The sequence below is a fragment of the Nitratireductor sp. B36 genome, from assembly GCF_020833685.1.
GTDB lineage: Bacteria > Pseudomonadota > Alphaproteobacteria > Rhizobiales > Rhizobiaceae > Nitratireductor.
In genome coordinates, this window is sequence record NZ_JACKZY010000002.1 from 684,759 (window position 1) to 914,569 (window position 229,811).

Here is a 229,811-nt window from a genome sequence, read left to right on the forward strand (position 1 = left end):
GCTTCCTGAAGCTGCCCGCGGAAATTGCCGTCATCACCAATATCGATCCGGAGCATCTCGATCATTATGGTGATTTCGACAAATTGCGCGCTGCGTTTCGCCAGTTTGTCGAGAATGTACCGTTTTATGGCTTTGCTTCCATGTGTATCGACCACGCCGAAGTTCAGGCGCTTGTTGGGCGGATCGAGGATCGCCGGGTGGTCACTTATGGCGAAAACCCGCAGTCGGATGTGCGCTTTTCCAACCACCGGATGGATGGGCCTGTTTCCGTGTTTGACGTGACCTTCCGCGATCGCAAGACGGGTGGCACGGAAACGCTCGAGGGACTGCGCCTGCCCATGCCCGGAAAACACAATGTTTCGAACGCGACGGCGGCGATTGCCGTGGCGCATGAACTGGGCATCGACCATGAGGCGATCCGGACAGGCCTTGCGGGCTTTGGCGGCGTTAAACGCCGTTTCACGCTCACAGGAAACTGGAACGGCGTGAGCGTTTTCGACGATTATGGGCATCACCCGGTGGAGATCCGTGCGGTTCTGAAAGCCGCTCGGGAAGCATGCAAGGGGCGTATTCTCGCCATTGCTCAGCCGCACCGTTATTCGCGCCTGCACGATCTCTACGATGATTTTGCGGCTTGCTTCAACGAGGCCGACAAAGTGTTGATTGCCCCGGTCTATGCTGCCGGTGAAGACCCGATCGAAGGCGTGTCGTCCGAGGCGCTGGTGGCACGGATTCGTGCGGCCGGACATCGGGACGTTGCCCATATCGAGGGACCGGAGGCGGTGGAACCTATAGTACGGAGCTGGGCGGAAGAGGGCGATTTCATTGTCTATCTGGGGGCCGGCAACATCACGCAATGGGCCTATGCGCTTCCTGACGAACTGGGGGCGAATGGATGAGCGGGGCCGCTCTGCTCGACCGTCTCGGGGATCGTCTGTCGGGGCTGCGGGGGCGTCTGACACCCGACGCCGGCATGGACAAGATCACCTGGTTTCGCGCTGGCGGGTCTGCTGACGCGCTGTTTCAGCCCGCTGATGAAGAGGATCTGGCTGCCTTCCTGAAGGCGGTGCCGGAGGACATTCCGGTGACCATGGTGGGGATCGGTTCGAACCTGCTTGTGCGCGAAGGCGGCATTCGTGGTTTTGTGGTGCGCCTGTCGGCCAAGGGATTCGGCCAGGCGGAGATCGTTTCCGATACGCAAATCCGAGCCGGAGCGGCCATCCCCGACAAGCGGCTCGCAGCAGCGGCGCTTGAGGCGGGCATCGGTGGTTTTCACTTCTATCACGGCATACCCGGCGGACTGGGTGGGGCGCTGCGCATGAATGCGGGCGCCAATGGCGTCGAGACCAGGGAGCGGGTCGTGGAAGTGCGCGCGCTCGACCGGAAGGGCGACCTGCACGTCTTCTCGAACGCCGATATGGGATACGACTACCGCCATTCCTCGGTGCCAAAAGATCTGATCTTCACCTCCGCCCTGATGGAGGGCTACCCCGAAGACCGGGAGACGATCCAGAAAGAGATGGATGCGGTGCAGCACCATCGCGAGACCGTGCAGCCGGTGCGCGAGAAGACGGGTGGTTCGACATTCAAGAACCCTCCCGGCACATCGGCCTGGAAGGAAGTCGACAAGGCCGGATGCCGCGGGCTTACCATCGGCGGTGCGCAGATGTCGCCCATGCACTGCAATTTCATGATCAACACGGGTACGGCGAGCGGGTACGATCTCGAGTATCTCGGTGAAACGGTCCGGGCGCGCGTGCTTGAGCATTCAGGGATTCGCCTGGAGTGGGAGATCAAACGCATCGGCGAATTCAGGCCGGGGCGCGAGATCGATCCGCTGTTGGGGCAAATGCTCTGAGGATGAAACCAAGCCTGCGCATGAGGCGGGTTCTGTTCCGATCGTGAGGCGCCTTCATTTGTGTCGTGTCAAGTTGCGCGGCAGGGGTGTTCGCGTTCACAAAGTGTAAAATTTTCAGAAAATTGAATCTTCGGGAATCTCAAGCCCTTGCCATGGAATCAAACCTCTGATTCTTTGGCTCATAAGTAATCACTGATTTGAGTCGCGGCGTTCGGGTCGGGGGCTTTCCTAATCGAGGAGGTCTCACTCGGCCAATGCAGCTTATCGCCCAAAATTCTGGGCGGCCGGACAAGGGGGTAGCCGGACCATGAAGAGAAAGAACGTTGCCGTGCTTATGGGAGGTTTTTCCTCTGAACGGCCCGTCAGTCTTTCTTCCGGCTCTGCCTGTGCCGATGCTCTCGAGGTTGAGGGATATGCCGTCACGCGCGTCGATGTCGGGCGCGATGTGGCGCGTGTCCTGTCCGAGCTCAACCCGGATGTCGCCTTCAATGCATTGCACGGTCCATTCGGTGAGGATGGGGCGATCCAGGGGATTCTCGAATATCTCGACATCCCCTACACGCATTCGGGCGTGCTCGCATCCGCGCTGGCCATGGACAAACAGCTCGCCAAGACGGTGGCGAAGGCTGAGGGTATTCCCGTTGCCGATGCGCTGGTGGTGAACCGTTTCGAGATCGGCAATGAGCACCCCATGGCGCCGCCCTATGTGGTGAAACCCGTCAATGAGGGGTCGAGCTTCGGTGTGGTCATTGTCACCGAAGGGCAGAGCAACCCGCCGCAGATCATCGGGTCCACCGAGTGGCAATACGGCGAGCGCGTGATGGTGGAGCGCTACATTGCGGGGCGTGAATTCACCTGCGCGGTGATGGGGGATCGGGTGCTTGGCATCGCGGAGATCATTCCGGTTGGGCACGCCTTTTACGATTATGATTCAAAATACGTTCCCGGGGGCTCAAAACACGAATGCCCGGCAAAACTTTCACCAAATATTTACCAAAAAATAGAAACACTGGCCCTTAAGGCACACAAGGCTATTGGCTGCCGGGGCGTGTCCCGGTCCGACTTCCGTTTCGACGATCGCAAATCCGATGATGGGGAGCTTGTCTGGTTGGAGGTGAACACGCAGCCCGGCATGACGCCAACCTCTCTGGTGCCCGAGATCGCCGCTGCGGCGGGAATTGGGTTTGGTGAATTGTTGAGTTGGATTGTGGAGGACGCCTCGTGTTCTCGCTGACGTCATCTCAAGCCGGGACTGGCCGGAGCGGCGGACGCTTTCGCGCAGGCGACATCGTATTGCCGCGCTGGCTGCGCCGTCCGGCGCGTTTCATGCACAGGGTCAATGCGGGTGAAGTCGAAGCGCCGCGTTATGGCGCTACGATCGCGACTGCGGTGCTGCTTGGAGCCACGGCGGTTTACGGCGTCGTTGCGGGCGGACATCTGCCACAGGTGCTGCAGAGCGTGACCGCGCGGACGGGACTTGCAATCGCGCAGGTCAACGTGATCGGCAATCAGGAAACCTCAGAAATCGATGTTTTGCAGGAGGTCGGTCTGAACGGCTGGACGGCTCTGGTGGGCTTCAATGCCGAGGATGCCAGGCAACGTCTTTCCGGTCTGCCCTGGGTCGAAGGTGTTGCCGTGCGCAAGGTCTACCCGGCCACGCTCGAAGTGGACATCACCGAGAAGAAGGCCTTTGCGATCTGGCAGCACGGCAACGAGCTGTCGCTGATCGAAAAAGACGGCTCCGTGATCGCGCCGTTCGATGGTGGTCGGTATACGACGCTGCCGATGGTGATCGGTGTCGGCGCGCGCGAGGCCGGGCCTGAGTTCATTGCCAAAGTGGCCAGGCATCCCTCCATCGCGAACGAGGTGCGGGCCTATATCCGCGTGGGGGACAGGCGCTGGGATTTGCGGCTTAAGAATGGCGTTACCGTGAAGCTGCCCGAGAAGAACGAGGCGCTGACGCTGGCGACGCTCGCCGCCCTTGATCGCAAGAATGGTCTTCTGTCGCGCGAAATCACTTCGGTGGACATGCGGCTGCCCGATCGTATGGCGATCGGTCTTTCGGAAGAAGCTGCCAAGGCGCACCAGGACGCGATGCGTGAGCGCTACAAGACGCGAATTGCAGACGGGGCGCAGATATGAGCTGGTTATCAGATCCCAAAAAGGGTGCTGCCCGTCGCTCCGGCATCATTACCGTGCTTGATGTCGGGTCGAGCAAGGTCTGCTGCATCATCGCCAGGCTGATGCCGGCGGAAGAGGGGCGGGCACTGCGCCATCGCACGCATCGTGTGAAGGTCATCGGCATTGGCCATCAGCAATCGCAGGGCATGAAGTCGGGCGTGATCGTCGATCTCGACCGGGCCGAGGAAGCGATCCGGCTGGCTGTGGATGCGGCCGAGCGCATGGCGGGGCTGACCGTGGATTCGCTGATCGTCAACGTATCGGCGGGGCGGCTGCGCAGCGAGACGATCTCGGCGTCGATCAATCTTGGCGGTCACGAAGTCGCCCAGTCCGACATCAACCGCGTTCTCGCGGCTGGTGCGCGGCAGGGGCTGGAGACCGAGCGCGAGGTGGTGCATTCGCTGGCGACGGGGTTCAGCCTCGATGCCGAGCGCGGCATTCGCGATCCGCGCGGGATGGTCGGTGCGGAACTCGGCGTCGACATGCACATCCTGACAGCCGATGCGGCGCCGCTGCGCAATCTGGAGCTTTGCATCAACCGCTCGCATCTTTCGGTCGAGCGCATGGTGGCAACGCCCTATGCGAGCGGCCTGGCGGCACTGGTGGACGACGAGGCGCAGATGGGCGCGGCCTGCATCGACATGGGCGGCGGTACGACGACGATCTCCGTTTTCGCGGAGGGCAAGTTCGTGTGGGCCGATGCGCTGCCGGTCGGCGGCAACCATGTGACGATGGATCTGGTGCGTGGGCTGTCGGCGCGGCTCGAGGATGCGGAGCGGCTGAAGGTGATGCACGGCTCGGCGCTGATCTCTTCGAGCGACGACAGGGATATCGTTTCCATCCACCCGATGGGCGCGGATCCGAGTGAACAACCGATACAGGTGCCGCGCGCGGTGATGACAAGGATCATCCGCGCGCGCATCGAAGAAACGCTGGAGATGGTGCGCGACAAGCTCAACCGCTCCGGCTATGGCGGCCTTGTGGGGCGCCGCGTTGTGCTTACGGGCGGGGCAAGCCAGCTTGTTGGTCTTCCCGAGGCAACCCGGCGGCTGTTTGGGCGCAATGTCAGGCTCGGGCGTCCGCTCGGCGTGGCGGGGCTGCCCGAAGCGGCCAAGGGAGCGGCTTTTTCCGCATCCGTGGGGCTGTTGATTTATCCGCAGGTGGCGGAATTCGAGAACCGTGGCCGCGGCGGCAAGAGCGGCATATTCACTCGCGCGACCGGCACTGGCGGCCGGTTCCAGCGCGTCAGCCAATGGCTGAAAAGCAACTTCTAGCGGGGGCGCGCCCCAAATGACGACCGCGGCGGCGAGGCGGCGGCAAAGGCGGAAAGGACGAGGACAATGACTATCAATCTGCAGAAGCCGGATATTACCGAGCTGAAGCCACGCATCACCGTGTTCGGTGTCGGGGGCGGGGGCGGCAATGCCGTCAACAACATGATCAATGCTGGCCTGCGGGGCGTCGAGTTTGTCGTCGCCAATACCGACGCACAGGCGCTGACCCAGTCCAAGGCAGAGCGCCTGATCCAGCTTGGTGCTGCCGTGACCGAAGGACTGGGTGCCGGTTCGCAGCCGGAAGTTGGAAAGGCCGCCGCCGAAGAATGCATCGACGAGCTGGTCGATCACCTGTCCTCGACCCATATGTGCTTCGTGACCGCCGGCATGGGCGGTGGTACGGGCACCGGTGCTGCGCCCGTCGTGGCACGCGCTGCCCGCGAAAAGGGTATTCTGACCGTTGGCGTCGTCACCAAGCCGTTCCACTTCGAAGGCCAGCGCCGCATGAAGACGGCGGAAGCCGGCATCGAGGAACTGCAAAAGTGCGTCGACACGCTCATTGTCATTCCGAACCAGAACCTCTTCCGCATCGCCAATGACAAAACCACCTTCGCCGACGCTTTTGCGATGGCGGACCAGGTGCTCTATTCGGGCGTTGCCTGCATCACAGACCTGATGGTCAAGGAAGGCCTGATCAACCTCGACTTCGCCGACGTCCGTTCGGTGATGCGCGAGATGGGCAAAGCCATGATGGGCACGGGCGAGGCTTCCGGCGAGGGCCGTGCAATGGCCGCTGCCGAAGCTGCCATCGCCAACCCGCTTCTGGACGAGAGCTCCATGAAGGGCGCGCGCGGCCTTCTGATCTCGATCACCGGCGGACGCGACCTGACCCTGTTCGAGGTGGACGAGGCAGCAACCCGCATCCGCGAGGAAGTGGATCCGGACGCGAACATCATTCTTGGCGCGACTTTCGACGAAGATCTCGAAGGCGTTATCCGCGTCTCCGTCGTGGCAACCGGCATCGACAAGTCCGCTGCCGAAATTTCCGCCCCCGCCACGGCAACGCGTACCATGCAGCCACCTCGGACCATTGAGGCGCAGCGTCCGGCAGCGGCTGCTGTTGAGGCGAAGCCGCAGCCTGCCTCTGACCCGGTGGCGGAAGCCATTCGTCAGGCTGAGCGTACGAATTCGGAGCCTGCTTCGGCGCCAGCTGCAACACCCGCTGCTGCACCTGCTGCCACCCAGGCTGCACGTCCGGCCATGAGCAATGGCGGCTTCCAGCCGCAGAGCTCGCTCTTCCGTACTGCTCAGCCCGTACAGCCGGCTCCGCGCGCCGCTGCACCTGCACCCAAGCCGGTCCAGCCAGCCCCTGTGGCTGAACACACCGAGCCACAGCCGCAGATGCGGGTTCAGGAGGAGCAGGTTTCCGCTCCCCGGATGCCGCGCGTTGAAGATTTCCCCCCGGTGGTGAAGGCCGAGATGGAAGCAAAGACGCAGGAGCATGAAGACCGTGGGCCGATGGGGCTTATCAAACGTCTCACTCACGGGCTGTCCCGTCGTGACGGCGACCAAGGCTATGCCGAGCAGCCCCGCGAGCCGAAACTGCGCCAAGCTGCTCCTCAGCCGCGTCGCGCCCCGGAGAGTGAAGGCCAGCTCTATGCACCGCGCCAGGGGCGTCTGGATGAGCACGGCCGGCTCACGACCCAGACTCGGAGTGCCCAGGAAGAGGATCACCTGGAGATTCCCGCGTTTCTTCGCCGGCAAGCCAACTAGGCGAGAAACTCTGTTACAAACGTTGATCGGGGGGATGCGACGCATCCCCCTTTTTGTTAAAATTCAGTAAATAATTCAAAAAGTTATAAGACACTCGTGTTTTTCTTATGCCGTAACATGAAGTAAGAAAGCGTGATTTGGAGTCTGTATTGCGCGACATTATCTTTCGTTGCGAATAACGGTGGGGTGTGGGACGCATTTTGGGGGTGTCGTCCTGAAACGTTGGACAAGCTGGCGCTGAGAGGCGCGGCCTCGAAGAGCTCACGGGGACCATTTTGCTCGAATATCAGACGACACTCAAAGCACGCTGCTCTCTGTCGGGCATCGGTGTTCATAGCGGCAAGCCGGTCTCCATTCACTTTTCCCCTGCTGAGCCAGATACTGGTATCGTTTTTCAACGCATCGATGAGGCTGGCACTGGCCGTGTGATTCGCGCGCTTGCTTCCGAGGTTTGCCAAACCGACCTATGCACCGCCCTTGGTGACGCGCGCGGCGAATCCGTCGCCACGGTTGAGCATCTTATGGCCGCTCTTCTGGCTGTCGGAATTGACAATGTGGTCATCGAGATCGATGGCAGCGAAGTGCCTGTTCTCGACGGCAGTGCGATCGGCTTTGTGGATGCCTTTGAACAGGCCGGTATCGCCACACTTTCCGTCAAGCGCCGGTATATCCGCGTCGTGAAGCCCGTTCGCATCGACAATGGCGGTTCCTGGGCCGAGTTTCGCCCCTATGACGGCACGCGCTTTGAGGTCGAAATCGACTTCGAGACCCCGGCGATCGGTCGTCAGTCGCTCAGTCTTGACCTGAACGCTGAGAATTTCCGCCAGGAGGTCGCGCGCGCGCGCACCTTCGGTTTCATCAAGGATGTCGAGCGCCTTTGGGCTGCAGGCTATGCCCTGGGTTCCTCGCTTGAGAACTCGGTCGTGATCGGTGAGGACCACAAGGTCATCAACATGGAAGGCCTGCGTTATCCCAATGAGTTCGTGCGCCACAAGATGCTCGACGCGGTTGGCGATCTCGCTCTGGCCGGTGCTCGGTTTATCGGCTGTTTTCGTTCCTATCGTGGCGGGCACCGGCTCAATGCGGCGGCGCTGCGGCACCTTCTGACCGATCGCTCTGCTTATGAGATCGTTGAGACCACGCGGCGTGAGCAGGGGCGTCGGGCCGAGATGGTGGCTGTGAGTGCGCCGGTTTATGCGCCCTGGACGCTCTGAACTGCGTTTTTCTGCTGCATTTGCGAACGGGCTTTCCTGCTGAAACGCCACAAAATTGTACGATTGGCAGGCAATAGCGTTGCCGCGTGGCGGTCATATGCTCTATGACTGCGTTCCGAAATTGATTTTCCGTTTGCGAGAGGCGAAATGCGTTCAACTTTTGTTGCCGGCATGACCAGGACAGGCAAGGTGGCCGTTACCGCGGCTTCGGTGCTTGGCGTTTCGCTTCTTCTTGCTGCGTGCAATGCCGAGAAAGACCTGGATCTATCGACCTATGTCGAGCAGACGGATCCGGCGGATGTGCTTTACAATCAGGCCCTGGCGAACATGAATGCCGGTCGTCTGAAGGAGGCAAGCGCCAAGTTCGAGTCCATCGATCGGCAGCATCCCTATTCCGAATATGCCCGCAAGGCGATGGTGATGAACACATTCGCCAATTACCGGCAGGGCAAATATGACGAGGCAATCAACGGCGGCAAGCGCTACGTTGCCCTTTACCCGACCACGGAAGATGCGGCCTATGCGCAGTATCTTGTGGGGCTCAGCTATTTCCGCCAGATTCGGGACGTGACCCAGGATCAGCGGGAAGCACGCCGTACGCTTGAAGCGATGGAAGAAGTCGTGCAGCGCTGGCCGGATTCGGAATATGTCGAGGACGCGCAGGCCAAGATCCGCTTTGCACGCGATCAGCTCGCCGGCAAGGAAATGCAGATCGGGCGCTATTACCTCGAACGGCGTGAATATGTTGCTGCCGTGCGGCGTTTCCGTGGTGTGGTGGAAACCTATCCGAACACACGCCATGTCGAAGAGGCGCTGGCGCGCCTGACGGAGTCCTATTACGCCATGGGACTTGTTTCGGAAGCGCAGACGGCCGCCGCTGTCCTTGGGCATAACTTCCCGGATAGCGACTGGTACAAGGACTCCTACGCCCTTCTGCAGTCTGGCGGACTGGAACCGCGTGAGAACACCGGTTCGTGGATCTCCAAGGCTGGGGCGGCGATTCTGGGCGGCTGACCCGAACCATGCTGTCTCACCTGTCGATCCGCGATATCGTCCTGATTGAACGCCTCGACATGGATTTCTCCGGAGGGCTCTCGGTGCTCACCGGTGAAACCGGTGCGGGCAAATCCATTCTTCTTGATTCTCTTTCGCTCGCGCTTGGCGGGCGCGGTGATGCATCTCTGGTGCGCCATGGCGCCGATCAGGGGCAGGTGATCGCCGTTTTCGACCTGCCGGCCTCACACCCGGTGCGCGCCCTGCTGGCTGAGAACGCGATCGACGATGAGGGCGATATCATTCTGCGTCGCGTGCAGAGCGCGGACGGGCGCACGCGTGTCTTCATCAACGATCAGCCTTCCAGCGTGGCGCTGATGCGCCAGGTGGGACGTCAGCTGGTGGAAATCCACGGCCAGCACGACGAGCGCGCGCTGGTGGATGCGGGAATCCACCGGGACCTTCTCGATGCATTTGGCGGCCATGGCGAGGCTGTTGCGCGCGTGCGGCTTGCATGGCGCGATCTGCGCAAATGCGAACAGGAGCTGGCGCGGCACAGGGCGCGTGTGGAAGCGGCTGCGCGAGAGGCCGATTTTCTGAGGGCTTCGGTGGAGGAGCTTTCCAAGCTCGATCCGCGCCCGGATGAAGAGGCGATGCTCGCCGAAGAGCGCGCGGGCATGATGCGGGCCGAGAAAATCGCCAGCGATATTTCCGACGCACAGGAGGTTCTCTCCGGCAACGCGTCGCCGGTCTCGCAACTTTCCAGCCTGTTGCGGCGCTTGCAGCGTAAGGCGGAGGATGCGCCGGGTCTGCTCGACGGGATCATCGAGCCGCTTGATTCGGCGCTTCTTTCGCTCGACGCAGCGCAATCGGCCGTGGACGAGGCGATGCGGGCGACGGAATTCGATCCAAAACGCCTTGAGGACACCGAAGAGCGGCTCTTTGCCCTGCGTGCCGCAGCCCGCAAGCACAATGTTCAGGTGGATGATCTGGCCGAACTATGTGCGCGCATGGTGGGCGATCTGGATGAACTGGATGCCGGCGAGGAACGGCTGGCAGTGCTGGAGCAGGACGCGAAGGTGGCAGTCGCGACCTATGACGCGGCGGCGGCGGAGCTTTCGCAAATGCGCCGCGAGACGGCGGCCGCACTCAGCAAGGCGGTGATGGCCGAACTGCCGGCACTGAAGCTGGAGCGGGCAGAGTTCATCGTCGAGATCGCGACGGAGGCCGATGACCGTGGCGAAGACGGCATCGACCATGTGGAGTTCTGGGTGCGCACCAACCCCGGGACACGCGCGGGGCCGATGATGAAGGTTGCCTCCGGCGGCGAGCTTTCGCGCTTTCTGCTCGCGCTCAAGGTGGTGCTGGCCGATCGGGGCTCGGCACCGACACTTGTGTTCGACGAAATCGATACGGGCGTAGGCGGCGCGGTGGCCGATGCCATCGGCCAGCGGCTTGCGCGGCTTTCCGAGCGCATTCAGGTGCTCTCGGTGACCCATGCGCCACAGGTGGCCGCGCGTGCGGGCACACATTATCTGATCGCCAAGAGCGGCGGCACCGACCGGGTTGCAACCGGGGTTTCGGTGATGGACACGGATGCGCGCCAGGAAGAGATCGCAAGGATGCTGGCCGGCGCCACCGTGACGGACGAGGCGCGCGCTGCCGCCCAGCGCCTGCTGCAGGGAAGCCGGGTCGCCTCCTGACGGTTTCTGTTCACGGCACCATGGCCGGCCTTGTCAGTAGGGATGAGCTGCGTAAAAAGACGGCTGCCAAAACCGCGCGCGGATCGATTAGACTGCGCTTTTGAATACATCCGGATAGATCGTCATGCCCAAAGCCAAGCAAGCCGTTGATACGCTGACGGAGGCCCAAGCCAGGGACGAGTTGCAAAAGCTCGCCCGAGAGATCGAGGAGCATGACAGGCGCTATCATGGTGAGGATGCACCGACGATCTCGGACGCCGAATATGACGCGCTGCGGCGGCGCAATCTGGCCATCGAACAGCGCTTTCCCGATCTCGTGCGGGAGGATTCACCCTCGCGCCGGGTGGGGGCGCCTGTTTCGGAGAAGTTCGAGAAAGTGCGGCACAAGGTGCCGATGCTTTCGCTCGACAACGCGTTTTCCGATGAGGATGTGGTCGATTTCGTGGCCCGCATTCGCCGCTATCTGAAGCTTGATGCAGACGCGCCGGTGGCGATGACGGCCGAGCCCAAGATCGACGGTCTTTCGCTTTCGCTTCGCTATGAGAACGGACGCCTCGTTTCGGCTGCCACCCGCGGCGACGGGCAGGAGGGGGAGAACGTTACCGCCAATGCGCGGAATGTGAGCGACATTCCCAATGTGCTCGACGGCAACCCGCCCGAGGTGATCGAAGTGCGCGGCGAGGTCTACATGACCCATGCCGATTTCTTCGCGCTCAACAAGAGGCAGGAGGAGGCCGGCAAGCAGACCTATGTAAACCCGCGCAACACGGCGGCGGGCTCGCTGCGCCAGCTCGACTCCTCCGTGACGGCGGCGCGGCCGCTCAAATTCTTCGCCTATGCGTGGGGCGAGGTCTCTGACATGCCGTCCGACACGCAGACGGGCATGGTGGCGGCGCTTCAAAGCTACGGCTTTCGCGTCAACGATCTGATGAAACGCTGCGAGAGCGCCGAGGCGCTTCTGGCGCAATACCGTTTGATCGAGGAAAAGCGGGCAACGCTGCCCTACGACATCGACGGCGTGGTCTACAAGGTGGACGATCTGGCGCTGCAGCAGCGGCTGGGCTTCGTGTCGCGCAGCCCGCGCTGGGCGATTGCCCACAAGTTTCCGGCCGAGAAGGCAACAACCATTCTGAACGGCATCGACATCCAGGTGGGACGCACGGGCGCGCTGACGCCTGTCGCGAGGCTCGAACCCGTGACCGTGGGCGGCGTGGTGGTGACCAATGCTACGCTGCACAATGCCGAGGAGATTGAGCGGCTGGGCGTGATGATCGGCGATACGGTGACCGTGCAGCGCGCCGGCGATGTGATCCCGCAGATCCTCGGTGTGATCGAGGAGAAGCGACCGGCGGATGCGCAGGCTTTCGAGTTTCCGAGCGTGTGCCCATGCGAACTGAAGACGCCTGTGGTGCGTGAGGGGATAGGCTCTGGTGCGGAGGGTGTGGTGCGGCGCTGTTCGGGCGAATTTGCCTGCCCGTTCCAGCGGGTCGAGCATCTGCGCCACTTCGTGTCGCGGCGCGCCTTCGACATTGACGGGCTGGGCGACAAGCAGATCGAGTTCTTCTTCAACGATCCCGATCTGCCGGTGAAGGCACCCGGGGACATTTTCACGCTCGCAAGGCGCGATGCCGACAATCTGAAGAAGCTGAAGGACAAGGAAGGGTGGGGCGCGACCTCGGCCGCCAACCTGTTCGACGCCATCGAGGCGCGGCGCTCCATCGCGCTGGAGCGGGTCATCTATGCGCTTGGCATTCGCCATGTGGGCGAACAGACGGCCAAGACGCTGGCGCGGGCCTATGGCACCTGGCAGGAGTTCCACGATGCCGTGCTGGCGGTGGCTAATGGCGACGCGCAGGCGCGCGAGGAAATGGACGCGCTGGACGACATCGGCGATGCGGTGATCGATTCGCTGGCACACTACTTTGGCGAGGCACACAACCGCGAACTGGTGGAGGCGCTGGCCGGCGAAATCGATGTGCAGGAGGCGGAACGGCCAGCGATGGATTCGCCCGTTGCCGGCCAGACCATCGTGTTCACTGGCGCGCTGGAACGCATGTCGCGCGATGAGGCCAAGGCCATGGCCGAACGGCTGGGCGCGAAGGTGGCAGGCTCCGTCTCCAAGAAGACGGATCTGGTGGTTGCTGGACCAGGCGCGGGCTCGAAACTCAAAAAGGCTGCCGATCTGGGAATCGAGGTGATCGACGAGGATGCCTGGTTCGAACGGGTGGGCGGTTAGTCCCGGCGTTTCACCACCATTGATGGGTGGCTCAACGGAATTCATGTGACTGGTCAGTCTTGTTGACCTAAACTGCGCTCCTCTGGAGGATTCATGACAGCCGACATTGCCAAGGAAAACGCGCGCCCGCGCGATTTTGCGCAAGGGGTGCGCGACAGCGTGCCCGTGGTGGTCGCGGCGATGCCGTTTGGGCTGTTGTTTGGCGCACTGGCGGTGGAGAACAATTTTTCGGTTTTCGAAGCCGTTCTGATGAGTGCCACAATCTTTGCCGGCGCGAGCCAGATGGTCGGGATCGACCTGTTCGGCCAGAAAGTGGCGCCCTGGCTGATTGTGTTGTCGATCCTTGCCGTGAATTTCCGCCATGTGCTCTATTCCGCGACCACGGGGCGGTGGATCGCGCATTGGGGTCCCGTTCAGCGCCTGCTTGGCTTCTTCATGCTGGTCGATCCGATGTTTGCGGAGACCGAGCGGCGAGGCGAGACGCATGGAACCGTTTCCTTCGGCTGGTATATGGGCGCTGCGCTGCCGCTCTATCTCTCCTGGGTGATCGAAGCCTGGGTTGGTGCGCTGTTCGGCAATCTGGTTCCCGACCCACATGCGTTGGGCATCGATTTTCTGTTGCCCATCTATTTTCTGGGTCTGGTGATGAGTTTCCGCAAACGCTCTTTCTGGCTCCCCGTGGTGCTGATGAGCGCGGCGGCTTCCATGCTGGCCTATCGCACTGTCGGCTCGCCCTGGCATGTATCCATCGGGGCGATCGCGGGGGTGGCGCTGGCCGCCATCATGGCGCCCGACGCACGCAAAGGCAGGAAAACGCGATGAGCACCACGGTCTGGATCATTCTTGCCGGTGCGGTGCTGACGTTTCTGACACGTATCGGCGGACATATGGTGCTGTCGCGCTTCGAACGCATACACCCGCGCGTGGAAGCGGGGTTGAATGCCGTGCCCGCCGCCGTTCTGACCACGCTGGTGGCACCGGCCGCCATGAATGGCGGTATACCTGAAATCGCGGCCCTGACGGTCGGTGTCGTGGTATCGCTGGTCGCTGGTGGCATGATGCCGATGTTTCTGTCCTCGGCAGCGGTGCTTATTCTGCTCCGCCACCTGATCAGCCAGTAAGAGCCTGTCAGCCCAGCGGGGCGGTCGCGTTTTCAAGCCATCCCAGGGTTTCGCCGTCGAGCAGCGGTGTCAGCGTTTCACGCACGCGAGCGTGATAGGCATCGAGCCAGGTGCGCTCGCCGGCAGAAAGCAGTTCCATGTCGATCAGACGGCGGTCGAACGGGCAGAGTGTCAGTGTCTCGAAACTGTGCATGTCGATGTCTCCGCCGGCGATAGCGGTCGGCGGTTCCACAACGATCAGGTTCTCGAGCCGGATGCCATAGCCGCCGGGCTTGTAGTAGCCGGGTTCATTGGACAGGATCATGCCTGCCTCCAGCACCTGCGTTCCGGTTTTGGCAATGCGCTGTGGCCCCTCATGGACGGCCAGATAGGATCCAACACCATGACCGGTGCCATGGGCATAGTCGAGGCCGGCCTGCCACAGGGCGTGGCGCGCGAACGGGTCAAGATCCATACCGCGTGTCCCCTTGGGAAAGCGCAGTGTGGAAAGGGCGATCAGGCCTTTTAAAACACGCGTGTAGCGCTCCCGCATCTCATCACTGGGACGACCGATGATGATGGTCCGGGTAATGTCGGTGGTTCCATCGTCATACTGCGCGCCGGAATCGACCAGATAAAGCTCGCCTGCCTTGAGGGTACGATTGGTCTTCGTGGTAACGCGGTAGTGGATTATCGCGCCGTTTGGGCCAGCACCGGATATCGTGTCGAAGGAGATGTCGCGAAGCGGCATCTGCAGGCTCTGGCCTATCTCTGCACGGCTTTTCTCCAGCTGCTGCACTGCGCCGATCTCGTCGACCGCGCCGGGTTCCCGAGAATCGAGCCATGCGAGGAAGCGCACCATGGCGACACCATCTCTGCGATGGGCAGAACGGGCACCTTCAAGTTCGGTGGGGTTTTTAATCGCACGAGGAAGGCGGGCCGGGTCTTCAAGATCCGCGATGCGGCCGCCAGCCTCTTCCACGACCAGACGCAGCCGCTCGGCTGCGAGCGATGGATCGAGGCCTATCGAACCCGGGTTTCCGGCCGCGGCCGAGAGTTCCGTCTCCAGCGTCGAAGGTGCTTTCAGATCTGCGAGTTGGGTCAGATAGGCTTCGGTTTCGCGGTCGAGCTTGCGCTTGTCGAGGAAGAGCGAGGGCCGCCCTTCGGCGGGGATAATGGCAAAACCCAGGGCCAGCGGTGTATGGGGCACGTCCTGCCCGCGAATATTGAATGTCCAGGCAATCGATGACGGGTCTGTAAGCACTGTACAGGCGGCGCCTGCCTCACCGATGGCTTCTGCCATGCGACCGAGCTTCGCGGTGGTGCGTTCTCCTGCAAGGTCATTCGAATGGATGCGGGTCTGAGCCAGTGGCGGGGAAGGGCGATCTTCCCAGATGCCATCGACCAGATTGTCGTCTGTTGGCACAAGCTCGATTCCACGCGCTTCGGCCTTGCCACGGAGAGCACGAAGCTCCGCAATTGTGTGCAGCCATGGATCAAAACCGATGCGGCAACCGGGCTTCGCGTTTTTGGCGATCCATTCGCGCGGCGGAGTGTCGATCAGGCTCTCGATGGTGAAAATGGATGGATCAGTCTGTTCGGCAGCCTGAAGTGTGTAGCGGCCATCAACGAAGAGAATGGCGCGATCCTTAAGGATCAGCGCTGCGCCCGCCGATCCGGTAAAGCCTGTCAGCCAGGCAAGCCGCTCGGATGAGGGAGCAACATATTCGCCCTGATGCTCGTCTGCGCGGGGCACGAGATAGCCGTCGAGCCCCGCTTTCGCCATTGCCTCACGGAGACGCCCGACGCGGGCAATGCCCTGGCTGGGGTCGGCGGTAACATCGAAAGACTGAAACATGGAATCTTGCCGCTTGGTCTGAAAAAATCGAGCCGAACCTACAGCATGGGTGAAAAAAGCGGAACGGGTCTTCAAAGATGGATGCTTGTATCGCACCGCACAATTGATTGCTGCAATGCAAAATCAGATGGTAGCCATGCGCAATCGGCGCTGGTTTGGGCGGCTTTGCGGGCCTATCTTTGGACCATGAGCAACGGAGCTTTCGTTGCAGGAATTCAAGGAGAAATCAGATGGCCCAAAAGCGTGGCTTTTTCCGCGGCGCATTCGACGCGCTGATCGAAGCCCGTCAGAAGCAGGTCCGGAGCTATGTCAACGGCGCGCTTCTGATGCTGGACGACGAGACGCTGCGTGCGCACGGCTACAATCGTGACGAACTCAAGCGCAGCCGTAGCGTATCGCACATGTTCTGATCCGCTTTTAGTAGCGATGGTTCAAACCCCGGAAGCTCAGCTTCCGGGGTTTTTGCTTGCCGGTGTTTCCGGCGCACTCAGCGCTTCATGTGGATTGTGACCCAGCCTTCACGCGCCTGGGTGCGCACGTGGCGGAAACCCTGCCCCCCATAGGCCGCAACAACTGCCCGTCTCTGCCGTTCGAGAATGCCCGACAGAACGAGCGACCCGCCAGGCGTTATATGGTTTGCCATCGCCGGAGCCAGAGCCATGAGCGGACGGGCAAGGATGTTCGCGACGATCAGGTCGAAGGGTTTCTTGCGGGCAAAGACCGCGTGATGAAAGCCGGGGGCCGTGTGCGTTTCAACCAGGCTTGCAACGCGGTTGAGCCGGACATTTGATGCGGCCACCTCGGTGGCAATCGGATCAATGTCGGTGGCCAGTACCGGAATGCGGGCGGCCCTTGCAATCGCGATGGCGAGCACGGCACTACCGGTGCCCAGATCCAGTGCATTGCGCGGGTGTTCGCTTTTGAGAATGTCAGAAAGCGCGCTCAGACATCCGGCCGTGGTGCCGTGATGACCGGTGCCGAAAGCGAGGCCGGCGTCGATCTCTATGGCGATGTCGCCGATACGCTGCAAATGCCGGTCATGGCTTCCGTGGACCAGAAACCGGCCCACACGGACCGGGCGCAGGCCTTCTAGCGAGTGGCTGACCCAGTCTATCTCCGGAACCGCTTCCCGCTCGAGCGGGGGGAGAGGGTAAACATCCGCAAGACTTTCCCGCACCCGTCGTTCCAAACCGTCAACGTCGTCTTCGGCATAGATCGATATCTGGAAGATACCGCTGTCTTCATCGGGCTCGAAAATACTGATCGGCAGCCCATCATCCTCAAAATGCGCCTCGAGAATTGAAAAAATCGATTCGGCCTGCTCGCGCGGCGCCGTCAGGTAAAGTCGTGTCTGGCCCATGAATTTCCGGTGTCAGGTTTCGTTTGCCAGACGCTTCAACTTGGCGATGGCAGTTTCACTGTTTTCTTCATAGGCGATCGTGCCGAAAAAGTCGCCATCGCTGTCGAGCAGCAGGATCGAAGCAGTGTGATCCATTGTGTAGTCGCCATCCTCCAGCTCGACCTTGCGAACATAGATGGAGAACCCCTTGGCCATGGCGGCGACTTCTTCCGGGTCACCGGTGATGCCGGTGATGCGGTCCGAGAAATTCGATAGGTAGGTCTTCATGACCTTGGGGGTATCGCGCTCCGGATCAATGGAGACGAAATAGGGTTTGATGTCGGCAGCTTCATCTCCCAGTTGCTCGAGATAACCGTCAAGCTCGAACAGGGTGGTCGGGCACACTTCCGGGCAATGGGTGAAGCCAAAGAAGACGACTCTGGGGCCGCCTCTGAATGCGGCTTCGGTGATGGTGTTGCCATCCTGGTCAACAAGTTCGAATGGCACACCGAAGGCTTTTCCCGAATTTTGCTGCTGGTACCACTGAAACGTGAGAAGGCCAACGCCGACGGCCATGACCGCCAGGATGCCGATGAGGATGGAACGCATCATTGATGTTTACCTGAAACGAGAAGGCTGAGAGGTGGCGTCAAAAGCACCAGGACAAGCCGGATTCCACGAGCGCGAGAAAAATCCCGGCCCCCTTTTCCAGCCACATGGCAAAAGCCAATCCGGTGAAGGCGGCCAGAAGCAGAGCCGCTGCGCCCAGTTTAAGCCAGATGGCCGTGTGCCGTGGATGCTCTATTTTCATGCCCTACAATAGCTGAAAGTGCTGGCTGCGCGCAAAGCCTCATCTTGTCGCAAGGTAACGGCCCCAAAAGCAACCTCCCGCCGCCTGGAGGCCGACGGGAGGTTCAGGGTTGAGGTTAAGTTGCCATGATGGCCATGGGGACGGGTCAACCCCACATATGCACTCTAACGATTTATGGTTTGAAATTGATTGGCTTGATCTTCAATCATCGCGTGTAGCTGATTGTGTTCGATGGCTGCGGGAGGTTTGCCATGGCGAATGCCGATATTCGGGTGAAGCGCATCTATGATCCCGTAGAGGACGGCGACGGAAAGCGGATACTCATCGACCGGTTATGGCCGCGGGGCATGAGCAAGGAGCGCGCGGCACTGGACGCTTGGATGCCCGATATCGGGCCGAGCCACGCGTTGCGCAAGTGGTATGCGCACAGACCCGAGCGCTGGAGCGCGTTCTGCGAGCGATATCGGGAGGAGCTGGCCAGTCGGAACGAGCTTTTGCAGGAACTGATGGACGCCGCGGAAGAGGGGCCTTTGACATTGCTGTTTTCGGCGAAGAATCGCGACCGCAACCAGGCCGTGGTCGTTCGCCAGCTGTTGCAGGAGAGGTGTGATTCGCGCTGAAAGCCTCTTCAACCAGTGATTGTTCTTTGTATTTTGAGGCAGGAAATGAGGAAAACCGGGGATGATCCAGCTTGTCGTAGGTGTTTAGCCTATACGGCCCTGTCGCACTCTTGACTTACAGAATGCTTATAGAGACATATGTGCGCGTTTCACCTGTTTATGGTGGTAATTACGGTATCGGGGCGGATTTTATGATCAAGGATTTCGACAAGCTCAAGCAGCAGCTCAACGAGCTTTCGGAGGCGGTGAACAAGTTTGAGTCGGAAGCCGTTCAGCTTCGTGTGGTGGAACTGGTCCTGGGCCAGAATGACCCCCGACCTGGCGGGTTTTCCGAGGGGGGGATCAATGATTTCATCGCCGGCCCCGGTATGATGCAGGTCGTGCGGAGCACGTCTCGCCCCGGTCGACGCCGGACAACCACTGACAGTGCCAAGGGCGCCGTGGCTGCCTTGAACGATCTGCTTGAGAGCGACTTTTTCGATGCCCCCCGAACCATCGGCGATATTGTTGCTCGCTGTCAGGAGACATTCGGCATGCGCTACAAATCGAACGCCTTTTCGGGGCCGCTGTCGCGCCATGCGCGCACGGGCGTCTTGTCGCGGGAGAAGAATGCCGACGGCAAGTTCGTTTACGTCAAGCCGGGGACTGACTGAGCGCGGAGGCAGGATCGGCCTTTGCACGATGTGCGGCTAAACCCGCTCGACAAAGCCGTCGAGCACGCGCTTTTGGCCTGCCTTATCGAAATCGATGGTGAGCTTGTTGCCCTCGATCGACGAGACGTTGCCATTGCCGAATTTGAGGTGGAACACCCGGTCACCGACCTTGAAGGCAGAGGGCGTGTCGGACACGGATTTGGCGACAAGCTCGCCTTCGATCACGCGACCCTTGACCGAGCCGCGGCCTGCGCCATAGCCCGAATCCGCCTCGCCATAACCGATGCGCTCCACCTGATGGCCGGAGCGGTTGCCCCAATTGCGGGTGGTTGCTTCGGTGCGGTTTTTCTGGGCGCGCTGCCAGCCGGGCGTGGCATAGCTGTTTGAAAAGGCGGGCTGATCGTCGAAGCGGGATTTGCCATAGGGGTTCGGTCGGCCGGGCTGGCCGGCGGAATAGCCGCCATAGCTGTTGCTTTCCTCGGCCACATCCACATGGGCCTCGGGCAGCTCGTCGAGGAAGCGTGAGGGGATGGTCGACTGCCAGAGGCCATGAATGCGCCGATTGGAAGCAAACCAGATGTGCAGGTTTTTCTTGGCGCGGGTGAGGCCGACATAGGCGAGGCGCCGCTCTTCCTCCAGGCCCGAGCGGCCACCCTCATCGAGCGCGCGCTGGTGGGGAAAAAGGCCTTCCTCCCAGCCGGGCAGGAACACGGTGGGGAATTCGAGACCCTTGGCGGAATGAAGCGTCATCAGGCTGACGGCATCAAGTTCCTCGTCGCGTTCGGCATCCATGACGAGCGCGACATGTTCGAGAAAGCCGCGCAGACTGTCATAGTCCTCCATGGAGCGGATCAGCTCCTTGAGGTTTTCAAGCCTGCCGGGAGCCTCGGCGGAGCGGTCGTTCTTCCACATGTCTGTATAGCCGGACTCTTCAAGGATGATCTCGGCAAGTTCGGTGTGGGGCGTGCGGTCGAGCATGCCCTGCCAGCGCTCGATATTGTCAACCAGCGTACGCAGCGAGGCGCGCGGCTTGGGCTTCATCTCCTCGGTGCCGACGAGATCGCGCGCGGCCTGCAGGAGGGTAGCTTCGCGCATGCGCGACACGTCGTGGATCTGCCGCACGCTGGCTTCGCCCAGCCCGCGCTTCGGCGTGTTGACGATGCGCTCGAAGGCGAGATCGTCAGCGGCCTGCGCAACGATGCGGAAATAGGCCATGGCATCGCGGATTTCCATGCGCTCATAGAAGCGGGGTCCGCCGATGACGCGATAGTTTAAGCCCAGGGTGACGAAACGGTCTTCGAATTCGCGCATCTGGAAGGACGCGCGCACGAGGATGGCGATGTCGTTGAGCGCGTGGCCCTTGGCCTGAAGCGCCTCGATTTCCTCGCCGACAGCGCGAGCCTCCTCTTCCGAATCCCAGGCGGCATGGACCTTGACCTTGGGATCGTCGGGATCGGACTGTTCGGTGAACAGCGTCTTGCCAAGCCGCCCCTCATTGTGGGCAATGAGGTGGGAGGCAGCGCCCAGAATATGGGCAGTGGAGCGGTAATTGCGCTCCAGCCGGATGACGGCGGCACCGGGAAAATCCTTCTCGAAGCGCAGGATGTTGTCGACCTCGGCACCGCGCCAGCCATAGATGGACTGGTCGTCATCGCCCACGCAGCAGATGTTGACGGGTTCGCTGCTCTTGGGGCGCTGGGCCAGAAGCCGGAGCCACATATATTGCGCGGTGTTGGTGTCCTGATACTCGTCGACGAGAATGTAGCGGAACTTTCGGTGATAGTCGGCAAGCACATCCGGATTGTCGCGCAGAATGCGGATCGGATGGCACAGGAGATCGCCGAAATCGACGGCGTTGAGCGTCTTCAGCCGGTCCTGGTAGGCGGCGTAGAGTTCACGGCCCTTGCCATTGGCAAAGGCGCGGGCATCGCCCTCGGGAATGTCCTTGGGCGCGAGGCCCTTGTTCTTCCAGCCATCGACCATCTGCGCGAACTGGCGCGGCGGCCAGCGCTTGTCGTCGAGCCCTTCGGCCTGGATGATCTGTTTCATCAGGCGGATCTGATCGTCGGTGTCGAGGATGGTGAAAGAGCTTTTGAGTCCCGCCAGCTCTGCATGCTTGCGCAGGATCTTGACGCCGATGGAGTGGAATGTGCCAAGCCAGGGCATGCCCTCGATGGCCTCGCCCACCAGGGTGCCAATGCGCATCTTCATCTCGCGCGCAGCCTTGTTGGTGAAGGTCACGGCCAGGATCTGCGAGGGATAGGCGCGCCCGGAGGCCAGAATATGCGCGATGCGGGTGGTCAGCACCCGTGTCTTGCCGGTGCCGGCGCCGGCGAGCACCAGAACGGGCCCCTCGGTGGTCTCGACGGCAAGACGCTGCTCGGGATTGAGAGCATCGAGGTAGCGGGTGTCGGGACCGCCCGAGCGCGCGGCCATGGCGCGCGCGGCAATGCCGGAAGGCTTTTGCGCTGCCGGGGGAGGCGGGGTGGGGTCGTCCTCGTCGAAGAACGGAATATCGTCAGGAAAGCCGGACATCGGACCTGCATATGGTGATTCGGGGGGCAAAGCCCAAGGATGTTTTCCATTTGTACCGGTTTGCGGGCCTCGAACCAAGGTGCTGACAGCCGGCAAATTCATCCGTTCTGGTTATCAGTGCTCACTCTCGCAAAGCGAATGGTCGGAAAGGGCGCGAAGAACGTAGCAATCGCAAACCGTGCCGTTGTCACAGCTATCAACGATGCGTTGCAGTTCATGCTCAAGTTTCCGGAGGCGCGCTATGCGCTCGCGCACTTCCTTCAAGTGCTCTTGGGCGATGCTGTCGGCTGCTTCACACGGTTTTTCGGGATGGCTGCTCAGTTCTATGAGTGAGCGAATGGCGTCTATGCCGAGGCCGAGATCGCGGGCATGCCGAATGAAGGTCAGGCGATCCACGGCGTCGCGGCCATAGCGCCGCTGGTTGCCCGAAGAGCGTTCGGGCGGTTCGATCAGGCCGGTCTCTTCGTAATACCGGATTGTCGGCACTTTCACGCCCACCCGCTTCGATAGTTCTCCGATGGACCACATGAGGATCGCTCCTAACTTTTATTGCCGGAGATATAGGGATTGGCGGTCAGGAGCGAAAGTCTGCCGTCGCTCACGCGGGTGTGAATGGACCTCAGCCACACGGACTATAGTCTTTGCACAGCGGGGTCCAACAACAATCGGGAGTGAATTCATGCAGGATCAGCCCAAGATCACACAGGCGATGATTGATGCGTATGACGAATACACGCATCTCACACTCGATCGCCGCGCTTTCATGAACAAAATGACGAAGCTTGCAGGCTCGGGAGCTGCTGCTGCAGCTATCGTGCCGATGCTCGCCGCCAACTCTGCGCGCGCGGCGATGGTGGCTGAAGATGATGATCGCCTTGCGTCGGAGGATATCACCTACCCGGGCGACGGCGGCGATATGGCGGGATATCTGGTTCGCCCGACCGGTGCGGAGGGAAAACTTCCGGCGGTGATTGTCATCCATGAAAACCGGGGCCTCAATCCACATATCCGCGATGTCGCGCGGCGCATGGCGATTGAGGGTTTCGTTGCGCTGGCGCCCGACTTTCTTTCTCCCTCCGGCGGCACGCCGGAAGACGAGGACAAGGCGCGTGAAATGATCGGCCAGCTCGACGGCGGCCAGACGGTGCGCAACGCAGTTGCAACGCAGGCGTTTCTGGCTGGACACGATGCGACCAACGGGAATGTCGGCGCCATCGGTTTCTGCTGGGGTGGTGGGCTGGTAAACCAACTGGCCGTGAACGATCCCGATCTTGATGCAGGTGTTGCCTATTACGGACGCCAGGCTGATGCGGCTGAAGTTGCCAAGATCGAAGCGCCGCTGCTGCTCCACTATGCCGGGCTCGACGAACGGATCAACGCAGGGATCGACGCTTATCGCACCGCGCTCGAAGAGGCCGGCAAGGACTTCACCATTCATGTCTATGAGGGCGTGAACCACGCGTTCAACAACGACACGTCGGAAGCCCGCTATGACAAGGAAGCCGCTGATCTGGCCTGGGAGAGAACGGTGGCGTTCCTGAAGGAACAGCTGTCCTGAAACTCAGAACGGGTCGAAAGGCGCCGGATCATAAGCGATGAAGAGGCGCTTCTGGCGCGCGGTGCGGACGATGGCGCGGACATAGATCAGGTCGATGGGAATTGGCCTGCGGTTTCGCTCGAGCCAATAGAGTTCGTCCTCAATGGATTTCAGCGCGCGCCAGAAGTCGTAATCCGTGATCTCGTGTGTGCGCGCGAGACCGTCCGACAGGGCTTTGGCTTCCTCGTTCAACACCGGGCTTTCCGCCAACCACGAATCGAATGCGTTTATGAAGGATGGTCGGCGTGCCGCTTGAGCGCTTCAAGCGGAGGGCATGGTTAAACTTGTGCAAAGATGCTGCCTTAACCGGTATGGTTAATGAAAACCTGCTTTCATGATGCGAGCGGGCGGATCTTGTAATCCGGCAGCCTATCTGTGCTCTTCCTCACTCATATCCACGAGCGCGCGGTTGAAGAAGCGCAGTGCACGGACATGGCTTGCGAAGGCGATGACCTTGCTCGGATCTTTCAGATCGACCACCGGCAGGCGGTCATGCCCGCCCTTGTCGAATGCGCGCAACGAAGCTTCCAGCGTATCGGTTGGTTTGAGTGACGGAGCACCAGTTTCGGGGTCATAGGTGACCGGCTCGCCCTCATCCTCCAGTGGCTCCATGAAATCCATGACGCGAATGGATTGGCCGAGGGCCCGGTGAGGGCCTTCGACAAGGAAAAGACCGCGCATCTCGAGCTGCCATTGGAACCAGGAATGGCCGTGAATGGTTTGGGTGATGCCGTGCGCCACGGCGACGGTCAGCAAAAGTGCGATTGAGAGTTCGTAGCCACCGGTCAGTTCAAACACGATGACGGTTGTAGATATGGGTGCGCCCAGAACAGCGCCGGCGACGGCTCCCATGCCGAGGATGGCGTAAAGCCCCTCGCTTGAGGCCATGGTGGGAAAGACCGATGCAGCGATGATCCCGAATGCGCCTCCCGTAAGCGCCCCGAGAAAAAGGGCTGGTGAAAAGATGCCACCACCAAAGCGCATGGCAAGCGTTATGGACGTGGCGGCCGTTTTCACAACAATCAGCGCCAGCATGGTCATGAGCGGCAGGCGGTTCCACAGAGCCATGTCGGTGATCTCGTAGCCCACGCCCAGCACATGCGGGAAGACGACGGCGATGCCCCCGACAATCAGGCCGCCGACGAGGGGACGCGTCCAAAGCGGAATACGGATCCCACGAGCCGCATAATCCGAGACGAAGAGCGAGAACTGAAAGAGGATCGCCACCACGGCTGCCGTGCCCCCCAGAAGGGCGAAGGCCGGGAATTCCCAAAATGAGGTGATCTGGTGTGTGGGAACCAAAAACGCGGCGGCGCTCCCGAACCAAAGCCGGGATGCCACCGCGCCAGCAGCCGAGGCAATGACGATGGGGACGAAGGAGCGCATGGCGTAGTGGCCGAGGATGACCTCATGAGCAAAAAGAACGCCGGCAATGGGAGCGTTGAAGGAGGCGGAAATCGCGCTGGCAACACCTGCGCCCAAAAGGGTGCGCCGACACCATTCGGGAAGATTGGCGCGCCATGCAATCGCTGTTGCCAGAACGGCGCCCAGATGGACCACAGGGCCCTCGCGTCCTGCGCTTGCGCCTGAGCCGAGTGACAGGGCGGTGACGAAAGCGGAAAGCAGGCCTTCACGAAATCTGAGCTTTCGCCCCGACAAGGCACGCGCTTCGATGACATCGGCCACGGCACCTGTGCGCCGCGCTTCAAGGCGTGTGAGGAGAATGCCGACCAGGAGACCGCCGACAACGGGACCGGCCATGATCCAGTACCAGGGCAGGGAGAGGGCCGCCGTGAACACACGTTCCGAACTCGTGCCGAGCCAGAAGAGCTGGAAGAAGCCGATCAGCTCGCGGAACGCAATTGCCGCGATCGCCACTGCGAGGCCGAGAAACAGCGACAGGAGCCAAACGAGGGGCAGCCGCGCCTCGAGGAAGGCGCTGATATTCGGCTCGATCCACGTTCGCAGAATCTGTGGCAGACGCTGTATCAGCTTGAGAAGGGGCATGCGAAACCCTAGCGCTTCCGGCGGCGGATGGCGATGGAGCGGCCGGCCTGTTCCGGTTGCGGGAGCGATTTGTGCATGGCGAACATCGTTTCGATGCGGCCAAGCACATCTGCGGGAAAGGGCGTGACCTTCGGGCCTGACATATCGATGTGCAACGTCAGCGTCTCGCAGGTGGCGGCCAGCCAGCCGTCCTCGGCATGGCGCAGCTCCTGATAGGAATGAAGGCGTTTTTCGTCATGATCGAGGAGCTGATAGGTGCCACGAACCTTGTCTTCAAGATGAAGTTCGCGCAGGTAGCAAAGGTGGATTTCCGCCGTGTAGGTGGTCAGGCGCCGGTCTGCCGCATAGCGCGCGCCCATTCCAAACCCCTCAGACACTTCTTCATAGGCACGGTCGAAAAGAACCGTGTAATAGGCCATGTTCAGATGACCGTTGAAGTCGATCCAGTCCTTCTGCAGCTCGAAGACAGATGAGCAATGGAGTGCTTTGTCTGGCATTGTGTTTCTCTATCCCTGGCTGCGGACTATGTTCGACTTGCATCAGATTCGGATAGAAACGAAAACGATCCTGTGCGGCAAGGGTTGGACCACCTGATTGGAGAAGTTGAATGGCGCTTGCGGAATTGGAACAGGTAGCAAGGAACGAAGAAGGTGTTCGGCTTGTGCTGGACCTTTTGCGTCAGCGTTATGGGGAGCGGCTGGCCACCGGACATTCGGTTCGCGAGCAGCATGCCCATTCCACGAGTTATATCCCTCCGCAATTGCCGGACGCGGTCTTTGCGCCGCAAAACGTCGAGGAAGTTCAGGATGTGGTGCGCATGTGCGCCGAGCATCGCGTGCCTGTCATTCCCTTTGGGACAGGGTCTTCTCTGGAGGGCCACGTGAATGCGCCGGGCGGCGGGATCTCTCTTGATCTGATGAACATGAACCGCATTCTTTCCGTCAATGCCGAAGACCTGGATTGCACCGTGGAGCCCGGTGTGACGCGTGAGGACCTCAACCATTATCTGCGCGATACGGGCCTGTTCTTCCCGATCGATCCAGGCGCAAATGCAAGCCTGGGAGGCATGGCCTCGACGCGAGCATCGGGCACCAATGCAGTGCGCTACGGGACGATGCGTGACAATGTGGTGAACGTGCAGGCTGTGATGCCGGATGGACGGCTGATCACCACAGCACGGCGCGCCCGCAAGACATCGGCCGGCTACGATCTCACGCGGCTTCTGGTCGGTGCCGAGGGCACGCTGGGCATCATCACCGCGTTGACCTTGAAGCTTTATGGCATTCCTCAGGCCATCTCGGGTGGCGTATGTCCGTTTCCGGACGTCGAGTCGGCGTGCCAAGCGGTGATCACGACGATCCAGATGGGCGTGCCGGTGGCGCGTATCGAGTTCGTCAATGCACTCGCGATGAAGGCCATCAACGCCTATTCCGATCTGAATTACCCCGAAAGCCCGTGCCTGTTTGTCGAGTTTCACGGAAGCGATGCCGGCGTAAAGGAGCAGGCTGAAACCTTTGGCGAAATCGCGGAAGAGTTCGGAGGCGGCCCGTTTCAGTGGACGAGTGTTGCGGAGGAACGCACCAAGCTGTGGAAAGCACGCCACAACGCCTATTGGGCGAGCGTCGCGCTGCGACCTGGAACGCGCGGCATCTCGACCGATGTCTGCGTTCCCATTTCGAGGCTTGCCGAGTGCATTCTGGAAACCGAGGCGGATATCGAGGAGCAGGGGCTGATGGCCACGGTTCTCGGCCATGTGGGCGACGGCAATTTTCATGTGCTCGTTTTGATGGACATGGACGACCCGAGGGAAATCGAGCAGGCCGAAGCTTTTGTCGCGCGCCTCAACAAGAGGGCTCTTGCCATGGATGGCACCTGTACGGGTGAACACGGGATCGGGCAGGGCAAGATGCGGTTCCTGGAGGAGGAACTCGGGGATGCGGTGGATGTTATGCGGGCGGTCAAACAGGCGATCGATCCGCTCAACATCATGAATCCCGGCAAGGTGGTGGGAAGCCGGCGGCTATAAGCGATACCTTGTGCGACCATATGGCCGACCGGCGCTTTAATGTCGTTGAGAGCGAGCGAGATAGAGTCTGTATATCGTTGAATCGTGAAAGCGCTCTAACTCATTGTTTTTACGCGATTCCGTACGGAAAACCCGTTTCCACTTTTTCTGGAATTGCACTAGTGTAGGCCAACGGCGTTTGAACCAGGGAGAGCAATCTGGCCCGGCTGTTTGTATTCTTCGGTGGACTTGTGGTGCTGGCGCTGACCTCGGCGCTCGTTGCCCCCTATTTCATCGACTGGAATCATTACCGATCCGCGTTTGAGCGTGAAGCGGGGCGGGTGCTCGGCCGCGACGTGCGGGTGGAGGGCACCGCGCGAGCACGGCTTTTGCCGTTTCCCTCGCTGACCTTCACCGATGTGGTTGTGGCCGGCGAAACGCCGGATGCACCGGGCATGACGGTGGACGAGTTCTCCATGCATGCCGAGCTTGCTCCGTTTCTGCGCGGCGAGGTGCTGATTTTCGACATGCAGCTCACGCGGCCGAAGGCACGTATTTCTGTGGCCGCGGACGGCGGAATCGACTGGGCCGTGCGTCCTTCCGGGCCGTTCGACCCGCGGCAGGTAACGCTTGAAAACGTCAGTATCGTCGATGGCGCGGTGACCCTTCGCCATGAAGCGAGCGGGCAAATTCATCAGGTGTCCGATATCGATGCGGAGCTTTCCGCTCGCAGCCTGGCGGGACCCTGGCGGATTGGAGGATCGCTCGCTTTCGACGGTTTGCCAATGCGGGTTTCCGTTTCGACGGGTACGCTTGGGGATGACGGGCGCATGCGGTTGCGGATCGATGCATTGCCAGACGATCTTCCTGTCAGGGTGGCGATGGACGGTCAGGCGCGCATCGAAGACGAAGCCGCCTATTATGACGGCACGTTTGCGCTGAACACCTATAGCCAGGAAGCGATGGCCGAGCTGCGCGAGGAGGACGAGCAGGCCCCGGCTCTCACCACGGGGGCGGCGAGCAACCGACTGACCGGCAGCTTCGATCTCAGGCACGATCAGCTTCTGGTTGATGCGTTTCGCTTCGAGACGGGGCCAATTGATGCCCCCTATAGCGCAGAGGGCAGGGCGCGCATCGAGTTTGGCAGCGCGCCGCGTTTTCTCGTAGAGGCGGACGGAGCCCAACTTCGTTTTGAGCCGGAGGAGGGTGAAAGCGGCTCTGTCGCCGGACTGGACCTCAATGCACGCTTCAACGCGTTTGCGAACCTCATGCGCGCTCTGCCGGCGCCGGGCATCCCCGGTGAGATCGCAATCAACCTACCGGCAATCGTGGCCGGAGACACGACGATCCGGAATATCGAACTGCGGGCGCAGCCGGCTGACCGCGGCTGGTCGATCGGCTCTGTGGCCGCGACGCTGCCCGGCCGGACGCGCCTGGAAGCCAGTGGCCTTTTGACCACGCGCGATGCCCTTGCCTTCAAGGGACGGATGCTGCTCGCGATCGCACAGCCATCGGGCTTTGCTGCCTGGATTTCGCGCGATGTGGATGATGCCATCCGTCGCCTCTCTTCGGCCGGTTTCAGCGCAGATGTGGATCTCTCGCAGCGCGCACAGACCTTCGAAAGGTTGGAGCTTATCCTGGGCGGCGCACGCTTCAATGGCCGCGTGGAACGGCAGGCGCCGGACGATGCCAAACCCTCTCTGGACATTGCGCTCGAGGGGGAGGCGCTCGATCTGGACGGTATTCGGGCTTTTGCCTCGCTTTTCGTGAATGACGCCGGTGTGAACAGGCTTTCCGGACATGACGTGGATCTCGCGGTGAAGGCGGGACCCGTTGCTGCCGGAGGTGTGGAGGCGGACACGGTCGACACGGCTCTGCGCCTGCGCGCGGGCGTGCTTGAGATCGACAGGCTGACACTGGGCGGGCTTGCCGGCGCCCAGATCAGCGCCACAGGGCAGCTTCGCGATTTCTCCACCGCGTTGACGGGCCAGATCGACGCGACGATCCTGTCGACCGATCTTGCCGATCTCGCAATGATGGCGGCCGACCGCTTCCCTGAAAACCGCGTTCTGGAGGGTATTGCCCAGCGGGCCCAGGCCTTTCCGGGGCTTTTGGAAAATGCGGAAATCAACCTTGTCGCCAGCGCGGCCAACAACAGGGACGGTACGGTGGGGCTCGCGGTCAGCGCGGAAGGGGAGGCCGGTGGCACCGATCTCAGCTTTTCGCTCTCCGATCGCAGCCCCAGGGACGATGCGCTGCAGGGCGAATTCAAGCTTTCCGCGACGGCCAGAAATGATGATGCCGCGGTGCTTTATGGCCTTGCAGGCCTACCGGCGCTTCCGCTCGGGTTGGTTGGCGATGCCAAGCTTGAACTTACGGCCTCGGGCTCGCTGGCAGATACGGTCAGCACACAGGGTGCGGTCACCGGGCAAGGCTTTACCGCATCTTTCGACGGTGAACTGGCCAACGCCCTCTCGACACCTGCTCTTTCCGGCAGGGTGCGCGTGGAGAGCGATGATATCGAGCCATGGCTGGCTGTCGGCGGCGTCGTGCTGCCGGGATTTGGGCTTGGATTGCCCGTCGAGCTCGCAGCGGCGCTCGAGTGGAGCGAAAAGGTGGTCGTGCTCTCCGGGCTCTCAGGTGTGGTGGCCGGAACCGATCTGAGTGGCGATTTCAACATTCTGCGCGATGGCGGCAAACCGCGTATCGACGGCGCCCTACGCCTGGCGCGTTTTGACCTTGCACCGGCGGCAGAGCTCGTTCTGGGACCGGATGTGTTGTCGGGCGAGGAGAGCGGGGCCTGGCCTCAAGAACCGTTTGCTGGCGATGTCAGTCTGCCGTTTGCAGCCGATCTCGACCTTCAGACGGACGCGCTCTGGGCTGGGTTCCTCTCGGCTGGGCAGGAGGCTAGCCTGAAGCTGAAACTCGACGATGAGGGGCTGACGGTTTCCGATCTGAAGGCGGCGGCCTTTGACGGTTCGATCGAGGGTTTTGCGACGCTTAAAAACAATGCCGGAACCGGGCTTCTGACGGCGCAGATCGGATTGAAGGAGACGGCGCTGGACGCGCTTATGCCGCAGGGGAGCCTTCGAGGTCGTCTGAGTGGCCATGCCAGCGTGACAGCCAGCGGCAAGACCGTGAACGGCATGGCCTCGGCTCTCACCGGATCGGGCTCGGTCACGGTGAACGATTTGAGCATACTTGATCTCAACCCGCAGGCTTTGCCGCTGATCCTTCAAAAGGCTGATGTTCTGGGCAATGAGATTGATGCCGCACAGACCGAGATTTTCGCACCGCCTATTCTTCGTGACGGCGAATTTCAGGTGGGAAGCACCGAGTTTGCCTTCACGATCGCCGGAGGTGTTGCACGCACACCGCCAATGCGACTTGAGGCAGAGGGAGCCATATTGACCACGACGGCATCGGCTGATCTTCAGCGCATGACGGTCGAAACGGACGGGGCGCTGGTTTTTGATCCCGGTCTCGAGGCGGTTGTGGGGGCGGAGCCTCGCGTGGACCTGGTGGCATCGGGACCGTTTGGCGATGTAGAGGCATCGCTTTCAATCGGGCCGCTTGCTCAGTTTTTGACCCAGCGGGCGCTGGAGCGCGAACAGGTGCGGGTGGAGCGCATGCAGTCGGTGCTTCTGGAAAAGCAGAGGCTGCGCCGCGAGGCACGCTATTTCGCAGCACTCCAGACCGAACGCGAGCGAGCGGAAGCAGAGCGCCAAAGACTGGAACGCGAACTGCGTCAGAAGCGCGAGGCGGAAGAAGCAGCGCGCCGAAAGGCAGAACGAGACGCCGAAGCTGCGCGCCGAGCTGCAGAGGCTGAGCGTGCTGCAGAAGCGCGAAAGCGCCAGCAGCAAAATCCCCCGCGCGAAAGCGCCATACCCTCGGAGGTCGAGCGAGCTCCGCTGGAGGCTCCGGAAGGCGCGAATTCGCCTGATGCGGTTTCAGAATTCTTTCGCTCGAAGAACCTTTCTCCCGAGAGGCTTCGCGAACTTCTGGGCTCAGACGGGGGGTGAACTGAGGGTCAAGCGTTGTCGGGAGTCCGGGTTTTCAGATCCTGAAGAACATAGAGCCGCAACCGGGAAGAGAGATTGTTTTCGTCTTGGCGGGCAGCGTCCACCTCTGCAATAAGCGCTGCCAACGAGATATTTCTCCGCCGGGCAATGCTCTCCAGCTCGGCAAGGAACGGCTCTTCTAAAGATACACTTGTTTTATGGCCACGGATGCTGACCGAACGCTTGGCGATCCCGCTCATTTGGGCGGGGTGTCCCGCTTCTCTTCGCGTTTGTGCCCTTCAAGCAGGCTCACTGAACGCGCCTGTTGGCTCTCATTCAAGAGGCGTTCGGCCTTGGTGCGTCCGTGAAGGATCCGATTTTCCGTGGCGCGCTGCTCTTTCTCTTCGCGGGCGCGGCGCTTGCGCTGCTGCCTGAGATTGACCAGTTCGCCCATCATCACTTCTTTCGGAAAGCGTCGAGGGATACGACTTCGGCCCCTTTGCCTTCGGATGCAGGAGCTTCTTCCTTTACGGGATCGCTTTCTGTCTCCGCCTTTTCCTTCTTGGTCTTTTTTGCCGGCTTCTTCCTGGCAGCGGGCTTTTGCGTTTCTTCGGCAGTATCTTCGGGATAAACCTCGGTAATGTCCGCGGATTGCTCGCCTTGCTCCGGCTTGACGTCGAACTCGAGCTCGAAGTTGACCGAGGGGTCGTAGAAACCGCGGACTGCGGAGAAGGGCACGCTCAGCATTTCGGGAACGTCGGCAAAGGACAAACCGACCTCGAAGCCAGTCTCGCTGACTTTCAAATCCCAATATTGATACTGCAATACGATTGTCATCTGCTCGGGATAACGCTCACGGAGCCGCGAGGAGACGCGGACGCCAGGAGCGTTGGTCAGGAAGGTGATGAAGAAGTGGTGCTCACCAGGAAGTCCGGTGCGCGCAACTTCTGCCAGAACCTTGCGCATTACGCCACGCAGAGCGTCCTGAGCGAGAATATCGTATCTTATGCGGTCTTCGGCCATCAACAGGAACCGGTTTGTGAATCTTCGACCTACCTCTAATCAAGGACTGTGCTCAGGTAAACCGGCAAAAGCCGGGTTCCGCTGCGTCAAGCGCGCAAAGCGCGGTCGCCCGACGATATTTCTTCGTTTTCCGACCGCTTCCTGCCATAGGCGCGCAGGAAAGTTTTGACCGCGCAGGCGGCTGTTTCCTGAAGCCGATTGCTCCCCAGCTTCTCGCCAAAAAGAGCGGGGATCTGCAATTCGGTGTTCACCAGGGCAAGGAATTGACGTGCCGCGATGTCGGGGTTGTCGAGATCAAGATGCCCTGCATAGGCCAGACGGGCGAAGCGAGCGGCGAGCGCAGACCAGACCTTGCCCGGCCCGTCGGTGCGCCAGCTGGCGAAGAGCTGCGGATGCCGCTCGCCTTCGCTCTGGATGAGCTTGCGAAGATATTTCCCATCCTCGTCGCACAGGCAATTCTGCGTCAGGCGCACTGCAAAGGCGACAAGTTCCTTTTCGAGGTTTTCGGGATGATCGGGAAAGGTTGCCAACACCTCGAAACTACGGGCATTGCAGCGCTGGGTGATTTCGGTGACGACGGCTGCGAACAGCTTATCCTTGTCGCCATAGTGATTGTATACAGTTTGACGCGAGACCGAGGCTTCGGCGGCGATCATGTCAATGTTCGCGCCGGCATAGCCTTCCCGGCAGAAAACGCGCGCCCCCGCTTCGAGAATGGACACGCGCTTGGCCGCATGTCCGCGTGTCGGGAGCCTGTCAGTAGCGTTGATCGCATCCATAAAAAACATATATGTGTGATTGACAAATTAGACAAGACTGTCCAAAAATATAGTCAATAAAGATCAGCTTTGTGAGCCGCGCCATGCTGGCAGCTGCGCCGGGCCTTCTCCTTAGTGTTTTGTCTTGAATTTGACGCCGATCGCGGCGGTCACCTTTTCTGAAAGCGAAAATCCATGACCACAAGATTTCTGCGCATTGCGCTGGTTCTTGGCCTTCTAACTGCCGTCGGCCCGTTCGCCATCGATATGTATCTGCCGGCCCTGCCGTCGATTGGCGCAGACCTCGATGCAGGCACCGTTCCGGTGCAGATGTCACTTCTGGTGTTTTTTCTGTCGATGGGGTTGGCTCAGATCATCGTTGGACCGATTTCCGATATGGTGGGCCGCAAGGTCCCACTCTATGCCGGGCTTATTGTTTTCATCATCGGCAGTATCGGGTCGGCGCTGGCCAACAATATCGAAATGCTGATTGCGTTCCGGTTCCTACAGGGGCTGGGGGCTTCGGCCGGAATGGTCGTACCGCGCGCTGTGGTGCGTGATCTTCACACCGGTACCGAAGCGGCGCGGCTCATGTCGCTCTTGATGCTTGTGTTCTCCATCTCGCCCATTCTGGCTCCGCTTACGGGGAGCGTGATCATCGCCACTCTTGGGTGGCGGGCGGTATTCTGGTCCGTGACTGTCGCTGCAGTGTTTGGCCTTTTCCTTCTTGCAACCGCGCTGAAGGAAACAAGGCCTGTTGAGGAAAGGAAAGGCAGTTCTCTGCGAACGGCGCTTGCCGGCTATCGTTTTCTCCTCGGGGATCGAAAGTTCATGGGGCTGACGTTCATCGGCGGTTTCGGCATTTCCAGCTTCTTCGTTTATCTGTCCAACTCCTCCTTTGTGCTGATAGACCACTATGGGTTGTCACCGACACTCTACAGTGTCTTCTTTTCCATGAATGCAGTGGCGTTTTTCACCATGTCGCAGCTCACGGGGCGGTTGACGGAGCGATATGGTCTCCGGCGTGTCGTGCGGGTCGCTGTCGTTTCCTACGCGACGACAATCGTGGCCATGTTGGTGGTCATGGCATCGGGGCTGCAGTCGCTGTGGGTGCTGGCCGCGTTTCTGTTCGTGGGCTACGGGTTTCTGGGACTTGTTATCCCAACCACTTCGGTTCTGGCGATGGATGATCACGGCACCATTGCCGGCACTGCATCGGCCCTGATGGGAACGCTGCATTTTGCCATCGGGGCCACGGCCATGGCTGTATCGGGGCTGTTCTTTGACGGGACGCCATTGCCGATGGTGACGAGCATTGCCGTGTGTGCCGTGCTCGCGCTTTCTTTGACCCATCTGACGCTGGGACGCGATCAGCAGCCTGCGCGGGCGGCAGCCGAATGAGTTCGGATGGCTGGCAAGGCTGTTTCTGGAGGGGCGCTGAGGCGCCCTTTCTTTTGCGGGCGGCAGGAACACTCCCGCCGGAAAAAACGGAAACTCACAAAATTAAAAAACTGGAAGAGTGGAGGCTTCTGTTGCCAGGTGCCTCCGAACCCCGCCTGAAGGTGCGAACCCTCAGGAGTTTAAGTGAAGCTATCGCGCTGCATTAAGCAGCGAGACGTGCCTCCGCATAGTTGTCGTTTGCAACTACTGGTTTGACCCGATAACGGTGGTATCATGCCGAGCGAAAGTCCGATCTTTACACCCTCGTCGATCCTGTTTCGCCCCCGTCAGAAGCCGTCAGCGGACGCATGGTCTTCGGCGGTTTCTGGTGGAGGCGCCGGGCACTGCCCCCGGGTCCGAATGGTTTATTACACCGGCAGTTTATCGCCATAGTCGGTCGAGCCGACGGTGCGAATATAGTGAGGCAACCGGAGCAAGAAAAGGGGGATTCTGGCGAAAAGTCTTTTCGGCATTGACTTGACGTCATGCTTTGCGGAATGTCTGCAATGGTGTGGGAAGAACTTTGGCAAACGTTGAGGTTGCGTTGCTGGCCGGATCGTGTCGAAGGGGGCCCACGATTTGAAACGAGGGAAAAATCATGGCCGATTATCTCGCGGATGTCCGCAAATATGATGCAACCGCTGACGAGGACATCGTCAACAAAATCGTAAAGCATCTTGGCATCGCGTTGCGCAACCGGGACTCGTCGCTGGTCTCGTGTACCGATTCCAGCGAGCTTGATCGTGTGCGCGAGAGCTGGTGCATGAAGAAGCTCGGCGAATCCGACGGCGCAAAGTGCGATTCCATCATCGAGAAAGTTTGCGAGACAATGTCCGGCGACAATTCGAAAAGCCGCGTGACCTTCTACTATCTTGTGGCGAAGCATCTGGGCAAACTGTCGAGCCTCTGAGCTTCTGGCTACGCCATTTGTTCATGCTGCGCCCCTGCCAGCTCGGCGGGGGCGTTTTCATTTGGGTGTGAGAGAGCGCGACAATCAGCGTGCCGGGCACTTTTCGTGCTTGCTGTCTGCTTTATGATGCGGCGACAACCCCAGCCCGAATCGGACCACCATGCGCCAGTATCTCGATCTTCTTTCCCATGTTCTCGAAAACGGCGTCGACCGTGACGATCGCACGGGAACGGGTACGCGCGGCGTTTTCGGCTATCAGATGCGCTTCAATCTGGAAGAGGGGTTTCCGGTCCTCACCACGAAGAAGCTGCATCTGCGCTCCATCATTCACGAATTGCTGTGGTTTCTGAAGGGCGATACGAATATCGCCTACCTCAAGGAGAACGGCGTTTCGATCTGGGACGAATGGGCAGACGAGAATGGCGACCTCGGGCCGGTTTATGGGGCTCAATGGCGTTCGTGGCCGGCACCGAACGGTGGGCAGATCGATCAGATCACGAATCTTCTTAAAGGGTTGCGTGACAATCCTCATTCGCGGCGGCATGTGGTTTCGGCGTGGAACCCGGCCGAGGTCGATTCCATGGCACTGCCGCCATGCCATTGCCTGTTCCAGTTCCATGTGGCGGAGGGGCGGCTCTCCTGCCAGCTCTACCAGCGCTCTGCCGACATCTTTCTCGGCGTGCCCTTCAACATCGCGTCCTATGCGCTTTTGACCATGATGGTGGCGCAGGTGACGGGGCTGCGGGCAGGGGATTTCGTGCATACGCTGGGCGATGCACATCTTTATTCCAATCATTTCGATCAGGCGCGCGAGCAGTTGACGCGGACACCAAAGCCGCTGCCGACAATGTGGATCAACCCCGACGTGACCGATCTGTTTGCATTCCGTTTCGAGGATTTCCGGCTGAAGGGCTATGTGGCCGACCCGACGATCCGCGCACCGATTGCGGTTTGAGCGGGAGGGAAGCTGATGAGCGTCGAACTGGTTGTTGCGATGGCGGAGAATGGCGTGATCGGGCGCGACGGGGATCTGCCCTGGCGGCTTTCCACGGATCTCAAGCGCTTCAAGGCCATCACCATGGGCAAGCCCGTTATCATGGGGCGTAAGACCTGGGAGAGCATTGGCAAGCCGCTGCCTGGTCGGCGCAACATCGTCGTCACGCGGCAGGCGGACTATGCTGCTGAAGGGGCGGAATGCGTATCTTCCCTGGACGTGGGGCTGGCTTTGGCAGTGGCTGGCGACGCCGGCCAGGATGTGTGCGTGATCGGTGGGGGGCAGATTTATCGGGAAGCGATGGACAGGTCCGATCGCCTGCATGTCACGCATGTCTATGCGCAGATCGAAGGGGATACCGTGTTCCCTGAAATCGCCCCCGAAATATGGGAGGAAGTCTCTCGCGAGGAGGTGCCGGCGGGCGAAAAGGACGTTTACGCCACCTCCTATGTGGTCTACCAACGACGCTGAAGAGGCAGGGCAGGGCTCTCTTTTCGCTGGAAAGAGCGGGAAACGCGGCGGGCTGCCGCGTTGAAAGAGGATTTGCCGCTACCTATAACTGACCGGATGGGAGAGCTGTCCTCGACGGACGGAACCCGGATCGAGAAAAGGAACAAGAATGCCCTGGAATAATCAAAGTGGCGGAGGCGGCCCTTGGGGCGGCGGCAATAACGGAGGCCCCTGGGATCAGGGACCGCGTGGGCCGAGTGGACCGCAGGGATCTCCGCCCGATCTGGAAGAGATCATCAAACGCGGCCAGGACAGGCTGAAAAACGCGCTGCCCGGCGGCGGCGGCATCAGCCCGGCCATGATCGGTCTGGTGCTTCTGGCGCTGGCGGGTCTGTGGCTTTTCAAATCCGTTTATACGGTGCAGCCGGACGAACTGGCCGTGGAACTGCGCTTCGGTAAGCCGAAGCCTGAGCTTTCCGAGCCGGGGCTGCATTTCCATTGGTGGCCGATCGAGACTGTGGAGAAGGCTTCCGTTGCCGAGCGGCTGGTGGATATCGGCCAGACCAGGGGCGGGGCTTCCAGCGGGCTCATGCTTTCCGGTGATCAGAACATCGTCGATGTGAAGTTTTCCGTTGCCTATCAGGTTGCCGATCCTGCTGCCTATCTCTTCAACGTCGCCAACCCCGACGAGACGCTGCGCCAGGTGGCTGAAAGCGCCATGCGTGAGGTTGTCGGCCGGCGTCCGGCACAGGACATTTTCCGTGATGACCGCCAGGGCATTGCCGAAGATGTGCGTGTGACCATTCAGACAGCGCTCGACGAATACGGCACGGGGCTGACGGTCAACGCGCTGTCTATCGAGGACGCCGCACCGCCGCGCGAGGTGGCCGATGCGTTCGATGAGGTGCAGCGCGCCGAGCAGGACGAAGACCGTTTCGTGGAGGAGTCCAACCAGTACTCCAACCAGAAGCTCGGTCAGGCGCGTGGTGAAGCCGCGCAGATCCGCGAAGAAGCGGCTGCCTACAAGAACCGTGTCGTTCAGGAGGCGGAAGGTGAGGCGCAGCGTTTCATCTCTGTCTATGACGAATATGCCAAGGCTCCGGCGGTGACGCGCAAGCGTCTGTTCCTGGAGACGATGGAAGGCGTGCTGCAAGGCTCGAACAAGGTGATTGTCGAGCAGAATGGCGGACAGGGCGTCGTGCCTTACCTGCCATTGCCCGAACTTCGCCAGCAATCGCAGCAGCAGCCGCGTGGAACCGCGGGAGGGAGCAACTAATGTCCAACCGTCTTCCCATACTCGTCATCATTGGCGCGGTTCTGCTCTTCCTGCTCTATTCGGCGATTTTCGTCGTCAACGAGCGTCAGCAGGCCATTGTTCTTCGTTTCGGTGAAATCGTCGACGTGAAGACCGAGCCGGGCCTCTATTTCAAACTGCCCTTCGCTTTTGTCGAGGCGGACAATGTCCAGATCATCGAAGACCGCATCCTGCGCTTCGATCTCGATGACATCCGCGTGCAGGTTTCGGGCGGCAAGTTCTACGAGGTGGATGCGTTCATCGCCTATTCGATCAACGATCCCCGCAGGTTCCGTCAGACCGTTTCGGGCAGTGTCGCGCTGGCTGAACAGCGACTGCGGACCCGTCTTGATGCGGCCTTGCGCCGGGTCTACGGTCTGCGTGGCTTCGAGGCGGCTCTTTCGGAAGAGCGTGCATCCATGATGCGTGAGGTGGCCGAGGAATTGCGACCTGCCGCTGCATCGCTGGGGCTTGAGATCGAGGATGTGCGCATTCGCCGGACCGACCTGACGGCGGAGGTCTCCCAACAGACCTATGACCGCATGAAGGCGGAACGACTGGCGGAGGCGGAGCGCTTGCGTGCACGTGGCCGTGAGGCTGCCGCGCGCATCCGCGCCCGGGCCGATCGTGAAGTGGTCGAGATTCTGGCTGCCGCCCAGCGCGAATCGGAGATCCTGCGCGGTGAGGGCGAGGCGGAACGCAACGCCATCTTTGCCGAGGCATTCTCGCGCGATGAGGACTTCTTCGAGTTCTATCGTTCGATGAACGCCTATCAGCAGGCTCTCGACCCGAACGGGACCACCATGCTTTTGTCGCCTGATTCGGAATTCTTCCGTTTCTTCAACGACTCCAGCGGCGGTGGAGCCCGCGTGTCAGCGCCGGCTGCTCAGGGCACCGCTGCCGGCCAGTGACCGGCGGTTGACATGAGCGATTTCATTGCCGCCCTGGGCCTGGTTCTCGTCATCGAGGGCCTGGTCTATGGCGGCATGCCGAGGCTGGCCAGAAAACTCGCCCAGCAGGTTCTTGAAATGCCGGACAGCGCGCTTCGCGCAGCGGGCGTCTCGGCCATGGCGCTCGGTGTGTTGGTGATCTGGCTTATACGAGGTTGAAACAGTTTGCGGCCCGCATGGAATTCCCGTGCGGGCCGCAAACGTGCCGTAATCAGGCCCAATCATACAGATGTGAAACGCCTGTTAATGGAATCCAGTCAGTGTTGAGCCTAAAGTTCCGCCAGGGTGCCGGCTTACCGTTCCAGCGACGGGCCGTTCCACCAAACAAGCCATCTGGAGAAACGCTCTCAATGTTCCCGACGAAGATTTTACGCGCCACGCGGGTGGCACCAGTTGCCGCGCTGATCGCGCTGGGTGGTCTCAGCTCCGCTCCGGTGATCCTGGCACAAGAAGCAAGAGCAGAGGGCCCGGCTTCGGTGGCTGATCTGGCTGAGCGGCTTGCCGGCGCGGTGGTCAACATCTCCACTTCGCGCTCCACGGATGGGGGCGCGTCGGGGCGCGTGCCGCTGCCAAAGCTGCCAGAGGGCTCGCCGCTGCAGGAGTTTTTTGACGACTTCTTCCAGGATGAGCCTGAACAGGAGCAGGGACCGCGGCAGGCGCAGTCTCTGGGCTCTGGCTTCGTGATCGACGCGGAAGAAGGCATTGTTGTCACCAACAACCACGTGATCTCCGGCGCAGACGAGATCGTCGTCAATTTCACCGACGGCGGCAAGCTCGACGCCGAATTGCTGGGCGTGGACACGAAGACAGATCTGGCTGTGCTCAAGATCGATCCAAGCAAACGCAAACTGCAGGATGTTCCGTTCGGGGATTCCGACAAGATGCGGATCGGCGACTGGGTGATGGCGATCGGCAATCCGTTCGGTCTTGGTGGAACGGTGACCGTAGGCATCGTTTCGGCGCGCAACCGCGAAATAGGCTCAGGTCCTTACGATGATTTCATCCAGACGGATGCGGCCATCAATCGCGGAAACTCCGGCGGGCCGCTGTTCAACATGGACGGCGAGGTGATCGGCATCAACACGGCCATCATTTCGCCGACCGGTGGTTCCATCGGCATTGGCTTTTCCATCCCATCGGCGCTGGCCATCAAGGTGGTGGATCAGTTGCGTGAGTTCGGTGAGACGCGGCGCGGCTGGCTCGGTGTGCGTATTCAGGAAGTCACAGATGAGATAGCCGAGAGCCTTGGCATGGGCAAAGCCATGGGCGCGATGGTGAGTGGTGTGATCGAAGGTGGCCCAGTGGACGACGGATCCATTCAGCCGGGTGACGTGATTGTCGAGTTCGACGGAAAGGCTGTCGATAATGTGCGCGAACTGCCGCGCATCGTTGCCGAGAGCCCGGTTGGCAAGGAAGTGGACGTCGTCGTCGTCCGTAAGGGCGAGGAAGAAACCGTACGGGTGACGCTCGGACGGCTGGAAGATGGTGAGAAACTGGCTTCCGCAGAGACGAAAACGGACACGCCCGCCGGCGAAAGCGAGGCTGTCTCCTCGGCGGCTGTTCTGGGAATGCACATGGCCACTCTGGATGATCAACTGCGGGAGCAGTTTGAAATCACTGCTGATGTTAGCGGCGTGGTTATCACAAAGGTGGATGAGGGATCCCCGGCATCGACGAAGGGCGTTGCCGCGGGCGATGTCATCGTGGAGATCGCCCAGGCAACAGTCTCGACACCCAAGGAAGCGCTGGACCGGCTCGAAGAGCTGAAGGGGCAGGGGCGCCGTAACGCACTGCTGATGCTTGCCTCGAAGAATGGTGAGCTTCGTTTCGTCACATTGCGGATGGACTGAGCTTTGGTCACATATCGCAGATCAAACGCAGCCCGGTGGATGACCACCGGGCTTTTTATTTTTGCGCGGCGCGCCAATCCGACTGTGTGAGCCTGTAAAGCGCATGGCGTTTCAAATGCGGATGGCTCTCTGGAACGCCGGGATGATCAAAGTCTCCATTCGGATCGTGGTGCATCCCGATACGCCGCATGACGGCGATGGAACGTGCATTGTGAACAACCGCGAAGGAGACGATTTCCTCAAGTCCAAGCTTATCAAAACCGAATGCAAGCCATGCCTGAGCGGCTTCGGTCACGTAGCCTTTGCCCCAATACTCCGGGGCCAGCCGCCAGCCGATTTCTATCGATCCATCCGGCAGGTTGGTGAGACCTGAAGGCTTGTGCAGCCCTACAAAGCCGATCGGCTTGCCTGAGCATTTCAGGGCTGCTGCCGCGAACCCGAAGCCATTTTTCGCAATGCCGTCACGAATCCTGTCCATGACGGCATCAGCCTCCTCGCGGTTCCTGCGGAAAGGGAAGAACTCCATGACCGTGTCGTCGGAATTGATGCGATGGAAAAACGGACGATCTTCCTCGCTCCAATTTCGCAGGACCAGACGGTCGGTCTCCAGGAGGGTCATTGAATGAAGTCCGATTCTCGGTAGCCCTGCAGGAAGAGGAGCGCTGTGAGGTCTCCGTGGTCGATGCGCACGCCGGCCTGAGCGGAAACGGCGGGTTTGGCATGGAGCGCAACACCGAGGCCCGCCCGTTCGATCATGTCGAGATCGTTGGCTCCATCGCCGACTGCCAGCACGTCCTGCCGTGGAATGCCCTGTTGTGCGGCGAGGCGATCCAACGCCTCGGCCTTGGCTGCGCGGCCCAAAATAGGTTTTGCAACCTCGCCGCTGAGTTTCCCGTCATGCGTAAGGAGCCGGTTAGCCTGCTGGGTGTGAAAGCCGAGTTTTTCACCGACCGGTCCCGTAAACTGCTCGAAGCCGCCCGACACCAAGGCAGTGAATGCACCGGAGGCCTTCATTGTGGCGACCAGCGTACGCCCGCCAGACGCGAGCGTGATGCGTTTTTCAATAACGCTGTCGATGACATCGAGGGGCAGGCCCCTGAGCAAAGCGACGCGTTCTTCCAGTGCGGGCTCAAATGCGATCTCGCCATTCATGGCGCGACGGGTTATCTCCGCAACAGCTTCCTTGAGCCCGAGTTCGGCTGCAAGCTCGTCGATGCATTCCTGATCGATCATGGTGGAGTCCATGTCGGCGATCAGCAGTTTCTTGCGACGCCCCTGCGCGTTCTGTACCGCTATATCCACGGGGCTGCGGGCGAGGGCATCACGCAGGATGGAATCTGCGGCTTTGGGGTCAACTCCGGGCTTCAGAACAATATCACAAGCGAGGTTTTCCCCCAGCCAGTCGATGGCGCTTGCATCGAGCGCCTTCATGGCCATAGTCGCAACGTCCGGCGTCAATGCGCGTTTTGCCGGATGGGAAATGAGGGTGGCTACGAGGGACATGGGCGCTTTCCGGGAGCTTGAATGGCAGGCATGCTGAACGATGCGATCCTGATAGCCGGGCCAACGGCCAGCGGCAAGTCTGCGCTGGCGCTGCGTCTGGCTCTGGAGGTCGGCGGTGCGATCGTCAACGCCGACTCCATGCAGGTGTATAACGTGCTTCGGGTTCTTTCAGCCCGGCCGGGGACAGATGATCTGGATAGAGCGCCGCATCACCTCTATGGGCATGTATCACCTTCCGTCGCCTATTCGACAGGGGCCTGGCTGGACGATGTTTCTGCGCTTCTTGAGAAGGGCGTCCTCGCAGGTCGTCGTGCGATCTTTGTGGGCGGCACCGGGCTTTATTTTCGAGCACTTCTCAATGGTATCGCACCCACGCCACCAGTTCCTGAGCCCGTGCGATCTCATTGGCGGAAGCGTCTTGCGGATGAAGGGCCCGAGGCGCTTCATCGTGTTCTTTCAAAGCGCGATGCGGCGGCTGCGGCTGCGATAGGACCCACGGACGGGCAGCGCATCACCCGTGCTCTGGAGGTTCACGATGCCACTGGCAAGGCACTGAGCGCCTGGCAGGACGAGACAACCCAACCGTTGGTCGCCCGGGAAAACAGCACCTGTATCGTGCTTGAGCCGGAGCGCTCATTTGTTGTCGAGCGCATCGAGCGTCGTTTTGACAGCATGATTGCGCATGGCGCGCTTGAAGAAGTCATGGCTCTCCTTGCGCTCGATCTTGCGGTGTCTCTTCCGGCAATGAAGGCCATCGGGGTGCCCGAACTGACTGCGTATTTGCGGAATGAGTGCACATTGGAACAAGCCGTCACACAAGCAAAAACCTCTACGCGGCGCTATTCCAAGAGACAGGCAACCTGGTTTCGGCACCAACTCGACGATCAGTGGCTGAGGCTGCCCATCGGCAGTCACACAAGATCAACGGATGAACTTGTGACTGCCATCAAAAACAATCTCAAATAGCCAATATGGCGCCACTTCTACCTGTGGAGATTAACCTTGCGTAAGTAAGGCTGTGCGAGAACGGCTTAAAGGGTGTCGTTCGGGGCCAGCATGCGTTTCCACAAAGCGGAGTCGGCGTTTATTGTATTCATTTCGCTCGTCCTTGGAGCGGGAGGAATGCTCGCCTATGCCTATTGGCTTCTGCGTTCGGATATAGGCATCTTTCCGGTTCCGCGGGAACTCGGAAGCTTTATCCAGCTTCTGTTCATTTCCGGGGTACTGCTTGCCACCGCCACCCTTTTCGGCCTGTTCTTCATCTATCCGCTGATCCGCACCCAGGTGCAGGAGGAAGGGAAGTTACGGGCGATGACCGAAACGCTCAGTGCACGATCGGAATCCCTTCAGCATGCTGCCCTGACCGATAGCCTTACGGGCATGCAGAACCGGCGCTTTTTCGATGATGCTTTGAGGGAATATCTTCAGGAGTTTCGCCGTATCGAAAAGCCCGTCGGGCTGATGGTGCTCGATCTGGACCACTTCAAACAGGTCAACGACACACACGGTCATGACGTGGGAGACGACGTGCTGCGCGCCGTGGCGCGTTGCCTGAAGGACCTGACCCGTTATCATGATGTGGTGGCGCGCATGGGGGGCGAGGAGTTCGCCATTGTCGCACCGAACATGAACAATGAATCGCTGGTAAAACTGGCTGAGCGCATTCGGCGGGCGGTTGGCGCGCTTGTTATCGAAACGTCGAATGTGAACATCCGCGTGACGATCAGCGTGGGGTTGTCGATCTGGAACGGCCGCGAATCCGCCGAGGAATTCTATCGCCGGGCCGACAAAATGCTCTACGAGGCCAAACGCCTGGGGCGCAATCGGGTGTGTGCCTGACGAAGTTGCGGCTCGTTTTTCTTATCCCCTGGAACATGGTTCGCTGACAGGGCGTAGGGCAAATGGCCCTGTGCTTTGTGATTCTGCACGGTATCAGCGTTTTCCATGCCCTGGCTGCAGACGGCTGAGCTGTCAGCGGGTCCCGAATTTTCCGCGAGGCTGGGACGTCGTGCCCGTGTAGCGGCTGAGAGAAGATGCATCCGAGGGCCGCAATGGGGGGAGGGGCGCCGGCCGACCGGTCCCGTTTTCAACCGGACGAGAGGCATAACCGACGGAATATCCCTGATCACCTGCCTGAAGTCCGGCAGGCACGGGGGCTCCGATATTGGGAGATGTCTCCACCTGCGTCCGCGGTGTGCGTCCGGTGTCTCGCAAGCGGCTGACGATGGATGCGAGGTCCACTTCGCGATCGATCTCTTCCGGGTTGGAGGCCCTGTGCCTGTCGTTTTCGCGAACGCCCGGCAAGGCATGTGGCGGAAGAGATTCGAACTTCATGCGCATGGTCGTCGCCACGCCCTCACCGAAGGCAATCGCTTCCCGGCGGCCCATGGCAGAGAGGAAGGAGAGCATGGAGGCGGAGGAATCGGCAATCGCAGAGCGGATGATCGCCTGATCCTGATCGTTGGCCAGTCGCATGGCGAAGACGGTGGAACATTGCGACAGAACGGTCGGGTCAAGCTCTCCCGGACGCTGGGTTACCACACCGAGATAGCAACCGTATTTGCGCCCTTCCTTTGCGATGCGCGCCAAAGCGTGACGCGTCGGAGCAAAGCCAAGGCGCGGATCGGCCGGCATGTAACGGTGGGCCTCTTCGCAGACGACGAGAAGATTGAGTTTCCCTTCACTCCACAGCGCGAGGTCAAAGGCCAGACGCGCCATGACAGAGCAGACGGAGTTGACCACTTCAGGCGGCATGCCTGCCATTTCGAAACAGGTCACGGTTTTGCCATGACTCGGGACACGGAAGAGCCTGCCGATCGTTTCGTGGATCGTGTCTTCGATAACCCGGGCAGCGAACATGAAGCGATAACGCGGATCGTTGATGGCCGCTTCGATGCGTGTCTTCAGGCTGCGATAAAGAGGGCGTTCCACCTTGTTTTCAAGCTGACCAATGCGTTCATCGATCTCCTTGAGGACATCAGCCATGCGATACGGCACGGGTGTGTCTGCTGTCAGGCCGCCAGCATCATTGTTGCGTCGCAGCGCGGCCGCGGTACCCGGATTTCGATAGAGATGCTTGGCGTTGGGAATGAGATCGCGGAGGAGCTCTACCTCTTCTGGAACGGGTTCGCGGCCCCTGAAAAGTACTTCGACAAGTTCCTCCAGCCGAAACAGCCAGAAGGGCAGGTCGAGTGTGTTGGTGTCGACGCGAACCGCATGTTCTGGCAGCGCGGAGGCAAACTCATTGTGCGGGTCCAGGATCAGCACCCGCAGGTCAGGCCGGGAAGCGATGGTCTTTCGCAGCAGAAGTGAAACGGCGGAAGATTTGCCCACGCCCGTGGTCCCGACCACCGCGAAGTGACGGTTGAGAGTATCGTCCACGGCTATGCAGGCGTCGATTGCCTCGTCCTGTGACAGCTTGCCGATGACGGCTTGCTGGCGGCCAGCGAGATCATAGACCGCCTGAAGGTCGCGAGAGCGAATACGATGGGCAGGGGCACCGATATGGGGGTACTCGGTGATGCCACGGTCGAAGACCGGTTCCGAGCCACGGTCCCGGACCTCCCCGACAAGTTCGACGGAAATGGCGATGGGATTGGCTTCGCCGTCACGCCAGCGGTGTTGGGGACGTTCGACAGCATAGACAAGGCCGACGGTCCGTGTTGTTCCCATATTAATGGAAATCATCTTGCCGACGGTCCAGTAATTCGACTGACCTGCATCGTCTATTTCGGTATCGGCAGCAATGGTCGCACGGGCGCCATCACAGTGCACCACGTGGCCGAGCAGACGCCGGCGCGGCTGATCGGCCGCGCGCCGTTCCTGCGACGTGGTTTCGCCCTGCGTCGTTCCGCCTTCCAAATACATCGTGCCACCCCATTTTCCCTAATCCACAAACCTAAGGGCACGAGGTTAAGACCACGTGTTTGGGGATGGTTGAGGAGGGGTAAACACGACCGTTCAACTGGTCTGCGTTAGCCGGTTGACGAACCGCTCGAGCAACCTTATTGTGCGCGGCCATGATGACACGAAACATTCTTATCGTAGGAAGGCGCATGGGCAAGGCGGCGTAGCCGTCTGGCGAAAGCTCCCATGCGCGAAACACAGGCTCCTTCGGGGGCCTTTTTTATTGGCCCGGTGTTTCCTTGGGGGCACGGGGCGGCTAAACCAACTTCGCCGGTTGACAGAACGAGCCGGTAGACAGAACGGAAAGACCAAGATGAACAAGGCAGTGTCGGAGCCAGCAGCGGATACATCCGCCCACAACGAGATGACGGGAGCGGAAATCGTTGTGCAGGCGCTCAAGGATAACGGGGTCGAGAATATTTTCGGATATCCGGGCGGCGCCGTGCTTCCCATTTATGACGAGCTCTTTCAGCAGGAAGAGGTCCGGCACATCCTGGTGCGCCATGAACAGGGGGCAGGGCACGCGGCCGAGGGGTATGCGCGGGCCACCGGTAAGGCGGGCGTGATGCTGGTGACCTCCGGCCCGGGCGCCACCAATGCGGTGACGCCACTGCAGGATGCCTTGATGGATTCCATTCCGCTTGTCTGCATCAGCGGGCAGGTGCCGACTGCGCTGATCGGTTCGGATGCCTTTCAGGAGTGCGATACGGTGGGCATCACCCGCCCGTGCACGAAGCACAACTGGCTTGTGAAGGACGTGAACCAGCTTGCAGCGATCATTCATGAAGCTTTTCACGTGGCGACCACGGGGCGCCCCGGACCTGTCGTCGTGGATATTCCCAAGGATATCCAGTTCGCCAAGGGCACTTACACCCCGCCGCAGACGGCGCCTCGTACCAGCTACCAGCCTCAGGAGCAGGGCGACATCAATCAGATCAAGGCCGCGATCGAATTGATGGCGCATGCCAAGAAGCCTGTGATCTATTCAGGCGGCGGTGTGATCAATGCCGGGCCGGAAGCAAGCCATTTGCTTCGTGAACTGGTTGATCTCACGGGTTTCCCGATCACTTCGACACTGATGGGACTGGGGGCCTATCCGGCTTCCGGCGCCAATTGGCTCGGCATGCTGGGCATGCACGGAACCTATGAAGCCAATATGGCGATGCATGATTGTGATGTGATGTTGTGTGTCGGTGCGCGTTTTGATGATCGCATCACCGGACGTCTCGACGCGTTCTCGCCGAATTCGCGTAAGATTCACATCGACATCGATCCCTCTTCGATCAACAAGAATGTGCGGGTTGACGTGCCTATCATCGGCGATGCCGGACGCATTCTCGAGGATCTGGTGCGCTTGTGGCGGGCAACCGCCAAACCCAACAAGGCCGCGCTCAAACCCTGGTGGACGCAGATCGACATCTGGCGGGCTCGCGATTCTCTGGCTTACAGGCCGAATGAGGATGTGATCATGCCTCAGTATGCGATCCAGCGGCTTTACGAATTGACCAGGGATCGGGACGTTTATGTGACGACCGAGGTCGGCCAGCACCAGATGTGGGCGGCGCAGCATTTCGGCTTCGAAGCCCCCAACCACTGGATGACGTCTGGCGGACTTGGCACGATGGGCTATGGCCTGCCTGCCGCGCTTGGTGTGCAGATCGCGCATCCCGATGCGCTGGTGATCGACATTGCCGGCGACGCCTCGGTGCAGATGACAATTCAGGAAATGAGCGCGGCGGTTCAGCACAACGCGCCGATCAAGATTTTCATCCTGAACAACCAGTATATGGGCATGGTGCGTCAGTGGCAGCAGCTTCTGCATGGAAACCGCCTGTCGCACTCCTACACCGAGGCGATGCCCGATTTTGTGAAACTGGCCGAAGCCTATGGGTGTCACGGTATCATGTGTGACAAGCCGGCTGCGCTTGACGATGCGATCCGCGAGATGATCTCGGTGGACAAGCCGGTGATCTTCGATTGCCGCGTTGCAGCGCTTGCAAACTGTTTCCCCATGATCCCCTCCGGCAAAGCGCACAACGAGATGCTGCTTCCCGATGAAGCCAGTGACGAAGCGGTGGCCAATGCGATCGACGAAGAGGGCCGGCAGTTGGTCTGATGGTGTCGAGGCGTCTTTCTGAATGTGGCAAGACGCTTTGATTTCAGTCCGTTACACAATGGTTTTGCAGAAGAGATTCACGCAATGAACGCGCAACTACAACCCACCGGCTCTGCCTATTTCATAACCAAGGAAACCGAAGCTGCCCAAACACACACGCTGGCGGTTCTCGTGGACAACGAACCGGGTGTTCTCGCCCGCGTCATCGGCCTTTTTTCTGGCCGCGGTTACAACATCGACAGCCTGACTGTCTCAGAAACCGAACATGAGCGGCATCTTTCGCGCATCACGATCGTCACGCGCGGCACCGGCCATGTTCTTGAGCAGATCAAGCATCAGCTCGAGCGCATTGTGCCCGTTCACCGCGTGGTCGACCTTTCGGTGGTGGCCGACGAGCGTGGCCATGACCGGCCGATGGAACGGGAGCTGGCGCTGGTGAAGGTGAGGGGGCAGGGAGACGACCGTGTGGAGGCTCTGCGCCTCGCCGATGCGTTTCGTGCTCAGGTGATCGACGCCAATACAGAGCACTTCATCTTCGAGATTACCGGGCGGGTTTCGAAGATCGAGCAATTCATCGCGATCATGAAGCCGCTCGGCCTGGTGGAGGTGTGTCGCACGGGCGTTGCGGCGATGAACAGGGGACCGGAGGGAATGTAAGGCGCCGGCCAGGGCGAGGGACAATTTTTCGACGCAGGGGGACAAGTTTCACATGGCCTGTGTCGGAAACCAGGTCAATAATGCTGACCTTCCTGTCTTCTTCTGGTTGCTGTGTGGGAGCAAACGGATGTCACCTGATGTCTTCCTCGCCTTGCTGGTTTTCTCTTTTGTTTCCTCCGTTACGCCGGGACCAAACAATTTCATGCTGTTGGCCTCCGGCGTGAATTTTGGCTTTCGGCGTACAATTCCACATATGCTCGGCATTGCCGGTGGTTTCGCCTCGCTGCTTCTGGCCGTTGGCTTCGGACTTGGAGCGGTGCTCACGGCGGTGCCGGGGCTCCATACCGTTTTGAAGGTCGCCGGCGGTGCCTATCTCCTCTATCTTGCCTGGCGCATTGCAATGTCGCGGGCGCTGGGCGAGGCCGGGAATGGCAAGGCCGAGCCGATGACATTTCTTGAGGCGGCTGCCTTTCAGTGGGTCAATCCCAAAGCCTGGGTCATGGCTTTGACTGCGATGGCGGTCTATACGGATCCGGCGGCACCGTTTCTGACGGTCTTTCTGGTGGCTTTCGCTTTCGTCATCGTCAATTTCCCAAGCGTATCGGTATGGGCCGGTTTCGGCGTTGCGTTGCGAGGGTTTCTGGCCGACCCCGTTCGTCTCAAATGGTTCAACATAGCCATGGGCATTGCGCTTGCCGCGACACTGTGGCCGATGCTGCGCTAGCGCGCCGTGCGTCCTCTTGGACGCACAAAGGACGCTCAATCTTCTTGTTTTTCCGCATTTATGCGGACGTCAGGTGATTCCACCTGACTGCAAAATGCTCTAGCGCCATCTGCTTAAGTTTGTCCTCCAGGACGAGTTATAGCGGAGGCGATCAAACCTCCGTGCTTGCATACATCATATTAGCCGGCTATCTTTGCCGCTTCCCGCAGCGCGGCGGAGTGGTCGAATGGCGAGACTTGATGAAGCCACAGTGACCTGGCGGTTGTTCCTGTGCACATTTGTTGTTTCGATCGTTTTGTTCGCCATCGGTTGGTTCACCTACGAGCCGCCAGCCGAGAAACCTCTGCTCAACATCGTTGGGGGCGGTTTTACCGTTGACCACACCAAGGCGGAGATCCGGTACGATCTTTCGGTCAAGGAAGTTCGCCCACTCCGTCACGGCATGATCATCGAGGCGAGCTTCGAAGACCCTGCAGGAAACGGTTATTACGTGGTTCGGGAGCGTGCCCAGCGCTGGCGCAGGCAATACAGTCTGCGTTCGCCTCCGGTTTGTGGTGTGAGAGCGCGTAAACGCTATCTTGTCATGCTGCGGGTATTAAGCGACAGGGGAGATGTCGAGCTCTGGCACGACGTCCTTTACCTCACAAGTCATCTGGGTGAGGATGTCATGCCGGAGCCTCCGGTTACCACATGGCCAGGCCGGAATTTTTCCCCTAATCAATAGCTCCGGTGCGGCCTGTTCAGGCGGGAGCGAATCTGCTTTCTGGACCGTATGGAATTCTCCCCGCAACAAGATGCTGCACTCAACGCCGTGGCACGGTGGCTCAAGGCCGGTCAAAGCCAGATTTTCCGTCTGTTCGGTTATGCTGGAACGGGCAAGACGACACTGGCGCGCTATTTCGCCGAACATGTGGACGGCGATGTTCAGTTTGCTGCCTTTACCGGCAAGGCCGCCCAGGTTTTACGCGCGCGCGGTGCCACCAATGCCCGCACCATCCATTCGCTGATCTATCGTCCGCGTGGAGAGGAGGAGGTGGAGGATGAACTGACCGGGCGTACGTCCATTTCTCCCACATTCTCGCTCAATCGGCAGAGTCCCATCGCCAAGGCAGCCATGGTGATCATTGACGAATGTTCGATGGTTGACGAGGCGCTCGGCCGGGACCTCATGTCGTTTGGAACACCCATCCTGGTTCTGGGCGATCCCGGCCAGCTCCCGCCGATTTCGGGAGGCGGATTTTTCACCGAGCATGAACCAGATCATCTTTTGACGGAGATCCATCGGCAAGCAAGGGACAACCCCATCATTCAGCTTGCGCTCGATGTGCGGGAGGGGCGGGAGATTGCCTATGGCGATTATGGGGCTGCCAAGGTGATTTCCAAGGCTGAAGTCGATCAGGATCTGGTCCTCTCGGCCGATCAGGTTTTGGTGGGAACCAACCGTACACGTCGGCGCTACAACCAGCGCCTGCGCGAGTTGAAGGGTTTTGATGCTGACTATCCTCAAGCTGGAGACAAGCTCGTATGCTTGCGCAATGACCCGGCCAAGGGGCTGCTCAACGGGTCGCTGTGGAAGGTGATGACTTCCTCGAAGGAGACAGTGAAGCCGGGCATCAATCTTCTGGTTTCTCCCGAAGAAGACGATCCCGACCGCGGTGTGTCCAAGATCAAGCTGCTTAAGGCGGCTTTTGAGGATCCGGAGGCGGAGATTCCCTGGCAGACCAAGAAGCGGTTTGACGATTTTGATTACGGCTACGCACTGACGGTGCACAAGGCGCAGGGCTCGCAATGGGACGAGGTGGTGCTCTTTGATGAGAGTTATGCCTTCCGCGACACCCGCCAGCGCTGGCTCTATACGGCGATTACCCGCGCTGCCGAACGCCTGACCATCGTGCGGTAGAGCGCTTCGGTTTTTACCGGATTTACGTTAGCGCCGATCACGCTGGTGGAGACGCGGGTTCGGCACCCAGCCATTTCCACGCCTCTTCGACCTTTTCATAAGGGAAGTATTCCATTTCCATGGTGAAGAACGGGCGAAAAAGGGCGATGGTCGTGCCCATCCAGCCCGGTCCACCTGCCACAGCATATTTGCGAATGTGCTTCAGCGCGTGGGTTTTGCCCAGTATTGTCTGTTCCTTGAAGGCAGCCTGCCAATCAAAGCCTTCGTAGTCATGAATGATGACCAGAAGATCGATCTTGTCATGCACCTCGTAGGCGCCTTCGAGAAGGCCATAGAGGTTCTCGACGTCGGCTGCCGTGATGTGCCCCACAACTTCGAAAGCATAGGCATCCTCGCGCGTGGTTTCGATGCGTCGGACATTCGGAGGCGTGTCGTTGATGGTCATTATTCTCTCCTGACCGCTTCTGCCTGTATTATCAACGCTGTCTGGGCCTGTCCGTTCCCGCCTGATCGCGCTATGGAGCGGGGACGATCCAAAACGTCTTAGAAAGCAGAAATCAACAATGCCGGCAAAACTCTCCGTCAATCTCAATGCTGTTGCCATGCTGCGCAATCGGCGCGACCTGCCATGGCCGAGCGTTACGGGACTTGGCCGTATTGCCCTGGAGGCGGGTGCCAGCGGGCTGACGGTCCATCCCAGACCGGACCAGCGGCATATCCGCTTTTCCGACCTGCCGGAGATCCGGGCGTTGCTGGATGACGAATTTCCCGACCGCGAGTTCAACATCGAGGGATATCCCACCCAGGAATTTCTTGCTCTCGTGGAAGAGCACCAGCCAGAACAGGTGACGCTGGTGCCGGACGACCCGGCGCAGGCGACCTCGGACCATGGCTGGGATTTTTCCGGGCAGGGCGAGTTTCTTCAGCCCATTATCGCGCGGCTGAAAAAGCAGGGCTTTCGGGTCTCGCTCTTTGCCGACCCGGATCCGGAGCAGGTGCCGCACGCTGCCGCGCTGGGAGCGGACCGGATCGAATTGTACACGGGGCCATATGGCGCTTGCCATGATGATTCCGGAAAGGCGGCTATCGAGCTGGAAAAGCTCGGAAAAACGGCGGACGCCGCCGCGAACATCGGGCTCGGTGTCAATGCGGGCCACGATCTGACAGTGGCGAACCTTCCTGCGCTGGCGCGCCGCATTCCCGGCCTTTGTGAAGTCTCTATCGGGCATGGGCTTGCTGCCGATGCGCTGGAACATGGCATGGCACAAACCGTCCGTCGCTTCATGCGCGCTTGCGAAGGGTGAGTTCTTGCTCTCTCTGAGCCGGACCTCGTCACGGAATCGCCCAGAGCGTTAACGCTTGCGCATAGGGTTTCTTAGGATTCGCCAGCCTATGCAGGGGATGCGGGTTTTGAGGTGTTCCATGCGTATAGTTGCAGTGATCATGCTGCTCGCGCTGGCGTTGGCAGGCTGTGCTTCGACGCCGCGCAGCATCAACAATGTTTGTACCGTCTTCGATCAGAAGCAGGGCTTATTCGGTGGCTGGTACACGCAGGCCAAGCGCGCCGAGCGAAAATATGGTGTCCCTGCAGAGGTGTTGATGGCGACGATCCGGATCGAATCCGGTTTTGATGCCGATGCACGCCCGCCGCGCCGGAAGTTGCTTGGTTTCATACCCTGGAAGCGCGCTTCGAGTGCCTATGGCTATTCGCAGGCGCTCGATGGAACATGGGAGCGCTACAAGCGTGAAACCGGAAATCTGATGGCGAGGCGCACGAGTTTTGCCGATGCCGTCGACTTTGTCGGCTGGTACCACCAGACCAGCCACAGGACCAACGGTGTTGCTCTCAATGACGCCTATGGACTTTATCTCAACTATTATGCGGGGCATGCGGGATATCGGCGCGGGGTGTGGCGCAGCAGTCCTCATATGCAAAATTCCGCCCGAAAAGCCGCCGGCATGGCCAATCGCTACGCACAGCAGATGCGGCAGTGCGGGCGCTGAAAACCCCGCGCGTTTTCTGAGAAGGCTTCTTGTTGCGTCGTTGCGAGCGCGCTCAACCTTAATGGAATGAATCTATGGCCCCTGCATCTCGCCCGGATGCGGGGCTTTTCCTGCCTGTCCTGGCCGCTTAGTCGAAGAGGGACCTTGTTGCTCACGAACCTGCTTGCAATCCGACGGTTCATATGACAGAACCGTACCGTACGGTACGATCAGAAGCAGGAAACATCACCTTCGTGCGCCACATGCCGGAAATGCAGGACGAATTCACGCCCCGCCAACGCGCGGTTCTGGACAAGGCGCTCGGTCTTCTGGTGGAGGGTGGGGAGCGCGCGCTGACGACCGCAGGGCTGGCGCGTGCGGCCAATTGCTCGAAGGAAAGCCTGTACAAATGGTTTGGCGACCGCGACGGGCTTTTGGCCGCGATGATCGCCCATCAGGCGAGCAAGGTGCGCGCCCGGATAGACGGAGGCGAGAAGCTCGACCATGGCCGCTTTCGTGCGCATCTGGTGGATTTCGCCAATGATCTTCTGCAGGTTTTGAGCGGAGACGTTTCGCTGGCACTCAACCGGCTGGCGATCGGGCAGGCGAGCCGCGAAGGCAGCCGGCTGGGCGCGCTTCTCATCGAGCGGGGACGGCGCGGCATCGACAAGCGCGCAGGAGCGTTGCTGGAAGCGGGGCGACAGCGCGGGCTGATTGCTTATCACGACCGGGATGCTGCTTATCACACACTTTACGGCCTGATCGTGCGCGACCTTCACGTGCGCATGCTTTTGGGCGAGGCCGGTGTGCGCCGGCTGGACAATCACGCCGCGCTCGCAGAGGAGGCGGTGGAGCAGTTTTTCGTGCTTTTTGGGGTGCGAAAAGAAGAGACGGCAAGCCGGGACAGGACCTAGGCAGTCGAAAACGAATAACACCAAGTTGGATCAGGAAAGGAACTGAGTATGCGTGTGTATTATGATCGCGATGCCGATCTCAATCTCATCAAGAGCAAGAAGGTTGCCATTATCGGTTATGGCAGCCAGGGCCGCGCGCACGCGCTGAACCTGAAGGATTCTGGCGCCAAGGACATCGCTGTTGCGCTGCGTCCGGGCTCGGCAACCGCCAAAAAGGTCGAGGCCGATGGCCTGAAGGTGATGTCGGTGGCCGAGGCGGCCGCTTGGGCCGACCTGATGATGATGGCCACGCCTGACGAGCTGCAGGCCGGCATCTACAATTCCGAGATCGCGCCGAACATCCGCGACGGTGCGGCCATTGCCTTCGCGCATGGCCTCAACGTGCATTTCGGCCTGATCGAGCCGAAGAAGACGGTCGACGTGCTGATGGTTGCGCCGAAGGGCCCGGGCCACACCGTGCGCGGCGAATATGAGAAGGGCGGCGGCGTGCCGTGCCTGGTTGCCGTTCACCAGGATGCTTCCGGCAATGCGCTGGACCTCGGGCTCTCCTATGCTTGCGGTGTTGGCGGCGGCCGTTCGGGCATCATCGAGACCACGTTCCGCGAAGAGTGCGAGACGGATCTCTTCGGTGAGCAGGTGGTTCTGTGCGGTGGTCTGGTCGAGCTCATCCGTGCCGGCTTCGAGACGCTGGTCGAGGGTGGCTATGCGCCGGAAATGGCTTATTTCGAGTGCCTGCACGAAGTGAAGCTGATCGTCGATCTCATCTATGAGGGCGGCATTGCCAACATGAACTACTCGATCTCCAACACCGCAGAGTGGGGCGAGTATGTCACGGGCCCGCGCATCATCACGGCAGAGACCAAGGCAGAGATGAAGCGCGTTCTGCAGGACATCCAGTCCGGCCGTTTCACCACCGAGTGGATGCAGGAGTGGCACGCAGGTGCGGCCCGCTTCAAGGCGACGCGCCGCCTGAACGACGAGCATCCGATCGAGGAAGTCGGCGAGAAGCTGCGCGGCATGATGCCGTGGATCTCCAAGAACAAGCTGGTGGACAAGGAAAAGAACTGATCTTTTCCAAAGTCTCAGAGAGAAGGCCGCGGCATCGCCCGCAGCCTTTTTCTTTACCGGTCCTTCATCTGCCTGTCCCACCATGAAACGGACATGCTGGCACAATTTTCGCTGCGTGGTCCTCCAGAAGCGGGCAAATGCGAGGAGATGGTGATGATTTCGGACGCGGAAAGACGATTACCTTCCGGGCGCACGGTTTCGACCGAGCGTCGCAACGAACCGCGCGATCACGTGGAGCGACGTGCCCGGCTCTTCTGGAACAACGGCGCCTGCATGCTTCTGGGTATGGTGCGTGATCTCAGCGAGAGCGGCGCGCGCATCCGCTTCTGCGACATCTGTGCCGTGCCGGATCAATTCTACGTCGAGATTGAGGGCAGCGATCGCGTGCGCCGGGCCAAGATCCGCTGGCGCAGCCTGACGGAGATCGGGGTGGTGTTTGGGTAAATTTTTGCCCTACATGAAAATTTACTTTATGTTTTTGCATTATTCAAGATAATAATATCGCTTTGGTAAATAGTTATATTATTTTTACTTGATGAAAACATCCATTGAAATCAGTATAGATCGCATGGTTTTTGTATTTATAAAAACGGTTTTACAATGCGCTTATTTTTTAAATTTGCATTTTTACCCTTGTTCCTTTTCCCCGGAATGGCTTCAGCTGAAGACGTGTCCATCAAGTTCGAAAGGCAGATGGAGGTCAGTTCGCGTTGCGGCGAGGCGGCCCGCGAGACCTGGCAGAATCCGATTGTCTTGCCGGACGTCGGTGGGGTGCCAGGCTATGACGTGGCGGTGGTGGCCGGTCCGCGACTGACGGACGCCTATCGTCCCGTGCTCGTCTGTCTGATCAACACCGAGACAGGCGTTGTGACCCTGTCAAAAGGGTTCGACATCAGTCCTCTCCTGCCAGGGGCGCATGCGCTGACAGGAGAGTGACGATATATATGCCCAGGGCCTTGGTCTGTCGTGAATTGATTAGCCTGTTCAGGCTGTTAGCGGCCAGGGTTCAAGGCCCAGAAGCTTCTCTCCCAGCTCCGTGAGCTTCGCCGTCTTCGCGTTGTTCTTTTCCCATTCGCGTGGGTCACCGGGGAAGGCGTCGCGCTTGGGGTGGTCGAGTTCGCGCCAGAGGCGGATGCGTTCGAGGCGCTCTTGCTCATTTTCGAATTCGGCCGGGTGCATGGAGATGTATTGCGCCATCCGAACCCGGTCCTTCGAATGGTTGGGGCGCACGCCATGTGCCAGGAGCGAGTTGAAAATCAACAGGTCTCCTGCCTCCATGTCGATGTTGGTGATCTTGAAACCGGTCGTGTCCGGATGCATGGGATCGCGGTCGGCGGGCTGGGTCTTCACCCAGTCATCGAAATGCTCGAAGAGCTCGGGAATGCACTGGAAACCGCCAACATCGCCGTCTTGCTTCTTCAGGCTCAAGACGCCCTGAACGCCGATTGGCAAGGGGCGGAGCGATGTGTCGGCATCCCAGTGGATGAAGCCGTTGGGATTGCCGGGGGCTTTCTTCGGCACGTTGAGATTGGCACGGTCGATGGTGACCCAGAGGTCTTCGCGGTCCCAGATGTCGACGAAGGCATCGTAGACGCGCTTTTCCATACGATTATCCCACAGATACTGGTGATTGTAGATCTCCAGCATGCCGGTGTTGTTGAGCTCTTTCATTTTATGCTCGCGGCGCTGCGGAGCGTACCAGGTCGCCGGGTCTTTGGGGGCTTTTTCGTCGAACTCCCATAGGAGCTCCACCAGACGCTCGACATTCTCGCGGGGCACGGCCTGACGTACAATGACGTAGCCCTTCGTGATCCAATGCTGCCAGTCGTCTTCAGAAAGCACACGCAGTGGCAGTGTCTTTTTGATGTCCTTAAGCTGCGTGCCAACCTTGCTGGTTGAGGGGTGCGCATCGCGCTTGATGGCCGCTTCTTGCATGGTTTCCTCCCGAATGTTCCTACTTACAGGGATCAGAATACCGCGGCCCCCAGGGCGATGTTGTACTCTCGTGGCCGATATTGATACAATTATGGCCTTCTGAGGCTCTGGAGCGCTGGATGAGGCCTTTTCTTGAGACATTGCCCAAGGTGCCGGGTGCCTCCTGGAGTATGCTCAATCGTCGGCTCGAGGATGGTATTCCCTTCGAGTGGCACCATCATCCCGAATACGAGTTGACGCTGACACTGAATTCCGTGGGGCAGCGTTTCGTCGGCGATCATGTGGGGGAATATGACGATGGCGATCTGGTTCTGGTGGGCGCGAACCTGCCGCATACATGGGCTTCCCGGTCGCGGCGGAACCCTTCTCTACCCCATGTGGCGCTGGTCATGTGGTTTCGTCACGAATGGGCGGCGGCACTGGGGGAGGGGTTTGCGGAGCTGCGCCCCATAGAAGGGCTCTTGTCGCGCGCAGAGACCGGACTTGCCTTTTCGGCAGAGGTTTCCGCACGGGCGCGGCCCCTGATCGAGGCACTGTTCGAGGCGGAGTTGGCCGAGCGGTTTCTGGCGCTGGTGCGGGTATTGCTGCTTCTGGCAGCAGACACGGATGCGGAACCTCTTGCAAGCACGGTGGCGGCGCGTGATCTCGATCGGGCGGACCGCGAACGGATAGATCGCGTTCTTTTGCATATTCACACCCACTACGCGGAGCGGATTACCAACGCGGAGCTGGCCGAGATTGCAGCGCTCAGTTCCTCCGGTTTGCATCGTCTGTTTCGCCGGCATACGCGCACCAGCATTTCGGACTACGTAATGCGGCTGCGCATTGGTGAAGCCTGCATGCGGCTTTCCTCAAATGATCAGCCAATCGGGCACGTGGCTGCAGCGGTCGGCTATCACTCGCTGGCCAATTTCAACCGGCAGTTCAAGGCTTTGCGAGGCATGACCCCAAGAGCTTATCGGGCGCTGTTTCGCGGGTGAGGCTCGCATCTCTTTTTCAGGTAGCCAGCCTATCTGCCGTAAGGAGATACACAGCGCTTGCGTGGACCGCGATGGGGCTGGAAGGTGTTGTCTGATGCGCGAAACGAACGGTATTTCCCGCCGCACCAAGCCAGATGCGCGGCGCGCGCGTTATGGCTCGGATATGGGCGTGCCACCCCTGTGCGCTGCGCTGACTCATAGCGCCAGTAGAACGATCGCGTTCCATGGCGTGGTCTCAACAATGGCCGACCTGGACCGTACACATCGTTGAAACCGTAGAAATAGCCCGCAAAGCGGCCATGCGGATCATGCCAGGGCGACCATGAGGGATCGGTGCGATGGTTTAAGCGATAGGCAGTGCGGCAACGCTCTATCCAATGGCGACGATGCATGTCGCCCAGTGTCAACTGCATTCGGCCGGGAAAGAGGTGCCGCATCGCGCGGCGTTCGTTCCAGCTGTCCAGGCATGTGCGGCTGCTGGTGGCCGAGAGCAGTTTGCCAGCAGCCGCCATTTGTGTGCCGACCAAACAATATGCCACGACAAGAATGACTTTAAAACAATGCATCAACTACAACTCCAGATAGCAGTCAGAATTCTGGATTGCTTAGCGAGGGTTGAAAAGCCAAATTGTCCTAAAGATCGTTTCAAGTCCGTGCGACAGGACAGGCTGAAAAAAATGGCGCGGTCGATCCCGCGCCAAAGCCAGAAATCTCGCCGTTGCCTAACGGTAGTACGGCGAACGGCAGGACCGGCGTGGGCCGTGGTAGGGCTGAAACGTGTTATCCGACGCGCGGTAGGAGCGATAGCGATTGTAACACCACCGCACATGGGCACGTGACAGTCTCACCGGCTGGCCGTAGTAGGGGCGCGCGGGACGCGGGCGGACGTAGCCAGGACGGTAGTAATAGGGAGCTGGCCGGCCGAACTCCAGGTAAAATCCTGCGCGCGGGCGATGCCTGTTCCAGTTGCGGCGTTGTTTATGGTGGCGCCATTTCCTGTGGTTGCGGTGATTTACCTGCGTTACAGGCGTTTCTGCAGCCGAACGCTCTACCGCTCCGGAAGTCGCGCTACCAGCGATACCGAGTGTATTGGCATTTGCAGGTGCGCCGACGAAAGCGAAGCCAAGGGCGATCAGGCCCGAGCACGCGATTTTTGTCAGTCCGTGTTTCATAGTGGTCTCCTGGTTTCCAGACCCCAAAAAGCCCCTTCATCCCATCCAACAAGCAATGTCAGAGATGCTTACACTATCAGAAGCAAGCATAATCTCCATGAACGCGCGATGAATGGAGAAGTTGCCTGTTTTTTGCACCGAGCTCAGGCTTGTAATCCGTGCTCGAGCGTTTAAACGTTCATGCATGTCGCTGCGGCTTGCCACTTTCAACGTTGAAAATCTGATGAACCGGTTCGATTTCTCCGGTTTCCGCAACGATCTGCATCGCGATCGCGCGCTATCGCTCTATGAAATCGAGGATGAAGCGCATTATCGCGCGCTCGAACAGGCGCGAGCCGTAGCGTTGACGGACGATGCGAGGCAATTGACTGCGCTTGCCATCGCAGCGACCCGTGCAGACATTCTGTGCCTTCAGGAAGTCGACAACCTCGCCGCACTCAAGGCATTCGAGTACGGCTATCTCTTCAAGATGATCGGGAACGGTTATCGGGAGAAGTATTCGGCGTCGGGGAACGATTCACGCGGGATCGATGTGGCGGTGATGATGCGGCCGATGACTGCGCATGGCCAGCCGATCGAATTCGAGCGCCTGACCAGTCATGCCCATGTGACCTTCTCGGACCTAGACCTTCACAACAACGCTCTGGCTGACCTTGGTATCGAACCGCAGGACCGCATTTTCCGCAGGGATTGTCTGGAGCTGGACATCAAGATCGCTGGCCGCCCCATGACGCTCTACGTCGTGCACTTCAAGGCGATGAGCCCGCCACGAAATGGGATGGATGGCCGTACTGCCTCGATGCCGGTGCGAATGGCTGAGGCGGCTGCGGTCCGCCGCATTATCGAAGAGCGTTTCGGCGGCGCCGCGCGGGCATCTTCGAAGCGCTGGGTGGTGTGCGGCGATTTGAACGATTATCGCGAGCGCCTGGTCATTTCCGGAGAAGCGCATGAGGGATATCGTTTCGAGCCTGTGCAGGAAACGCTTTCCAGCGTCAACACGCTGACCGCTGGCGGCTTCTGCGAGAATCTGGTGGAGCGCCGACCTGAAATGGATCGCTGGACGCTTTATCACACCAGAGGGCCCGAAGAACGACATCTATGCCAGCTCGATTACCTTCTTGCTTCAAAAGCGCTCGCTGAGCGCAATCCACGGGCAGTACCTGAGATCATCCGCTCCGGTCAGCCATGGCGCACGATCTTTCCACCGGAGCAGGATGTACCCCGTTTTCCCCGCGTGGGCTGGGATCGCCCGAAAGCTTCCGATCATTGTCCGGTGGTGGTTCAACTCGACATAACCTGATCGGGCGGAGAGCCGGGAAAAGCGTTTATTCGTGCCGAAGGGCATCGATCGGATCAAGACGGGCGCCGCGTAGGGCGGGGAAAAAGCCGAAGACGATGCCGATGAACATAGAAACTGTGGCGATCGCGGTGATCGCGGCAGGGCTGGGCACGAAATCCACATTCATAAGAGCGGTTACGACCCAGGCGATGCCAAGGCCGATGCCGATCCCGATGACACCTCCAAGCAGTGACAGAACGGAGGCTTCTGTCAGGAACTGAACCAGAATGTCGCGCTGGCGCGCACCGATGGCCATGCGGATGCCGATTTCGCGGGTGCGCTCGGTTACCGATACCAGCATGATGTTCATGATGCCTATTCCGCCGACCAGAAGGCTGATGGCGGCGATCGCGCCGAGTATCGCCGTGACATTGCCAATAATGCTGCTCGCCTGGCGCATATATTCGGCCATGTCCTCAACCTGAAAGTCATCATTCCGTCCCGGTGCAATTCGGCGGAGACGGCGCATCTCCTCCGCCACCTTTGCCTTGAGGGTAGGGATAGATGCCTCGCTGGGTGCGTTGATCAATATCTGCTCAACATCGTTCTTTCCGCTGATGCGGGTTTGAAACAACCCGAGCGGCATCATCACGATAGTGTCCTGATCTCCGGAAAATGAGGCTCCCCTGGCGGAAAGTTCGCCGACAATCCGACAGTGGAACGAGCCAAGCCGAATGCGTGCGCCGATCGGATTCTCCACACCGAAAAGCGCTTCTGACACCTTGCTACCAACCACGCAAATGCTGGCATTGCTGGCCAGTTCCACGGCTGTGGGCAAGCGTCCCCGTTTTAGCGACCAGTCGCGGAGTCCGAAATAGGCGCGGCTAACGCCCAGAATCTGACCAGAAAGTCCCCGCGCTCCATAGGAAACACGGAGACGGGTCTCTGCATGCCCGGCAACGATCCCATAAGGGCCGATGGTCTTCTCGAGAGAGAGTAGATGCGTATTTGTCAGCGCGCGTGCTGTCGCGACGGCCGGCATGGATGGATCCGTGGGCATGCCGGCGAAAACGAAGATAAGGCGGCTTCCAAGACCGGCCATCTCAGAACGAATTTTTTCCCGCGCGCCGCCACCGATCGTCAGCAGCGCGATCACCGCGGCGACGCCGATAATCACTCCGAGCAGTGTGAGAAAGGAGCGCATCTTGTTCCGGACGACCGAGAGAAGCGCCAAGCGAACCGACTCAAGCAGCATCAGCCCATTCCCTCATCGCAACTGTCATAAGCGATCCGCCCGTCCCGAAAGCCGATCTGCCGCCCGGCAAAGGCTGCGATATCCGCTTCGTGTGTAACCATCACAATGGTCAGGCCCTGCTGCCGGTTGAGATCGGTCAAGAGCGTCATGATTTCATGGCTGCGCTCGGTGTCCAGATTTCCGGTCGGCTCGTCGGCCACGAGCAGGGTCGGTTCCGAGACGAGTGCGCGGGCAATCGCGACCCGTTGCTGCTGACCACCCGAGAGAGCGCTTGGGGTGTGATGCTCACGCCCTTCAAGCCCGACCTGCGCCAATGCTCTTCGCGCCAAGGTCCGGCGTCTGGGGGCCGACAGACCGCGATACACAAGAGGTAGCTCCACGTTGTCGAGAGCGGTGGTTCGTGGCAGCAGATTGTAGCCTTGAAACACAAAGCCGATGTGCCGGTTGCGCAGGTCGGCGCGAGTTCCCTTGTCCAGGCGACCAGCCTCAGTTCCGTTAAAATAGTAGTCGCCACGCGAGGGGGTGTCGAGCGAGCCCAGAATGTTCATTGCGGTGGATTTCCCCGAACCCGATGGCCCGGTGACCGCCACAAATGATCCTTTCTCGATCTGGAAGCTGACATCCGACAGCGCATGGATCTGCATGTCGCCTTCGCCATAGCTGCGCCAGACTTTCGAGAAGGCAAGAAGCGGGGAAGACCCGGGCGGCGCATTCATTGTATCAACGCACCGAACTGCTCGCCGGTGATGACCTCCTGACCAGCCAGGAGGCCGGAGATAACCTCGGCCTTTTCCCAGTTGCGTACACCAAGCTTCACGCGGACCGCTTGTGGTTTGCCGTTCTCAAGTACGTGGACGAGCATGAGATCGTTTGAGCCTTCGGATGCGGCCGGAGAGGATAGGTCTTCCAGGATACGGGGCCGATAGCGCAGGGCGCTGGTGGGAATGAGGAGAGCGTCGCGAACTGCGTTGGTTCTGATCGAAACAGAGGCTGTCATGCCCGGACGCAGTTTTAGATCGGTGTTGCGTACGTCGAGATTCGCCTCGTAGGTGACCAGATCGTTTTCGCTCGTGTGTTCAAACGAAACATTGCGGATTGTTGCGTTGAAGCTCTCATCGGGATAGGCCTCGACGGTGAAACTCGCCTCTTGTCCGCTTCGCACCGCACCGATGTCGGCCTCGTTGATTTTCGCGACCAGTTCCATCTGGTCCAGATTTTCGGCCAAGATGAAGAGCACGCCGTCATCGGAGGAGGCAAATATTGTTTTGCCGGGTTCGGCCTTGCGTGCCAGAACCACTCCGTCGATCGGCGAGCGGATGGTCGTCCGGGCGAGGTCAAAGCGTCTCAGTTTGAGATCGGCCTCTTTGGCCTTTAGATCGGCTCGTGCGGTGGCGACACGGGTTTCGGCGCGGTCATGCTCGGCCTGAATATCTTCCAACTTCTGTTCGCTAAGGGCATTTCTTGCTTTTAGCGCCATGGCTCTTTCAAGCTTGCGCCCGGCTTCGCGCAAGGAAATTTCCGCGTCGGACAGGCTTGCCTTTGCCGTTGCCACAAACGCTTCTGCCCGTTCCACGGCATATTCGAACACTGTAGAATCGAGCGTGGCCAGTATATCGCCGCGGCGGATGCGCTGGCTCTGTTGCACGGGAACAGAATGGACTGTGCCTTTCAATTCGCTTGAGATCTCGACTTGAGTGCGAGGCCGCAAAACCGCTGTTGTTGCCACTTGAACGACGAGATCACCCCGCTGGACGGGTTGCACCGTGTAAGCGCTGTCTCTCTGACCTGACTGGGTGCCGGCGAGAACCCAAACACCCGTTGCCAGAATTGCTGCACCTGTCAGGAGCAAGGGCCACCGGCGGCGTTTCGGGTTGAGGGCGGTGTTTTTCTCCCGGTTCTGTGCGGTTGCCGGCCCGTCAACTTCATGGTTGGTCATGTCCATGGTCGCCTGTTGTTTGCGGCGCCCCCCTTTCGTTCTGACGTGGTATGAGGAAAGTGGGCAAAAGATGGCGAAGCAGGGCGAGCTCTGCCGCATTGCCGCGATGAGATGAATTTTTCTGTGAGAGGCGAGATGACTGGTCGAAACTATTATATTTACGACGTTTTTTCCGATGAGCCACTTTCAGGAAACCCATTGGCCGTGGTGCTGGATGCGGACGGGCTGGACGATGCGGCGATGCAGCGGATCGCGGGGGAGTTCAATCTGTCGGAGACCGTTTTTGTCGGACAGGCGGCGAGCAAGAACCACACTGCACGCCTCCGTATCTTCACGCCGCGTACGGAATTGCCTTTCGCCGGCCATCCCACGGTGGGAGCTGCGATTGCTCTTGCCGAGCGGGCAGCTAAGACAAGTGGCGCTCCCCAGACTTCCATCGTGATGTTGGAGGAGGCGGTAGGGCCAGTGCGCTGCGCAGTGACGGCGGGGAAGGGGGCGGCCTATGCGGAGTTCGATCTGCCCAGGCTTCCAATGTCGCTCCCGTTCCCCATAGAGCCGGAAGCGGTGGCGGCGGCGCTTGGGCTTGGTCATCACGAAATCGGCTTCGAGAACCACACGATCAGCACCTGGAGTGCAGGTGTGCCTTATGTCTGTGTGCCGGTGGCCGATCTGGGGGTGGCTCGCCGTGCGCGGCTCGATGCTGGCCTGTGGCGTTCGCTTCTTCCTCAGATGGAGGGACCGTCTGCCGCTCCCTATGTTTACTGCCGGGAGACGGTCAACCACGATCACGCATTTCATGTCCGCATGTTCGCCCCTGATGACGGGATTCCCGAGGATCCGGCAACAGGATCGGCGGCGGCTGCCTTTGCAGGTGCGATCATGCAGCATGATGCGCTTGTCGATGGAGCGCATGGGTTCCTGATCGAGCAAGGCATTGAAATGGGGCGGCCTTCCAGCATCCGCCTTGAAGTCGACGTCCACCACGGCGCGATCACTTCTGCCCGGATCGGCGGTCATGCGGTGCGCGTGGCGGAAGGGAAACTGTTGATTTGAGCAATAAGTGACAAACTCATGTCAGAGTGTCTTGCATGCGTGGCCGAAACCGTTTAAGGAGCCGGTCATTCGGTTGACGGCGACCTGATCGCCGCCCGAAATGGTCGGGTGATTAGCTCAGTTGGTAGAGCAGCTGACTCTTAATCAGCGGGTCACAGGTTCGAGCCCTGTATCACCCACCAATCTTTTACTCATTGTATTTCAAACGGAATCTTTGGCCCCACCGGTGGAGCTATGCACGCTGCATGCGCTGCCATGCATATGTTCATGGCCGTAAGGATGGACGCTGAGAGGGGTTTGGCGGCATTATAGAGCTCGCTTTTTCTTCATGATCGAAGCCAGACAGGTTTGAGTAACAAACAACACTCTAAGCAGAACGAAGATCGCCGCCGCGCGATGCTAGCGGTGTTGAGACGGCGTGGCATCGTCTCCGGAACAGTGCTCGATGCAATGGCCGAAGTGCCGCGTGACCTGTTTGTGCCGGAGCATCTCGCCGAGCTCGCCTATGAGGATGGGGCGCTGCCCATTGGTGACGGGCAGACCATATCGCAGCCCTATATCGTTGCCCTGATGACCGAGGCTGCCGAGCTCAAACCGGAAAGCCGGGTTCTGGAGGTGGGTACGGGCTCGGGCTATTCCACGGGCGTCCTGTCGCGGATCGCCGGGCATGTTTTTTCGATTGAACGTCACGATTCACTTGCGATCGCCGCGCGTCGGCGCCTGGCAGATGTGGGCTACCTCGACAATGTGAGCATCGTCGTGGGTGACGGGACGCTGGGACTGCCGGAGGAAGCTCCGTTCGACGCCATCATCGTGGCCGCAGCAGGACCGCGTGTGCCGGAGGCGCTGAAAGCGCAGCTCGCTCTCAACGGGCGGCTCGTCATGCCGGTGGGCTCTGCTGCAGGATTCCAGCAACTCAATTGCATCGTGCGTGAAGGGGAAACCGACTTTCGCACCGAGGTTCTCGCGCCGGTGTCCTTCGTCCCGTTGATCGGCGCCCAGGGCTGGCAGCGCTGAAGCTCCGCCTGGCTTGAACCTGAAAGGCGGAGATCTTCGCGAAGGATTTTTCTGCGGAACTTTTGTCGCCTGGCGGTGTTTCCAGTCAAGGCGCGCACCCACCATCCCCCCCGACCCGAACCCAGCGCGCCGTTTGCCGGCCAGTTTCCTGGCCGGCTTTCTTTTTTCGGGATCAATAGTCTTTTTCGAAGAATATACCGAGGCTTGAATTACCATCGGATCCCACCGCGCCGCGCGCTTTCAGATCCTCGGTAATGTCGAGATTGATCGTGCCCCGCGTCGTGCCTTTCGCGCCGGCTTCAACCCCGAGATAAATATTATCCTGGATGTAGCGACCCGCGCGCACCGCCGCGTTGCCCTCGCTGTCGGTGACGACATCCAGATCGTCGAGCCCCGTCGCATTGCGCAAAGAGCCCAGAAGAGAGCTGTTGGATCCGCCGGCGAGTTCTGCGGCGGCGGCAGCTAGCTGGGCAATCTGAACGGCAGAGAGCTCGTCGATGCCACGATTGAAGATGAGGCGGGCAAGCACTTCATCCTCGGGCAATTCCGGTTGCGAAGAGAACGTGATGTTCAGGTCGGAGACACGGCCGTTCACATTGATGAACACGATGATATCGTTGCCGCGCGAGCGGGCGATGAAGTCGAGTTGCGGATCGAGATCGCCCACCAGGGTGACTTCTCCTTCGTCGAAGGTTATGCGCTGACCGATGATCGACAGGCGGCCGCGAATGAGCTTGAAACCTCCGACCGGCTGAATGTTCGTTACCGGTCCTGTCAATCTTACCGAGCCACCGAGTTCCGCATCGAGGCCGCGACCGCGTACAAAGATGCGGGCCGGCGCTGTCACATTGATGTTCAGCCGCATAACGCTCGGCCGTGCGGAGGGCATCGGCGTACCGTCCTCTGCGCGTGCACGCTCGAGAGTGCGCTGTACAGCGGGGGGCGGATCGATATGGCGCACATTGATCTGAGCAGCGCCGCCGCCGATGCTTTCGGGCACGAGAATTTCGGCCCGCTCCACATTCACCTCGCCAGCAAGCAGCGGATCGCGGGTGAGGGCCCCTGTCATGGTCAGGGCACCGTTGACGGTCGCCGTCACCATTTCTCCGTCCGTGTGTCTGGCGTTGTTCAGCCCGATCCTGAGATCGGCGGGAAAGCCCGCCTGCGCATTGGTTGAAATCGTGCCGGATACGGAAACCCTGCCGCCTGCCGCCAGGGCCGCCGACCCTTCCGTGATCGATATCCGATCGCCATTGATGGCCGCAGCCAGGCGGACGTCGCCGACGCGCAGATTGGTGAGCGGATCAACCGCTGACGCGTTGGCAGTCGTGATTGTGCCGTTGACGACGGGATCTGCCACGGCGCCGGAGACGCGGATATTGGCGGAGGCGGTTCCGGAAAGCTGGGTTCCACGATCGGCAAGGAAACGATTGGCGATCGAAAGCGGTGCGGTGCCTGCAAGGTCAAGCCCAAGGCCGGACCCGGACAGCGGGATCGTGCCGCTCGCTTCTATTCCCAGCCCTGACGGGCCATCCGCCGTCAGTCGGGCAAGCTCAATCGCGTTGCCCGCGTAACGTCCGCTGGCGGCGAGTTGAAGCGGGCCGAGGCCGGCGCTGGACAAAGGTGCAGCCCGCAGACCGGTGGCACGCATGTCGAAGCTTGCCTGCGGCTCGGTGAGTCTGCCGGTCACCCGTGCGCTGCCTGTCAACTGCCCGGCAAGGTCCTGACCGCGAACGACACGGTTCAGTGCGGCCAGTGGGAAAGCGTTGAGAGCAACATCCAGGGAAAGCTGACCGTCGTCGATGGGGACCGCGCCACGTGCTGTGGCGTTCAAACCTTCCGGGCTGGTGATGGCGGTGTCGACGTTCAGTCGATCGCCATTGCTCGTCCCGGCAGCATTGATCGTCAGCGTACTCAAACCTGCTTGCGTCAAGATGGGAGAGGCGATCTGGCGTCCGTCGATGTCAAAATTGACAAGCGGTCTGTCTCGTGTGCCCTTGATCTCTGCCTTGCCGTCGAGCGTCCCGCCAAGACCGAGCTCGGGCTGGATCGTATTGGCGATGGAAAGGGGGACGCTTTGGAGATTGACCGCGAGATCGAGAGCATTGGCGAAGCGACCTCCGGCCGTAATGCGACCGCCCGCGACATCGAGCACCAGCGGATCCAGTGTGAAGGCCTTGCCTTCCACAAGAAGGGACGTGGGGTCCACAAGACGGGCCTTTACCGCCCCCTGTTCCAGGCGGAGTTCGTTGAGCCTGAGGCGATAGCCTTCGCCTTCAGGTGCGAGTGCGCCCTGGGTTTCAATTTCAGTGCCCTGTTCAAGCAAGGCTTTGCCTTCGAAATCCGTGGCCCCTTCATTCTGGCGCGCGGTGGCTTCGACCAACGTAATGTTCAGGCCGCCTGCGCTGATCCCCTTGGCATTGATCGAGCCGACGGCGGAGGGCACCCCGAACAAATCCTCGATTGTTGCAGCAATTGCCGCATTTGAAATGCGCGTCTGATCGACGGCGAGATCGCGGACAGTGGCGTTTACGTCGGCAATCTGGCGTTCGTCCACATGGGAGAGGGAGAGATCGGCCTTCACGCTGCCGGTTGCCTCCCGGAGCAGCAACGCAGCCGCCGTGGAAACATCGGCGGCGTCGACATTGATGCGACCGTCGATCAGGCTTTTGCGCACATTCTGAACAAGATTGCCGCTGGCAGTGGCACCTCCTGCTCGGAAGGAAAATTCAGTCAGCCGCCGTTGATCCGGTGAAAGAACGAGTTGGCCGGACAGGTCCACTCGCTCCCCAGCCAGGAAGGCGGAGCCGTCGAGGGCCCCCGTCAGGACTTCATCTTCCAGTTGCCCATCGAAACCGACAGTGGCCTCGCTGAGGTCCCGGCCGGACAATCTGCCGCGCGGCGCATCGGCTTTGACTGTGAGATTGATGCGTCCCTCTGCCCCCTCAGCGCGGCCTGTGGCTGTCAGGCGGCCTGATGCATTTTTCGCGACGAGGGCCATGTTTTCCAGCGCAGCGTCGAAGCGGAAGTTCGCTGTTCCGGTGGCAAAGGTACCGTCAGCCTGCATGTTGAACTGATCGTTTGCGAGGGAGAGCGCGCGTGCAGTCAATCCTTCAGGACCTCGGGCCACACCGCCCTTTATGCGCGTGGTGCCCGCAAGCAGCTTGCCGGCAACTTCGTTCTCGATACGCAGGTCGGTTGCCGTACCGTCGAGGTCGAGATCGAATGCGCCGCTGATGGGGCGCACGGTGCCATTGGCGGCGAGATTGACCGAACCGCCCAGTGCCTGACCCGCAAGGCCAGAGAAAGGGGCAATGTCGCTCGCTCTAAGCTTGATATCGCCGTTAAAGGCGAAATCTCGGATCTGGCCGGTGAGGGCGGTCTGCAGTCCGTTTCCGGAAATGCTAACCTTTTCCAGCACGACGGGATTGCCAGCCTGCCAGTCGCCGCGCGCCATGATATCAAGGGTGTCGCCGAGTGCTTCGGCGATCTTTGCTTGTGTGGCAGTGATCTCGGAAAGGCCTCCGTCGATCTCGAAGCTTATCCGCCGGGAAAGTGGATCATTCAGGTTTTGCGCCAACCCGCCCATCGTGAGGATGGTACGTCCGGCGGCTAGTTCTGCGGTCTGAAGTCCATTCAGCTCAAGCTTTCCGTTCCAACGCTCGGACCCGGCCTCGCCGAAGGTGATGTCCAGTTTTGCCGATTGAAGAGAGGTCTGTCCACCTGCAACGGGCAGAAGCACGCGGTCGCCCTTGGGGTTGGCTACTGAAGCGCCAAGTGAGAGAGCAGTGAGGAAATTGTCGCTGCTGGTCTCTGCAACGGCTTCGATGCGCATGGAGGCGCTGGCGACCTGAAAATTTTCAAGCAGGACCCCGCCACCTTTCTTCGAAACGCCATTGACGTTGATGCGGGTGCCGGCGCCGAAGAAATCCTGAAACTGGGCCGGCACGAGCCTCTTGATGGTGCCGGCGAGGCGGGCGGAAAAGCCCAGGCCCTCCTCGCGTTCGCGAAGCCGTGCCGTGCCGCCAAAAGCGGGTACGCCGTCCGCCTCAAGTGCAAGTTTGATGTCGAGCTGGCTTAGCGGTCCGCTGCCGGCAAGGGTGAGTTTGAGTGGCGGGCGGCCCTGGACGTTGAGAAGATTGGCGACCACGCCATTGGCCGGCTCATCGAGAACCAGATCGAGATCCAAAATCTCGGTTTCGTTGGAATACGCAGCTTCAAGCGCAAACTGGCCGCCAGGACCGTCCAGACGCTGCACGTCGAAATTGCTCTCGAGCGTTCCGCTGTCGATTTTGAGAGCGCCGGTCAAGGCGAGGTCGGCGGAAAGGCCGAAGACTTCTTGTCCGAAAGATGCCTGTTTTATCTCGAGCGCTTCGAGATTCACGGCAAGCGGCAGTTCCGGGACCTGGAAAGAGCGCGACTCGGGCGAGGGCAGTCCCTTATCGGGCAGTGGACGGCGTGTGACCTCAATATTTTCGGCGGCAAGCTTTTGTACTTCGAGACGCTGGCGCAGCAGTAGCGTGGAGCGGCTCCAGTCGATGGAGGCGTTGCTGATGCGCAGCCAAATCCCTTCCCTGTCAGCGATGGTGATTTCACCGATGGTGGCCTGTGAAGACAGCGCACCGGAAATGCCGGAAATGCGAATCTGCCGGTTGGGCGTGGAGAGCTGATCTTCCAGAAGACGCGTGAAGAATGAGCGCTCTTCATCGGGCGTGCGTTCACTGGGGGTGTCCTGCGCCATGGCGGGCAACAGGACGAAGAGCAGGATCAGAGCTGCGAAAAAGCGGATCAAAACGCTTGTCCTATTCCGACGTAAAAGGCAACGCTCGGATCGCCGTCGCGTCGATCGAGCGGAACGGCGACATCGAGACGCACGGGACCCAACGGGGTGAGATAGCGCAGACCGGCGCCGACACCGATCCGCACATCCTCCGAGAAGTCGGGGAAGGATTCCGCCCCAACGGTCCCGGCATCGATGAAACCGACGACGCCAATAGAATTGGTAACGCGCGCGCGCAGTTCGGCAGACGCTTCCATCAGCGACCGTCCGCCCGCGATACCATCCTCCATCTCCACGCCGATGTTTCGATAGGCGTAGCCGCGGACCGAACCACCCCCGCCGGCAAAGAACAGCTTGTCGGGCGGCGTTTCGTCAATGGGCGCGCCGACCAAGGCACCGATCTTGGCGCGTCCGGCCAGAACGAAGCGGCCGTCACTTCCGAAATCATGGTAGGCGCGGCCTTCCAGAAGCATCCGCGCGGCCAGGTTGCGGTATTCCATTTCGTAAAATGGTTCGAGCGACAATTCGGCAAAAAATCCTTCGGTCGCATCGGCGGGGTTGTCCCGGCTGTCATAGGTCAGCGTGCCCGAGAGGCCGACGGTGGTGAAATCCCGTGTTCCGAAGTCGTCTTCGAAGCGGGCGCGGCCGGCATTGGCGAACAGGCTTCCAGACAGGGCTTCAGTAAACTCGTGCCGGAAGCCAAGTTCGGCGCTGACTGCCGTGCGTGTATAACGTTCGAGAACCTCCCGGTCGCCGAATATGGAGGCCTGGAAATCCGTGTCGGGCGTATAGACACCGGGCTTGATGAAAGTGGCGCCAACGCGGTAGGTCAGATCTTCAGGCTTGAACGTGTTGCCGATGCCGGAAACCTGCCCTTCGAAACGGAGTCGTTCAGCACGGCCGAAAAGGTTTCGGTGCATCCAGTAGGCTTGTACGCCAAGCCCGTCGAGCGTTGAATAGGTGCCGCCGACACCGAACCGGCGGGGCAGGCGTTCCTGGACGATAACGGCGAGTGGGAGGAGACCATCGGCCCCGATCTCGTCCGCTTCCTCGATCCGGGCGGAGCGAAAAACATCAAGCTTCGACAGGCGCTCGCGGGCGCGGTCAATATCGTCCGGGTCGTATTCGCGACCGGGGACCAGACCGGTCTGCCGCGCCACGAAGTCGGGATCCATCCGTTCCGTCCCGCTGACGGTGACAACGCCATACGCTGCACGGCGACCAGGCTCAACGGTCAGGATTGCGTCCACCGTTTTGGTTTCATGCGCGGCGGTAACGCGACGCTCCACGATCTCAGCCTTGGCATGTCCCTGATGGCGCCAGGCTTCAACCGCGAGGCGACCTGCCTTCAGGATGGTACCGGAGGCAGCGACTTCTCCTGACTGGAAACCTTCTTTTGCCGGGTCTTCGACGCGATCATTGCGGTTCAGCGGCGGCGGCGCCTGATTGATGATCCGCGCCTGGTCGAAATGAAAGACAGAGCCCGGGTCGACGGCGACGCGAACGCTGGCTGGATTGGCAATATCCGCGTCAATGGGAAGCCCGGATACCTCCTGCCCGTCAATGGTGATGCTGATGGAGCCGCCATAAAGCGCCGAACCGTAGAGCGTGTTGAGGAGACGGCGATAGTCGCCGCGCGCCTTGACGATCAACCCCGCAGCACCCGAAGCGGGTTTCTCGCGGTCCGCCCAGAGAGAGGAGGCGCCCTTGAGTTTTTTCTCGGTTTCGTCCGCGCCATAGGGGAGGACAAATTCTACCGTGTAATTCCAGGGTTCACCGATTGTGTCCGGCTCTTCGGCAGCTTTGTCCTTGCCAAACAGCTTTAAGCCGAACAGCTCGAAGGCATTGGCAGAAGGCGGCGAAAAGGCGAGCATGAGCGCGAGCAGCAACGGCCCGTGCAAACGCCGACCCATCGACGGTCTCGCGTCGATTCCACTCAAACCCGTCTCCCATTCTCGAGCTGAAGTGTCGGTCACCAACCTTGCCGTGACGTTAACGCCTGTCGCCCGTATGCTGCAAAACAGTGCGGTTAAACCACAAACCGCTTTTGCGGCCAATGCGGCTTATCGGGTCAGGCCAGACAATTGTGGCTTAAAGCCGGCGTTATTGGGAATGAAGCGAGATCGGAACCAGGAAAGGCCGGAAAGGTTGTGTCATTGATGACAAAGATGCTCAACTGCCTCGACTGAGCTGAACAATCGCTGACGGTCGGGTTTTCAGGAAAGGTGCGTATTGCATGGCACAAATGCCCCGAGAGCAGAAGCGCGTTAACCGGAAGCCGCCTGTACGTGCGAGGCGAACGGCTCCTGTCCGTCAGACAAAATATCGTGAGAGCAAAGACAGGCCCGTCTTCATCGTGGACGGCGCACGGACCCCTTTTCTGAGGGCGCGCGGAAAGCCGGGTCCATTCACGCCGGTAGACCTTGCCGTTCAATGCGGGCGGCCCCTGCTGGCGCGACAGAATTTTTCTCCCGCCAGTTTTGACAAGGTGATCCTCGGCTGTGTCAACGTCCTTGCCGACGAGATGAACCCGGCACGGGTGGCGGCACTGCGGCTCGGCATGGGTGATGCGATGCCGGCCTTCACTGTTCAGATCAATTGTGGTTCCGGGATGCAGTCGATAGACACCGCTTTCCGAACGATCGAAGCGGGAAAGGCCGATCTTATCCTTGCCGGAGGAACCGAAGCGCTTTCCCACGCGCCACTGGTGTGGCCGCAGGAAGGCGCTGCTTGGTTTGGCCGTTTCGCTTTTGCCAAATCGGTTTTAGAGAGGCTCGCCGCCCTGGGCGCGTTGCGACCGCGCATACTCAAGCCGGTCATCGGGCTTGAGCGGGGACTGACCGACCCCGTCACCCAGCTCAATATGGGGCAGACGGCCGAGAAAATCGGCCATATCTTCAATATTTCCCGTGAAGCGGCTGACGCTTACGCCCTGGAAAGTCACCAGCGATTGGCGAGGGCACAGAAAAGCAACACTCTCAAAGGGGAAGTCGTTCCTGCAGTGACCCGCGATGGCGTCTTATATGACCATGATGACGGCGTTCGCCCGGATACCTCGATGGAGCGGCTCGCCAAGCTGAAACCCGCTTTTGAGAAGCCTTTCGGCAAGGTCACCCCGGGCAATTCTTCGCAAATCACCGATGGAGCCTCCTGGGTGATCCTTGCGTCCGAAGAGGCGCTCAAGAAGCACGGTCTTACCCCGCTGGCCCGGATTGTCGACAGTGAGTGGTCGGGACTTGATCCGTCCATCATGGGTCTGGGGCCGACATTGTGCTCGACGGCGTTGCTCGAACGGCAAGGTCTGACCCGTGAGGACATTGAATTGTGGGAGCTGAATGAGGCTTTTGCGGCGCAGGTTCTTGCATGCCTCGCGGCGTGGGAGGACGACGACTATTGCCGCCATGTTCTCGGGCTCGAAGCTCCGTTCGGCCGCATCGACCACAATCGCCTTAATGTGGATGGGGGAGCAATCAGCCTCGGGCACCCGGTGGGAACCAGCGGCAACCGGATCGTACTTCACCTGGTCAACGCCTTGCGCAGAGGTGGTTTCAAACGCGGTGTGGCAACCGAATGTATCGGCGGCGGCCTTGGTGGCGCGATGATGATGGAGGTGGTTTGATGGCTGTTGGAACGATGCCTGCTGGCAAGCACCTCAACCGAAACCGGCTCGCGCTCGGTCCCGCCGCGCAGGAGGTCGCGAGAACCGAACATTGGTCGCTGTTCAAGGACGGGGACGCTGTTGCCTGGCTGGTGCTTGACCGGGCGGGGGAGAGCACGAACACGCTTTCCGAACCGGTGATGACCGAATTGGAGACCCTGCTGGAAAAGGTCGAGGCGGTGCAGCCGAAAGGGCTCGTGCTGCGCTCGGGCAAAGCCGGAGGTTTTATCGCCGGAGCCGATATTCGCGATTTTTCCGGTGTTTCTCAAACGGATGTGGTGGAAGCCCGCATGACGCGGGCCCATGCGATCGTTGACCGTCTGGCTGCGCTCCCCATGCCGAGCGTTGCGGTGGTCCACGGCCATTGCCTCGGCGGCGGGCTCGAGCTGGCTCTCGCGTGCAGGTTCAGGATAGCTGTCGAGGGAGCGGTCTTCGGGTTTCCCGAAGTGCTTCTCGGACTTCATCCCGGACTGGGAGGGACGTTCCGGCTGCCGGCGCTGATCGATCCGGTCGAAGCCATGAAGATGATGCTGACCGGAAAATCCGTGCATACAGCCAAGGCACGGAAGTTCGGCCTGGTCGACGCCGTGGTCGAGGAGCGACATGTCGTGAACGCGGTCAAAGCGGCCATCTCGGGAGATCTGAAACCGACAAGGCGCGGCGCGGGTTTGAGCCGCTTCTCGTTTTATCGGGGTCTCGCCGCGCGCAAGATGCGTTCCATGGCTGCCAAGCATGCGCCGGAGGAACATTATCCCGCCCCTCATCGATTGATCGACCTTTGGGAAAACCACGGCGCCGGGAAAAAAGACGTGATGCAGAAGGAGGAAATCCGCTCCTTCTCGCGTCTTTTGACCGGTGAGACGGCGCAGAATCTCATCCATGTCTTCTTCCTGCGTGAAACTCTGAAGGCTGGAGGAAAGGGGACGAGCGACATTGCGCAGGTTCACGTTATCGGTGCCGGGACAATGGGCGGGGATATTGCCGCATGGTGCGCGGCGCGCGGTCTCAGGGTCACGCTGTCCGATCTCGATGAAAAGGCTCTTGCGGCAGCAATCGGAAGAGCAGGGAAGCTTTTTGATACACGTCTGCATAGCGGGATCGCCAGACGCGACGCATCCGATCGGCTGACACCGGATTTTGCGGGCGATGGTGTCAGGCAGGCTGATCTGGTGATTGAGGCGGTTGCGGAAAAGGCCGAGGTCAAGCGCAAGGTTTTCGAGACGGTCGCGCCTTTGATAAAGAAGGACGCTATTCTTGCGACGAACACGTCCAGCATCCCCCTGAAAGAGCTGCGAACGGCTGTTCCGTTTCCCGAAAGGCTGCTGGGGCTGCACTTCTTCAATCCTGTCGCACGCATGGAACTCGTCGAAGTCGTTTCACATGATGGGGTTTCGGCTGCGGCGCTGGCGCGGCTTAAAGCTTTCTGCGGCTCTATCGACAGACTTCCCGCAGCGGTCAAAAGCTCGCCGGGCTTTCTCATCAACCGCGTTCTGACGCCTTACCTCACCGAGGCGTTTGTTATGCTTGACGAAGGCATGGAAAAAGAAACCATCGATCAGTCTGCGGTTTCGTTCGGCATGCCCATGGGGCCGATCGAACTTGCCGACCGCGTCGGCCTGGACATTTGTCTTGAAGTGGCGCGCACCATGCGGGCCGGTCTCGACACCCCAGTACCGGATGTGCCCGCCTGGCTGGACTCCATGGTGGCGGAAGGCCACACCGGGCGGAAGGCGGGGCGCGGGTTTTATACCTACGATAGAAATGGCGAGCCGCGAAAAAGTGCCAAACACCCCGAGCCGCAGGCGGCCATCACGGATCGCCTGATCCTCCCCATGCTCAACACTTGCGTGACCTGCCTGCGCGAAGGCGTTGTGGGGGACGAAAAAACGCTTGAGGGGTCGATGATCTTTGCCACGGGGTTTGCTCCGTTTCGGGGCGGGCCGCTTCGATATGCGCGTGCGCGTGGCATAGAGGAGATCGTTGCCGCGCTTGAGCGCCTGCAGGCGCAGCACGGCGATCGCTTCAATCCCGATCCGTATTGGCGAAATTTATCTTCGGGTTGAAAAATCCCGGGAACTCAGCCCGATCCGGAGTCTTCTTCCTAGAGTGAATACTTCAAACAGGAGGCAAAGATGCCGGCAAAATCCAAGGCGCAACAAAAAGCCGCCGGTGCCGCCCTCGCGGCCAAACGTGGTGAGACGTCCAAGTCGGAGCTCCAGGGCGCGTCGAAGGAAATGTATGAATCGATGAGCGAATCGGAGCTCGAAGAGCTTGCGGAGACGAACCGTAAAGGGTTGCCGAACCGGAAGGACTGAGGCGCGCTCAACAGCGCGCCCGCTTCCGGTTCAGCCGGCGGCGGTTTTTTTTACCGGTTTATCCAGCCTGGCGGCAATGAAACGCTGCAGCCGTTTGGCCGCCTCGCGCAGCGTTTCCTCATCCTGGCACATGGAAATTCGGATATGCCCTTTGGCGGCATCACCGAAACTGGCGCCCGGCAAGACTGCGACATTTTCCTGGTTCAGGAAGTCCCAGGCAAATTTCTCGCAATCCTGCTCTATCGCCCGTATGTCGAGCATTACATACATGCCACCCTGAGAGCCGCGCACGATCACGTCGTTCAAGCCGCGCACCGCATCAAGAAACGCTTCGCGCCGTCTGGTGTAGAGCTCTGCGATCTCACGCATGCCGAACCCGTTCTCTGCGGCAGCGATGGCCGCGTGGGAAGTGAAATCGGGCAGACCGTAGGTGGCCACGAGGTTGAGATTGGTCAACACGGCGATCATGTCGGCGGGCCCGGTGAGCCATCCGACCCGCCACCCGGTCATGCCGTGGCTCTTCGACAGGGAATTGATAACCAGCGTGCGCTCCTTCATATCGGGCAGGGCGCGCGGCGAGATGTGCTCCTTCTCCGAGCGGATGGTCCAGTAAACCTCGTCGGACAGGAGCCACAGATCGCGTTCGCGGCAGATCTCTGCGATACGCTCGATCGTGGCGCGAGAGTAGACGGCTCCGGTGGGGTTGTTGGGCGAATTGATCAGGATTGCGCGCGTGTCTGCTTCGAGTGCGGCTTCGATTTCCTCGAGGCTCGGCTCAAAATCGTTTTCCGCATGGGTTTCGATTTCCGTATAGCGCCCCCCGGCGGCGCGCACCGTGCCTGGATAGGTGGCGTAATAGGGCGAGACGATTACCGCATGATCGCCCGGGTCGAGCACCCCCTGGAAAGCCGCGTAGAGCGCGCCCTGGCCGCCGATGGTGACCATGATCTCTTCGGAGCTTGTCCTGGTCCCTGTGCACTCTTCCGACAATTTCGCCAACGCCTGTCGCAGGCGGGGCAGACCGGGAAGTTGCGTGTAGTGGTGATGGCCGCCCTGGACGGCATTGACGCAGGCTTCGACCGTACCTTCCGGAGTATCAAAATCGTGGTCGCCCACAGACAGCATGATGACGTTTTCACCGGCTTGCTTGCGGGTCATGGCGGCGAAGTGGATTTCCCACCCGTTTTTGCCGGACGGGACGATGCCTGAAATGCGGGAGGAGGGCTTTGGCATTGGGGGCTCCAGGGGCGAACTTGGCATTCGACTTGAAAAAAACAGGCCCTTCGACTACGAGGACCGGCGCATTGGTCGGCGTTTTAGCAAATCGACCGGCGTGAGAACAGCGCAGTGAGTGAGTGCATTTGGTCCTGAATGGATCGCGATATTGATGCAGGGGGCATTGTCGCGCATCTGAAAGGACCGCCAGGAAGGATAGTGGCATGTTGGCCCCTGACAAGAAGAACGAACTGTCCATTACCGACATTGTCGATCAGGCGATGCTGACGCGGCGCTCCGTGCGGGCGTTTCTGCCCGATCCTGTCGATGACGAGACGATCAGAGATATTCTTCGTGTCGCCGCGCGCGCGCCCTCGGGCACCAACATGCAGCCCTGGAAGGTCTATGTGGTGTCGGGCGAGCGCAAACAGGCGCTTTCCGAGGCTATTCTTTCTTCCGGTGTACGCCCGGAAAAGATCGAATGGGACGAGTACAAATATTATCCCGACAAGTTCTTCGAGCCCTATCTCTCGCGCCGTCGTGCGGTGGGTTATGCACTTTATAGCCTTTTGGGCATCGGTCGCCGTGAGGTGGAGCGCATGCGCGCTCAGCATGATCGCAATTTCACCTTCTTCGATGCTCCCGTCGGCCTGATCTTCACCATCGACCGACGATTGAACAAGGGATCGTGGATCGATCTCGGCATGTTTGTACAATCGGTGATGATTGCCGCACGCGGGCGTGATCTTCATACCTGCCCACAGGCTGCATTTGCACCTTACCATAAGCAGATCCGCCCGATCCTCGGCATTCCCGATGAGGAAATTGTCGTCTGCGGTATGGCGCTTGGCTACGAGGATGCCTCAAAACCAGAGAATGCCCTGCGTAGTGAACGGGCGCCGCTCGAGGAGTTTGTCTCCTTCGTTCGTTAAGTCATTTCCCACGAATGTTGCTTACGAAATTGTAATTTCCCGGCAAGGTCGTCGTAATGTGAGATCGGCGACTATCTCCTCGTTCCCTGCCGCATTTCCCTGGCGGCGCCCCTTACGAGGAGACTGATATGAAAAACAAGATTCTTTTGTCCGCCGTGGCCCTGAGCCTGATTGCCGGTTCTGCTGCGATCGCTCAGGAAGCTTCGTCCGACCAAGCTGCACCGCCGGCTGCAGGAGAGCGAATGAAAGGCGGCAAGATGATGCGGGGGTTTTCCCGCATCGATACCAACGGCGATGGGAACCTATCCATCGAAGAGTTTTCCTCTGTTCATATCGAGCGTTTGAAGGCCGCCGATGCTGATGGCGACGGCGTGCTGTCTGAAGCCGAACTTCAGGATATGGCTATGAAGCGCATGGCCGAGCGGCGGGCGAAACGCGCTGCACAGCGTCTCGACATCGATGGTGATGGCACCGTTACGATCGCGGAGATTGAAAGCCAGCAGGCAAAGCGCTTTGCGCTGATGGATGCCAATGACGATGGCAAAGTCGACCAGCGCGAAATGCGTCGTGGCTTCCGCCAGATGGCGGGGGAGCGTGGCGGACGCCACGAAAAAATGATGCACCACAAGCGTGACCACAGAGGTGGCCCGCGCGGTGAAATGCATCAGGGCAATCCGCCGGCGGAAATGGCTCCTGACGGCGATAATGGCTGACGACGTCCGCCGGAGGCGCCGAACGTGCCTTCGGGATAATAAAACCGGTTCGTGGGTGCTCCGCGAGCCGGCCGATAGGTCCGGTGTCGCCGCGCCGGGCCTATCTTATAGCATAGCCCACATCTTCGGATGCGCGGCGGAGCGTTTTGGCGAAAGCCCGCGCAAATGAGCGGAAGACATATAGCTCGAAGCGTTTCTCGCCACGGCGCTGGATTTGAACAAACAGGTCGTGATGCGCTGTGGCCCGCCCGGTGTGGACGGGAAAGGCGGAGAGGCTGAAATCGAGCGCGAAAAGCTTGGCAAGAACCCATTCGACCTTGGGGCCTTCAACCGCGAACACCGCGCGCCCATGGGAGAGATCGGTCACGGTTCCCACGCTCTCATCAATGGCGGCAATGATAACGCCGGCCAGAGCCTCGCCCTGACCACTCACGATAAATCGGCCAGGGCCGATGTTGAAGGCGCATGTGCCTTCACGGTTGGCAGCGCCGCTTCCCGGTGAAGCTGAAAGTTTTAGACGGCAGATGGCGGAAAGATTTTCCGCCAGCGTCTTTTCCTCGCCAGGCCAGGCGCTGGCCTCGACGATCGATCCCTTTAGGGCTTCCAAAATCGTCACACCGGTCCCTTCAACAAAGTCGCCATAGGAGCCGGGGCGGAAATCGCTGCCCAGCGGTGATGCGCGCTCAACCATGCATGCGTTCTCCATCAGGATCGAAGAGATGATGGCTGACGATTTCCACCTGGCCGAAACGCTTGCGCAGCGGATCAGACAGATACGCTCGCGTGCCATGGCGGGCCTTGCCACCCCGGACAAGCGCAAGGCCGATATATTTCTGCAGCGCAGGTGAGTAGCAGAAGGCTGTCACATGGCCGATGCTTTCGCCGGGCTCGTCCGGAGTTCCACGCTCAACCAGATGCGCACCTCCGCCAAGCTTTTGTCCATCCAGAGAGATGACGCCGACAAGCCTGAGGCGGTTTTTGTCGATGAGGGCCGGGCGGTCCATCAGGCCCGAACCGATGAAGGGCTTTTTCTTTGACAGCATCCAGTCGAGATAGAGATCGCGGGCGGTGGTTCGCCCGTCAATCTCGGCTCCGGTCACGTGGCCTTTCTCGATTCGTAATGCACCGAGCGCTTCCATCCCATAGGGGGTGATGTCGAACGGTTCGCCCGCCTCCATCAAGGCTTCCCATATGAGTGTTCCGTAACCGGCAGCGCAATAGACCTCATAGGCAAGCTCGCCGGAAAAGGAGAGGCGGCAGATCATGACGGGTGCGCCTTCGATCTCGCCATGCACGATGCCCATGAAAGGCAGCGTCTCATTGTCGACCCTGGTTCCGGTAACGCAACGCTCCAGCACGGCGCGCGCCTTCGGCCCGGCAATGGCCGCGCCGGCCCACTGGTCCGTCACCGAGGTGAGATGGACCTTGAGTTCGGGCCAGAGAATGTCGAGACAATATTCCAGATGCTGCATCACCGCGCCGGCATTGGCGGTGGTGGTGGTCATCAGGAAGTCGGTCTCGCCAAGCCGCCAGGTGGTGCCGTCGTCAAAGGCAATGCCGTCTTCGCGCAGCATCAGGCCATAGCGCGCCTTGCCCACTTTCAGCGTGGAGAAAGTGTTGGTGTAGACCCGATCGAGGAAGGTGGCGGCGTCGGGTCCCTTCACCGCGATCTTGCCCAGTGTGGAAACATCGACAATGCCCACGGAGCGGCGCACCGCCGCTGCCTCGCGGATGTAAGCCTGTTCGACCGTTTCGCCGGCAGCGGCATAAACCAGTGGGCGATGCCAGAGACCTGCCGGCGTCATCTCGGCACCGTGGTCCACATGCCAGTCATGTATGGGGGTATAGCGCTCTGGCTTCAGATCGCCATAACGTTCCGCGGCCATCGCACCGATGGCCACCGGCGAATAGGGCGGTCGAAAGCGCGTGGTACCGGCCTCGGGGATCGTGATGCCGCGGGCCGCCGCCATGATGGCGAGGCCGGGCACATTCGATGTCTTGCCCTGATCGGTCGCCATGCCGAGCGTGGTATAGCGCTTCAGATGCTCGACGCTGACAAAGCCTTCGCGGTGGGCGAGCCGCACATCATCGGCGATCACATCGTGCTGGAAATCGACAAAAGCCTTGCCTTTTCCGCGAATTTCCAGAACCGGGGCTGGCGTCAGGTCGAGAGGTTCAGGCGCGATCTCGGGCAGCTTGCCGCGTGAGGGGCGCTTGCCAGCACATTTGAGGCCCGCATCACGGCCGCTTCCAAGGGCGTCAACAGTGCCGAATGTACCGAGGAATGCGCCTGCGCCTGCCCACCGTTGTGTTGGCTCGGGTGGCAGGAAGGCCTGTTTTTCCTCATCCCAGACGGGCTTTGCGCCAGCCTGGCTCGCCAGATGAAGAACGGGCTGCCAACCACCGGAAACCGCCAGACTGTCGCACTCGAGCGGTCTGGCATCTCCCGACAGCGTACCGGATGCCGCATCGTACGCTTGAACAAACACGCGTGAAAGCGTCTTGCCGCACTTGGTGCCCACGATGGCGTGTCCGGTGAGCGGCGAAACGCCCGCTGCGGTGGCAAGTTCGCTGGCGGCACTGCTGATCCTCGCGCGCACATCCACAATGGCTGCGACATGGCCGCCAGCCCGCTTGATGGTGGCTGCCGCCTCATAGGCACTGTCATTGTTGGTGAAAAAGATCGTTCTGTTTCCCGGCAGAATGCCGAATTCCGCGGCATAGCGGCGTGCGGCGCCGGCCAACATGACACCCGGACGATCATTGCCGGGAAAGACGATCGGGCGTTCAAGCGCACCCGTTGCAAGCACAACATCCGTTGCGCGGATCGTCCAGTGCCGCTGGCGTGGGTGTCCCTTCGGCGTGCGGGCCACATGATCGTGGACGCGTTCGAGCGCGGCCAACGTGTTGCCGTCATAATAGCCCCAGACCGCTGTGCGCGTTAAAAGGCGGACATTGTCGAGGCTGGCTAGCCGTGCTGTCAGGTTTGAAGCCCATTCGTGGGCTTGTTTTCCCTCATTGGTTTCGCCGGACCAGCGCGCAAAGCCGCCCGTGACAGGCTCCTGTTCGGCGAGGATCACGCGCTTTCCGGCCTTTGCCGCAGCCTCGGCTGCCATCAGGCCGGCGATGCCTCCGCCCACCACCAGAACGTCGCAGAAGGCGTTCACCCGCTCGTAGCGTGAAGGATCGGCCTCGTAATCGGCTCTGCCAAGACCGGCGGCACGGCGGATGAAATGTTCGCACATCATCCAGAAGCGCGTACCCTTGAGTGGCCCGATCACCGGCCCCATGAAGGTCTTGTAGTAGAAGCCCGCACCGATCAGCCGGCCGCCGAGTTGGTTTACCGCTCCAAGATCCCATGCCAGAGAGGGGAAGCGGTTCTGGCTTTCCGCACGCAGACCGTCATAGATTTCGATCTGCGTGGCAGGAATGTTGGGCTCGCGCACGCCTCCCCGCAACAGCGTAACGAGCGCGTTCGGTTCGTCGACACCGGCGCTGAAGACACCGCGCGGGCGGTGATATTTGAAGGAGCGACCCATCAGCGAAACACCGTTGGCGAGCAGCGCCGAGGCCAAAGTGTCGCCGGCATGGCCGGACAGGTTCTCGCCGTCGAAGGTGAAACGGACGGTGCGGGTACGGTCGATCAACCCGCCGGAAGTGGATCGGCGCGGGCTCATGCGGCGTCTCCGCCAGAAGTCTTTCGGGCGAAGGAGACCGTGAAAATCTCGTGGGTCAGCGTGTCGCGTTCCACCACCAGATGCGCTCGGCACCCACCTGCGTGCTGCCAGAACTCGCGGTGCCGTCCGGCCGGGTTCGGCCGGTGATAGACATAGTCGAGCCAGGCCTTCGTGTCAGTCGAGGCAAGGTCGGGTCGGGTGCGCGTCGCATCCCCCTGATAGGAGAATTCGGCGAGGTCGCGAGGGCCGCAATGGGGGCAGTCGATCAGCATGGCATTCCCCTCAATGCAGTTTGGGTATTGGGCCGTGACCCGTTTCATCGATTGCGGCACCGCGCTCGAAGCGGCTGAGCGTGAAGGGCGCGTTGATGGCGTGGGGTTCGTCCTTTGCGATGGTCCATGCGAAGGAATAGCCGGAGGCTGGTGTTGCCTTGAAGCCGCCATAGCACCAGCCGCAATTGAGATAGAGACCGGGCAGGGGACCCCTGGTGATAATCGGGGATCCGTCCATCGACATGTCCATCACGCCACCCCAGGAGCGCAGAAGCCTCAGCCGTGCGACGGAGGGGAACATGGCGCAGATTTCGCTCATCACATCCTCGACCGTGGGCAGGTTTCCGCGCTGGGCGTAGGAATTGTAGAAATCCAGGCTGCCGCCGAAAACCAGCCCGCCCTTGTCCGATTGCGACATGTAAAGATGGCCGGCACCGAAGGTCACGACGCAGTCGACAAAGGGCTTGATGGCTTCTGACACGAAGGCCTGAAGAACATGGCTTTCAATAGGAAATCGCTCAATGCCCGCGCGCTGCAGCACGCGGCTGGTGCTGCCGGCCACGGCCAGCGCAACCTTTTTTGCACGGATCTCGCCTCTTGTGGTGGAAACGCCCGTGATCTGATCGCCGGTGCGCAGGAAGCCCGTCACCTCGCAATTCTCGATCAGGTCGACGCCCCGGCGATCGGCTGCCCGCGCATAACCCCAGGCGATCGCATCGTGGCGTGCGGTGCCCGCGCGTGGCTGAAGAAGTCCGCCGACGACCGGAAAGCGCGCCGATTTTGACGTGTCGAGACCGGGCACCTTGCGTGCGATCTGCTGCGGCGTGAGCCACTCGGCGTCGACACCGCTATGGCGCATCGCATTGCCCCGGCGGATGAAAGCGTCGGCCTGACCCGGACTGTGAGCGAGGTTCAGAACGCCACGCTGGGAGAACATCACATTGTAATTGAGCTCATGGGAGAGGTTTTCCCAGAGTTTCATCGAAAATTCGTAGAAACGAAGGGATTCGGGTAAGAGATAGTTGGAGCGTACAATCGTCGTGTTGCGACCGATATTGCCGGAGCCCAGCCAACCCTTTTCCAGTACGGCCACATTGGTGATGCCGTGTTCGGCTGCAAGATAATAGGCAGTTGCGAGCCCATGGCCCCCACCACCGATGACGATGACATCATAGCTCGGTTTGGGATCGGGCTTGCGCCAAGCCGGCTTCCAGTCACGATTGCCCGATAAGGCATTTTTCAGAAGCGAAAGAGCTGAATATTCCGCCATGCGCCGCCATTCTTTTTGCCAGACCCAGACCAAAGCTATAGGACAGGCTGGACACTGGAGGCAAATAAAGCGCCATGGCTTTTCACAGACCCGACTCCGGCACGGCCCTATGCTTGCTGCGCAGGCGTGGCTCAGGCAATGTTCTCTGATTAAAGCCGATCTCCGATTGCGTATGATTCTGAAAAGACTGCTAGACATGTTGCTGACATTTCGCGCCTTGCCGGTCGTCCTGTGCCTCGTTTTCCAGCTGGCCAGCCTTGCGCCGGCGTTGGCTCAGGGACCGGAAAACTTCCTGACGACGCAACGCGAAAAGCTCTCTGAAATCGAAGCCACCGTCGACGGTCTGGAACAGGAGATCGACGATCAGGCCACGGACGATGGCGAACTCGTCTCGGTCCGGGTTGAGTTGGAAAAGCTGGCGCGGGAAGTCTTCGATGCCAGCCTGGCATTTCGTCCGAGGCTTTCTGAGATCAATACGCGTCTCGAACAATTGGGGGAACCGCGCAAGGAGGGCGAACCGGCAGAACCGGAGGAGGTGACGCGGGAACGCACCCGCCTGCTCGACGAGAAGGCGAGTTTCAACGTGCTGATCGGCGATGCCGAGAGGCTTTCCGTTCGCATCAACAGTGTCGTCGATGGGATTGCAGAACTGCGTCGTGACCTCTTCACACGGACGCTTTCACGCCGCTACGACGTTTCGGCCGCCTTGAGTGCGGACGTTGCCGGGGAGTTCGCACAAGAGGTCGGGCGTGTTTATCAGCGGGTTTCCGCCTGGCTCTCTTTCGTGTTCAAATATCGCCTGAAATCGCTCTTGCTTGCCACCACACTGGCAACGATTGCCGCTCTTACGCTGCTTTTCGGGGGGCGGCGGTTGTTTGGCGATTTCGTAGAGCCGGATCCCACCGAGGCAGAACCCACCTATCTCAGCCGTCTCTCGGTGGGGCTCTTTTCCACCCTGATCCCGTCCTTGTCGATCGGGGTTTTTCTGGCATCGACCTACTATTTTCTGGATTATTTCAGTCTTCTCCGAACTGATATTCAACCGCTTCTCTGGTCGCTTTTTTCCGTCATCATCCTCGTCTATTTCGTCTACCGCCTGGCGCGCGCCATTCTTGCGCCGCGACGTCCGAACTGGCGGCTTTTGCCGGTGCGGTCTCAGGCAGCTCAATGGCTGCTTGTTCTGGCGGTGGTCACCGCGATCGCGACCGGGTTCGATTATTTCATGGACCAGGTCTATTCGCTGTTCGGTTCTCAGCTCTCGCTGACAGTGGCCACCAGCCTCGTGGCGACCGTCATTGTGGGACTGCTTATCATGGCGATTGGCGGCGTCAGTCCTCTGGATGACGAGGAGGGCAATCCGAAGCCATGGCCACTCAAGTTCCGCTATCTCTTGTTCGCTCTGGGGGCTGCCATCATCATCGCGGCGATGCTCGGCTATATCGGCTTTGCGCGGTTCCTTTCCCAGCAGGCCGTGGTCACGGGCGCGATCATCGCCACGATGTATATCGGCTTCCTGACGGCAGGGGCGATCACGTCGGAGGGCGCGTTCGCCAATTCCTGGTTGGCACGGCGGCTGGAGCGTTACACGGCTTTCGATGAAACCGCGCTTGACCAGCTCGGCCTTGTCACCGGCATGCTGATCAACATGATCGTAATCCTGATCGGCGTCCCGCTCATCCTTCTGCAGTGGGGGTTCCGATGGGCCGATCTGACGGCGTGGAGCTATCGTATCGCCGGCAGGATACAGGTCGGCTCTCTCTCATTCTCCATCGTGGGAATCCTCACCGGTATACTCGTTTTTGTAATTGGCTATTTCGTCACACGCTGGTTCCAGAGCTGGCTCGACGGCAAGGTGATGGCGCGCAGCCGCATGGATTCTGGCGTGCGCAATTCCATCCGCACCGGCATCGGCTATGTGGGGCTGGTGATCGCTGCGCTGATCGGTATCTCGGCGGCCGGTATCAATCTGTCCAATCTCGCCCTTGTGGCTGGTGCTCTTTCGCTCGGAATCGGTTTCGGGCTGCAGAACATTGTCTCGAACTTCGTTTCGGGTCTGATTTTGCTCGCCGAACGCCCGTTCAAGGCGGGCGACTGGATCGTTGCGGGCGGCGTGTCCGGCACGGTAAAGAAGATTTCCGTCCGCGCCACGGAGATTGAAACGTTTCAGCGCCAGTCGGTGATCCTGCCGAATTCCGAGCTGATCAATGCGGCCGTCGGCAACTGGACCCACCGCAACAAGCTTGGACGCATGGAGATACCGATCGGTGTTGCCTACGGGTCCGACGTTCGGCGCGTACACGAGATCCTGCTTGAAATTGCCAGATCCCATCCGCTTGTTCTCAAGAACCCTGAACCGTTCGTACTGTTTGCCGGCTTTGGCGATTCCTCTCTCGATTTCGAGATCCGTGTTTATCTTTCAGACATCCTCATGCAGCTCAACGTGCAGAACGACATCCGTTTTGCCATCGTCGATGCGTTTGAAGCAGAGGGGATCGAAATTCCGTTTCCGCAACGCGATATCCACGTGCGCTCCGGGCTGTTCAGGGCGCAGGAGTCCGACGAGACGCCGAACGAAGAAGAATTGGCGGACGGTGTCGAGGACGAGCAAGGTGATTTACCGGCAGGCAAAAGGCGGCGCCGACGCAAGGTCGACCCGGAATAGTGGCGGGAAGCTGGATGCGCCGTTCAGTTGCCGTTCAGGTTGAAATCTCTATAAACGGGGCCAAAGGGCAGTCGTGCCCGCTGTTACAGGGGTGGTGAAACACCGATGAAAACCATGAAGATATTTGCACTTGCGGCCACCACGTTCATTTTCGCCGGCGGTTCGGCCTTTGCTGCGAGTGTGGTCAATCGCGACAGCGAACCACAGACCATCGTCGTTACCGAAGGCGGCTCGCAATCGGAGATCGTGGTGGGTGCGGGCGAAACGATCGAGTTCTGTGCGGCCGGCTGCTTTGTCACCATGCCCAATGGTGACCGCGAGGTGCTGACCGGTTCTGAAACAGTCGAGATTTCCGAGGGCCGTGGCCGCGTGCGCTGAGTGTATCGGTCTCGAGGTTCGAATGCCTCATCAACAAAACTCCGGCAGACCCTGCCGGGGTTTTTTTGTGCGCCCGGTTTTCGCTGCTTGTCCTTAGGGAAGCCTTAAGCCTGTTTTTGATTTCTGTCTGCACATTTGCCTCGTCTATCGATGGCTTCAGACTTTGGAAGCTCCTTTCGCGTATGGCCGTTTGAAGAACGGTCATCTCGTCGGGGGGCTTTTATGGACGCGCGATCTGAACGCAATGCAGTGCCTTTGGCTGTCGATCTCGACGGCACGCTGATTGCGACCGATCTTCTGTGGGAGAGCCTCTTTATGCTCCTGCGCCGGAAGCCGCTGTGTCTGTTTCTCCTTCCACTTTGGCTGCTGGGCGGCAAGGCGCGGCTCAAATGCGAGATCGCCGCACGTGTAGAGCTGGACGCGGCAGGGCTGCCTTATCGGCAGGATCTGCTCGCACAGCTACGCAAAGACAAGGCAGACGGGCGACACATTGTTCTGGCAACGGCTTCGCCGAAGAAATTCGCGGATGCAATCGCAGAACACCTCGGGGTCTTTGACGAAGTCATCTCCACCGAACCCGGGCGCAACATGGCATCCGGCATGAAGCGTGACGCGCTGATCGAGGCGTTTGGCGATGGCGGATTCGACTATGCGGGCAATAGCCGCGCCGATGTTGCTGTCTTCGATGCCGCACGCAGTGCGATCGTGGTTGCGCCTGATCGCGCCGCCGCGCGCTGGCATGCCGTCAATGGTGGCGAGTTGCTGACGGCACCCCAGCCAACGGTCAAGACTTATGTGAAAATGCTCAGAGTTCATCAATGGCTGAAGAACAGTCTGATCTTCGTGCCGCTGATTCTCAGCCATGAATATTTCAATGTTCCGCTGCTCGTCCTCTGTGTCCTGGCCTTCATCTCATTCAGCACGGCGGCCTCGGCCATCTATATTCTGAACGATTTTTTCGACCTCGGACTGGACCGCCGGCACCCCACGAAGCGGAACAGACCCTTTGCTAGCGGGATGCTTTCCATTCCTTTCGGCTTTGCTTCGATGCTCGGGCTTCTGGCGATCAGCGGCGCAACGGCGCTTTTCCTGCCGCCGCTTTTTGGCCTGGTGCTGATTGCCTATCTGGTGGCCACGACCGCTTACTCCCTATCCCTCAAGCGGATGTTGCTGATTGACGTGTTGACGCTGGCAGGTCTCTACACGGTGCGCATTCTTGCCGGTAGCGCGGCGACCATGATTGGCGTCTCATTCTGGCTACTGGCATTCTCCGTGTTCTTCTTTCTCTCGCTTGCGCTGGTCAAGCGGTATGTTGAGCTCCGCTCCACGGAGCTCCCGGCCGGCGAGCGCATTGCGGGGAGGGGGTATCGCGCAGAGGATCAGGAAGTGATTGCGCAGGCGGGTATGGCCTCCGCCTTTTCCTCGGCGATGGTTCTGGCGCTCTATATCCAAAGTAGCGCTGTGCGTGATCTTTACGAGATGCCGTGGCTGATCTGGCCGCTTTGCCCAATCGTCCTCTACATCACGATCCGCATGTGGATCCTGGCGCGGCGCGATGAAATGCACGACGATCCCATCGTCTTCATCATCAGTGACTGGCGCAGTCAGCTGTTTGGTTTGCTTGGTGCGCTTCTCCTGTTCACGGCGGGGTTCTGAGGCATGACTGAATTCGGGGCGTTCGGATTGGTGCGCAAAGGCACGGCTCAGGCGATCGGCGCTGAAGACGCGATCGAGCGGCTGCGTGCGGGCCGGGGATTGCCTGAGACAGTTCTGCCCTATGGCAATGGGCGCTCCTATGGTGACACATGCCTGAACGATGCCGGCGCGCTGATCGACATGCGCTCCATGAAGCGCATCCTCTCATTCGATGCAGAGAAGGGGATTCTGACGGCTGAGGCCGGGCTCATGCTGTCGGACCTCATTGCTCATGTCGGTCCAAGGGGATGGTTTCCCGCCGTGGTGCCGGGCACGCAGTTTGTCACCCTGGGCGGCGCGATTGCCAATGACGTTCATGGCAAGAACCATCATCGGCGCGGCACGTTCGGATGCAATGTGGTCTCGTTCACGCTGCTGCGCTCGGACGGCCAGACGCGGCATTGCAGCGAACAGGAGAACGTGGAGCTCTTTCGCGCCACCATAGGCGGCATGGGGCTGACCGGCCTCATCGTCGAGGCGACGATCCGGCTGATGAAGGTCGCTTCCGCCGATGTGAACGAGCATGTGCGTGGTTTTTCAGGGCTCGGCGAATATTTTGACCTTGCCGAAGAGGCTGACACCAACAACGAATATGCTGTGGCCTGGCTCGATCAACTGGCTTCCGGCGCCAATGCGGGCAGGGGGTTCCTGCTCACGGCAAATCATGCGGAGGATGGGGAGGTCTACAGTTCTCCTTCCAGCCCCCGTCTTGTCATTCCATTCCGGCCACCGCTCAACCTCCTGAACCGCTGGTCCCTGGCCCTGTTCAACCGTGCATTCGCATGGAGCAAGGCACGGGCGGAAGGCGTCCGGCGTTCTTCATATCAAAGCTATTTCTTTCCGCTCGATGCCGTGCGCCACTGGAACCGGCTCTATGGTCCGCGAGGTCTTCTGCAGCATCAAAGCGTGGTGCCGTTCGACGCGGCGCGGGAGACCATTCCGGCCATGCTAATGGCGGCGCGCGAGGCTGGGCAGGCTTCGTTTCTGACCGTGCTCAAGCGTTTCGGCGATGTCGCTTCGCCAGGCATTCTGTCGTTTCCGAGACCGGGCTATACGCTGACGCTGGACTTCTCCAATGCCGGCTCGTCCACATATGCCCTGTTTGAGCAGCTTGATCGCATGACGGTCGAGGCGGGTGGTGCGGTCAATCCCTATAAGGATGCGCGCATGGGAGCGGATTTGTTCGAAGCGTCTTTCCCGGGGTGGCGCGATCTCGAGGCGTTGCGCGATCCTGCATTTCTTTCCGACTTCTGGCGGCGCACGGCGCTGCAATTGCCGGCCGGGGCCACACGGGGGCGCCATGCTGCCGAATAAATGGCCGGTTCCGGTTGCGCACCGAAAAACTCACGCAATGGATGCAATTTTTCTGCAGCGCTTCACGCTTTGTTTGCAAGAGGACGCTATGACGGACAAGGGCGGGACACGATGAAATATATACCCTTCATACTCTTCACGGTGATGACCAACGCGGCGGCGCAGCTCATGCTGAAGCACGGCATGATGACGCTCGGCGATTTGAGCTTTGCCGGTGCCAACCCGATCCTGAAGATCCTTCAGATTGTCTTCAGTCCGTGGATTTTTGCGGGCCTGTGTGTGTTCGTCATTTCCATGGCCTCTCATCTCTACGTGCTTTCGAAGGTGGATCTGTCCTTCGCCTATCCATTTCTGAGCCTTGCCTATGTGGCGGTGGCGGTGTTCGCGTATCTGCTCTTCAAGGAGGATCTGAACGCCTATCGCATTGCCGGCATTGCGCTCATCTGCGTCGGCACCGTGCTGATCGCACAGAGCGGCCGCGAGATGCCTGAAGAGCAGGCGGCGCTCGCCAAAGACAAACCTCAGTCCGAAAGGTCGATGATCCAATGAGACATATCATTTTTGGCGGTGACGGCTTCGTCGGCCGGCACCTGGCACCCAAGCTCGTGGCCGATGGCGAAGAGGTTATTGTTGCCGACATCGTGAAGAGCGACCTGCCGCACTATCGCCAGGTGACGTTTGTCCATTGCGATGTGACCGATCCCGCGGCGATTGAGGCGGTGGGCATGAAAGCCGACGACATGGTCTATAACCTGTCGGCCAAGATGCTCTCGCCGATCCAGGTGCGCGCCAAACGGCATGATTTCTTCTATCCGGTGAACTATCACGGCACGGTCAACATCATCGAGGCGATGGACAAGGCGGGTGCGAAAAAACTCGTCCACTTCACCACCGACATGATCTACGGCCATACCGTCACCTATCCGATGACAGAGGATCACCCGGTTTCGCCGCTTGGCGAATATGGTCAGTCCAAGCTCGATACGGAAGTTCTGGCCGCCGAATGGCGCAAGCGCGGCATGAACATCTCGCTGTTCCGCCCGCGTCTCATCATCGGGCCGGGACGCCTGGGCATTCTGGAAAAGCTGTTCAAGCTGGTGGACATGAATCTGCCGGTGCCGATGATCGGCTCGGGCAAGAATCCCTATCAGTTCATCTCTGTGTTCGACTGCGCGGAAGCTGCGCGCCTTGCCTGGAAGGCCGGTGTGCCGAACGAGGCCTATAATCTCGGCTCGCTCAACCCGCCGCCGGTGCGCAAGCTGCTTGGCGATCTGGTGAAGCATGCGGGCTCCAAATCGATCCTTGTGCCGACGCCCGGATGGGCCGTGAAGCGCACGCTCGATTTGCTTGACCGAATGAACATGCCGCTCATGGATCCGGAGCAATATCTGATTGCCGACGAGATGTGCGTGCTCGACGTCTCCAAGGGTGAGCGCGACCTGGGCTGGGTGCCGCAATACAATGACGGCGACATGCTGATTGCCGCCTATGACGAATATCGTGCCAAGAAATCTGGCCAGGCCGTCGGCGCCAGCCAGGTTGCGGCCGAGTAGGAGAGGTCGCCATGACCGTCGTGACAAAGACCGAGACAGAAGGGGCAAGGCCCGTGATGGATGCACCCGAACTCGCACCCAGGACAATCGCGAAACCCGATCTTCTCACCGTGGAAGATGCCAAGGCTTTGAGCGTCGAGCGGATGACCGATCTGTTCAAGGCGCATCTGAACCCCGGCCAGCTTCACTTCATGAAGCTTCTGGGCTTCCACAAGATCAAGATCGAGAGCGCGGAGGGGATGTATTACATCGACCAGAACGGTCGAAAGATCCTCGACTTCTTCGGCGGTTTCGGCTCGCTGGCCTTTGGCCACAACCATCCGCGCATTCTCGAAGCGCGCAGGAAATTCCAGGATGAGAAGCGCCACGAGATCGCCATCGCCTTTATGTCGCAATATGCCACGGCACTCGCTGCCAATCTGGCCGCCTGTTCGCCGGGCGAACTCGACATGGTGTTTTTGGGCTCCTCGGGCTCCGAGGCCATGGAATCGGCGATCAAGCTTGCCGAGCGCGCTGCCGGTCCCAAGCGGCCGAAGGTCGTCTATGCGGAGAATTCCTTCCACGGCAAGACAAAGGGCGTTCTCACCATCACCGATGGCAATCTCTACCGCGCCGAGTTCCGTCTGACGGACAACACGGTGCGTGTGCCCTTTGGCGATATTGACGCCATCGAAACAGCTTTCCGCACCGATCCGGAAATTGGCTCGATCGTTCTTGAAACGGTGCAGGGTGGCGGCGGCATCAACGAGGCGTCGCGCGAATTCTGGCAGAAGCTGCGCCAGCTCTGCGACCAGTATGGCGTCATCTGGGTGGCCGACGAGGTGCAGTGCGGCTACGGGCGCACGGGCCGTTTCTACGCCTTCGAGCATTACGACGTGGTGCCGGACATTACCGCGCTCGCCAAGTCGCTGGGCGCTGGCAAGGCGGCCATGGCCGCGATGATTGCCAAGCGCGACATCTACATGAAGGCCTATGGCACGCCGAAAACGGCGATGATCCACGCCATGGCCACGTTTGGCGGTATCGGCGAGGCCTGCGCCACGGCCATCGAGGGCACCAATGTGCTCTATGACGAGGCGCTGATGGAGAACGCCGAAAGCACCGGTGCTTATCTCGTCGAGCGGCTTAATGCACTGAAGGGCAAGTATCCGCGCATCATCAAGGACATTCGTGGCCGTGGCTGCATGGTCGGGCTCGAATTCCACGATTTCTCGCAGACCCTGCCGGCGGTTCTGCGCCCGGTGGTGGGCGTGCTGGACGAGAAGCTAAAGGGTTCGCTCTCTGGCTTTGTCGGTGCGCTTCTGCTGCGCGATTACGATGTTCTGGTGGCCTTCACCGAATACAACCGCAATGTCATCCGTCTCCTGCCGCCGCTGATCATGCAGCCAGAGCACGTGGACAAGCTGGTGGATTCGCTCGACGCGCTGCTTGGGCGCGGTGTCGTTTCCATCGTGAAGGATTTCGTCAAAAGCCAGGTGAAATGAGAGCCTGCTTCTGAGAGAATGAGTCTGAAACGCTTTTCAAGGCTTTGAAACGTTTAGGAATAGCGCCTCTCGCGCGACAACTGGCCGGGCTTGTCCCGGCCTTCTTTTTGTCTGCGATGGCGCACGCCCCTCATCCGCCTGCCGGCACCTTCTCCCCGCAGGCGGGGAGAAGGAGGCTTTCATCAGCGTTGCGGCCATCGCCCTTCTCCCCGTAAACGGGGAGAAGGGCGGCAGGCGGATGAGGGGTGTGCGCCCGGCTTTGAAAGAGCTGCCGCGCCTATTCGATCCGGTCTGCCATTTCCGGGCTCAGATAGGCGTCGAAGCATTGGTTCAGCGCGACGCGCTCATGGTCCTGCATGGCGGGGGCGTAAATCTTCAGAAGATCCGCATTGGCCGTGGTCAGTGGGCAGGTGGGGTGCAGGATCAGGTCCGTGTGGCGAACGGCTTCCAGCGCTTCGGCATCCGGCGGGGGAACGGCGCGTGTCGGATCGGCACCAATGGCCACATGCAGGGGCGCCTGGCGGTCGAGAAGCCACGGGAAGGGATTGACGAAGTTGAGGTTGAGAATGGTTTCGAACCTGATGCCCTGTTCGGCTTCCAGCTCCCGGATCGCGTCGATGGCACCGTCGATGGCCAGGAGATGCGCGGCCTGAAAGTCGAATTCCGAATAGTACATATAGGCCGGAAGTTCCTGAATGCGGATGAAATCGGCATAGGTATCGCGATGCCGGGCGTAGAAATCGAGCATCTTTTCCGACCGCCGGAGGACTTCGGGGCGCATGTTGACGCGTCCCAATGTTTTCAGGTTGCTGTTCGGCAGCTCAACATTCTTGATCGCGCCGATATAGGTGCGAGCCGCGCGCTCAACCGTGTTGACGAGTGGCGGGAGTGCTGCGGCAGCGGCGAGAGCGACTGCGACCAGAAAGGCCGGGCTGCGCGCTGTTTCGGTCTGCCAGAGCCGCGTGAGGGCGGGCAGAACTGCGGGCCAGATGAAGATGAGCGCCTGACTTCCGGTGTTCTGGGTCTCGAAGAAAATGCCGGCGATGAGCACCGCCATGATCCAGAAGGCTTCATGGTCGATGACGCTTGCCATGCCCGAGAGGCTTCTCGAGCGAAGCTTTGCCAAAAGGGCGGCGCGATCGTGGAAGATCAGCGCGAGTGCGAGAAGGCCCGCCGGAGCGACAATGCCGAATGTGTGGGACGCGGCCTGAAGGAAACGCGGCAGAAGGCTTCCCTCATTCATCACCACCAGTGCCAGAATATCGGCGAAATAGTTGAGCGTGAAACCGCTTGCGGCTTCCAAAAGACCGAGAATGCCGAGGAACAGGACGGCGGACGCGATGGCGGTTCGCAATGAGATGCGGCCTGCTGCAAAGGCAAAGGCGCAGAGCAAACCGCCGGAAACGAATCCGGTGATCTTTGTCAGGAAAAGCCCTGTCATGCCGGCCACGATGGAAATCAGCAGGAGACGCTGATCACGCAGATAGATGAGCGCGACAGTCAGCACATAAAGAAGCTGGCAGACCTGCCTGTTGTATATGCCAAACCCGTCGGAGCCGGGAAAGGAATAGAATTCGCGGGTGTTGAAAGGCAGCACGGCGAAGACGAGAAATGGCAGGAGCAGCGCCAGCGCGGTTGCGCGTGACCTTTGATCCACTCGCCAGAGTGCCAGCGCCATCAGCGGTGCGGTGACTGCAAAAAGCGACCAGTGCACGAGCAGCAGCGGTTGTGCGTTGGAAAAGAGTTTGACGCCGCCGGCAAACAGATAATAGCCGAGGGGGCCTACCGGTGCGAAGAAATCCGTGGCCGGAACCTGCCCGGAAAAGAGCCTGTTGGCAGCATCGAAATAGATGAACAGGTCCCAGTACATGGGACCGATCGGCACATTCAGCGGCAGGGCGAGAAACGCCGCCATCACAAGTGCGGTGATCGCGAGAATGGAAACCGGGCTTGTCAGCCAAGTGCGCCGTTTTGCTGTCGCTGCGTGATCGACCGCCATCGTCATGTGTGTCCCCGAAAGCAAATATCCTGCCGTTGGGGCAGTTTTTACCGGAGAGGCGGTGAAAAGAGGTTAATCGGCTGGGCAAAACGTCCGATTTGCTTAATGGCGCGCGCCGCTTCTGTGATGTCGCATTCAGGCAAAACAGCCCTGTGCCCGTCAGACTAGGATCGGCTTCTGTCACGGGTCATATCCAGCCTGGCTGCACAGTTCGGCCGGAGAGCGATCGAGGGGAGTGAGAGCATGAAGGCCAATGCGCGAGCGGTAGTCATCGGCGGTGGCGTGGTGGGGGTATCGACGCTCTACCACCTGGCCAAAAAAGGCTGGTCTGATGTGGTGCTGCTTGAGCGCAAGGAATTGACATCCGGCTCCACCTGGCACGCCGCCGGCTTGCTGCCGCTGTTCAACATGAGCTACTCCGTCGGACAGATCCACAAATACTCGGTGAAATTCTATCAGGAGCTTCAGGAGGAGACCGGCATGAATGTCGGTTTCACGCAGTGCTCCAACATTCGTCTCGCGCGTACCAAAGATCGTTGGGACGAGTACATGTATTACGCCGGGATTGCCGAAACCATTGGCATTCCTGTCAATGTTCTCACGCCTGAACAGGTGAAGGAGATCTGGCCGCTTTGCGAGACCGACGGGCTTCTCGGCGCGATCCAGCATCCCGACGACGGCTATATCCAGCCGGCCGATCTGACACAGGCACTTGCCAAGGGCGCGCGTGATCTCGGCGCAACCATCTATCGCAACACCGCCGTGACCGCGATTGCACAGGGCGATGACGGGACCTGGACCGTCACCACCGACAAGGGCGAGATTGCCTGTGACCATGTGATCTCCTGCACCGGCAATTTTGCCCGCAGGACGGGTGCCATGGTCGGGCTCGACGTGCCGGTGATCCCGGTCGAGCACCAGTACATCGTCACTGAGCCGCATCCCGCCATTGTCGCGCGCAAGAAAGAGGGGCTGCCCGAAATGGGCGTTCTGCGCGAGAGCGATTCCTCCTGGTATATGCGCGAGGAGAATGGCGGTCTCCTGCTTGGTCCTTACGAGGTCGGTGCGCCCTGCTGCTATGTGGACGGTCCGACCGACGACAGTGAGTACGAGCTGTTCCAGGAGGATCTGGAGCGGCTCATGCCCTATGTGGAAACGGCGATCGCGCGCGTGCCTGCGTTCGGTGAAGTGGGCATCAAGAAGATCTACAACGGCGCCATCGCCTATACGCCCGATGGCTCTCCCATTATCGGACAGGCGCCGGGGCTGAAGAATTTCTGGCTGAATGAAGGACACTCATTCGGTGTGACGGCAGCCGGCGGTGCTGGTTGGCAGCTTGCCGAATGGATCGTCGAGGGCGAGCCGTCCATCGACATGATGGGTGTCGATCCGCGCCGCTTCGGACCCTATGCCACCGAAGGCTATCTGCGCGAAAAGAACGAGGAGGCCTATGCCAATGTCTTCACCGTGCATTATCCGGATGAGGAGCGTCCGGCCGCCCGGCCACTGAAGACGACGCCGAGCTATGAGCGAATGAAGAAGCTCGGTGCCGTGTTCGGCTCCGTTTACGGGTGGGAGCGGCCCAACTGGTTTGCGCCGGAGGGTTATCAAGTTCCGGAAAGCGAACTGGGCGTTGGTGCGGATGTTCTCCTGACGCACAATCACGCGCCGGCGCTTGCCGATGGTCGTGTCGTTGAAAAATGGTCGTTCCGCCGCTCAAACTATTTTGAACATGTCGGGAACGAGGTGCAGAACGTCCACGAGAATGTCGGGCTTCTCGACATGTCGGCCTTCGCCAAGATCGAGGTTTCGGGGCCGGGGGCAAGGGCCTGGCTCGACAGCATTCTCGCCAATCGCATCCCGAAGAAACGGGGCAGGGTGGCGCTGTGCCATCTGCTCACGAAGAACGGCGGGGTGCGTTCCGAATTCACGGTTTACGAGTGGAAGCCGGGGCGGTTCTATCTGGTGTCCGCCGGTGCCTATGAGGCGCATGATCATGACGTGCTCTTCAAGCTTGCTCCCGAGGACGGTTCTGTTGCTCTGCGGCCATTGACGCAGCAATATGGCGTGTTCGTTCTGGCCGGGCCGAAAAGCCGTGACGTGATGCGCAGGCTTACCCGCACGGATCTATCCAATGCGGCGTTTCCGTGGCTTTCGGGCAAGGAGATTTCAATCGGGCGGGCGAGCGCCCATGCGCTGCGCGTGAATTTCGTAGGTGAGCTTGGCTGGGAGTTGCACCATCCGATCGAACAGCAGAACCTGATCTTCGATCTGATCATGGACGCAGGCGCGGAGTTCGGCATCAAGCCCTTTGGCATTCGCGCCATGACAGCGATGGCCATTGAGAAGAGCTATCGTCTGATCCCACGCGAACTCTCCATTGAATATACGGCCTGGGAAAGCGGGCTCGACCGTTTCGTCCATCCCGACAAGGGTGATTTCATCGGTCGTGAGGCGCTTCTCAAGCAGCGCGAGTCGGGGCTCAACTGGAACTATGTCACGCTGCAGGTCGCGGGTGTCGTTGACGCCGATGCGCGTGGTAATGAGGCAATCTACAAGGCCGGAGAACTGGTCGGGCGCGCGACCCATGGCGGTTTTGGCTGGCGGGTGGGCAAAAGCCTGGCGCTCGCCATGGTGCGCCCCGAGCATGCTGCGGAAGGGACTGAACTGGACATCAGGATTTTGGGCAAGCTCCACCCGGCGAAGGTGATCGGAGAAAGCCCGTTCGATCCAGAGAATGCAGCCTTGCGCGCCGACGGCTAGCGAATTGCAAATCGTGCTTCGCTCTTGCTCAGGTGGACGATTACGCCAAATAGCGGGATTTGTATGCGGTCGATCATGCGCTAGACTGGGCTATGCGCAGGTCAGAAACGACTCAGCGATTTCCTAGAAGCAGCTTGATCGCTGCCTTCGCTGGGCTTTATAGCGTTTTTTTTGCTGGCGGACCGGCAGCGAAAGCCCAGGAAATCGTTGATGTCCAGCTTGTTTTGGCGGTCGATGTCTCGCTGTCCATGTCCTCAGGCGAACTGGAGATTCAGCGCCGCGGATATGCAGAAGCTCTTGTTCATGATGACGTTGTGAATGCCATTTTGAGTGGGCTGCATGGAAAGATTGCCGTGACCTATTTCGAATGGGCCGGTCATTTTTCGCAACGCGTGATCATCCCCTGGACCCGCATCGCTTCTGCCGAAGACGCTCAGCGCGTGGCCGAGCAATTGTCAGCCAATCCCCCTAGCAGTGCGCGCCGGACCTCGATCTCCGGCGCCCTTGATTTTGCCAGTGATCTGCTTGCTGAAAGCGGGTTCCGGGGGCTGCGCCGCGTGGTGGACGTCTCCGGAGATGGTCCCAACAACCAGGGCGGCCCGGTGGTAGCGGCACGCGACCGGCTGGTGGATATGGGCATAACCATCAATGGCCTGCCCCTGATGACCAATGGCGGGCTGACAACCAGTTTCGACGTCAAGGACCTCGATACCTACTATCGAAACTGTGTTATCGGAGGGCCGGGCGCCTTTGTCGTGCCGGTGAATGACTGGTCGCAGTTCCCAGAAGCCATTCGGCGCAAGCTTGTGCTGGAGCTTGCGGACACGAAAAAGCACGAGCTGCATGTGGTGCCCGCGCAGTTTCATAGTGCCTATGACTGCCTCGTCGGCGAAAAGATGTGGCGGGACCGCTCCTGGATGTGGCGCGATCCCTGATGGCACTTACAGTCTGGAGGCAATCTCTTCGAGTTGCTCGGCGCATTGGCCCCAACCCTCATGGAAGCCCATCTTTTCATGAGCTTCGACATCTTCCGCGTTCCAGTGGCGCGCCCGGGCGATATAGCGTGTCTTGCCTTCGCCGGCGTCCTCCAAGGTGAGGATCATGGTCATGAAGGGCTTTTGAGAGGGCTTCCACGCCTCGGTAAAGGCATCGGTGGTAACGATTTTCTCGTTCTCAATCACCTCAAGAAATACGCCTGGATTGGGATACTCGTTTCCATCCGGATCCCTCATAACAACGAGGCTTGAGCCGCCCGGGCGCACGTCCATCTCAACTTTCGAGATGGTCCATGGCTTTGGTACGAACCACTGCTGGAGGATCTCCGGGTCTGTCCAGGCACGGAAGATTTTTTCGCGCGGTGCATCGATGATGCGGGCCAGAACCAGTTCGTTTTCGGCGGATGGTGTGACGTCGATGGTCGTGGTCATTGTGGTGCTCCCATTGGTTGTCTATGCGTCGAGAACGAATGGCAGACCTCCACTCCGACACGTGTCGTTGATTTTTTTCGGTCAAGCGACGAGAAGCTGCTTGCGGTCGGCGCGTTCCTGCTGGGGCGATCGGGCGTAGAGTTCGCGGTAGCATTTTGAGAAATGCGATGCCGAAACAAAGCCACAGGCGACGGCAACCTCCACCACAGGCAGGGAAGACTGGATAAGCAGGTGGCGGGCTCGGTCGAGCCGGATTTCCAGATAATAGCGCGCTGGGGAACGTCCCATCTCCTGCCGGAAGAGCCGCTCGATCTGGCGGCGGGAAAGGCCGACATTCTCGGCGATCTGTACCAGAGACAGAGGTTCGGCCAGGTTGGCCTCCATCAGTTCGATGATGGTCAGGACTTTGGAATTTTGAACACCGAGCCTGGCCCTCAGCGGCAGGCGCTGGCGGTCGGATGGGCTGCGGACGCGATCTGTTAATAATTGCTCGCAGACCCGGTTGATCAGGCTTTCATCAAAATCTTCACCGATCAGTTTCAGCATCATATCCATTGCGGCTGTGCCACCAGCGCAGGTGTAGATATTCGCCTCTGTCTCGAAGAGATCAGCAAACACATTGGCACGAGGGTATCTTTCAGCGAAACCAGGCAGGTTCTCCCAGTGTATTGCGCATCGCCGGTCGGTGAGGAGACCGGCTCCGGCCAGAACATAGGCTGCCGTGCACAGCCCGCCAATGGCGACGCCGCGGTTGTACTCCTCGCGCAGCCAGGCAAAAACGGTCTTGTTGTTGTAGTCCTCGATGTTCAGACCACCGCACACGATGACCATTGACGGGCGCTCGTGCCCGACCATCTTCTGCCTTTCGGCTGCGAGAGAAGTCCCGACGGCAACCTCCACACCATTGGATGCGCGAACAGGTGCTCCGTCGCTGCTTGCCAGGCGCCATGTATAGGCCTCATAGCCTGCCATCCGATTGGCGGTTCGCAATGGCTCCAGCGCGGCCGAAAAAGCCATCATGGTGAAGTCGGGGATGAGAAAGAAAACGATTGACCGTTTGTGATGGTTCTCGCCCGGCATGGTGCCTCCCGATCGCACATGACGCCCGCTTCCCGGGTCAAGTCGCTGTCACCCAAGCGTCATCAGGAAACGGGTTTTCTGTCAATCCGGGAGGCCGCGGAGGGCGTGTTTTACCGGCATTTGCGTTCGATGCCGACGATCCCGAGTGCGCAAACAATGTTCTCCCCCGCGCCGGTGTGACGCGGTGGGTTTTCAATATGGCCTGGGAGGGATTGGTCAGTTGACGAGAAAACCGAACCGCGCACCAGCGAGTGCGCCGGTCTCGCCCGGCATGGTCTTGCCGAACCGCTGACGGGCAAACACCGTGTTCGGGTTCGAGCCCCGTTGGCGGCGTATAAAGCGGGCAAACAGCTTCATTCTGCGCTCCAGAAACATTTTTATCGAAAGACAATCGGCTCTCACCGAGCGCCTTCTCATGCAGGATGGAGTGGGGTCGCTCGTTCGATGCAGCGAAATTATCGTGTGCGGATGATCAAGGAGATGGAAAAAGCGAAGCGCACGTTAGAAAAAGCGACATTCAGAGGATCTGCAGCGCAGGGCAGAAAAAAAGACCCCGACATACGGGCCGGGGTCAGCTTCGCTTAGGATAGGCTGCGCATAAGCGCGTGGCTTTTGTCTTCATGTCAGTGCGAGCACCGGCCTGAGGGCCTGGGCTTCCTCGCGGGGTGGCTGCCGTATTTCGCGTGATGGGTCATCGCGTCGAACTCGATCGCGAAATCCCGCACGGCCTTCAGGGCCTTTGTCAGCAATGTCATTCCACACTCCTCCTTGTCTGGGACAGCACTTCAGAAACGGGATATGCTGCGATTGTCCTGCCCATCGGACTGAACACCGGTGTAATGTGCGGGCCAGCCGATATCCTTGCGGATTTCTGCAGGAAGCGTGTCGATCAGACGCTCGGTGCGCCTACGGTTCAGAGTCGTCCGGTAGTGACGGACATACTGGTTCATGCGTGTGAATACAGACATTGTCCTTCTCCTCTGTCTGGCTGCTTTGCCAGACGTCATCGCCTGACAAGGTTGACTATGCCGCAAGGTTGATGTTCAATCAAACACAATCGAATGATCTTTTTGTTCAAAGTTATTGAATGGAGAACGGCATGAACGCCCCCCTCAATCATCCGATGCCCTTATTGGAGCTCGATGTGCTGCGCACCTTTGTGGCAATTGCGGAGACCGGCAGTTTCACCGCAGCGTCCAATGCGGTTTTCCGGACGCCTTCAGCCGTCTCCATGCAGATCAAGAAGCTCGAGGAAATGTTAGGACGCTCGGTCTTTCAGCGCGATGCGCGCTCGGTGTCACTCACTGCAGACGGCGAGTTATTATTGAACTATGCCAGGAGATTGCTGGCTTTGAACCGGGAAGCGGTATCGAAGTTCGTGATGCCCGATATCAGCGGCATCGTTCGATTAGGATCGCCGGATGACTATGGCGAGCGCATCTTACCCAGCGTTCTCAAACGCTTTGCAGAAACCCACCCTTCCATTGCTGTCGATGTGGTCATTGACCAGAGCGCGAACCTGCGCAAGCGCATGGCCAACCGGCAACTCGATCTTACACTTCTCACATGCACCGAAGGATCTGAAGACAGCAGCGTTCAGATCGTTTTCACCGAACCCATAGTCTGGGCGGGTGCCAAGGGCGGTTGCGCTCATTTGCGCGAACCGCTGCCGCTTTCCCTTTGGGAGGAGGGCTGCGCCTGGCGCGCTGGCGCGCTCTCTGCCATGGAAAAAGATGGCCGCGACTACCGTATCGCCTATATGAGCGCCCACACGGCCGGACAGCGGGCTGCTATCCTGTCGGACCTCGCCATCGCGCCACTGCCCAAATCCTTCCTGCGGGACGATCTCGTGGAACTTGGTCCGAAGGACGGTTTGCCGAAGCTATGCAACTATCACATCGGCATGGTCGTTGCTCCTGATGCCTCGGCGCCGGTGCGGGCTGCGGCCGACCATATTCGCTCGACTTTTGATATTTTCAGCGAATCCGGTCGGTTTTGAACGAAACGCGCGCCGTCGGAGCTGAAACAAGCTGGAGGCCGGTGCAGATGAGTTCGGACGATCGATTGCAGATTGGCGGTGTTTCGCTGTCCAGTCCGGATAAGGTGCTGTTCGAAGAGGACAGTATCACCAAAAGCGACCTGGCGCGGTATTATGAGCAGGCGAGGCAGCGGATGCTGCCGCATCTGAAGAGGCGGCTCATCAGTCTGGTGCGTTGCCCGGACGGGCGGGCGAGACCCTGCTTCTTTCAGCGGCATGGCGGGAAAGGGTTCCCGGAGGCTGTGCGACGCCTGGAGATAGCCGAGAAGAGTGGCGATAAGGACGAATATCTCTATATCGATGATTTGAAGAGCGTGATCGCTGCAGTGCAGATGAGCACGCTGGAATTCCATATCTGGGGCTCGCGCATTGATCGCCTCGAGTTCCCGGACCGGCTGGTCTTCGATCTTGACCCTGACCAGGAACTCGATTTCAACGCTGTTCGAAGCGCGGCATTTGCCGTGCGAGCCCGACTGGCTGATCTCGGCCTGCGTACAGTGGCTCTTTTGACCGGGGGCAAGGGTATCCACGTAGTCGCGCCGCTGGAGCGGCGCCGGCAATGGGCTGATGTCAAGGATTTCGCCCGCGGGTTTGCAAAACGTCTTTCCGACGACGAGCCTGAACGGTTTCTGGCCGAAGCCTCGAAAGCCAAGCGGGAAGGGCGGGTTTTTGTCGACTGGCTGCGCAACGAACGCTCGGCCACGGCCATCGCGCCTTATTCGACGCGAGCGAAGCCCGGAGCGCCAGTGGCCACACCTGTCTCCTGGAGCGAGCTCGAGGCCATCACTTCATCCAGTGCTTTCAACTTGACCTCTATGCCAGAGCGACTGAAAGCACCTGATCCTTGGGCTGAGAGTGCCGACTGGCGCCAATCGATCACCGATAAAATGCTGAAAGCCGTGCATTGAGGGCAGGGCCTCTGACAATGAATGCAGACGTTTTGCATCCATTCGCATGTTGTTGCTATTGGTGTTTCCTTCGTGCCGCACGTTCCTCGCGGGAGCGCCGGCGAGGGCGCGCGTGGCCTGTTTCATTGGCTGCGGTATCCGACCTCGAACGAGGGGGGAGATGCACCTGCCCGGCGAGTTTCAGGAACGGGTCGACCTTGTTGGGAAGAGCCATGGCATTCACGAAATGCTCCTGGAATTTTGGCTCAAGCGCTGTTTCGATTTTCTCGATGCGGCGCACCGTTTGTTCGATTTCACGGCGATGGCCGCGATTGAGCAAGGCCATGCGTGCACCCGTTCCGGCGGCGTTGCCAACCGCCGACACACGGGTCAGATCGCAATCGGGTATGAGACCCAGAACCATGGCATATTGCGGATCGATGAAGGAGCCGAAGGCGCCGGCAAAGCGGATGGTGTCCACGGTCTCCACGTCCTGCTTCTCCATCAAAAGCTTGATGCCGGCATAGAGCGCCGCCTTGGCAAGCTGGATGGCCCGTACGTCATTTTGGGTGACAGTGATGCGCGGTTCAGTTTCGCTCAGAACATAGGAAAACGTACGGCCCTCGGGGACGATGCGCGGACTTTCACCCGCCAGCATTCCGTTCACCACGCCATCTTCGGAAATGATGCCGGCGAGATACATCTCCGCGATGACCTCGATGATACCGGAACCGCAGATGCCGGTGACGCCGGTCTGGCCGAGCGAAGCGAGAAAACCCGGTTCGTCCGACCAGAGTTCGCTGCCGATCACACGAAAACGCGGTGTGAGCGTTTCACGGTCGATGCGCACCCGTTCGATGGCGCCGGGTGCCGCCCGCTGACCGGAGGAAATTTCCGCACCCTCGAAGGCAGGACCGGTGGGTGAAGATGCGGCGACCACTCGGCTTTTGTTGCCCAGAACGATCTCCGCATTGGTCCCCACATCGACGATGAGCATCATTTCATCCTGCCGATGAGGGCCTTCAGAAAGGGTGACGGCAGCTGCGTCGGCTCCGACATGGCCCGCAATGCAGGGCAGGAGATAGGTTCGCGCGCCCGGATTGAGGTTGAGCTTCAAATCGTCCGCCCTGATGCTGACGGCCTCGGACACTGCCAGCGCGAAGGGGGCACCGCCAAGTTCCGTCGGGTCTATGCCAAGAAACAGGTGGTGCATGATGGGATTGGCAACAAAGACGGTGTCCAGAATGTCGGTGCGCGCGATGCCGCCGTCTTCGGCAACTTTCTGCACGAGTTTGGAGATTTCCTCGCGTACGGCGCGGGTCATCCCCTCGCGTCCGTCCGGGTTCATCATCACGTAAGACACCCGACTCATCAGATCTTCGCCGAAGCGGATTTGCGGGTTTGACGCGCCAGCCGAGGCCACCACGCGACCCGACAACAGCGACACGAGATGCATGGCGATGGTGGTGGAACCGATGTCGCAGGCAAGACCGTAGGCCTCATTCTTCAAGCCCGGCCACAGAGCAATGAGCCGGGCAATGTCGTCATCCGAGTCTTGATGGAGGGCGGCGGTAACGGCCCAATTGCCCTTGCGCAAGATCGCCTGCACTTGTGGCAGGAGATGCGCGTCTACCTCGATGCGACCAAAGCTCCAGTCTCTCTGCAGAGCGGCTTTCAGGCGGTCGAGATCGCCGAGGGGCTTGTGCATGTCGGGCTCTTCAACCTCGACATAGCAAAGGTGCACGGCGGGGTGTCGCTCGATGACACGCGTATCGGCGTCCTTGCGCACCACCTGCGCATTGATGACCGCATCCTGAGGCACATCAACCACCAGATCACCCTCGATGGTGGCGGAACAGGAAAGGCGGCGGCCGGGCGGCAGTACGCGCTTTTCTGCATATCGGGCTTCCTTTGCGCCGAGCGGTGATATGTGAGCCGGGGACGAAGAAATCTTGTGCTTGGCGAAATGTCCTTCCTGCACCTCAATCTGGCATCGCCCGCAGGTGGCGCGCCCGCCGCACACGCTCTCCACATAGACACCAAGCTGCCGCGCGGCATCGAGCACGGTCGTGCCCCTTCGGAAGCGACCTCGCTTGCCCGACGGCATGAAGAGCACGAGGGGATCGTCATTCATGGCGAGGTCCGTTTTCCTGGAAGCGGATCTGGAAATGCGTTGCGTGGCCAGTGGAGGCAAATCAAAGCTTGTTCACCCCCGCGCCCGACGCGCCTCGCGGCCGCCGCGCCGCCGCCCGCCGGAGGAAGCGGGGGCTGCAGCAGCCGCAACCGGCTCGCCTGATGCTGCGGGCTGGTGGTCGCGATAGGTCATGATCCAGTTCTGGCAGTTTGGGTCTGTGCCGTTCAACACATTGGCCGCGCGCACCATTTCCATTTCCTGCGGACGGCAGGGGTTCATGATTGCGCTCGTCATGCCGGCTCCGATCACCATGGGGATAAAGCCCGCATTGATGCCATGCCTGTGCGGCAGGCCGAAGGAAATGTTCGAGAGCCCGCAAGTGGTGTTCACCTTCAACTCCTCTCGAAGTCGCCGCAGGAGACGGAACACCTGCTGGCCGGCGGTCCCCATGGCGCCGATGGGCATCACCAGAGGATCCACGACGATGTCATGGGCGGGAATGCCATGGTCGGCAGCGCGCTGAACGATTTTTTTTGCAACCTCGAAACGCACATCGGGGTCCTCGGATATTCCGGTCTCGTCGTTGGAGATGGCGACGACGGGCACGTCATATTTCCGGATCAGCGGAAGGATCGCCTCGAGCTTTTCCTCTTCCCCGGTGACCGAATTGACCAAGGGTCTGCCTTTGGCGATCTTCAGGCCCGCCTCGATAGCGGCAGAGACTGAGGAATCGATGGAAAGCGGTACGTCCACCAGGTTCTGTACGATTTCAAGGGTCTGGACCAGAAGTCCGGGTTCCGTCGCGTTGGGGTCGACCGCCGTAACGCCGGCATTCACGTCGAGCATGGTGGCGCCGGCAGCCACCTGAGCCAGTGCATCGCTTTTCACGGTCTCGAAATTGCCGGCCACCATTTCCGCAGCGAGCTTTTTTCGCCCGGTCGGGTTGATGCGCTCGCCGATCACGCAGAAAGGTTGGTCGAAGCCGATCACGACTTCCCGGCTTGCAGAGGCGACGATGGTTCTGGTCATTCAAATTCCTCCTGGAGGCATGGTGGGCGTCCATGCGGCTGCTCGATGGTTTTCATTCGCTGGATGCCTCGCTCGCATCCTTCACCATGTCCACGGGCGTTTCGCTCGGATTGTCATGCAGAATGTGATCGAGCCGCTCGGCCACCATGGCATCGTCGGCGCCCGGCTCCCGCTTCCACGGTTTGCGGCCTTTCAGGACGCCGGAATCGTGAACGATTTCCGCGACGAATTCCTCTTGCCGGTAGGCCATGACATGAATGCCGGAAACGCCCTCGATTTCCTTCACCTCATTGATGATGTCGATGCACAGGCGCTTGCCTTCTTCCTTCTGCTTTTCCGCGCCTTCAAGCCGCGTGATCACGGCATCGGGAATGTGGACGCCGGGGACGTTCGAGCGGATCCAGCGGGCGGTTTTTGCCGAGGCGAGCGGCCCAACACCAACCAGGATGAAACATTTCTCGTCGAGCCCCATATCGCGCACCCGCTTCATGTAGTCCCTGAGCATCGGCACATCATAGCAGTACTGGCTCTGAACGAATTGCGCGCCGGCAGCGATCTTTTTGGCAAGTCGGTGAGGGCGAAAATCAAAGGGCGGGGCGAATGGATTGATGGCCGCGCCGAGGAAAACGGCGGGTGGCGTTGTGAGGGTGCGACCGGAAAGAAACTTTTCCTCGTCGCGCATGGTGCGGACGGTTTCCAGAAGGGACATGCAGTCGAGGTCGAAAACGGGTTTTGCGCCCGGCTGGTCGCCTGCCTGCACGCCATCGCCCGTCAGGCACATGATATTGCCTACGCCCATGGCGGCGGCCCCCAAAACGTCGCCCTGTATGGCGATGCGGTTCCTGTCACGACATGCGATCTGCATGATCGTGGCGTAGCCCATGCGCGTGAGCAGCGCGCAGATTCCCATGGAAGACATGTGGCAATTGGCACCGGAGGCGTCCACTGCGTTGATGCCGTCCACCCATCCATCGAAGATTGCCGCTCGCTCAAAGACATCCTGCGCATTGGCGCTGTCGGGTGGATTGAGTTCTGCTGTCACCGCAAATTCACCGCGCCGCAGCACACGTTCCAGCCGGCCCCGCGACGAATGACCGGGCAGGGGCTCGAGCGGCAGGTCGACGCCATCAGGGTTTTCGTCGATCTGGGGCGGGCGGGGCATCATTCAGTATGGCTCCGTTCGGCATCCCGCGTGCGTGCTGCTTGTGCCGTGACCCGTAGCCAGGCAGAGCTTTCTCTTAAGGACTGGTCGACAGGCTTCTGCACGTCGAAGATCGTTTGCCCCCCGCGCATCGCCTGAGCCCCCTCCCAAGCCTTCACCCAGACGCATGGCATGTCCGGTTCCACCTCGCAGTTCCCATTGCTGCGTACGCCGCCGCAGGGACCGTTGCGCAGCTGCTTTGGGCAATTCATGGGGCAGGACATGCCAGTGGAAGACAGGATGCACTGGCCGCACATGCGGCAGTCGAACATCAACCCCTTCATATGGCGCTCGATGAATTTTACTGGCGCCTCGGCGCGTGCATACCCTACGGCCTTCCAGAATGGGTGAAGGAGGAGGAAGAAGCGCGAAAAGCGAGCGTAGACCCATTCAAGAAAGCGCGCGTGGCGCACAGACCAGCGGCGCATCGTATAGCGGCGCTGGACGCGGCGCTGCGGCGAAACATCGGCTGGTTTGTAAGCAAGGGTTTCACGCGCCTTTTTTACCAGCGTTGCCTGGGTGACGGTCGGTGGCTTTGTGGCGCTATCGATCGGCATGGCCACCCGCCTTGACGAGCGCCAGCAGGCGTTCTCTGTTGAACTCGCGGTCAATCGCTTCAAGAGCCAGATTGGCCTCTGCTTCCAGATCGTCGCTAACGGAGACCGGCTCGCCGCGCCGCCACTCGGCAAGGTAGGCGTCGGTGTCCCGCGCGCCGACGCGCATGGCGCACATGTCGATGGCCTCGGTGAAGCGAAGGGGCAGTTCGCGCTTGGCTGTCTGCCGTCCCTTTCTGACAATCACCTGAGCGGGGATGTCGCGCCAATATACTATGATCAGCTGGGCCATAAGCGCCTGTTCCTTCCTCGATTTTCAGAATTGCTGCATTGCTGCGCGCCCGCTTGCTGCAAGGCGACGCGCGTGCATTCAAATGCGACGTGGAAGGGAAGAGTAGCGCGAGGGCTAGTGCATCACAGCGCCGGCCATCATGCTGGCGCCGATCACGACGCCCGCAATGACCATGAGGGAGAGGACACCACAGGTGATGGCAATACCAAGAAGGATACCGTCACGCTCGGAGAGGGCCAATCCGATCAGCGCACAGGAGAAGGCGGGAAACCAGTTGCCGAGCGGGATAGGAAGGGTCACGGCGATCGACAGGATCAGGGCGGCAAGGCCGATGATCCTGTCGGCATGATCGCGTGCAAACGGCCAGTAACGCGGCTTGATCAGCCGCTCGAGCCAGATCAGACGCGGGATGAGGCGTTCGCTCATATGGCGAAATTTGTCGGCGCCGATGGCCTTGTTGAGCAGGAAACGGGGTAGCCAGACGGTGCGATTGCCCATCACCATCTGCAGGGCGACCAGAACCAGCGGCGGCCCGAGCACGAGCGTGCTGCCGGGGGGGAAGGGCAGGAGGTTGAGGCTGGCAAAGAAAACAAGAAGGGTGGCGAAGCTGCGGTCGCCCAGCGCCTGGCGGATTTCGCCGATGGTTACCTTGTCTTCAGCGTGCTTCGCGAGGTCGCGAAAGATGCGCGACAGCCTGCGCGGCGGAAGGTGAGCCGGCGGTGCGCTCAACACCGTATCCAAATCCATTCCCTCCGCCTTCATTTCACTCTTTAGCCAGCCGTTCGAATCCCGGTCGGGATGACGTACAGTTTTGTATGGATGGCGTTAAGCCTTCATGACAAAAGCCGCAAGCATCGTTCTGCTGGCCCAGGCTTATGGGAGACGGCGGAATTCAAGAATATCGAGCACGGATTCACGCTGCGGTGCCGGGAATTCCATCCGCCAACCATCGTCACGGTCGCGAAAAACATAGGCTACCTGATCGCTGTCGCGGCCGGAGCCATAGGATGGCGGGCGGTCGGGCGACACGAAATAGCTGCCGAGATAAATCAGCCGATTGTCGGAGTCGGTAAAAAAGCGGCCTTTGGTCCGCTGCGATCCGGTCAGTTTTTCCAACACCCAGCCGGCGCCGTCGTCACTGACCTTGCAACGGAACCAGTCATAGACCACGAGTGGAACAAGACCGCCTGCTTTTATGGTGCGGCACTCCCAATCGCCCGTGAGATCGAACTCCTCAAACGAGCGTTGATCGCGCTGCTCGATTTCTTCCAGAATTGCCACATCCGGCGCTGCTCCACCGGTTTTCGCCTGCTTCACGGCTTCGGCACGTATCCGTTCATATGCGTCGAGACGCGCGGCGTCGCGGTAAGTGATGTCCTGCATCACCGTGTCTTTTTCGAAACCGGCCCGCTCCATATCGAGTTTTTCCTGAACCAGCGACTGTGCGCTTACCGGGACTGTGCTCAGGCCTATAACCAGGGCGGGGAGGAAAATGCGGCGCATGAAAATATCTCCTGAAAATCACCTAATATGCTGGAAAATTGCACCGCCAATGTAACCATTTCATGGCGTCGGATGCGCCGCTATCGACCGCTTTGCGCCGCTAAGGCAAGCGCGTTGGTCAGATCGCCGTAGCCGGTTTGACGCTTTTCATAGGCCAATCCCAAAAAAACTGCCGCATTCTGCGCGACGCGTTCGAGCTCTGGGTCTTCTGTCTGCGCAAGGTAGACGAGTTTCTCATAATTGCCGAAGAAATCGCCGATCAATTCGGGATGCCTGTCGAGACCGAGCGGTTTCATGAAAAAGGCATCGAACTGGCGACACAGAAAGTCGGTCATGTAGAAGGAAAGCATGTCGTCTTCGGCAGTGGCATTGAAGGCCGAAAGCCCCTGGTAAAATGCAAAACAATGCGGGCCATCGATGCGCGGGACACCGTGTTTCTCACAGACGCGGTCGAGCGCTCCTCCGGTGCCGCAATCCGCATAACCGACGAAGATGTGACGATAGCCCTTCGAGCGCGCCTTGATTATGGCCGCATCCATGGCGGGGGCGATCCGGTCGGGGCGATAATGGTATTCTGCGGGGAGGCAGGTCAGCTCCAGATGCGTGAAGCCAAGCGCGTCTCGCACTGCCAGAACCTCTCGCGCGATCATGCCGCATGCGATGACGAGAACCTTTTCGGGTCCGAGAACTTTTTGCGGTTTCGCGCGTTTCTGCATCGTCACTGTCCCGTTGATGCGGGCGATCTATCTGCGATGGAGACAAACCATGAAAGTGTCCCTTCTTTCCCGGCTGGCCATTCTCGTTCTCGTCGCCGGTTCTGTTGCCGGCTGCGCCAACACAATTCGCGGCGTTGGCAAGGATGCGGCCAACGCGGTCGACGCAACGCAGAGCGCGGGACGCGACATTTCGCGGTCTACCTACTGACACCCGACCGGCGGGTGAGCATAGCCAGGATCAGGCGCCAGCCGATACATTGTGCTTGCGCTTGATCAGTTCCTTGGCCATCTCGACCGTTACCGCCGCGTCGCGGCAATAGGCATCGGCTCCCACCGCCTTGCCGAACTCTTCGTTGAGCGGCGCACCGCCGACGAGGACAATGTAGTCGTCGCGGATGCCTTTTTCCTTCATCGTGTCGATGACGACCTTCATATAAGGCATGGTGGTCGTCAGCAGTGCGGACATACCGACAATGTCCGGCTGATGCTCCTCGATGGCATTCAGGTAATTTTCAACCGGATTGTTGATGCCGATGTCGATAACATCGAAGCCGGCACCTTCCATCATCATTCCGACCAGGTTCTTGCCGATGTCGTGGATGTCGCCCTTGACTGTCCCGATCACCATCTTGCCTTGCTTGGGCGCGCCGGTTTCGGCAAGAAGCGGCCGCAGGATGGCCATGCCGGCTTTCATTGCGTTGGCCGAAAGGAGCACCTCAGGGACGAAGAGAATGCCGTCACGAAAATCCTCACCGACGATGCGCATGCCTTCAACCAGAGCGTCCGTCAGCACTTCATAGGGTTGCCACCCGCGGCTCAGAAGGATGTGCGTGCCTTCCTCGATCTCCTCTTTGAGCCCGTCATAAAGGTCGTCGTGCATCTGCTGCACGAGCTCGTCATCCGGAAGCTCCGAGAGGATGATTTCGTCGTCGGACATGCTCTGCCTCCTGCTCGTCATGTTGCGCAAACGTTGCATGCCGTGCTGCGCTCATGATGGTACGCCATAGTGCGATGTCGGCAGAATACGGTGCGAAACACCTGAATATATAGCTGATTTGCGACTCGGGCCGTCAGGAAAGCGACGGCCTGACACAAGCGGCACTGGCAGCGAAGATAGAAATTGAAAGGTTGTATTCTTATGAGCCTAAAATCATAGGTTGATTATTAGCGGTATGTTAAGCGGTGTAGGGTTTCATAGAAGCTGCAAGAGGGGGCTTGTCTGCTTGTGTAAGGAGCAGGGTCATGTTCAGAACCTCTCTATCTGCAGTTTTGCTTAGCGCCATTTTTATTGCACCCGCCGCGGCTGTTACTGACACGGTCATTTTCAACGGCAATGTCATTTCAACATGTCTGATCACTGTAGGAACGCCCGGTATTCTGTCTACCAATGGCGCGATGAATGTCCTTTCATCGAGCGAGGCAGGTGGCGTTTCAGGTACGGCCACCGTTGTCACCACGGGAGCGGGGTTCAATCTATCGACGTCCGCGCCATCGACCTTTTTTCTCGCGCCTGCTGGCGGAGATGACGATGTGAGCTTTGCCACGCATTACAGCGCGTCAGGGGTGACATCGCTCCTCGATGTGGTGGGCTCTGTCACGTCTCCGCTCGGGCTCGGCTTGACCAATGTCGATGTCGATCTGTCCGCAACGAAGTCGGCTGGTGTTTTTCCCGCTGGAAATTACACGGCCCAGGTGACGCTGACCTGTGAATAAACGTGTGTGGATGAGTGTCGTGCTGGCCGCGGTCGTCGCGGCTGGTTGCGGCGCGAGCGCTGCGCAGTCGATGACGCCGATGCGCGGCAAGATATCGAGTTTTGACGATACGTTTTCGGTGCGGGTTTTTCCTTACAACCCCTATCCGCACAGAATTCGCATGGCGGTGAAAGTCTACGATCAAGACTTCCGGCCGATCGCTGCGCAGGTTTCTCCCGCAGAAGCGATGGTCGGCAGCAAATCATCCCGCTCTGTGCTCGTCTCGATAGGGTTCAACGACCAGAAGGTCAGGCGTGTCAGGATCTGTACCGAGAGTGTGCCGTTTCCTGGCCGCGGCACCAACATTAAGGCTCAAGTATGCGGACGTTTCATAGCTTATCGTATCGATTGATGGGGGGCTTTGTGCTTCTGTTCCTGAGCGCATCCGTTGTTTACGGGGATAGCGATCAGTATGTCATCAATCAAAATCAGACCGGTGTGACCCTGCCTGGGGTTGTGATGCCGAATGGCTTTGACGAGATCAGGGCGGCGGACGGGACCACCTGCCGTGCCTCCATGGCGAATTCCGGTGCTTATCTGGATTCAGGCGTCATCGGAGACAACAGTTCGCACCGCATTTCCGCCTATGGGCGACTGGTGGTGCCGCTGGGGCAAAAACCGCGGCGGCTGGACTGCGACAAGCTTTATCAGCTGGAACTGAAACGTCTGGAACTGGAGGTTGAGCTCATGCGGCAGGGGCTGGATCCGCGCATGCGGTCTAATCCCGAGGGAGATTGGGCAAGCGACGCTTCCTGGTCCAACAAGGGCAGGCGCTAACAGCGCCTGTTCTTTGGGATAATTGTTTCTTTTCATGCTCTTATTCCTGTTGACGGAGCTTTGTTTCGGCACTACATGGCGCCCTTGATTTTCAACCTAGGGTTTTGTCATGAAGTATATTTATTCTTGTGCGTTGTTGCTTTTGAGTACCGTTTCCTCTTTCGGAGCCCAGCTTGATATTCCTTTTAGAGCCTCTCTTGAGGAGAGCTGCACCATCGAGCTTCAGTCCGATGGTTTGCTCGTTCGGGATGGTTTGGAAGTTCTGGATTCCGCAGCCGCCGGTGGGCGGGCTGGCGTGGCTACGATCTACACGACAGGTGCCGGGTTTCAGACCTCGCTGAATACGCCGCAAGCCTTTTCATCTGCTCCGAGCGGCACGGGCGGTGTGACGTTCACCTCCACCTATAGCTCGACAGGGGCCACGACCACTCCGAAAGTTGCAGGTTCGACCATCACTTCGCTTGAAGTGGGTGCCAGCACTCTGTCGGTGGATCTCCGTGCCGTAGCGAGCAATGCCATCTTCCAGAAAGGCGATTATGAAGCCTTCGTCACAGTGACCTGTGAATAGGGAAATCATGTACAGATTGATACTGGCAGTGATGATTGCGGCTTGCGCCGGTACTACACCGGCCTGGTCGCAATCCATGTCGCCCATGCGGGGAGAGATCCGCAGTTTCGCGGACAGTTTCGCTGTACGGGTGCAGCCGAGGAACCCCTACAAACATCGCATCAATGTGAGCATTCGCGCTTATGATGCGGATTTCAGGCCGATTGAAGCGCGCATATCGCCACCGGATTTTTCGCTCGGGGCCGGTGCCTCGCGCTCGGTGCTGGTTGTGGTGAATTTCAACGGAGCACGTGAACGAAGGGTGCGTATATGCACCGAGAGCGCACCTCTTGCAGGCAAGGGCGTTGGAATGAAGGCGCAGATCTGCGGAAAATTCATCGGCCATCATCTGTGAGGCGTGATTGGCAATGAGCTCTCTGCGGGAAACGATGGCAGATCGATCGTTTCCATTTTTACGCTGTTCCCTTCTGCTCACCAGTTGCGACACCATCTGCCGCTCGCGGAACGGAAGTTGCCGCTGCAGACGCTAGGCTCGCATCATGAGTCTCATGACGATCCTGGCGTGGAGTTTGCGCGATGACGATGATGGCCGGTGACGAGGGAACACAGGATCTGCCGCGCCGGAGCCGCTCCGGACGTGGCGAGCGCGGTGGCGCGGCGGCGCGCAGGGCGGCGCGAAGCAGTGGCGGGCCGGGGCTGCAATTGTCGTATATCCGCCGGTCGCTGAAACCCTATGAGGTGCTCGATGAGGAAGCGCTTTCACTCGTGGAGGCAAATGCCGACACGGTTCTCGAGGAGATAGGGATTGAATTCCGTGATGATCCGGAAGCGCTTTCTCTCTGGAAGGACGCGGGAGCGGATGTCAGAGGTGACAGGGTGCATTTCCCCAAGGGATTGTGCCGGCAACTTCTCAAAACGGCACCTTCAACCTTCACGCAGCACGCGCGCAATCGGGAGCGTTCTGTGGAGATCGGTGGCAACTCCACGGTCTTTGCGCCGGTCTATGGTCCACCCTTTGTGCGGGATCTCGATGGAACGCGCCGCTATGCGACCATTGAAGATTTCCGTAATTTCGTAAAACTCGCCTATATGGCTCCATCGATCCATCATTCAGGCGGCACCGTGTGCGAGCCTGTGGATGTGCCGGTCAACAAGCGCCATCTCGACATGGTGTTTGCGCATATGCGCTATTCCGACAAGCCCTTCATGGGCTCTGTCACGGCGCCGGATCGCGCCGAAGACACGGTCGCCATGGCGAAAATTCTGTTTGGCGAGGATTTTGTCGATCAGAACACAGTGGTCATTAATCTGATCAACGCCAACTCGCCCATGGTCTTTGACGAAACCATGCTGGGAGCGGCAAAGGTCTATGCGCGGGCCAATCAGGCCTGCATCGTCACACCATTCATTCTCGCCGGCGCCATGAGTCCGGTCACGGTCATCGGCACACTGACGCAGGTCCTGGCCGAAGTTCTGGCCGGTGCAGCGTTCACGCAACTCGTTCGTCCCGGAGCGCCAGTTCTTTTCGGCACGTTCGCTTCCTCGATTTCCATGCAATCGGGCGCGCCCACCTTCGGTACGCCGGAACCCTCTCTGGTTTCCTACGGGGCAGCGCAGCTTGCGCGACGCCTTGGGCTTCCCTTCCGAACCGGTGGTTCGCTCACGGGCTCCAAGATACCTGATGCCCAGGCGGCTTATGAAAGCGCCAACACGCTGAACTCGACCGTTCTCGCTGGAACCAATTTCGTGCTTCACGCAGCTGGATGGCTGGAGGGCGGCCTGGTCTCTTCCTATGAGAAGTTCATGATGGATGTCGATCAGCTCGGCATGCAACAGCGGCTGTGTGAACCTCTCGACGTTTCGGAAAATGGTCAGGCGATGGACGCGATCCGCGAAGTGGGGCCGGGAAGCCATTATCTGGGCTGTGCCCATACGCAGGCCAATTTCCAGACGGCGTTCTATCGCTCGTCAGTTGCCGACAACAATTCCTATGAGCAATGGGCGGGAGAGGGTGAGAAAACCGCGGCGCAACGGGCCAACCAGCTCGCCCGGAGCTGGCTCGACGCGTATCAGGCCCCGCCACTCGATGCAGGCATTGAAGAGGGCCTGCTTGATTTTATCGCCCGGCGGAAGGAATCGATGCCGGACGCCTTCGCGTGAAATCAACCGGCCGGAAACGCGTGAATCTTTCGTCCATCGACTGTCTGAAGCACAAGGGCGCCTTCGGGCGTGGTGGCGTAAAGTCTAACGTCAGCCAGGATGGAGAGGAACTTTTGCTCCTGATCCATCAGGGCTTCGGCACAGGCCATTCTGGTGGTGGCAGCCGGCCCCACTTTCAGTTTGCCATTCGCCTCGGTCCAGCTTGTCGAATAGCGGTTGCATGAAGCGTGGCCACTGACGCTGCCGTCCGTCGCGAACATGACGGACACACGTGAGCTGTCGATTATGCCGCGTCCATCGATGTCTTCCACAACCCACTCCGTATCAACGATTGCGTCCATGGTGACGGGGGTGAGGCGGGTTTCAGTTTTCGCAGGCAAAAGGAACATTGTTCGTAGGTCGATTTCGCCTTGTTCGGGATCGATCAAGACCGCCTCCAACGACCAACGCTTCAGCGAACCAACATGAATGGCGCCATGGAGGTGGTATATTCTGTCTGGCTGAAGCTGGCTCTTTTTCACTGAGAGGCTGAAGGGAATGGGCACTTGCTTTCCGTTGAGTGCGATCCTTGCTTCCGCAATGGGAGGCGCGTCCGCGGGGGGCAGGGCATCACGGAGCTCAACGGTTGCGACACTGTCCAGCGGCAGCGCTACGCGCACGAGATAGGCAAGTTCGCCGGAAATCGTCAGCATATCGTTCTCCGCGTCTTGGGCGAGGGCTTCGGAGCCCATGATTGCGCCAGCCATGAGGGCAATGCTTCTGAGGAGGGTGCGTCTTTGCAACAACATGCTTGTCTTCAATCTGTACCGGGTGTCCCGTAGTTTTTGGTTGTATCTGCTCTCTGGTGCTATTTTATGGCGCATAAAAAGTGGGCAGATCATCGGTCGATCAAAGCTTGCGTGTCGCGGTAACCGGCCTATGATGTGGCAATTGGCGCGTCCGCGCCTGATTTCAGCACCCGGAGAGTTTTGATGGAAAAGCGCCGTCTTGGACGCAGCGACCTCCTTGTTTCTCAGATTTGCCTAGGCACCATGACTTATGGTGAGCAGAACACCGAGGCAGAAGGCCACGAACAGATGGACCGCGCCGTGGAGCGCGGGGTGAATTTTCTGGATATGGCCGAACTTTATCCAATCCCCCCGAAAGCAGAGACACAGGGCCGGACGGAACGCATCGTCGGCACCTGGATGAAAGCGCGGGGCAATCGCGATCAGGTCATCATAGCGTCCAAGGTGATCGGCCGCACGGCCAATGAATGGTTCCGGGGCAACAGGCCATCGAAGCTGGTGCGCGCCGACATTATGGATGCCATCGACAAGTCGCTTGCCCGGCTCCAAACGGACTATATTGACCTTTACCAGATTCACTGGCCAGACCGTGAAAACCCGTTTGGCTCCAACCCGACACGTGTCACGTCGGTGTCGGAGCCGCTGGCTGATGAAACACCGATCGCGGAAACGCTGGCGGTGTTCGATGATCTGGTGAAAGCTGGAAAAATCCGGCATTTCGGTCTTTCCAATGAGAGTTCCTGGGGTGTCATGCGGTTCATAGCCGAGGCCGACAAAGGTGTTGGGCCAAGGGTCGTCTCCTTGCAGAACGCCTACAACCTCATGAACCGCACTTTTGAAGTGAACCTTGCAGAGACCTGTCAGCGTGAAGAGATCGGCTTGCTTGCCTACTCGCCGCTGGCCCAGGGCTATCTGACCGGAAAGTACGATGATGGCGCCATGCCGGAAGGGTCGCGGAAGGTTCTGTTCGACCGCCTTCAAAGGTACGAAAAGCCGGGTGGTCCGGAGGCTGCCAAGGCTTACAACATGATGGCGCGAGAATTCGGTCTCACGCCGGCCACGTTCGCACATGCCTTTGTGAATTCGCGGCCTTTTATGGCATCCAATATCATCGGGGCGACCACGATGGCGCATCTTGAAGAGGCGCTTAATGCTCTCGAGGTGCGCTGGACAGAGGAGATGCAGACGGCTGTCGATGATCTGCATCAGCGGATCGGCAATCCAAGCCCTTGAGGCGCCAGCAGGATGATGCCGGTGGCGGCATCGTTCTTGATAGAATTTCAACAGAATTCGTTTTCCTGTCGGATCGGTGTGGTCTTCTGCGTCCTTCGAGCATCGCAATGACGGTGCGTCGCAGCGACGGCCGGTTTGACAGGAGAGCGCGATGTTTAAAACTGCCTTTGCTGCCGCTTGTACGGCTCTTTTCCTCACAGTATTCGCGGCTTCGCCTGCGCAGGCGGCAGCCGGGATATCCAAACCGCTGAAGAGCGGGGAGGTGGAAGCTGGCGGCCTTCAATATCACTATCAGATCCACGGGGAGGGTGAGCCGCTGCTCCTGTTGCATGGGGGTCTCGGACTGATCGAGATGTTCGGGCCGGTGTTGTCCATGCTTGCAGCAGAGCGGGAGGTTATTGCCATCGACCTGCAGGGGCATGGCCGCAGCGAGCTTGGTGATCGTCCGATCAGCCTGGAGGCGATGGGCGATGATATGGCGTCTATTCTCGAACAACTGGGTTATGACCGTGTGGATGCCATGGGCTATTCCATGGGAGGCGGTGTTGTCCTGCGTCTGGCCGTGCAACACCCGGACAAGGTGCGACGCATCGCGCTTGTCTCGGCGGGCTTTGCGCAGGAAGGCTTCTATCCTGAAATGCTTCCCATGCAGGCTCAGGTGGGGGCCGGCATGGCCGAGATGATGAAGGATACGCCCATGTATCAGTCCTATGCTGCGGTGGCGCCGGATCCCTCTCTCTTCCCGGACCTGCTCGACCGCATGGGCGCCTTCATGCGCAAGCCCTATAATTTTGCCGAGGATGTGAAGACATTGGACATGCCTGTGATGCTGGTGTTTGGCGATTCGGATATGTATCGGCCTGAGCATATTGTGGCGTTTTACCAATTGCTCGGTGGCGGGCTGAAAGATGCTGGCTGGCAGCGCGAGAACATGTCTCAAAACCGCCTGGCGATCCTGCCGAATCTTACGCACTACGACATCGGTGTTTCGCCCAGGCTGGCCGAAACCGTGTTGCCGTTTCTGAACGATGACCAGGTCAATGCGCCGTGGACAGCGGATGACCTGATGCGCAAATAGACGCGTTGCGGGAGAACGTCCCTTGCCGGTCGGGAACCGGCAAGGGTATTCATGCTTGTGGGTCAGACCATGTCAGGCCCAGCTTGTCCGCCGCCAAGCACGACCATGCGGGAGCCACGCGGGACGCGCTTGTAGAGATCGATGATGTCGTGGTTCAGCAAGCGAATGCAGCCTGATGACACCGACCGCCCGATTGACCAGGGCTCCGTCGTGCCGTGGATGCGGTAGAGCGTGTCCTTGCCATCCTTGTACAGATAGAGCGCGCGCGCGCCGAGTGGATTGTCGATCCCGCCCTGCATGCCGGCGGCGAGGGGACGGTAGCGCTCCGGTTCACGATTTATCATCGCGAGAGTGGGGGCCCAGTTCGGCCACTCGGCCTTCCGTCCGATAACGCCGTCGCCTTCATATTCCAGCCCCGCCTTGGCGACGCCGATGCCGTATCGCATGGCCTTCCCGTTCTCCATTACCAGGTAGAGAAAACGGTTTGCGGGATCAACAACAATGGTACCCACCGGCTCGTTGGTCGGATAATCGACCATCTGGCGCAGATATTTGCGATCCATCTTGGTGACGTCGATTGCCGGAATGACGATGCCGTTGTCATCGATCTCGCGGTACATCTCCTGATAGTAGGAGAGCATGGGACCGGGGACGTCTGCCGCGGGGATGGTGCTGCGGCCTGTGGTGGTGCAGGCGGCAGCGAATGCAGGCAGGAGCAGCAACATGACGAGCCGCGCAACGCGGGGGGCTGCGCGTACAACATTGATGTGGAACAAGGACACTCTCCTTACGTATGGGATTCGGAATTTCATGTGTGGTTCGCCTCTCCGGCGCGGATGCGTGGGAGCGTTGAGTGGCGCTTGGCATGCGGTTCTCGAAAAATTGTGGCAAAGACCGGACCTGTGCCCGAATGTCGCGCGAATAGCGTTCTTCAGTCGAAATCCGCCCATGCGGTGAGGCATTTTTCCCACAGTCTGCGCCTCGTGAGGGGCGGCCCAACGCCGTTCACCGCTCTCAGGGGCTCATTGCGCTTTCCTGACACGGATTGGGAGGGGGGCGGGCGGCCTGTTCACTGGGAAGCAAACACGGGTGGCACAACTTTCATCGTTGCAACGTGGTTAACAGGTCGATTCAAACTTTATTGGTAAGTTTGCAATAACACTGCCCTTTCAACCGGTGGAACGGGCACCGGGCTTCCAAATTCCTCGAACTCCTGCAGATCGTCTATGCGTGTTCCTGCATTCCTTCGACCTGTCCTTTTAACGCTTGCTCTGACCGGCTGCACTGGCGGACCCAGCATTGACACCGCACTCAAGATCGATCCGCCCTCACGCGAGGTGACGAGCTCGATCGTGAGGCCGGATGTGGGACTGCCGGGCGCCGCAATCGCTGAAAGCGAGGCCAGTCACGTGAGCGAGGCGGGGATGACGGCCATTGCCGAGCCTGACCGTGTCTCGACACCTGCGCTTGAGCAGGTGGCCATGATCACACCGCCAAAGCCGACACTGCGCCCCAAGAGCGCTGCGCGCGGTAAAGTGTATCGCAGCCAGTTTGGTGATGCTCATCCGATCAATTTCGGGAAGATCACACCGAAACATCATGCGGTGCACGGTGTTGATGTTTCGCGCTGGCAGGGTGATATCGACTGGGAGAGGCTGCGAGAGCGTGGCGCCAACTTCGCCTATATCAAGGCGACGGATGGGGTCGACCATATCGATCCGATGTTCAAGAAAAACTGGAACGGAGCAGCTGAAGCCGGCATTCGACGTGGTGCCTATCATTTTTTCTTCTGGTGTCGCAGGGCTTCCGATCAGGCTGAATGGTTCATCCGCAATGTTCCGAAGGTGAAGGGCGCGCTGCCGCCGGTCCTGGATGTGGAATGGAACCACCAGTCAAGTTGTAAGTGGAAGCCATCGCGCGCGGAAGTCATCGAAAAAATGCAGGTTTTTCTGGACCGGTTGGAACGTCATTATGGACAGCGGCCAATCATTTACACCGCGCCCGATTTTTATGAAGACAATCTGAAGGGGGCTTTCCCCAACCATCCGTTCTGGCTGCGTGCCGTGGCGGAACACCCCTCGAAAGTCTATCCGGGTCGGGATTGGGTGTTCTGGCAGTATTCAGGCTCTGGCCTGAGCCAAGGCGTGAACGGCAGGATCGACCTCAATGTCTTTCACGGCGATGAAAGCGCCTGGTGGCGCTGGCTGGGGAAGGTGGCCGGCTGATCCTGCCGGAGAAGCGGACTCCCTCAGCTGCACCAGGTTTCCTTGAAACCGCGCCAGCGATGAGCGAGCCCTTCGGCGATGAGTTGATCGCCGATGGGCTTTCCGTCCCGGTAGAGGCTTCTGAGTTTGCGACCATAAACATCCCGATCGCGCATGCTCGTGCGACGCAGCTCGAACGGACCTGAATTGACCAGCTGCTGAAAGCGGCGTTGCGCGCGGCGAGCGAGCTTTTTTTCGTATGCGCATTCGGGCGAGAACAGTTCGGGCGTGTTGAACCCTGTCACCCTGATTTTATCGCCGTTCACATAGAGCGTGTCTCCATCCACGATACAGTTCATGCGCTTGCCGCTTCCGCAGATCGGGAAATACCGGGCGATATGTGGCTGGTTCTGCAATTGGGGGGCGCCAAAGAGGCCTGAGATCCTGTCCGTGGGAACAACGGAATAATGCGCTGCCGCCCAGCCGGCGACAAGCGCGAGCGTGATCAAGCCGAAACCGTCCTTGAGCACCCGCAATGGGCGCCATGACCGGGTGTTGCGCTTCCTTCTGTGGCCTGAAGACGAGCGCCAGTGATTGTTGTTTCTGGTTCTTCTGGAGGAAAGGTCGTAAGTGCGCGCCATTGTCCGCTCCCTGGCGGAAGTGGAGCAGGGCGGGATGAAGATGGGGTTTGATTCACCCCGAAAATTTTAAGGATTGGCGCGCTTCCTGCACTGAATCCGGTGGCCACTTGATTGATTTGGACAATTGTCCTAATTGTGGGAAATCAATCATGCGAGGTCTTCATGGCTGCTGTTTCTACTCGTGATCAGATTGTCGAGATCGCGGATGACCTGTTTTACCGGGGCGGGTTTGAGGCCACGTCATTTGCCGATATTGCCGCCGGGGTCGGTATTTCGCGGGGCAATTTCTATTATTATTTCAAGACCAAGGACGAGATTTTGGATGCCGTCATCGACCGGCGGATCGCCCGCACCCGGGGAATGCTCGACGGGTGGGAAACTGAGGCTCCTGAGCCGCGCGAGCGGATTGTTGCCTTCATTGAACTTCTGATCGCCAACCGTGCTCCGATCATGGCTTATGGATGCCCGGTTGGCACTTTATGCGCCGAACTCGCCAAGCTCGACCACGTGCACCAGGAGCGGGCGGCGGATATCTTCGGCCTTTTTGCCCATTGGCTTGAAAAGCAGTTCAGGGCGCTGGGCGCAGAGGAGGCGGCGCGGGAATGGGCGTTGCATGTGCTGGCCTGGTCGCAGGGGGTGGCGTCGCTTGCCACCGTGTTCAAGGACGAAGCGTTCATCCGCCGGGAAGTGGCGGACATCACCGGCTGGCTCGATCGCCAGATTGTTTCACTCTCACAATAGGGACTCGATTTGCATGTTCGTTACTCTTTTGAAGTTTGCCGAGAACCGAAGCGCCGCTGGGGAATTCATGGCTGGCCACAATGAATGGATCGCCAAGGGATTTGCCGATGGCGTTTTCCTGAGCGTCGGCTCTCTGGATTTGGGCGGCGGAGCGGTGATTGCCCATGGGGAGAGCCGTGAAGCCCACGATGCACGCATTGCCGCCGATCCATTCGTGGAGCATGGCGTGGTGAGCGCGGAGACCTATGAGATCGACCCGAAGCGCACGGTGCCGGCGCTGGCGTTTACGAAGGTGGCCTGAAGGGATACTGGGAAGGCGAAAGAATACCAGCGTGAGCAGGAAGCCAGGGGGGCTTAACCAGCTCAATGTAGTCGCCCTTGGGCTGCGCTTGTGGTAGTTGTTCTCGCACCTATAGTGCGAGGGAGCGAACGATGCGGTGGCTGATAAAGGTAGCGGCGGTACTATCCTTCATTTTGTCGGGTATCGTAACACATTCCAGTGCAGATCAGCTCTCGGACGCGTTCAAAGAGCATTTCAAGCCTGACGTGGTAAGGGTCGGCGAGCTGCGGCTACGACCGTACAGCTCTGAAGCTGAACACGTAGCCAGGAAACTGGCAGGTTCTTTGTCTGATGCGACCGTCCGCGCATATGGGTTTAGCCGTATGGTGGAGACGATCTGTTCTTTGTATGGCTACGCTCTTGTCGGAACCCACCGAGATATGAGCACCCTTGTCAGGGGGTCTCATTTTTTGGATTACCTAACTGACCAGCAGTATGAAGCGTGGAAGTTGGGGAGCGCAGATTGGGTTGAGTTTCGAGGAGAGCACGAGGACGATGGTCCCAAGGTTTGCGCCACGCTCTCTGCTTCAAAGGCTGATCTGCTGCGAAAGAAGGCATTTTAGCAGCGTCGCGGAGACCTGTTCGAGTCCAACTTAGCTTATTACCTGCGTGTACCGAAGCAAGTCTTCTGGTGGCCCTACAGTCTTTGTTCCATTATCACCCTAAGCATGGAGGGCATCGGTTGGTAGAAGACCTATCATCCGCAGTTTGTTTTGATGGCGTGGCATTGCCCTACAACGGTTTTCACCCGGGCGCGGAAGCACCCGGGTGATTGACCTAAACAGAGGCAAAGACAGTGATAATCGCGCAAGACACACTAGTTTGCTTCCAGAAGAACAAAAGTTACCTTCTCGTACGTATGGGCTGATCCGCCTCAGCTACATCCGCTCGTTGCGCCGCAGGTGTCGCATTTTTCGCAGGTGCCGTTGCGCACCATGGTGAAGTTCTGGCACTCCGAGCACATATTGCCCGTGTAACCCTGCATGATGGCCTGCTGGCGGCGGTGGGTTTCGACCTTCTTGGCGTCGGCGGCTTCCGTGGCGGCGGCTTCGGTGAAGACATCGTTGATGTCGTTGTCCTGCGCCACCTCTTCGGCCAGTTCCTTCGCACGCTCCTCATAGTCACGACGGAAGGCGGTGGCTTCCTCGTGCAGTTCGGCGACCGCCGGTTTCAGCGCATGCACCGTTGCACCGGATGAGACAGCACGCACCGTGCTGCCGGATGAGCCCTTGGGCTCGCCACCGGACTTGCCGGAGACGACCTTGAGCGGTGCGCCGCGGGTCAGGCCCTTGGAATAGGGCAGGGCCTTGCCTTCATTGATGCCGCGGCCAAGCGCGGTGTTGGTGAAGTCGGACGTGTCCACATGGGCAAGATCGGACCGGTCGAGGTAGGAAACGGCGAGCTCGCGGAACACATAGTCGAGGATCGACGTGGCATTCTTGATCGCGTCATTGCCCATGACCATGCCGGCCGGCTCGAACTTGGTGAAGGTGAAGGCCTCCACATATTCGTCGAGCGGCACGCCATATTGCAGACCGAGCGAGATGGCGATGGCGAAATTGTTCATCATGGCGCGGAAGGCAGCGCCTTCCTTGTGCATGTCGATGAAGATCTCGCCGAGGCGGCCATCGTCGAATTCGCCGGTGCGCAGGTAGACCTTGTGCCCGCCGATCACCGCCTTCTGGGTGTAGCCCTTGCGGCGGTTGGGCAGCTTTTCGCGCTCGCGCACCACTTTCTCGACCACGCGCTCGATGATCTTCTCCGAGATCGTCGCGGCCTGGGCTGCGGTCGGTGCCGCGACCAGCTCCTCGACCAGATCGTCGGCATCCTCTTCATCGTCGGCGATGAGCGAGGCATTGAGTGGCTGCGAGAGTTTTGAGCCGTCGCGGTAGAGCGCGTTGGCCTTGAGCGCCAGCTTCCAGGAAAGGAGATAGGCCTCCTTGCAGTCCTCGACCGTCGCCTCGTTGGGCATGTTGATGGTCTTGGAGATGGCGCCCGAGATGAAGGGCTGGGCAGCGGCCATCATGCGGATGTGGCTCTCGACCGAGAGATAGCGCTTGCCGATCTTGCCGCACGGATTGGCGCAGTCGAAGACGGGCAGGTGCTCTTCCTTCAGATGCGGTGCGCCTTCCAGCGTCATGGCACCGCAGATGTGGATGTTGGCTGCCTCGATCTCCTTCTTGTTGAAGCCGAGGGCGGCCAGCATGTCGAAGGAGAAATCGTCGAGCTGTTCGTCGGTAAAACCGAGCTTCTCGCGGCAGAAATCTTCACCCAGCGTCCACTTGTTGAAGGCGAACTTGATATCGAAGGCCGATTTGAGCGCGGCGTTGACGGCGGCGATCTTCTCGTCGTCGAAACCCTTGGCCTTGAGGCTCGTCGGGTTGATGGCCGGAGCCTGATCGAAATTGCCATGACCGACGGCATAAGCCTCGATCTCGGCGATCTGGGCTTCGGAATAGCCGAGCGTGCGCAGGGCTTCCGGCACGGCGCGGTTGATGATCTTGAAGTAGCCGCCACCGGCCAGCTTCTTGAACTTCACCAGCGCGAAATCGGGCTCGATGCCGGTCGTGTCGCAGTCCATGACGAGGCCGATCGTGCCGGTGGGCGCGATGACGGTGGCCTGCGCATTGCGGTAGCCGTGCTTTTCACCCAGCTCCAGCGCGCGGTCCCAGGCTTTGCGTGCATGCTCGATCAGATCGGCATGGGGGCAGTCCTCGGCAACGAGCGGCACCGGGTTCACGGCGAGCTTCTCATAGCCATCGCTTTCGCCATGGGCGGCGCGGCGGTGGTTGCGGATGACACGCAGCATGTTTTCCGCATTGCGCTCATAATCGGCGAAGGGGCCGAGTTCGCCAGCCATTTCGGCGGACGTCGCATAGGCAACGCCGGTCATGATCGCCGTCAGCGCGCCGCAGATGGCGCGGCCTTCAGGCGAATCATAGGGAATGCCGGAGGTCATAAGGAGGCCGCCAATATTGGCATAGCCGAGGCCAAGCGTGCGGTACTCGTAGGAAAGCTTCGCGATCTCCTTGGACGGGAACTGCGCCATCATCACGGAGATTTCGAGCACCATGGTCCACAGGCGCACCGTATGCTCATAGGCCGCGATGTCGATGGAACCGTCCTTGTTGCGGTACTGCAAAAGGTTCATCGAGGCCAAGTTGCACGCCGTGTCGTCCAGGAACATGTATTCCGAGCACGGGTTCGAGGCGCGGATCGGGCCCGCGGCCGGCGAGGTGTGCCAGTCGTTCATGGTGGTGTTGTAGTGGAGGCCCGGATCGGCGGACGCCCATGCGGCATAGCCGATCTTCTCCCACAAATCGCGGGCCTTCACGGTCTTGGCGACCTTGCCGTCGATGCGGTTGATCAGGTTCCACTCGCCATCCGCCTCGACGGCGCGCAGGAAATCGTCCTTGAGCGAGACCGAGTTGTTGGAATTCTGGCCGGAGACGGTCAGATAGGCTTCCGAATCCCAATCTGTGTCATAGGTCTTGAAATCGAGATCGGTATAGCCCTGTCGCGCGAACTGGATGACGCGCTGGATATAGTTTTCCGGCACGGCATTGCGCTTGGCGGCCTTGATCTCGCGCTTCAGCGCCGGGTTCTTGGCCGGATCGAAGCAATCATCATTGGCACCCTCGCAATTGATGCAGGCCTTCATGATGGCGTCGAGATGTTTTTTGGCGATCTTGGAGCCGGTGACGAGGGCGGCAACCTTCTGCTCCTCCTTCACCTTCCAGTCGATGTAGGATTCGATGTCCGGGTGATCGACATCGACCACCACCATCTTGGCGGCACGGCGCGTGGTGCCGCCCGACTTGATGGCCCCGGCGGCACGGTCGCCGATCTTGAGGAAGGACATGAGGCCCGACGACTTGCCGCCGCCGGAGAGCTTTTCGCCTTCGCCTCTGAGATGCGAGAAATTCGAGCCGGTGCCCGAGCCATATTTGAACAGACGCGCCTCGCGGACCCACAGGTCCATGATGCCGCCCTCATTGACCAGGTCGTCACCCACGGACTGGATGAAGCAGGCATGGGGCTGCGGATGCTCGTAAGAGGATTTGGACTTCGTCAGCTTGCCGGTGAAGGGATCGACATAATAGTGGCCCTGGCCGGGACCATCGATGCCGTAGGCCCAGTGCAGACCGGTGTTGAACCATTGCGGGGAGTTGGGCGCAACGCGCTGGGTGGCGAGCATGTAGCACAGCTCGTCCATGAAGGTCTGGGCGTCGTTCTCGCTGTCGAAATAGCCGCCCTTCCAGCCCCAATAGGTCCAGGTGCCGGCGAGACGGTTGAACACCTGCGCGGCGCTGGTCTCGGACCCATAGCGCTCCTCTTCCGGCAAGTCCTTGAGGGCTTCCTCATCGGCCACCGAGCGCCACAGGAAGGAGGGGACATCATTCTCCTCAACCTTTTTCAGGCGCGCAGGTACGCCTGCCTTGCGGAAATATTTCTGAGCCAGAATGTCGCTGGCGACCTGGGAGAACTGCGCCGGAACGTCGATATTCTCCAACCGGAAGACCACGGAGCCATCCGGGTTCTTGATTTCGCTCGTGGCCTTGCGGAAAGAAATCTCCGCATATGGGCTCTGGCCTTGCTTTGTGAACCGGCGTTCGATGCGCATTTTGTCCTCTTCGCCCCTAATCCAAATATAGTGTCTGCACCGGCGAATGCCTCATCACATTTTCACCGTGCAGACGCTGTGTCCGCCGACTGCCATCCACCGCAGCGAATGACTCTCCTTGACCGAAGGTTGGTGCTTCTCAAAGGATCGGGAAGAAGACCCATTCGAAGCGTTGTCTCGCCCTGAGCGAAATCGCCCCCAACCTGACGCCGTTGCTACGCTAACGTCACATAACATTCACATTATCTGGTGCGCAGAATATCTGAAGGCACTAAATATAGTGTTAACAGCTTCTTTATACCAGATCGAAACTTACACCCTCGCTTGCGATTTTCCGCGGCGCAAACGACACCGTTCTGCCCAGAAAGCTGTTCGGGCAGGTCTCGGAAACTCAATACAAAATTGGAAAATCGACCGGGTTTTCGCCGACCAATCGCACCTTACGAACGCAGGCGCAAAACCCATAAAAAGCGACTCGTACCCGGACGTCAAGGAGTCGAGTTTGGATCATTTATGACCGCAAGATGTTGTGTGTCACATGTGTGAATAATGGGGAAGTCACTCAGTCGCTGTTGCGGTTTGAGAAACCCATCGTTCCCGGCGTCTTGCGAAGCCGTGCACGGAAATTGGACGGGGCGAGCCTTCCGGGCATGCCCGCTTGAGAAAAATGCTGATGTTAGGCGATGAAGTCCAGCACCAGAAAGATGCCGGCAGAAAGCAATGCGGCAGCCGGCACCGTGGTCACCCATGCTGCGACGATCGTGCGCACATGAGCGCGGCGCACAAGTTTGCGTCGTGCAATCTCCTCGCGCGATGTCTTCTGCAACTCGATTTCCAGATCGTCATCATCGCTGGTTCCATTGTCCGTCTTGAGCCGAACGCCCTTGCGTTCGAGATAGGCACGGCGGCGTTTGGAATGCGCCGTGTACCACTCACGGAAAAAACCAACGCCGAAAATCGCGCCGACGGCTGTGTGTGTGGAACTGATCGGCAGGCCTAGGCCCGAAGCGATGATGACGGTTATAGCGGCGGACAGCGCGACGCAGAACGCGCGCATCGGATTGAGTTTCGTGATTTGCTCGCCGACCATGCGAATGAGCTTGGGCCCGAAAAGGACGAGGCCGATCGAAATGCCCGCGGCGCCGATGATCATCACCCAGAGCGGGATGGTGACAGTGGTGTTCACCGCGCTTTCGTGAACCGTGAAAACGATGGCGGCAAGGGGGCCCACTGCATTTGCAACGTCGTTGGCGCCATGGGCAAATGAGAGGAGGGCGGCCGAGATGACCAGGGGCACCTTGAAGAGGCTACGCAGAGACTGGTTGCGATTCTCCAGACCCTCAGATTGTGCATGCACAAACAGATGAGCCAGAAACCAGGTGACTGCGAAAAAGGCGAGGCCGATGATCCCGGCGCCTGTGCCGCTGACCGGAAAGACCTTTTTCAATCCTTTGAGCGTAAGGTAGGCGGCAAAAGCTCCCGCCATGATGGCGATCAAAAGCGGCAACCAGCGCCGCGCCGCCGAAATCTTGTCGTCCTGATAAATGATGGCGGTTTTGATGAAGGCGAGGAACAGCGCAGCGATAACGCCTCCGACCAGGGGGGAGACCACCCAGCTCGCGGCGATCTGCATCATCGTCGACCAGTCAACAGAGGAAAAACCTGCAGCAGCGATACCCGCGCCCATGACACCGCCGACAACTGAATGCGTGGTCGAAACCGGAGCGCCGATCCAAGTTGCCAGATTGATCCACAGTGCCGAGGAGATGAGAGCGGCCATCATGGCCCGAACAAATGCTTCGGGTGTTCCCACCGCAGCCGGGTCGATGATGCCTTTTGAAATTGTGTCAACGACATCGCCGCCGGCAATAAGCGCTCCGGCGCTTTCGAACACGGCTGCAATAAGCAAGGCGCCGCCGAGAGTCATCGCCTTGGCACCGACAGCGGGTCCAACATTGTTGGCAACATCATTGGCGCCGATGTTCAACGCCATGTATGCGCCGATGGCAGCCGCAGCAATGATGATGACGGCGCGTGGTTCACCGAAGGTGTAGGTGGCAGCGAAAATGGCGGTGAGTGCCAGAAAAAGCAGGCCGAGCCCCGGCGCGACCAGCCCGCGTGCGACGGTTGTCGTGGCTTCCTCTACGTGGACGAGCTTGTCGAGGTCCTTGTCGAGGGTCTGCTTGCGCGGGTTGGTGGCGGATTCGCTCATGCGTTTTCCCGTTTCTGCCAATGTGTCGCTGCGGGTCGAGCGTTCGGCGAAGAAGTCCGCCTCCGGTTAGGAAACTATGTTCCTCACGGCAAGGGTTGACGGCAAAAAAGGGGGCTCAGGCCGCGATTTCCCGTGGATTGTGAGCGAACTGAACAAGAAGCTCACCCAGGTCCGGCTCCTGGACAGCGGTGGCTGCGTCCTGCGGCGTGAACCATTGACGGGTTCGCTGCTTGCGTTCCGGCCATTTGGAACGCTCTTCCGTGACTTCGAGGGGAATGACGGCGACCTCGCAGGGCCATTCGACACCGGTTCCATCGAGCTTGTGATAATAAAAACGCCCGATTTCATTTTCACTGGCGCAGCCTCGCACGCCTGCTTCTTCGCGGGCTTCACGCTGCGCGGCCATGGCAAGGGTTTCTGAACCCTCCGGCCACCCCTTGGGCAGAACCCAACGACCAGTACCACGGCTTGTCACAAGCAGAATCTCGATGCCATTGCCATCGGCGGTCGCGCGCCACGGCAGGGCTGCAGCCTGCACACGGCGGGGGTTTCCGCCGAACAGACGCCGGACCGTCTCGGTCAACCGCAAACGTGTGCCGTGAGTGAAAATCGCGCTTCTCCTTCGCCCGGACACGATGTGCCAGGAATTGCTTCTTTTCTACAAGTGACTGTTTCTACGCTTAATTTACGCGCCGAGCGGATCCAACCGCCGAACCGCTTATGCGCTCGAATCGTGGAACGCAGAAAGCCTGCTGGCAGACATAGTGAATTGGTGCCAAAAATCAAGGGTTTGGCGCTTTGATCGCGTCTGGAGTCATCACTCGCTTGCCGGCTTCGGCGCCGTCCATCTTTCTTGATGGAGATGCAATGCGAGATCGTCACGTTCCCGCCAGCCGCGTTTTTCGAGTTCGGGCCGTTCGTGAAAGCCACTCACGTGCCCGACACATAGATATCCTACAAGTCGCAGCCGGTCGGGGATGTCGAGCACTGCCTTGACACGGTCTTCATGCAGTATGCTGACCCAACCCACGCCAATTCCTTCAGCACGAGCGGCAAGCCACAGGTTTTGTATGGCACACACCGTGCTGAAAAGGTCCGTGTCAGTCATGTGCGTGGCGCCGAGGACGACGGGACCACCGCGCTTGGGATCACTTGTGACGCAGATGTTAAGGGGAGCAGACAGGATCCCCTGTAATTTGAGAGAGCGGTATTGAGCCTGCCGGTCGGCGGGAAAACGGATCGCAGCCTCCGCGTTTGCATCGGCAAAGATCCGGGCTATGCGAGCGCGTGTTTCCTTGTCGCGTATCAGGATGAAGTCCCAGGGCTGGGAGAGACCGACCGACGGTGCCTGGTGGGCGGCCGTGAGCATGCGAGAGAGCGCTTCTTCGCAGATCGGGTCGGGAAGAAATTCGCCACGGACGTCACGACGGGTTGCTATGGCCCGATAGACAGCGTTCCGCTCCGCAGCTGCAAACGCTTCACCGGAGGTCAGGCCATCCACGGTATCGTGCTTCTTTGCTCCGTGCGACATGCGGCCTTTCCTTCGCGCCGTTCAGCCGCGCTGATCTTCCGCGATCGGTTTCTGGTAGGAGAACCCCATATCCCAGGGGAAGTAGATCCAGGTGTCCTGAGAGACCTCGGTGACGAAAGTGTCAACAAGGGGGCGACCCTTTGGTTTGGCGTACACTGTTGCGAAATGCGCCTTGGGCATCATGGCGCGGACGATGGCCGCCGTTTTTCCCGTGTCAGTCAGATCGTCAACAATCAGGACGTTTTCGCCGTCTTCCTTCAAAAGCTCCGGATTGATCTCCTTCAGAACCTGAAGATCACCTTGCTCGGTGTAATCGTGATAGGAAGCGACACAAACCGTCTCGATCAGGCGAATGCCCAGCTCCCGCGAAATGACGGCAGCGGGCACCAAACCACCGCGCGTGATGCATACGATGGCCTTCCAGCCCCCATTTGCGCCAGCAAGCCGCCAGGCAAGCGCGCGCGCGTCACGGTGAAACTGGTCCCACGAGACGGGGAAGGCTTTTTCGGGAAGAGACATCGGCATCGCACTCCATGGGCACATCAGGACGGCAGATCGGAATGCGCGGTGAATTAGCCGGAAAGGGATGTCGAACGCAAGCCCGACACCCGTCGAAGATGGATTTCCCGCCAGTCTGCAGTGGGCGCGCCAACCGGGCGGCGCTCAATGAGCCATGAAAGTTGGCACCGTCATGCTTTGCAGGATGGTGCGGGTGGCACCCCCGAAAACGAACTCCCGCAATCTCGAGCGACCGAATGCTCCCATGACAAGAAGGTCGGCGCCGGTATCGGAGACGCGGTTGTCAAGAATTTCTCCGTGAGAAACACCACCGGACTGCTCTACCTTGACGGTTACTTCGATCTCGTGACGGGCCAAAGCGGTGGCTATTGCCGTGCCGGCCATGGAGGCGTCGCGACGAGGTGTGTCCTGCGGATCGATGCAGAACACCTCGACACTGTCCGCTTCCTTCATGAAGGGCAATGCGTCGAAAGCTGCTCTTGCGGCCTGCCGGCTTCCATTCCAGGCGAGCAGAATTTTCTTGAACTCGGCTTCGCGCGCCTTGTGGATATAGGGCACGAGAAGGATCGGGCGCCCACTTTCAAAAAGAAGAGCCTCGACATTGGCTTCCATGGCCCCCGCGGCATCCGGATCGGTCTGCTGGGCAATGACAAGGTCAGCGCTGCGGGCGCTCTCAATGCCTGAAATGGCGGAATCGCCTGAGACACTGTCGAAACCGCGCCATTCATTGCCGACGCCTTCTTTGCGCGCACGCTCGTTGAAAAGATTGCGGATTACAGCGTGGCGGCGGCCGGCCTCCTCATGCATATCCACACTCAGGTCGACCACAGGGCCTCCCATGGGTGAGGCCATGACCATCGGCAATGCCTCCGCGTGCAGCCCGATCACGTGGCTGCGGTGACGGGCCGCCAGAGGCAGGGCGAGATCGAGAACGCGGGGGGCGTCGGCTTCGCTTTGAAGAATCGCGAGAATGGTCTTGTAGCTCATGTCAGCCTCCTTGGAGCTGCGATGAAGTGCCTTCTCTATTCTTAACGCTTTCCCGGGCAGAAAGTTTTGCGCCAGATCAACCTTTTACCACCTGCCTGTCCGGAATGGACGCGAGCATGCCGCGGATTGCATCCACGGCGGCTGTGAGTGCTGCTGTTGAGCGAGAACGAACGACGATTTCTGTCCAGAAGGTGCCGTCCTGATATTTTGGATAGGAGCCGATGATGGTTTCAGGATGCGCGGCCTGGATTTCACCCAACGGGCCACCGATTGCGCCCTCGGGCAACGGGGAGGGCACAGTCTCGGAGATGAGCTTTGCGCCTGTCTTCAATGTGGGTATCACATTGTCGAGCATGGCCTGAAAAATGGCCGGAACGCCCGCCATCACATAAACATTTTCAACGCGGAAACCGGGCGCGACCGAAATCGGGTTGTCGATGTGCTCTGCGCCGTCAGGCATGCGTGCCATGCGCTTGCGAGCCTGAGAAAACTCTATTCCGCGACGGGCGTAGTGATCTTCAAGAAGACGATAAGCCTTTTCGTCATAACCGCACGGCCGGTCGAAAGCACGTGCGATGGAATCTGCAGTGATATCGTCATGAGTCGGACCAATGCCGCCGGTGGTGAACACATAGGTATTCCGGGCGCGCAGCGCATTCACCGCTTCGACGATGGCCGCCTCGTCATCCGAGACGATCCGGACCTCCTTCAGATCTATGCCGACTGCTGTCAGCATATCCGCCAGGTGGCCGATGTTCCTGTCTTTGGTTCGCCCTGACAGGATTTCGTCACCGATGACCACCATTGCCGCCGTTACAAGCTCGTTCATTCTCCAGGATCCCTGTTGTCGAAAGAAGAGATAGACCTGTGCCCAAGCCAGGGCAATGGGTTTGAAACGGTGAACAGTGTGTCGGCTTTGGTGCGGTTTTTAGTGAACCAGACAAGGGTTACATCCGTTGGCATCGCAGGGTCGTGGTTGGCGACCGAAACCGAATTTGCAGCAAAGCGGAGCAGACAATGACCAAAATTCTGGTTCTTTACTATTCGAGCTGGGGGCATATGGAAGCCATGGCCCAGGCCGCGGCCGACGGTGCGCGGGAGGCCGGTGCCGACGTGACCATCAAGCGCGTGCCCGAGCTGGTGCCGGAAGAGGTGGCAAAGAAGGCGCACTACAAGCTCGATCAGGAAGCACCGTTCGCTGAACCTCTGGAGCTTGCTGATTATGACGGTTTCATATTCGGCATTTCGACGCGCTATGGCATGATGGCTTCGCAGATCAAGAACTTCCTGGATCAGACCGGCCCCCTTTGGGCCGAAGGCAAACTGATCGACAAGCCTGCGACTGTCATGTCTTCCACCGCGACGCAGCATGGTGGCGCCGAGATGGCGCTGGCTTCCACGCAGCTCGCTCTTCAGCATCACGGGATGCTGATTGTGCCGCTCTCTTATGCCTATCAGGACCAGATGGGCAACGACACGGTTCGCGGTGGCGCGCCCTACGGCATGACCACCACCACGAATGGTGACGGCTCTCGAATGCCTTCCGATCAAGAGCTCGAAGGCGCGAAGTTTCAAGGCAAACGGCTGGCCGAGATTACTGCGAAGCTGGCAGCCTGAGAGAAGGTTTGGCTCACTGCGGGGAGGGGCGCCATGCGTGGTCCCTCCCTTTGTGTTTATGAACAAGCGTATTCTTTGAAGAACATGCGTATCCCGCTTGATCAGCAGGGTTTCTACCGCTAGTCGTTGACGTGTGCGGACGTGGCGAAACTGGTAGACGCAGCAGACTTAAAATTTGCCGCCTTCGGGCTTGCGGGTTCGACCCCCGCCGTCCGCACCAACAATCCAGCTGACGGTGGGTTTTGGCGAAACCGCAAGCGCTGTTTTACCAAGTGATGCTCAGGCCGAGATTCCCCTCGAATATTTGCTTCTTCTCGCCACCGATGTTTGTGGTGTAATCGGCAGTTGCAAAAAGCCCGACCTGCTTGGTGAGGTTCGCGACAAGCCCTGCACCCAACTCCAGTGAGGTGCCTTCGAGCTCGGTTGCAACCGGATCCCCGCCGAAACGCAGGATGTGATCTGACGAGAATGTGTGCCAGAGATTGGCCTTGAGATAGGGTTTTAGGCTGCGACCACCCTCGGCCTGAAAATCTCCTTCCAGACGCATTCCCAGCCGCCCGGTTAAGACGTTGTCTGTATCGAATGTGACCGTCGAAAAACGGTCGTTCTGGTCGTCGAGGGAAAGGTGTTGCCAGATCAACTGGGCCTGCGGTTCCAGGCTCCAGCGATCGTGCACGACAATGGGGTAGCCTGCCTCTACAGAGGCCGCGATACCGGAACCATCCACATCAATGGCTTCGCCGGCGTCGGAGCGTGTCTCTCCACCAAACCAGGTGCCGAGCAAAACGCCATCCACATACCACCCATTGGGCGCAACATGCGTCCAGTAGCCGCCCACGCTGGTGCCATGGACATCGAGTTCGCCAACTGCCAGATCATTCCAGCCAATGGCCTGGCCTGTAATGTCACCGTTCATGCGGGCGTGACTGATGAAAATACCCGCACGATCAATGTGCCCATCGTCGCTTTCGCGACCAATCAGGTCCTGGCCGATCTGGAAGCCAAACAAGTTCCCGTCAAAACCCTGGGCAACGGTGCCCTCCCATTTGCTCTCGACCGATTGGCCGAAGAGCCTGCTCCAGCTCGCGGGCAAAACCGCGTCACCATTCTGGAGAAAAGGTTGTGCTCCACGCCTTTCATGAAACGTGCCAAGCGTGGATGCGGCCAAATGCTGAAGAACGGGAGGAACGGCGGAATAGGTTGCAACCTCCGGACGGTAAAGCGGTACCGTTTCGCCGGTCACCAGGGACGCGCCTGGGGTGGGCGGCGGTGTGACCGGCCCCGGAGCAGGCTCCGGCACAGAGGGCGAGGGGGTCGATGGGTTGACGACAGTCGAACGCAGATACCAGTTCTCCTGCGTCCCGGCGGAAACACCGCCTCTATAAAGCTGATATTCGAAGGCTCCGACCGCGACGCGGTCGTTGAGGGAGAAAGCTCCGGCTGCAGTCGTGCCGCTTCCGGTTGCTTCCACAACCATGATCCCATCCTGAACCGTGGCGCCACCACTGCCGCCTGCGTTCACGATTGAAATACCGGTGGAACCGGTAGCGGTCCCCTCAGCAATCACAAGCTTGTCTGAAGGCGAGGCGTCGTCTCCCAGCACCGTGTTCAAAGAGAGGTTTCCACCATCTCCGACGTAATCGCCTGTGATCGTGAAAGTATCAGAGGCACTGTTCCCACCATTGGTCAGATCGATGGTGCCGGCATTGCGCACAATTGCGCGCTGGCCGGCGCCGAACGCATTGATGCCGCCATTTGCAGAGCCGCCGAACAGAGTGCTGGTTGCATCGATGTTCACGGTGCCGGTGCCCGTCCCACTGTCGCCGAGCGTGAGTGTTTCACCGCCCGCGAAGGTCAGCGCGGATGCTGCGTTTACATTGATGGTTTCAAGTGTCTGGAAACGATCGGGGCTGCCAGTTACCACGCCTTCTAGGGTCAGATCGTCTGTGCCAAGGCCGCCGAAAAACCCGCTCATTCCGGCGAGATTGGTTTCGTTCAGGTTGCGAAGCGTGGCGGTATCGTCGTCGCCGCCCATATCCACATTTCCACCGATGCTTCCGCCGCCATCCCAAAGAAGCGTATCGGATCCCACGCTCAACCGGACATCCCCGCCTACAGAACCGCCAGTGATTGTGACGCGGTCCGTGCCTCCGCTGACGCTGATGTTGCCACCGATGGAGCCTCCGGACAGGATGATCGTGTCGTGCCCGAACCCGGCCACCAGATTGCCGTCAATCGTGCCGCCAGACATATCGAAAATGTTATTGGCGAGTTTCATATCGACACGACCGATGCGCCCACCGGTCATGACCGCTTCGTCGCCATCGTCAAAGTAGTTGACGATGTGACCTCCCGACATGAAGAACGTATCGAAATGTCCGCCCTGGTTCAGGCTGTCGATTTGGCCGCCAGTCATCCTGAAATCATCGATGCCGTCGCCTTGCTGCAACTGCCCGTTGATCTCACCTGAATGGACTTCGACCGTATCGACGTCAGGACCAAAAGTGACATTGCCATTAATGACGCCGGTGCCGCCAGCAGGCAGTGTCAGCGTGTTGTCGCCGGAAAGGTCCAGAACATCGCCCGTGTGCGTTCCGCTGTCACAGACGAACACGTCGTTGCCGGCTGTTGGGACGAGAGTACAGGCGGCCTGGGCGTTGGAAACCGGCCAAGCCAAGAAACCTCCCAATGCGCTGCCCGACAACAAGATTGCGGTTAATCGACCATTGAACGTGCGATAGTGCATGTGCCCCCTCAAACCACTGGCATCACGACGCAGCTTTTTGTTCTGGTCGGCGCTCCTTCGGAATATCAGGACTCTAGAAGTGCCGTTTTTGAGTGCGTGGTGATGATCTATTGCAGTTCTACCAAGCTGCCCTTTGCTTGCCGAATCTTAGATACCGTTAATTTACAAAGATTAACGAGACCTAACTCGGCTTACAATTACTCTACGGCTGGATTTTTTTGCGCCTTGCATTTCCATTCGCAGTCTTCGGTTCAACCATGACTGACGATCACATCCAGAAAGGCTTCGCCGTAGCGCTCGAGCTTGGCATCACCAATGCCGGAAATCCCCGCCATTGCCTTTCGGGAGGTCGGACGAACGGCAGCCATTTCGATCAGGGTGCGGTCGTGGAAGATCACATAAGGCGGCAGGTTTTGTGCTCGGGCGATCTCAATGCGCTTTTCGCGCAAGGCTTTGAACAATTCGGCATCGGCGGGAGCGAGCGCGCTGGCAGCATCGCTTCCTGAAGCACGGCGGCTTCTGCCCTTAGCTGCGGGCCGAGGAACACGCAGCATCAGCTTTGGTTTATCCCGCAGGAATTGCGCGCCTCGTTCTGAAATGGAAAGTCCGCCATGGCCGCTGAAATCCACATCGACGAAACCATGAGCGACCATCTGGCGAAGGATGGAGCGCCAGGTGCGCTGATCGTGTTCCTTGCCGATGCCGTAGGTGGAGATCTGATCATGACCGAAGCGGGCTATGCGCTCATCTTCCGCACCGAGCAGCACGGATACGATGTAGGCCTGACCGAAGCGTTCGCCTGTGCGGTAGATGCAGGAGAGCGCCTTTTGCACAGCGATGGAGCCGTCGAAACGCTCCGGCGGGTTGGCGCAGGTATCGCAATTGCCGCAGGGCTCGCAGTGGTCACCGAAATAGTTCAGCAGAACCTGACGGCGGCATTGAGCCGTTTCCGCAAGCCCTAGCAGAGTGTCGAGCTTCTGCATTTCCATTCGTTTGCGTGGATCGGGAGCTTCGGACTCCTCGATGAAACGACGGCGCAGAGCAATGTCGTCGAAACCGTAAAGCATCAGGGCTTCCGATGGCAGGCCATCGCGGCCGGCACGGCCCGTCTCCTGATAATAGGCTTCAATGCTGCCAGGCAAATCGAGATGGGCAACGAAACGCACATCGGGCTTGTCGATGCCCATGCCGAAGGCGATCGTGGCGACCATGACAACGGCTTCTTCGCGCTGGAAGCGTGTCTGATTGGCTTCGCGCATCTCACAGTCCATACCCGCATGATAGGCGAGTGCGTTCCAGCCTTCCGACTGAAGCCAAGCGGCAGTCTCGTCGGTTTTGCGTTTGGAAAGGCAGTAGACGATGCCGCTCTCGTCCCTGTGCTTTTCAAGGAACCGCTGGAGCTGCCGACGCGGATTGTCCTTTTCTTCAATGGCATAATGTATATTGGGCCGGTCGAAACCAGCGATGAAACTGTCGCGTTCGGCGATACCCAGATGTGCAATGATCTCCGCGCGGGTGGGGGCGTCAGCGGTTGCCGTCAAGGCCATGCGCGGTGTGTCGGGGAATTCCTGCACCAGCGCATCGAGTTGGCGATAATGGGGGCGGAAATCGTGACCCCATTGGGAGAGGCAGTGGGCTTCATCGATTGCAATGAGCGACAGGGGAACCTGCTTCAACCGGTCTACGACAGCCGGTCTCAAGAGAGTTTCGGGCGAAACATAGAGAAGGTCGAGAGCGCCTTTTCCTATCGCCTTCCAGATGGCCTGTCGGGCTTCGAGTGGTAAATTGGAATTCAGTGCAGCGGCCCGTACGCCTGCCTGTTTCAATGCCGCGACCTGATCGGCCATGAGCGCGATGAGGGGCGAAACTATCAGGCCAAGGCCTGGGCGGCAAAGTGCGGGAATTTGATAGCAAAGGGATTTGCCGCCACCTGTTGGCATCAGGACGAACGCGTTGTTGCCCGCGATCACATGATTGACGATTTCCGCCTGGCGACCCCGAAAGGCCTCATATCCGTAGACGGTCTTGAGGATGTGCGTCGGGTCAGCGGTCACGGCAGGCCTGTCGGGAGAATCGGGTGATTATTCTCTCATAACAGGTTTCGCCCAGCGCTGCAGACCGGGGAGGCGGGTGAGGTGCGGCAGCGCCGCACCGTGCTTTTTTGCGCACTTGTGGGCAGCAAAGACCTTTTTAAGCGTTGCTGCCGCCATCCACGGCCAGTGATGCGCCTGTGATGTAGTGCCCCTGAGGGCTTGCGAGATGAGCGACCATGGCAGCTATGTCGTCCGGCGCGCCGTATCGACCAACCGCATTCAATGCGCGCTGCCCGTCCGCTCCCGGTCCATCAGCCGGATTCATGTCGGTATCCGTTGACCCGGGATCGACCACATTGACCGTAATGCCGCGTGCGCCGACATCGCGGGCCAGCCCTTTGGTGAAGCCGATGAGAGCGGACTTGCTCATGGAATAAAGCGTAACACCGCCATGGGGAACGCGCTGGGCGAAACAGGAGCCTATCGAAATGATGCGCCCCCCTTCACCCATATGTGAAAGTGCAGCCTGGGATGCGACGAAAACGCCTTTCACGTGGATGCCAATCGTGCGGTCGAGCTCTTCGATCGTCACCTCTTCCGGTGGACCATAAGGAAAAATACCGGCGTTGTTCACAAGAATATCGAGACGGCCAAAGGTTTCGGCAGCGGTATTGACCGCAGTGGTGATTGCATGGTGGTCGGCGCTGTCGGCCTGGATGGCAAGGCCGCGACGACCGGCAGCATTTATCTCAGCCGCAACGTCTTCGGCCTTTGTCGCGCTTGCAGCATAGGTGATTGCAACGTCGGCGCCACGCGCTGCAAGACGCCGGGCGATGGCTGCTCCAATCCCGCGGCTACCCCCTGTTACGAGCGCTGCCTTGCCAATCAAATCCTGGTGCTTTTCCGTTCGGGTCATGGTGAGCTCCTATTTATGTACCGATCGTTATAAAAATAGTCAGACTTGAGAAATCGGGTCAAGGAAATTATTTACGGCTTGGTACAAAAGGTTTTCAGAATGGCTGGACGCGGCAGGCCTAGAGCTTTCGACAGGAACAAAGCCTTGCATCAGGCGATGCGGGTGTTCTGGTCATGCGGATATGAAGGTGCTTCGGTGAGTGAACTGGCTGAAGCAATGGGCATCAACAAGCCGAGCCTTTATGCGGCATTCGGCTGCAAGGAGGCTCTCTTTCGTGAAGCAATAGAGCTCTATGAGCGTGAAGAGGGGGCTCCAGTCAGTGAGGCCTTGCAAAACGGGAGGACAGCACGGACGGCCATCGAGACGGCGTTGCGCGTCAATGCGCGCAGCTACACGAATCCAGAGAATCCGAGAGGTTGCATGGTCGTCATTTCAGCCCTTGCAGGAGCGCCGGAGAACAATCCGGTTTGCCGGTTCCTGGCTGAAAACCGACGTGGCAGCGAGGACGATTTCCGTCGACGTGTGGAACGCGGGATTGCAGACGGGGATGTGCCGGAGAGCGCCAATCCCCGCAGCGTAGCCGCATTTTACGCAACCGTTATGCACGGACTTTCGATCCGCGCCCGAGACGGGGCCACAGCGGCCGAACTCGAGCGGGTCGTCGATAGCGCCATTGCAGCGTGGGACACCATCGCGCGCTGAGAGGCGGCTGCCAAACAGGCTGGCGAGAAACGCGCAGGTTTGACAAAGTGTGTCCTCTATCAGGAGGATACCATGCCCAACACCAAGCCCCTACCGTCCACTGAACTCAAACCGTGGCATACGGTTGCACCGCTTCTGGTGGATGTGGCCATGGGGCGCCGCCCGGCTGACCTGGTAGTGCGCAACGGGCGCTGGGTGAATGTCCATTCGGGCGAAGTGATTCCCGCGACAGATATCGCCATTGTGGCAGGGCGCTTTGCTTATTGCGGGCCTGATGCGAGCCACGCCATAGGCGAGACAACCAAGGTGGTCGACGCCACTGGGCGCTACCTCGTGCCGGGACTGTGCGATGCGCATATGCACGTGGAGAGCGGCATGGTGACAGTGACGGAGTTCTGCCGCGCCGTGGTACCGCATGGGACGACCTCCATGTTTGTTGATCCCCATGAGATCGCCAATGTTCTTGGCCTCGACGGCGTGCGGCTGATGCATGACGAGGCCATGGCGCAGCCGATCAATGTTTTCGTGCAGATGCCATCCTGTGTGCCTTCCGCTCCGGGCCTGGAGAATGCCGGCGCCGAAATCACGGCCGAGGATGTGGCGGAAGCCATGAACTGGCCAAACATCATCGGGCTTGGCGAAGTGATGAATTTCCCCGGTGTAGCTGCAAACAACGCGACGATGATTGGGGCAATTGCTGCGACTGTGAAGGCTGGGAAGACGGTTGGCGGGCATTATGCCTCGCCGGACCTTGGTCTGCCGTTTCACGGTTATGTGGCCGGCGGGCCGGAGGACGACCATGAGGGCACGCGCGCCGAGGATGCAATTGCACGCGTAAGGCAGGGCATGAAGGCCATGCTGCGGTTGGGCTCAGCCTGGTATGATGTGGCAAGCCAGATCAAGGCGGTGACAGAACAGGGGCTCGACCCGCGCAATTTCATTCTGTGCACAGATGACAGCCACTCTGGAACGCTGGTCGATGACGGGCATATGGACCGAGTGGTGCGGCATGCGATCGCCCAGGGGCTGAAACCGGTTACGGCGATCCAGATGGCGACGATCAACACGGCCGAGCATTTTCATCTCGAACGCGAGCTTGGTTCCATCGCACCGGGACGGCGAGCCGATTTTCTCATCGTGTCGGACCTGGCCGAACTTGCCATTGACGAGGTGTTCGCGCGGGGTGTGAGGCTCGCACGGGGTGGTCGGCTCGAGGCAGATATTCCCGTTTATGATTACCCCGAGAAGGCGAAGAGCACGGTGCGGCTTGGCAAGGAGATTGCAGCAGAGGATTTCGACATCGCGGCGCCGGAAGGCGCGAAGCATGTGCGGGCGCGGGTGATCGGTGTAATCGAGAACCAGGCGCCAACGCGGGCACTCGAAGCAGAACTCAATGTCGAGGACGGCGTTGTCGCCATGGATCGGCGCAATGATGTCTGCCAGATTGCTCTGGTGGAACGGCATCGCGGCACAGGGCAGGTGACGAACGGTTTTGTTTCGGGCTTCGGCTATATGCAAGACTGTGCGATGGCCTCGACGGTTGCACATGATTCACATCACATGATCGTGGTGGGGACCAACAAGGAGGACATGGCGAAAGCCGCCAACCGGCTGGGCGAAGTCGGCGGCGGCGTGGTGCTTTTCTCGAAGGGGCGCGAGCTCGCGCTGGTCGAGATGCCGATTGCCGGGCTGATGTCGGACGAGCGCGCGGAAGTGGTGGCGCGGAAGGCGGCGAAGCTGACTGCAGCCATGCGAGAGATGGGCTGCACGCTCAACAATGCCTATATGCAGCATTCGCTTCTGGCCCTGGTGGTGATTCCGGAACTTCGGATCTCCGACGCAGGTATCATCGACGTATCGAATTTCCGAAAGGTCGACTTGTTTCTATGATAAACCAGATCACCGGCGTCGTCCTTGGCCGGTCGCGAGCTCTATAACGTTGAGCGGCGTGGTGATGACGATATCGGCGGCCGAGCCGAACGTCTGTCCGAGGCCGCGCACGAGTCTCTCCATCTGGCCTATAACCACGTCTTCATCCTCCTCGTTCAGCTCTCCCTCGCTGGACAAGCGCTCGCCGAGCAGGCGAACGAGGACCGGATTCTCGGCAAATTTGGTGTGGTTTAGCCAGTCTCCGGACGAGACATTTGTGACATCGATCACCGTCACACCCAGCGCCGTCAGGTCTTCTGCGTTGCGATAATCACCGAGCCGAGGCTGATTGCCGGCGATGAAGCCGGAGAGGGTGAGTGCTCTGTCATTCTGGGAAGTCAGGACTGCAAAGGGCCGCTGTGGCACGCCGTAGCGCCGCATCTGGCCCTTGAACACATCGATATCGATGTCCGGAGAGGCGAGGATGACGTCGGCGAGCCTTCCCCCGAGATCGCGATCTCCTGAAAGGGCAAGCTGACGCAAGGCCTCCATGGTCACCCAACTGCCCATTGAATGGGCCACAACATCGATGCGTCGAGCACCGGCGCGGGCGAGCGTGCGCAGGGTCTCTTCAAGCGCGTCGCGCGCTGAAGTGGCACTGTTGCTGTCATAGACATAGTCGATAGTGCGGCCGGCAGACGGCCAGGAAAACAGAATCGGCGTGCCGGCATATTCTGAATCGTGAAAGATCTGCGCGGCGCGATAGACCGCGTCGTCGAAGCCGGTATTGTATCCATGGATAAAGACGAGTGCGCGCCCATTGTGGGCGGCGATGTCGTCTCTAAGTGCTTTTTCGAAATCGCTTCCCCCGGGAAAGAGTATTGCGCGGTGAGCCGCAAAATAGCGGGCAGGGTCGGCAATACGGGGATTTGGAGCGAGCTCCATCTTTCCGGTTTCATGCACGGCGGGAACGGTGATCTCGACCTTTGCAAAGGCTGGCTCGGGTGCCCGCCCGCCGGCAAATATTTCGCCAGGCTTGTCGGTTGGCATTCGATTGGTGGCGATGAAAATGCCATGATTTCCGGCAATCTGATCAGCGCGTGCAGGTGCAATCGTTTCGGCTATCAGACGGGAAGCGTGCGGGTTTGCACAGCCCGTGATCAGGAAGAGCAGCAGAAGGACGAACAGGTTCGGGAATTTGCGGAACGGCATGCGACGAAAATCCTGCTCGTGCTTTGTGGATCAAAAATATCGGATCCCAGGTCTCATTAGGAGGAAAGAGGTTTCACTTGGAAGCCTATCTTTCCCAGAAAACCGGCGTGAAGATGACCAAAACCGCCAATATTTCAAGCCGTCCCATCAGCATGGCAAAGGCGATTATCCATTTGGCAAGATCGGGAACCGGCGCAAAGCTGCCCGCGGGGCCAACGACCTGTCCAAGACCGGGGCCGACATTGGTGAGGCCGGTCAGCGCGGCGGAAATGGCGGTGACGAAATCGAGCCCGGTGGCGGCAAGCAGCAGGATGATGACCGCCCAGATAACAAGAAATGCCGACATGAACAGCACGACTGCGCGTTGCAGATCGTCATCCACCGGTCGGTCGCCGTAGCGCACTGTGACGATCGTGTTTGGATAGACGAAGCGGCGCAGGCCATTTGCCAGAAGCTTGAACAGGATCAGGAACCGATAGGCCTTGATTCCACCGGTGGTCGACCCGGAACAGCCGCCGAGGAACATGGCGACGAAGGCAGCGGCCACGGCAAAAGCTCCCCATTGGGAATAGTCGTCGCTGGCATAGCCTGTGGTGGTGATAATCGACACGAAATTGAAGGCCGAATGGGTGAGGGCATCGAAAAACGTGTGGTCGTGGACAAGACGCAGATAGATGGCAACGGCTAGGACGAACACGATCACATAACCGGCGAAGACGCGGATCTGAGGATCGCGCAGCGCATCAAGTCTGCCGCGAACGGCAAAGAGGATCAGGATTGAGAAGGGCAGTGCCGAAATGAACATGAAGAGGGTGCTGATCCAAAGGACCGCCGGATTGTCGGCGTAATAACCCATGGACGCATCGTGGGTGGAGAAGCCTGCCGTCGCGATGGTTGTCAGTGCGTGATTTACTGCATCAAACGCCCGCATGCCCGCAGCCGCATAGGCAATGGCGCAGGCGAGTGTGAGCAGCGAGTAGATGCTGATGAGGCCCAGCCCGAATGTCGAGAAACGGTCGAAAGGCCGGTCTTCGATATCGGAGGATTCGATCCGGAAATACGACACGCCGCCCACATTGAGGAACGGAAGGACGAAAAGCCCCAGCGCAATCACACCGAGGCCGCCGATCCATTGTAGTATGGAGCGCCAGATAAGCAGCCCGGGAGGCATACTGTCGAGACCTACGATAACCGTGGCGCCAGTTGCGGTGACGCCTGAAACGGATTCGAAAAATGCATCCGCCACACTGAATTCCACCGAAGAGGCCAGCATCGGCACGGCTCCGGCGATGCAGGCCGTCATCCACAAGAGGTTGACAACGAGAAAGCCGAAACGGGAGGAAATGGCAGGCGCGCGCCCTTGGGTGGCAAGCGACACGCCAATGGCAAGCCCGCCGGTGAAGAGTGCGGAAAAGGCAAACACCTGCCAATCGTCATTGCCATAGTAAAGGTCTACGGCGGCCGGGATGAGCATGGCGGCCGAAAGGTATATGGCAAAGACCGCCGCGATGTGGAGTGCGGCGCGTATGGCGAGATACTGCAAGGACTGAACCTCAGGCTGCTCATCAAAGCGTCTGTTGTTCGGGAAGCGGTCCCCCTCCCTGGCGCGAGAGTGGCGTCCCGCGCCCCGATATGCAATAGCCCGTAGGACACAAGCACGGGATAGGCAAGAGAGCATGAGTGCAGCAGCGAGAAAGGACGAGTTCGTCAATGCGGTCGCGGAGGCGGCGGAGGCGCTGCGCTCGCTTTTTGCCGAGACGCCGCTTCAGGAGAACGATTACCTGTCCAAGAAAACCGGCGCCCGGGTTTTCCTGAAGCGTGAGGATCTGACACCGGTTCGTTCCTACAAGATACGCGGCGCCTTCAATTTCTTCCGCAAGGCGATGGCACGCGGAGGGCAGGAGCGAACCTTCGTTTGTGCTTCGGCGGGCAATCATGCACAGGGATTTGCTTATGTATGCCGCCATTTCGGCTGCAAGGGCGTCGTTTTCATGCCGGTTACGACGCCTCAGCAGAAAATCGACAAAACGCGTATTTTCGGCGGAGATTTCGTTGAAATCCGGCTGATTGGCGATTTTTTTGATGATTGTTACCGTGCCGCGCTTTCATTCGCAGAGGAAAGTGGCGGGGCAATGGTGCCGCCATTCGATCACCCGGACATCATCGAGGGGCAGGCGACAGTCGGACGAGAGATCGCCGAGCAGATCCAGTCGTTCGATGGGGCGCAGATGGACGACAGCCTGGTGATTCTGCCCGTCGGCGGTGGCGGGCTGGCCTCTGGCGTGACGCGTTATCTTACCGCGTGCGGGGAGGCGGGAGCCTTTGCTTTTGCCGAACCGGAGGGTGCCGCCAGCCTGCAGCAGGCGCTGGTGCAGGACCGGCCTGTGCGGCTCGAAAGGGTAGACAATTTTGTCGACGGGGCTGCTGTCGCCGAGATTGGCGCGGCTCCGTTTTCGCATCTCAAGGCGTTTGATGCCGAGGCTGTGCATCTGGTGCCGGAGAACCGGCTATGCGCGACGATGATCGAAATGCTGAACATCGAGGGGGTGGTTCTGGAACCGGCGGGAGCGCTGGCGATCGATACGCTAAAGGATTTCGCGCCGCAGGACCTTGCAGGGCGAACCGTGATTGCAGTGGTGTCGGGCGGAAATTTCGACTTCGAGCGTCTGCCGGATGTAAAGGAACGAGCGCTTCGCTTTGAGGGGCTTAAAAAGTACTTCATTTTCCGCTTCCCGCAGCGACCTGGCGCATTGCGCGATTTCCTCGATCTTCTGGGGCCGGAAGACGACATCACGCGGTTTGAATATCTCAAGAAATCGGCGCGCAATTTCGGTTCGGTTCTGATCGGCATAGAGACACGGAACCACGCAAACTTCGATGTGCTGACCCAACGGTTCGACGCTGCAGGCTGGGCCTATCAGGATATTACGAACAACGACACGATCGCCGGATTGATCATCTGAGGCTGAGGGCAAAGGGGGAACGCTCCCTGCCGTTCGGACGCCGTTCCGTGAGGGGCCGTCTGGTTGCAAAGCACAAATTAGCGATTGCACTTTGTCCTCGAATAGCCCATATGACGCCAAGACGCATGGGCTGGCGCTGCCGGCTTTCTAAAATGACTGGTTGCGTCTGATGCCACCGCCCGCGGGCGGGAGCTTAAGCCGGCACTGCCGGCGCGACAGCGCAGCCGCACGGGGCATACCCGTCGTCTCGTCGTTCATTCAAACATTTATTCGGCAGGTTGCGCCCTGCCACGTATCAATTGCGACGCCTGACGGCGTCAGCATGGGAAAGATTGCAAATTGACCAATGACAACAATGCGAAACAGATTGGTTTCGCGGAACTGGGAATTACGGGCTCACTGTTGAAGGCGGCTGAAGATGCGGGGTTTGTGACCCCCAAGCCGATCCAGGAGAAGGCCATTCCCGCAGTGCTTGCTAAGCGCGACGTTCTTGGAATCGCACAGACCGGTTCCGGCAAGACGGCGGCTTTCTCACTGCCCATTCTCTCGCAGATCATCGCGCTTGGCTCCAAACGGGTTCGCAAGACCGCCAGGGCGCTGATCCTGTGCCCGACGCGGGAACTGGCCGTGCAGATCGACGATGTGGTGCGCGAACTTTCGCGCCACGCGCATCTGGCCACAGCGCTGGTGCTTGGTGGTGTCTCCCGCAACAGCCAGGTGAAGCGGCTTGCTCAGGGCGTCGACATTCTGGTGGCGACGCCGGGCAGACTGACCGATATTGTGCGGTCCGGCGAACTCTCGCTTGCCGAAACGCGGTGGCTTGTGCTCGACGAGGCCGATCGCATGCTGGATATGGGCTTCATCAATGATGTGCGGCGCATCGCGCGTGCAACACACCCGGCGCGCCAGACCGCATTGTTCTCCGCAACCATGCCCAAGGAAGTCGAGGGGCTTGCAAAAAGCCTGCTCAACGATCCCTTGCGGGTCGAGATTGCAAAGCAGTCGACCACGGCAGGTGAGATCACTCAGCATTTGGTGATGGCGCGGACCAAGCAGAAGCGCAAGATTCTCTCCGACATGCTGGCAGATGAGGCCATGCGTTCCGTGATCGTCTTTGCGCGCACCAAGCACGGTGCCGACCGCGTAACACGCGATCTGGAGCGTGATGGGTTCGAGGCTGCCGTTATTCACGGAAACAAATCCCAGAATGCCCGCCAGCGCGCGCTGAACGGCTTTCGGGACGGATCGGTGCGTATTCTCGTGGCGACCGATATCGCGGCGCGTGGCATTGACGTTCCCGGAATCAGCCATGTGGTGAATTTCGACCTGCCCGACCAGCCCGAAAGCTATGTGCATCGCATCGGGCGTACTGGCCGCAATGGCGCTTCCGGCGAGGCAGTGACGCTGTGCGACCCCGCCGAGGCTGACAAGCTTAAGGCCGTGGAAAAAATTATCCGGATGCGACTGCCATTGAAGGCGGATTACACATCGGAGCCTGATCCGGTCCGTCAGCCTCCTGCCAACAATGCCGGTGAGCGTCGCGCTGCGGCGAAACCTTCGAAAGGTGGCGAAAATCGCAGACCGCAGCGGTCCGCTGCGAAACCGCAGCACCGCGCAGAACAAGGGCAAAACGAAGGCGACAAACCCGTACGCCGACGCCGCAGAAATCGCAACAGGCGGCCTGGCATGCGCGCCGCTTAGCCTTTTGAGCCATATTCACGATCAGGGCTGATCGGCCGATAGGCCGGTCTGGCCCAATTGTCGCCGGCGGCCTGTTCGGTTAGGCCAAGTCTGTCTGGGCTTGTGGCCAGAACGGGAGGGAATGGCGAAGCGATGATCGGTCTTGCGATTTTGGCGATTGGCTATGTCCTGTCGCAATTCTACCGGTCGTTTCTGGCTGTCCTGACCCCGGCGTTGACGTCCGAACTCGGTGCCACCAAGGCTGAGTTGTCGATGGCGTCGGGTGCGTGGTTTGTTGTTTTTGCCCTGATGCAGTTCGTGGTGGGCGTGTCGCTCGACCGCTATGGCCCGCGCCGCACGGCAGCTTTTTTGCTGACGGTTTGTGGCGGGGGTGGCGCGCTGATGTTTGCACTGGCGCCGACGCCTGGCACAATCATTCTTGCCATGGCACTCAACGGGGCAGGGTGCTCTGCCGTCTTGATGGCCTCCGTGTTCATCTTCGCAAAATCCTTTTCGGCGGGACGCCTTACCATCCTCATTTCCTGGCTGGTCGCCTTCGGCACGCTCGGTAATGTTGTGGGATCTGCGCCGATGGCTGCGGCGGCAGAAGCTTTTGGCTGGCGAAGCGTGATGGGCGGGCTGGCTTTTTTCACGATTCTCACCGGCATCGCCATTCATCTGCTTGTTCGGGATCCTGCCCCGGCAGGGGAAACTGGAAAGGAAACCGGTTCGGGTTTCAAGGGATATCGCGAGCTCCTCAGCCTTCGCGTGCTCTGGCCAATCCTTCCTTTGACTGCCTTGAACTATGCGCCCGCCGCAGGCATTCGCGGGCTTTGGGCCGGGCCCTATCTTTCCGAGGTCTATAGCGCGGATGCGCTGATGATCGGGAAGGCCACGCTTTTCATGGCGTTGGCGATGTCGGCCGGCAGTTTTGTCTACGGCCCGCTGGACGTTTTTTTTCGCACACGGAAATGGGTGGCCGTGGGCGGCAACCTCATCGGGCTCCTGGCGATCCTGTTCCTGGCTATCAGCCCGGTCACGTCTATTGTCACAACCACGACCATCTTTGTGGTCATCGGCCTGTGTGGCGCGAGCTATGGCCTGTTGATGGCGCATGGCCGAGCGTTTGTTCCAGCCCATCTGACGGGGCGCGGCGTGACACTTCTGAACTTCTTTTCAGTGGGCGGAGCCGGGGTGATGCAGTTTCTTACCGGTGGCGTTGTGTCAGTATCCACCGTGCCTGGCGATCCGGTAGCAGCGTACCAGACCCTGTTCGTTTTCTATGCGGCGCTGATTGCGCTTTCACTGGCGATATACCTGGCCTGCAAAGATGCTCCGCCCGAGATCGAGCGGAGGCATGGCGGCTGAGATCAGGTTTTGGCGGATGCGCGTTTTTCCGGTTTCTTACGTGGTCCCAGGGAACGTTTGTTCCAGCCCGTCAGACGGTACATGACAAAAAAGATCAAGGACGATGGGAAGAGCCGCAGAAATTTAAGCGGCCAGACCAGCCGCTTTGGGAAGGTGATTTCGTACCCGCCCTTGTGAAGGCCTCTATCGATGCGGCGGGCAGCCTCCGACGCGGTCAAAAGTGCCGGCATCGAGAAATTTGTCTTCCTGGTGAGCGGCGTGGCAACAAAGCCCGGATTGATGATTTGAGTCCGGATGTTGAGCTTCTCGAAATCGTAGCGCAAACCTTCGACGAGATTATTGAGCGCGGCTTTTGTCGACCCATAAGCGGCAGCGGACGGCATCCCGAAGAAAGAGGTGACAGAGCCCATGACCGCGATGTGGCCGAAGCCGCGGTCACGCATCCGGTCGGACACCGGAATCAAGCCGTTCAGTGTGCCAAAAACATTGATCTGGTAGCTGCGAACAAAGTTGGTGGTTTCAAGCCGGTCACCCCGCACCGGGAGATATGTTCCTGCATTGAAGACTGCCAGCGTGATAGGTCCGAGATTTTTTTCGATTTGCGCAACGGTGCGCTCCATCCCCGCTTCGTTCATCACGTCGCAGGGGAAAACGAATATTCGCCCTTCGAGATCTTCTGCTTCACGGGTGATGGAGGAAAGACCATCTTCGGCGCGGGCAGTGGCGGCGACAGTGTATCCCTGGCCGGCAAGACGCACCGCAAGCGCCCGTCCGATGCCAGTGCTGGCGCCGGTGATCCATGCTACTCCATCCTTTGGATTGGCCCGGTAAAGCGCCATCCCAATCCCCTCCAATTTTGGGGCAGGTTTATCGGGCGTGGCGCATGTTGAAAAGCGCCTTGTGGACAGTACACACCGAAATCGTTTCTGCAGGCATACAATAAGCGACAGCTTTGCGTGCTTTTGCGCTGTGGCGCAAAATCGCACCTTGCAACGCCGCTATGGGCTTTCTAACCTCCGCAAAAATCGAAAGAGGATGCCATGAAAAACTCGGTTGTGGACGCCATTGGCAATACCCCACTGATCCGCCTCAAGCGGGCCTCGGAAGAAACGGGATGCGAGATTTTCGGCAAGGCCGAGTTCATGAACCCGGGCCAATCGGTCAAGGACCGGGCCGGGCTTTTTATCATCCGCGATGCAGAAAAACGGGGGCTTTTGAAGCCAGGCGGCGTCATTGTGGAAGGCACTGCGGGCAACACCGGCATCGGCCTGACAGTGGTGGCCAAGGCGCTGGGTTATCGCACCGTGATTGTGATTCCCGAGACCCAGAGCCAGGAAAAGAAAGATGCCTTGCGGGTGCTGGGAGCCGAGCTGATCGAGGTTCCGGCTGTCCCCTACAAGAACCCGAACAATTACGTGAAGGTTTCCGGCCGCCTTGCCGAACAGCTCGCAAAATCGGAGCAGAGCGGTGCCATCTGGGCCAATCAGTTCGACAATGTCGCCAATAGGGAAGGCCATGTGCGCACAACCGCTGCGGAAATCTGGGAGCAGACGGGAGGAAAGATCGACGGTTTCGTTTCGGCTGTCGGCACAGGGGGAACCCTGGCTGGAGTGGCAGAGGGCCTGCGCGGCAAAAGCAGAGATGTGAAGGTGGCACTGGCCGATCCGATGGGGGCGGCCCTTTTCAGCTATTACACTGCGGGTGAACTGAAATCCGAGGGCACGTCGATCACCGAAGGTATAGGGCAAGGGCGTATCACGGCCAATCTGGATGGCTTTGCGCCCGATTTCTCTTTCCAGATCCCCGACGACGAGGCGCTGCCGATCGTCTTTGATCTGGTGCAGGAGGAGGGGCTGTGTCTTGGCGGCTCGACCGGGATCAATATCGCCGGCGCCATTCGGCTTGCGCGGGAACTGGGGCCGGGGCATCGCATTGTGACGATCCTCTGTGACTACGGAACGCGCTATCAGTCCAAGCTCTTCAATCCATCATTCCTGCGCGAAAAGGGGCTGCCTGTACCCGGCTGGATGGATCAATCTCCGGAGATCGACGTTCCGTTCGAGGAGGTTGCCTGATGGCGCAGACGGAAGCGCTTTTTCGAGATGATGCCTATATGCGCGAAGGCGCGGCGCGCGTCATCGGGATCAATGATCGCGGCGGAATCGTTCTGGACCGCACGATGTTTTACGCAACGTCTGGCGGGCAGCCGGGCGACACCGGACGCTTTGTCCGCGAGGATGGCTCGATTATCCAGATCGCTGCCACGGTGACGGGGGAGACCAAGGATGAGATCATCCATGTGCCCGCTGCGGAGCAGGTTTTACCCGAGATGGGCGAGACTTTGCAGCTAACGATCGACTGGGATCGCCGCTTCAAGCTGATGCGTATGCACACGGCCTGTCACCTTCTGAGTGTGATCTGTCCTTTTCCGATCACCGGGGCTTCGGTGAATGAGGCCGATTCACGGGTAGACTTTGACCTCCCCGATGCAAGCGTCACCAAGGAGGATGTCAGCGCCAGGCTGATGGAGCTGGTGAACGGGGGACATCCTGTCTTCACCCGCTGGATCAGTGAGGAGGAGCTTGATGCCAATCCCGGTCTTGTGAAATCGAAGAATGTGCGACCGCCGCGGGGGGCTGGGCGCATCAGGCTTGTCTGTATCGGCGATGAGGCGAGCGTCGACAGCCAGCCATGCGGCGGCACGCATGTTGCGAACACGGCCGAAGTCGGGGAAATCCATATCGGGAAGATCGAGAAAAAGGGGCGGGAGAACCGCCGCTTCCGCATTCGTTTTGGCCCTCCGCCAGCAAACTGATATCGCGAGGATCCCATGAGTGAAACAAGCCGATTTACCGTTTCGTCCGAATGGCTGGAGAACCGACTGGATCAACCCGGTCTCTCCATTGTCGATGCCTCCTGGTATCTCCCGGCGCAAGGGAGAGATGCGAAGGCGGAGTACGAGGCAGCCCACATCCCAGGGGCGGTGTTTTTCGATCAGGACGCGGTTGTGGATGCCGGTTCTGATTTGCCGCATACGCTGCCAGATGCCGCAACTTTTCAGCGGCATGTGAGCGCCATGGGGATCTCCAAAACCGACACCATCGTGGTCTATGACGGGCCGGGCCTGTTTTCTGCGCCGCGTGTGTGGTGGATGTTCCGGGTCATGGGCGCGCAAGATGTGCGGGTTCTCGATGGCGGCCTGGACGGCTGGCGGGCCGAGGGGCGTGTGCTGACCAACGAGCCAACCAAGATCGCTCCCTCCGTTTTCAACGCTGCGCTGGATGAAACGCGTGTCGCCGACATCGATGCTGTACGGAAGGCTGTTGAAGACGGATCAGCGCAGATCGCCGATGCGCGTCCCGCGAGACGCTTTACAGGTGAAGATCCGGAGCCGCGTCCTGGCATGCGTTCGGGCCACATGCCAGGAGCACGCAATGTGCCGGCTTCGGCTCTTGCGCGCGACGGCAGGCTTCTTGCGCCGCCGGATTTGCGGGCGCTGTTTGAACAGGCGGGCATCGATCTAAATCGACCTGTGGTGACATCCTGTGGTTCCGGGGTGACTGCGGCGGTGATCACGCTGGCGCTGGAAACGCTGGGGCACACGGACAATCAGCTTTATGACGGATCCTGGAGTGAGTGGGGTGGCCGTGAAGACACACAAGTTGTGACCGGGAAGGAAGGTTGAAAGACAGGCAACAGCACGTTCATCCTGAATTCAGACGTCTTGCACAAAGATCGCCAGAACGGACGAACCTGTTTCCTGAAAGGAGCTTTCCATGTTGAATCGCCGTCAGATGCTTGGGACCGTCATTGCAGCGGCCTTTTTGCCGAGTGCGGCCATGGCACAATCCACCATGCCTTCGGCATCTCGCATTCAGCGGAGCCTGGAGGCAGCTCCAACGAGGCGCGTACGCCCGCAGGACCGTGTGACTGTGCGCGAACTGAAACGCCGGCCCGACCTGCGCCGTCGTGCGCCTTCCATCGATATTCAGGCGATCAATTTCGGCTTTGATTCGGCTGAGATCCCTTACTCCCAGTTTCGCAAGGTGGAAGAGATCGCCAATGCCCTGCATCAGTTGCGTCGCCGGCGGCCGGGAACCATTGTGCTTCTGGAAGGGCACACGGATGCGGTCGGGTCTTTCGGCTACAACCAGCAACTTTCCGAGCGCCGTGCTGCTTCACTGCGGCGCGTATTGGTGCGCGAGTTCGGTGTGCCCGCGCGTATGCTGGAGACAGTTGGGTATGGCGAGGAATTTCTTTTGGTGCCCACACCCAATGAGAACTGGCGCAACCGCCGCGTGACCCTGCGCCGCATCGACGACTTCCTGCGCTGACAAGAGGACGCTGACAAGAGGACGCTGACAAGGGCGCCCTGTTAGGCGGGTTTGGCTGAATTCGGGTGGAAGCGGATAATCCGGCAGGCAAACTGGTCCCCTCACTTTTGAAGGAGACCAGTTATGGGACTGATCAGATTTGTGGCCATGACGAGCGATGAAGCGAACGCCTTTCGCAATGGCGCACCCGATGCTTACGGGATGAAGCCCGAACGAAGATTATCGGACGGCAGTGGTGTTCCATGCCGCCATTGCCTTCGTTCGGTACCTGAGGGCAAACCCTATCTTATCCTGGCGTACCGGCCATTTCCGCAGACCCAGCCCTATGCCGAGACGGGGCCGATTTTCCTGTGTGCGGACGAATGCGAGCGGGCACCGGACAGCGATGTCATGCCCGAACTGTTTCGCGCCCGCACGGAGTGGCTTGTGCGCGGTTACGGTCATGACGATCGTATTGTCTATGGCACGGGGGCAGTGACGCCGAAACAGGATATTTGTACGCGGGCACACGAACTCCTGCAGCGTGAAGATATTGCCTATCTTCACATGCGTTCTGCGCAATACAACTGCTATCAGGTGCGCATAGACCGGGCCTGACCGCCTTTACCTCGAGCAACGAACAAAAAAGCCCGCCGTTTCCGGCGGGCAACGTTGGAGGCAGAGTGTTTATTTTCAGGCGGCGAGCGCGGATTTTGGCTCGGCCATTTCGTAGCCCAACGCTTCGGCAACGGCCTGGTTTGTGATGCGGCCCTTGTGGACGTTCAGGCCATTGCGCAGGTTCTGATCGTCGACGAGTGCCTTAAGGCCCTTGTCGGCAAGCTGCAGACCGTAGTGCAGTGTGGCGTTGTTCAAGGCGTGTGCCGAGGTAACGGGCACGGCGCCCGGCATGTTTGCCACGCAATAGTGAATGATGCCGTCGACCTCATAGGTGGGGTCAGAATGGGTGGTGGCATGCGAGGTTTCGAAGCAACCGCCCTGATCGATCGCGACATCGACCAGCACGGCGCCCTTCTTCATGCCCGAAAGCATCTCGCGGGTGACCAGCTTGGGCGCTGCAGCGCCAGGAATGAGCACGGCGCCGACAATGACATCGGAAGAGAAGCATTCTTCTTCCAACGCCTCAACGGTGGAGTAGCGCGTGTGGACGCGGCCATTGAAGATGTCGTCCAGCTCGCGCAGGCGGGGAATGGAACGATCGATGATCGTCACATCGGCACCTAGGCCAACGGCCATCTTGGCCGCATTGAGACCCACCACGCCGCCGCCGATGATGGCGACCTTGCCGGGAAGAACGCCCGGAACGCCACCAAGCAGCACGCCCCGTCCGCCATTGGCCTTTTGAAGGGCGGTGGCACCAGCCTGTATCGCAAGACGGCCCGCCACTTCCGACATGGGAGCAAGCAGGGGGAGGCCGCCGCGCGTGTCGGTCACGGTTTCGTAGGCAATCGCAGTGACGCCGGCATCGACAAGACCTCGGGTCTGATCCGGGTCAGGCGCGAGGTGAAGATAGGTGTAGAGGATCTGGTCTTCGCGCAGTTGCACCCATTCGGCGGGCTGCGGCTCCTTGACCTTGACGATCATGTCCGACTTGGCGAAGACCTCCTCCGCCGACCGGGCAATGATGGCGCCGGCCGCACGATAGGCATTGTCATCGGCACCGATGCCCGCACCCGCACCGGTTTCCACCAGCACCTCGTGCCCGTGCGCCACATATTCGCGTACCGAACCGGGCGTCAGGCCGACACGGTATTCGTGATTCTTGATCTCTTTCGGGCAGCCGACGCGCATGGGCGTTTCCTCCGGGCTTAGCAGCGATTTTTCTGGCTCAATGGATGAGACCACAAAAACGGCCGAACGTCTTTGCGAAGTTGTTTGCGCTGCGGCTGGTTTTTCGTTATTTCTTGCGTAAAATCGCGAGAACTTGGGAGGAATTTCGAAGAATGGCTCTTGATAGGATTGATATCGCCATTTTGGAAGTTCTGCAGAAGGATGGGCGAATATCCAATTCCGCGCTTGCGGAACAGGTGGGCCTGTCGCAGTCAGCCTGTTCGCGCCGCCTCGACAATCTGGAAAAGAGCGGCGTCATCAAGGGATACCATGCCCGGCTTTCAAATGCAGCCCTTGGCCATGGCGTCACCGTCATTGTTCATATCTCGCTTTCGGGACAGTTTGAACGCACGCTCAGCGAGTTTGAGGCGGCAGTGCAGCGCTGTCCGAATGTGGTGTCCTGCCATCTCATGTCGGGTGAGTATGATTATATCCTGCGGATTGCGGCGCGTGACCTGCAGGATTACGAACGGATTCACAAAGAGTGGCTGACCGGTATGCCCCATGTGATCAAGATCAATTCCGCTTTCGCGTTGCGCGAGGTGGTGGACAGGACCGGTATGGGGTTGAAACCGCAGATGGCCTGACGGCGGGGGCAATCAGCTGGCAACAACAATGTGGTCCATTGGAATGTCGTGGGGCTGCGGGTAGATCGTCGGCACTTCGGCTAGGGCGTAGCCGATGCCGATGAGAAGCGGCCGTTTCGGCAAGACGGCGATGGTTCGATCATAAAACCCGCCACCATAGCCCAGTCGGTAGCTGGAAGCATCGAACCCCACCAGCGGGGAAATGATGATGTCGGGACTGACCGTCTTGTCGACTGCCGGAATGGGAATGTTCCAGACCCCGCGTTCAAGCCTGTCTCCCGGGCGATAGGGGCGGAAGAGGAGGGGTGCGGCTTTCCGTATGACGACCGGCAAGGCTGGCGTGGCGCCGCGCTCATGGAGGGTGGCGAGCCATGGGCGCAGGTCCGGTTCGCCCCGAAACGGCCAGTAGAGGCCAAGGACGCGGCCTGAAGGATCTCCGATCAGAGCGTCGAGCTTTTGCGCAATGACGCCCGCAAGGCGCGCGCGCTCGGCGGCGGGGATGGCTAGGCGCTCAGTGATCAGGCGCTCGCGTGTGGCCCTGCGCCAGCGGCGAACCTCCGGCCAAACCTCCTTATGGGATGGACCGGCTCCGTCGGCCAGCTCGTGCATGAAGCAGGGTGGAGAGGCATAGGTCATTTTACGTTCGTCTGCTTCATCGTTCATCGCGTCTCTCCCCATCGTCCAAAGCGGTCAGCCTTGAGGAGGCTGCATCGGCTGCTGCTGCAATCCTGTCCTGGACACGACAGACGACCGTCATGGAGCGGCCTAGACCCGTGTCACGCCGGTGTCACGAGATTTTGCTGGAAGTCTCAACGCGACGGCGCAATCATGCTCCTTCGCCGGTTCTTTTCAAAGGCTCAGGAGAGACGATCATGATGTCCGCATACGCCTCCATGTCCCGCCGTTCGTTCCTGGCGGGCTCTGCTGCCGCAGGTTCCATGGTGCTGATGCACCCATTTTCCGCCAAAGCTTCGGTGAACCAGGCGCATCTGCGCATCATGGAGACCACCGATCTGCATGTGCATGTCTTTCCCTATGATTATTACGCGGACAAGCCGAATGACACGATGGGGCTCGCCCGCACCGCATCGATCATCGACGCAATCCGCGCCGAGGCGACGAACTCGATCCTTGTCGACAATGGCGACTTCCTCCAGGGCAACCCGATGGGGGATTACATCGCCTATGAGCGCGGCATGCGCGAGGGAGACATTCATCCGGTGATCAAGGGCATGAACACGCTGGGCTATGATTGCTCGACGCTCGGCAATCACGAGTTCAATTACGGGCTCGATTTCATGTTCAAGGTCCTTGCGGGCGCCAATTTTCCCTTTGTCTGTGCCAATCTGACCAAGGGACAGCTTGCCGCAAATGGACGCGATGATGACCTGTTCCTGAAACCCTATGTGATCCTTGACCGGACAGTGAAGGACGGCAGCGGGACGGAACATCCCATTCGTGTCGGCCTGATCGGCTTTGTGCCGCCGCAGATCATGAACTGGGATTCCAAACATCTGACCGGCAAGGCGATGACGCGCGACATCATTCGCGCGGCGGAGGCCTGGGTGCCGCAGATGCGCGAGGAGGGCGCCGACATCGTGGTGGCGCTGTCTCATTCCGGTATCGGTCCGGCGCAATATGAGGAAAACCTCGAAAACGCGTCTTTGTTGCTTGCGGGCGTTGAGGGCATCGATGCGATCGTGACCGGTCACAGCCATCTCGACTTTCCCGGTCCGAAGTTCGAGGGGATCGAAGGGGTGGACAATGCGAAGGGCACGATCGCTGGCAAGCCGGCCGTGATGGGCGGTTTCTGGGGCTCGCATCTGGGTCTCATCGACCTGCTTCTGGAAAGGGACGGGCAGAGCTGGGTGGTCGTGAATGCGACCTCCGAGGCGCGCCCGATCTTCAAGCGGGTCGAACGCCAGACCGAGCCGCTCGTCGAGAGCAAGGCGGAGGTCGAGGAAGCGGTCCGCGACGACCACGAGGCAACCCTTAAATATGTGCGCACGGCTGTGGGCAAGACGTCTGCGCCGCTGCATTCCTATTTCGCGCTGGTGGCCGACGATCCCTCCGTGCAGATCGTGAGTCAGGCGCAGACCTGGTACATCACCGACATGCTGAAGGATGGCGAGTACAAGGATCTGTCGGTCCTGTCGGCGGCAGCGCCCTTCAAGGCGGGTGGTCGCGGCGGCCCCGACTATTATACGGACGTGCCGGCCGGCGATGTGGCCATCAAGAATGTGGCCGATCTCTATCTGTATCCAAACACGGTTCAGGCCGTTCTGGTGACCGGGGCGGATGTGAAGGAATGGCTGGAAATGTCCGCTGGCATATTCAACCAGGTGGAACCTGGCAAGGCAGACCAACCGTTGCTCGATCCATCCTTTCCTTCCTATAACTTTGATGTGATCGACGGTGTGACTTATCGGATCGACCTGTCGCAGCCGCCCAAATATTCATCCAAGGGCGAGCTTCTCAACGCGGAATCAAGCCGTATCGTTGACTTGCAATTCAATGGCCAACCCATTGACCTGGCTCAGAAGTTCATTGTGGCGACGAACAATTATCGTGGCGGTGGAGGGGGAAACTTCCCCGGTATCGGCCCAGACAAAGTGATCTTTGCCGCGCCCGATACGAACCGTGATGTGATCGTGCGCTATATTGTCGAGCAGGGGACGATCAACCCCACGGCCGATGCCAACTGGGCCTTCAAACCATTGCCGGACACATCGGTCCTGTTCGAAACGGGACCGAAAGGAGCGGAATTCGCTTCCAGCGTCGAGGGGGTTTCGATTGAACCCGCGGGCGAGGGGCAGGAGGGCTTCGCCCTCTATCGCATTACGCTTTAGCGATAAAATCTGGTGGGCCGGGCCGTGGGCTCGGCCTTTTTTGTATAAGAAACAGTTCTTTGCTGAAGGGTGTTGAGATTCTGATTCCGCTCCAGCGACATGGCGATGCATTGACATTCGGATGGTACGGCGCGATCTGCGGGCACAATTTCAGGAGGCAGGCCCGTGATTCGACACATCGTTTTCTTCAGCGCCAAAAATGAGGCTGACGTAATGCGGATTGCCGAGGGCCTTGGCATGCTGGCTGACATTCCGCATTCGGACTTTTTTGAGGTTGGTCTCAACCGCAAGGTCGATCAGATCGGCACCGAGGTGGATGTCATCGTTTATGCGGAGTTCCGTGACGAAGCTGCACTCGCCGCGTACAAGGCTCATCCGACCTACCAGGCATGTACTGCAAAGGTACGGCCTCTTCGGGAGATGCGCATGGCTGCGGATTTCGTTTCCAGTAAATCCGGCAGACCGGCATAGTCAGCCAGCATTCCTGACCGATTTATACGCGTCGAGCGCACGTTCGCGGGCAGTTTTGTGATCAACCATCGGGCGTGGATAGGTTTGACCTAGTTCTACATCAGCCTTCTCAAGAGCGCTTTGGGGGGCTTTCCAAGGCTGATGCAGGTGTTTGTCCGGAAGGGCGGCCAGTTCGGGCACGTATCGGCGGACGTAATTTCCCTTCGGATCGAATTTCTCGCCCTGAAGCACGGGATTGAAGATGCGGAAGAACGGTGCGGCATCGGCACCGGATCCAGCCACCCATTGCCAGTTGGCCGGGTTGGAGGCGGGGTCGGCATCAACCAGTGTGTCCCAGAACCATTCCTCGCCCTCACGCCAATGGATGCCCAGATGTTTCACGAGGAATGAGGCGACGACCATCCGCGCGCGATTGTGCATCCAGCCGGTCTCCCAGAGCTGACGCATGGCCGCATCGACGACGGGGTAACCCGTCTCGCCGCGCTGCCAGCTTTGCAACGCATCGTGATCCTTGCGCCAGGGGAACGCGTCGAAATCGCGATTGTAGTTTTCCGTTGCAAGGCTCGGGTTGTGGAACAAAAGGTGCCAACAGAACTCGCGCCAGCCGACTTCCTTGCGAAACGTTTGCAGATCCTCTTCGCCGATATCGCTTTCACCGTCCAATGCCTGCAAGATCTGGAATGGGGTGATTTCACCATGCGCGAGGTGCGGTGAGAGGCCCGAGGTGCCAGGCACGGCCATGAGATCGCGGCGGGATTTGTAGTTTTCGCCGGTTCCATCCACGAAGTCTGCCAGTCTTTCGCGCGCGCCCCTCTCGCCTGGTGTCCAGCTTTCCTGCAGGCCTGTCGACCAATCGGGTTTCTGCGGGAGGAGATTCCAGCGTTCCAGGGTGTCACCCTGCAAATGGCCCTCATAGTGCTTGACCTGTACCGGTGGATCGGCAGGCGGGCGCGGGTGGATGGTGTCCCTCATCGCACGCCAGAAAGGCGTGAAAACCCGGTAAGGTCCCCCCGAACCGGTCTTCAAGCGCCATGGCTCGTGAAGCAGGTGGCCGGCGAAGCTGTCCGTTTCAATCCCGCGCTCTCTGAAAACGGACTTCATCCGGGTGTCGGATGCGATGCCTGCGGGATCATAGCGCCGGTTCCAGAAAACGGTTCCTGCACCGGTCTCCTGGGCCAGCGATGTGGCTGTCTCCACCATGGGGCCTCTACGAAGAACCAGATTCAATCCGAGCTTTTCAAGCGCTTCTTTCAGCGCTGTCAGGCTGTGGTGCAGCCACCAGCGCCGTGCGCCGCCCAACGGTCGGGCGCCTTCGCTTTGCTCGTCGAGAATAAACGCTGCGGCAACGGGACGACCCGTCTCAGCGGCGGCACAGAGAGCGAGATTGTCGGCCACGCGCAAATCGTGCCGGAACAGAAGCAGGACCGGGCGCTCATCATCGACGGGCATGTGATCTCCCATGCGCAAGAGGATCAATCATCGTTTGTGGCGTTGAGCTGCTCGGGCCGCAAGCCCTCGCCGCCGCCTTCTTCCGTTTTTAGCAACCCGCGTGAAAGAGCCCATGTTCTGAGTGCCGTGAGAAGAGCTTGCTCACGGGTCATGCCCGCTCCCTCCATGGCACTGAAACGGTCCAGGGCCGCAACGATGTCGTTTGGAAGCGCGCGCGTTAAGTTGGCCAGCGATGCGCGTGGCGCTGTCTTTGTGAACTGTTTCATCATTCCCGCCCGAATTTGGTGTGTTGACCTACAATCGGCACGATCAAAAAATGTTCCACCGCTCTCTGCTGGCTCACGCATCTGTGTTTGCGATGGAGGAAGGTTTGCGCCCAACCGTGGGAACAGCTTGTCGGTCTAGGGCTCGATATGCTTCCAGAACGGGGAGGATTCGTGCAACAGCTTCCAGTCTTCGATGGTTGCAGGCCAATCATACACGCTGCGTGTCTCGCAAGCCCCCCACAGCCGGCCAATGGCGCGTTGCGCCGACGGGTCATTGATAGAGGAGAGGGGGGGCTTGCTGAGAACGAGTTCAGTCACAGCCGCATCGTTCAAACTCCCAAACATCGTTTGCAATGTTTTCAACCGGCTGGATATTCGCTTTACGCTGGGGGGGGTGTAGAGCGGACCGAGAAACTCTATGGCATAGCGGAGCTTTTTCAGCGCCTTGCGTAGCCCGTGTTTCTGGTCTGTGGTGAAGCGCTCGATCCCTTCTGCACGTGCAAGGAGGTGATTCCACCGCTTGCTCAACTTTTCGTCTGCCAGATCCTTAAACTTTCGGTCGGGTTTCGACGGAGCGTGAAGACCTGTCTGGATCAACTCGGAGAGATCAAGCAAAAAGACGTTCACGCGTTCCGCCGAGAGGGTATGCCGAAGATCGGCCCGGACATCACGAGTGTGCCGTTCAAGGGTGCTCAAAACGAGGTTCGCGCCGGGTTCCTGGTGAATGTCTGCATAGAATGGGCGGGCAATATCGTTCAAAACGACGTCAAGATCGCGCAAGCGCCCAATTTCGTGACCTAACCAGCGCGCCTCATTGGCGAACTGGTCGGCGATGGGACGCCCGATCACCCGGTCGAAGAGCGAAAGCGCACTGCGCAGCCTCCGTAGGCCTATGCGCAATTGGTGTGGACCCTCGACATCTTCGGACCGCCGGACAGCCTCGATGTTTGCTGAAATCTGCGCCAGACATTCCTGCAATATGTCTTGCGCGGCTTCGCCAACACCGCTCTTGCGGGTGATCGGGACGCGCAGGGCCTTGCGGGGCGAGGCCGGGGGCTCGATATAGCCGTTTTCGGCCAGGAGCACACTGCGTGCCGCCTTTGAATAGCGGGAGAACCGCAAGGCGCCATCCGGAAGTATCATGCGCGCGCTCCGGTAGAGACCAGCCGGCTGCCCGTCGATCAGTTCGATTTCGAGCTCGTGAAGAGGAGCGCTGCGCCCTGCTGCCTTCACGGCGCCGCTGTCGAGCGCGATTTCGGCCCTTGTGCCGTCCTCGAGATGGAGGTCGACCTGCGTACGGCGTATGCTGGTTTCGGCAACTGTTTGGAGTTGCATGTTCTCAATGAGCTTTATGATATGGTCTCGGACCTTCCGATTGTCGATTGCATCGACCGAAACCACGCCGTCAGGAACCACGCCCTCGATTTCGGTGACCCTGGACAGCCCACCTTTGATGGACCCGTTGAGCTTGACCGTCTGCACCCACTGCGTGCCGGTACACCTCAGGCGCAGCGTAATCCCGTTGTTGCGCAGCACACCATCCGGCGTGTCAAAATAAAAGCTGCGCAGGTGCCGTGTGCCGCGCATTTTTCGTATGGCAGGGGGCAATTGCTCTATGCGCGCGAGCGTGGTGGGCACTTGCTGCTTTTCCAGCAAAAGCTTCAACTCGATTTCGGGCAAGAAGAATCCCCGCACAAATGAGCAGACGAGAGGGCTTGGCTACAGTTCATCCTAGACCGGATCGATGGGTGAAGAAACATTCTCGCATAGCAAGCCGTTCTCAACCGCATGAGATTTGTGGGGAGGGCGGCAAGATCCGCTGGGACAAACCGCTCAGACAAGGTGCGGAATCCAGGGCGAATACAATCGTGCCGAAAGGCGGCTGCGCTATAACGAACTGTCCAAAGAAAAGTGGCTCCCCGGGCCGGATTCGAACCAGCGACCAACCGGTTAACAGCCGGTTGCTCTACCACTGAGCTACCGGGGAATGCCTGTGCTCGTGCGAGTGAGCGTGCCTATAGCAAACCAAATTCAGCTTTGCAAAGCGCCAATTGTGATTTTCGCGGATTTTTTCCGGTCGCCCCTCCCAATCAAGGATTTCGCAACGCATATGGAAGGTCCGATATTGGTATGGACGAGATTGATTGGCCGCCAAAGGGCGATGGAACAACGTATGGATCAGCGAAACAACGATACCGAGGCAGCGCGGAACGGACGCCCTTCGGTTTCTCTCATGGGGAAAAGGATTCCCATTCCCCGTTCGCGGCTCGCCCGAATCGGAGGAGGCTGCATGCTGGTGGTACTGGGCCTGTTCGGCTTTTTGCCTGTGCTTGGCTTTTGGATGATCCCACTTGGATTGCTGATACTCTCCTACGATATCGCATTCGTGCGTCGCCAAAGACGCAAAGTGACCGTTTGGTGGAACAGGCGCAGTCAACGCAGCCAAGGGCAACACAGCGCGCGCGATCCATGATCAGGTTCCTGAAGTGGAACCGCGCTGACTCTGCGTTTATTTTAGCAGCAATCACATTTGCCCGCTTGACGAGGAATTGGACGCAACCTATTGAACAGCCCGTTGCCGCTTGCGGCATGGCCTCGTGGCGGAGTGGTTACGCAGAGGACTGCAAATCCTTGCACCCCGGTTCGATTCCGGGCGAGGCCTCCAAATTCTCTTTCTACCCAGTACAAATGAAACGTTAGGCGTCGGTCGTTCCCGTTCGCGCCAGCTCCATTGAGCTGACTTCGCGGGGCGCGCAAAACGAATCACGCCGTCGGCGTCTATTTGCGGCTCCAGCATTTGATATGCACTTCCGAAAGCCTGCAGCCCTCATATTGCTTCTCGATCACCCAGCGACCACGGCTTACGGTGAAGGAGGACCAGTAGTAGCCTTTGAAGAGAAACCCGAGGTTTAGCAGCTGGGCCATCGGACGCATCTCCTTCGACGCTTCAATCCGAGCATCAAGCTTGTACCGGCAGTAGAACGGACCGTTTTTGGTCGACAGACACTGGTCCAGATCGAGCGCGTGTATCTTCAGCTTCGCATCTTTAAGAATCAGGGCATTGGCAAGCTGCAGGCGAAATTGAAGATTTCGATATTCTGCGGCTTCGATCTGCAGGGCGCTTGGACCGCGCAGCAGATCGATCCTGCCTGCATCTGCGTAGCGCTCTTCCTGTGGGTCAGGAGGGGCTTTCGCGGGCTCCCAGGGGATGACGGCGTAATCTTCGTGGAGCGTGCCTGGCTCAACGGAGACATGAAGTTTGGCCAGACTGCCTGCCGCTCGTCGGCCGGCGATATAGAAAGGGAACTTGGCGGAAACCATATCGCGCGGGCAGTGCTTGCCGCCTGGTCGAGCCCGGGGACGGAAAAAACCATCCTTGGGATGGATGCAGAATGAATAGGGGCCTCGGGTAAGCCGATATTGCCCGCCGGCCCGGAAATCGGGATTGAACGGAACGGCACCCAGCCGTCCCTTCTTGTCTATATAAGCCACCAGGACCGACATCCTTTCCATTTTCGGAGCTTCGCGCTTCCAGCATTTGCGCGATGTCAGTTGCGTCCATCCGCCGACGGCCCGGTAAGGTGAATTCAAGGAGGATTCCGCGTGAGCAACGAAAACCGTCTGCTCGCCCGAATTGCAGACCTCCAGATTCAGGGCGAAAGCAGGAGTGATCAGCATCAGCTGAAACAGGAATGCAAAGGGGAAATATGCTTTCATCATGTCTTGCCCGCCGGTTTCTTGATCGAAAACGGTGCCGGATATTGCCCCGAACGCAACTCATGAATTCGACTTACCGGGATACCCCTGCCGGTCACATACGGGGCGTTCTTTTCTGCACCCGACGCACTCCAGGGTGCGCTGCCGCCCTTGAAACCATGTGCCCCGTGGAAGGTGACGGACTGTCAATAGGAGCGACGTTTCAGGCCGTCGAACCGAGTGATAGGATTTCTCAAACAGAATGCTTGCTGCGAAGGATGCTGCCATGAGCTGGAATCCTGCTCTCACGCCGGGATGTCCTGATGATATCGAGGCCGATTCCATTGAAACGCTGATCATTCCACGGGCGCGCGATATCGGCGGGTTCGAGGTGCGGCGGGCGCTGCCTGCGCCGCGGCGACAGATGGTGGGGCCGTTCATCTTCTTCGACCAGGCGGGACCTGCGGAGTTTCTGACCGGTCAGGGGATTGATGTTCGGCCGCACCCGCATATCGGATTGGCCACGGTGACCTATCTGTTTCGTGGCGATTTCCATCATCGCGACAGCATCGGCTCGGATCAGGTTATTCACCCCGGCGCGCTGAACTGGATGGTTGCCGGGCGAGGCGTTTCCCACTCGGAGCGTACGAGTGCTGCATCAAGGCAGGGGCCGCACAGTCTTTTTGGCATTCAGACCTGGGTGGCATTGCCTGAGGCAATGGAAGACGCGTCCCCCGTTTTTGAACATCACGGCAAAGAGACACTTCCTCAAATCAGCGATGATGGCGTGCGCTTGCGGCTCATTCTGGGACGCGCCTACGGCAAAACGGCGCCGGCGACCGTCTATAGTGATATGTTCTACGCTGATGTGACGCTGGAGGCCGGTGCGCGCTTTCCACTGCCGGACGACCATGAGGATCGCGGCATCTATGTCACCGAAGGTGAAATATCTGTCGCCGGGCAGGTCTTCGAGGCAGGGCGCATGATGGTTTTCCGCCCCGGCGATGCCATTACGGTGGGGGCTGGAGCGAATGGCGCGCGTTTGATGGTTCTCGGCGGCGCCACGATGAGTGGGCCGCGTTATATCTGGTGGAACTTCGTGGCGTCCTCGCAGGAGCGGATAGAAGCGGCCAAGAACGACTGGCGCAATGCAAAATGGGGCGCAGGGCTTTTTGACCTACCCCATGGTGACGACCAGGAATTCGTACCGCTTCCTGGTTGAGCGTTTGAGCAGCGCATGGCCGTGTCTGCTTCCGGTCAGACCCGTTCGCGCCCCTTTGGCGATTGGCATTTCTGTCCGTGTCAGTGGTCCACGACTGGCTGCCCTAGAGCGATTGACAGGGGCGGCGGCAGCCGTTAGCAAACCCTTCAAATCGTTGTTTTCGCCAAAGCGGGAAACCTCTTCATCCGATCGTGCGAAAACGGGCATCGGGAACAGACGCATGACAATCGATTTCTCCCAACAGCGCGCCAATATGGTGGAAGGGCAGCTGCGTACGTCCGATGTGACGAGCAGCGCACTTCTTGAAGCGATGGGTGAGATTCCACGCGAGGCCTTCGTGCCGGGACGTAAGAAGGCGCTCGCCTATATCGACGAGGACATTGAAATCGCTTCGGCTGCCGAAGGAAACGGTGCGCGCTACCTGATGGAGCCCGCAGCTTTCGGCAAGCTGGTTCAGCTCGCCGACGTTCAGTCCAGCGATGTGGTTCTCGATGTGGGGTCGGGTACCGGATATTCCGCAGCCGTGCTGTCGCGTCTCGCCAGTTTTGTTGTTGCGCTGGAGAGTGACGAAGGGCTTTCAGGAATGGCGACAGAGGCGCTCAACGAGCTGGGTTGCGTCAATGTTGCGGTTGTAGGCGGCGCCTTGCAGGGCGGATATGCAGATGATGCACCGTATGATGTGATCTTTGTCGGTGGGGCCGTGGACCGCGTGCCGCAAACCCTTCTGGATCAATTGCGCGACGGTGGACGTCTCGTCGCAGTGATCGGGGAAGGCAATGCGGCACAGGCACATCTGTTCGTGAAGGACGACGGCATCGTTTCAAGCCGGCCAGCCTTCAATCTCTCAGTGAGACCGCTGCCCGGATTTCAAGAAGAGCCGGCATTCATTTTTTGAGGTGAGACTTGTTGCTTTCATGCAACGGAATTGATCAAGGGATTGATGTAACATCTTTTTAAAGAGCGCCTGATTTGGGGGTGGGGGACATGGCGTTGCAATTGTCTCCCGGGCGTGGTCGCCGGTCGAAAGACCGGAACACATAGTCGGGGTGGTGGTGTCCTGAAAGACGCGGCTGCCGATAACAGTCCGAGGTTGACAGATCGTGCCTTTTTACCGTCGTTTCCTTATTCCCCTAGTGGCCTCTTCTGCGTTGATTGCAACGCCAGTCACCGTTTCCGCCGAGACCATCCTGGGTGCTCTGGCGAAGGCTTACGAGAACAACTCTACCCTCAATGCGGAACGTGCAGGCGTTCGAATCACGGATGAAGATGTGGCGATCGCGAAGTCCGGCATGCGGCCACGAGTCCAGGGCACCGCTTCGCTCGCACTGACCCACAATGATGGCACCGACATTCGCACCGGCGAATTTGGTATTTCGCTTACGCAGCCGATCTTCGACGGTTTTCAGACACGAAACAATGTTGAGGCTGCCGAGGCTTCGGTTCGGGCGGCCAATGAGGCGCTGAGGAATCAGGAACTCGACACGCTCTTCAACGCTGCCAGCGCGTATATGGACGTGATTCGTGATCGCCAGATCGCGGCGTTAAGGGCACAGAATCTGGAATTTCTGGAGGAGCAGGTTCGTTCGGCACGCTCGCGTTTCGACGTGGGCGAGGGGACGAGAACCGACGTTGCGCAGGCGCAGGCGCGTCGGCAGGCGGCTCTGGCGCAGCTCAGCGCGGCTCGCGCAGCCGTAACCTCCAGTTCGGCCGTTTATCGTCAGCTTATCGGCGATGCGCCCGACAATCTGAAAGCGGCAGGCCCTCTGACCAATTTGCTTCCCAAAAACCTGGATAGTGCCCTCGCACTCGGTCTTGCGGAGCACCCGGTCATCAAGGCGCGTCAACATCAGATCGACACCGCCTCTTTCCGTGTAAAGTCTTCCGAGGGCGCTTTCCTGCCGCAGCTTTCGGGGTCCGTGGGGCTGTCTCACAGCTATCAGGATTCCTCACCGGGCCTTTCGAGCGACGGATCGAGAGACAGTGCGCGCATCGGGCTTAATCTTACCGTCCCGATCTATCAGGGTGGACAGGCTTCCGCTCAGGTGCGCAAAAACAAGGAAACGCTCGGTCAGGCGCGCATCAATCTCGATGTGAGCCGGGATCAGGTTCGCGCGGCCGTGGTTTCGGCATGGAGCCAGTATCAGGCTGCGCGCGAATCGCTCGCGGCCAACCGTGAATTGGTGCAGGCTGCCCAACTGGCGCTCAATGGTGTGATCGAAGAGCGTAATGTGGGGCAACGCACCACGCTCGATGTCTTGAATGCGCAAGCGGATGTGATTGACGCAAAGATCAATCAAGTGAGTGCGGAGCGTGACATCGTGGTTGCCAGTTACGCAATTCTCTCGGCAACGGGCCGGCTCTCAGCCAGCCGGCTTGGTCTTCAGGTCAGCCAGTATCGTCCCGAAGAGCATTACCAGGCCGTCAAGGACAAGTGGTACGGTCTGCGTACCCCGGATGGTCGCTGAGGGCGACCTGTTCCGCCCCTGACGTGGCGCGCCTCTTTCGAAACGCGCCTCTTTCGAAAATTGAGTTTTGAGGAATGCCGGACTTCGTTGAGTCCGGCATTCTTGTGTGCAACCTGAAACTGCGTGGGCGTGGGGATTCTCATAAGGCTGACCGTGCGTTACGCTTCTTCATATGATTCGACCGCCTGTTCCGGCGCCCGGATGGACTTGATATCGCGGGTCCGCGCAGGCAGGTGAGGCGGACGCAGCTGGAGGCGGCAGGTTTGACGATGTCACAGGGTTTTGGGGCGCAGAAGATGGAAGCTGCAGTCGAGGCGCTGACTTCCAACGGGAGTCAACGTGAGCCCTCCATGGAGGAAATACTCGCCTCGATCCGTCGCATCATTGAGGACAATGACGCCCCCTCAGCAAAATCATCCGAGAAAGCGGGCCCTGAGGCCATTGCTGCGAACGAGGCTGTAGCGCAGCGGAACGAGGCGGCTTCCCCGGATCAGGTCTCGAACCGGCAGCCGAACCAGGAAAGCGAAGAAGCTTCATCCATTCAGCCGGCCAGACCTGACGAAACGCCGAGCGCCGACATGTCGGGTGACGTTGAAACCTTCAAGTCGGAGTTGCGAGAGACGTCAGATCCTGAAGTAGCCTCTGATGCTGAGGTGCCGGGAGCGCATGTCGCTGGTTCATCCTCATCGTTTGCCTCGACAATCGATCGCGGGCTGATGCAACGGATCGCCGAGGTTGATGCAGTACAGAGTGCACCGGGTTCTGTTGAGAGTGCTGGTCGTGTCGAGAATAAGCTCCATGACGATGAGCCCCGCCTACCGGCTGCCGCCGAGCGGACCGAGGAAGCGAAACAGGGCATCCTTTCGGAATATACCGGGCGCAAGGTGGCTGCCGCATTCGGCGAGTTGAATGAAGCCTTTGAAGCCAGCAGGCGGCGCAATTTCGATCAGATGGCCGAAGAAATGCTGAGGCCCATGTTGCAGGACTGGCTCGACAACAATCTGCCAACCATTGTCGAGCGTCTTGTGCGTGAGGAGATCGAACGGATCGCGCGGGGCGGGTAGGCTGCGCCCTCTGCCGGTTGACTTGACCTGACCCTTCGGCTTTACACCGTTCTGTGAAGAGACCAGATTGCTGGTTTGCCGCTTTGTCGCCTTCTTCGGGGTGGCGGAGCGATCAATTGTTGATTCCACGCAGTTCCGGAGGGGCCGTTTGCATGTTCCCGGGATTGCTCTAGCGCGGAAACCCTCATGCTTGAAAAGACTTACGACGCGGCAAGCGTCGAGCCGAAAATCGCCGCTCGCTGGGAAGAGACCGATGCCTTCAAGGCGGGAGCCGGCGCGGAAGCGGGCGCGGACTCCTTTACCATCGTCATTCCACCCCCCAATGTGACCGGCTCACTGCATATGGGGCATGCACTCAACAACACGCTTCAGGACATCATGGTGCGTTTCGAGCGCATGCGCGGCAAGGACGTTCTGTGGCAACCGGGCATGGACCATGCGGGAATTGCCACGCAGATGGTTGTCGAGCGTCAGCTCATGGAGAAACAGCAGCATCGCCGCGACATGGGCCGCGAAAAATTCGTCGACAAGGTCTGGGAATGGAAGGCCGAGTCCGGTGGCGCGATCATGAACCAGCTGAAACGGCTGGGGGCTTCCTGCGACTGGTCGCGTGAACGCTTCACCATGGACGAGGGACTTTCGAAGGCCGTGGTGGAGGTTTTCGTTTCGCTCTACAAGCAGGAACTGATCTATAAGGACAAGCGTCTGGTCAACTGGGATCCGAAGCTTCTGACCGCAATCTCGGATCTCGAGGTCGAGCAGATCGAGACCAATGGCAATCTATGGCATTTCCGCTACCCGCTGGCTGACGGACTGACCTATGAACATCCCTACAAGCTGGATGATGATGGCAACCGGGTGACCTGGCGGCCGTCGGACGGCCAGCCGGATGGCTATGAGACGCGTGACTATGTGGTGGTCGCCACGACCCGTCCGGAAACCATGCTGGGCGATTCCGGCGTTGCGGTGCATCCTGACGATCCGCGCTACAAGGAACTGGTCGGAAAGAATGTGCTCCTGCCGCTGGTTGGCCGGCGCATCCCGATCGTGGCCGACGATTATCCGGATCCGGAGGCAGGTACAGGCGCGGTGAAAATGACACCTGCGCACGATTTCAACGATTTTGAGGTCGGCAAGCGCCATGATCTGGCACAGATCAACATCATGGCGACTGATGCCACGATAGCCCTCAAGGGTAATGAAGCCTTTCTCGAAGGGTTGGAAGGCGCGGATGCGCCGCTTGCTCGCACGATCGCCGAACTCGATGGTGTCGATCGCTTCAAGGCGCGCGAGAAGATTGTCGCCATGATGGATGAGGCGGGGCTTCTGGAGAAGGTGGAGCCCCACAAGCATATGGTGCCGCACGGCGACCGTGGCGGCGTGCCGATTGAACCCTTCCTCACCGACCAGTGGTATGTGGACGCAAAGACCTTGGCGAAAACGGCGATCGCGTCCGTGCGCGAAGGCCGCACGAAATTCGTGCCCAAGACTTGGGAAAAGACCTATTTCGAGTGGATGGAAAACATTCAGCCATGGTGTGTTTCCCGCCAGCTTTGGTGGGGGCATCAGATTCCGGCGTGGTACGGCCCGGATGGGCAGGTCTTCGTCGAGAAGGACGAAGAAACCGCGCTTGAGGCTGCAATCCAGCACTATATTTCGCACGAAGGGCCGTGGAAGGCCTGGGTTGAAGAGAAGCTTGAGAATTTCAAGCCAGGCGAGATCCTGACCCGGGACGAGGATGTGCTCGACACATGGTTTTCCTCAGCTCTGTGGCCATTTTCAACGCTGGGATGGCCGGACAAGACGCCTGAGCTTGCACGTTATTACCCGACCTCGGTTCTGGTGACGGGCTTCGACATTATCTTCTTCTGGGTCGCCCGGATGATGATGATGGGCATGCATTTCATGGAGAAGGAGCCGTTCCACACGGTCTATGTCCACGCGCTGGTCCGGGACAAGAACGGCGCCAAAATGTCGAAGTCGAAAGGCAATGTCATCGATCCCCTCGAGCTGATCGACGAGTATGGTGCCGATGCCCTGCGCTTCACGCTGGCAATCATGGCAGCGCAAGGCCGCGACGTGAAACTGGACCCGGCGCGTGTGGCTGGTTACCGCAATTTCGGCACCAAGCTCTGGAATGCAACGCGTTTTGCCGAAATGAACGGGGTCAAGCGTGACGAGAATTTCCGTCCTGAAAATGCGAATCTCGCCATAAACCGCTGGATTCTGACCGAGCTGACGCGGGCTGCCAGGGGAATTACCGAGAGCATCGAGACATATCGCTTCAACGAGGCGGCGGGGACGGCTTACCGGTTCGTCTGGAGCCTTTTCTGCGACTGGTATCTGGAACTTCTGAAACCTGTCTTTGCGGGGGATGATGAGGCGGCGAAGGCGGAGGCCCGCGCGTGTGCGGCCTATGTGCTTGAGGAAACCTACAAGCTTCTGCATCCAATGATGCCGTTCATGACCGAGGAGCTCTGGGCGCATACAGGAGGAGACGCTGGCCGGGATAGCGTTCTGGCGCTAACCCGCTGGCCGGCCCCAGACTTTGAGGATGAGGAGGCGGCCGCCGATATCAACTGGCTCGTCGAGCTGGTGTCCGGCATACGCTCTGTGCGCGCCGAAATGAACGTGCCGCCGTCTGCCACGGCGCCTCTGGTGGCTGTTGATGCCGATGAGGCAACGCGGGCGCGTGTTGCACGGCACGACCCGGCCATTCGACGCCTTGCGCGGGTCGGAGAGCTTGGTTTTGCGGGCGAAGCACCGAAGGGATCAGCGCAGATCGTGCTCGGCGACACCACGTTCTGCCTGCCGCTTGGTGACCTGATCGACCTGTCGGCGGAAGCTGCGCGGCTGGAAAAGGAAATCGCCAAAACCTCCGCGGAAATGCAGCGGCTGGAAAAGAAGCTGGGCAATGAGAAATTCGTTGCGAATGCGCCGCAGGAGATCGTTGCGGCCGAGCGCGAGAAGCTGGCGGAATTCGCCGATGCGAAGGCACGTCTGGAAGTGGCGCTTGCCCGTGTGAACGAAGCGGGCTGACGGCACGGGTCTGGGACCAAGATCAGAGGGTCACAAGCCGCGCTCAACCTGCAAGGTGGGCGCGGCTTTCTCATTGGGCTGATGATTCGTGATCGGATGGCGACGACGCGTGTCGGAGACGTTCCGCGCGACCGGTTTGTGACGTTTTCACGAAATCTCTGACAGGTGTTGCTATTGTGCAACTTGCTTCAAATTCGCGTTTGCTTTGGAGCGAAATGTGTCGATTTGAGGGGAATTTTAAGGCCATGGCGGCTTTGCTGAGCCTGACAGAGCACGTTGCTCCGCCAATATCCGATAGAGGTATTACGTTCACGTAAGCGTGAGGTGGGGTAAGCTGTACAGTAACAATTGAGCTTCGAGACGCCGCTGCTATTCTTGAAGCAGCAATTGGAGGAGAGGGGATCTCATGCGTTTGGTTCGCATTCTATCGGCTACGACCGTTCTGGCTGCGGCTATTGGTTCAGCCCAAGCGGGTGGTTTTTCGCGTGGCACTGCTGACACCGACATCCTTTACGAGGATGGCAACTTCAACATGCGTGCGGGTGCGATCATCGTCGTTCCGACGCAGAAGTTTTCCAAGTCGGTCAATCCGGCGCTTGTCGGTACGGATTACCTCGACACCTACGTCATTCCATCGGGTGCCGTGAAGATCAAAATGACGGACAATTTGTCCTGCGCGGGCACCTACACGGACGTTTACGGTGCAGCCTCGACCTATGCGTCGCCCTTCGGTCCCGCTTTAAAACTGTCAGAGAAGTTTACCGTTACCGAGTTCGGTGCGACCTGTGCCGTGTTCATGAACATGGGGAAGGGGCGGCTTGCTGTCTTAGGCGGCGCTTTTCTTGAAAAGTTCAATTATGACTTTGTGGGTGGCGGGGGCAAGCTTGACGTTGGCCTCACGAGCAGTGCCGTTGGCTGGCGCGCCGGTGTCGCTTATGAAATTCCGGATATCGCGTTTCGCACCGAGCTTATGTATCGCTCCGGCACGACACATGATGCCAGCGGCAGCGGTAATCTGACGGTGGCTCCTGGCGTTTCCATTCCGGTACCGGCAGCCGGTGATGGCGAACTTCCGCAGAGCGTGGAATTGAAAGTACAATCCGGTATCGCACCCGGTTGGCTTGCCTTTGGTTCCGTTCGCTGGACTGACTGGTCTGTTAATGAAACGCTGAACCTTAATGTGACCGGCGTCGGCACCAGCCAGAACCAGTATTACTGGCGGGATGGATGGACCATCACCGGTGGTGTGGGCCATGCGTTTACAGACAATGTGTCGGGTCTTGTCAGCCTTCAGTGGGACCGTGGAGTGTCTACTGGTTATGACTTCCGCACCGACAAGTGGCTTTTGGCGGCCGGCGTCAGCATGAAGGATTCTCTGGGTGGGGAGCTCCGCCTGGGTGGTGCTGTGTCTTATCTGGCGAGCGCAGAGGCCACGAAGGGGATCGAAGCCGGCAATGCGGTGGATTCAGGTTGGGCTGGCATTCTATCGGCCAACTACAAGGTCAAATGGTAGGCTCATTCAAAAGCCCAGAGGGGTTAATCCTATCTCTCCAAAGACCCGGCTTCGGCCGGGTCTTTTTTATTCCTGGCAGGAAGGCCAACCATTCTTGCGGGCGACCATGCTGTCGGCGGTGGGAGGACGAGACTTGTATTGCGACGGGTTTTGCCGCACATAAGAGCAGTCACCCGATCCGGGCCCCTCTGGCAGGCAAGGCGTTGCCTGTGATGTCGGATCGAACGACAACGCGCAAACGCGGCGCAAACCTCGTATCTCTCCATGACAATGCATGACTGGCTTTGGCCCGGTTTTCTGGCCTTCGTGGCCGTAGTCCTCTTTTTCGATCTTTTTGTCCTGCACCGACGCGATCACGTCATCACGACGCGCGAAGCGATGAAGACAGTGGCAGGCTATGTGGCTCTGGCCATGGTCTTTGCGATGGGCGTGTTCTACTTCGGCGGCAAGGATCGGGGGGCGGAGTTCCTGACCGGATATCTGATCGAACAAGCGCTTTCTCTCGACAATATCTTCGTCATCGCGCTCATATTCACCTATTTCAAGGTGCCTTCCGAAGCGCAGTATCGCGTGCTCTTCTACGGCATTCTCGGCGCGATCGTGATGCGTCTTTCGCTGATCGTTCCGGGCGTAAAGCTGGTTGATCAGTTTATGGTCATCGGTATGGCGCTGGGGGCGCTTCTCGTCTTCTCCGGCTTCAAGATGATGACCTCCGACGAAGAGATGATCGACCCGGGGGAAAGCCGGATCGTGAAACTTCTGATGAAAACCGGGCGTGTCACACAGGAATATGAAGGCTCGCGCTTTTTGACAAAGCGCAACGGCGTTCTTTTCATGACTCCGCTTTTCGTCGTCCTGGTGACAGTGGAATTCACGGATCTGATCTTTGCGGTCGATTCCATTCCGGCCGTTCTCGCCGTCTCCAATGATCCCTTCATCGTCTTTTCATCCAACGTGTTCGCGGTGATGGGATTGCGCGCGATGTTCTTTGTTCTCTCCGGCATGATGCGGACCTTCAAGCACCTCAAAACCGGACTTTCTCTGGTTTTGATGTTCATTGGCCTCAAAATGCTGGTTGCGCACTGGATCAAGATTCCCTCACCGCTGGCTCTCTCTGTCACAGTGCTTCTGATCGGAGGCTCGATCGTCGCCTCGATCATCGCGCGGAAGCGGGAAGAACAGGGAATACAGCCGTAAGATCGCGAGGTCGGGCAGGGCGCTTTGTGCGCCCTGTTTCCATTGCTGACAGCCCCTGACTGTTGTGCACAGGGCAATGTGTTCATTTGGCAACAGTTTCTCAATAAGCATTCGGTTAAGAATGGGGTGGGACGAAACGCCAATTTCCCGCCATAAACCCGGCGCATCGAAAATGCTCGATGGCGCACGGGACACAACCGACTGTTCAGGAGAAGTGCCGCGCGCTGCGGCTGGGGTAATTATGGACGCAAAAGCAATTTCGAAAGACAAACTTCCAAGCCGATACGTCACTGTGGGCCCGGCAAGGGCACCGCATCGCTCGTATCTCTACGCCATGGGGCTTTCGGAAGAAGAGATCGCTCAGCCGCTCGTGGGTGTTGCAACCTGCTGGAACGAGGCTGCGCCCTGCAACATTTCGCTTATGCGTCAGGCGCAGGTGGTCAAGAAGGGCGTTGCGGCCGCTCATGGCACGCCGCGCGAATTCACCACGATCACGGTGACGGACGGCATCGCCATGGGACACCAGGGCATGAAGTCTTCGCTCGTGTCGCGCGAGGTCATTGCCGATTCCGTCGAACTCACCATGCGCGGCCATTGTTACGATGCGCTGGTCGGCCTGGCAGGCTGCGACAAGTCGCTTCCGGGCATGATGATGGCGATGGTGCGCCTTAACGTGCCATCTGTGTTTATCTATGGCGGTTCCATCCTGCCCGGCAACTATCGTGGCCGACAGATCACTGTTCAGGACGTATTCGAGGCCGTCGGCCAGCATTCGGTGGGCTCGATCTCCGACGAGGATCTGACCGAGATCGAGCAGGCAGCTTGCCCTTCGGCTGGCTCCTGCGGCGCGCAGTTCACCGCCAACACGATGGCAACTGTAGCCGAGGCAATTGGCCTGGCGCTGCCCTATTCCTGCGGCGCGCCTGCTCCTTACGAGATGCGTGACCGGTTCAACTACGCGTCGGGTGAAAAGGTGATGGAGCTCGTCGCCAAGCAGATCCGCCCGCGCGACATCGTGACCCGCAAGGCTCTGGAAAACGCTGCAGCTGTCGTTGCGGCTTCGGGCGGCTCGACCAATGCGGCGCTGCACCTGCCAGCCATTGCCCATGAGGCGGGTATCGAATTCACCCTGTTCGACGTGGCGGAGATTTTCAAGAAGACCCCATATATCGCCGATCTGAAGCCGGGCGGCAAATATGTCGCCAAGGATATGTTTGAGGCTGGCGGTATCCCGCTTCTCATGAAGTCGCTCCTGGAGCACGGATATCTGCATGGCGATTGCATGACGGTGACTGGCCGCACAATTGCCGAAAACATGGAGCATGTTCCATGGAATGCAGATCAGGATGTGGTTCGTCCGGCGAACAATCCGATCACGAAGACCGGCGGTGTGGTTGGCCTGAAGGGCAATCTCGCGCCTGAAGGGGCGATCGTGAAGGTTGCCGGCATGAAGAACCTGACGTTCTCGGGCCCGGCGCGCTGCTTCGATTCCGAGGAAGAGTGTTTCGCCGCTGTTCAGGAGCGGAAATACAAGGAAGGCGAGGTGCTGGTCATTCGCTACGAAGGTCCGAGAGGTGGACCGGGGATGCGCGAGATGCTTGCGACCACGGCAGCGCTCTACGGCCAGGGAATGGGCGATAAGGTTGCGCTCATCACCGATGGCCGGTTTTCGGGGGCGACCCGCGGGTTCTGCATTGGCCATGTGGGGCCGGAAGCGGCAGCATGTGGGCCGATCGGCCTGTTGAAGGACGGCGATGTGATCACCATCGACGCCGAAGCTGGAACGATTGATGTGGCGCTCAGCGATGAAGAACTCGCGGAGCGTGCGAAAAAATGGAAGCCGCGCGAGACGGACTATCAGTCCGGCGCGATCTGGAAATATGCCCAGACGGTTGGACCGGCCCGCGATGGTGCCGTCACCCATCCGGGGGCAAAGAAAGAAACGCACTGTTATGCGGATATTTGAAGCAGGGAAAACAGCTGTTCTTGCCGGTCTGGTAGCGTCCTTCGTGACGCTGCCGGGCACCGCCTACGCGCTGGACGAGAACACTGTGATTCAGGAGCAGGAAAAGCGCAGCCCCTGGGCCGTTTTCCGCTTCGCTTTCTCTGCTTACAAGCGGGGCGACAAGGAAGAGGCGCTGGAAGCTTACCGCTACGCTGCCGAGAACGGGCAGGTGGGCGCGCGCTGGAAGCTGGCTCGCATGTATGCCGAAGGTGATGGTGTCGCCCGCAATGATCGTGAGGCGTTCAAGTTCTTTTCGGCCGTGGCACAACAGGATGTGCGGCCGGGCAGCCCGGACGAGACCTATGTCTCTGACGCGCTTGTGGCACTTGGCAAATATCTCAAGACCGGCATTCCCGACAGCCCGATCCGCGCAAATCCTTTGGCTGCGCAGGAGCATTTTATGCGGGCGGCTGCGACCTACCGGAATCCGGAAGCTCAGTATCAGGTCGGCCGGATGTTTCTGGACGGCGAGGGCGTGGCTCAGAGCGTGCAGCAGGCTGCGCGCTGGTTTCAGCTCGCTGCCGAGAAGGGGCATTCGGGAGCGCAGGCCATGCTCGGGCATATCCTTTTTGAAAGCGGTCGCGTGGTGAAAGGCCTGGCGATGATGACAGCGGCGTTAGACCGTGCTGCGCCAAACGACGTCGGCTGGATCCGCGCCATGCAGGAGCAGGCCTTCGCTCTCGCCGGAGAATCGGATCGGCGCACGGCAATTGCTCTGGCGCACGACCTGCGCGACAACGGTTTCGATTGATCGGTAAAAGAGGCGGGCCTTTAGTGCCCGCCAAACAGGTTGCGATATTGCGCCACCGCCATTGGACTGGCTTTTTCCAGACGCTTTGATGTCTGGAAGCAGGTTTCGTCGAGAATTTTCCAGGATGAATTGTTGAGAACCATCTCGCACCGCGCCAGACGTGGCCCGTCCGGCAGCGCCAGGCAGGTTGTTTGACCCTGACGGAAAGCGGAGCCATTGGCACGGCAAAGGCAATCGGCCGCAGAGGTGCCTGCGATCGGTAGAGAGAGCGTGACCGCCAGAGCGGCGATCCCGACGTACCGTAACATGGGCATAATGTGATCACGTTAGCACAGGGGACGACACCTGGCCATTGACCCGCGTTAAACGCGGCCGGGGTGTTCAGACGGGGCGCAACTTCAGATCAAGAACGACAGGGACGTGATCGGATGGCTTCTCCCAGCCACGTGTGTGCTTTTCGACCGTCACAGCGCCTATATGATCAGCGGCTTCCGGAGAAAGCATCAGGTGATCGATGCGGATCCCGTTGTTCTTCTGCCAGGCACCCGCCTGGTAATCCCAGAACGTATAGACGCCATCGTCCTGATTGACCGCACGCAATGCGTCGGTGAACCCCAGAGCACCCAACCGCCGGAAGGCTTTCCGGCTTTCCGGGCGAAAGAGGGCATCGCCCACCCATGCCTCGGGATTCTTTGCATCTTCCGGTTCTGGTATGACGTTGTAGTCGCCTGCCAGAACCAGGGGTTCTTCCAGCTTGAGACGCTCGGCGCTCCACTTTTCAAGACGCTCCATCCAGCTCAGTTTGTAAGGAAACTTTTCGCTGTCGACGGGGTTGCCGTTCGGCAGGTAGAGCGAAACGACCCGGAGAACACCTTTATCGGTGGAAAACACGCCCTCGATGAAACGCGCCTGCTCATCGCCATCGTCACCCGGCAAACCGCGATTAACCTCGTCAAACCGGAGTTTTGAAAGGAGCGCGACGCCGTTGAAGCCTTTCTGACCATGGGTTTCCACATGGTAGCCGAGCGCTTCGATCGGTTCGCGGGGAAAGAGTTCGTCGACGGATTTGATTTCCTGAAGACAGGCGATGTCCGGCCTGGACTCTTCAAGCCAGTGCAGGAGGTTGTCGATGCGCGCCTTGACGCCGTTGATGTTCCAGGTAGCGATCTTCATGGGGCCCTTCCACAACTCAACTCTTTCTTAGGTTGGTCGGGAATGTGCCGCAACCGCCTTGTGCAGAATACTGACAGGCTGTGCCGAGTGACACCCGATAGAGGCTTCAGCTTTTCCGGAAGCGAAACGGCAGACCTGACAAGAGGGCGAGCACATAGCGCTTGCGCTGATAAAACCCGTTGAGTGAAACGCGCGGCAAAGCCGTTGCAGCCTTGCTGCATGTCTCTGACAGGAGGCCGGGCCTGGTGGTGACTGCAGCGATGAACCCTGCTTCCCTTGCCGCCGCGATTTCACGTGCACCGACAGCGGAAGCAAACCCGTATGGATACGCGAAGGTGGTGGGTTTGGTGCCCACATAGCCGCAAACCTTCGACGCAGACTGGGTCAACTCCGTATGAAGGCGCTTGTCATCCACCTTGGTCAGATTTGTGTGCGTAAGCGTGTGTGCGCCAAAGCGAGCAAGCGGGTCTGCGGCGAGCGCGGCAAGTTCGCGGGCGTCCATCGTCAAGCGTTCAGTGATTTCGAGCGGGTCAATGCCATGAGCTTTTACCAGAGTGTCGAGCCGGGTGATGGTGGCGTCTTCGTCTTCTGCATCATTTATGGCGTTTGCCAGACGGTCAAACAGAGCGACCCGCTCGGCCCGGTGCCTGATATCCACGCGTGAATCAATTCCGAACACTGAAAGATCGACGTCGTCCGTGTTCATGACAAGTGCCTCGGCGGTCTTCCACCAGATGGATCTGGTACGCTCGACGAAGCCTGGTGTGATGAAGATCGTATAGGGTACAGCGTGGCGCCGGAACACGGGCGCGGCGAAACGTGCATTGTCCCGATAGCCGTCATCCAATGTGAAACACACATATCTGCGTGTGTCCCGGCGATCCGCAAGACGCTCAGGCAAATCCTCGAGTGCTAACGGTGTAAGGCCTTGCTCGCGGCAGAGCTGGATGGCCTGTTCAAGGAAAGTGGGCGTTATGCTCAACCAGGCATTGGGTACCCAGTTTGCGGGACTTTCAGGATCCACATGGTGTAGGGCGAAAATGACACCGCGTTGTGGTTTGGCCAGCGGCAAGCCCAGTTTCAATGCCAGGGCTGTTCCCTCCAAGCCGGCGCGGATCAGCTCATAGCGGGCAGATCTTTTGAGAGCTTGAAGAGAAGGCATCAGGGGCTTGGCATCTTTCGATCGAGGTGGGTGACTGAGGACAATCGATTTCCGGCGTGTGCCTTGAACCGAAGCTGCCACGATCCAAACAGAAAATGTTGAAGAATTTCCTTCGGTAGATCTCAGGACTTGTGATGCAATTCGCGCTTGAAATCTGGCTGTCTTTCAAAAAAATATAGATAGATGCGTGCCCGTTTGTGCCCGATGCTTCACCAAAAAGATTTCAGAGTTTCTGAAGCAACCGGGGAACCACATGACACAAACGACCATAAGCGATGGCGATCAACTGTCGCGCGCAGACCTGAGTAATCCCGATTATACGCCTCCGCTTCTGCAGGCGGTACCGCTTGGAATTCAACACGTGCTGGCGATGTTCGTTTCCAACGTGACCCCAGCGATCATCGTGGCAGGTGCCGCTGGTTTCGGTTTCGGGTCAAATTCACCGGATTTCCCAAATCTCATCTACATGATTCAGATGTCGATGCTCTTTGCCGGAATTGCGACGCTGTTCCAGACCATTGGCATGGGGCCGGTTGGCGGGCGACTTCCGATCGTTCAGGGCACAAGCTTTGCCTTCTTGCCGGTGATGATCCCGATCGTGGCGGGGCAAGGCGTCGCCGCTATGGGGGCATTGATGGGTGGGGTCGTGGTTGGCGGTATCTTCCACTTCTTTCTCGGCAGTTTCGTGGGCCGCCTGCGTTTCGCGCTGCCACCGATGGTAACGGGTCTGATTGTTCTGATGATCGGACTGTCGCTCATCAAAGTGGGAATTCAGTATTCCGCTGGCGGTGTGCCGCTGATCGGAAAGCCCGCTTATGGCAGCTTGCAAAATTGGAGCGTTGCGCTGGTGGTGGTTGTGGTCACATTGCTGCTGAAGTTTTTTACACGTGGCATGTGGTCGATTGCGGCCGTTCTCCTCGGCCTGGTGGCAGGCTACGTTGTGGCCCTGGCCCTGGGTATGGTGAGCTTTTCCAATGTCGGAAACGCATCATGGGTGGCGGTCCCCGTTCCATTCAAATGGGGTTTCGAGCTTGCGCTCCCCGCGATTATCGGAATGTGTTTCATGGCGGTCATTTCAGCAATAGAGACAGTCGGTGATGTGTCCGGAATCACCAAGGGGGGAGCCGGCCGCGAGGCGACGGAGAAAGAAATCTCAGGCGCCACATACGCGGATGGGCTCGGAACGGCCATCGCTGGTGTTTTTGGCGGTCTGCCCAACACATCGTTCAGTCAGAATGTCGGCCTGATCTCAATGACAGGCGTCATGAGCCGACACGTGGTGACCTATGGTGCAATTTTCCTGATCCTTTGCGGGCTCATTCCGAAAGTCGGCGCGCTGATCTCGACAGTGCCGATCATGGTGCTTGGCGGAGGTGTGATTGTTATGTTCGGCATGGTCGCCGCGGCAGGTATCAATATGTTGTCGGACGTGCACTGGAATCGGCGAAACATGGTGATTTTTGCCGTGTCGCTCTCTGTGGGCCTGGGCTTGCAGCTCGAGCCAGGAGCGCTGCAGCATTTGCCGAAGACCGCGCAAATTCTCATGACCTCGGGTCTTCTGCCAGCTGCGTTCCTGGCAATCGTCCTGAACCTTATCCTGCCACAGGAAGCGGGGGCGGAACGGAACAATTGAGCCGCCTCTGGCCCAAAATATGAAAAGCGCCGTGAAACGATACGCGGCGTTTTCTCAAAAAGACTTCTCAAAAAGACGGTCGTTGCGAAGAAGAGTCAGATCGAAAAGCTGGTTCCGCAACCACAGGAGGCGACGGCGTTCGGATTCTTGATCTGAAATGACTGGCCGATCAAATCGTCGACAAAGTCGATTATCGATCCGCCCATATAAACGAGCGACAGGTCATCGATGAGGACGGTTGCCCCATCCCGCTCGATGGCGTGATCGTCTTCGTTGCGCTGATCTGTGAGGTCGAAAGCATAAGAAAAGCCAGAACAGCCGCCACCTTCCACCGAGACGCGCAGGGCGATCTTGCCCGGCTCATCCTTCAGAATGGTCGCGATGCGCTTTGCGGCAGCTTCCGTTAGTTCAACGCTCTTCAATTCGGTTCCAGCGTCCATGCCCATGATGGTTGTCCTGACGGTCACCTTGCGTTCGTGTTCATGGAATAGGTATGAAGCCGCAGGCAGCAAGTCAACCTGAGCGAGGCGGTCGGGTTTCAAAGGGGACAGTGGCAGGCCGATCAGGGCTGCCTGAGAAGGTGTTACCAAGCATGGAAAAGGATCAGGGCTTACAGAACATCGGCTTTGGCTATCGCCCCCGCGCTGCCTATGCGACAGATCCGGCGGCGTCGCGCGGCCGGCTCGTGCTGGAGCCCGAGAGCCCGACACGCACGCCTTTTCAGCGCGACCGGGATCGGATCATCCATTCTACGGCGTTTCGCCGCCTTAAGCACAAGACGCAGGTGTTCATCGCCCATGAGGGCGATCATTATCGCACGCGGCTGACCCATTCGATTGAAGTGGCGCAGATTGCCCGTGCTCTCGCGCGGGCGCTTTGCTGCGACGAGGATCTGGCGGAGGCGATCGCGCTGGTGCATGACTTCGGTCACACGCCATTTGGACATACCGGAGAAGACGCACTCGACGAACGCATGGCACAATGGGGCGGCTTCGATCATAACGCCCAGTCGCTGCGGATCGTGACCGAGCTTGAAAGCCGCTACGCGGAGTTTGATGGTCTCAATCTGTCGTGGGAAACACTGGAGGGGCTGGTCAAGCACAATGGACCGCTCACGAACGCCGCGGGAGAAGGGCTGGATGGCCCTGTTCCGCAATCCATTCTCGACTATGTCGCCCGCCACGACCTAGAACTGGCCCGTTTCGCCGGGATCGAAGCGCAGTGTGCGGCGATTGCGGATGATATTGCCTATAATGCGCACGACATCGATGACGGTCTGCGTTCCGGCCTCCTGACGCTTGAAATGCTTGAAGAGGTCGGTCTGCCGGGAAAGATTCTCGCGGAGGTCGGGCGCCGCTATCCCGCCCTTGATCCGGTGCGCCGCGGGCACGAGCTCATGCGGCGGCAGATAACGGCGATGGTAGAGGACGTGATCGTGGCTTCTCGACAGCGTCTTGAAGTTCTCAAACCCGCCAGTGCGGATGCTGTGCACGATGCAGGTTTCACGATCGTCGCATTCTCGGACCACATGGCGGCGGAAGAAAAGGAGCTGAAACGTTTTCTCTACGCCAATCTGTACCGTCATGAGGCGGTTGTGGCGGTCCGGGCGCGTGCCGACCGGATCGTGAAGGATCTCTTTGACGCGTATTTCGACAATCCGCGTGAGATGCCCGAGGGGTGGCGTGATGGCCTCGAAATGGCAGGAGATGCGGAAAAGGCCAGGCTGGTGGCCGATTTTCTCTCCGGCATGACCGACACCTATGCGGTGAAGGAACACCAGCGCCTGTTTGACCAGACTCCTGATTTGAGCTAGTGCCAACCGCAATTCCGCCCCGTGCGGACGACAAAGATCTTTCTTTCAGGACATCGTCCATGAACATTTTCGCCGATTTCACAGATCGGGTCGCCAAGACCATTGAAACTCTCGGCCTGCAGTCCAACAGTGGGGAGGCGCTTGACCTTTCGCGCGTGGCCGTCGAACCACCGCGTGATGCGAGCCATGGTGACGTGGCGACCAATGCGGCCATGGTGCTTGCGAAGTCAGTTGGTGAGAACCCGCGAGCGCTGGGGGAGAAGATTGCCAAAGCATTCGAGTCAGATCCCGACGTTGCCGCGGCTACGGTGGCGGGTCCAGGCTTTGTGAACCTGAAGCTGAGCGACAGTTTCTGGCAGGCTCGGCTTGGTGAAATGCTGGATCTCGGTACGGAGTACGGCCGCTCGCAGATGGGGCGGGGAGAGAAGGTGAATGTCGAATATGTCTCGGCAAACCCAACAGGCCCCATGCATGTCGGTCATTGCCGTGGCGCGGTGGTGGGGGATGCGCTCGCCAATCTTCTTGCCTTTGCGGGTTATGATGTCGCGCGTGAATATTACATCAATGATGCGGGCGTGCAGATCGATGTGCTCGGTCAGTCGGTGATGCTGCGGTACCGCGAGGCGCTGGGTGAGAAGATCGACGAAATTCCCGCGGGTCTTTATCCAGGTGATTATCTGGTGCCGCTGGGCAAAGAACTTGCGCGGGAGTTTGGCACGAAACTTCTGGAAATGCCCTCCGCTGCAGCGATGACGATCGTCAAGGACAGGGCCGTCGAGAGCATGATGGCGATGATCCGGGACGATCTCGCTGCACTGAATATTCGTCACGATGTATTCTTTTCGGAACGCTCATTGCATGAGGGCAATGGTGGGATGATCCGGTCGGCGATCAACGATCTCACCATGAAGGGCCATGTTTACAAGGGTAAATTGCCGCCGCCGAAGGGGCAAAAACCTGATGAGTGGGAGGATCGCGAGCAGACGCTTTTCCGCTCGACAGAGGTGGGGGACGACATTGATCGCCCATTGATGAAATCGGATGGCAGCTTCACCTATTTCGCGGCTGACGTGGCCTACATGAAGGACAAGCTGGACCGGGGTTTCGAACATCTGATCTATGTGCTTGGTGCCGATCATAGCGGCTATGTGAAGCGCTTGCAGGCCGTGGCGCGGGCGCTGGCGGAGGACCGGGTGGACCTGACCGTGCTTCTGTGCCAACTCGTGAAGCTGTTCCGCGGCGGAGAGCCTGTGCGCATGTCGAAGAGGGCAGGGGAATTCGTTACCCTGCGCGAGGCGGTGGACGAGGTGGGTCGTGATCCGATCCGCTTCATGATGCTCTACCGCAAAAACGATGCTCCGCTCGATTTCGACTTTGAGAAAGTGACGGAACAGTCGAAGGATAATCCTGTTTTCTATGTGCAATACGCTTCCGCCCGAAGCCACTCGGCATTTCGGCAGGCAGGCGAGCAACTCGGTGTGAAGGAATTCAGCCGCGCGGAGATGAAGGCTCAGCTTGGAAAGCTCACGGACGAGGGCGAGATGGCCTTGGTACGTAAGCTTGCTGAATACCCTCGGCTTGTCGAAAGTGCAGCGCAGGCGATGGAGCCTCACAGGTTGGCATTCTACCTTTATGATCTGGCAAGTCTGTTCCACGCCCAGTGGAACAAGGGTAGCGAGACAGCCGACTTACGTTTTGTTAAGGTTAACGATCCAGAATTGACCTATGCCAGACTGGGTCTGGTGCAGGCAGTTCGCGATGTGTTGACATCCGGGCTTGCGTTGATCGGGGCCGAGGCGCCTTCTGAGATGCGCTGACCCCATCCCGTAAGGGGTGCGGTGGTCTGTCACCTTTTGCCCACATTGCGCTGGTACCCGACAATTGTACGACGTCGCGGGCGTCTACCGAGTGTGAGTGCGGAAAAAAGCATGGCAGATCATAGCTCGAACCAACGCGCGGATAGCGCCGTTTTTTCTGAGGACGACCCATTTGCGGAACTGACCCGCATTATGGGCCACGACCCACGGCGCGCCGAAGCGTCCGGCAATGAGGCCGAGCAGGAGGGCGATGATCTCGCGCTTGAGCTCGAGAACGAATTGCTTGGCGATCTGGCGGAATTTTCCGACGAGGTTCATGAGGAAGCAGTTCCCCAGGACGACTGGCAGCCTCAGCCATCGGGCGACTGGCGTTTCGATGCTGTTGAGGCAGAGCAAAGGCCTGATGAGCCTGCCGTCGACATCGCGGCCGATATGGCTGATGAACTCGACGAGAGCTTTGCTGCGAGTTTTGAAAGCGAAATGCGCCTGGAACCGGCTGACGATTTTCCAGCCGTTTCAACGCTGCCTGAGGAAGAGGCCGAAGTTTCAGAACCTGTTGAGGCTGTTGAAGCTGAACTCGTTGAGCAGCATTTCTCCGAGTTCGACGTCGATATGGCCGAGCCAAGTGGCCCTTTTTCCGAACCGGACTATGAGCGCGACGAGCCCACAGAGAGCCCAGCCCAGAAAGATACACTTGAGTTCAGCGATCAGGACTTCGCGCAACTGGATAACGATCTCGAAGCTTCTCTGGCGAACGAAGATTGGTTCGGCTCCGAGAATGACGTCGGCGAGCAGTCCCTCGAAACTACGGATGCTGCGACTTCCGCGGCAGATCCGTTTACTGATCTGGTGACGGAAGAGGCACTGGAAGCCGCCGAACCGGCCGTTGCCCTCGATCCGTACAGTGCGGAACCCGATTACCCCGCTGAACGCGATGATTTCGAGGAATTCGAGCAGTCCGAGGTGTCGCTCAGTCTGGATCAGGCTGAAGACACAGCCGCCAGTGCAGATCCGTTCCTTTCTCCTCAGGCGTTTGCCTCTTCCATCGCTCAGGGAGCCGAGCGGGCGAGTGCGGTGGACGGGGATGTCGCACGCGAGGATCATGATTTTACCGCGACCCTTGAAGATCAGCTTTCAGCGTCGCCCTCCGAAGAGCCGGCGCCTGTAGAGCCGCTGGTTCAACCGCAAGCGGAAGATGGTCTGCAGGCCGAAGCCACTTGGGAAGGTTTTGAGACCGTTGATACGGAGCCTGAGCTGCCGGCTGAAGGTGATCCTGTGGAGGCGACTTTGGCTGCTCCGTTCTGGCAACAGCCGGAACATCCCTCTGATGCACTGTCCTCGGAACACCAGTCATCCGTACCGCATATCGATACAGTTGATGTGCCAGGAAACGAACGGGTCCAAGTCGAAGATTCCGCACACATTCCGGAGTTCATAAGCGAACCGGAACGTGTGCCTGAAACAGAATCGGACGATCTGGAGCTCGCTCTTGCGCGTGCCTTTGGGGACAGCGAAAGCCTGCCTGGGACAGTCGCAGCTGCAGAGGTCGGTCATGAGGGCGGCACCGCGGTGCCCAACGATGCATATGCTGCTGCAGCCCTGCAGCCAACCGAGCAGGCCCGGGAAGAAGAGGATTTCGGTTTCGAAACTGCTTTTGCGGATAGTTTTTCCGAACCGGATAATTTTGCCGGGCCGAGCGAAGAACGAGCAGTTGATAAGCGGGAAGCTGATCCTGCCGACGCTTTCGTGGTCTCGGATATGGACTCCTGGAGCGATCCGTCCGAGGAATTCGAGCGGGGACCGGGAAGCTTTGCTTCAGAGACTGCGGGAGCCGTGGCTGGGCGTTCTGGGCCGCTTTCCAATCGCCGAAACCTTGCAATGTTCGGCGTGGCCGGAGGCGTTGCCATTCTCGCTCTCGTCGGCTTTTTCGCCTTCAGCGGCGGTGGCGAAGACAATTCTGCACCAGTGGTTGTTCGAGCCGATGACGAGCCCATAAAAGTGAAGCCGGAAAACCCCGGGGGCGAACAGGTTCCCAACCAGGACAATCAGGTCTATCAGAGGGTTTCGGGTGCAGAGGCCGGCACTGATCCTGTTCAGGAACGGCTTGTTTCGACGGCAGAAGAGCCCGTGGACGTGCCACAAGCGGCGCCGAAGTCGGAGGAGAGGCTATCGTCGAATGCCGACGATACGGTAACCCCGACGAGCGAGCCGGTAACGGCAATGACACCACGGCGCGTACGCACCATGGTGGTTCGACCGGACGGCACGATTGTTCCGCGTGAGCCGGAGGCACCTGCCCAGAATACTGAAAACGCTGTGGCAACCGGTAACGTTGAGAGCCCTGAGCAGCAGGTTGAAGCTACGACAGCCCAGCAGGCGAGCCAGGAAGCAGCGCCGGATGCGCGGCTTGCGAGTGCAGATCCGCTGAACGGATCAGCGGAAGATGCGAACGCCTCCGCGGGCAATGTGCCGGTTACAGCGCCGGTCCCGCCCTCACGCCCTGCTGCACCACCTTCGCAGCCGCAGCGAACTGTTGAAACAACACCTCCTGCTCAGGTCGCAGCAGCGCCCAGCCAGCCTGCGCAACCTGTTGCACAAACACCTGCACCCGCGCCTGTGACCTCTGGTTCGGATGGCTGGTCGGTGCAGATTTCTTCGCAGCCGACCGTGGAAGCAGCGCAAAAGTCGTATCAGGATATGGCTCAGCGCTATGGCGGTCTTCTGACCGGAAAAGGCGTGAACATCGTCAAGGCTGACATTGCAGGTAAGGGAACTTATTACCGCGTGCGCATTCCCTCATCGTCGAAGGATGAAGCAATTCGCCTTTGCTCGCAGTTGAAGTCGGCGGGAGGAAGTTGCTTCGTTTCGAAGTGATCTCGCATCCGAGCCAACCGAAACCGCCGCCATTGTGCGGCGGTTTTTTCTTGTTTCCTTTTCCAGATTCGCGAGCCCGGTTATCCTGACGGCATGAGCGAATCAAAATCCATGATCCTCGGTGCGACGGGGAAAGAACTGACGGCGGATGAAATCGCCTTCTATCGTGATGAGCGGCCATGGGGCTTTATCCTGTTTGCGCGCAATGTCGGCGAGCCCGCACAGCTGAGCGACCTCGTTGCATCCATGCGCGACAGTGTCGGGAGGCCGGATGCGCCGGTGTTCATCGATCAGGAAGGGGGCAGGGTGCAGCGCATCCGTCCGCCCATGGCGGGCAGCTATCCAACGGCTTCCGAACTCGGCCGCATCTACGCAAGAAGCCCGGAGGTGGGACTGCGCGCGGCATGGCTGATGTCGCGCCTGCATGCGATGGACCTCAGACGCTATGGGATCACGGCGGATTGCCTGCCGGTGCTCGACGTGCCGATTGCCGGTGCGCATGACGTGATCGGCGATCGCGCCTATGCGCATGACCCGCAGACGGTGATTGCACTTGGCCGCGCTGCGAGCGAGGGGTTGATGGCAGGCGGTGTTCTGCCGGTGATGAAGCATATGCCGGGCCATGGGCGCGCCTTTGCGGACAGCCACAAGGCGCTGCCCGAGGTGTCGGCTTCCCTCGACGAGCTGCGCACGCACGATTTTATTCCGTTCAAGGCGTTGGCAGACCTGCCGATGGCGATGACTGCACATATCGTGTTTCATGCAATCGACCCGGAGCGGCCAGCGACGACATCCGCCAAGGTGATCCGCGACATTATCCGAGGCGAGATCGGCTTCGACGGGCTCCTGATGAGCGATGACGTGTCGATGCACGCACTTTCTGGGGATTTCTCCCAACGGGCGGAAGCAATCCTTGCGGCGGGCTGTGATCTCGTCCTTCACTGTCATGGGATTATGCCCGAAATGCAGGCTGTCGCCGAAAAGGCGCCTGAATTGTCGGGCAAAAGCCTGGAGCGGGCCAATCGTGCACTGGCTTGCCTCAATCCGGGGGATGATACGGAAGAACAGGTCGCGCGCGCGGAATTCGAGGAGTGCTTCGCGGCGGTCGCTTGACGATAAGGGTCGATGACGCTTGGCGCAGAACGCTGAAAAGACGGCTGTGAAACCGGCACCCATGGACAAGCTGTGGGACGACAATGCGAAGGAGCATGGCGTTTCCGAGCCTGCCCTGACGGTTGATGTCGATGGTTTTGAAGGGCCGCTCGACCTGCTGCTCCACCTAGCACGCACACAGAAGGTGGACCTCGCGCGCATTTCCGTTCTCGCCCTTGCTGAGCAATACATCGCTTTCATCGAGAAAGTGCGCAAAATGCGGCTGGAGCTGGCGGCCGACTATCTGGTGATGGCGGCCTGGCTGGCCTATCTGAAATCACGCCTGCTGATCCCCAAAAAGCCGGAGGATGAAGAGCCGACCGGTGAGGAAATGGCCGCACTCTTGCAGTTCCGCCTGAAGAGGTTGGAAGCGATGCGCGATGCGGCGGCGCGGCTTGTCAACCGCAATCGTCTGGGCCGGGACGTGTTTGCCCGTGGCATGCCAGAGCCGGTGATCGTCCAGAAAGAGAGCGCTTTTGCGGCGTCGCTCTATGATCTGCTCACTGCCTATGCCTCACAGCGCCAGCGCCGTGCGGTGACGAATGTACGCATTGCAAAGCGGGGCGTCTGGTCGCTCAAGCAGGCGCGTGAAATTCTGGTGCGGATGATTGGCGACTTTGGGGACTGGACGGCGCTGGATCACTTCCTGATGCGTTACATGACCAAGGCTGAAGAACGGGCGACAGCCACTGCGAGCGCTTTCGCTGCCTCTCTCGAACTGGTGCGGGAAGGCGCCCTTGAAATCCGACAGCAGGAGCCCTTTGCCCCCATCTACATGCGGACGGGCAAGAAGGCGCCAGCCAGCCTTTTTGAGAATGCCGATGACTGACAACAGCAATGTGGTTCCGTTTGTCGCCAATGAGGGCGAGCTGGAAAACGAAACCTCCGAGATGCATTCGCCGCATCTCGTCGAGGTCAAGCGGATGGTGGAGGCGATTGTTTTCGCGAGCGCGGAGCCGGTGGCCGAAAAGGCTCTGGCCGAGCGTCTGCCCGATGGAACCGATGTTGTCCAAGCTCTGGCCGAACTTCAGAAGGAATATGAAAAGCGCGGGGTGAACCTCGTCCGCGTCGAAAACAGTTGGGCGTTTCGAACAGCAAGCGACCTCTCGTTCCTCATGAACCGGAACGCTGTCCAGCAGCGCAAATTGTCGCGTGCCGCGCTCGAGATGTTGGCGGTGATCGCCTATCACCAGCCGGTCACGCGTGCGGAGATCGAGGAAATTCGGGGTGTGGAGACGTCCAAGGGGACGCTCGACATTCTGCTTGAAACGGGCTGGGTCAAGATGCGCGGCCGCCGCCGCACACCGGGGCGCCCGGTAACCTATGGAACCAGCACAGAATTTCTGGATCACTTTGGGTTGACGGAGCTGCGCGATCTGCCGGGCATCGATGAGTTGAAGGGGGCTGGACTGCTTTCCGCCAGAATGCCGGTCAACTTCTCGGTGCCGCAGCCGATGACTGATCCGGATGAACTCACAGAAGATGAAGATCCGCTGACAGATATCGACCTGGAAGAACTTGGTCTGTTGACACCGCTCGCTGAGGATGATTGACGGAAGTCCTGCGGGACAGGGGCCGCCTGCGATCCATCCAGGGATACCGGTGCATGGACAATAAGAAGCAAAGTTCGGCGCGTGGAACGGCCGGCGTCAGCTTCGCGGCGCGTCTTTCCTTCCAGAATATCAGCCATTCCTATGCTTCGGGCGCGCAAACACTCAGGGACGTGTCTCTTTGCGCGGAGCCCGGCGAGGTGCTTTGTCTTCTCGGGCCTTCCGGTTCCGGCAAGACGACGCTCCTCCGGATTGCTGCCGGCATCGAGGCTCAGCGCTCCGGCCAGGTGTTTCTGAACGAGCGCGAAATTGCCGGTCCGAACGTGTTTCTGCCGCCCGAAAAGCGCTCGATCGGTCTCGTGTTTCAGGACTTTGCGCTTTTCCCGCATCTGACCATTCTCGACAATGTGCGCTTCGGACTGACTGCCCTTTCGGGTGAGGAAGCCCAGAAAGAGGCAATGATCGCGCTTGAGCGGGTCGGGCTTGAAGGCTATGCCGGCGCCTATCCGCACGTGCTGTCAGGCGGTGAGCAGCAGCGTGTTGCGCTGGCGCGGGCGCTGGCGCCACGACCGGCGGTGCTTTTGATGGATGAGCCATTTTCAGGGCTCGATTCCCGTTTGAAGGACAGTGTGCGCGCGGAAACGCTCTCCATTCTGCGGCAAAGCCGTGCGACCGCCGTTGTGGTGACCCATGACGCAGAAGAAGCCATGCGTATGGGTGATCGGATAGCACTTCTCAAGGATGGAAAACTCGTTCAGGTGGGGACCGCCGAAGAGCTTTATCGACGCCCCGCCGATCTTTTCGTGGCCGGCTTCTTTTCCGAGATCAACGAGTTTGATGGACAGGTGCACGCCGGCAGTGTGGAAACGCCCCTGGGGCGTTTTTCGGCAGATGGGCTGAAAGAGGGCGCGGATGCAACTGTTGCGGTTCGCCTGTCCGGGTTTCAGGTGGATCAAGAGCGCGGTTCCGTACCGGCGCGGATCGTTTCCAGGCGCTTCCTCGGCGTGGTGGAGTTTCTCGAGCTTGCGATCCCCGGGGCTGACCGGCATGTGCGTGCCCGCGTGCGTTGCGGGCAGTTGCAACCGGGCGTGCGGGACATATGGCTGAACGTGATCGAGAGCGATGTTCTCGTATTCGCGAGACAATCGTTTGAAACATCGCGCGAAAGCGCATAAATCAAATCAATGGCAATTGGTGAAAGAGACTGATCATGGGTTCCTTTTCAATCTGGCACTGGCTTATCGTGCTCGTCGTGGTGCTGCTCCTGTTTGGACGCGGCAAGATACCCGAGCTGATGGGCGACATGGCCAAGGGCATCAAGAGCTTCAAAAAGGGCATGTCCGACGATGATGAGGACACGACCAAGACGGTCGAACATCAGGCCGATGAGCCGGTGAAGGAAGCGAGCAAGCCGAGCAAGAAGAAGTCCGGCTGATTCGCCGCAATTCGCACAGCGTTTCCGCTTCCTGCTATCCGTTCCGGTGACCTATGTTTGATCTTGGCTGGCCCGAAATCATGGTGATCGCCATCGTCCTGATCGTCGTGGTCGGGCCGAAGGACTTGCCGCGCATGTTGCGCACCTTTGGGCGTACGACGTCCAAACTGCGCACCATGGCGGGCGATTTTCGCAAGCAGTTCGATGAAGCGCTGCAGGAGGCCGAGCTTGATGATGTGAAATCCCTCGTGGATGACGCGCGCAAGCTCGATCCGCGCAACGAGATCAAGAAACATCTCAACCCGATCGAGAAGGTCGGGCAGGAGATCCGGTCCGGTCTTGATGCGGCGATGAAGCCGCAGGCGGCGAAATCGGGCGCGCCGGCGTCCAAGGAACCGCATGCGACGGAACCGGCCAAGGCAGGCGCAACCCGCATGCCGGGTGAGGCGAAGCCCAAGGCCACGGCCAAGCCCCGCACGGCGACGAAAACGGCAGCAAAGCCGAGGGCGACCAAGGCACCGGCAACAAAGCCCGCGACGACGGCCAAGCCAAAGGCAGGCAGCAAAACCAAAACGGCGAGCGCGACCAAGCGCGCTCCGGCAAAAAAGACTAGCGGAGCCAAGTCGTGAACGCCGAACGTGACGACGACATCGATCAGTCTTCCGCACCGCTGATCGACCACCTGATCGAGCTTCGATCGCGCCTGATGTGGGCGCTTGCCGGTTTTTTTGTGGCCTTCCTCGTCTGCTTTTTCTTCGCCAAGCAGATTTTCAATCTGCTGGTCATCCCGTTCCAGTGGGCAACCCAATGGGCGGGTCTAGACGCGGACAAGGTGGACCTGATCTACACCGCGCCGCAGGAATTTTTCTTCACCCAGATCAAGCTTGCCATGTTCGGCGGACTGGTGCTCGCCTTTCCGGTGATCGCCATGCAGGTCTATAAGTTTGTGGCGCCCGGTCTTTACCGCAATGAGCGCCGGGCCTTCATGCCGTTCCTGATCGCTTCGCCTATTCTGTTCTTGATTGGTGCGGCGCTTGTCTATTTCTTCTTCACGCCGATGGTGATGTGGTTCTTCCTGTCCATGCAGCAGGTGGGGCCGGACAACACTGTGCAAATCTCGCTGTTGCCCAAGGTTTCCGAATATCTCGGGCTGATCATGACGCTGATCCTGTCCTTCGGGCTGGTGTTTCAGCTTCCGGTGGTGACGACGCTGATGGCGCGGGTGGGGCTTCTCACCTCGACTGGGCTCGCCGACAAGCGCAAATATGCGATCGTGGCGGCGTTTGTCGCGGCGGCGATCCTGACGCCGCCGGACCCGGTAAGCCAGATCGGTCTTGCGCTTCCGACCATCCTTCTCTACGAAATTGCCATCTGGGCCGCCCGTATGGTTGAGCGCCAGCGCGAGAAGGAAAAGACCGCGCAGGACGAAACCGACGAAGCGGATCAGCCGACCGCCTAGATTTGCTGGCTTTCCTGTCGCGTTCGAGGCGGTTCACCGCAATCTCTCCGCGATTGGAAATCTGACATGCTCGACATCAAATGGATTCGCGAGAACCCGCAGGCGCTGGATGAAGCGCTGAAGAAGCGTGGCGCGGACCCTGAAAGCGCGAAGCTTCTCGCGCTCGACGAAGCGCGCCGCCAGCACCTGACAAAACTTCAGGAAGCGCAGGAGCGCCGCAATGCTGCCTCCAAGGAAATCGGCAAGGCGATGGCTTCCGGCGACAAGGAGCTTGCCGAGAAGCTGAAGGCCGAGGTGTCGGAGCTGAAGAGCTTCGTTCAGGATGGTGAAGCCGAAGAGCGGCGTCATGATGCGGCGCTGAACGACGCGCTGGCGCGCATTCCCAATGTTCCGCTCGACGATGTGCCGGTTGGCGCTGACGAGAACGACAATGTGGAGGTGCGCAAACATGGCGAGCCGAAGCGCGCCAACTGGGCCAAGGAGCATTTCGAGATCGGCGAAGCGCTCGGCCAGATGGATTTCGAACGCGCGGCGAAGCTTTCGGGCGCGCGCTTCACGGTGCTTTCGGGGCCGCTTGCCCGTCTGGAGCGTGCGTTGGGGCAGTTCATGCTCGACCTGCACACGCAGGAGCATGGCTATACGGAAGTCCAGCCGCCGCTTCTGGTGCGCGACGATGCGATGTTCGGCACCGGACAGTTGCCGAAGTTTAGCGACGACCTTTTCCGCGCCGGCGATGATCACTGGTTGATCCCGACGGCGGAAGTCTCGCTCACCAATCTGGTGCGCGAGGAAATTCTCGATGGCGAAAAGCTGCCCCTGCGCTTCACCGCGCTAACGCCATGCTTCCGTTCGGAAGCGGGTTCTGCGGGACGCGATACGCGCGGCATGCTGCGCCAGCATCAGTTCTACAAGGTGGAGCTCGTCTCGATCACCGATGCCGAAAGCGCGATTGATGAGCATGAACGCATGACGCAATGCGCCGAAACCGTGCTCAAGAAGCTCGATCTTCCATTCCGCACCATGGTGCTGTGCACCGGCGACATGGGCTTTGGCGCACGCAAGACCTACGATCTTGAAGTGTGGCTGCCGGGGCAGAACGCCTATCGTGAGATTTCGTCCTGCTCGGTCTGCGGCGATTTTCAGGGCCGGCGCATGAATGCGCGCTACCGGGTTGCGGGCGAGAAGCAGACGCGCTTCGTGCACACGCTCAACGGCTCGGGAACGGCGGTTGGCCGGGCGCTGATTGCGGTTCTGGAGAATTATCAGAACGAGGACGGCAGTGTCACGATACCGTCAGCGCTGAAACCCTATATGGGCGGCCTGGAGAAAATCGAAGCAGTAGAGGACTGAGACTTTGCGCATTCTGTTGACCAATGACGATGGCATTCACGCTGAAGGACTGGCGACGCTGGAGCGGATCGCCCGCACGCTGAGCGACGATGTGTGGGTGGTGGCACCCGAGACCGACCAGTCGGGCTTTGCCCATTCGCTGTCATTGTCCGAGCCGCTCAGAATGCGCAAGATCGATGACCGGCATTTTGCGCTGCGCGGCACGCCCACCGATTGCGTGATCATGGGCGTCCGGCACGTGATGGACACGCCGCCGGACTTAATCCTTTCGGGCGTGAACAATGGCACAAACATTGCCGACGACGTGACCTATTCCGGCACGGTGGCCGGCGCAATGGAGGGTACGCTTCTCGGCATTCCCTCCTTTGCACTGAGCCAGGCCTACGATTTCACCGATGAGAGCCGCTATATTCCTTTCGCTACGGCAGAGGCTCTTGCGCCGCCGATCCTCAAGAAGCTGATCGAACGCCCGATGCCGGAGGGGGTGCTCGTCAACATCAACTTCCCCAATTGCGCGCCGGAAGAGGCCAAGGGCACGCTCGTGACCGTGCAGGGCAAGATGGTGCACGGGCTCAACGTGGAAGAACGCCGCGACGGGCGAAACTATCCGTATTACTGGCTGCGTTTCGGGCGCAAGCAGGCCGACATTCGCCAGGGCAGCGATCAGGCGGCGGTGCGCGACGGTTATGTTTCGGTCACGCCGCTGCATCTTGACCTGACGGCGCACGAGGTGCGCGACCAGCTTGCCAAGGCGCTGGCATGATCGAACCGGGGCAGGAGCGAGAGAGCTTTGCCGCCTTCATGCTGCGCATGCGCGCAAGCGGGGTCGGCAGCAAAGAGCTCTTCGCCGCGATGGAAGCGACGCCGCGCGGCAGCTTTCTGCCATCGGAATGGTACGCGCTTTCCTGGTCCGATCGAATGGTGCCAATTGCCTGCGGCGAGGCCATCGAAGGTTGCGACTTTCAGGCCCAGGTGATTGATGCGCTGGCGTTGTCTTCCGGACACCGGGTTTTGGAGATTGGCACTGGATCCGGTTTCACCGCAGCCGTTATGGGACGTCTGGCGGGGAGGGTGCTTACACTCGACCGCTACCGAACGCTGGGAATGGAGGCACAACTGCGCTGGGACCATCTGGGTATCAGCAATGTGGTTGTACGCCATGCCGATGGAACGGATGGGGCACCCGCTGATGGGCCCTTCGACCGAATCGTATCCTGGGCGGCTTTCGATGATCTGCCGCGGCGATTTGTGGATCAACTCTCAACGGGCGGGGTGATGATTGCGCCAATCGGCCCCGGAGATGATGTTCAAAGCGTTGCCAAACTGGAGAAAGTCGGCAGCAGGTTTGAGCGGACGGATATTGCGGAAACGCGCCTTCAGCCACTCCTGAAGGGGGTTTCGTCAGCGATCTGAAACCGCGAGGAACAGCGCGATTTATTAATTTCCGCGCGCGGCTTAACCGCTGAGTAACATTAACGCGATTTAATTGCTCGTGTTCAGGTATTGGGTACGCGGGTAGTCAAATGCGTTGTATTGCACGGAATTTCGATCGCGCGCTTTTGCGCGGAGCCGCCGTCATCTTGATCGGCGGTGTGGCGGCAGGATGCAGCTCAGACCTCTCGCGCTTCAAGTCTAGCGACTTTGCTGATGCGCGATCGACAAATCGCAGTGTGGCGATGACGCCAGCCAGCCAGCCTTATCCCGGCGATACGGCGAGTGGCCTTGATACTACCTATACAGGATCCATCAGCAGGCAGGGCGGAGGGCCGCGGCCATCAGCTTCAGTTGGCGGCGCGATGCAGCAACCTTTGCCCGCGCCCACGAATACCGCGGCTCGGGCTGCAACGCGGCCTGTCGATCTGACTGCCCCCAGCGCTGCCAGCGGCAGTGTGCAACGCCAGCCTATCGCGGCGCCAACACAAACGGCACCGGCGGTGGCGGCTGCTCCTCAGCCGAAACTTGACCGCACTCCGACCGGATCGATCGCGCGTCAGTCGGCACAGGCCCCCGCACGCAGTGGCAACAGCGGCGATAGCGGCTGGAGCGATGTGGGCGGCACGACCATCACCGTGCGCGAGGGCGAAACGGCTTACAATCTTTCGCGACGCTTTGGTGTTCCCGTGGGAGCAATCCTCAGTGCCAACAATCTTTCGAGCGCGTCCGAGTTGAAAGCGGGACGGCAGATTGTCATTCCGACCTATGTTTATTCGCGCCGAGCACCGGTCTCTGCACCGGACAATGATGCGCGCGCGTCACAGCAGGCTGCACGCCAGCCGATCCCAAATGAGCCGGCGCCACAGCGCGAGCCACAGGAGCGCCTTGCTGTCCTGCGCGAAACGCCCCGGCCAAAATCGCGTCCGCAAGGTGCTGAGACCAACAATGCCGCTGCAAACACCCACAGCGCTGGTGGGAGAACGGCTACGTCCCCTGTCACCTCGAGCGCGGGGGGCACATATACGGTCGTTTCAGGCGATACGCTTTACGGCATTGCCCGCAAGACCGGCGCGAGCGTTGGCGCCATCAAGGCGGCGAACGGTCTGTCGGATGGATATCTGCGGGTCGGGCAGACGCTGGCCATTCCGTCCGGCAATGGCGGCGAGCAATCCCAGGTGGCGAGCGTGACGCAGCAGCAAGTTGACAAAACAACGACAAGCGCTACGACACGTGAAACCACGCCTACGGTGAAAGCATCTGCTCCGCAGGCGGCTTCCTCCACGCAGACCCAGGTTGCTGCAGTTGCAACGCAAAGCAACGATGTTGCGCCGGATTCCACCGGCATCGGCAAACTGCGCTGGCCCGTTCGTGGGCGGATCATCTCGGATTTCGGCAGTACGTCCGGTTCGGCCCGCAATGATGGCATCGACATCGCCGTCCCGGCAGGCACACCTGTCAAGGCTGCGGAAAACGGTGTTGTGATTTATGCCGGTGACGGCCTCAAGGAATTCGGAAACACGGTTCTGGTACGGCACGATGATGGCATGGTCACGGTCTACGGACATGCTAGCGCGCTTCGGGTCAAGCGTGGCGAGAAAGTGCGACGCGGTCAGGAAATCGCGCTGTCGGGCATGAGCGGCAGTGCCGATCGTCCCAAACTGCACTTTGAAGTGCGCAAGGATGCGACGCCCGTCAATCCGAGTGGCTATCTGGAATAAGCGTTCCCTGGATAACGAGAAAAGCTGCGGCCTGCCAGACCTCCGGTCGGGCCGCCTCTTTGACCCGCCCGAAAGGGCGGGTTTTTGTTCATGCGTCCAACCGTTTTCCGAGACGACCGGCAAGATCCTGGATGAACTGCCAGGCCACACGTCCGGATCGGCTGCCCCGCGTGGTTGCCCATTCAAGCGCTTCAGCGCGGAGCGCTTCTGGAGCTATCTCCAGGCCGAAATGAGCAACATAGCCGCGGACCATTTCGAGATAATCATCCTGCGAACATTTGTGGAAACCGAGCCAGAGCCCAAAACGATCCGATAGCGAGACCTTTTCCTCCACGGCTTCCGACGGGTTGATCGCCGTGGAGCGTTCGTTTTCGATCATGTCACGCGGAAGAAGGTGGCGCCGGTTGGATGTGGCGTAAAGAATGACGTTGGCTGGCCGGCCCTCGACACCACCTTCCAGCGCCGCCTTCAGCGATTTGTAAGATGTGTCGTTTTGATCGAAGGACAGATCGTCGCAGAACAGGATGAACCGGAAGGGGGCAGCCTTCAGAAACGCCATGAGCTGAGGAAGCGTTTCGATATCTTCCCGGTGGATCTCGACCAGTTTCAAAGGTGGCTGTCCGGCCGCGGCGGTGCGGTTGACCTCCGCGTGCACCGCCTTAACCAATGAGGACTTGCCCATCCCCCGGGCGCCCCACAAAAGGACGTTGTTGGCCGGGAGGCTTTTGGCGAAACGGTCCGTGTTGTCTGCGAGAATATCGCGGACCCGGTCGACTCCTCGGATAAGACTGAGCTCTACCCGATTGACGATTTCTACAGGTTCAAGGGCTTTTCGCTCAGCCTGCCAGACGAAGCAGTCGGCCACATCGAAACGGGGAGGTACAGCAGGTGCGGGGCCGAGATCCCGAACCGCAGCGATCAACCTGTCCAGCTTCTCGCTCAACACTTCGATGGTCTTGTCGGTCATGATTCCCTCACGAAGGCGTGTGCTGCCATGAATTACGTACCGTACGGTACGGTTCTTTCATAGGGGCGCGGTATTTGCAAGCGGGGAAGGGGGCATTGCGGTACGGAGTGCCGACCGGGAGTGCACACGCTTGCAGAAGTCGGTGCGCGGAGACGGTGAACAGTTGCAATGGATAGGCGAAAGTCTATATTCCGGCCACATTTATGACCAGCCGGACGTCCGGCGCATATCAGGAGTTTTCGATGTTCATCACCCCGGCATACGCACAGGCTGGAACAGGCGGAGCGCCTGACATCTTTGTCAGCATTCTGCCTTTCGTCCTGATCTTTGTGATCATGTATTTTCTTATCATCCGTCCGCAGCGCCAGCAGATGAAGAAGCGGACCGAAATGCTGGCCGCTGTTCGCCGCGGCGACACAGTGGTGACGGGCGGCGGTCTTGTCGGAAAGGTGACGAAGGTCCTCAACGACGCCGAGCTTGAAATCGATCTTGGCGGCGGAAACAAAGTGACGGCGATGCGCGCCATGCTTGCCGAGGTACGCGTCAAGGGCGAACCGGTGGCCGACAACAGCCAGTCCGCCAAGAAATAACCGCAATATGACGTGATTGCCGGGAAGGGCCGGCAAAACGGCCCTTCCAAACCGAACCGACGAGGCCCCATGCTACATTTTTCGCGCTGGCAAACGATCCTCATATGGCTGGCCGTGGCGCTTGGTGTCGCCTATGCGGCGCCGAACATCATACCGCCATCCTACCTGTCCTCGATGCCAAGCTGGGCGCCTTCAAGGCCGATGACTTTGGGTCTCGACCTTCAGGGCGGTTCGCATATTCTTCTGCAGATTGAAAAGCAGGAACTGATCGAAGAGCGCATTGTCACGACGCGTGACGATATCCGGAGGCTGCTGCGCGAGAAGCGGATCGGCTACACGGGGCTCACGGGTTCGGGCCAGTCCGTTCAGGTGCGAATCCGCGACGTGGGCCAGGTTGCGGAGGCCAAGGAAGCGCTGCGCGAGCTCACACAGCCGGTCAATTCGGGACTGTTCGGCGGTGGGACCGTCACCGAACTTCAATTGACGGAGCCGGAGCCGGGACTGCTGCGCTATTCGTTGACGGAAGAGGGGATCAACTACCGGATTTCCTCTGCATTGTCGCAGTCCATCGAGGTGGTAGGGCGTCGTGTCAACGAGCTCGGCACAACCGAGCCGATCATTCAACGCCAGGGTGACGACCGTATTCTGGTTCAGGTACCTGGTCTTCAGGATCCTCAGCGCCTGAAGGACATCCTCGGCCAGACGGCCAAGCTTACTTTCCAGATGGTGGATCAGTCGGTGCCGGTGCAGGAGGCCATAAACGGCCGTCCTCCTATTGGAACGACGATCAAATACTCGGTGGACGATCCGCCGGTTCCCTATTTGATCGAAGACCGGGTCATCGTTTCGGGTGAAAACCTCGTGGATGCGCAGGCGACATTCGATCAACGGACCAACGAGCCCGTCGTGAGTTTCCGCTTCGATACCAAGGGCGCAACCCGTTTTGGCCAGGCGACACAGGAGAATGTCGGGCGGTTGTTCGCCATCATTCTTGACGATCAGGTCATCTCTGCACCGCAAATCCGCGAACCCATTCTGGGCGGCACCGGCCAGATATCGGGAAGTTTCGACGTTCAGTCGGCCAATGATCTGGCTGTTCTGCTGCGCGCTGGCGCGCTGCCAGCTACGCTTACAATCATCGAAGAGCGTACGGTCGGTCCGGGCCTTGGGCAGGATTCGATTGATGCCGGCAAAATCGCTTCGGTCATCGGTGCGGCTCTGGTTATTCTGTTCATGATCGCGGCCTATGGGCTTCTCGGTGTGTTCGCCGTGGTGGCGCTCGCAGCGAATGTGACCATGATTATCGCGATCCTATCGGCGCTCGGGGCAACCCTTACGCTTCCCGGTATTGCCGGTATCGTTCTCACAATTGGCATGGCGGTCGATTCCAGTGTGCTTATCTTCGAGCGTATACGCGAAGAGCGGGCTGGCGGGCGCTCATTGATCCAGGCGGTAGACACCGGTTTCTCCAAGGCTTTGGCGACGATCGTCGATGCCAATGTGACGACACTGATCGCCGCCATCATCCTTTTCTATCTCGGTTCGGGACCGATCCGCGGCTTCGCCGTCACGCTTGCCATCGGTATCGCCACGACAGTGTTCACGGCCTACACGCTGACACGCTGGATCGTAGCCGACTGGGTGCGGCGCCGCCGTCCGAAGGAGCTGCCGCGTACGCCGCTGCGTTTCGTGCCGGACAACACGAGTATCGGCTTCATGAAGCTGCGGCGCGTCACCTTTACGCTCTCGGCCATTGCGTCGATCGCGGCGGTAGCGTTGTTCATGACCGTAAACATGAACTATGGCATCGATTTCAAGGGCGGTTCCTCGATCGAGGTTCAGTCTCGCGAGGGACCCGCAGATATCGGCGATATCCGTGCTCGCCTTTCCGATCTCAACCTTGGCGAAGTGCAGGTTCAGGAGTTCGGCGATCCGCGTGAGGTGCTGATCCGGGTGCAGGCGCAGGACGGCGGCGAGAATGCAGAGCAGACCGTGATCACAAAGATCCGCGGTGAGCTTGAGGATGCCTACGAATTCCGCCGCGTTGAAGTCGTCGGGCCGACGGTTTCCGGTGAACTTGCCCGTGCAGGTACCATAGCGGTGCTGGTATCGCTGATGGCGATCCTGATTTACATCTGGCTGCGGTTCGAGTGGCAGTTCGCCGTGGGTGCGATCCTGGCGACGCTGCACGATGTCATCATGACGGTCGGGTTCTTCGTGATTACCGGGATTGAGTTCAATCTTTCGAGTATTGCCGCGATCCTGACGATCGTGGGTTACTCGTTGAATGATACGGTGGTCGTCTATGACCGTGTGCGCGAGAATCTCAGACGGTTCAAGAAGATGCCAATGCCTGAGCTTCTCAACCTGTCAATGAACCAAACATTGTCGCGTACCATCATGACGTCGGTGACGACGCTGCTGGCGCTGGCGGCTCTGTTTGTCTTTGGCGGCGAGGTCATTCGCTCCTTTACGGCGGCGATGATCTTCGGAGTGGTGATCGGCACCTATTCATCGATCTTCATCGCTGGGCCTTTGCTGATCCTGTTCCGCATGCGCTCCACTGGCGCGCTGGGCGCGGAGCAGGCTGGTGATGACGCATCAGCCGGTTCGGAGACGACCGGACAACTGCCGGCCAAGTGATGGCGGGCGGGATCGAAATCCGCGCGGCCCACTTTCCGGGCCGTGCTCCGATTGATGCCTATGGCAATGGCGGTTTCCGCTTCGCCGACATGTCGCATCGGGGTTCGATCCTGTGTTTGCCTTCGGGCATTCACGGATGGGATGTCAGCGGTTTCGGCGAACTGGAGGAGGCAGATCTTGCCCGCATGTTCGATGAGGCCAGCGAATTCGACATTTTGCTTGTCGGTACGGGTGAGCAACTGATTCCGATGCCGGCCGAGCTCCGCAAACGATTTCGCGAGGCCGGCGTGGCGGTGGAGACCATGGCCACCGGCGCGGCAGTGCGGACTTACAATGTGCTTTTGGCCGAAGACCGCACTGTGGCTGCAGCGCTGATCGCTGTCGACTAAGATGACTGATTGGCATCAATACGTCGTTTCTCTGGTGCGGGATACCGATCCGGATCGCTATCTTTCTGTTCTTTATGCTCCGGAAGAAAAGCGTTCAGCGCTTTTCGCACTTTACGCATTCAACGCTGAGGTGGCGGGCATGCGGGATCGTGTGAGCGAAGCTCTCCCAGGCGAGGTGCGGCTGCAGTTCTGGCGTGATGTGCTGATGGCCCAGACAGCATCGGAAAGCGCCGAAGGCTCGCCCCTAGCGGTCGCACTGCTCGAGGCTGTTCGTTCTCATCAGCTTCCGGTCCAGCCTCTGCTGGATCTCCTGGAAGCGCGTATCTTTGATCTTTATGACGATCCGATGCCGAGCCGGAATGACCTGGAAGGCTATTGTGGCGAAACGGCCTCTGCACTTATCCAGCTGGCTGCGCTGGTGCTCGACCCGCCAGCTGCCGCTCGGTTTTCCGAGGTTGCCGGACATGCTGGCTGTGCGCAGGCCATCGCCGGGCTTCTTCGCATGCTGCCAATCCATCGCAGGCGGGGACAGTGCTACATACCCGCCGACCTGCTCGCAGCGGCCGGAACCACACGCGAGGCTCTGCTGAGTGGCGAGGACAAGGCGGGTTCGGCGCGCGCACTTGCCGCGATGATTGCGCTCGGCAGACACCATGTGACGAGATTTGAGGAAGGGGCGAAGGATCTTCCAACCAGCCTGCGCTCGGCGTTTCTGCCTGCAGGCCTTTCAAGCACTTACCTTGATCGTCTCGAGACAGGTGGGGAGGCGGTACTTGATGAAATTGTCTCGCTTCCTCTGTGGCGGCGTCACTGGCTCATGTTGAAACGGGCCGTGAGAGGTTGGCGCTAAGCCACCAATGCGATTGCCTAATTTGCGCCGTGCTCACATGCTCGTGTTCGTCTGGAAATCTGCTTGAGGACGTCTTTTGTCTGAAAAATTGAATAGAAATCATGGGGCTGTCGGCTGGTTTCAATCACTGCAAGAGGCCGGTGCCGCGATGGTGGAGGCTGTATCCCGCTTCCCCGTGACGGTCGGGTTTTTGTTTGTCACGGCGGCGCAGGCCAATGCCCTTGTTGCCTACAGTAGCCTGTTTTCATCTCGGATTTTTGGCACGGCCTCCCAGGAAAACCAGCTTTTCGCACTGATCGGGGCCGTGCTTGCATCATTTGCTGCAACGCTGTTCGCGCAATCCAGGCGTCTCTCGTCGTGGGCGTGTTATGTTCTGCCCGCGGTTGCCGGACTGGCGGCATTCACCGTGATGTGGCCGCCGATCGGCGTGCGAACTGTGGAGTGGGCATTTTTGTTCTCTCTGGCAGCGCTCGTTCCCATAGCGCCCTTTGTCGGCAGAGGGACAGGCGACGCCTTCTGGATGTTTACGGCGCGTTTGGCTTTTGCGGCTGCGCTTGCCCTCCTCGCATTCGTTCTTTTCTGGGGAGGTGCCTCTGCAATACTGGCGAGCCTCACCAACCTTTTCGGTATCGGCATTTCGAACGGCCTCTACAAACATATCGGGGTTTCCATTTGTCTCTTCGTTGCTCCGTTGTTCGGTCTCGGTCAGACACCCTTTGTGTTTGACGAGGAGCCGGGCGGGCGTGAGCATGACATGATGCAATATGGAATGCGGGCGCTTGGCGACTTTGCTGCAGTTCCGCTTCTCATCATCTACGCGATAATCCTGCATCTCTACACGATGAAGATCGTCCTTACCGGTGAGATCCCGCAGGGGCAGATCGGCTGGTTGGTTCTAACCTATGGTGTCTCCACGGTTGCGGTACTGCTTCTAACCAAGCCGTTTCTAGACACAGCACGCGCGCCGACCCGTTTTTTTGTTCGCTTCTGGCCTTTGATCCTTGTGATGCCGCTTGGCCTTCTCTTTTACGCACTGTGGTTGCGCGTGAGCGTTTTCGGATGGACCGTGGAACGCTATTTTCTGGGGCTTTTCGGCGTAGTGATGCTTGCTCTTGTCATTCTGCAAGCGCTCCGGCCTTTGCGTGGCGATATCCGTGTGGCTGCAGGGCTGCCGGTGATCGCGCTTCTCATTGGCAGTTTCGGCCCTCTGGGGGCTGTCGACTGGTCGATCAGGTCGCAACAGTCACGCTTTCTTGAACTCGTCCGCGGTGAGCCCGACGATCATCAAACGAAGGCGGAAGCACTAGCCGTGCTGCGCTATCTCAGTGGAGAGAATGCCGAGCTTGGTGTGGCGCCTGAAGGGTTCTCGCCGTCGGGAGAAGAAAGCCTTTACCGGCAGATTGCGCATGCGTGGAACCTGGATCCGGACAATCCTGTCCAGCGTGGGCGTCAATGGTATTCTTATGACAGGAACTCGACCGTTATGGTCGCTCTGGATGAGTTCGATGTGCTTTTTCAGCACGTAAGAGTAGACCAAAAGGATGGTGCCAACAGCCCCTTGTCATTGCCTGACGGAACCAGTCTCAAATTGACTCTGAACAAGAACGAAGTTTCGCTGACCTCGGAAAAAGGCACCCCCACCCTCTTCAAGGTCGAAACCTCAAGAATAGTCGAACTGTCGACTCAAGCTGACCAATCAGCTTTGTTGCGCCTCGAGGCGGACGGGAAGCAGATCCTATTGATCCCCACCACTCTGTCTGCCAGTTCATACCCCGAAACTGTGCTAACGCATTTCTATGGCGCGGTGGTTCTGCGCAGCAGCGACTGGGAATGAGGGTTTGGCGACATTTGCAAATGCCCTGAACGAACAAGGGGGGCGCCAACCGCACCCCTGACAGTTTGCATTTCAAAGCACGAGAGGCCGAGCTATTCGGCTGCCTCAGCCGCAGGAAGCCCGTCAAGCCATGCTTTGAAGTCCGCAAGCGCGCGCGCCGTAATTGCTTTCTTCTTGGCGACCGATTTCTCCTTCCCGCGAAGCCGCTTGCCTTCCGGCTTTGGGACTTCCACGGGAGGGAAAAGGCCGAAATTGACGTTCATTGGCTGAAACGAACGTTTTCCGGGCTCATCATCCGCAACAATGTGTCCGCCGGTGATGTGGTTGAGCAGGGCGCCGAAGGCGGTGGTCTGCGGCGGGGTGGGGATGGAGCGCCCCAAACGTTCCGCGGCAGCGAAACGACCAGCGATCAATCCCATGGAAGCACTTTCCACATAGCCTTCGCAGCCTGTGATCTGGCCGGCAAAGCGCAACCCCGGGCGGCTCTTCAACTGCAAGGTCCCATCCAGAAGGGTCGGGGAATTCAGATAGGTGTTGCGGTGCAAGCCGCCGAGACGCGCGAACTCGGCGTTCTCCAGACCCGGAATCATACGGAAGATGCGCGTTTGCTCTCCATATTTCAGTTTCGTCTGAAATCCGACCATGTTGTAGAGCGTGCCGAGTGCATTGTCCTGACGCAGCTGGACGACCGCATAGGGCTTTTCGTCCGGCTTGTGCGCATTGGTCAGGCCCATCGGTTTCATCGGGCCGTGACGCAAGGTTTCGGGACCGCGCTCTGCCATCACCTCGATGGGGAGGCAGCCGTCGAAATAGGGTGTGCCTTCCCACTCCTTGAATTCGGTCTTGCCGCCATCTAGCAACGCCTGAATGAACGCTTCGTACTGCGACTTGTTCATCGGGCAATTGATATAGTCCTTACCCGTTCCGCCGGGTCCGACCTTGTCATAGCGTGACTGGAACCACGCCACATCGAGATCGATTGAATCGAAATGAACGATGGGGGCGATAGCGTCAAAGAACGCAAGGGATTCGGCACCGGTTGCCTCTGAGATCGCTTCCGCAAGGGCCGGAGCGGTGAGAGGGCCCGTTGCGATGATCGCCAGATCCCAGTCCTCGGGCGGAAGGCCGGTCACTTCTTCACGCTTGATCGTAATCAGCGGGTGAGCCTCCAATGCCGCGGTCACGGCATGTGAAAAGCCTTCGCGATCCACTGCAAGCGCGCCCCCGGCTGGGACCTGATTGGAATCGCCCGAACGCATGATAAGTGAGTCCGCCAACCGCATCTCCGCGTGGAGCAGACCGACCGCATTGGTCTCTGCGTCGTCTGAACGGAAGGAATTGGAACAGACCAGTTCGGCAAGGCCATCGGTCTTGTGGGCATCCGTACCGCGCACCGGGCGCATCTCATGCAGAATGACTGGAACGCCAGCCTGCGCAACCTGCCAGGCAGCTTCTGAACCGGCGAGCCCGCCGCCAATGATGTGTATCGGTTTCATGGGGAGGAGATAAGCTGCCGTGTGAGGGAATGCAACGGGATAGAAACCGGCGCTAACCAAATATGCAGTGTCCTGCCGGGAGCGCTTCCCTCGTCGCCCAACGCGCCCTAAACTGTGACGATGGGGCTTGGAATTTTCAGAGTTGGAGCGGTTTGCATTGCGTCTGCACTCTTCTGGGTGGGCGATGCGAACGCAGAGCGCGTGTATCTGTGCAGCGGTTATGGCTGCTATTACAAGAAAAGCATGACGATCGACACGGCGATGAGGCAAAGACTGGTCGCCATCATGGCACCGGGCAAAGCATCTGCGAAGGCTGAACGGAAAGCCGTGGCGCAGGCGGTTCGCTATTTCGAAACCGTGGCAACCCAGACCATCGGTGTGCGGGACGGCCCGAAATCGGCTCCCGGCGGCGCGCGAGTCTACGGACAGATGGACTGTATCGACGAGTCGCGCAACACGCGCACGCTGCTACGCTATCTGGAGCGACACGGGCTTCTTCATCATCACACTGTTCAGCGAAACGCCGCGCGCGGTTTCTTTCTCGACGTGCGCTATCCGCACGCTACGGCGGTCCTCCGCGCGAAAAGCGGTGAGGAATGGGCGGTGGACAGCTGGTTCGAGCCAGCCGGAGGGGCACCGGACATCATGAAGCTGGCCGAATGGAAAACGCGCGGTGTGCGAGGCGAACGATAGGCAATAAAAAACGACACCCGCCGAGGGAGGAGGTTCGGCGGGTGTCGTTATGGGATGACCGGCAATTTTGGGAGGAGGAGGTTGCCGGTCTATTCGCCAGGGTTGGGAGGAGGTAACCCAGGCGAAATCTATGAAACTCAAATCCTGACAGGCCCCATATGGGGAGGCTGCTGCCCGGAAACAACACCCGCCGAGGGAGGAGGTTCGGCGGGTGTCGTTTTGGGATGACCGGCAATTGGGAGGAGGAGGTCGCCGGTCGGTTCCTTCAGGATTGGGAGGAGGATAACCCCAAAGGAAACTCTAAAACTCTGTTTGGCGTGCCGTTCCCGGCTCTGCCGCCCGTTTCAACACCTGCCGGGGGAGGAGGTCCGGCAGGTGTTGTTTTGGGTGACCGACAATTGGGAGGAGGAGGTTGTCGGTCATATTCGTCAGGATCGGGAGGAGGTGATCCTGGCGAAACTCTTAATCTCAAATGCCCTTAGAGGGACTTGCGCGCCACGAAGGGGATGTCGCCGCGGGAGATGCCCAGATCGTTCAACTCGCGGTTGGACAGGCGGCTCAGCTCGGTGACGGTCTGACGGTAACGGCGCCAGTTGCGGTAATTGCGGATGATGTTCATCTCAGTGCTCGCTTCGTTTGAATTCCGTGTTCGTTTGTTGAGCCTGAAATAGTCCCATCCCGCTCAGCTTTGAAGTGCCAATGTTGCATGACAGCAATGCGATTTGTGCAATGCAGCATGGCGCTTTTGCGGCTGCGTTATGGCGGATGTTCGGCTTGGATATAATCGATTTATAAAAGCGTGGGGAAAATCAGGCAGCATGTTCGTGTCGGGCTGGTTGGCGAAAGGCATAAAAAAGCCCTGAATCTTGCCAATTTTGCTTTGATAGACTAGGTGCAGGTGATATAGAACCCGCGCTTTCGGAAGCTTAGGGCGCTCCTTGGGTTTTTCGAAGCGGGTGTGGTGGAATTGGTAGACACGCAGGATTTAGGTTCCTGTGGCGCAAGCCGTGGGGGTTCAAGTCCCTCCACCCGCACCAGAAGGGCCGATCCCGGTAAGATTCCCCGACAGGAAGAGCGGTGGGCGCCGTGAAAGCGGCGGCAAAAGCGAATACAAAGGTATGATGGATGCAGGTAACCGAAACTCTCAACTCAGGGCTCAAGCGCGAACTTAAGGTCGTCGTTCCTGCAAAGGACATGGAGGCGCGCCTTAGCCAGCGTCTCGATGACGCGAAGGGCAAGGTCAACCTTAAGGGGTTCCGCCCCGGCAAAGTGCCCGCACAGCACCTGCGCCGCGTCTATGGCAAATCCTTCATGGCTGAGGTCGTGAACGAGATCCTTGCGGACACGCAGAGCATCCTGACCGACCGCGGCGAGAAGCCGGCCATTCAGCCGGAAATCTCCATGACCGAGGACGAAAAGGAAGCCGAAAAGGTTTTGGCCGGCGATGCGGACTTCGAATTCTCGATGTCTTACGAAGTCATCCCGCCGATCGAACTCAAGAGCTTCTCCGATATCAAGATCACGCGCCAGGTTTATGACGTCACGGATGAGGAAGTCGAAGAGCAGGTCAAGCGCGTCGCCGATTCTGCCCGCACCTATGAGGTGAAGAAGGGCAAGGCCGCCGAAGGCGACAAGGTGAAGCTCGACTATCTCGGCAAGATCGATGGCGAGCCCTTCGATGGGGGCTCTGCCGAGGATTCCGAGGTCGTGATCGGTATGAACCAGTTCATCGCTGGTTTCGAAGAGCAGCTTGTCGGTCTCAAGGCCGGCGATGAGACCACGATCAAGGTGACTTTCCCGGAAGAATATGCGGCAGCGCATCTGGCCGGAAAGGAAGCCGAGTTCGACATCAAGGTCAAAGAAATCTCCAAGCCCAATGATTTGGAGATCAATGACGAGACCGCAAAGCAGCTTGGCCTGGAATCGGCCGAGAAACTTCGCGAGATCGTTCGTGGCCAGCTCGAGAACCAGTTCGGCCAGGTAACCCGCCAGAAGGCGAAGCGGCAGATTCTCGACGCGCTGGATGAGGCATACAAGTTCGAAGCGCCGTCCAAGCTGGTGGAAGCCGAGTTCGAGAATATCTGGAACCAGGTGACCCGCGATCTCGAGTCTGCCGGCCGGACCTTCGAAGACGAGGACACGACCGAGGAAGAGGCGCGCGAAGAGTATCAGCGTCTTGCCGAACGCCGTGTGCGCTTGGGACTCGTTCTGTCCGAGATCGGCGAAAAGGCCGAGGTGAAGGTTAGCGATGAAGAGATGCAGCGTGCGCTCATCGAATCGATCCGTCGCTATCCTCCGCATCAGCAGCAAGAGATTTACGAGTTCTATCGCCAGAACCCGCAGGCCATGGCAAACATCCGTGCGCCGCTCTTCGAGGAGAAGGTCATCGACCATCTGCTCGGTGAAATCTCCGTCACCGACGAAAAGGTTTCGCGCGACGAGCTGATGGCGGATGATGAGGACGAAGCGGAGGCAAAGCCCGCGAAAAAGGAGAAGGCTGCTCCGAAAAAGAAAGCCGCTCCGAAGAAGGCTGCCGCCAAGAAGAAGGAAGAAAGCGAGTAATCGCTTCTCTTCTTTTGTGAGACGATTGGAAAAGGCCGCTCTTTCAGCGGCCTTTTCTTTTTGACGCCTTTGGCCCCAAAGCGGGATCAGATCAGCTGAAGCCCCTTGAAGCTCGCATGCCCCTTCTTGCCAATGATGATGTGATCATGGACCGTAATGCCCAATGGTTTGGCGGTGTCCACGATGGTTTTGGTCATGTCTATATCTGCGCGGGAAGGGGTTGGGTCGCCTGAAGGGTGGTTGTGGACGAGAATCACCGCCGTTGCGGCAAGCTCCAAAGCACGGCGTACCAGTTCTCGTGGATAAACCGGGGTATGATCGACGGTACCGGTTTGCTGAACCTCGTCGGCAATGAGCTGGTTTTTTTTATCGAGGAAGAGGACGCGGAATTGCTCTCGATCCTCATGGGCCATCACTGCGGTGCAGTATTCAATTACCTGTGACCATGAGGTCAGGAGTTGGCGGTCGCGCAAGTCTGCCTTGAGCATTCTTTGAGCCAGGGCTGCTGCCACTTTGATATCTCGCGCGGCAGCCTCTCCTATACCGTCGACTTCCTGCAAGAGACGCTCCGGCGCGCCGAAAATCTCGGGAAGCGAGCCAAAGCGCTCCAGCAAGGCTTTTGCCGGACCTTTGGTGTCTGCACGCGGTATGGAACGGAACAGAAAAAGTTCCAGCAGCTCATAATCAGAGAGCGCTGTGCTACCCGTTTCCGCAAAGCGCTGCCGCAAGCGGTCCCGATGTCCATGATAATGCGGCTTCATGCCGGATTTTCGAGTGGGCAGAACTGGCCGTTCGGCCAGAAAACCGTGGTCGTCGTCCTCTTCCATGAAATGTCCCCGCCACTGTTCCAGGGGAACGTGCGGTTTGCCGATGGCGCACGTCCTGGTGGCAGTCTAAGCCGGGAGACCGGGCCGGTCGAGCCCTGCAGGCGAAAGCGTGAAAATTTCGCATCCGGTCTCTGTGACGCCGATCGAGTGTTCATACTGAGCGGACAAAGAACGATCGCGTGTGACTGCAGTCCAGCCGTCCGAGAGGACTTTTACATGCGGCCGGCCGAGATTGATCATCGGTTCGATGGTGAAGATCATGCCCGGACGCATTTCGACACCTTCGTTCACACTGCCATAGTGCAGGATGTTGGGTGCGTCATGGAACAGTTGACCAACACCATGGCCGCAAAAATCCCGCACAACCGAACAGCGTTCACCTTCTGCGTAGGCCTGGATAGCCGCTCCGATGGCTCCGGTGCGTGCGCCCGGCTTCACCGCGGCGATGCCGCGCATGAGGCACTCATGGGTGACCTCCAGCAGCCGTTCGGCGGCGCGCTTGATCGTACCGACGGGATACATGCGGCTTGAATCGCCATGCCACCCATCGAGAATATAGGTGACGTCGATATTGACGATATCGCCATCGCGCAGCGGTTTGTCATCCGGAATCCCATGGCAAACCACGTGATTGATGGAGGTGCAGGTGGACTTTGTATAACCACGATAGTTCAACGTTGCGGGGATCGCTCCGTGATCCATTCCGAATTCAAACACAAATCTGTCGATTTCGTTGGTGGTCACCCCTGGGGCGACCCGGCTTGCAAGCTCGTCCAGACAGCGGGCGGTGAGACTTGATGCCCGGCGCATGCCCTCGAACCCTTCTTCGCCATAAAGGCGGATCTGTCCGGTGTTTCGCATCGGGGCGGAATCTGCTTCGAGATAGGTGACCATGAGGTTTGAATCGCTTGCGCTTGGACTGGATAAGGTTGCCGGATTTTGCTGTTTTTATAGCACGATGTCTATCAGACGATCCGGTTTGATTGCTTCAGGGCTGATTTGGCACTTGATGGCGTAGGCTTCAACCCCGGCTTTGTCAGCAAGTGCAAAAGCCTTTGCGTAAGCCGGGTCGAGATCGTCACACAAACGAAAGCGCGCGCAATCGCCTCTTTGAATGAGATAGATCATGATAGCGCGGTGGCCTGCCTTGCGCATGGTGACAAGCTCGTGCAGATGCCGTGCTCCCCGCTCCGTCACCGTGTCGGGAAATTCCGCAAGTCCCTCTTCGCGCATGAAATGCACATTCTTTACCTCCACATAGGCGCGAGGGCGTTCCGGCTCCTCAAGAAGCATATCGATGCGTGAGCGTTCTCCATAGCGCTGCTCGCGCTTCAATGAGCCGTATGTGGCAAGATCGGACACAAGGCCGGCACGGATGGCCTCTTCCGCAAGCCTGTTTGGCAGTCCCGTGTTTATCCCGACCAAGGTGCCGTCAGCCTCGACGATCTCCAGCCGGTGTCGGTATTTTCGCTTCGGATCGTCGGAGCGGGAGAGATAGACGCGCGCCCCTTTGGCTGTGAGCCCGAGCATGGAACCGGTGTTTGGTACGGAGACGGTGACCTCTGTGCCGTCCATCAATGTGACGTCCGCCAGAAAACGCTTGTAGCGGCGGATCAGACGTGCCTCGATGAGCGGTGTTGAGAATTCCATGAGGGTCCTTCGAAAAGTGCCTGTTGGGAATGGCTGTGCCTTCTCGGATCGATCAGCTTCGCGCCTGTTGCTGGGGCAGCGCGGCAGCACGTTTTCGATAATAGGCGCCCAGCACCAGCGGCGTCAGATACATGGGGATCTGGTAGCACCCGATGAAGAGCAGCAGCGAATCGGTCACGCCGGCGGGGAGGGCTGTGAGGAAGAGGCCAATATTGCGATTGCCCGCGGCAATTCCCAATGGTGCGGCCATGGTGTTCTTGCCAAAGCGCTCGAGCAGAACCGTGACAGCGATCTGCAGCATGAAATTGGCTGCAAAGGCAATCGCCAGATTGAGGCCCACCCGTGCTGGATCGATCAAAAGCGTTTCGCCGACCGCTGACATGAGGCCGATCACCACGATGCCCATAAGGATGGCGGAGAGACCGTCAATCGACTGGATCGCAACCGGCGTCGGGTTTGCCAATGCAAATCGGCGAAGGACGAATGCTGCGGACACGGCCAGCACGATGACAGCCAAAAGCCGGCCGGCAGCCGCGAAAATGACGTCTGCACTGCCGAGTGCCGGTGTGAGCCAGAAAACGGGCAGCACAGTGAGTGGCAAGAGTGCTGTTCCAAGCGTCATGACCCGCATGACGGGGGCAGGGTCATTACCGGTCATGATTGCCAGGTGCGGGCTGCCGGAAACCGGAGCCGCAGCGGCCATCAAAACCAGCGCGGTCGGCAGCACACCTTCCCAGCCCATTGCGAGGAAGGAAAGCGCGAACCCGATCGGCAGCAGCAATTGAAAGGCGAGGGTGGCGACAAGCGACTGACGCAGGTCCCCCAGAGCACCGACAAGGGCTTTCGGGCCCATTCTCAGAGCCGCAAGGAAGAGCAAAGCGGCGATCATTTCGGCGATCCAGGGTTTGGCCGCGTGCGCGGCCGCCGGTGAAGCGATGCCGACCAGAAGCCCGGCGATCAGGAAGAACCGTGCGCGCGAGGCGGCAAAACCGAGCGCCTTCTCAGCAACAATCAACGGACTCTGCATTTCATGCCTTCCTGCGCGTCTCGGTGAAGTCTCACATCCCCATCAGTCCAAAAAAGGACGAGCGAGAAGTACGCGGGCTGGCACGCCGGGTCAAACGCCACACGGCTTTGTTCACTGATGCACAATTTCAGGAGGAAAAAACTGGCACGCCCAACGGGACTCGAACCCGTGTTTCCGCCGTGAAAGGGCGGCGTCCTAGACCGCTAGACGATGGGCGCGCTCAAGACGATCCGGCTTATAGTGAGCTTCGTTGCCGGGGGCAACCCGTCTTGTGATGGTTCTATGCTTTTTTTGTGATTTATTTTCTGCGACGGCAGCGCCAGTTCCAGTCACGCTCCGGGCCGACGTCCACATGCACCGATTTCGTATGACAATAGGTGCCTACGCCGCCGCGACCGGGCATGGAGCGAACATATTTCGCCAGTTCCCATTTGCTGACGCCATCGATCTGGATGTCTGCGGCTGCACAATACATATGAAGAGACTTACGGGCCCCTCGAACGCGGCGATTGTAGCTGGGGCTGCGATAACCTGAAGTGACGACGATTCGTTTGCCGTAATGTCGTTCGATCGCCTTGAGCATGCCGACCAAGGCGGGTTTCAGGCAGGCCGTATCAACGCTCTCACGCTGTTTGAGAAGGCCATTGGGGGCAAGACGGGCCATGCCTGCGGCCGAGGCGACCTGGTAAGCAGGTTCTTCCTCGTAAATATCCGCGTCGGCATCATCGTTGCCTGTCTTGCTCGAAAACTCGAACAGGCTTTCGCCTTGCCTTACACCGGGGAGGGCAGAACCCATATTGACTGATGCCTGCACGGGCTTTGTGTCGGGTGAGGCTGAGGCGAGCACAACCTTGGAAGTTTCTGCGGGTTTGGCTTTGCTCGTTTCGACCAGCGGACGGGAGGCTTTCTCTGCCGCTTTCGCTGCCTTGGGTTCTTTTGCGGAGAAAAAGGCTGAAAGAAAACTTTGCCGTTTGGATGCTGATTCGCTCTCGGACTGCGGTGTCGTATCGGCTTCCGCAACCTCTTCAGAAGCATCTTCTTCAGCTGGAGCGGCGGTCGCAGTCTGTGTTGGCACGCTTTCGGCCGGAGGAGCAGGGTCTTCTGAAACGTTGTCGGCGGCGACCGCCTCGATTGCCGAGACAGGTTCTTTCTGGGACGCTGCTGCTGTTTCCGTCGCGACCTCCTCTGGGGCCGCTGCATCTTCTTTTTGACCAGGACGTTCGGAGGGGAGAGGCATCGAAGTCGAGGCTTCCGACCCGCCGGCGCCTTCTGCTGCCGCAAACAGGGTGGCGTCGCTCGTCGAGAGAGAAGAATTGGTTTCGCCGTTTTGTAGTGCAGTCGGGGCGAGACCCAGTTGGGTCACAGGATCAGAGGTGGTGGAGCAGGATGCCAGAAATAGAGCGCAGATCACACCCGCCAGACTGGATCGACCATGCCTCAACACCGACATATAGCGTTTTCCGCTCTCGTCCCCCAACAACAGAAATATGCCCCTCAATTGATTGAATCACGCACACGACGATGAACTGAATTCGGTTCGCAAATCTATAGCAAGTGCTTGTCTTGCCTGCGAATCCCAGCCCTATGAACAATCATATAGGCGGTAGAAAACAATTGAGGCAAGAACATGTTTCATGCCGAAACTACGTCAAAGTTCCCTTGGGGCCTCTAAAAGCATTGTTTCGTTCTGTCATTTTGTGTGATCAGGCGCGGATGCGCACATAATCTCCCGGAGCTTCACCAAGCGCATTCTTGTTCTTCGCTGGTTTGCGGGCTTTCACCTGGCGGCTGTCCTGAGAAAGGATCCAGTACTGCCAGCGCGGCCACCAGGAACCGGCGTGCTCATCGGCGTTTGCCATCCAGTCATCAAACTCGCCTTCGGGGTCTCTGCCCGTCCAAAACTGGTACTTTTTCATCTCGGGCGGGTTGATGACGCCGGCGATGTGACCGGAACCCGCCAGCACAAACTCAACCGGCCCACCAAAAAAACGGCTGCCAAGGAAGACGGATTTGGCTGGTGCTATGTGATCCTCACGCGTGGCAAGGTTGAATATCGGGATCTTGATGTCTTCCAGATGAAGCGATTTTCCGCGTAGAACGGCGCGGCCCTGGGAGAGGTTGTTCTCAAGATAACAGTTGCGCAGGTAATATGAGTGATTGGCGGCTGCCAGGCGTGTGGAATCGGAATTCCAGTAAAGAAGGTCGAAAGGCAGAGGCGCCTGACCGCGCAGGTAATTGTTGACCACATATGGCCAGATCAGATCGCCTGCGCGCAGCATATTGAAGGCGGTGGCCATGCGTGTGGCGTCCAGGTAGCCGCGTTCACGCATGGCTGCATCCAGAGCCTGGATCTGATCTTCATCCACGAAAACCTTGAGATCGCCAGCAAAGGTGAAATCCACCTGTGTGGTCAAGAAGGTAGCGGAGGCGATACGGTCGTCTCCCTCGGCTGCCATCAGGGCCAGACCGGCTGCCAATAGGGTTCCGCCCACGCAGTATCCCATAGCGTTGACCTGTTTTTCTTCTGTCGCAGCCTCGATCGTGTCCAGCGCGAACCTTATGCCCTGGTCGATATAGTCTGCCCAGTCATACCGGGCGTGTCGCTCGTCCGGATTGACCCATGAAATCACAAAAACCGTATGCCCTTGCTCAACGGCCCAGCGGATGAATGAGCGCTTGGGATTGAGATCGAGGATGTAGAATTTGTTGATCCAGGGAGGAACAATAAGCAGCGGCCGCTTCAAAACCTTCTTTGTCGCGGGGGCGTATTGCAGAATTTCGACCAGTTCGTTGCGGGCTATCACCTTGCCCGGAGTGTTGGCCAGATTCTCGCCGATCTTGAATTGTGAACTGTCGGATTGCCGGAGTTTGAGGTCGCCTTTCCCGGCGGCAATGTCTTCGGCGAGCATTCGCATGCCGCGTACGAGATTTTCCCCGTTACTCGCCATGGTCTCACGATACAGCTCAGGGTTCGTAAGGAGAAAGTTCGACGGCGATAGGGCCTGGCTCATCTGCTCCACATAGAACCGCGCCTTGTGACGCGTTATGTCATCGAGGTCGTCGGCGCCGTCCACGAGGTCTGCAGCCCAACGCGCAGTGACGAGATAGGCCTGTTTCAGGAAACTGAAAAAAGCATTGCGTCCCCATTCGGGATTCTGGAAGCGCTTGTCCGTCGCCGCAGCGGAGGCGTAGTCGCCCACGTTCTCCTCGCTCATTCGGCGGATGGCATTTGCCCAGATGCCCATGAACTCGGCGAACAGACGTGTCTGGGCTTCCAGCGCGCGGGTGGGATCGCCCAACCAGTATTCACTGACGCGCGAAAAGGTTCTGATCATGTCGGCAAGGGGGGCGGCGGTTATGTCGCTGGCTTCATTCTTTTCTCTCGCTTGCGTCCAGGAGGCGGCGGCCTTGCCGAGTTCCTCAAGCGCGCGCGCCAGGTTTTGTGCCAGACGTTCGGGGTCTTTTGCGAAATACTGGTCGAATGCCGACTCTTCGTGGTTTTCTGCGCCCGTGGTCTGCTTTTCTCGAGCCATAATCTGCGCCTGCAACCTGAACGCGCCTTTCAAGCGGCGCGGTGTTAACGTAATCTCCACGGGAGGCTCCCCCGCGACCATCATGCATGGTAGTGGCTTGAATCGGAAGAGAATATGAAAATCAGAGCTCACCGCGGTTTTTTTCGCATCACCGAAGCATTTGCCTTGGCGGCTTCCCTTCCGCTTGTGCTCGGTGGGTGTGTCAGCGCGAGTTTGGAAGATGCAGCGCCTTCCGCGGCGATCAGCACGCCACCGCCCTTGCCAGGCCCTGCTTCACAAGCTGGGACCGGGGCAACCAATACGTCTGCTGCGCGCAACACGGGTGTCTATCCCGATCTCAACATCCCGTCGGAATCAGCGGCTACGCCAATTGATTCAAGTGAGAAGGATGCACTGACGCGGGATCTCTCCGCAGTGCGGGAGCGCCTGGCGGTCCGGGCTCCAAGCAACGACGCCGAAGCAGAAGCTGCACGGTTGCGCCGTCTTGCCAAAACACATGCGGAGCGGCAGCTCGAGGAAATCGAAAAGAGCGAATAACCTCAGCTCTCCTTTCCCTCGACCACTGAGTGGAATGGGTATATGAGGACCGGTCACCGGTCTCGCGTCACCTGCATCGAGGTATGATGATGGAAGAATTTCATAAGATCCGTCGGCTCCCGCCCTATGTTTTCGAGCAGGTGAATCGCCTGAAGGCGAGTGCGCGTTCGCGTGGTGCCGATATCATTGATCTCGGCATGGGAAACCCCGATCTTCCAACGCCGCAGGCCATTGTCGACAAACTGTGTGACGTGGTGCGCGATCCGCGCACGCATCGCTATTCATCTTCGCGTGGCATTCCCGGTCTTAGACGGGCACAAGCGGCCTATTACGAGCGTCGCTTCGGCGTGAAGCTCGATCCTGAAACTCAGGTGGTCGCGACGCTGGGGTCGAAGGAGGGGTTTGCCAATATGGCCCAGGCGATCACCGCGCCGGGCGATGTGGTGCTGTGTCCAAATCCGACTTATCCCATTCACGCATTCGGGTTCATCATGTCGGGTGGTGTCGTGCGGGCTATCCCCGCCGAGCCTGACGCGAATTTCATTCCGGCGCTCGAGCGTGCAGTGCGCTATTCGACGCCAAAGCCGATCGCCCTCATCCTGAACTACCCGTCAAACCCCACGGCCTGTATGGCGTCGCTGGATTTTTACAAGGATGTGGTTGCCTTTGCGCGCAGGAACGATCTGATCATTCTTTCTGATCTTGCCTATTCGGAGATCTATTTCGAGGGCAATCCACCACCTTCGGTTCTGGAAGTGCCCGGCGCAATGGACGTCACGGTGGAGTTCACCTCGATGTCCAAAACGTTTTCCATGCCGGGCTGGCGCATGGGCTTTGCCGTGGGCAATGAGCGGCTGATCGCCGCGCTGTCGCGTGTCAAATCCTATCTGGATTATGGCGCCTTCACACCGATCCAGGTGGCGGCTGCGGCTGCTTTGAATTCCGATGGTACGGAGATTGAAGAGGTGCGCGAAATCTATCGCCGCCGCCGGGATGTGCTTGTGGAATCGTTTGGCCGCGCCGGCTGGGATGTGCCACCGCCACCTGCCACCATGTTTGCCTGGGTGCCGATCCCGGACGCCTACCGAGAACTCGGTTCTTTGGAATTCTCCAAACTTTTGGTCGAAAAGGCCGAGGTGGCGGTTGCGCCTGGCATCGGGTTTGGTGAGTTTGGCGACCAGTTCGTGCGTATCGCACTGGTTGAGAACGAGCACCGGATCCGACAGGCCGCCCGCAGCATCAAGCGCTTCCTTGCAACCGCGCCGGAAAACACCGACAACGTCATTCCGCTCGGCGCCCGTCGCTGAGTCTAACCACTGAATTATCGAGAAGGAGCACGCCTCATCATGGCCGAAGCGTTGCGTATTGGAATTGCGGGTTTGGGAACCGTGGGTGCTTCCGTCGTGCGTTGCATGACGGACAAGGAAGCGGAACTCACCAGGCAATGCGGACGCACGATGGCTCTGACCGCGGTTTCTGCCCGCGACCGTAATCGCGACCGCGGCATAGAATTGGGTAACGCGCAGTGGTTTGATGACCCGGTCGAACTGGCCAGTTCGGCCGAGATCGATGTGTTCGTGGAATTGATCGGTGGCGACAGTGGAGCGGCTTTTGATGCGGTGAAGGCGGCACTGGAGGCGGGGCGCCACGTGGTGACTGCAAACAAGGCGCTCCTCTCCAAACACGGTGTCGCGCTGGCCGCAATCGCGGAGGAGAAGGGCGTTCTTCTCAACTACGAAGCCGCGGTCGCCGGCGGCATCCCCGTTATCAAAACCATGCGCGAGGCGCTTGCCGGCAATGAAGTGAGCCGTGTGTTCGGAATCATGAACGGCACGGCAAACTACATTTTGACACGCATGGAAGAAGAAGGGCTCTCCTTCGAGGACTGCCTTTCAGAAGCGCAACGCCTTGGATATGCCGAAGCCGACCCCACCTTCGATATCGAGGGACACGATACGGCGCACAAGCTTTCGATCCTGACCAGCCTCGCCTTTGGGTGCAAGATCTCTGCTGACGATATCTATATGGAGGGTATCTCAAATATCAGCCAGGCTGATATCCGCGCAGCCAGCGAGCTTGGTTACCGGATCAAGCTCCTGGGTGTGGCCGTCAAGACCGAAAGCGGGATCGAGCAGCGTGTTCATCCGACGATGGTTCCGACACATTCGGTCATCGCGCAGGTGCATGGCGTGACCAATGCCGTGGCGATCGAGACGGATGTTCTTGGCGAGCTTCTGCTTTCAGGCCCCGGTGCAGGGGGGAATGCCACAGCCTCTGCAGTTATCGGCGATATGGCAGACATTGCGAAAAGCCGTCCGGGTTTTCAGCACGGTCCGGTTTTTGGGCGACCCGCTGCCAAGCTGAAACCCTACAAGCGGGCTCGAATGCGCTCACATGAAGGGGGCTATTTCATCCGCATGACCGTGCATGACCGCGCCGGCGTCTTCGCGGCCATTGCCAAGCGCATGGCTGACAATGACATTTCGCTCGAATCGATCGTCCAACACGCTGATGGCGGACTGCCGGATGAGCAGAAGAATGTGATTCTCGTGACCCATGAGACGACCGAAGCCGCCGTCCGCAAGGCGGTCGATGGTGTGATGAAGGACGGTCATCTCGTCGACAAGCCGCAAGTTATCCGGATTGAGCGGGCGGCCTGACGCGCATTTCGAGCCTGTCACATTTATTCAATCGATTCATGTTTTTGACGGAGCGGTCGGGGTCTTGCCGTGCCGCGCCGTCTTTGTCACAAGAAGCCGCCGCCCATGGGAGGCGGTGAAAATCAGGATCTAGATATATGTTGAAAGCCTCGCAGGCGGGTCTCGACCGCATTCTCACACTGGAACTCGTTCGTGTGACAGAGCGCGCGGCTGTGGCTGCGGCAAGGCTGCGCGGCCGTGGCGATGAGAAAGCGGCGGATCAGGTGGCCGTTGACGCAATGCGTTCGGAGCTCAACCGTTTGCCGATCAAGGGCACGGTGGTGATCGGCGAGGGTGAGCGCGATGAAGCGCCGATGCTCTATATCGGAGAAGAAGTGGGTGTGGGTGAGGGACCCGAGGTCGACATCGCGCTCGACCCGCTGGAAGGCACGACGATCTGCGCCAAGAACCTGCCAAACTCGTTGGCTGTGATCGCCATCGCGGAGCGCGGCAGCCTGCTTTATGCGCCCGACGTCTACATGGAGAAAATCGCTGTCGGTCCTGGTTATCCCGAAGGTGTCGTCGATCTCGATGCTCCCGCCGTGGAGAATATCGAGGCGCTGGCAAAGGCCAAGGGTGTGCCGGTCAACGAGATCACGGCCTGTATTCTCGACCGGCCGCGCCATGCGCGCCTGATCGAGGAAGTGCGCGGCACGGGTGCCGCGATCCGGCTGATCGGCGACGGTGACGTGGCCGGCGTTATACACACGACCGATCCGGATGAAACCGGCATTGATATCTATCTCGGCATCGGCGGCGCGCCCGAGGGGGTTCTTGCGGCGGCGGCACTGCGCTGTATCGGAGGGCAGATGCAGGGACGCCTGCAACTCAATACCGAAGAGAAGATCGCGCGCGCGGCGAAGATGGGCATTTCCGACCCGAACAAGGTCTACCGTATGGATGAGATGGCAAAGGGTGATGTGTTGTTTGCCGCGACCGGTGTGACGGACGGCAATCTGCTCTCCGGTGTCAAATTCGGCCGCGACCAGATCTCCACCCATACGATCGTCATGCGCTCTTCTTCGCAGACGGTGCGCGAGATCATCGCCCGCCATCAGGATCTGGACAAGTTCTGAGAACCTCAAGGTCGCTTGCCATTGTTCGTCCTCTGTGAAACCTAGTCGGCGATGACTGGCGACAAGCGATATTTCCTGGATGTGCGGCACTCGGCACGCGGGCTTGCGTGGGAGCATCGGTTGGACCTGCGCGGCGAGAACGTTGCGCTGGCGATGGCGCAGACCCATGGTATTCCCGAAATCGTTGCGCGCGTTCTGGCCGGTCGTGGGGTGGAGTTGGACGAGGCCAAACGTTTTCTCGACCCGACGATTCGTGATCTCCTGCCCGATCCAGCGAGCCTGACCGACATGGAGAAAGCCGCCGAAAGGCTGGCCCGCGCAGTTCAGCGCGGCGAAAAGGTAGCGATTTTTGGCGACTATGATGTCGATGGTGCTGTTTCCTCGGCCATGATGAAGCGCTTTCTTGCGCACTACGGCATCGCATCCGAAATCTACATTCCGGACAGGATTTTCGAGGGCTATGGACCAAATCCCGAGGCGATGAGAGAGCTTGCCGGCAGGGCAAGCCTGATTGTCACCGTGGACTGCGGCGTCAACAGCGCCGTCGCCATCGCAGCGGCGACGGAGGCGGGTGCCGACGTGGTGGTTCTCGATCATCACCAAGTAGGCGGCGAGTTGCCGGAGGCGGTCGCGGTGGTGAATCCGAACCGGGAAGATGACCTCTCAGGCCAGGGATTCTTGTGTGCCGCCGGTGTTGTGTTTCTTGCTCTGGTGCAAACGGTCAAACGTCTTCGCCAGGATGGGGCGGTCAAGGGAGCGCCGGACCTGTTGGGGCTTCTTGATCTCGTGGCGCTCGGAACGGTGTGCGATGTGGTGCCGCTGGTGGGCGTCAACCGCGCCTTCGTGGTGAAGGGGCTGTTGGCCGCGCGTCAGATGAAAACGCCGGGACTGGCCGCGCTGGCACGCGTGTCGCGCATTGGCGAACCACTCAACCCCTACCATCTCGGCTTCATGATCGGGCCGCGCATCAATGCCGGTGGCCGTATCGGCAACGCGGCTTTGGGCAGCAATCTGCTCGCCAGCGACGATCCGGCCGAAGCCGCGAAAATCGCAGAGACACTCGACCGGCTGAATACCGAGCGTCAGGACATGGAAACGGTGATGCTTGCGGAGGCGAAGGCCGAGGCGGACGCCGAGTTGATGGCCGGCGAGGGGCCCGCTGTGCTTGTTACCGCGAGCGACCGCTGGCATCCGGGCATCGTTGGTCTTCTGGCGTCCCGCCTCAAGGACCATGCAAGGCGGCCGACCTTTGCGATCGCTTTCGATCCGAGCGGCAAGGGCACAGGCTCGGGGCGCTCCATTCCGGGATTTGATCTGGGCAAGATCGTTCGTGAAGCGGTCTCCGAAGGGTTGTTGGTCAAGGGCGGCGGCCATGCCATGGCGGCCGGGATTACCATTGAACGCGGTAAGCTCGGGCCGCTTAGGGCGTTTTTCGAGGAGCGGGCTGCTCGCGCGGTGAAAAAGCTGAGGGATGCTGAAAGCCTGAAGGTCGATGCGGCACTCTCTGCCGATGGAGCAAATTTTGCGTTGCTCGATGCGTTGGAGACCGCCGGGCCATTTGGCTCGGGTCACCCGACACCAGTGTTGGCGCTGCCGCGCCACCGTCTGGCCGATGTACGAATCGTGGGCAATGGACATATCCGGGTCGATCTGCGCTCACAGACAGGTGCGCGCATGGAGGCCATTGCCTTCCGGGCTGCCGAGACCGATCTCGGCAATTTCCTTTTCGCCAACCGCGGCGCGACAATCCATGTTGCGGGAACTTTGGCGGTTAATCACTGGAACGGCACGAAGCGCATCCAGATGCGGCTTCAGGATGCGGCGAGCGCATGAAAGAGCGGGTCACCCCAGAACGGTGATGATCCGGTCGAGCTCGGAGAGGCGGGCCTGGGTGGTCTCGTAACCGATCGCAATGGCTTCATCGGCACGGTGGAACTCGGTAAGGCCGATGTGGCCGAGCTTGGGCTGGAGCGACAGATCCGGCGGGTCGCCCGCCATACGCGCGCGCGAAATTCGATCCTGAATGATGTTGAAGGCTTCGACCATCACGCCGGTAATGCCGAGCCGCTGATCGCGCTGATGCGGGCCCTTTTCCACCACTAGCGGGGCTTTGTCGCCTTGCTCGGTTTCCCGAGGCATATCGGCTGCGTGCTTGATGACTGCAGCGCGTCCAAACAGGTCGTAATGAAGATTGACGGCCATGACGAGGGGCTGTTCATAGGTTCGGCAGGCCGAAACAGGGACCGGATTGACGAGCGCGCCGTCAACAAGCACTCGACCGTTGCAGGTAACTGGTTCGAAAACGCCCGGCAACGCGTAGGAAGCCCGCATCGCAGTGATGAGTGACCCGCTCGACAACCAGATCTCGTGGCCGGTGCGAATTTCGGCAGCGACGCAGACAAACGGCTTTGAAAGATCATCAAAGGTCACGCCGCGCAGATGCTCTTCCATGCGGGCCGTGAGTTTCATCCCGCCAAACAGACCGCTGCCGCCGAAATTGATGTCGAGCAGTCCAAAAATACGCCGCTTGGTCAGGGAACGGGCAAAATCTTCCAATTCATCCAGCTTACCGGCCAGATAACAGCCACCCACCAGCGCGCCGATGGAGGTGCCGGCAATCATACCGATGGGGATGTTCGCTTCGTCGAGTGCGCGCAGGACACCGATATGAGCCCAGCCGCGCGCAGCGCCGCCGCCGAGGGCAAGCGCGATACCATTGCGGGGATTTGGTGCAGGCACCCGCTCGGCCACGGGTGGCTCAGGCGAACCCAAATCGCCCTGCCTGCTGTCTTGCTTCCTGCGTAGAGATGCCCAATCGAGCATGATCATCTCCTCGTCCCCATGGCATCATGCCTGGGAACTGTATCAAATTGGTGAATATGCGTCGCTTTGACGAACCGAACGGTTCAACGCTGCCTCACCGGGGAACGTGGCGGATCTGCCAGTCTCTAGATGTGCGTTCCCGAGAAGAAAGTCTACGCCGCGGTCGATCAAGAAATCGAGACCGACTTTTGGTCAAGCGTGTCCGTCTTTGTGATCCAAGGGCTTCATGCCGAGGTCGATGAGAACCGCCTTGCCATCACGGACAGAGACGTTTCTGTAGAAACAGGAACGCCGGCCGGTGTGGCAGGTGGCACCATCGCCAGCAACCTTCACGCTCAAATGCACCGCATCCTGATCGCAGTCCGTGGCGATGGAGACAATGTGCTGGACGTTGCCGGAGGTCTCGCCCTTCTTCCAGAGCTTACCCCGCGAGCGCGACCAGTAATGGGCAATGCCGGTTTCAAGCGTCATTGCCAATGCCTCGGCATTCATGTGCGCAACCATCAGGAGCGCATTCGTTTCGGCATCTGTCACAACCGCCGTAAGAAGGCCGTTGGCGTCAAAGCGCGGCGAAAAAGCCGCGCCTTCTTCAAGCGCGGCCTTGTCGGATGGGGCTGGAGGAAAACTCAATGTCGTCATCAGCGATGATTGTCGCGCAGCATGGTCATGAAGCGCGCCTGCTCCTGAAGATCTTCTCGATATGCACCCGTAAACGTGGTGGTGAGCGTGACGGAGCCCTGTTTGCGGATGCCACGCATGGCCATGCACATATGCTCCGCCTCAACCAGTACGGCCACGCCGCGCGGTTTCAGGACATCCTGAATGACATGGGCGATCTGTGCGGTCATGGCTTCCTGCGTCTGCAGGCGGCGGGCGAAAATGTCGACAACGCGGGCGATCTTGGACAGGCCGACAACCTTCCCATCCGGCAAATACGCCACGTGGGCCTTGCCGATGATTGGCACCATGTGATGCTCGCAGTGCGAGTGGAACGAGATGTCCTTGATCAGGACCATATCGTTGTAGCCCTGCACCTCTTCAAAGGTCCGCCCCAGTTCCTCGGCGGGGCATTGGTCGTAACCGGAGAACATTTCGCGATAGGCTTTGGCCACGCGCTTGGGCGTTTCGATCAGACCTTCTCGAGCAATGTCGTCACCAGTCCAGCGCAACAGGGTGCGCACGGCGTTTTCCACCTCTTCCTGAGATGGACGTTCGGTAGCCGGCTTGTCCATGTAAGATTTCGTCTCCGCGATTTTCTCACCCTTTTCGGCATGAGGCGGAAAATTCTTGATAATGGCGTCCATAGAAGGCGTCTCCCGTAGTCCCTGTCTCGGCAGGGACGAGTTGAACGGTTCACGGCCTTATCCAGCGGGTATTGGAGAAAAATCTCAGCCCGGCCCGACAGTGGCGTGCGCGAAACTGGTACCCACAATGGCATCATGCCTTGTCGCAGGCCCACAGCGACCATTATATAAGTGGCTTGAAGCAGAAGGGAAGGTGCCGAAGCGACTTTGATGTGTTTCGGTTGCGGCAGAACGGAAATTCTATGCTGGACGACGTCTACAACGCGAAAATTCTTGGTTTTGCCGGAAATATTCAGCGGATCGGGCGGCTGGAAGCACCCGATGCTTCTGCGAAGGCACATTCCAAACTTTGCGGTTCGACCGTTCTGATCGATCTCAAGGTCGAAAATGACACGGTTGTCGATTTTGCACATGAGGTAAAAGCTTGCGCTCTTGGACAGGCTTCATCTTCGATTATGGCCGCTCATGTGGTGGGAGCGAAGTTTGACGAGTTGCGGCAAGTCCGCGAACAGATGTACGCCATGTTGAAAGATGAGGGCGCGCCGCCAGCCGGTCGTTTCGAGGATCTGAAATATCTGGAGCCGGTGCGTGGTTACAAGGCGCGCCATGCGTCCACGCTGCTGACGTTTGATGCGGTGGTGGATGCCATCGACCAGATCGAAAAGGCGCGTGCCGGCGCTGCCGCCTGACGTTATGGCAAACGGTGCGCGGAGCCGAAACTGGCAGGGGCCCTGGCCCAAAACCCCGGGGCGTGTTCTGGGCACGGCTTTGGTGCGGTTCTATCAGCTCACCCTGTCTGGTTTCATTGGCAATTCCTGCCGGCATCTCCCTACCTGTTCGGAGTACGCCTATGAAGCGATTGCCCGCCATGGCTTGTGGGGTGGCGGCTGGATAGGGCTTTTTCGTCTTGTTCGCTGCGGGCCGGGTGGTACCCACGGGCTTGATCCGGTGCCCGAACATCTGGATGAGCGTCTGAAATGGTGGGCTCCCTGGCGGTATTGGCGTCTTTAAGGTGCCTTACAGGGGTTTACGCTTTCCGCTGATGGCGCTAAACGCCCCTTGCTTACATACACCAAGACCACCCGCGCTCGTTGGCGGGACTGGATAAGGAGAAGTTTTATGGCCGAGGCCGTTTCCCTCAAATTTCCCGATGGTTCCGTTCGCGACTACGATGCGGCGACGACCGGCGCTGACATCGCTGCCGGCATTTCCAAGTCACTTGCCAAGAAGTCGGTTGCCTATGCGCTCGATGGCACCGTGCGCGACCTTTCCGACCCTGTCGGCAAGTCAGGCGACATCGAAATCATTACCCGTGAGGATCCGCGGGCGCTGGAACTCATTCGGCACGATGCTGCTCATGTGCTGGCCGAGGCCGTACA

The 229,811-nt window shown here is 59.3% G+C and carries 209 protein-coding genes, 6 tRNA genes and 1 other RNA gene (2 of these 216 cut by a window edge); 130 read left to right on the plus strand and 86 right to left on the minus strand.

Translation table 11 applies throughout. The annotated features are described in order from the left end of the window. From murC to H7H48_RS09925, 12 genes are all read left to right on the plus strand, one after another. Positions 1-899: the 3' portion of a UDP-N-acetylmuramate--L-alanine ligase gene (murC, locus tag H7H48_RS09870; RefSeq protein ID WP_229448887.1), read on the plus strand. 505 nt of this gene lie to the left of the window's left edge; 899 of the gene's 1,404 nt are visible here — the last part of the coding sequence; its start codon lies beyond the left edge, outside the window; the stop codon is at positions 897-899. Beyond that, complete coding sequence (gene murB / locus H7H48_RS09875; RefSeq protein ID WP_229448888.1) at positions 896-1,858, plus strand: UDP-N-acetylmuramate dehydrogenase; 963 nt, start codon at positions 896-898, stop codon at positions 1,856-1,858. The genes murC and murB overlap by 4 nt, the downstream gene beginning before the upstream one ends. 307 nt (positions 1,859-2,165) lie before the next feature. Further along, a complete protein-coding gene (locus H7H48_RS09880; protein ID WP_229448889.1) occupies positions 2,166-3,092 on the plus strand; it encodes a D-alanine--D-alanine ligase in 927 nt (308 codons plus the stop codon). Continuing rightward, the gene (locus H7H48_RS09885; protein WP_229448890.1) at positions 3,080-4,000 is read left to right on the plus strand and encodes a cell division protein FtsQ/DivIB; all 921 of its coding nucleotides are present in this window, start codon (positions 3,080-3,082) and stop codon (positions 3,998-4,000) included. The genes H7H48_RS09880 and H7H48_RS09885 overlap by 13 nt, the downstream gene beginning before the upstream one ends. After that, positions 3,997-5,313 (plus strand): cell division protein FtsA, encoded by a 1,317-nt coding sequence (gene ftsA / locus H7H48_RS09890; RefSeq protein ID WP_229448891.1) that lies wholly within the window; start codon positions 3,997-3,999, stop codon positions 5,311-5,313. Before H7H48_RS09885 ends, ftsA begins: the two co-directional genes overlap by 4 nt. A gap of 66 nt (positions 5,314-5,379) precedes the next feature. After that, entirely contained in the window at positions 5,380-7,086 is a 1,707-nt protein-coding gene (ftsZ, locus tag H7H48_RS09895) for a cell division protein FtsZ (protein WP_229448892.1), read from the plus strand. Between the two features lie 275 nt (positions 7,087-7,361). Then, complete coding sequence (gene lpxC / locus H7H48_RS09900) at positions 7,362-8,300, plus strand: UDP-3-O-acyl-N-acetylglucosamine deacetylase (protein WP_229448893.1); 939 nt, start codon at positions 7,362-7,364, stop codon at positions 8,298-8,300. A 171-nt stretch (positions 8,301-8,471) separates the two neighbouring features. Next, positions 8,472-9,314: an outer membrane protein assembly factor BamD gene (locus H7H48_RS09905; RefSeq protein WP_370633360.1), complete on the plus strand. Its 843-nt coding sequence runs from the start codon at positions 8,472-8,474 to the stop codon at positions 9,312-9,314. Between the two features lie 8 nt (positions 9,315-9,322). Continuing rightward, positions 9,323-10,996: a DNA repair protein RecN gene (gene recN / locus H7H48_RS09910; protein ID WP_229449231.1), complete on the plus strand. Its 1,674-nt coding sequence runs from the start codon at positions 9,323-9,325 to the stop codon at positions 10,994-10,996. 124 nt (positions 10,997-11,120) lie between these two features. After that, positions 11,121-13,232 (plus strand): NAD-dependent DNA ligase LigA, encoded by a 2,112-nt coding sequence (gene ligA, locus H7H48_RS09915; RefSeq protein WP_229448895.1) that lies wholly within the window; start codon positions 11,121-11,123, stop codon positions 13,230-13,232. A gap of 93 nt (positions 13,233-13,325) precedes the next feature. Beyond that, complete coding sequence (locus tag H7H48_RS09920) at positions 13,326-14,054, plus strand: AzlC family ABC transporter permease (RefSeq protein WP_229448896.1); 729 nt, start codon at positions 13,326-13,328, stop codon at positions 14,052-14,054. Next, positions 14,051-14,353 (plus strand): AzlD family protein, encoded by a 303-nt coding sequence (locus H7H48_RS09925; RefSeq protein WP_229448897.1) that lies wholly within the window; start codon positions 14,051-14,053, stop codon positions 14,351-14,353. The genes H7H48_RS09920 and H7H48_RS09925 overlap by 4 nt, the downstream gene beginning before the upstream one ends. A gap of 7 nt (positions 14,354-14,360) precedes the next feature. On the opposite strand, the gene H7H48_RS09930 is transcribed toward H7H48_RS09925, so the two are convergent. Further along, positions 14,361-16,190 carry an aminopeptidase P family protein gene (locus H7H48_RS09930; protein ID WP_229448898.1) on the minus strand — a complete coding sequence of 610 codons (1,830 nt, stop codon included), beginning with the start codon at positions 16,188-16,190 and terminating at the stop codon, positions 14,361-14,363. Positions 16,191-16,420: 230 nt separating this feature from the next. On the opposite strand from H7H48_RS09930, the gene H7H48_RS09935 reads away from it, so the two are divergent. Beyond that, the gene (locus tag H7H48_RS09935; RefSeq protein ID WP_007007727.1) at positions 16,421-16,600 is read left to right on the plus strand and encodes a hypothetical protein; all 180 of its coding nucleotides are present in this window, start codon (positions 16,421-16,423) and stop codon (positions 16,598-16,600) included. A 77-nt stretch (positions 16,601-16,677) separates the two neighbouring features. On the opposite strand, the gene H7H48_RS09940 is transcribed toward H7H48_RS09935, so the two are convergent. The 3 genes from H7H48_RS09940 to H7H48_RS09950 are packed head-to-tail and all read right to left on the minus strand — an operon-like array spanning position 16,678 to position 18,340. Continuing rightward, the gene (locus H7H48_RS09940) at positions 16,678-17,550 is read right to left on the minus strand and encodes a 50S ribosomal protein L11 methyltransferase (protein WP_229448900.1); all 873 of its coding nucleotides are present in this window, start codon (positions 17,548-17,550) and stop codon (positions 16,678-16,680) included. Between the two features lie 12 nt (positions 17,551-17,562). Beyond that, a complete protein-coding gene (locus H7H48_RS09945; protein ID WP_305082521.1) occupies positions 17,563-18,141 on the minus strand; it encodes an SCO family protein in 579 nt (192 codons plus the stop codon). 37 nt (positions 18,142-18,178) lie between these two features. Beyond that, complete coding sequence (locus tag H7H48_RS09950; protein WP_229448902.1) at positions 18,179-18,340, minus strand: hypothetical protein; 162 nt, start codon at positions 18,338-18,340, stop codon at positions 18,179-18,181. 251 nt (positions 18,341-18,591) lie between these two features. On the opposite strand from H7H48_RS09950, the gene H7H48_RS09955 reads away from it, so the two are divergent. Next, positions 18,592-18,960: a DUF488 domain-containing protein gene (locus H7H48_RS09955; RefSeq protein WP_229448904.1), complete on the plus strand. Its 369-nt coding sequence runs from the start codon at positions 18,592-18,594 to the stop codon at positions 18,958-18,960. A gap of 122 nt (positions 18,961-19,082) precedes the next feature. Then, positions 19,083-19,613 carry a hypothetical protein gene (locus H7H48_RS09960; protein ID WP_229448905.1) on the plus strand — a complete coding sequence of 177 codons (531 nt, stop codon included), beginning with the start codon at positions 19,083-19,085 and terminating at the stop codon, positions 19,611-19,613. Positions 19,614-19,649: 36 nt separating this feature from the next. Here the strand turns inward: H7H48_RS09960 and H7H48_RS09965 are convergent, their stop codons facing one another. Further along, a complete protein-coding gene (locus H7H48_RS09965; RefSeq protein WP_229448906.1) occupies positions 19,650-22,148 on the minus strand; it encodes an ATP-dependent helicase in 2,499 nt (832 codons plus the stop codon). 114 nt (positions 22,149-22,262) lie between these two features. After that, a complete protein-coding gene (locus tag H7H48_RS09970) occupies positions 22,263-22,676 on the minus strand; it encodes a helix-turn-helix domain-containing protein (protein WP_229448908.1) in 414 nt (137 codons plus the stop codon). A gap of 151 nt (positions 22,677-22,827) precedes the next feature. Between H7H48_RS09970 and H7H48_RS09975 the strand changes: the two genes are divergently transcribed. After that, complete coding sequence (locus H7H48_RS09975; RefSeq protein WP_229448910.1) at positions 22,828-23,706, plus strand: dienelactone hydrolase family protein; 879 nt, start codon at positions 22,828-22,830, stop codon at positions 23,704-23,706. Between the two features lie 3 nt (positions 23,707-23,709). On the opposite strand, the gene H7H48_RS09980 is transcribed toward H7H48_RS09975, so the two are convergent. From H7H48_RS09980 to H7H48_RS09990, 3 genes are all read right to left on the minus strand, one after another. Beyond that, a complete protein-coding gene (locus tag H7H48_RS09980) occupies positions 23,710-23,937 on the minus strand; it encodes a hypothetical protein (RefSeq protein WP_229448911.1) in 228 nt (75 codons plus the stop codon). 177 nt (positions 23,938-24,114) lie between these two features. Then, the gene (locus tag H7H48_RS09985; RefSeq protein ID WP_229448912.1) at positions 24,115-25,752 is read right to left on the minus strand and encodes a chloride channel protein; all 1,638 of its coding nucleotides are present in this window, start codon (positions 25,750-25,752) and stop codon (positions 24,115-24,117) included. An 8-nt stretch (positions 25,753-25,760) separates the two neighbouring features. Further along, positions 25,761-26,249 carry a thioesterase family protein gene (locus H7H48_RS09990; RefSeq protein ID WP_229448913.1) on the minus strand — a complete coding sequence of 163 codons (489 nt, stop codon included), beginning with the start codon at positions 26,247-26,249 and terminating at the stop codon, positions 25,761-25,763. A 110-nt stretch (positions 26,250-26,359) separates the two neighbouring features. Between H7H48_RS09990 and H7H48_RS09995 the strand changes: the two genes are divergently transcribed. Further along, positions 26,360-27,778 carry an FAD-binding oxidoreductase gene (locus tag H7H48_RS09995; RefSeq protein ID WP_229448914.1) on the plus strand — a complete coding sequence of 473 codons (1,419 nt, stop codon included), beginning with the start codon at positions 26,360-26,362 and terminating at the stop codon, positions 27,776-27,778. A 206-nt stretch (positions 27,779-27,984) separates the two neighbouring features. Continuing rightward, the gene (locus H7H48_RS10000) at positions 27,985-31,779 is read left to right on the plus strand and encodes an AsmA-like C-terminal region-containing protein (protein ID WP_255663670.1); all 3,795 of its coding nucleotides are present in this window, start codon (positions 27,985-27,987) and stop codon (positions 31,777-31,779) included. Between the two features lie 8 nt (positions 31,780-31,787). Here H7H48_RS10000 and H7H48_RS10005 read toward each other — a convergent pair whose 3' ends face one another. The 4 genes from H7H48_RS10005 to H7H48_RS10020 form a co-directional block, all read right to left on the minus strand. After that, the gene (locus H7H48_RS10005; protein ID WP_229448916.1) at positions 31,788-32,018 is read right to left on the minus strand and encodes a ribbon-helix-helix domain-containing protein; all 231 of its coding nucleotides are present in this window, start codon (positions 32,016-32,018) and stop codon (positions 31,788-31,790) included. Next, positions 32,015-32,215 (minus strand): DUF4169 family protein, encoded by a 201-nt coding sequence (locus H7H48_RS10010; RefSeq protein ID WP_370633342.1) that lies wholly within the window; start codon positions 32,213-32,215, stop codon positions 32,015-32,017. The genes H7H48_RS10005 and H7H48_RS10010 overlap by 4 nt, the downstream gene beginning before the upstream one ends. Next, positions 32,215-32,781: an SspB family protein gene (locus H7H48_RS10015; RefSeq protein ID WP_229448917.1), complete on the minus strand. Its 567-nt coding sequence runs from the start codon at positions 32,779-32,781 to the stop codon at positions 32,215-32,217. Before H7H48_RS10015 ends, H7H48_RS10010 begins: the two co-directional genes overlap by 1 nt. Positions 32,782-32,867: 86 nt before the next feature. Next, positions 32,868-33,569 (minus strand): TetR/AcrR family transcriptional regulator, encoded by a 702-nt coding sequence (locus H7H48_RS10020; protein ID WP_229448918.1) that lies wholly within the window; start codon positions 33,567-33,569, stop codon positions 32,868-32,870. 165 nt (positions 33,570-33,734) lie between these two features. Between H7H48_RS10020 and H7H48_RS10025 the strand changes: the two genes are divergently transcribed. After that, positions 33,735-34,940 (plus strand): multidrug effflux MFS transporter, encoded by a 1,206-nt coding sequence (locus H7H48_RS10025; RefSeq protein WP_229448919.1) that lies wholly within the window; start codon positions 33,735-33,737, stop codon positions 34,938-34,940. A gap of 117 nt (positions 34,941-35,057) precedes the next feature. Here the strand turns inward: H7H48_RS10025 and ssrA are convergent. Further along, positions 35,058-35,425, minus strand: a transfer-messenger RNA (tmRNA) gene (gene ssrA / locus H7H48_RS10030). A gap of 152 nt (positions 35,426-35,577) precedes the next feature. Between ssrA and H7H48_RS10035 the strand changes: the two genes are divergently transcribed. The 7 genes from H7H48_RS10035 (at position 35,578) to H7H48_RS10065 (ending at position 41,427) form a co-directional block, all read left to right on the plus strand. Continuing rightward, a complete protein-coding gene (locus tag H7H48_RS10035; protein WP_229448920.1) occupies positions 35,578-35,889 on the plus strand; it encodes a DUF2853 family protein in 312 nt (103 codons plus the stop codon). Between the two features lie 160 nt (positions 35,890-36,049). Further along, positions 36,050-36,844 (plus strand): thymidylate synthase, encoded by a 795-nt coding sequence (locus H7H48_RS10040; protein ID WP_229448921.1) that lies wholly within the window; start codon positions 36,050-36,052, stop codon positions 36,842-36,844. Positions 36,845-36,859: 15 nt separating this feature from the next. Beyond that, positions 36,860-37,354, plus strand: a complete 495-nt coding sequence (locus H7H48_RS10045; RefSeq protein WP_229448922.1) for a dihydrofolate reductase — start codon at positions 36,860-36,862, stop codon at positions 37,352-37,354. Positions 37,355-37,502: 148 nt separating this feature from the next. Next, on the plus strand, positions 37,503-38,609 hold the full coding sequence (gene hflK, locus H7H48_RS10050) for an FtsH protease activity modulator HflK (protein ID WP_223021047.1): 1,107 nt from the start codon (positions 37,503-37,505) through the stop codon (positions 38,607-38,609). After that, positions 38,609-39,538 carry a protease modulator HflC gene (hflC, locus tag H7H48_RS10055; protein WP_229448923.1) on the plus strand — a complete coding sequence of 310 codons (930 nt, stop codon included), beginning with the start codon at positions 38,609-38,611 and terminating at the stop codon, positions 39,536-39,538. The genes hflK and hflC overlap by 1 nt, the downstream gene beginning before the upstream one ends. A gap of 12 nt (positions 39,539-39,550) precedes the next feature. After that, positions 39,551-39,736 (plus strand): DUF2065 family protein, encoded by a 186-nt coding sequence (locus tag H7H48_RS10060; protein ID WP_229448924.1) that lies wholly within the window; start codon positions 39,551-39,553, stop codon positions 39,734-39,736. A gap of 191 nt (positions 39,737-39,927) precedes the next feature. Beyond that, positions 39,928-41,427, plus strand: coding sequence for a DegQ family serine endoprotease (locus H7H48_RS10065; protein ID WP_229448925.1), 1,500 nt, complete (start codon positions 39,928-39,930; stop codon positions 41,425-41,427). 55 nt (positions 41,428-41,482) lie between these two features. Here the strand turns inward: H7H48_RS10065 and H7H48_RS10070 are convergent, their stop codons facing one another. Both H7H48_RS10070 and serB read right to left on the minus strand, forming a co-directional pair. Next, positions 41,483-42,046: a GNAT family N-acetyltransferase gene (locus tag H7H48_RS10070; RefSeq protein ID WP_229448926.1), complete on the minus strand. Its 564-nt coding sequence runs from the start codon at positions 42,044-42,046 to the stop codon at positions 41,483-41,485. Beyond that, positions 42,043-42,930, minus strand: coding sequence for a phosphoserine phosphatase SerB (gene serB, locus H7H48_RS10075; protein WP_229448927.1), 888 nt, complete (start codon positions 42,928-42,930; stop codon positions 42,043-42,045). Before serB ends, H7H48_RS10070 begins: the two co-directional genes overlap by 4 nt. A 30-nt stretch (positions 42,931-42,960) precedes the next feature. Here serB and miaA point away from each other — a divergent pair, with 30 nt between their 5' ends. Together miaA and H7H48_RS10085 are read left to right on the plus strand one after the other, a co-directional pair. Continuing rightward, positions 42,961-43,896 carry a tRNA (adenosine(37)-N6)-dimethylallyltransferase MiaA gene (gene miaA / locus H7H48_RS10080; protein ID WP_229449234.1) on the plus strand — a complete coding sequence of 312 codons (936 nt, stop codon included), beginning with the start codon at positions 42,961-42,963 and terminating at the stop codon, positions 43,894-43,896. A 90-nt stretch (positions 43,897-43,986) separates the two neighbouring features. Then, entirely contained in the window at positions 43,987-44,769 is a 783-nt protein-coding gene (locus H7H48_RS10085; protein WP_229448928.1) for a GGDEF domain-containing protein, read from the plus strand. Between the two features lie 132 nt (positions 44,770-44,901). Here H7H48_RS10085 and H7H48_RS10090 read toward each other — a convergent pair whose 3' ends face one another. Beyond that, positions 44,902-46,797: an ATP-binding protein gene (locus H7H48_RS10090; RefSeq protein ID WP_229448929.1), complete on the minus strand. Its 1,896-nt coding sequence runs from the start codon at positions 46,795-46,797 to the stop codon at positions 44,902-44,904. A gap of 352 nt (positions 46,798-47,149) precedes the next feature. On the opposite strand from H7H48_RS10090, the gene H7H48_RS10095 reads away from it, so the two are divergent. The 5 genes from H7H48_RS10095 (at position 47,150) to H7H48_RS10115 (ending at position 52,233) form a co-directional block, all read left to right on the plus strand. After that, complete coding sequence (locus tag H7H48_RS10095) at positions 47,150-48,952, plus strand: acetolactate synthase 3 large subunit (RefSeq protein WP_229448930.1); 1,803 nt, start codon at positions 47,150-47,152, stop codon at positions 48,950-48,952. An 84-nt stretch (positions 48,953-49,036) separates the two neighbouring features. After that, positions 49,037-49,609, plus strand: coding sequence for an acetolactate synthase small subunit (gene ilvN, locus H7H48_RS10100; RefSeq protein ID WP_223021038.1), 573 nt, complete (start codon positions 49,037-49,039; stop codon positions 49,607-49,609). 127 nt (positions 49,610-49,736) lie between these two features. Continuing rightward, on the plus strand, positions 49,737-50,333 hold the full coding sequence (locus H7H48_RS10105) for a LysE family translocator (RefSeq protein ID WP_229448931.1): 597 nt from the start codon (positions 49,737-49,739) through the stop codon (positions 50,331-50,333). Positions 50,334-50,559: 226 nt separating this feature from the next. Further along, positions 50,560-51,057, plus strand: a complete 498-nt coding sequence (locus H7H48_RS10110; RefSeq protein ID WP_229448932.1) for a hypothetical protein — start codon at positions 50,560-50,562, stop codon at positions 51,055-51,057. Positions 51,058-51,105: 48 nt separating this feature from the next. After that, positions 51,106-52,233 (plus strand): ATP-dependent RecD-like DNA helicase, encoded by a 1,128-nt coding sequence (locus H7H48_RS10115; protein ID WP_229448933.1) that lies wholly within the window; start codon positions 51,106-51,108, stop codon positions 52,231-52,233. 37 nt (positions 52,234-52,270) lie between these two features. Here H7H48_RS10115 and H7H48_RS10120 read toward each other — a convergent pair whose 3' ends face one another. Beyond that, on the minus strand, positions 52,271-52,678 hold the full coding sequence (locus tag H7H48_RS10120) for an STAS/SEC14 domain-containing protein (RefSeq protein ID WP_229448934.1): 408 nt from the start codon (positions 52,676-52,678) through the stop codon (positions 52,271-52,273). A 118-nt stretch (positions 52,679-52,796) separates the two neighbouring features. Between H7H48_RS10120 and H7H48_RS10125 the strand changes: the two genes are divergently transcribed. From H7H48_RS10125 to H7H48_RS10150, 6 genes are all read left to right on the plus strand, one after another. Then, positions 52,797-53,537 (plus strand): pyridoxine 5'-phosphate synthase, encoded by a 741-nt coding sequence (locus H7H48_RS10125; RefSeq protein ID WP_229448935.1) that lies wholly within the window; start codon positions 52,797-52,799, stop codon positions 53,535-53,537. 118 nt (positions 53,538-53,655) lie between these two features. Then, positions 53,656-54,237 (plus strand): hypothetical protein, encoded by a 582-nt coding sequence (locus H7H48_RS10130; protein ID WP_229448936.1) that lies wholly within the window; start codon positions 53,656-53,658, stop codon positions 54,235-54,237. Positions 54,238-54,479: 242 nt separating this feature from the next. After that, positions 54,480-55,130: a TetR/AcrR family transcriptional regulator gene (locus tag H7H48_RS10135; RefSeq protein ID WP_229449235.1), complete on the plus strand. Its 651-nt coding sequence runs from the start codon at positions 54,480-54,482 to the stop codon at positions 55,128-55,130. A 48-nt stretch (positions 55,131-55,178) separates the two neighbouring features. After that, positions 55,179-56,198, plus strand: a complete 1,020-nt coding sequence (gene ilvC / locus H7H48_RS10140; protein ID WP_223021030.1) for a ketol-acid reductoisomerase — start codon at positions 55,179-55,181, stop codon at positions 56,196-56,198. Positions 56,199-56,291: 93 nt separating this feature from the next. Further along, the gene (locus H7H48_RS10145; RefSeq protein ID WP_229448937.1) at positions 56,292-56,642 is read left to right on the plus strand and encodes a PilZ domain-containing protein; all 351 of its coding nucleotides are present in this window, start codon (positions 56,292-56,294) and stop codon (positions 56,640-56,642) included. A gap of 225 nt (positions 56,643-56,867) precedes the next feature. Next, on the plus strand, positions 56,868-57,134 hold the full coding sequence (locus tag H7H48_RS10150) for a hypothetical protein (RefSeq protein ID WP_229448938.1): 267 nt from the start codon (positions 56,868-56,870) through the stop codon (positions 57,132-57,134). 48 nt (positions 57,135-57,182) lie between these two features. Here H7H48_RS10150 and H7H48_RS10155 read toward each other — a convergent pair whose 3' ends face one another. Further along, positions 57,183-58,133 carry a phytanoyl-CoA dioxygenase family protein gene (locus tag H7H48_RS10155; protein ID WP_229448939.1) on the minus strand — a complete coding sequence of 317 codons (951 nt, stop codon included), beginning with the start codon at positions 58,131-58,133 and terminating at the stop codon, positions 57,183-57,185. A 119-nt stretch (positions 58,134-58,252) separates the two neighbouring features. On the opposite strand from H7H48_RS10155, the gene H7H48_RS10160 reads away from it, so the two are divergent. Continuing rightward, complete coding sequence (locus H7H48_RS10160; RefSeq protein WP_229448940.1) at positions 58,253-59,113, plus strand: AraC family transcriptional regulator; 861 nt, start codon at positions 58,253-58,255, stop codon at positions 59,111-59,113. Between the two features lie 29 nt (positions 59,114-59,142). On the opposite strand, the gene H7H48_RS20090 is transcribed toward H7H48_RS10160, so the two are convergent. After that, on the minus strand, positions 59,143-59,679 hold the full coding sequence (locus H7H48_RS20090; RefSeq protein WP_370633343.1) for a BA14K family protein: 537 nt from the start codon (positions 59,677-59,679) through the stop codon (positions 59,143-59,145). 156 nt (positions 59,680-59,835) lie between these two features. Continuing rightward, positions 59,836-60,285, minus strand: a complete 450-nt coding sequence (locus H7H48_RS10165; RefSeq protein ID WP_229448941.1) for a BA14K family protein — start codon at positions 60,283-60,285, stop codon at positions 59,836-59,838. Positions 60,286-60,469: 184 nt separating this feature from the next. Between H7H48_RS10165 and H7H48_RS10170 the strand changes: the two genes are divergently transcribed. Then, positions 60,470-61,585: an endonuclease/exonuclease/phosphatase family protein gene (locus tag H7H48_RS10170; protein WP_229448942.1), complete on the plus strand. Its 1,116-nt coding sequence runs from the start codon at positions 60,470-60,472 to the stop codon at positions 61,583-61,585. Between the two features lie 25 nt (positions 61,586-61,610). On the opposite strand, the gene H7H48_RS10175 is transcribed toward H7H48_RS10170, so the two are convergent. From H7H48_RS10175 to H7H48_RS10185, 3 genes are read right to left on the minus strand one after another with little or no spacing between them, the layout of a single operon-like run. Then, positions 61,611-62,819, minus strand: a complete 1,209-nt coding sequence (locus H7H48_RS10175; RefSeq protein ID WP_229448943.1) for an ABC transporter permease — start codon at positions 62,817-62,819, stop codon at positions 61,611-61,613. Further along, a complete protein-coding gene (locus H7H48_RS10180) occupies positions 62,819-63,535 on the minus strand; it encodes an ABC transporter ATP-binding protein (RefSeq protein ID WP_229448944.1) in 717 nt (238 codons plus the stop codon). Before H7H48_RS10180 ends, H7H48_RS10175 begins: the two co-directional genes overlap by 1 nt. Beyond that, positions 63,532-64,755, minus strand: coding sequence for an efflux RND transporter periplasmic adaptor subunit (locus H7H48_RS10185; RefSeq protein ID WP_229448945.1), 1,224 nt, complete (start codon positions 64,753-64,755; stop codon positions 63,532-63,534). Before H7H48_RS10185 ends, H7H48_RS10180 begins: the two co-directional genes overlap by 4 nt. 135 nt (positions 64,756-64,890) lie before the next feature. Between H7H48_RS10185 and H7H48_RS10190 the strand changes: the two genes are divergently transcribed. The 3 genes from H7H48_RS10190 (at position 64,891) to H7H48_RS10200 (ending at position 66,825) form a co-directional block, all read left to right on the plus strand. After that, positions 64,891-65,808: a PhzF family phenazine biosynthesis protein gene (locus H7H48_RS10190; RefSeq protein WP_229448946.1), complete on the plus strand. Its 918-nt coding sequence runs from the start codon at positions 64,891-64,893 to the stop codon at positions 65,806-65,808. A gap of 106 nt (positions 65,809-65,914) precedes the next feature. Further along, positions 65,915-65,990, plus strand: a tRNA-Lys gene (locus tag H7H48_RS10195). Between the two features lie 166 nt (positions 65,991-66,156). Continuing rightward, on the plus strand, positions 66,157-66,825 hold the full coding sequence (locus tag H7H48_RS10200; RefSeq protein WP_255663540.1) for a protein-L-isoaspartate(D-aspartate) O-methyltransferase: 669 nt from the start codon (positions 66,157-66,159) through the stop codon (positions 66,823-66,825). A 172-nt stretch (positions 66,826-66,997) separates the two neighbouring features. Here the strand turns inward: H7H48_RS10200 and H7H48_RS10205 are convergent, their stop codons facing one another. Together H7H48_RS10205 and H7H48_RS10210 are read right to left on the minus strand one after the other, a co-directional pair. Continuing rightward, positions 66,998-71,617 (minus strand): translocation/assembly module TamB domain-containing protein, encoded by a 4,620-nt coding sequence (locus H7H48_RS10205; RefSeq protein WP_370633344.1) that lies wholly within the window; start codon positions 71,615-71,617, stop codon positions 66,998-67,000. Beyond that, on the minus strand, positions 71,614-73,518 hold the full coding sequence (locus H7H48_RS10210) for an autotransporter assembly complex family protein (RefSeq protein WP_229449238.1): 1,905 nt from the start codon (positions 73,516-73,518) through the stop codon (positions 71,614-71,616). Before H7H48_RS10210 ends, H7H48_RS10205 begins: the two co-directional genes overlap by 4 nt. Before the next feature lie 323 nt (positions 73,519-73,841). Here H7H48_RS10210 and H7H48_RS10215 point away from each other — a divergent pair, with 323 nt between their 5' ends. From H7H48_RS10215 to H7H48_RS10225, 3 genes are all read left to right on the plus strand, one after another. Further along, the gene (locus H7H48_RS10215; RefSeq protein ID WP_229448947.1) at positions 73,842-75,224 is read left to right on the plus strand and encodes an acetyl-CoA C-acetyltransferase; all 1,383 of its coding nucleotides are present in this window, start codon (positions 73,842-73,844) and stop codon (positions 75,222-75,224) included. Next, complete coding sequence (locus H7H48_RS10220) at positions 75,224-77,326, plus strand: 3-hydroxyacyl-CoA dehydrogenase NAD-binding domain-containing protein (protein ID WP_229448948.1); 2,103 nt, start codon at positions 75,224-75,226, stop codon at positions 77,324-77,326. Before H7H48_RS10215 ends, H7H48_RS10220 begins: the two co-directional genes overlap by 1 nt. A 69-nt stretch (positions 77,327-77,395) precedes the next feature. After that, on the plus strand, positions 77,396-77,578 hold the full coding sequence (locus tag H7H48_RS10225) for a DUF3008 family protein (protein ID WP_229448949.1): 183 nt from the start codon (positions 77,396-77,398) through the stop codon (positions 77,576-77,578). A 30-nt stretch (positions 77,579-77,608) separates the two neighbouring features. On the opposite strand, the gene H7H48_RS10230 is transcribed toward H7H48_RS10225, so the two are convergent. Further along, positions 77,609-78,811: a pyridoxal phosphate-dependent aminotransferase gene (locus tag H7H48_RS10230; RefSeq protein ID WP_229448950.1), complete on the minus strand. Its 1,203-nt coding sequence runs from the start codon at positions 78,809-78,811 to the stop codon at positions 77,609-77,611. A gap of 206 nt (positions 78,812-79,017) precedes the next feature. Here H7H48_RS10230 and H7H48_RS10235 point away from each other — a divergent pair, with 206 nt between their 5' ends. After that, positions 79,018-79,725, plus strand: coding sequence for a nitroreductase (locus H7H48_RS10235; RefSeq protein WP_229448951.1), 708 nt, complete (start codon positions 79,018-79,020; stop codon positions 79,723-79,725). A 128-nt stretch (positions 79,726-79,853) separates the two neighbouring features. After that, positions 79,854-80,438: an EF-hand domain-containing protein gene (locus tag H7H48_RS10240; RefSeq protein ID WP_229448952.1), complete on the plus strand. Its 585-nt coding sequence runs from the start codon at positions 79,854-79,856 to the stop codon at positions 80,436-80,438. A 100-nt stretch (positions 80,439-80,538) separates the two neighbouring features. Here the strand turns inward: H7H48_RS10240 and H7H48_RS10245 are convergent, their stop codons facing one another. Genes H7H48_RS10245 through H7H48_RS10260 form a run of 4 tightly spaced genes read right to left on the minus strand, consistent with a single transcriptional unit; the run spans position 80,539 to position 85,657 of the window. Further along, entirely contained in the window at positions 80,539-81,129 is a 591-nt protein-coding gene (locus H7H48_RS10245; protein ID WP_229448953.1) for a sarcosine oxidase subunit gamma, read from the minus strand. Next, a complete protein-coding gene (locus tag H7H48_RS10250; RefSeq protein WP_229448954.1) occupies positions 81,122-84,115 on the minus strand; it encodes a sarcosine oxidase subunit alpha family protein in 2,994 nt (997 codons plus the stop codon). The genes H7H48_RS10245 and H7H48_RS10250 overlap by 8 nt, the downstream gene beginning before the upstream one ends. Next, positions 84,112-84,387, minus strand: coding sequence for a sarcosine oxidase subunit delta (locus H7H48_RS10255; protein ID WP_229448955.1), 276 nt, complete (start codon positions 84,385-84,387; stop codon positions 84,112-84,114). The genes H7H48_RS10250 and H7H48_RS10255 overlap by 4 nt, the downstream gene beginning before the upstream one ends. Positions 84,388-84,397: 10 nt before the next feature. After that, positions 84,398-85,657: a sarcosine oxidase subunit beta family protein gene (locus H7H48_RS10260; protein ID WP_229448956.1), complete on the minus strand. Its 1,260-nt coding sequence runs from the start codon at positions 85,655-85,657 to the stop codon at positions 84,398-84,400. Between the two features lie 196 nt (positions 85,658-85,853). Here H7H48_RS10260 and H7H48_RS10265 point away from each other — a divergent pair, with 196 nt between their 5' ends. The 7 genes from H7H48_RS10265 to H7H48_RS10295 all read left to right on the plus strand — a co-directional run bounded on the left by H7H48_RS10265 (position 85,854) and on the right by H7H48_RS10295 (position 94,743). Beyond that, positions 85,854-88,319: a mechanosensitive ion channel family protein gene (locus H7H48_RS10265; protein WP_229448957.1), complete on the plus strand. Its 2,466-nt coding sequence runs from the start codon at positions 85,854-85,856 to the stop codon at positions 88,317-88,319. A gap of 105 nt (positions 88,320-88,424) precedes the next feature. After that, on the plus strand, positions 88,425-88,697 hold the full coding sequence (locus H7H48_RS10270) for a hypothetical protein (RefSeq protein ID WP_229448958.1): 273 nt from the start codon (positions 88,425-88,427) through the stop codon (positions 88,695-88,697). 222 nt (positions 88,698-88,919) lie between these two features. After that, on the plus strand, positions 88,920-90,353 hold the full coding sequence (locus H7H48_RS10275; RefSeq protein ID WP_229448959.1) for a UbiA family prenyltransferase: 1,434 nt from the start codon (positions 88,920-88,922) through the stop codon (positions 90,351-90,353). Positions 90,354-90,356: 3 nt separating this feature from the next. Next, a complete protein-coding gene (locus H7H48_RS10280; RefSeq protein ID WP_229448960.1) occupies positions 90,357-91,706 on the plus strand; it encodes an FAD-binding oxidoreductase in 1,350 nt (449 codons plus the stop codon). Positions 91,707-91,817: 111 nt separating this feature from the next. Beyond that, entirely contained in the window at positions 91,818-92,255 is a 438-nt protein-coding gene (locus tag H7H48_RS10285; protein WP_229448961.1) for an EamA family transporter, read from the plus strand. Beyond that, complete coding sequence (locus H7H48_RS10290; protein ID WP_229448962.1) at positions 92,252-93,259, plus strand: NAD(P)-dependent oxidoreductase; 1,008 nt, start codon at positions 92,252-92,254, stop codon at positions 93,257-93,259. The genes H7H48_RS10285 and H7H48_RS10290 overlap by 4 nt, the downstream gene beginning before the upstream one ends. Before the next feature lie 56 nt (positions 93,260-93,315). After that, positions 93,316-94,743 carry an aspartate aminotransferase family protein gene (locus H7H48_RS10295; RefSeq protein WP_229449239.1) on the plus strand — a complete coding sequence of 476 codons (1,428 nt, stop codon included), beginning with the start codon at positions 93,316-93,318 and terminating at the stop codon, positions 94,741-94,743. A gap of 277 nt (positions 94,744-95,020) precedes the next feature. On the opposite strand, the gene H7H48_RS10300 is transcribed toward H7H48_RS10295, so the two are convergent. Next, positions 95,021-96,748 (minus strand): hypothetical protein, encoded by a 1,728-nt coding sequence (locus tag H7H48_RS10300; RefSeq protein ID WP_229448963.1) that lies wholly within the window; start codon positions 96,746-96,748, stop codon positions 95,021-95,023. A gap of 237 nt (positions 96,749-96,985) precedes the next feature. On the opposite strand from H7H48_RS10300, the gene H7H48_RS10305 reads away from it, so the two are divergent. Continuing rightward, positions 96,986-99,505: an FAD-dependent oxidoreductase gene (locus H7H48_RS10305; protein ID WP_229448964.1), complete on the plus strand. Its 2,520-nt coding sequence runs from the start codon at positions 96,986-96,988 to the stop codon at positions 99,503-99,505. A 134-nt stretch (positions 99,506-99,639) separates the two neighbouring features. After that, positions 99,640-100,440, plus strand: coding sequence for a DUF1194 domain-containing protein (locus H7H48_RS10310; protein WP_229448965.1), 801 nt, complete (start codon positions 99,640-99,642; stop codon positions 100,438-100,440). A 6-nt stretch (positions 100,441-100,446) separates the two neighbouring features. On the opposite strand, the gene H7H48_RS10315 is transcribed toward H7H48_RS10310, so the two are convergent. From H7H48_RS10315 to H7H48_RS10330, 5 genes are all read right to left on the minus strand, one after another. Further along, on the minus strand, positions 100,447-100,932 hold the full coding sequence (locus H7H48_RS10315; protein WP_229448966.1) for an SRPBCC family protein: 486 nt from the start codon (positions 100,930-100,932) through the stop codon (positions 100,447-100,449). A gap of 81 nt (positions 100,933-101,013) precedes the next feature. Continuing rightward, entirely contained in the window at positions 101,014-102,012 is a 999-nt protein-coding gene (locus H7H48_RS10320) for a GlxA family transcriptional regulator (protein ID WP_229448967.1), read from the minus strand. 216 nt (positions 102,013-102,228) lie between these two features. Continuing rightward, positions 102,229-102,369 (minus strand): hypothetical protein, encoded by a 141-nt coding sequence (locus tag H7H48_RS10325; protein ID WP_229448968.1) that lies wholly within the window; start codon positions 102,367-102,369, stop codon positions 102,229-102,231. A 266-nt stretch (positions 102,370-102,635) separates the two neighbouring features. Further along, a complete protein-coding gene (locus H7H48_RS20095; RefSeq protein ID WP_255663563.1) occupies positions 102,636-102,767 on the minus strand; it encodes a hypothetical protein in 132 nt (43 codons plus the stop codon). A gap of 30 nt (positions 102,768-102,797) precedes the next feature. Further along, a complete protein-coding gene (locus H7H48_RS10330) occupies positions 102,798-102,980 on the minus strand; it encodes a hypothetical protein (protein WP_229448969.1) in 183 nt (60 codons plus the stop codon). Positions 102,981-103,111: 131 nt separating this feature from the next. Between H7H48_RS10330 and H7H48_RS10335 the strand changes: the two genes are divergently transcribed. Both H7H48_RS10335 and ligD read left to right on the plus strand, forming a co-directional pair. Further along, positions 103,112-104,011: a LysR substrate-binding domain-containing protein gene (locus H7H48_RS10335; RefSeq protein WP_229448970.1), complete on the plus strand. Its 900-nt coding sequence runs from the start codon at positions 103,112-103,114 to the stop codon at positions 104,009-104,011. Positions 104,012-104,058: 47 nt separating this feature from the next. Beyond that, positions 104,059-104,958, plus strand: a complete 900-nt coding sequence (gene ligD / locus H7H48_RS10340; RefSeq protein ID WP_229448971.1) for a non-homologous end-joining DNA ligase — start codon at positions 104,059-104,061, stop codon at positions 104,956-104,958. Positions 104,959-105,013: 55 nt separating this feature from the next. On the opposite strand, the gene H7H48_RS10345 is transcribed toward ligD, so the two are convergent. The 8 genes from H7H48_RS10345 to H7H48_RS10380 form a co-directional block, all read right to left on the minus strand. Next, the gene (locus H7H48_RS10345) at positions 105,014-107,071 is read right to left on the minus strand and encodes an ASKHA domain-containing protein (RefSeq protein WP_229448972.1); all 2,058 of its coding nucleotides are present in this window, start codon (positions 107,069-107,071) and stop codon (positions 105,014-105,016) included. 72 nt (positions 107,072-107,143) lie between these two features. Next, complete coding sequence (locus tag H7H48_RS10350) at positions 107,144-108,100, minus strand: methyltetrahydrofolate cobalamin methyltransferase (protein ID WP_229448973.1); 957 nt, start codon at positions 108,098-108,100, stop codon at positions 107,144-107,146. A 52-nt stretch (positions 108,101-108,152) separates the two neighbouring features. Next, positions 108,153-109,265 (minus strand): methylenetetrahydrofolate reductase, encoded by a 1,113-nt coding sequence (locus H7H48_RS10355; RefSeq protein WP_229448974.1) that lies wholly within the window; start codon positions 109,263-109,265, stop codon positions 108,153-108,155. After that, positions 109,262-109,858, minus strand: a complete 597-nt coding sequence (locus H7H48_RS10360) for a methylenetetrahydrofolate reductase C-terminal domain-containing protein (protein WP_229448975.1) — start codon at positions 109,856-109,858, stop codon at positions 109,262-109,264. Before H7H48_RS10360 ends, H7H48_RS10355 begins: the two co-directional genes overlap by 4 nt. Further along, positions 109,845-110,147 (minus strand): virulence factor, encoded by a 303-nt coding sequence (locus H7H48_RS10365; RefSeq protein ID WP_229448976.1) that lies wholly within the window; start codon positions 110,145-110,147, stop codon positions 109,845-109,847. The genes H7H48_RS10360 and H7H48_RS10365 overlap by 14 nt, the downstream gene beginning before the upstream one ends. A 114-nt stretch (positions 110,148-110,261) precedes the next feature. Continuing rightward, positions 110,262-110,894: an exopolysaccharide biosynthesis protein gene (locus tag H7H48_RS10370; RefSeq protein WP_229448977.1), complete on the minus strand. Its 633-nt coding sequence runs from the start codon at positions 110,892-110,894 to the stop codon at positions 110,262-110,264. Positions 110,895-111,020: 126 nt separating this feature from the next. Further along, the gene (locus tag H7H48_RS10375; RefSeq protein ID WP_229448978.1) at positions 111,021-111,650 is read right to left on the minus strand and encodes a DUF4893 domain-containing protein; all 630 of its coding nucleotides are present in this window, start codon (positions 111,648-111,650) and stop codon (positions 111,021-111,023) included. Positions 111,651-111,730: 80 nt separating this feature from the next. Beyond that, entirely contained in the window at positions 111,731-112,366 is a 636-nt protein-coding gene (locus H7H48_RS10380) for a DUF1638 domain-containing protein (RefSeq protein WP_229448979.1), read from the minus strand. 49 nt (positions 112,367-112,415) lie between these two features. On the opposite strand from H7H48_RS10380, the gene H7H48_RS10385 reads away from it, so the two are divergent. Next, the gene (locus tag H7H48_RS10385; protein ID WP_229448980.1) at positions 112,416-112,574 is read left to right on the plus strand and encodes an entericidin; all 159 of its coding nucleotides are present in this window, start codon (positions 112,416-112,418) and stop codon (positions 112,572-112,574) included. Between the two features lie 30 nt (positions 112,575-112,604). Here the strand turns inward: H7H48_RS10385 and H7H48_RS10390 are convergent, their stop codons facing one another. Then, on the minus strand, positions 112,605-113,303 hold the full coding sequence (locus H7H48_RS10390) for a B12-binding domain-containing protein (RefSeq protein WP_229448981.1): 699 nt from the start codon (positions 113,301-113,303) through the stop codon (positions 112,605-112,607). A gap of 305 nt (positions 113,304-113,608) precedes the next feature. Here H7H48_RS10390 and H7H48_RS10395 point away from each other — a divergent pair, with 305 nt between their 5' ends. The 6 genes from H7H48_RS10395 (at position 113,609) to H7H48_RS10420 (ending at position 117,623) form a co-directional block, all read left to right on the plus strand. Then, a complete protein-coding gene (locus H7H48_RS10395; RefSeq protein WP_229448982.1) occupies positions 113,609-114,079 on the plus strand; it encodes a hypothetical protein in 471 nt (156 codons plus the stop codon). A 10-nt stretch (positions 114,080-114,089) separates the two neighbouring features. Then, positions 114,090-114,470, plus strand: a complete 381-nt coding sequence (locus H7H48_RS10400; RefSeq protein WP_229448983.1) for a hypothetical protein — start codon at positions 114,090-114,092, stop codon at positions 114,468-114,470. 11 nt (positions 114,471-114,481) lie between these two features. Continuing rightward, entirely contained in the window at positions 114,482-114,895 is a 414-nt protein-coding gene (locus H7H48_RS10405; RefSeq protein ID WP_229448984.1) for a hypothetical protein, read from the plus strand. Between the two features lie 109 nt (positions 114,896-115,004). Beyond that, entirely contained in the window at positions 115,005-115,463 is a 459-nt protein-coding gene (locus H7H48_RS10410) for a hypothetical protein (RefSeq protein ID WP_229448985.1), read from the plus strand. Positions 115,464-115,470: 7 nt separating this feature from the next. Then, complete coding sequence (locus H7H48_RS10415; RefSeq protein WP_229448986.1) at positions 115,471-115,857, plus strand: hypothetical protein; 387 nt, start codon at positions 115,471-115,473, stop codon at positions 115,855-115,857. Positions 115,858-116,048: 191 nt separating this feature from the next. Further along, entirely contained in the window at positions 116,049-117,623 is a 1,575-nt protein-coding gene (locus tag H7H48_RS10420) for a trimethylamine methyltransferase family protein (protein WP_229449240.1), read from the plus strand. Between the two features lie 2 nt (positions 117,624-117,625). On the opposite strand, the gene H7H48_RS10425 is transcribed toward H7H48_RS10420, so the two are convergent. Continuing rightward, positions 117,626-118,369, minus strand: a complete 744-nt coding sequence (locus H7H48_RS10425) for an META domain-containing protein (RefSeq protein ID WP_229448987.1) — start codon at positions 118,367-118,369, stop codon at positions 117,626-117,628. 225 nt (positions 118,370-118,594) lie between these two features. Here H7H48_RS10425 and H7H48_RS10430 point away from each other — a divergent pair, with 225 nt between their 5' ends. Both H7H48_RS10430 and H7H48_RS10435 read left to right on the plus strand, forming a co-directional pair. Beyond that, on the plus strand, positions 118,595-119,644 hold the full coding sequence (locus tag H7H48_RS10430; protein ID WP_229448988.1) for an aldo/keto reductase: 1,050 nt from the start codon (positions 118,595-118,597) through the stop codon (positions 119,642-119,644). 151 nt (positions 119,645-119,795) lie between these two features. Continuing rightward, positions 119,796-120,722 carry an alpha/beta fold hydrolase gene (locus H7H48_RS10435; protein ID WP_229448989.1) on the plus strand — a complete coding sequence of 309 codons (927 nt, stop codon included), beginning with the start codon at positions 119,796-119,798 and terminating at the stop codon, positions 120,720-120,722. Between the two features lie 62 nt (positions 120,723-120,784). Here H7H48_RS10435 and H7H48_RS10440 read toward each other — a convergent pair whose 3' ends face one another. Next, positions 120,785-121,447, minus strand: coding sequence for a L,D-transpeptidase (locus tag H7H48_RS10440; RefSeq protein ID WP_370633361.1), 663 nt, complete (start codon positions 121,445-121,447; stop codon positions 120,785-120,787). A gap of 501 nt (positions 121,448-121,948) precedes the next feature. Between H7H48_RS10440 and H7H48_RS10445 the strand changes: the two genes are divergently transcribed. Next, positions 121,949-122,947: a glycoside hydrolase family 25 protein gene (locus tag H7H48_RS10445; RefSeq protein WP_229448991.1), complete on the plus strand. Its 999-nt coding sequence runs from the start codon at positions 121,949-121,951 to the stop codon at positions 122,945-122,947. Between the two features lie 23 nt (positions 122,948-122,970). On the opposite strand, the gene H7H48_RS10450 is transcribed toward H7H48_RS10445, so the two are convergent. Beyond that, the gene (locus H7H48_RS10450; protein ID WP_229448992.1) at positions 122,971-123,567 is read right to left on the minus strand and encodes a thermonuclease family protein; all 597 of its coding nucleotides are present in this window, start codon (positions 123,565-123,567) and stop codon (positions 122,971-122,973) included. A gap of 162 nt (positions 123,568-123,729) precedes the next feature. On the opposite strand from H7H48_RS10450, the gene H7H48_RS10455 reads away from it, so the two are divergent. Next, on the plus strand, positions 123,730-124,308 hold the full coding sequence (locus H7H48_RS10455) for a TetR/AcrR family transcriptional regulator (RefSeq protein WP_229448993.1): 579 nt from the start codon (positions 123,730-123,732) through the stop codon (positions 124,306-124,308). Positions 124,309-124,321: 13 nt separating this feature from the next. Further along, complete coding sequence (locus tag H7H48_RS10460; protein ID WP_007006982.1) at positions 124,322-124,609, plus strand: YciI family protein; 288 nt, start codon at positions 124,322-124,324, stop codon at positions 124,607-124,609. 913 nt (positions 124,610-125,522) lie between these two features. Here H7H48_RS10460 and H7H48_RS10465 read toward each other — a convergent pair. The 7 genes from H7H48_RS10465 to H7H48_RS10495 form a co-directional block, all read right to left on the minus strand. Next, entirely contained in the window at positions 125,523-129,272 is a 3,750-nt protein-coding gene (locus tag H7H48_RS10465; RefSeq protein WP_229448994.1) for a vitamin B12-dependent ribonucleotide reductase, read from the minus strand. Positions 129,273-129,948: 676 nt separating this feature from the next. After that, positions 129,949-131,484: an inorganic phosphate transporter gene (locus H7H48_RS10470; protein ID WP_229448995.1), complete on the minus strand. Its 1,536-nt coding sequence runs from the start codon at positions 131,482-131,484 to the stop codon at positions 129,949-129,951. A gap of 115 nt (positions 131,485-131,599) precedes the next feature. After that, on the minus strand, positions 131,600-132,067 hold the full coding sequence (locus tag H7H48_RS10475) for an NUDIX hydrolase (RefSeq protein WP_229448996.1): 468 nt from the start codon (positions 132,065-132,067) through the stop codon (positions 131,600-131,602). A 234-nt stretch (positions 132,068-132,301) separates the two neighbouring features. After that, complete coding sequence (bluB, locus tag H7H48_RS10480; protein WP_229448997.1) at positions 132,302-133,015, minus strand: 5,6-dimethylbenzimidazole synthase; 714 nt, start codon at positions 133,013-133,015, stop codon at positions 132,302-132,304. Between the two features lie 21 nt (positions 133,016-133,036). Further along, on the minus strand, positions 133,037-133,534 hold the full coding sequence (gene gpt / locus H7H48_RS10485; protein ID WP_229448998.1) for a xanthine phosphoribosyltransferase: 498 nt from the start codon (positions 133,532-133,534) through the stop codon (positions 133,037-133,039). Positions 133,535-133,678: 144 nt separating this feature from the next. Further along, positions 133,679-134,521 carry a universal stress protein gene (locus tag H7H48_RS10490; RefSeq protein ID WP_229448999.1) on the minus strand — a complete coding sequence of 281 codons (843 nt, stop codon included), beginning with the start codon at positions 134,519-134,521 and terminating at the stop codon, positions 133,679-133,681. A 76-nt stretch (positions 134,522-134,597) separates the two neighbouring features. After that, positions 134,598-135,350 carry a competence/damage-inducible protein A gene (locus H7H48_RS10495; protein WP_229449000.1) on the minus strand — a complete coding sequence of 251 codons (753 nt, stop codon included), beginning with the start codon at positions 135,348-135,350 and terminating at the stop codon, positions 134,598-134,600. 188 nt (positions 135,351-135,538) lie between these two features. Between H7H48_RS10495 and wrbA the strand changes: the two genes are divergently transcribed. Together wrbA and H7H48_RS10505 are read left to right on the plus strand one after the other, a co-directional pair. Next, positions 135,539-136,138 (plus strand): NAD(P)H:quinone oxidoreductase, encoded by a 600-nt coding sequence (gene wrbA, locus H7H48_RS10500; protein ID WP_229449001.1) that lies wholly within the window; start codon positions 135,539-135,541, stop codon positions 136,136-136,138. 135 nt (positions 136,139-136,273) lie between these two features. Further along, positions 136,274-136,358 (plus strand) — tRNA-Leu (locus H7H48_RS10505). 45 nt (positions 136,359-136,403) lie between these two features. Here the strand turns inward: H7H48_RS10505 and H7H48_RS10510 are convergent. The 3 genes from H7H48_RS10510 to H7H48_RS10520 form a co-directional block, all read right to left on the minus strand. Continuing rightward, positions 136,404-138,884 (minus strand): autotransporter outer membrane beta-barrel domain-containing protein, encoded by a 2,481-nt coding sequence (locus H7H48_RS10510; protein WP_229449002.1) that lies wholly within the window; start codon positions 138,882-138,884, stop codon positions 136,404-136,406. A 251-nt stretch (positions 138,885-139,135) separates the two neighbouring features. Continuing rightward, positions 139,136-140,938, minus strand: a complete 1,803-nt coding sequence (gene recQ, locus H7H48_RS10515) for a DNA helicase RecQ (protein WP_229449003.1) — start codon at positions 140,936-140,938, stop codon at positions 139,136-139,138. A gap of 136 nt (positions 140,939-141,074) precedes the next feature. Beyond that, a complete protein-coding gene (locus H7H48_RS10520; protein ID WP_229449004.1) occupies positions 141,075-141,833 on the minus strand; it encodes an SDR family oxidoreductase in 759 nt (252 codons plus the stop codon). 144 nt (positions 141,834-141,977) lie between these two features. Here H7H48_RS10520 and H7H48_RS10525 point away from each other — a divergent pair, with 144 nt between their 5' ends. After that, on the plus strand, positions 141,978-142,535 hold the full coding sequence (locus H7H48_RS10525) for a TetR/AcrR family transcriptional regulator (RefSeq protein WP_229449005.1): 558 nt from the start codon (positions 141,978-141,980) through the stop codon (positions 142,533-142,535). Between the two features lie 72 nt (positions 142,536-142,607). Continuing rightward, positions 142,608-144,425 carry an adenine deaminase gene (gene ade / locus H7H48_RS10530; RefSeq protein ID WP_229449006.1) on the plus strand — a complete coding sequence of 606 codons (1,818 nt, stop codon included), beginning with the start codon at positions 142,608-142,610 and terminating at the stop codon, positions 144,423-144,425. Between the two features lie 9 nt (positions 144,426-144,434). Here ade and H7H48_RS10535 read toward each other — a convergent pair whose 3' ends face one another. Next, positions 144,435-145,616, minus strand: a complete 1,182-nt coding sequence (locus tag H7H48_RS10535) for an alpha/beta hydrolase (RefSeq protein WP_229449007.1) — start codon at positions 145,614-145,616, stop codon at positions 144,435-144,437. An 85-nt stretch (positions 145,617-145,701) separates the two neighbouring features. Further along, positions 145,702-147,159 (minus strand): TrkH family potassium uptake protein, encoded by a 1,458-nt coding sequence (locus tag H7H48_RS10540; RefSeq protein ID WP_229449008.1) that lies wholly within the window; start codon positions 147,157-147,159, stop codon positions 145,702-145,704. Between the two features lie 133 nt (positions 147,160-147,292). Between H7H48_RS10540 and ilvA the strand changes: the two genes are divergently transcribed. From ilvA to H7H48_RS10555, 3 genes are all read left to right on the plus strand, one after another. Next, entirely contained in the window at positions 147,293-148,579 is a 1,287-nt protein-coding gene (ilvA, locus tag H7H48_RS10545) for a threonine ammonia-lyase IlvA (RefSeq protein WP_229449009.1), read from the plus strand. 339 nt (positions 148,580-148,918) lie between these two features. After that, a complete protein-coding gene (locus tag H7H48_RS10550) occupies positions 148,919-150,280 on the plus strand; it encodes a DEAD/DEAH box helicase (RefSeq protein ID WP_229449010.1) in 1,362 nt (453 codons plus the stop codon). A 132-nt stretch (positions 150,281-150,412) separates the two neighbouring features. Beyond that, positions 150,413-151,627 (plus strand): MFS transporter, encoded by a 1,215-nt coding sequence (locus H7H48_RS10555; protein ID WP_229449011.1) that lies wholly within the window; start codon positions 150,413-150,415, stop codon positions 151,625-151,627. A 2-nt stretch (positions 151,628-151,629) separates the two neighbouring features. Here the strand turns inward: H7H48_RS10555 and H7H48_RS10560 are convergent, their stop codons facing one another. After that, positions 151,630-152,466, minus strand: a complete 837-nt coding sequence (locus H7H48_RS10560; RefSeq protein ID WP_229449012.1) for an SDR family NAD(P)-dependent oxidoreductase — start codon at positions 152,464-152,466, stop codon at positions 151,630-151,632. A 201-nt stretch (positions 152,467-152,667) separates the two neighbouring features. On the opposite strand from H7H48_RS10560, the gene H7H48_RS10565 reads away from it, so the two are divergent. The 5 genes from H7H48_RS10565 to H7H48_RS10585 all read left to right on the plus strand — a co-directional run bounded on the left by H7H48_RS10565 (position 152,668) and on the right by H7H48_RS10585 (position 156,558). Then, complete coding sequence (locus H7H48_RS10565; RefSeq protein ID WP_229449013.1) at positions 152,668-153,702, plus strand: cysteine synthase A; 1,035 nt, start codon at positions 152,668-152,670, stop codon at positions 153,700-153,702. After that, positions 153,702-154,442 (plus strand): alanyl-tRNA editing protein, encoded by a 741-nt coding sequence (locus tag H7H48_RS10570; RefSeq protein ID WP_370633346.1) that lies wholly within the window; start codon positions 153,702-153,704, stop codon positions 154,440-154,442. Before H7H48_RS10565 ends, H7H48_RS10570 begins: the two co-directional genes overlap by 1 nt. Positions 154,443-154,457: 15 nt before the next feature. Beyond that, the gene (gene sseA, locus H7H48_RS10575; protein WP_229449014.1) at positions 154,458-155,312 is read left to right on the plus strand and encodes a 3-mercaptopyruvate sulfurtransferase; all 855 of its coding nucleotides are present in this window, start codon (positions 154,458-154,460) and stop codon (positions 155,310-155,312) included. A 91-nt stretch (positions 155,313-155,403) separates the two neighbouring features. Beyond that, positions 155,404-155,961 (plus strand): OmpA family protein, encoded by a 558-nt coding sequence (locus H7H48_RS10580; RefSeq protein WP_229449015.1) that lies wholly within the window; start codon positions 155,404-155,406, stop codon positions 155,959-155,961. A 123-nt stretch (positions 155,962-156,084) separates the two neighbouring features. Next, complete coding sequence (locus H7H48_RS10585; RefSeq protein ID WP_229449016.1) at positions 156,085-156,558, plus strand: DUF1203 domain-containing protein; 474 nt, start codon at positions 156,085-156,087, stop codon at positions 156,556-156,558. Positions 156,559-156,633: 75 nt separating this feature from the next. Here H7H48_RS10585 and ald read toward each other — a convergent pair whose 3' ends face one another. Continuing rightward, positions 156,634-157,749 (minus strand): alanine dehydrogenase, encoded by a 1,116-nt coding sequence (gene ald, locus H7H48_RS10590; RefSeq protein ID WP_229449017.1) that lies wholly within the window; start codon positions 157,747-157,749, stop codon positions 156,634-156,636. Positions 157,750-157,901: 152 nt separating this feature from the next. On the opposite strand from ald, the gene H7H48_RS10595 reads away from it, so the two are divergent. Next, on the plus strand, positions 157,902-158,375 hold the full coding sequence (locus tag H7H48_RS10595) for an Lrp/AsnC family transcriptional regulator (RefSeq protein ID WP_229449018.1): 474 nt from the start codon (positions 157,902-157,904) through the stop codon (positions 158,373-158,375). 12 nt (positions 158,376-158,387) lie between these two features. Here the strand turns inward: H7H48_RS10595 and H7H48_RS10600 are convergent, their stop codons facing one another. Continuing rightward, positions 158,388-159,038 carry a 5-formyltetrahydrofolate cyclo-ligase gene (locus H7H48_RS10600; protein WP_229449019.1) on the minus strand — a complete coding sequence of 217 codons (651 nt, stop codon included), beginning with the start codon at positions 159,036-159,038 and terminating at the stop codon, positions 158,388-158,390. Between the two features lie 212 nt (positions 159,039-159,250). Here H7H48_RS10600 and H7H48_RS10605 point away from each other — a divergent pair, with 212 nt between their 5' ends. Together H7H48_RS10605 and H7H48_RS10610 are read left to right on the plus strand one after the other, a co-directional pair. Next, positions 159,251-161,224 carry a bifunctional 2',3'-cyclic-nucleotide 2'-phosphodiesterase/3'-nucleotidase gene (locus H7H48_RS10605; RefSeq protein ID WP_229449242.1) on the plus strand — a complete coding sequence of 658 codons (1,974 nt, stop codon included), beginning with the start codon at positions 159,251-159,253 and terminating at the stop codon, positions 161,222-161,224. Between the two features lie 165 nt (positions 161,225-161,389). Further along, positions 161,390-161,695, plus strand: a complete 306-nt coding sequence (locus H7H48_RS10610) for a Dabb family protein (protein ID WP_229449020.1) — start codon at positions 161,390-161,392, stop codon at positions 161,693-161,695. Here the strand turns inward: H7H48_RS10610 and H7H48_RS10615 are convergent, their stop codons facing one another. The 4 genes from H7H48_RS10615 to H7H48_RS10630 form a co-directional block, all read right to left on the minus strand. Further along, positions 161,696-163,144 (minus strand): deoxyribodipyrimidine photo-lyase, encoded by a 1,449-nt coding sequence (locus H7H48_RS10615; protein WP_229449021.1) that lies wholly within the window; start codon positions 163,142-163,144, stop codon positions 161,696-161,698. A gap of 23 nt (positions 163,145-163,167) precedes the next feature. Next, positions 163,168-163,410 (minus strand): hypothetical protein, encoded by a 243-nt coding sequence (locus H7H48_RS10620; RefSeq protein ID WP_229449022.1) that lies wholly within the window; start codon positions 163,408-163,410, stop codon positions 163,168-163,170. 135 nt (positions 163,411-163,545) lie between these two features. Next, positions 163,546-165,090, minus strand: a complete 1,545-nt coding sequence (locus H7H48_RS10625) for a CHAD domain-containing protein (protein WP_229449023.1) — start codon at positions 165,088-165,090, stop codon at positions 163,546-163,548. A gap of 232 nt (positions 165,091-165,322) precedes the next feature. Beyond that, positions 165,323-165,397: transfer RNA gene (locus H7H48_RS10630), tRNA-Asn, on the minus strand. 186 nt (positions 165,398-165,583) lie between these two features. Here H7H48_RS10630 and H7H48_RS10635 point away from each other — a divergent pair. Further along, positions 165,584-165,883 (plus strand): hypothetical protein, encoded by a 300-nt coding sequence (locus tag H7H48_RS10635; protein WP_229449243.1) that lies wholly within the window; start codon positions 165,584-165,586, stop codon positions 165,881-165,883. 118 nt (positions 165,884-166,001) lie between these two features. After that, a tRNA-Cys gene (locus H7H48_RS10640) sits at positions 166,002-166,075 on the plus strand. 113 nt (positions 166,076-166,188) lie between these two features. Here the strand turns inward: H7H48_RS10640 and H7H48_RS10645 are convergent. Continuing rightward, the gene (locus tag H7H48_RS10645; RefSeq protein WP_229449024.1) at positions 166,189-167,130 is read right to left on the minus strand and encodes a hypothetical protein; all 942 of its coding nucleotides are present in this window, start codon (positions 167,128-167,130) and stop codon (positions 166,189-166,191) included. Positions 167,131-167,392: 262 nt separating this feature from the next. On the opposite strand from H7H48_RS10645, the gene H7H48_RS10650 reads away from it, so the two are divergent. From H7H48_RS10650 to H7H48_RS10690, 9 genes are all read left to right on the plus strand, one after another. Continuing rightward, positions 167,393-168,328, plus strand: a complete 936-nt coding sequence (locus H7H48_RS10650; RefSeq protein WP_229449025.1) for a pirin family protein — start codon at positions 167,393-167,395, stop codon at positions 168,326-168,328. A gap of 220 nt (positions 168,329-168,548) precedes the next feature. Further along, positions 168,549-169,223, plus strand: a complete 675-nt coding sequence (locus tag H7H48_RS10655) for a protein-L-isoaspartate O-methyltransferase (RefSeq protein WP_229449026.1) — start codon at positions 168,549-168,551, stop codon at positions 169,221-169,223. Positions 169,224-169,428: 205 nt separating this feature from the next. Further along, positions 169,429-170,793: a TolC family outer membrane protein gene (locus H7H48_RS10660; protein WP_229449027.1), complete on the plus strand. Its 1,365-nt coding sequence runs from the start codon at positions 169,429-169,431 to the stop codon at positions 170,791-170,793. Between the two features lie 269 nt (positions 170,794-171,062). Beyond that, positions 171,063-171,857 carry a PopZ family protein gene (locus H7H48_RS10665; protein WP_229449244.1) on the plus strand — a complete coding sequence of 265 codons (795 nt, stop codon included), beginning with the start codon at positions 171,063-171,065 and terminating at the stop codon, positions 171,855-171,857. Between the two features lie 186 nt (positions 171,858-172,043). Continuing rightward, positions 172,044-174,896, plus strand: coding sequence for a valine--tRNA ligase (locus H7H48_RS10670; protein WP_229449028.1), 2,853 nt, complete (start codon positions 172,044-172,046; stop codon positions 174,894-174,896). 406 nt (positions 174,897-175,302) lie between these two features. Continuing rightward, the gene (locus tag H7H48_RS10675; RefSeq protein WP_229449029.1) at positions 175,303-176,409 is read left to right on the plus strand and encodes an outer membrane protein transport protein; all 1,107 of its coding nucleotides are present in this window, start codon (positions 175,303-175,305) and stop codon (positions 176,407-176,409) included. Between the two features lie 264 nt (positions 176,410-176,673). Next, a complete protein-coding gene (locus H7H48_RS10680; RefSeq protein WP_229449030.1) occupies positions 176,674-177,606 on the plus strand; it encodes a TerC family protein in 933 nt (310 codons plus the stop codon). 241 nt (positions 177,607-177,847) lie between these two features. After that, complete coding sequence (gene ilvD, locus H7H48_RS10685; protein ID WP_229449031.1) at positions 177,848-179,572, plus strand: dihydroxy-acid dehydratase; 1,725 nt, start codon at positions 177,848-177,850, stop codon at positions 179,570-179,572. Next, positions 179,559-180,362, plus strand: a complete 804-nt coding sequence (locus tag H7H48_RS10690; RefSeq protein ID WP_229449032.1) for a tetratricopeptide repeat protein — start codon at positions 179,559-179,561, stop codon at positions 180,360-180,362. Before ilvD ends, H7H48_RS10690 begins: the two co-directional genes overlap by 14 nt. A 20-nt stretch (positions 180,363-180,382) precedes the next feature. Here the strand turns inward: H7H48_RS10690 and H7H48_RS10695 are convergent, their stop codons facing one another. The 3 genes from H7H48_RS10695 to H7H48_RS10705 all read right to left on the minus strand — a co-directional run bounded on the left by H7H48_RS10695 (position 180,383) and on the right by H7H48_RS10705 (position 182,697). Further along, positions 180,383-180,670 carry a hypothetical protein gene (locus H7H48_RS10695; protein ID WP_229449033.1) on the minus strand — a complete coding sequence of 96 codons (288 nt, stop codon included), beginning with the start codon at positions 180,668-180,670 and terminating at the stop codon, positions 180,383-180,385. 73 nt (positions 180,671-180,743) lie between these two features. After that, on the minus strand, positions 180,744-181,535 hold the full coding sequence (gene xth / locus H7H48_RS10700) for an exodeoxyribonuclease III (RefSeq protein WP_229449034.1): 792 nt from the start codon (positions 181,533-181,535) through the stop codon (positions 180,744-180,746). Positions 181,536-181,641: 106 nt separating this feature from the next. After that, positions 181,642-182,697: a polysaccharide deacetylase family protein gene (locus H7H48_RS10705; RefSeq protein ID WP_229449035.1), complete on the minus strand. Its 1,056-nt coding sequence runs from the start codon at positions 182,695-182,697 to the stop codon at positions 181,642-181,644. A 253-nt stretch (positions 182,698-182,950) separates the two neighbouring features. Here H7H48_RS10705 and H7H48_RS10710 point away from each other — a divergent pair, with 253 nt between their 5' ends. After that, positions 182,951-184,330, plus strand: a complete 1,380-nt coding sequence (locus H7H48_RS10710) for a uracil-xanthine permease family protein (protein ID WP_229449036.1) — start codon at positions 182,951-182,953, stop codon at positions 184,328-184,330. Between the two features lie 95 nt (positions 184,331-184,425). On the opposite strand, the gene erpA is transcribed toward H7H48_RS10710, so the two are convergent. After that, positions 184,426-184,776 (minus strand): iron-sulfur cluster insertion protein ErpA, encoded by a 351-nt coding sequence (erpA, locus tag H7H48_RS10715; RefSeq protein WP_229449245.1) that lies wholly within the window; start codon positions 184,774-184,776, stop codon positions 184,426-184,428. A gap of 146 nt (positions 184,777-184,922) precedes the next feature. Between erpA and H7H48_RS10720 the strand changes: the two genes are divergently transcribed. The 14 genes from H7H48_RS10720 (at position 184,923) to H7H48_RS10785 (ending at position 200,932) form a co-directional block, all read left to right on the plus strand. Beyond that, positions 184,923-186,143, plus strand: coding sequence for a deoxyguanosinetriphosphate triphosphohydrolase (locus tag H7H48_RS10720; RefSeq protein WP_229449037.1), 1,221 nt, complete (start codon positions 184,923-184,925; stop codon positions 186,141-186,143). A gap of 59 nt (positions 186,144-186,202) precedes the next feature. Further along, on the plus strand, positions 186,203-187,960 hold the full coding sequence (gene argS, locus H7H48_RS10725; protein ID WP_229449038.1) for an arginine--tRNA ligase: 1,758 nt from the start codon (positions 186,203-186,205) through the stop codon (positions 187,958-187,960). A gap of 111 nt (positions 187,961-188,071) precedes the next feature. Further along, entirely contained in the window at positions 188,072-190,834 is a 2,763-nt protein-coding gene (locus H7H48_RS10730) for an SPOR domain-containing protein (protein WP_229449039.1), read from the plus strand. A 93-nt stretch (positions 190,835-190,927) separates the two neighbouring features. Further along, complete coding sequence (gene nagZ / locus H7H48_RS10735; protein WP_229449040.1) at positions 190,928-191,947, plus strand: beta-N-acetylhexosaminidase; 1,020 nt, start codon at positions 190,928-190,930, stop codon at positions 191,945-191,947. 61 nt (positions 191,948-192,008) lie between these two features. After that, a complete protein-coding gene (locus H7H48_RS10740; RefSeq protein ID WP_229449246.1) occupies positions 192,009-192,815 on the plus strand; it encodes a ScpA family protein in 807 nt (268 codons plus the stop codon). Further along, on the plus strand, positions 192,808-193,539 hold the full coding sequence (scpB, locus tag H7H48_RS10745; RefSeq protein ID WP_229449041.1) for an SMC-Scp complex subunit ScpB: 732 nt from the start codon (positions 192,808-192,810) through the stop codon (positions 193,537-193,539). The genes H7H48_RS10740 and scpB overlap by 8 nt, the downstream gene beginning before the upstream one ends. 53 nt (positions 193,540-193,592) lie before the next feature. Further along, complete coding sequence (locus H7H48_RS10750) at positions 193,593-194,711, plus strand: ABC transporter ATP-binding protein (RefSeq protein ID WP_229449042.1); 1,119 nt, start codon at positions 193,593-193,595, stop codon at positions 194,709-194,711. A 35-nt stretch (positions 194,712-194,746) separates the two neighbouring features. Beyond that, complete coding sequence (locus H7H48_RS10755; RefSeq protein ID WP_223020928.1) at positions 194,747-194,971, plus strand: twin-arginine translocase TatA/TatE family subunit; 225 nt, start codon at positions 194,747-194,749, stop codon at positions 194,969-194,971. A 53-nt stretch (positions 194,972-195,024) separates the two neighbouring features. Continuing rightward, the gene (gene tatB, locus H7H48_RS10760) at positions 195,025-195,600 is read left to right on the plus strand and encodes a Sec-independent protein translocase protein TatB (protein ID WP_229449043.1); all 576 of its coding nucleotides are present in this window, start codon (positions 195,025-195,027) and stop codon (positions 195,598-195,600) included. Continuing rightward, positions 195,597-196,430, plus strand: coding sequence for a twin-arginine translocase subunit TatC (gene tatC, locus H7H48_RS10765; protein WP_065815102.1), 834 nt, complete (start codon positions 195,597-195,599; stop codon positions 196,428-196,430). The genes tatB and tatC overlap by 4 nt, the downstream gene beginning before the upstream one ends. A gap of 66 nt (positions 196,431-196,496) precedes the next feature. After that, positions 196,497-197,780 (plus strand): serine--tRNA ligase, encoded by a 1,284-nt coding sequence (gene serS / locus H7H48_RS10770; protein ID WP_229449044.1) that lies wholly within the window; start codon positions 196,497-196,499, stop codon positions 197,778-197,780. A gap of 4 nt (positions 197,781-197,784) precedes the next feature. After that, the gene (gene surE, locus H7H48_RS10775; RefSeq protein WP_229449045.1) at positions 197,785-198,543 is read left to right on the plus strand and encodes a 5'/3'-nucleotidase SurE; all 759 of its coding nucleotides are present in this window, start codon (positions 197,785-197,787) and stop codon (positions 198,541-198,543) included. Then, a complete protein-coding gene (locus H7H48_RS10780; protein WP_229449046.1) occupies positions 198,540-199,193 on the plus strand; it encodes a protein-L-isoaspartate(D-aspartate) O-methyltransferase in 654 nt (217 codons plus the stop codon). Before surE ends, H7H48_RS10780 begins: the two co-directional genes overlap by 4 nt. A gap of 110 nt (positions 199,194-199,303) precedes the next feature. Then, positions 199,304-200,932 carry a peptidoglycan DD-metalloendopeptidase family protein gene (locus H7H48_RS10785; protein ID WP_229449047.1) on the plus strand — a complete coding sequence of 543 codons (1,629 nt, stop codon included), beginning with the start codon at positions 199,304-199,306 and terminating at the stop codon, positions 200,930-200,932. A gap of 88 nt (positions 200,933-201,020) precedes the next feature. Here the strand turns inward: H7H48_RS10785 and H7H48_RS10790 are convergent, their stop codons facing one another. Further along, entirely contained in the window at positions 201,021-201,899 is an 879-nt protein-coding gene (locus H7H48_RS10790) for an ATP-binding protein (protein ID WP_229449048.1), read from the minus strand. A gap of 242 nt (positions 201,900-202,141) precedes the next feature. Between H7H48_RS10790 and yajC the strand changes: the two genes are divergently transcribed. The 5 genes from yajC (at position 202,142) to H7H48_RS10815 (ending at position 208,205) form a co-directional block, all read left to right on the plus strand. After that, a complete protein-coding gene (yajC, locus tag H7H48_RS10795; RefSeq protein ID WP_229449049.1) occupies positions 202,142-202,489 on the plus strand; it encodes a preprotein translocase subunit YajC in 348 nt (115 codons plus the stop codon). Positions 202,490-202,558: 69 nt separating this feature from the next. Then, a complete protein-coding gene (secDF, locus tag H7H48_RS10800) occupies positions 202,559-205,132 on the plus strand; it encodes a protein translocase subunit SecDF (RefSeq protein WP_229449050.1) in 2,574 nt (857 codons plus the stop codon). Beyond that, positions 205,132-205,521 (plus strand): Mth938-like domain-containing protein, encoded by a 390-nt coding sequence (locus H7H48_RS10805; protein ID WP_229449051.1) that lies wholly within the window; start codon positions 205,132-205,134, stop codon positions 205,519-205,521. The genes secDF and H7H48_RS10805 overlap by 1 nt, the downstream gene beginning before the upstream one ends. Position 205,522: 1 nt before the next feature. After that, entirely contained in the window at positions 205,523-206,371 is an 849-nt protein-coding gene (locus H7H48_RS10810; RefSeq protein ID WP_229449052.1) for a phytoene/squalene synthase family protein, read from the plus strand. A gap of 148 nt (positions 206,372-206,519) precedes the next feature. Further along, entirely contained in the window at positions 206,520-208,205 is a 1,686-nt protein-coding gene (locus H7H48_RS10815; RefSeq protein WP_229449053.1) for a DUF4153 domain-containing protein, read from the plus strand. Positions 208,206-208,297: 92 nt separating this feature from the next. Here the strand turns inward: H7H48_RS10815 and trmFO are convergent, their stop codons facing one another. Further along, the gene (gene trmFO / locus H7H48_RS10820; protein WP_229449054.1) at positions 208,298-209,701 is read right to left on the minus strand and encodes a methylenetetrahydrofolate--tRNA-(uracil(54)-C(5))-methyltransferase (FADH(2)-oxidizing) TrmFO; all 1,404 of its coding nucleotides are present in this window, start codon (positions 209,699-209,701) and stop codon (positions 208,298-208,300) included. Positions 209,702-209,944: 243 nt separating this feature from the next. Between trmFO and H7H48_RS10825 the strand changes: the two genes are divergently transcribed. Next, positions 209,945-210,394 carry a hypothetical protein gene (locus H7H48_RS10825; protein WP_229449055.1) on the plus strand — a complete coding sequence of 150 codons (450 nt, stop codon included), beginning with the start codon at positions 209,945-209,947 and terminating at the stop codon, positions 210,392-210,394. Between the two features lie 478 nt (positions 210,395-210,872). Here H7H48_RS10825 and H7H48_RS10830 read toward each other — a convergent pair whose 3' ends face one another. Next, the gene (locus H7H48_RS10830; RefSeq protein ID WP_007008226.1) at positions 210,873-211,013 is read right to left on the minus strand and encodes a DUF1127 domain-containing protein; all 141 of its coding nucleotides are present in this window, start codon (positions 211,011-211,013) and stop codon (positions 210,873-210,875) included. Between the two features lie 333 nt (positions 211,014-211,346). Between H7H48_RS10830 and H7H48_RS10835 the strand changes: the two genes are divergently transcribed. After that, positions 211,347-211,431, plus strand: a tRNA-Leu gene (locus H7H48_RS10835). Positions 211,432-211,519: 88 nt separating this feature from the next. Continuing rightward, on the plus strand, positions 211,520-212,956 hold the full coding sequence (tig, locus tag H7H48_RS10840; RefSeq protein WP_229449056.1) for a trigger factor: 1,437 nt from the start codon (positions 211,520-211,522) through the stop codon (positions 212,954-212,956). An 86-nt stretch (positions 212,957-213,042) separates the two neighbouring features. Here tig and radC read toward each other — a convergent pair whose 3' ends face one another. The 6 genes from radC to H7H48_RS20160 all read right to left on the minus strand — a co-directional run bounded on the left by radC (position 213,043) and on the right by H7H48_RS20160 (position 217,256). After that, positions 213,043-213,783: a DNA repair protein RadC gene (radC, locus tag H7H48_RS10845; protein WP_229449057.1), complete on the minus strand. Its 741-nt coding sequence runs from the start codon at positions 213,781-213,783 to the stop codon at positions 213,043-213,045. A 66-nt stretch (positions 213,784-213,849) separates the two neighbouring features. After that, positions 213,850-214,677 (minus strand): type I methionyl aminopeptidase, encoded by an 828-nt coding sequence (map, locus tag H7H48_RS10850; RefSeq protein ID WP_229449058.1) that lies wholly within the window; start codon positions 214,675-214,677, stop codon positions 213,850-213,852. Between the two features lie 54 nt (positions 214,678-214,731). Continuing rightward, positions 214,732-215,433: a DNA/RNA nuclease SfsA gene (gene sfsA, locus H7H48_RS10855; protein WP_229449059.1), complete on the minus strand. Its 702-nt coding sequence runs from the start codon at positions 215,431-215,433 to the stop codon at positions 214,732-214,734. 52 nt (positions 215,434-215,485) lie between these two features. Continuing rightward, the gene (locus H7H48_RS10860; protein WP_229449060.1) at positions 215,486-216,460 is read right to left on the minus strand and encodes a hypothetical protein; all 975 of its coding nucleotides are present in this window, start codon (positions 216,458-216,460) and stop codon (positions 215,486-215,488) included. 142 nt (positions 216,461-216,602) lie between these two features. After that, a tRNA-Glu gene (locus H7H48_RS10865) sits at positions 216,603-216,678 on the minus strand. Between the two features lie 80 nt (positions 216,679-216,758). Further along, a complete protein-coding gene (locus H7H48_RS20160) occupies positions 216,759-217,256 on the minus strand; it encodes a YcbK family protein (RefSeq protein ID WP_370633347.1) in 498 nt (165 codons plus the stop codon). A gap of 1 nt (position 217,257) precedes the next feature. On the opposite strand from H7H48_RS20160, the gene H7H48_RS20165 reads away from it, so the two are divergent. After that, positions 217,258-217,671 carry a hypothetical protein gene (locus H7H48_RS20165; protein ID WP_370633348.1) on the plus strand — a complete coding sequence of 138 codons (414 nt, stop codon included), beginning with the start codon at positions 217,258-217,260 and terminating at the stop codon, positions 217,669-217,671. Between the two features lie 492 nt (positions 217,672-218,163). Here the strand turns inward: H7H48_RS20165 and H7H48_RS10875 are convergent, their stop codons facing one another. Beyond that, a complete protein-coding gene (locus H7H48_RS10875) occupies positions 218,164-219,993 on the minus strand; it encodes an alpha/beta hydrolase (protein ID WP_229449062.1) in 1,830 nt (609 codons plus the stop codon). Between the two features lie 114 nt (positions 219,994-220,107). Between H7H48_RS10875 and H7H48_RS10880 the strand changes: the two genes are divergently transcribed. From H7H48_RS10880 to recJ, 5 genes are all read left to right on the plus strand, one after another. Then, a complete protein-coding gene (locus H7H48_RS10880; protein ID WP_229449063.1) occupies positions 220,108-220,530 on the plus strand; it encodes a hypothetical protein in 423 nt (140 codons plus the stop codon). An 86-nt stretch (positions 220,531-220,616) separates the two neighbouring features. Then, positions 220,617-221,837: an LL-diaminopimelate aminotransferase gene (locus tag H7H48_RS10885; RefSeq protein ID WP_229449064.1), complete on the plus strand. Its 1,221-nt coding sequence runs from the start codon at positions 220,617-220,619 to the stop codon at positions 221,835-221,837. Positions 221,838-221,876: 39 nt separating this feature from the next. Next, a complete protein-coding gene (locus tag H7H48_RS10890; RefSeq protein WP_229449065.1) occupies positions 221,877-223,190 on the plus strand; it encodes a homoserine dehydrogenase in 1,314 nt (437 codons plus the stop codon). A 137-nt stretch (positions 223,191-223,327) separates the two neighbouring features. Next, the gene (gene glpX, locus H7H48_RS10895) at positions 223,328-224,305 is read left to right on the plus strand and encodes a class II fructose-bisphosphatase (RefSeq protein ID WP_229449066.1); all 978 of its coding nucleotides are present in this window, start codon (positions 223,328-223,330) and stop codon (positions 224,303-224,305) included. A gap of 51 nt (positions 224,306-224,356) precedes the next feature. Further along, complete coding sequence (recJ, locus tag H7H48_RS10900) at positions 224,357-226,138, plus strand: single-stranded-DNA-specific exonuclease RecJ (protein WP_229449067.1); 1,782 nt, start codon at positions 224,357-224,359, stop codon at positions 226,136-226,138. Between the two features lie 9 nt (positions 226,139-226,147). Here recJ and H7H48_RS10905 read toward each other — a convergent pair whose 3' ends face one another. The 3 genes from H7H48_RS10905 to folE all read right to left on the minus strand — a co-directional run bounded on the left by H7H48_RS10905 (position 226,148) and on the right by folE (position 228,432). Further along, a complete protein-coding gene (locus H7H48_RS10905; protein ID WP_229449068.1) occupies positions 226,148-227,128 on the minus strand; it encodes a patatin family protein in 981 nt (326 codons plus the stop codon). A 192-nt stretch (positions 227,129-227,320) separates the two neighbouring features. After that, positions 227,321-227,767 carry a phosphoribosyl-AMP cyclohydrolase gene (gene hisI, locus H7H48_RS10910; RefSeq protein WP_229449069.1) on the minus strand — a complete coding sequence of 149 codons (447 nt, stop codon included), beginning with the start codon at positions 227,765-227,767 and terminating at the stop codon, positions 227,321-227,323. Further along, positions 227,767-228,432 (minus strand): GTP cyclohydrolase I FolE, encoded by a 666-nt coding sequence (folE, locus tag H7H48_RS10915; RefSeq protein WP_229449070.1) that lies wholly within the window; start codon positions 228,430-228,432, stop codon positions 227,767-227,769. The genes hisI and folE overlap by 1 nt, the downstream gene beginning before the upstream one ends. A gap of 242 nt (positions 228,433-228,674) precedes the next feature. Here folE and H7H48_RS10920 point away from each other — a divergent pair, with 242 nt between their 5' ends. The 3 genes from H7H48_RS10920 to thrS all read left to right on the plus strand — a co-directional run. Further along, on the plus strand, positions 228,675-229,121 hold the full coding sequence (locus tag H7H48_RS10920) for an iron-sulfur cluster assembly scaffold protein (RefSeq protein ID WP_229449071.1): 447 nt from the start codon (positions 228,675-228,677) through the stop codon (positions 229,119-229,121). A 4-nt stretch (positions 229,122-229,125) separates the two neighbouring features. Next, positions 229,126-229,443, plus strand: coding sequence for a membrane protein insertion efficiency factor YidD (yidD, locus tag H7H48_RS10925; RefSeq protein ID WP_229449247.1), 318 nt, complete (start codon positions 229,126-229,128; stop codon positions 229,441-229,443). A gap of 108 nt (positions 229,444-229,551) precedes the next feature. After that, positions 229,552-229,811, plus strand: partial view of a threonine--tRNA ligase gene (gene thrS / locus H7H48_RS10930; protein ID WP_229449072.1) — the 5' portion only. 1,729 nt of this gene lie beyond the right edge of the window; only the first 260 of its 1,989 coding nucleotides appear in the window; the start codon lies at positions 229,552-229,554; its stop codon lies beyond the right edge, outside the window.

Bases quoted from the DNA above. Each gene is read 5' to 3' on its own strand.
- murB (WP_229448888.1), top strand. From the start codon at position 896: ATGAGCGGGGCCGCTCTGCTCGACCGTCTCGGGGATCGTCTGTCGGGG.
- H7H48_RS09880 (WP_229448889.1), top strand. From the start codon at position 2,166: ATGAAGAGAAAGAACGTTGCCGTGCTTATGGGAGGTTTTTCCTCTGAA.
- ftsA (WP_229448891.1), top strand. From the start codon at position 3,997: ATGAGCTGGTTATCAGATCCCAAAAAGGGTGCTGCCCGTCGCTCCGGC.
- ftsZ (WP_229448892.1), top strand. From the start codon at position 5,380: ATGACTATCAATCTGCAGAAGCCGGATATTACCGAGCTGAAGCCACGC.
- H7H48_RS09905 (WP_370633360.1), top strand. From the start codon at position 8,472: ATGACCAGGACAGGCAAGGTGGCCGTTACCGCGGCTTCGGTGCTTGGC.
- recN (WP_229449231.1), top strand. From the start codon at position 9,323: ATGCTGTCTCACCTGTCGATCCGCGATATCGTCCTGATTGAACGCCTC.
- ligA (WP_229448895.1), top strand. From the start codon at position 11,121: ATGCCCAAAGCCAAGCAAGCCGTTGATACGCTGACGGAGGCCCAAGCC.
- H7H48_RS09920 (WP_229448896.1), top strand. From the start codon at position 13,326: ATGACAGCCGACATTGCCAAGGAAAACGCGCGCCCGCGCGATTTTGCG.
- H7H48_RS09925 (WP_229448897.1), top strand. From the start codon at position 14,051: ATGAGCACCACGGTCTGGATCATTCTTGCCGGTGCGGTGCTGACGTTT.
- H7H48_RS09930 (WP_229448898.1), bottom strand. From the start codon at position 16,190: ATGTTTCAGTCTTTCGATGTTACCGCCGACCCCAGCCAGGGCATTGCC.
- H7H48_RS09935 (WP_007007727.1), top strand. From the start codon at position 16,421: ATGGCCCAAAAGCGTGGCTTTTTCCGCGGCGCATTCGACGCGCTGATC.
- H7H48_RS09940 (WP_229448900.1), bottom strand. From the start codon at position 17,550: ATGGGCCAGACACGACTTTACCTGACGGCGCCGCGCGAGCAGGCCGAA.
- H7H48_RS09945 (WP_305082521.1), bottom strand. From the start codon at position 18,141: ATGATGCGTTCCATCCTCATCGGCATCCTGGCGGTCATGGCCGTCGGC.
- H7H48_RS09950 (WP_229448902.1), bottom strand. From the start codon at position 18,340: ATGAAAATAGAGCATCCACGGCACACGGCCATCTGGCTTAAACTGGGC.
- H7H48_RS09955 (WP_229448904.1), top strand. From the start codon at position 18,592: ATGGCGAATGCCGATATTCGGGTGAAGCGCATCTATGATCCCGTAGAG.
- H7H48_RS09960 (WP_229448905.1), top strand. From the start codon at position 19,083: ATGCTTATAGAGACATATGTGCGCGTTTCACCTGTTTATGGTGGTAAT.
- H7H48_RS09965 (WP_229448906.1), bottom strand. From the start codon at position 22,148: ATGTCCGGCTTTCCTGACGATATTCCGTTCTTCGACGAGGACGACCCC.
- H7H48_RS09970 (WP_229448908.1), bottom strand. From the start codon at position 22,676: ATGTGGTCCATCGGAGAACTATCGAAGCGGGTGGGCGTGAAAGTGCCG.
- H7H48_RS09975 (WP_229448910.1), top strand. From the start codon at position 22,828: ATGCAGGATCAGCCCAAGATCACACAGGCGATGATTGATGCGTATGAC.
- H7H48_RS09985 (WP_229448912.1), bottom strand. From the start codon at position 25,752: ATGCCCCTTCTCAAGCTGATACAGCGTCTGCCACAGATTCTGCGAACG.
- H7H48_RS09990 (WP_229448913.1), bottom strand. From the start codon at position 26,249: ATGCCAGACAAAGCACTCCATTGCTCATCTGTCTTCGAGCTGCAGAAG.
- H7H48_RS09995 (WP_229448914.1), top strand. From the start codon at position 26,360: ATGGCGCTTGCGGAATTGGAACAGGTAGCAAGGAACGAAGAAGGTGTT.
- H7H48_RS10005 (WP_229448916.1), bottom strand. From the start codon at position 32,018: ATGAGCGGGATCGCCAAGCGTTCGGTCAGCATCCGTGGCCATAAAACA.
- H7H48_RS10010 (WP_370633342.1), bottom strand. From the start codon at position 32,215: ATGATGGGCGAACTGGTCAATCTCAGGCAGCAGCGCAAGCGCCGCGCC.
- H7H48_RS10015 (WP_229448917.1), bottom strand. From the start codon at position 32,781: ATGGCCGAAGACCGCATAAGATACGATATTCTCGCTCAGGACGCTCTG.
- H7H48_RS10020 (WP_229448918.1), bottom strand. From the start codon at position 33,569: ATGTTTTTTATGGATGCGATCAACGCTACTGACAGGCTCCCGACACGC.
- H7H48_RS10025 (WP_229448919.1), top strand. From the start codon at position 33,735: ATGACCACAAGATTTCTGCGCATTGCGCTGGTTCTTGGCCTTCTAACT.
- H7H48_RS10035 (WP_229448920.1), top strand. From the start codon at position 35,578: ATGGCCGATTATCTCGCGGATGTCCGCAAATATGATGCAACCGCTGAC.
- H7H48_RS10040 (WP_229448921.1), top strand. From the start codon at position 36,050: ATGCGCCAGTATCTCGATCTTCTTTCCCATGTTCTCGAAAACGGCGTC.
- H7H48_RS10045 (WP_229448922.1), top strand. From the start codon at position 36,860: ATGAGCGTCGAACTGGTTGTTGCGATGGCGGAGAATGGCGTGATCGGG.
- hflK (WP_223021047.1), top strand. From the start codon at position 37,503: ATGCCCTGGAATAATCAAAGTGGCGGAGGCGGCCCTTGGGGCGGCGGC.
- hflC (WP_229448923.1), top strand. From the start codon at position 38,609: ATGTCCAACCGTCTTCCCATACTCGTCATCATTGGCGCGGTTCTGCTC.
- H7H48_RS10060 (WP_229448924.1), top strand. From the start codon at position 39,551: ATGAGCGATTTCATTGCCGCCCTGGGCCTGGTTCTCGTCATCGAGGGC.
- H7H48_RS10065 (WP_229448925.1), top strand. From the start codon at position 39,928: ATGTTCCCGACGAAGATTTTACGCGCCACGCGGGTGGCACCAGTTGCC.
- H7H48_RS10070 (WP_229448926.1), bottom strand. From the start codon at position 42,046: ATGACCCTCCTGGAGACCGACCGTCTGGTCCTGCGAAATTGGAGCGAG.
- serB (WP_229448927.1), bottom strand. From the start codon at position 42,930: ATGTCCCTCGTAGCCACCCTCATTTCCCATCCGGCAAAACGCGCATTG.
- miaA (WP_229449234.1), top strand. From the start codon at position 42,961: ATGCTGAACGATGCGATCCTGATAGCCGGGCCAACGGCCAGCGGCAAG.
- H7H48_RS10085 (WP_229448928.1), top strand. From the start codon at position 43,987: ATGCGTTTCCACAAAGCGGAGTCGGCGTTTATTGTATTCATTTCGCTC.
- H7H48_RS10090 (WP_229448929.1), bottom strand. From the start codon at position 46,797: ATGTATTTGGAAGGCGGAACGACGCAGGGCGAAACCACGTCGCAGGAA.
- H7H48_RS10095 (WP_229448930.1), top strand. From the start codon at position 47,150: ATGAACAAGGCAGTGTCGGAGCCAGCAGCGGATACATCCGCCCACAAC.
- ilvN (WP_223021038.1), top strand. From the start codon at position 49,037: ATGAACGCGCAACTACAACCCACCGGCTCTGCCTATTTCATAACCAAG.
- H7H48_RS10105 (WP_229448931.1), top strand. From the start codon at position 49,737: ATGTCACCTGATGTCTTCCTCGCCTTGCTGGTTTTCTCTTTTGTTTCC.
- H7H48_RS10110 (WP_229448932.1), top strand. From the start codon at position 50,560: ATGGCGAGACTTGATGAAGCCACAGTGACCTGGCGGTTGTTCCTGTGC.
- H7H48_RS10115 (WP_229448933.1), top strand. From the start codon at position 51,106: ATGGAATTCTCCCCGCAACAAGATGCTGCACTCAACGCCGTGGCACGG.
- H7H48_RS10120 (WP_229448934.1), bottom strand. From the start codon at position 52,678: ATGACCATCAACGACACGCCTCCGAATGTCCGACGCATCGAAACCACG.
- H7H48_RS10125 (WP_229448935.1), top strand. From the start codon at position 52,797: ATGCCGGCAAAACTCTCCGTCAATCTCAATGCTGTTGCCATGCTGCGC.
- H7H48_RS10130 (WP_229448936.1), top strand. From the start codon at position 53,656: ATGCGTATAGTTGCAGTGATCATGCTGCTCGCGCTGGCGTTGGCAGGC.
- H7H48_RS10135 (WP_229449235.1), top strand. From the start codon at position 54,480: ATGCCGGAAATGCAGGACGAATTCACGCCCCGCCAACGCGCGGTTCTG.
- ilvC (WP_223021030.1), top strand. From the start codon at position 55,179: ATGCGTGTGTATTATGATCGCGATGCCGATCTCAATCTCATCAAGAGC.
- H7H48_RS10145 (WP_229448937.1), top strand. From the start codon at position 56,292: ATGCTGGCACAATTTTCGCTGCGTGGTCCTCCAGAAGCGGGCAAATGC.
- H7H48_RS10155 (WP_229448939.1), bottom strand. From the start codon at position 58,133: ATGCAAGAAGCGGCCATCAAGCGCGATGCGCACCCCTCAACCAGCAAG.
- H7H48_RS10160 (WP_229448940.1), top strand. From the start codon at position 58,253: ATGAGGCCTTTTCTTGAGACATTGCCCAAGGTGCCGGGTGCCTCCTGG.
- H7H48_RS20090 (WP_370633343.1), bottom strand. From the start codon at position 59,679: ATGCATTGTTTTAAAGTCATTCTTGTCGTGGCATATTGTTTGGTCGGC.
- H7H48_RS10165 (WP_229448941.1), bottom strand. From the start codon at position 60,285: ATGAAACACGGACTGACAAAAATCGCGTGCTCGGGCCTGATCGCCCTT.
- H7H48_RS10170 (WP_229448942.1), top strand. From the start codon at position 60,470: ATGTCGCTGCGGCTTGCCACTTTCAACGTTGAAAATCTGATGAACCGG.
- H7H48_RS10175 (WP_229448943.1), bottom strand. From the start codon at position 62,819: ATGCTGCTTGAGTCGGTTCGCTTGGCGCTTCTCTCGGTCGTCCGGAAC.
- H7H48_RS10180 (WP_229448944.1), bottom strand. From the start codon at position 63,535: ATGAATGCGCCGCCCGGGTCTTCCCCGCTTCTTGCCTTCTCGAAAGTC.
- H7H48_RS10185 (WP_229448945.1), bottom strand. From the start codon at position 64,755: ATGACCAACCATGAAGTTGACGGGCCGGCAACCGCACAGAACCGGGAG.
- H7H48_RS10190 (WP_229448946.1), top strand. From the start codon at position 64,891: ATGACTGGTCGAAACTATTATATTTACGACGTTTTTTCCGATGAGCCA.
- H7H48_RS10210 (WP_229449238.1), bottom strand. From the start codon at position 73,518: ATGGGTCGGCGTTTGCACGGGCCGTTGCTGCTCGCGCTCATGCTCGCC.
- H7H48_RS10215 (WP_229448947.1), top strand. From the start codon at position 73,842: ATGGCACAAATGCCCCGAGAGCAGAAGCGCGTTAACCGGAAGCCGCCT.
- H7H48_RS10220 (WP_229448948.1), top strand. From the start codon at position 75,224: ATGGCTGTTGGAACGATGCCTGCTGGCAAGCACCTCAACCGAAACCGG.
- H7H48_RS10225 (WP_229448949.1), top strand. From the start codon at position 77,396: ATGCCGGCAAAATCCAAGGCGCAACAAAAAGCCGCCGGTGCCGCCCTC.
- H7H48_RS10230 (WP_229448950.1), bottom strand. From the start codon at position 78,811: ATGCCAAAGCCCTCCTCCCGCATTTCAGGCATCGTCCCGTCCGGCAAA.
- H7H48_RS10235 (WP_229448951.1), top strand. From the start codon at position 79,018: ATGTTGGCCCCTGACAAGAAGAACGAACTGTCCATTACCGACATTGTC.
- H7H48_RS10240 (WP_229448952.1), top strand. From the start codon at position 79,854: ATGAAAAACAAGATTCTTTTGTCCGCCGTGGCCCTGAGCCTGATTGCC.
- H7H48_RS10245 (WP_229448953.1), bottom strand. From the start codon at position 81,129: ATGGTTGAGCGCGCATCACCGCTGGGCAGCGATTTCCGCCCCGGCTCC.
- H7H48_RS10250 (WP_229448954.1), bottom strand. From the start codon at position 84,115: ATGAGCCCGCGCCGATCCACTTCCGGCGGGTTGATCGACCGTACCCGC.
- H7H48_RS10255 (WP_229448955.1), bottom strand. From the start codon at position 84,387: ATGCTGATCGACTGCCCCCATTGCGGCCCTCGCGACCTCGCCGAATTC.
- H7H48_RS10260 (WP_229448956.1), bottom strand. From the start codon at position 85,657: ATGGCGGAATATTCAGCTCTTTCGCTTCTGAAAAATGCCTTATCGGGC.
- H7H48_RS10265 (WP_229448957.1), top strand. From the start codon at position 85,854: ATGTTGCTGACATTTCGCGCCTTGCCGGTCGTCCTGTGCCTCGTTTTC.
- H7H48_RS10270 (WP_229448958.1), top strand. From the start codon at position 88,425: ATGAAAACCATGAAGATATTTGCACTTGCGGCCACCACGTTCATTTTC.
- H7H48_RS10275 (WP_229448959.1), top strand. From the start codon at position 88,920: ATGGACGCGCGATCTGAACGCAATGCAGTGCCTTTGGCTGTCGATCTC.
- H7H48_RS10280 (WP_229448960.1), top strand. From the start codon at position 90,357: ATGACTGAATTCGGGGCGTTCGGATTGGTGCGCAAAGGCACGGCTCAG.
- H7H48_RS10285 (WP_229448961.1), top strand. From the start codon at position 91,818: ATGAAATATATACCCTTCATACTCTTCACGGTGATGACCAACGCGGCG.
- H7H48_RS10290 (WP_229448962.1), top strand. From the start codon at position 92,252: ATGAGACATATCATTTTTGGCGGTGACGGCTTCGTCGGCCGGCACCTG.
- H7H48_RS10295 (WP_229449239.1), top strand. From the start codon at position 93,316: ATGGATGCACCCGAACTCGCACCCAGGACAATCGCGAAACCCGATCTT.
- H7H48_RS10300 (WP_229448963.1), bottom strand. From the start codon at position 96,748: ATGACGATGGCGGTCGATCACGCAGCGACAGCAAAACGGCGCACTTGG.
- H7H48_RS10305 (WP_229448964.1), top strand. From the start codon at position 96,986: ATGAAGGCCAATGCGCGAGCGGTAGTCATCGGCGGTGGCGTGGTGGGG.
- H7H48_RS10315 (WP_229448966.1), bottom strand. From the start codon at position 100,932: ATGACCACGACCATCGACGTCACACCATCCGCCGAAAACGAACTGGTT.
- H7H48_RS10320 (WP_229448967.1), bottom strand. From the start codon at position 102,012: ATGCCGGGCGAGAACCATCACAAACGGTCAATCGTTTTCTTTCTCATC.
- H7H48_RS10325 (WP_229448968.1), bottom strand. From the start codon at position 102,369: ATGAAGCTGTTTGCCCGCTTTATACGCCGCCAACGGGGCTCGAACCCG.
- H7H48_RS20095 (WP_255663563.1), bottom strand. From the start codon at position 102,767: ATGACATTGCTGACAAAGGCCCTGAAGGCCGTGCGGGATTTCGCGATC.
- H7H48_RS10330 (WP_229448969.1), bottom strand. From the start codon at position 102,980: ATGTCTGTATTCACACGCATGAACCAGTATGTCCGTCACTACCGGACG.
- H7H48_RS10335 (WP_229448970.1), top strand. From the start codon at position 103,112: ATGAACGCCCCCCTCAATCATCCGATGCCCTTATTGGAGCTCGATGTG.
- ligD (WP_229448971.1), top strand. From the start codon at position 104,059: ATGAGTTCGGACGATCGATTGCAGATTGGCGGTGTTTCGCTGTCCAGT.
- H7H48_RS10345 (WP_229448972.1), bottom strand. From the start codon at position 107,071: ATGAATGACGATCCCCTCGTGCTCTTCATGCCGTCGGGCAAGCGAGGT.
- H7H48_RS10350 (WP_229448973.1), bottom strand. From the start codon at position 108,100: ATGACCAGAACCATCGTCGCCTCTGCAAGCCGGGAAGTCGTGATCGGC.
- H7H48_RS10355 (WP_229448974.1), bottom strand. From the start codon at position 109,265: ATGATGCCCCGCCCGCCCCAGATCGACGAAAACCCTGATGGCGTCGAC.
- H7H48_RS10360 (WP_229448975.1), bottom strand. From the start codon at position 109,858: ATGCCGATCGATAGCGCCACAAAGCCACCGACCGTCACCCAGGCAACG.
- H7H48_RS10365 (WP_229448976.1), bottom strand. From the start codon at position 110,147: ATGGCCCAGCTGATCATAGTATATTGGCGCGACATCCCCGCTCAGGTG.
- H7H48_RS10370 (WP_229448977.1), bottom strand. From the start codon at position 110,894: ATGGATTTGGATACGGTGTTGAGCGCACCGCCGGCTCACCTTCCGCCG.
- H7H48_RS10375 (WP_229448978.1), bottom strand. From the start codon at position 111,650: ATGCGCCGCATTTTCCTCCCCGCCCTGGTTATAGGCCTGAGCACAGTC.
- H7H48_RS10380 (WP_229448979.1), bottom strand. From the start codon at position 112,366: ATGCAGAAACGCGCGAAACCGCAAAAAGTTCTCGGACCCGAAAAGGTT.
- H7H48_RS10385 (WP_229448980.1), top strand. From the start codon at position 112,416: ATGAAAGTGTCCCTTCTTTCCCGGCTGGCCATTCTCGTTCTCGTCGCC.
- H7H48_RS10390 (WP_229448981.1), bottom strand. From the start codon at position 113,303: ATGTCCGACGACGAAATCATCCTCTCGGAGCTTCCGGATGACGAGCTC.
- H7H48_RS10395 (WP_229448982.1), top strand. From the start codon at position 113,609: ATGTTCAGAACCTCTCTATCTGCAGTTTTGCTTAGCGCCATTTTTATT.
- H7H48_RS10400 (WP_229448983.1), top strand. From the start codon at position 114,090: ATGAGTGTCGTGCTGGCCGCGGTCGTCGCGGCTGGTTGCGGCGCGAGC.
- H7H48_RS10410 (WP_229448985.1), top strand. From the start codon at position 115,005: ATGAAGTATATTTATTCTTGTGCGTTGTTGCTTTTGAGTACCGTTTCC.
- H7H48_RS10415 (WP_229448986.1), top strand. From the start codon at position 115,471: ATGTACAGATTGATACTGGCAGTGATGATTGCGGCTTGCGCCGGTACT.
- H7H48_RS10420 (WP_229449240.1), top strand. From the start codon at position 116,049: ATGGCCGGTGACGAGGGAACACAGGATCTGCCGCGCCGGAGCCGCTCC.
- H7H48_RS10425 (WP_229448987.1), bottom strand. From the start codon at position 118,369: ATGGCTGGCGCAATCATGGGCTCCGAAGCCCTCGCCCAAGACGCGGAG.
- H7H48_RS10430 (WP_229448988.1), top strand. From the start codon at position 118,595: ATGGAAAAGCGCCGTCTTGGACGCAGCGACCTCCTTGTTTCTCAGATT.
- H7H48_RS10435 (WP_229448989.1), top strand. From the start codon at position 119,796: ATGTTTAAAACTGCCTTTGCTGCCGCTTGTACGGCTCTTTTCCTCACA.
- H7H48_RS10440 (WP_370633361.1), bottom strand. From the start codon at position 121,447: ATGTTGCTGCTCCTGCCTGCATTCGCTGCCGCCTGCACCACCACAGGC.
- H7H48_RS10445 (WP_229448991.1), top strand. From the start codon at position 121,949: ATGCGTGTTCCTGCATTCCTTCGACCTGTCCTTTTAACGCTTGCTCTG.
- H7H48_RS10450 (WP_229448992.1), bottom strand. From the start codon at position 123,567: ATGGCGCGCACTTACGACCTTTCCTCCAGAAGAACCAGAAACAACAAT.
- H7H48_RS10455 (WP_229448993.1), top strand. From the start codon at position 123,730: ATGGCTGCTGTTTCTACTCGTGATCAGATTGTCGAGATCGCGGATGAC.
- H7H48_RS10460 (WP_007006982.1), top strand. From the start codon at position 124,322: ATGTTCGTTACTCTTTTGAAGTTTGCCGAGAACCGAAGCGCCGCTGGG.
- H7H48_RS10465 (WP_229448994.1), bottom strand. From the start codon at position 129,272: ATGCGCATCGAACGCCGGTTCACAAAGCAAGGCCAGAGCCCATATGCG.
- H7H48_RS10470 (WP_229448995.1), bottom strand. From the start codon at position 131,484: ATGAGCGAATCCGCCACCAACCCGCGCAAGCAGACCCTCGACAAGGAC.
- bluB (WP_229448997.1), bottom strand. From the start codon at position 133,015: ATGTCGCACGGAGCAAAGAAGCACGATACCGTGGATGGCCTGACCTCC.
- gpt (WP_229448998.1), bottom strand. From the start codon at position 133,534: ATGTCTCTTCCCGAAAAAGCCTTCCCCGTCTCGTGGGACCAGTTTCAC.
- H7H48_RS10490 (WP_229448999.1), bottom strand. From the start codon at position 134,521: ATGAGCTACAAGACCATTCTCGCGATTCTTCAAAGCGAAGCCGACGCC.
- H7H48_RS10495 (WP_229449000.1), bottom strand. From the start codon at position 135,350: ATGAACGAGCTTGTAACGGCGGCAATGGTGGTCATCGGTGACGAAATC.
- wrbA (WP_229449001.1), top strand. From the start codon at position 135,539: ATGACCAAAATTCTGGTTCTTTACTATTCGAGCTGGGGGCATATGGAA.
- H7H48_RS10510 (WP_229449002.1), bottom strand. From the start codon at position 138,884: ATGCACTATCGCACGTTCAATGGTCGATTAACCGCAATCTTGTTGTCG.
- H7H48_RS10520 (WP_229449004.1), bottom strand. From the start codon at position 141,833: ATGACCCGAACGGAAAAGCACCAGGATTTGATTGGCAAGGCAGCGCTC.
- ade (WP_229449006.1), top strand. From the start codon at position 142,608: ATGCCCAACACCAAGCCCCTACCGTCCACTGAACTCAAACCGTGGCAT.
- H7H48_RS10535 (WP_229449007.1), bottom strand. From the start codon at position 145,616: ATGCCGTTCCGCAAATTCCCGAACCTGTTCGTCCTTCTGCTGCTCTTC.
- ilvA (WP_229449009.1), top strand. From the start codon at position 147,293: ATGAGTGCAGCAGCGAGAAAGGACGAGTTCGTCAATGCGGTCGCGGAG.
- H7H48_RS10555 (WP_229449011.1), top strand. From the start codon at position 150,413: ATGATCGGTCTTGCGATTTTGGCGATTGGCTATGTCCTGTCGCAATTC.
- H7H48_RS10560 (WP_229449012.1), bottom strand. From the start codon at position 152,466: ATGGCGCTTTACCGGGCCAATCCAAAGGATGGAGTAGCATGGATCACC.
- H7H48_RS10565 (WP_229449013.1), top strand. From the start codon at position 152,668: ATGAAAAACTCGGTTGTGGACGCCATTGGCAATACCCCACTGATCCGC.
- H7H48_RS10570 (WP_370633346.1), top strand. From the start codon at position 153,702: ATGGCGCAGACGGAAGCGCTTTTTCGAGATGATGCCTATATGCGCGAA.
- sseA (WP_229449014.1), top strand. From the start codon at position 154,458: ATGAGTGAAACAAGCCGATTTACCGTTTCGTCCGAATGGCTGGAGAAC.
- H7H48_RS10580 (WP_229449015.1), top strand. From the start codon at position 155,404: ATGTTGAATCGCCGTCAGATGCTTGGGACCGTCATTGCAGCGGCCTTT.
- H7H48_RS10585 (WP_229449016.1), top strand. From the start codon at position 156,085: ATGGGACTGATCAGATTTGTGGCCATGACGAGCGATGAAGCGAACGCC.
- ald (WP_229449017.1), bottom strand. From the start codon at position 157,749: ATGCGCGTCGGCTGCCCGAAAGAGATCAAGAATCACGAATACCGTGTC.
- H7H48_RS10595 (WP_229449018.1), top strand. From the start codon at position 157,902: ATGGCTCTTGATAGGATTGATATCGCCATTTTGGAAGTTCTGCAGAAG.
- H7H48_RS10600 (WP_229449019.1), bottom strand. From the start codon at position 159,038: ATGAACGATGAAGCAGACGAACGTAAAATGACCTATGCCTCTCCACCC.
- H7H48_RS10605 (WP_229449242.1), top strand. From the start codon at position 159,251: ATGTCCGCATACGCCTCCATGTCCCGCCGTTCGTTCCTGGCGGGCTCT.
- H7H48_RS10615 (WP_229449021.1), bottom strand. From the start codon at position 163,144: ATGCCCGTCGATGATGAGCGCCCGGTCCTGCTTCTGTTCCGGCACGAT.
- H7H48_RS10620 (WP_229449022.1), bottom strand. From the start codon at position 163,410: ATGAAACAGTTCACAAAGACAGCGCCACGCGCATCGCTGGCCAACTTA.
- H7H48_RS10635 (WP_229449243.1), top strand. From the start codon at position 165,584: ATGGATCAGCGAAACAACGATACCGAGGCAGCGCGGAACGGACGCCCT.
- H7H48_RS10645 (WP_229449024.1), bottom strand. From the start codon at position 167,130: ATGATGAAAGCATATTTCCCCTTTGCATTCCTGTTTCAGCTGATGCTG.
- H7H48_RS10650 (WP_229449025.1), top strand. From the start codon at position 167,393: ATGAGCTGGAATCCTGCTCTCACGCCGGGATGTCCTGATGATATCGAG.
- H7H48_RS10655 (WP_229449026.1), top strand. From the start codon at position 168,549: ATGACAATCGATTTCTCCCAACAGCGCGCCAATATGGTGGAAGGGCAG.
- H7H48_RS10665 (WP_229449244.1), top strand. From the start codon at position 171,063: ATGTCACAGGGTTTTGGGGCGCAGAAGATGGAAGCTGCAGTCGAGGCG.
- H7H48_RS10670 (WP_229449028.1), top strand. From the start codon at position 172,044: ATGCTTGAAAAGACTTACGACGCGGCAAGCGTCGAGCCGAAAATCGCC.
- H7H48_RS10675 (WP_229449029.1), top strand. From the start codon at position 175,303: ATGCGTTTGGTTCGCATTCTATCGGCTACGACCGTTCTGGCTGCGGCT.
- H7H48_RS10680 (WP_229449030.1), top strand. From the start codon at position 176,674: ATGACAATGCATGACTGGCTTTGGCCCGGTTTTCTGGCCTTCGTGGCC.
- ilvD (WP_229449031.1), top strand. From the start codon at position 177,848: ATGGACGCAAAAGCAATTTCGAAAGACAAACTTCCAAGCCGATACGTC.
- H7H48_RS10690 (WP_229449032.1), top strand. From the start codon at position 179,559: ATGCGGATATTTGAAGCAGGGAAAACAGCTGTTCTTGCCGGTCTGGTA.
- H7H48_RS10695 (WP_229449033.1), bottom strand. From the start codon at position 180,670: ATGTTACGGTACGTCGGGATCGCCGCTCTGGCGGTCACGCTCTCTCTA.
- xth (WP_229449034.1), bottom strand. From the start codon at position 181,535: ATGAAGATCGCTACCTGGAACATCAACGGCGTCAAGGCGCGCATCGAC.
- H7H48_RS10705 (WP_229449035.1), bottom strand. From the start codon at position 182,697: ATGCCTTCTCTTCAAGCTCTCAAAAGATCTGCCCGCTATGAGCTGATC.
- H7H48_RS10710 (WP_229449036.1), top strand. From the start codon at position 182,951: ATGACACAAACGACCATAAGCGATGGCGATCAACTGTCGCGCGCAGAC.
- erpA (WP_229449245.1), bottom strand. From the start codon at position 184,776: ATGGGCATGGACGCTGGAACCGAATTGAAGAGCGTTGAACTAACGGAA.
- H7H48_RS10720 (WP_229449037.1), top strand. From the start codon at position 184,923: ATGGAAAAGGATCAGGGCTTACAGAACATCGGCTTTGGCTATCGCCCC.
- argS (WP_229449038.1), top strand. From the start codon at position 186,203: ATGAACATTTTCGCCGATTTCACAGATCGGGTCGCCAAGACCATTGAA.
- H7H48_RS10730 (WP_229449039.1), top strand. From the start codon at position 188,072: ATGGCAGATCATAGCTCGAACCAACGCGCGGATAGCGCCGTTTTTTCT.
- nagZ (WP_229449040.1), top strand. From the start codon at position 190,928: ATGAGCGAATCAAAATCCATGATCCTCGGTGCGACGGGGAAAGAACTG.
- H7H48_RS10740 (WP_229449246.1), top strand. From the start codon at position 192,009: ATGGACAAGCTGTGGGACGACAATGCGAAGGAGCATGGCGTTTCCGAG.
- scpB (WP_229449041.1), top strand. From the start codon at position 192,808: ATGACTGACAACAGCAATGTGGTTCCGTTTGTCGCCAATGAGGGCGAG.
- H7H48_RS10750 (WP_229449042.1), top strand. From the start codon at position 193,593: ATGGACAATAAGAAGCAAAGTTCGGCGCGTGGAACGGCCGGCGTCAGC.
- H7H48_RS10755 (WP_223020928.1), top strand. From the start codon at position 194,747: ATGGGTTCCTTTTCAATCTGGCACTGGCTTATCGTGCTCGTCGTGGTG.
- tatB (WP_229449043.1), top strand. From the start codon at position 195,025: ATGTTTGATCTTGGCTGGCCCGAAATCATGGTGATCGCCATCGTCCTG.
- serS (WP_229449044.1), top strand. From the start codon at position 196,497: ATGCTCGACATCAAATGGATTCGCGAGAACCCGCAGGCGCTGGATGAA.
- H7H48_RS10780 (WP_229449046.1), top strand. From the start codon at position 198,540: ATGATCGAACCGGGGCAGGAGCGAGAGAGCTTTGCCGCCTTCATGCTG.
- H7H48_RS10785 (WP_229449047.1), top strand. From the start codon at position 199,304: ATGCGTTGTATTGCACGGAATTTCGATCGCGCGCTTTTGCGCGGAGCC.
- H7H48_RS10790 (WP_229449048.1), bottom strand. From the start codon at position 201,899: ATGACCGACAAGACCATCGAAGTGTTGAGCGAGAAGCTGGACAGGTTG.
- yajC (WP_229449049.1), top strand. From the start codon at position 202,142: ATGTTCATCACCCCGGCATACGCACAGGCTGGAACAGGCGGAGCGCCT.
- secDF (WP_229449050.1), top strand. From the start codon at position 202,559: ATGCTACATTTTTCGCGCTGGCAAACGATCCTCATATGGCTGGCCGTG.
- H7H48_RS10805 (WP_229449051.1), top strand. From the start codon at position 205,132: ATGGCGGGCGGGATCGAAATCCGCGCGGCCCACTTTCCGGGCCGTGCT.
- H7H48_RS10810 (WP_229449052.1), top strand. From the start codon at position 205,523: ATGACTGATTGGCATCAATACGTCGTTTCTCTGGTGCGGGATACCGAT.
- H7H48_RS10815 (WP_229449053.1), top strand. From the start codon at position 206,520: ATGGTGGAGGCTGTATCCCGCTTCCCCGTGACGGTCGGGTTTTTGTTT.
- trmFO (WP_229449054.1), bottom strand. From the start codon at position 209,701: ATGAAACCGATACACATCATTGGCGGCGGGCTCGCCGGTTCAGAAGCT.
- H7H48_RS10825 (WP_229449055.1), top strand. From the start codon at position 209,945: ATGACGATCGACACGGCGATGAGGCAAAGACTGGTCGCCATCATGGCA.
- H7H48_RS10830 (WP_007008226.1), bottom strand. From the start codon at position 211,013: ATGAACATCATCCGCAATTACCGCAACTGGCGCCGTTACCGTCAGACC.
- tig (WP_229449056.1), top strand. From the start codon at position 211,520: ATGCAGGTAACCGAAACTCTCAACTCAGGGCTCAAGCGCGAACTTAAG.
- radC (WP_229449057.1), bottom strand. From the start codon at position 213,783: ATGGAAGAGGACGACGACCACGGTTTTCTGGCCGAACGGCCAGTTCTG.
- map (WP_229449058.1), bottom strand. From the start codon at position 214,677: ATGGTCACCTATCTCGAAGCAGATTCCGCCCCGATGCGAAACACCGGA.
- sfsA (WP_229449059.1), bottom strand. From the start codon at position 215,433: ATGGAATTCTCAACACCGCTCATCGAGGCACGTCTGATCCGCCGCTAC.
- H7H48_RS10860 (WP_229449060.1), bottom strand. From the start codon at position 216,460: ATGCAGAGTCCGTTGATTGTTGCTGAGAAGGCGCTCGGTTTTGCCGCC.
- H7H48_RS20160 (WP_370633347.1), bottom strand. From the start codon at position 217,256: ATGGGTTCTGCCCTCCCCGGTGTAAGGCAAGGCGAAAGCCTGTTCGAG.
- H7H48_RS10875 (WP_229449062.1), bottom strand. From the start codon at position 219,993: ATGGCTCGAGAAAAGCAGACCACGGGCGCAGAAAACCACGAAGAGTCG.
- H7H48_RS10880 (WP_229449063.1), top strand. From the start codon at position 220,108: ATGAAAATCAGAGCTCACCGCGGTTTTTTTCGCATCACCGAAGCATTT.
- H7H48_RS10885 (WP_229449064.1), top strand. From the start codon at position 220,617: ATGATGGAAGAATTTCATAAGATCCGTCGGCTCCCGCCCTATGTTTTC.
- H7H48_RS10890 (WP_229449065.1), top strand. From the start codon at position 221,877: ATGGCCGAAGCGTTGCGTATTGGAATTGCGGGTTTGGGAACCGTGGGT.
- glpX (WP_229449066.1), top strand. From the start codon at position 223,328: ATGTTGAAAGCCTCGCAGGCGGGTCTCGACCGCATTCTCACACTGGAA.
- recJ (WP_229449067.1), top strand. From the start codon at position 224,357: ATGACTGGCGACAAGCGATATTTCCTGGATGTGCGGCACTCGGCACGC.
- H7H48_RS10905 (WP_229449068.1), bottom strand. From the start codon at position 227,128: ATGCTCGATTGGGCATCTCTACGCAGGAAGCAAGACAGCAGGCAGGGC.
- hisI (WP_229449069.1), bottom strand. From the start codon at position 227,767: ATGACGACATTGAGTTTTCCTCCAGCCCCATCCGACAAGGCCGCGCTT.
- folE (WP_229449070.1), bottom strand. From the start codon at position 228,432: ATGGACGCCATTATCAAGAATTTTCCGCCTCATGCCGAAAAGGGTGAG.
- H7H48_RS10920 (WP_229449071.1), top strand. From the start codon at position 228,675: ATGCTGGACGACGTCTACAACGCGAAAATTCTTGGTTTTGCCGGAAAT.
- yidD (WP_229449247.1), top strand. From the start codon at position 229,126: ATGGCAAACGGTGCGCGGAGCCGAAACTGGCAGGGGCCCTGGCCCAAA.